At 54.1% G+C, this 230,686-nt stretch carries 163 protein-coding genes (2 of these 163 cut by a window edge); 71 read left to right on the top strand and 92 right to left on the bottom strand.

Annotated elements, in window-relative coordinates; translation table 11 throughout:
- From porU2 to J2I46_RS05630, 3 genes are all read left to right on the top strand, one after another.
- A protein-coding gene (gene porU2 / locus J2I46_RS05640) for a putative type IX secretion system sortase PorU2 (protein ID WP_207327964.1) crosses the window boundary here: on the top strand, positions 1-2,163 show its 3' portion. 1,185 nt of this gene lie to the left of the window's left edge; 2,163 of the gene's 3,348 nt are visible here — the last part of the coding sequence; its start codon lies off the left edge, out of view; the stop codon is at positions 2,161-2,163.
- Complete coding sequence (locus tag J2I46_RS05635; protein ID WP_207327962.1) at positions 2,160-3,377, top strand: hypothetical protein; 1,218 nt, start codon at positions 2,160-2,162, stop codon at positions 3,375-3,377. The genes porU2 and J2I46_RS05635 overlap by 4 nt, the downstream gene beginning before the upstream one ends.
- A 146-nt stretch (positions 3,378-3,523) precedes the next feature.
- Positions 3,524-3,889 (top strand): VOC family protein, encoded by a 366-nt coding sequence (locus J2I46_RS05630; RefSeq protein ID WP_207327960.1) that lies wholly within the window; start codon positions 3,524-3,526, stop codon positions 3,887-3,889.
- A gap of 27 nt (positions 3,890-3,916) precedes the next feature.
- Here the strand turns inward: J2I46_RS05630 and J2I46_RS05625 are convergent, their stop codons facing one another.
- Positions 3,917-4,396 carry an anthrone oxygenase family protein gene (locus tag J2I46_RS05625; protein ID WP_207327958.1) on the bottom strand — a complete coding sequence of 160 codons (480 nt, stop codon included), beginning with the start codon at positions 4,394-4,396 and terminating at the stop codon, positions 3,917-3,919.
- A 198-nt stretch (positions 4,397-4,594) separates the two neighbouring features.
- Here J2I46_RS05625 and J2I46_RS05620 point away from each other — a divergent pair, with 198 nt between their 5' ends.
- Positions 4,595-5,608, top strand: a complete 1,014-nt coding sequence (locus J2I46_RS05620; protein ID WP_207327956.1) for a zinc-dependent alcohol dehydrogenase — start codon at positions 4,595-4,597, stop codon at positions 5,606-5,608.
- Positions 5,609-5,650: 42 nt separating this feature from the next.
- Positions 5,651-6,988, top strand: coding sequence for an MFS transporter (locus tag J2I46_RS05615; protein WP_207327954.1), 1,338 nt, complete (start codon positions 5,651-5,653; stop codon positions 6,986-6,988).
- A 109-nt stretch (positions 6,989-7,097) separates the two neighbouring features.
- Here the strand turns inward: J2I46_RS05615 and J2I46_RS05610 are convergent, their stop codons facing one another.
- Together J2I46_RS05610 and J2I46_RS05605 are read right to left on the bottom strand one after the other, a co-directional pair.
- Complete coding sequence (locus tag J2I46_RS05610) at positions 7,098-8,414, bottom strand: DUF3472 domain-containing protein (RefSeq protein ID WP_207327952.1); 1,317 nt, start codon at positions 8,412-8,414, stop codon at positions 7,098-7,100.
- Between the two features lie 91 nt (positions 8,415-8,505).
- Positions 8,506-9,939: an APC family permease gene (locus tag J2I46_RS05605; RefSeq protein WP_207327950.1), complete on the bottom strand. Its 1,434-nt coding sequence runs from the start codon at positions 9,937-9,939 to the stop codon at positions 8,506-8,508.
- A gap of 219 nt (positions 9,940-10,158) precedes the next feature.
- On the opposite strand from J2I46_RS05605, the gene J2I46_RS05600 reads away from it, so the two are divergent.
- Positions 10,159-12,564, top strand: coding sequence for a glycoside hydrolase family 127 protein (locus J2I46_RS05600; protein ID WP_207327948.1), 2,406 nt, complete (start codon positions 10,159-10,161; stop codon positions 12,562-12,564).
- Between the two features lie 63 nt (positions 12,565-12,627).
- Here J2I46_RS05600 and J2I46_RS05595 read toward each other — a convergent pair whose 3' ends face one another.
- The 4 genes from J2I46_RS05595 to J2I46_RS05580 all read right to left on the bottom strand — a co-directional run bounded on the left by J2I46_RS05595 (position 12,628) and on the right by J2I46_RS05580 (position 16,306).
- On the bottom strand, positions 12,628-12,969 hold the full coding sequence (locus tag J2I46_RS05595; protein WP_207327946.1) for an avidin-fold protein: 342 nt from the start codon (positions 12,967-12,969) through the stop codon (positions 12,628-12,630).
- Between the two features lie 21 nt (positions 12,970-12,990).
- Positions 12,991-14,235 carry an NAD(P)/FAD-dependent oxidoreductase gene (locus J2I46_RS05590; RefSeq protein WP_207327945.1) on the bottom strand — a complete coding sequence of 415 codons (1,245 nt, stop codon included), beginning with the start codon at positions 14,233-14,235 and terminating at the stop codon, positions 12,991-12,993.
- Between the two features lie 74 nt (positions 14,236-14,309).
- Entirely contained in the window at positions 14,310-15,314 is a 1,005-nt protein-coding gene (locus J2I46_RS05585; protein ID WP_207327943.1) for a 4-hydroxyproline epimerase, read from the bottom strand.
- 2 nt (positions 15,315-15,316) lie between these two features.
- A complete protein-coding gene (locus J2I46_RS05580; RefSeq protein ID WP_207328131.1) occupies positions 15,317-16,306 on the bottom strand; it encodes a dihydrodipicolinate synthase family protein in 990 nt (329 codons plus the stop codon).
- A gap of 144 nt (positions 16,307-16,450) precedes the next feature.
- Between J2I46_RS05580 and J2I46_RS05575 the strand changes: the two genes are divergently transcribed.
- Together J2I46_RS05575 and J2I46_RS05570 are read left to right on the top strand one after the other, a co-directional pair.
- Positions 16,451-17,329 carry an AraC family transcriptional regulator gene (locus J2I46_RS05575; RefSeq protein ID WP_207327941.1) on the top strand — a complete coding sequence of 293 codons (879 nt, stop codon included), beginning with the start codon at positions 16,451-16,453 and terminating at the stop codon, positions 17,327-17,329.
- 132 nt (positions 17,330-17,461) lie between these two features.
- Positions 17,462-17,650, top strand: coding sequence for a hypothetical protein (locus J2I46_RS05570; protein WP_207327939.1), 189 nt, complete (start codon positions 17,462-17,464; stop codon positions 17,648-17,650).
- An 11-nt stretch (positions 17,651-17,661) separates the two neighbouring features.
- Here the strand turns inward: J2I46_RS05570 and J2I46_RS05565 are convergent, their stop codons facing one another.
- From J2I46_RS05565 to J2I46_RS05555, 3 genes are read right to left on the bottom strand one after another with little or no spacing between them, the layout of a single operon-like run.
- On the bottom strand, positions 17,662-18,360 hold the full coding sequence (locus J2I46_RS05565; RefSeq protein WP_207327937.1) for a carboxylesterase family protein: 699 nt from the start codon (positions 18,358-18,360) through the stop codon (positions 17,662-17,664).
- Between the two features lie 60 nt (positions 18,361-18,420).
- On the bottom strand, positions 18,421-19,674 hold the full coding sequence (locus J2I46_RS05560; RefSeq protein WP_207327935.1) for an RNA polymerase sigma factor: 1,254 nt from the start codon (positions 19,672-19,674) through the stop codon (positions 18,421-18,423).
- A gap of 17 nt (positions 19,675-19,691) precedes the next feature.
- Positions 19,692-20,045: a YciI family protein gene (locus tag J2I46_RS05555; RefSeq protein ID WP_207327933.1), complete on the bottom strand. Its 354-nt coding sequence runs from the start codon at positions 20,043-20,045 to the stop codon at positions 19,692-19,694.
- Between the two features lie 310 nt (positions 20,046-20,355).
- On the opposite strand from J2I46_RS05555, the gene J2I46_RS05550 reads away from it, so the two are divergent.
- Positions 20,356-21,519, top strand: a complete 1,164-nt coding sequence (locus J2I46_RS05550; protein WP_207327931.1) for a zinc-dependent alcohol dehydrogenase — start codon at positions 20,356-20,358, stop codon at positions 21,517-21,519.
- 119 nt (positions 21,520-21,638) lie between these two features.
- Here J2I46_RS05550 and J2I46_RS05545 read toward each other — a convergent pair whose 3' ends face one another.
- The 5 genes from J2I46_RS05545 to J2I46_RS05525 all read right to left on the bottom strand — a co-directional run bounded on the left by J2I46_RS05545 (position 21,639) and on the right by J2I46_RS05525 (position 27,388).
- Entirely contained in the window at positions 21,639-22,340 is a 702-nt protein-coding gene (locus J2I46_RS05545) for a hypothetical protein (RefSeq protein WP_207327930.1), read from the bottom strand.
- The gene (locus J2I46_RS05540; RefSeq protein WP_207327929.1) at positions 22,337-22,708 is read right to left on the bottom strand and encodes a GntR family transcriptional regulator; all 372 of its coding nucleotides are present in this window, start codon (positions 22,706-22,708) and stop codon (positions 22,337-22,339) included. The genes J2I46_RS05545 and J2I46_RS05540 overlap by 4 nt, the downstream gene beginning before the upstream one ends.
- Before the next feature lie 4 nt (positions 22,709-22,712).
- Positions 22,713-23,519 (bottom strand): hypothetical protein, encoded by an 807-nt coding sequence (locus tag J2I46_RS05535; RefSeq protein WP_207327928.1) that lies wholly within the window; start codon positions 23,517-23,519, stop codon positions 22,713-22,715.
- The gene (locus tag J2I46_RS05530) at positions 23,516-24,364 is read right to left on the bottom strand and encodes an ABC transporter ATP-binding protein (RefSeq protein ID WP_207327927.1); all 849 of its coding nucleotides are present in this window, start codon (positions 24,362-24,364) and stop codon (positions 23,516-23,518) included. The genes J2I46_RS05535 and J2I46_RS05530 overlap by 4 nt, the downstream gene beginning before the upstream one ends.
- A gap of 207 nt (positions 24,365-24,571) precedes the next feature.
- Positions 24,572-27,388: a vWA domain-containing protein gene (locus J2I46_RS05525; RefSeq protein ID WP_229379531.1), complete on the bottom strand. Its 2,817-nt coding sequence runs from the start codon at positions 27,386-27,388 to the stop codon at positions 24,572-24,574.
- Between the two features lie 147 nt (positions 27,389-27,535).
- On the opposite strand from J2I46_RS05525, the gene J2I46_RS05520 reads away from it, so the two are divergent.
- Positions 27,536-28,774, top strand: a complete 1,239-nt coding sequence (locus tag J2I46_RS05520) for an MFS transporter (RefSeq protein WP_207327926.1) — start codon at positions 27,536-27,538, stop codon at positions 28,772-28,774.
- A gap of 74 nt (positions 28,775-28,848) precedes the next feature.
- Here J2I46_RS05520 and J2I46_RS05515 read toward each other — a convergent pair whose 3' ends face one another.
- From J2I46_RS05515 to J2I46_RS05505, 3 genes are all read right to left on the bottom strand, one after another.
- Complete coding sequence (locus tag J2I46_RS05515; protein WP_207327924.1) at positions 28,849-30,354, bottom strand: TolC family protein; 1,506 nt, start codon at positions 30,352-30,354, stop codon at positions 28,849-28,851.
- Positions 30,351-31,712: an HlyD family secretion protein gene (locus J2I46_RS05510; protein ID WP_207327922.1), complete on the bottom strand. Its 1,362-nt coding sequence runs from the start codon at positions 31,710-31,712 to the stop codon at positions 30,351-30,353. Before J2I46_RS05510 ends, J2I46_RS05515 begins: the two co-directional genes overlap by 4 nt.
- A 99-nt stretch (positions 31,713-31,811) precedes the next feature.
- Positions 31,812-32,819 (bottom strand): ABC transporter transmembrane domain-containing protein, encoded by a 1,008-nt coding sequence (locus tag J2I46_RS05505; RefSeq protein ID WP_207327920.1) that lies wholly within the window; start codon positions 32,817-32,819, stop codon positions 31,812-31,814.
- Between the two features lie 127 nt (positions 32,820-32,946).
- Here J2I46_RS05505 and J2I46_RS05500 point away from each other — a divergent pair, with 127 nt between their 5' ends.
- The 3 genes from J2I46_RS05500 to J2I46_RS05490 all read left to right on the top strand — a co-directional run bounded on the left by J2I46_RS05500 (position 32,947) and on the right by J2I46_RS05490 (position 35,823).
- Positions 32,947-33,624 carry a TetR/AcrR family transcriptional regulator gene (locus J2I46_RS05500; protein ID WP_207327918.1) on the top strand — a complete coding sequence of 226 codons (678 nt, stop codon included), beginning with the start codon at positions 32,947-32,949 and terminating at the stop codon, positions 33,622-33,624.
- Positions 33,625-33,719: 95 nt separating this feature from the next.
- The gene (locus tag J2I46_RS05495) at positions 33,720-34,937 is read left to right on the top strand and encodes a Tm-1-like ATP-binding domain-containing protein (protein ID WP_207327915.1); all 1,218 of its coding nucleotides are present in this window, start codon (positions 33,720-33,722) and stop codon (positions 34,935-34,937) included.
- Between the two features lie 10 nt (positions 34,938-34,947).
- Positions 34,948-35,823: a phosphoenolpyruvate hydrolase family protein gene (locus J2I46_RS05490; RefSeq protein WP_207327912.1), complete on the top strand. Its 876-nt coding sequence runs from the start codon at positions 34,948-34,950 to the stop codon at positions 35,821-35,823.
- An 80-nt stretch (positions 35,824-35,903) separates the two neighbouring features.
- On the opposite strand, the gene J2I46_RS05485 is transcribed toward J2I46_RS05490, so the two are convergent.
- Positions 35,904-36,998 (bottom strand): hypothetical protein, encoded by a 1,095-nt coding sequence (locus J2I46_RS05485; protein WP_207327910.1) that lies wholly within the window; start codon positions 36,996-36,998, stop codon positions 35,904-35,906.
- Positions 36,999-37,662: 664 nt separating this feature from the next.
- Between J2I46_RS05485 and J2I46_RS05480 the strand changes: the two genes are divergently transcribed.
- A complete protein-coding gene (locus J2I46_RS05480; protein WP_207327908.1) occupies positions 37,663-38,265 on the top strand; it encodes a T9SS type A sorting domain-containing protein in 603 nt (200 codons plus the stop codon).
- A gap of 79 nt (positions 38,266-38,344) precedes the next feature.
- On the opposite strand, the gene J2I46_RS05475 is transcribed toward J2I46_RS05480, so the two are convergent.
- The 7 genes from J2I46_RS05475 to J2I46_RS05445 all read right to left on the bottom strand — a co-directional run bounded on the left by J2I46_RS05475 (position 38,345) and on the right by J2I46_RS05445 (position 49,414).
- The gene (locus J2I46_RS05475; protein WP_207327906.1) at positions 38,345-40,297 is read right to left on the bottom strand and encodes a heparinase II/III domain-containing protein; all 1,953 of its coding nucleotides are present in this window, start codon (positions 40,295-40,297) and stop codon (positions 38,345-38,347) included.
- Between the two features lie 214 nt (positions 40,298-40,511).
- Positions 40,512-41,720, bottom strand: a complete 1,209-nt coding sequence (locus J2I46_RS05470; RefSeq protein ID WP_207327904.1) for an alginate lyase family protein — start codon at positions 41,718-41,720, stop codon at positions 40,512-40,514.
- A 189-nt stretch (positions 41,721-41,909) separates the two neighbouring features.
- The gene (locus J2I46_RS05465) at positions 41,910-42,896 is read right to left on the bottom strand and encodes a DUF4466 family protein (protein WP_207327902.1); all 987 of its coding nucleotides are present in this window, start codon (positions 42,894-42,896) and stop codon (positions 41,910-41,912) included.
- A 5-nt stretch (positions 42,897-42,901) separates the two neighbouring features.
- Positions 42,902-43,297, bottom strand: coding sequence for an SGBP N-terminal domain-containing protein (locus J2I46_RS05460; protein ID WP_207327900.1), 396 nt, complete (start codon positions 43,295-43,297; stop codon positions 42,902-42,904).
- Between the two features lie 19 nt (positions 43,298-43,316).
- Positions 43,317-45,044, bottom strand: coding sequence for a RagB/SusD family nutrient uptake outer membrane protein (locus J2I46_RS05455; protein ID WP_207327898.1), 1,728 nt, complete (start codon positions 45,042-45,044; stop codon positions 43,317-43,319).
- Between the two features lie 18 nt (positions 45,045-45,062).
- Entirely contained in the window at positions 45,063-48,215 is a 3,153-nt protein-coding gene (locus tag J2I46_RS05450; RefSeq protein ID WP_207327897.1) for a SusC/RagA family TonB-linked outer membrane protein, read from the bottom strand.
- Between the two features lie 83 nt (positions 48,216-48,298).
- Positions 48,299-49,414 (bottom strand): endo-1,4-beta-xylanase, encoded by a 1,116-nt coding sequence (locus tag J2I46_RS05445; protein WP_207327896.1) that lies wholly within the window; start codon positions 49,412-49,414, stop codon positions 48,299-48,301.
- A 412-nt stretch (positions 49,415-49,826) separates the two neighbouring features.
- On the opposite strand from J2I46_RS05445, the gene J2I46_RS05440 reads away from it, so the two are divergent.
- Positions 49,827-51,026: a glycoside hydrolase family 88 protein gene (locus J2I46_RS05440; RefSeq protein WP_207327895.1), complete on the top strand. Its 1,200-nt coding sequence runs from the start codon at positions 49,827-49,829 to the stop codon at positions 51,024-51,026.
- 160 nt (positions 51,027-51,186) lie between these two features.
- Here J2I46_RS05440 and J2I46_RS05435 read toward each other — a convergent pair whose 3' ends face one another.
- From J2I46_RS05435 to J2I46_RS05415, 5 genes are all read right to left on the bottom strand, one after another.
- Positions 51,187-55,356, bottom strand: coding sequence for a hybrid sensor histidine kinase/response regulator transcription factor (locus J2I46_RS05435; protein ID WP_207327894.1), 4,170 nt, complete (start codon positions 55,354-55,356; stop codon positions 51,187-51,189).
- A gap of 186 nt (positions 55,357-55,542) precedes the next feature.
- A complete protein-coding gene (locus J2I46_RS05430) occupies positions 55,543-56,793 on the bottom strand; it encodes a DUF418 domain-containing protein (protein WP_207327893.1) in 1,251 nt (416 codons plus the stop codon).
- Between the two features lie 120 nt (positions 56,794-56,913).
- Positions 56,914-57,885, bottom strand: a complete 972-nt coding sequence (gene uvsE, locus J2I46_RS05425) for a UV DNA damage repair endonuclease UvsE (RefSeq protein WP_207327892.1) — start codon at positions 57,883-57,885, stop codon at positions 56,914-56,916.
- Positions 57,886-58,228: 343 nt separating this feature from the next.
- Entirely contained in the window at positions 58,229-58,660 is a 432-nt protein-coding gene (locus J2I46_RS05420) for an FKBP-type peptidyl-prolyl cis-trans isomerase (RefSeq protein WP_207327891.1), read from the bottom strand.
- Between the two features lie 191 nt (positions 58,661-58,851).
- The gene (locus J2I46_RS05415) at positions 58,852-59,943 is read right to left on the bottom strand and encodes a DNA/RNA non-specific endonuclease (RefSeq protein WP_207327890.1); all 1,092 of its coding nucleotides are present in this window, start codon (positions 59,941-59,943) and stop codon (positions 58,852-58,854) included.
- A gap of 147 nt (positions 59,944-60,090) precedes the next feature.
- Between J2I46_RS05415 and J2I46_RS05410 the strand changes: the two genes are divergently transcribed.
- Positions 60,091-61,320, top strand: coding sequence for a BaiN/RdsA family NAD(P)/FAD-dependent oxidoreductase (locus tag J2I46_RS05410; RefSeq protein WP_207327889.1), 1,230 nt, complete (start codon positions 60,091-60,093; stop codon positions 61,318-61,320).
- A 28-nt stretch (positions 61,321-61,348) separates the two neighbouring features.
- On the opposite strand, the gene J2I46_RS05405 is transcribed toward J2I46_RS05410, so the two are convergent.
- From J2I46_RS05405 to J2I46_RS05395, 3 genes are all read right to left on the bottom strand, one after another.
- Complete coding sequence (locus tag J2I46_RS05405; protein ID WP_229379528.1) at positions 61,349-62,275, bottom strand: sensor histidine kinase; 927 nt, start codon at positions 62,273-62,275, stop codon at positions 61,349-61,351.
- A 253-nt stretch (positions 62,276-62,528) separates the two neighbouring features.
- Entirely contained in the window at positions 62,529-62,789 is a 261-nt protein-coding gene (locus J2I46_RS05400) for a PAS domain-containing protein (protein WP_207327887.1), read from the bottom strand.
- Between the two features lie 179 nt (positions 62,790-62,968).
- Entirely contained in the window at positions 62,969-63,601 is a 633-nt protein-coding gene (locus J2I46_RS05395) for a 4'-phosphopantetheinyl transferase family protein (protein ID WP_207327886.1), read from the bottom strand.
- Between the two features lie 66 nt (positions 63,602-63,667).
- Between J2I46_RS05395 and J2I46_RS05390 the strand changes: the two genes are divergently transcribed.
- The 3 genes from J2I46_RS05390 (at position 63,668) to folB (ending at position 65,986) form a co-directional block, all read left to right on the top strand.
- Positions 63,668-64,585: a WD40 repeat domain-containing protein gene (locus J2I46_RS05390; protein WP_207327885.1), complete on the top strand. Its 918-nt coding sequence runs from the start codon at positions 63,668-63,670 to the stop codon at positions 64,583-64,585.
- 114 nt (positions 64,586-64,699) lie between these two features.
- Positions 64,700-65,623: a DivIVA domain-containing protein gene (locus J2I46_RS05385; protein ID WP_207327884.1), complete on the top strand. Its 924-nt coding sequence runs from the start codon at positions 64,700-64,702 to the stop codon at positions 65,621-65,623.
- Between the two features lie 12 nt (positions 65,624-65,635).
- Entirely contained in the window at positions 65,636-65,986 is a 351-nt protein-coding gene (gene folB, locus J2I46_RS05380) for a dihydroneopterin aldolase (RefSeq protein ID WP_207327883.1), read from the top strand.
- Between the two features lie 68 nt (positions 65,987-66,054).
- Here folB and J2I46_RS05375 read toward each other — a convergent pair whose 3' ends face one another.
- Positions 66,055-66,609, bottom strand: a complete 555-nt coding sequence (locus J2I46_RS05375; protein ID WP_207327882.1) for an RNA polymerase sigma factor — start codon at positions 66,607-66,609, stop codon at positions 66,055-66,057.
- A gap of 560 nt (positions 66,610-67,169) precedes the next feature.
- Here J2I46_RS05375 and J2I46_RS05370 point away from each other — a divergent pair.
- From J2I46_RS05370 to J2I46_RS05330, 8 genes are all read left to right on the top strand, one after another.
- Positions 67,170-68,576, top strand: coding sequence for an extracellular solute-binding protein (locus J2I46_RS05370; protein ID WP_310588990.1), 1,407 nt, complete (start codon positions 67,170-67,172; stop codon positions 68,574-68,576).
- 16 nt (positions 68,577-68,592) lie between these two features.
- Positions 68,593-69,450 (top strand): carbohydrate ABC transporter permease, encoded by an 858-nt coding sequence (locus J2I46_RS05365; RefSeq protein WP_229379525.1) that lies wholly within the window; start codon positions 68,593-68,595, stop codon positions 69,448-69,450.
- Between the two features lie 274 nt (positions 69,451-69,724).
- Positions 69,725-70,537 (top strand): carbohydrate ABC transporter permease, encoded by an 813-nt coding sequence (locus J2I46_RS05355; protein ID WP_229379523.1) that lies wholly within the window; start codon positions 69,725-69,727, stop codon positions 70,535-70,537.
- 8 nt (positions 70,538-70,545) lie between these two features.
- Positions 70,546-71,826 (top strand): hypothetical protein, encoded by a 1,281-nt coding sequence (locus J2I46_RS05350; RefSeq protein WP_207327880.1) that lies wholly within the window; start codon positions 70,546-70,548, stop codon positions 71,824-71,826.
- 3 nt (positions 71,827-71,829) lie between these two features.
- Positions 71,830-72,927 carry an ABC transporter ATP-binding protein gene (locus J2I46_RS05345; protein ID WP_207327879.1) on the top strand — a complete coding sequence of 366 codons (1,098 nt, stop codon included), beginning with the start codon at positions 71,830-71,832 and terminating at the stop codon, positions 72,925-72,927.
- Between the two features lie 35 nt (positions 72,928-72,962).
- The gene (locus J2I46_RS05340; protein WP_207327878.1) at positions 72,963-73,826 is read left to right on the top strand and encodes a maleylpyruvate isomerase N-terminal domain-containing protein; all 864 of its coding nucleotides are present in this window, start codon (positions 72,963-72,965) and stop codon (positions 73,824-73,826) included.
- An 85-nt stretch (positions 73,827-73,911) separates the two neighbouring features.
- Positions 73,912-74,751, top strand: coding sequence for a M90 family metallopeptidase (locus tag J2I46_RS05335; RefSeq protein ID WP_207327877.1), 840 nt, complete (start codon positions 73,912-73,914; stop codon positions 74,749-74,751).
- Between the two features lie 16 nt (positions 74,752-74,767).
- Positions 74,768-75,328 (top strand): TetR/AcrR family transcriptional regulator, encoded by a 561-nt coding sequence (locus tag J2I46_RS05330; RefSeq protein ID WP_207327876.1) that lies wholly within the window; start codon positions 74,768-74,770, stop codon positions 75,326-75,328.
- A 29-nt stretch (positions 75,329-75,357) separates the two neighbouring features.
- Here the strand turns inward: J2I46_RS05330 and J2I46_RS05325 are convergent, their stop codons facing one another.
- From J2I46_RS05325 to J2I46_RS05305, 5 genes are all read right to left on the bottom strand, one after another.
- Entirely contained in the window at positions 75,358-76,452 is a 1,095-nt protein-coding gene (locus J2I46_RS05325; protein ID WP_207327875.1) for an acyltransferase family protein, read from the bottom strand.
- A 250-nt stretch (positions 76,453-76,702) separates the two neighbouring features.
- Positions 76,703-79,834: an efflux RND transporter permease subunit gene (locus J2I46_RS05320; protein WP_207327874.1), complete on the bottom strand. Its 3,132-nt coding sequence runs from the start codon at positions 79,832-79,834 to the stop codon at positions 76,703-76,705.
- Positions 79,835-79,845: 11 nt separating this feature from the next.
- Positions 79,846-80,901 carry an efflux RND transporter periplasmic adaptor subunit gene (locus tag J2I46_RS05315; RefSeq protein WP_207327873.1) on the bottom strand — a complete coding sequence of 352 codons (1,056 nt, stop codon included), beginning with the start codon at positions 80,899-80,901 and terminating at the stop codon, positions 79,846-79,848.
- Between the two features lie 23 nt (positions 80,902-80,924).
- Positions 80,925-82,286, bottom strand: coding sequence for a TolC family protein (locus tag J2I46_RS05310; protein ID WP_207327872.1), 1,362 nt, complete (start codon positions 82,284-82,286; stop codon positions 80,925-80,927).
- A 57-nt stretch (positions 82,287-82,343) separates the two neighbouring features.
- A complete protein-coding gene (locus J2I46_RS05305; RefSeq protein WP_207327871.1) occupies positions 82,344-82,814 on the bottom strand; it encodes a MarR family winged helix-turn-helix transcriptional regulator in 471 nt (156 codons plus the stop codon).
- Positions 82,815-83,132: 318 nt separating this feature from the next.
- Here J2I46_RS05305 and J2I46_RS05300 point away from each other — a divergent pair, with 318 nt between their 5' ends.
- Complete coding sequence (locus J2I46_RS05300) at positions 83,133-84,770, top strand: arylsulfatase (RefSeq protein ID WP_207327870.1); 1,638 nt, start codon at positions 83,133-83,135, stop codon at positions 84,768-84,770.
- Positions 84,771-85,038: 268 nt separating this feature from the next.
- On the opposite strand, the gene J2I46_RS05295 is transcribed toward J2I46_RS05300, so the two are convergent.
- Complete coding sequence (locus J2I46_RS05295; RefSeq protein WP_207327869.1) at positions 85,039-85,455, bottom strand: LytR/AlgR family response regulator transcription factor; 417 nt, start codon at positions 85,453-85,455, stop codon at positions 85,039-85,041.
- A 492-nt stretch (positions 85,456-85,947) separates the two neighbouring features.
- Here J2I46_RS05295 and J2I46_RS05290 point away from each other — a divergent pair, with 492 nt between their 5' ends.
- Positions 85,948-90,069 carry a hybrid sensor histidine kinase/response regulator transcription factor gene (locus tag J2I46_RS05290; protein ID WP_207327868.1) on the top strand — a complete coding sequence of 1,374 codons (4,122 nt, stop codon included), beginning with the start codon at positions 85,948-85,950 and terminating at the stop codon, positions 90,067-90,069.
- A 152-nt stretch (positions 90,070-90,221) separates the two neighbouring features.
- Here the strand turns inward: J2I46_RS05290 and J2I46_RS05285 are convergent, their stop codons facing one another.
- The 3 genes from J2I46_RS05285 to J2I46_RS05275 all read right to left on the bottom strand — a co-directional run bounded on the left by J2I46_RS05285 (position 90,222) and on the right by J2I46_RS05275 (position 95,505).
- Positions 90,222-91,799 (bottom strand): glycoside hydrolase, encoded by a 1,578-nt coding sequence (locus J2I46_RS05285; protein WP_207327867.1) that lies wholly within the window; start codon positions 91,797-91,799, stop codon positions 90,222-90,224.
- A gap of 249 nt (positions 91,800-92,048) precedes the next feature.
- Positions 92,049-93,425 (bottom strand): sulfatase-like hydrolase/transferase, encoded by a 1,377-nt coding sequence (locus J2I46_RS05280; RefSeq protein WP_207327866.1) that lies wholly within the window; start codon positions 93,423-93,425, stop codon positions 92,049-92,051.
- Positions 93,426-93,504: 79 nt separating this feature from the next.
- The gene (locus J2I46_RS05275) at positions 93,505-95,505 is read right to left on the bottom strand and encodes a glycoside hydrolase family 3 protein (protein WP_207328126.1); all 2,001 of its coding nucleotides are present in this window, start codon (positions 95,503-95,505) and stop codon (positions 93,505-93,507) included.
- Positions 95,506-95,654: 149 nt separating this feature from the next.
- Between J2I46_RS05275 and J2I46_RS05270 the strand changes: the two genes are divergently transcribed.
- Positions 95,655-95,813 carry a hypothetical protein gene (locus tag J2I46_RS05270; protein WP_207327865.1) on the top strand — a complete coding sequence of 53 codons (159 nt, stop codon included), beginning with the start codon at positions 95,655-95,657 and terminating at the stop codon, positions 95,811-95,813.
- Here the strand turns inward: J2I46_RS05270 and J2I46_RS05265 are convergent.
- The 6 genes from J2I46_RS05265 to J2I46_RS05240 form a co-directional block, all read right to left on the bottom strand.
- Positions 95,810-96,316, bottom strand: coding sequence for a Dps family protein (locus J2I46_RS05265; protein ID WP_207327864.1), 507 nt, complete (start codon positions 96,314-96,316; stop codon positions 95,810-95,812). The genes J2I46_RS05270 and J2I46_RS05265 overlap by 4 nt on opposite strands.
- 41 nt (positions 96,317-96,357) lie before the next feature.
- The gene (locus tag J2I46_RS05260) at positions 96,358-96,957 is read right to left on the bottom strand and encodes a hypothetical protein (protein WP_207327863.1); all 600 of its coding nucleotides are present in this window, start codon (positions 96,955-96,957) and stop codon (positions 96,358-96,360) included.
- Between the two features lie 161 nt (positions 96,958-97,118).
- Complete coding sequence (locus tag J2I46_RS05255) at positions 97,119-98,057, bottom strand: NAD(P)-dependent alcohol dehydrogenase (protein ID WP_207327862.1); 939 nt, start codon at positions 98,055-98,057, stop codon at positions 97,119-97,121.
- Between the two features lie 311 nt (positions 98,058-98,368).
- The gene (locus J2I46_RS05250) at positions 98,369-98,605 is read right to left on the bottom strand and encodes a hypothetical protein (protein WP_207327861.1); all 237 of its coding nucleotides are present in this window, start codon (positions 98,603-98,605) and stop codon (positions 98,369-98,371) included.
- A gap of 175 nt (positions 98,606-98,780) precedes the next feature.
- Entirely contained in the window at positions 98,781-99,818 is a 1,038-nt protein-coding gene (locus tag J2I46_RS05245; protein WP_229379521.1) for an Ig-like domain-containing protein, read from the bottom strand.
- Positions 99,819-99,882: 64 nt separating this feature from the next.
- Positions 99,883-100,995: a hypothetical protein gene (locus J2I46_RS05240; RefSeq protein WP_207327859.1), complete on the bottom strand. Its 1,113-nt coding sequence runs from the start codon at positions 100,993-100,995 to the stop codon at positions 99,883-99,885.
- A gap of 251 nt (positions 100,996-101,246) precedes the next feature.
- On the opposite strand from J2I46_RS05240, the gene J2I46_RS05235 reads away from it, so the two are divergent.
- Positions 101,247-101,912, top strand: coding sequence for a hypothetical protein (locus J2I46_RS05235; protein ID WP_207327858.1), 666 nt, complete (start codon positions 101,247-101,249; stop codon positions 101,910-101,912).
- A 12-nt stretch (positions 101,913-101,924) separates the two neighbouring features.
- On the opposite strand, the gene J2I46_RS05230 is transcribed toward J2I46_RS05235, so the two are convergent.
- The 3 genes from J2I46_RS05230 to J2I46_RS05220 all read right to left on the bottom strand — a co-directional run bounded on the left by J2I46_RS05230 (position 101,925) and on the right by J2I46_RS05220 (position 107,577).
- Complete coding sequence (locus tag J2I46_RS05230) at positions 101,925-103,490, bottom strand: M81 family metallopeptidase (protein ID WP_207327857.1); 1,566 nt, start codon at positions 103,488-103,490, stop codon at positions 101,925-101,927.
- A 180-nt stretch (positions 103,491-103,670) separates the two neighbouring features.
- Complete coding sequence (locus tag J2I46_RS05225; protein WP_207327856.1) at positions 103,671-104,075, bottom strand: hypothetical protein; 405 nt, start codon at positions 104,073-104,075, stop codon at positions 103,671-103,673.
- Positions 104,076-104,127: 52 nt separating this feature from the next.
- Complete coding sequence (locus J2I46_RS05220; protein ID WP_207327855.1) at positions 104,128-107,577, bottom strand: ThuA domain-containing protein; 3,450 nt, start codon at positions 107,575-107,577, stop codon at positions 104,128-104,130.
- Between the two features lie 206 nt (positions 107,578-107,783).
- On the opposite strand from J2I46_RS05220, the gene J2I46_RS05215 reads away from it, so the two are divergent.
- Entirely contained in the window at positions 107,784-108,509 is a 726-nt protein-coding gene (locus tag J2I46_RS05215; protein ID WP_207328125.1) for an NUDIX hydrolase, read from the top strand.
- A gap of 34 nt (positions 108,510-108,543) precedes the next feature.
- On the opposite strand, the gene J2I46_RS05210 is transcribed toward J2I46_RS05215, so the two are convergent.
- From J2I46_RS05210 to J2I46_RS05190, 5 genes are all read right to left on the bottom strand, one after another.
- Complete coding sequence (locus J2I46_RS05210; RefSeq protein ID WP_207327854.1) at positions 108,544-109,347, bottom strand: helix-turn-helix domain-containing protein; 804 nt, start codon at positions 109,345-109,347, stop codon at positions 108,544-108,546.
- 68 nt (positions 109,348-109,415) lie between these two features.
- On the bottom strand, positions 109,416-110,450 hold the full coding sequence (locus tag J2I46_RS05205; protein WP_229379517.1) for an SDR family oxidoreductase: 1,035 nt from the start codon (positions 110,448-110,450) through the stop codon (positions 109,416-109,418).
- 109 nt (positions 110,451-110,559) lie between these two features.
- Positions 110,560-111,081 carry a dihydrofolate reductase family protein gene (locus J2I46_RS05200; RefSeq protein WP_310588989.1) on the bottom strand — a complete coding sequence of 174 codons (522 nt, stop codon included), beginning with the start codon at positions 111,079-111,081 and terminating at the stop codon, positions 110,560-110,562.
- Between the two features lie 171 nt (positions 111,082-111,252).
- Positions 111,253-112,260, bottom strand: coding sequence for an SDR family oxidoreductase (locus tag J2I46_RS05195; RefSeq protein ID WP_207327853.1), 1,008 nt, complete (start codon positions 112,258-112,260; stop codon positions 111,253-111,255).
- A 71-nt stretch (positions 112,261-112,331) separates the two neighbouring features.
- Positions 112,332-112,535: a hypothetical protein gene (locus J2I46_RS05190; protein ID WP_207327852.1), complete on the bottom strand. Its 204-nt coding sequence runs from the start codon at positions 112,533-112,535 to the stop codon at positions 112,332-112,334.
- A 27-nt stretch (positions 112,536-112,562) separates the two neighbouring features.
- On the opposite strand from J2I46_RS05190, the gene J2I46_RS05185 reads away from it, so the two are divergent.
- The 9 genes from J2I46_RS05185 (at position 112,563) to J2I46_RS05150 (ending at position 125,314) form a co-directional block, all read left to right on the top strand.
- Positions 112,563-115,244: a glycoside hydrolase family 78 protein gene (locus tag J2I46_RS05185; protein WP_229379513.1), complete on the top strand. Its 2,682-nt coding sequence runs from the start codon at positions 112,563-112,565 to the stop codon at positions 115,242-115,244.
- Positions 115,245-115,407: 163 nt separating this feature from the next.
- A complete protein-coding gene (locus tag J2I46_RS05180; RefSeq protein WP_207327851.1) occupies positions 115,408-116,205 on the top strand; it encodes a 2Fe-2S iron-sulfur cluster-binding protein in 798 nt (265 codons plus the stop codon).
- Between the two features lie 19 nt (positions 116,206-116,224).
- Complete coding sequence (locus J2I46_RS05175; protein WP_207327850.1) at positions 116,225-117,229, top strand: FAD binding domain-containing protein; 1,005 nt, start codon at positions 116,225-116,227, stop codon at positions 117,227-117,229.
- A 141-nt stretch (positions 117,230-117,370) separates the two neighbouring features.
- Positions 117,371-119,497 (top strand): xanthine dehydrogenase family protein molybdopterin-binding subunit, encoded by a 2,127-nt coding sequence (locus J2I46_RS05170; protein ID WP_207327849.1) that lies wholly within the window; start codon positions 117,371-117,373, stop codon positions 119,495-119,497.
- Between the two features lie 369 nt (positions 119,498-119,866).
- Positions 119,867-120,823, top strand: a complete 957-nt coding sequence (locus J2I46_RS05165; RefSeq protein ID WP_207327848.1) for a UTP--glucose-1-phosphate uridylyltransferase — start codon at positions 119,867-119,869, stop codon at positions 120,821-120,823.
- A gap of 143 nt (positions 120,824-120,966) precedes the next feature.
- The gene (locus J2I46_RS05160) at positions 120,967-124,302 is read left to right on the top strand and encodes a UTP--glucose-1-phosphate uridylyltransferase (protein ID WP_207327847.1); all 3,336 of its coding nucleotides are present in this window, start codon (positions 120,967-120,969) and stop codon (positions 124,300-124,302) included.
- Positions 124,303-124,428: 126 nt separating this feature from the next.
- A complete protein-coding gene (locus J2I46_RS05155) occupies positions 124,429-124,716 on the top strand; it encodes a hypothetical protein (protein ID WP_207327846.1) in 288 nt (95 codons plus the stop codon).
- 62 nt (positions 124,717-124,778) lie between these two features.
- Positions 124,779-124,943 (top strand): hypothetical protein, encoded by a 165-nt coding sequence (locus tag J2I46_RS32795; protein WP_229379512.1) that lies wholly within the window; start codon positions 124,779-124,781, stop codon positions 124,941-124,943.
- Positions 124,943-125,314, top strand: coding sequence for a phytanoyl-CoA dioxygenase family protein (locus tag J2I46_RS05150; RefSeq protein WP_229379510.1), 372 nt, complete (start codon positions 124,943-124,945; stop codon positions 125,312-125,314). The genes J2I46_RS32795 and J2I46_RS05150 overlap by 1 nt, the downstream gene beginning before the upstream one ends.
- A 97-nt stretch (positions 125,315-125,411) precedes the next feature.
- Here J2I46_RS05150 and J2I46_RS33315 read toward each other — a convergent pair whose 3' ends face one another.
- From J2I46_RS33315 to J2I46_RS05105, 9 genes are all read right to left on the bottom strand, one after another.
- Positions 125,412-126,860, bottom strand: a complete 1,449-nt coding sequence (locus tag J2I46_RS33315; RefSeq protein WP_207327845.1) for a sensor histidine kinase — start codon at positions 126,858-126,860, stop codon at positions 125,412-125,414.
- Between the two features lies 1 nt (position 126,861).
- Positions 126,862-129,516: a hydroxysqualene dehydroxylase gene (locus J2I46_RS05140; protein WP_207327844.1), complete on the bottom strand. Its 2,655-nt coding sequence runs from the start codon at positions 129,514-129,516 to the stop codon at positions 126,862-126,864.
- 427 nt (positions 129,517-129,943) lie between these two features.
- A complete protein-coding gene (locus J2I46_RS05135; RefSeq protein ID WP_207327843.1) occupies positions 129,944-132,391 on the bottom strand; it encodes a TonB-dependent receptor in 2,448 nt (815 codons plus the stop codon).
- Positions 132,392-132,793: 402 nt separating this feature from the next.
- Positions 132,794-133,495: a DUF4097 family beta strand repeat-containing protein gene (locus J2I46_RS05130; RefSeq protein ID WP_207327842.1), complete on the bottom strand. Its 702-nt coding sequence runs from the start codon at positions 133,493-133,495 to the stop codon at positions 132,794-132,796.
- Between the two features lie 140 nt (positions 133,496-133,635).
- Positions 133,636-134,484 carry a DUF4097 family beta strand repeat-containing protein gene (locus tag J2I46_RS05125; protein ID WP_207327841.1) on the bottom strand — a complete coding sequence of 283 codons (849 nt, stop codon included), beginning with the start codon at positions 134,482-134,484 and terminating at the stop codon, positions 133,636-133,638.
- 26 nt (positions 134,485-134,510) lie between these two features.
- Complete coding sequence (locus J2I46_RS05120; RefSeq protein WP_207327840.1) at positions 134,511-135,302, bottom strand: HEAT repeat domain-containing protein; 792 nt, start codon at positions 135,300-135,302, stop codon at positions 134,511-134,513.
- Entirely contained in the window at positions 135,286-135,804 is a 519-nt protein-coding gene (locus J2I46_RS05115) for a GFO_1088 family ECF-type sigma factor (protein ID WP_207327839.1), read from the bottom strand. The genes J2I46_RS05120 and J2I46_RS05115 overlap by 17 nt, the downstream gene beginning before the upstream one ends.
- 245 nt (positions 135,805-136,049) lie before the next feature.
- On the bottom strand, positions 136,050-137,639 hold the full coding sequence (locus J2I46_RS05110; RefSeq protein ID WP_207327838.1) for an FAD-dependent oxidoreductase: 1,590 nt from the start codon (positions 137,637-137,639) through the stop codon (positions 136,050-136,052).
- 28 nt (positions 137,640-137,667) lie between these two features.
- On the bottom strand, positions 137,668-138,693 hold the full coding sequence (locus J2I46_RS05105; protein ID WP_229379509.1) for an SMP-30/gluconolactonase/LRE family protein: 1,026 nt from the start codon (positions 138,691-138,693) through the stop codon (positions 137,668-137,670).
- Positions 138,694-138,827: 134 nt separating this feature from the next.
- Between J2I46_RS05105 and J2I46_RS05100 the strand changes: the two genes are divergently transcribed.
- Positions 138,828-139,928, top strand: coding sequence for an SMP-30/gluconolactonase/LRE family protein (locus J2I46_RS05100; protein ID WP_229379508.1), 1,101 nt, complete (start codon positions 138,828-138,830; stop codon positions 139,926-139,928).
- Between the two features lie 35 nt (positions 139,929-139,963).
- Here J2I46_RS05100 and J2I46_RS05095 read toward each other — a convergent pair whose 3' ends face one another.
- The 3 genes from J2I46_RS05095 to J2I46_RS05085 all read right to left on the bottom strand — a co-directional run bounded on the left by J2I46_RS05095 (position 139,964) and on the right by J2I46_RS05085 (position 143,927).
- Complete coding sequence (locus tag J2I46_RS05095; protein ID WP_207327837.1) at positions 139,964-142,189, bottom strand: xanthine dehydrogenase family protein molybdopterin-binding subunit; 2,226 nt, start codon at positions 142,187-142,189, stop codon at positions 139,964-139,966.
- A gap of 140 nt (positions 142,190-142,329) precedes the next feature.
- Complete coding sequence (locus J2I46_RS05090; protein WP_207327836.1) at positions 142,330-143,304, bottom strand: FAD binding domain-containing protein; 975 nt, start codon at positions 143,302-143,304, stop codon at positions 142,330-142,332.
- A complete protein-coding gene (locus J2I46_RS05085; protein WP_207327835.1) occupies positions 143,301-143,927 on the bottom strand; it encodes a (2Fe-2S)-binding protein in 627 nt (208 codons plus the stop codon). The genes J2I46_RS05090 and J2I46_RS05085 overlap by 4 nt, the downstream gene beginning before the upstream one ends.
- Before the next feature lie 124 nt (positions 143,928-144,051).
- On the opposite strand from J2I46_RS05085, the gene J2I46_RS05080 reads away from it, so the two are divergent.
- Positions 144,052-144,513: a GNAT family N-acetyltransferase gene (locus J2I46_RS05080; RefSeq protein WP_207327834.1), complete on the top strand. Its 462-nt coding sequence runs from the start codon at positions 144,052-144,054 to the stop codon at positions 144,511-144,513.
- A gap of 74 nt (positions 144,514-144,587) precedes the next feature.
- Here J2I46_RS05080 and J2I46_RS05075 read toward each other — a convergent pair whose 3' ends face one another.
- From J2I46_RS05075 to ytxJ, 7 genes are all read right to left on the bottom strand, one after another.
- The gene (locus J2I46_RS05075; RefSeq protein WP_207327833.1) at positions 144,588-146,120 is read right to left on the bottom strand and encodes a SusD/RagB family nutrient-binding outer membrane lipoprotein; all 1,533 of its coding nucleotides are present in this window, start codon (positions 146,118-146,120) and stop codon (positions 144,588-144,590) included.
- A gap of 14 nt (positions 146,121-146,134) precedes the next feature.
- Positions 146,135-149,323: a SusC/RagA family TonB-linked outer membrane protein gene (locus J2I46_RS05070; protein WP_229379625.1), complete on the bottom strand. Its 3,189-nt coding sequence runs from the start codon at positions 149,321-149,323 to the stop codon at positions 146,135-146,137.
- A 381-nt stretch (positions 149,324-149,704) separates the two neighbouring features.
- Positions 149,705-151,024 (bottom strand): sensor histidine kinase, encoded by a 1,320-nt coding sequence (locus tag J2I46_RS05065; protein WP_207327831.1) that lies wholly within the window; start codon positions 151,022-151,024, stop codon positions 149,705-149,707.
- Complete coding sequence (locus J2I46_RS05060) at positions 151,021-151,377, bottom strand: circadian clock KaiB family protein (protein WP_207327830.1); 357 nt, start codon at positions 151,375-151,377, stop codon at positions 151,021-151,023. The genes J2I46_RS05065 and J2I46_RS05060 overlap by 4 nt, the downstream gene beginning before the upstream one ends.
- 1 nt (position 151,378) lies before the next feature.
- The gene (locus J2I46_RS05055) at positions 151,379-151,678 is read right to left on the bottom strand and encodes a circadian clock KaiB family protein (protein ID WP_207327829.1); all 300 of its coding nucleotides are present in this window, start codon (positions 151,676-151,678) and stop codon (positions 151,379-151,381) included.
- 106 nt (positions 151,679-151,784) lie between these two features.
- Complete coding sequence (kaiC, locus tag J2I46_RS05050) at positions 151,785-153,497, bottom strand: circadian clock protein KaiC (RefSeq protein WP_207327828.1); 1,713 nt, start codon at positions 153,495-153,497, stop codon at positions 151,785-151,787.
- A 270-nt stretch (positions 153,498-153,767) separates the two neighbouring features.
- Positions 153,768-154,097, bottom strand: a complete 330-nt coding sequence (ytxJ, locus tag J2I46_RS05045; protein WP_207327827.1) for a bacillithiol system redox-active protein YtxJ — start codon at positions 154,095-154,097, stop codon at positions 153,768-153,770.
- A 122-nt stretch (positions 154,098-154,219) separates the two neighbouring features.
- On the opposite strand from ytxJ, the gene J2I46_RS05040 reads away from it, so the two are divergent.
- The 3 genes from J2I46_RS05040 (at position 154,220) to J2I46_RS05030 (ending at position 156,460) form a co-directional block, all read left to right on the top strand.
- A complete protein-coding gene (locus J2I46_RS05040) occupies positions 154,220-154,759 on the top strand; it encodes a YfiT family bacillithiol transferase (protein ID WP_207327826.1) in 540 nt (179 codons plus the stop codon).
- A gap of 97 nt (positions 154,760-154,856) precedes the next feature.
- Complete coding sequence (locus J2I46_RS05035; RefSeq protein WP_207327825.1) at positions 154,857-155,009, top strand: FeoB-associated Cys-rich membrane protein; 153 nt, start codon at positions 154,857-154,859, stop codon at positions 155,007-155,009.
- Between the two features lie 59 nt (positions 155,010-155,068).
- Positions 155,069-156,460 (top strand): DUF4403 family protein, encoded by a 1,392-nt coding sequence (locus tag J2I46_RS05030; RefSeq protein WP_207327824.1) that lies wholly within the window; start codon positions 155,069-155,071, stop codon positions 156,458-156,460.
- A gap of 93 nt (positions 156,461-156,553) precedes the next feature.
- On the opposite strand, the gene J2I46_RS05025 is transcribed toward J2I46_RS05030, so the two are convergent.
- Positions 156,554-157,195 (bottom strand): DNA-3-methyladenine glycosylase family protein, encoded by a 642-nt coding sequence (locus J2I46_RS05025; protein WP_207327823.1) that lies wholly within the window; start codon positions 157,193-157,195, stop codon positions 156,554-156,556.
- Positions 157,196-157,525: 330 nt separating this feature from the next.
- Here J2I46_RS05025 and J2I46_RS05020 point away from each other — a divergent pair, with 330 nt between their 5' ends.
- The 17 genes from J2I46_RS05020 to J2I46_RS04940 all read left to right on the top strand — a co-directional run bounded on the left by J2I46_RS05020 (position 157,526) and on the right by J2I46_RS04940 (position 188,970).
- Complete coding sequence (locus J2I46_RS05020; protein ID WP_207327822.1) at positions 157,526-159,169, top strand: pectate lyase family protein; 1,644 nt, start codon at positions 157,526-157,528, stop codon at positions 159,167-159,169.
- Between the two features lie 107 nt (positions 159,170-159,276).
- The gene (locus J2I46_RS05015) at positions 159,277-162,429 is read left to right on the top strand and encodes a DUF6298 domain-containing protein (RefSeq protein WP_310588988.1); all 3,153 of its coding nucleotides are present in this window, start codon (positions 159,277-159,279) and stop codon (positions 162,427-162,429) included.
- Positions 162,426-164,390, top strand: coding sequence for a sialidase family protein (locus J2I46_RS05010; RefSeq protein WP_229379506.1), 1,965 nt, complete (start codon positions 162,426-162,428; stop codon positions 164,388-164,390). The genes J2I46_RS05015 and J2I46_RS05010 overlap by 4 nt, the downstream gene beginning before the upstream one ends.
- 22 nt (positions 164,391-164,412) lie before the next feature.
- The gene (locus J2I46_RS05005; protein ID WP_207327821.1) at positions 164,413-165,906 is read left to right on the top strand and encodes a sialate O-acetylesterase; all 1,494 of its coding nucleotides are present in this window, start codon (positions 164,413-164,415) and stop codon (positions 165,904-165,906) included.
- On the top strand, positions 165,903-168,662 hold the full coding sequence (locus J2I46_RS05000; RefSeq protein ID WP_207327820.1) for a glycoside hydrolase family 78 protein: 2,760 nt from the start codon (positions 165,903-165,905) through the stop codon (positions 168,660-168,662). Before J2I46_RS05005 ends, J2I46_RS05000 begins: the two co-directional genes overlap by 4 nt.
- Positions 168,663-168,673: 11 nt before the next feature.
- Entirely contained in the window at positions 168,674-169,378 is a 705-nt protein-coding gene (locus J2I46_RS04995) for a DUF3826 domain-containing protein (protein WP_207327819.1), read from the top strand.
- A gap of 47 nt (positions 169,379-169,425) precedes the next feature.
- Positions 169,426-170,559 carry a sialidase family protein gene (locus J2I46_RS04990; protein WP_207327818.1) on the top strand — a complete coding sequence of 378 codons (1,134 nt, stop codon included), beginning with the start codon at positions 169,426-169,428 and terminating at the stop codon, positions 170,557-170,559.
- A gap of 3 nt (positions 170,560-170,562) precedes the next feature.
- Positions 170,563-171,711, top strand: a complete 1,149-nt coding sequence (locus tag J2I46_RS04985; RefSeq protein WP_207327817.1) for an iron-containing alcohol dehydrogenase — start codon at positions 170,563-170,565, stop codon at positions 171,709-171,711.
- 8 nt (positions 171,712-171,719) lie between these two features.
- Positions 171,720-172,634: a dihydrodipicolinate synthase family protein gene (locus J2I46_RS04980; protein ID WP_207327816.1), complete on the top strand. Its 915-nt coding sequence runs from the start codon at positions 171,720-171,722 to the stop codon at positions 172,632-172,634.
- Between the two features lie 11 nt (positions 172,635-172,645).
- Complete coding sequence (gene pdxA / locus J2I46_RS04975) at positions 172,646-173,725, top strand: 4-hydroxythreonine-4-phosphate dehydrogenase PdxA (protein WP_229379504.1); 1,080 nt, start codon at positions 172,646-172,648, stop codon at positions 173,723-173,725.
- A gap of 92 nt (positions 173,726-173,817) precedes the next feature.
- Positions 173,818-174,966, top strand: a complete 1,149-nt coding sequence (locus J2I46_RS04970) for a four-carbon acid sugar kinase family protein (protein ID WP_207327815.1) — start codon at positions 173,818-173,820, stop codon at positions 174,964-174,966.
- Between the two features lie 19 nt (positions 174,967-174,985).
- A complete protein-coding gene (locus tag J2I46_RS04965) occupies positions 174,986-177,964 on the top strand; it encodes a sodium:solute symporter family protein (RefSeq protein WP_207327814.1) in 2,979 nt (992 codons plus the stop codon).
- Positions 177,965-178,046: 82 nt separating this feature from the next.
- Positions 178,047-178,943, top strand: a complete 897-nt coding sequence (locus J2I46_RS04960) for a sugar phosphate isomerase/epimerase family protein (RefSeq protein WP_207327813.1) — start codon at positions 178,047-178,049, stop codon at positions 178,941-178,943.
- A gap of 8 nt (positions 178,944-178,951) precedes the next feature.
- On the top strand, positions 178,952-181,726 hold the full coding sequence (locus tag J2I46_RS04955) for a family 78 glycoside hydrolase catalytic domain (RefSeq protein WP_207327812.1): 2,775 nt from the start codon (positions 178,952-178,954) through the stop codon (positions 181,724-181,726).
- Positions 181,727-181,899: 173 nt separating this feature from the next.
- Positions 181,900-183,012 (top strand): glycoside hydrolase family protein, encoded by a 1,113-nt coding sequence (locus J2I46_RS04950; RefSeq protein WP_229379502.1) that lies wholly within the window; start codon positions 181,900-181,902, stop codon positions 183,010-183,012.
- A gap of 3 nt (positions 183,013-183,015) precedes the next feature.
- Positions 183,016-185,436 (top strand): beta-galactosidase GalB, encoded by a 2,421-nt coding sequence (gene galB / locus J2I46_RS04945; protein ID WP_207327810.1) that lies wholly within the window; start codon positions 183,016-183,018, stop codon positions 185,434-185,436.
- Positions 185,437-185,523: 87 nt separating this feature from the next.
- Complete coding sequence (locus J2I46_RS04940) at positions 185,524-188,970, top strand: glycosyl hydrolase (protein ID WP_207327809.1); 3,447 nt, start codon at positions 185,524-185,526, stop codon at positions 188,968-188,970.
- A gap of 8 nt (positions 188,971-188,978) precedes the next feature.
- Here the strand turns inward: J2I46_RS04940 and J2I46_RS04935 are convergent, their stop codons facing one another.
- Positions 188,979-191,222, bottom strand: a complete 2,244-nt coding sequence (locus J2I46_RS04935; RefSeq protein WP_310588987.1) for a DUF5703 domain-containing protein — start codon at positions 191,220-191,222, stop codon at positions 188,979-188,981.
- A 176-nt stretch (positions 191,223-191,398) separates the two neighbouring features.
- On the opposite strand from J2I46_RS04935, the gene J2I46_RS04930 reads away from it, so the two are divergent.
- Genes J2I46_RS04930 through J2I46_RS04920 form a run of 3 tightly spaced genes read left to right on the top strand, consistent with a single transcriptional unit; the run spans position 191,399 to position 195,579 of the window.
- A complete protein-coding gene (locus tag J2I46_RS04930; protein WP_310588986.1) occupies positions 191,399-193,024 on the top strand; it encodes an MGH1-like glycoside hydrolase domain-containing protein in 1,626 nt (541 codons plus the stop codon).
- A 25-nt stretch (positions 193,025-193,049) separates the two neighbouring features.
- Positions 193,050-194,642 carry a sodium:solute symporter family protein gene (locus J2I46_RS04925; RefSeq protein WP_207327808.1) on the top strand — a complete coding sequence of 531 codons (1,593 nt, stop codon included), beginning with the start codon at positions 193,050-193,052 and terminating at the stop codon, positions 194,640-194,642.
- Positions 194,635-195,579, top strand: coding sequence for a dihydrodipicolinate synthase family protein (locus tag J2I46_RS04920; RefSeq protein ID WP_207327807.1), 945 nt, complete (start codon positions 194,635-194,637; stop codon positions 195,577-195,579). The genes J2I46_RS04925 and J2I46_RS04920 overlap by 8 nt, the downstream gene beginning before the upstream one ends.
- A 165-nt stretch (positions 195,580-195,744) precedes the next feature.
- Here the strand turns inward: J2I46_RS04920 and J2I46_RS04915 are convergent, their stop codons facing one another.
- A complete protein-coding gene (locus J2I46_RS04915; RefSeq protein WP_207327806.1) occupies positions 195,745-196,623 on the bottom strand; it encodes an AraC family transcriptional regulator in 879 nt (292 codons plus the stop codon).
- A 353-nt stretch (positions 196,624-196,976) separates the two neighbouring features.
- Between J2I46_RS04915 and J2I46_RS04910 the strand changes: the two genes are divergently transcribed.
- The 4 genes from J2I46_RS04910 to J2I46_RS04895 all read left to right on the top strand — a co-directional run bounded on the left by J2I46_RS04910 (position 196,977) and on the right by J2I46_RS04895 (position 203,852).
- Positions 196,977-197,639: a DUF3826 domain-containing protein gene (locus J2I46_RS04910; RefSeq protein ID WP_207327805.1), complete on the top strand. Its 663-nt coding sequence runs from the start codon at positions 196,977-196,979 to the stop codon at positions 197,637-197,639.
- A 93-nt stretch (positions 197,640-197,732) separates the two neighbouring features.
- Positions 197,733-200,948: a SusC/RagA family TonB-linked outer membrane protein gene (locus tag J2I46_RS04905; protein WP_207327804.1), complete on the top strand. Its 3,216-nt coding sequence runs from the start codon at positions 197,733-197,735 to the stop codon at positions 200,946-200,948.
- A 16-nt stretch (positions 200,949-200,964) separates the two neighbouring features.
- Positions 200,965-202,740, top strand: a complete 1,776-nt coding sequence (locus tag J2I46_RS04900) for a RagB/SusD family nutrient uptake outer membrane protein (RefSeq protein ID WP_207327803.1) — start codon at positions 200,965-200,967, stop codon at positions 202,738-202,740.
- A gap of 95 nt (positions 202,741-202,835) precedes the next feature.
- Positions 202,836-203,852: a zinc-binding alcohol dehydrogenase family protein gene (locus J2I46_RS04895; protein ID WP_207327802.1), complete on the top strand. Its 1,017-nt coding sequence runs from the start codon at positions 202,836-202,838 to the stop codon at positions 203,850-203,852.
- 85 nt (positions 203,853-203,937) lie between these two features.
- On the opposite strand, the gene J2I46_RS04890 is transcribed toward J2I46_RS04895, so the two are convergent.
- From J2I46_RS04890 to J2I46_RS04840, 11 genes are all read right to left on the bottom strand, one after another.
- Complete coding sequence (locus tag J2I46_RS04890) at positions 203,938-204,399, bottom strand: hypothetical protein (protein ID WP_207327801.1); 462 nt, start codon at positions 204,397-204,399, stop codon at positions 203,938-203,940.
- 237 nt (positions 204,400-204,636) lie between these two features.
- On the bottom strand, positions 204,637-208,167 hold the full coding sequence (locus tag J2I46_RS04885) for a malectin domain-containing carbohydrate-binding protein (RefSeq protein WP_207327800.1): 3,531 nt from the start codon (positions 208,165-208,167) through the stop codon (positions 204,637-204,639).
- A gap of 83 nt (positions 208,168-208,250) precedes the next feature.
- On the bottom strand, positions 208,251-211,109 hold the full coding sequence (locus tag J2I46_RS04880; protein ID WP_207327799.1) for a glycoside hydrolase family 95 protein: 2,859 nt from the start codon (positions 211,107-211,109) through the stop codon (positions 208,251-208,253).
- Positions 211,110-211,312: 203 nt separating this feature from the next.
- Positions 211,313-212,893, bottom strand: a complete 1,581-nt coding sequence (locus tag J2I46_RS04875; RefSeq protein WP_207327798.1) for a sodium:solute symporter family transporter — start codon at positions 212,891-212,893, stop codon at positions 211,313-211,315.
- An 88-nt stretch (positions 212,894-212,981) separates the two neighbouring features.
- Positions 212,982-214,046, bottom strand: coding sequence for a Gfo/Idh/MocA family protein (locus J2I46_RS04870; protein WP_207327797.1), 1,065 nt, complete (start codon positions 214,044-214,046; stop codon positions 212,982-212,984).
- Positions 214,047-214,161: 115 nt separating this feature from the next.
- Positions 214,162-216,672, bottom strand: a complete 2,511-nt coding sequence (locus J2I46_RS04865) for an L-rhamnose mutarotase (RefSeq protein WP_207327796.1) — start codon at positions 216,670-216,672, stop codon at positions 214,162-214,164.
- Positions 216,673-216,781: 109 nt separating this feature from the next.
- Positions 216,782-219,583 carry a glycoside hydrolase family 2 TIM barrel-domain containing protein gene (locus tag J2I46_RS04860; RefSeq protein ID WP_207327795.1) on the bottom strand — a complete coding sequence of 934 codons (2,802 nt, stop codon included), beginning with the start codon at positions 219,581-219,583 and terminating at the stop codon, positions 216,782-216,784.
- Between the two features lie 211 nt (positions 219,584-219,794).
- Positions 219,795-220,700, bottom strand: coding sequence for a glycoside hydrolase family 43 protein (locus tag J2I46_RS04855; protein WP_207327794.1), 906 nt, complete (start codon positions 220,698-220,700; stop codon positions 219,795-219,797).
- Positions 220,697-222,109, bottom strand: a complete 1,413-nt coding sequence (locus J2I46_RS04850) for a glycoside hydrolase family 140 protein (RefSeq protein WP_207327793.1) — start codon at positions 222,107-222,109, stop codon at positions 220,697-220,699. Before J2I46_RS04850 ends, J2I46_RS04855 begins: the two co-directional genes overlap by 4 nt.
- Before the next feature lie 150 nt (positions 222,110-222,259).
- Positions 222,260-223,675 (bottom strand): RagB/SusD family nutrient uptake outer membrane protein, encoded by a 1,416-nt coding sequence (locus J2I46_RS04845; protein ID WP_207327792.1) that lies wholly within the window; start codon positions 223,673-223,675, stop codon positions 222,260-222,262.
- A gap of 25 nt (positions 223,676-223,700) precedes the next feature.
- Complete coding sequence (locus J2I46_RS04840; RefSeq protein WP_207327791.1) at positions 223,701-226,874, bottom strand: SusC/RagA family TonB-linked outer membrane protein; 3,174 nt, start codon at positions 226,872-226,874, stop codon at positions 223,701-223,703.
- A gap of 417 nt (positions 226,875-227,291) precedes the next feature.
- Here J2I46_RS04840 and J2I46_RS04835 point away from each other — a divergent pair, with 417 nt between their 5' ends.
- Entirely contained in the window at positions 227,292-228,056 is a 765-nt protein-coding gene (locus tag J2I46_RS04835) for a DeoR/GlpR family DNA-binding transcription regulator (RefSeq protein WP_207327790.1), read from the top strand.
- Positions 228,057-228,122: 66 nt separating this feature from the next.
- Here the strand turns inward: J2I46_RS04835 and J2I46_RS04830 are convergent, their stop codons facing one another.
- Positions 228,123-230,686, bottom strand: partial view of an alpha-d-galacturonidase gene (locus tag J2I46_RS04830; protein ID WP_207327789.1) — the 3' portion only. The gene runs 151 nt beyond the window's last position; the window shows 2,564 of its 2,715 coding nt (coding positions 152-2,715); its start codon lies off the right edge, out of view; the stop codon is at positions 228,123-228,125.

The following is a 230,686-nucleotide window of genomic DNA, read 5'->3' as shown; positions in this document are numbered from 1 at the left end:
GGCCTGCAGCGGGTTGCGTTTCGAACCATCAACCCGGCCAAAGCGGGCTTCCTGATCGTGGCCCATCCGTCATTGGCGGTATCAACAACGGCTTCGCCCAACGCGGTGGCCGCCTACGCTGCTTACCGCGCCTCGAAAGCTGGTGGTAGTTATGATACGCTGAGTGTGATGATCGACCAGGTGTTCAACCAGTTTAGCTATGGCGAACGTAACGCCATTGCCATCCGGCGGTTTGTTGATTACATCAGTCGTAACGGATCACCGAGCGCCTTGCTGCTGATCGGACAGTCGCGCGATCCACAGGGAGTGCGTAAAAACCCGCTGGCCGGGAGCCTCGATATGGTGCCCAGCGGCGGTTGGCCCGGCTCAGATCTGGCACTGGTAACCGGCCTGAATGGCCGCCCCGACTACGTACCTGCGGTTGCCGTTGGTCGGCTCAACGTTACACAGCCGCAGCAGGTGCTCGATTACCTGAACAAAGTGAAAGAGCACGAAGCTGCCGCCACTACGGCTCCCTGGCGTAAAAAAATGCTCCACCTGAGTGGTGGCCGGTCTGCCTACGAACTGGGGTTATTTCGGGCATTCGTTGATGAATTTACGGCGAACATTACCCGAAAATACGTCAGTGCCAGCGTCGAAACGGTGTCGAAACGAACAGACGACCCCGTGGAAAATATTCCGATTGTTGATCAGATCAACAAAGGCGTTGGGATGATCTCGATGTTTGGCCACTCCAGTCTCGACGTGGCCGATATCGATATCGGGTATGTTAGCAATGACCGGCTCGGTTACCGAAACAAAGGCCGGTATCCGCTGCTACTGGCGAACGGGTGTGCGTCGGGTAACTTCTATTTCGGTCCCAAAACCTTTATTTCAGATTGGGTGCTCACCCCGGATCGGGGGGCTATTCTGGCCCTTGCCCATACGTATAACGGCTTTGCCAGTTCGCTGAAAACCTACACCGATAACCTCTATAGCGTGATGACCGACAGCACCTGGTATGCCCGATCGTTTGGCGAGATTCAGGTAGAGGGTATCCGGCGATACATGCTGACTAATAACTCGATCTACGATAAAACCAACGCTGAACAGATTACGCTTCAGGGCGATCCGGCCGTACGACTCTTTCCGTTCAGCCGCCCTGATCTGACGTTTTCGGATGGCGGTGTTCAGATAAAAGCGCAGCCAAACTCGCTGACACTTACGGCGGTTGCGCTAAACCTGGGCCGGGGCATAAGCCAGCGGCCGGAGGTGCGGATCAGACAATACGCGGCGAATGGGCAGTTGTTGGTGGAAGTGAAAAAAACGGTCAACGCGTCGGCCTTTTCGGATACGCTCCGGGTAACCATGCCTGTTGCCACTCTGGCGGGTACATTCTTTGAGTTGTATGCCGACGCCGACGGTCGGTTTGAGGAAGAACGAAAAGACAACAACGTATTGCAGGTAAAGAGTGACGGACAACTTGCCAACCTGCCCTTCGATGTGGATAATACAGCCCCGGTAGTCGAGGTCGCTTTCGATGGCCGACGAATTGCCAATGATGCCTTTGTAGCCCCACAACCCATGATCACGGTGCTGGTTGCTGACGAAAACCCGCGCCTGCTCCGCACTGACCCCGCTGGCCTCGAACTGTATCTGCAACGCCCCTGTACGCAACCACCCTGCTCATTTGAAAAACTGGTGGTATCGGCCAGCAATGCAACCTGGAGTAATACCGGCGGCACGTTCCGGCTCAATTACCGCCCGGCCCAACCACTGCCCGACGGCGTTTATACGCTGGAAGTCTACGGGAGCGACCTGAGCGGAAACCGGGCCCAGCCATATGCCATCCGGTTTGTGGTGAAACAGGCGGCGGTTGTGCAGGCGATTACGGTAGCACCGAACCCATTTGCGTACCAAACCACGATCAGGTACGTGCTAACGGGTAGCCAAACGCCCCAGCCCGTAACGCTTCATCTGTTTGATCTGGCCGGGCGGGCAGTACGTACTATTCTGTTGCCAACGGCGCTGGGTACCAACGAGTTCGTATGGGATGGTACCAACGATACGGGTGTTCCGATGGCGGCGGGGTCATATCTCTATCACCTCGACATTCCGGGCTATAGTGCTTTCGACGGCACAGCAAAGAAGCAGCTTACCGGACGAATTATACTGGCCCGATGAAGCAGGACGATGGCTGGTTAGGGGCGCAATGGCTACTCATCAGTAGCCTGATAGTCTGGCTGACCTACATTAATCCCACGCACTACCTGAGTCCCGACTCAACGTATTACCTGTCGTTTGCGGGTTGGCTGGTTGGGCTGGATGGCAATCAGTATGGGCATGTGGCAACCGGCTGGGATGGGACCTTCCCGCTGGGCTATCCGTTGCTTATAGGTACGTTGGCCATTGCTACAGGTACGTCATTGCTGGTAGCGTCTAAATTGCTGAACATTGTGCTGACGGGCGTTTTCCTGGCCATCTGGCGGCAACGGATCGGGGCGCGACGTGCTCTCTGGATAGGCTCGCTTTTGGTCTTGGGCAGTTCTGTCAGGATGTTGACGTACACCTGGTCTGAATGGGCGTTTCTGATCCTGTTGCTCGAATGGAGCTGGTTTATGAGCCAGCCTGTTGAGCCGATACGGTCTGGACGGGCGCAATACAGGTACGTTGGTATCCTGCTTCTGCTGACGATCGGACTGTTTCTGCTCAGGTACGTTGGTGGGTACGTGGTTATCGTGTATGGCCTGATGGCCCTGGCTTCGTATCGGCGTACAGGCTGGGCGGTGGCCCGCCTGCGAATTGGAGCCGATCTGGCCTACGGCATCAGCATGGCCGCTTTCATGCTGGGTTATTTCTTCCTGAACAGCCAGCTCTCTACATCTCCATATGGTGGAGAACGGTTCTACGAAACAGATGAAACGATCTGGGAGAAGGTGTACCTTATGGTGCTGGCACCGATGAATGAATTACTCCTGCTTCGCGATTATATCCCCGGCGAGCCTGCCTTACTGGTGCTGGTCGGATTGCTGGCGCAGGTTGCCCTGATCGGGTGGATAGGGTCACGACTGAAGCCGCAGCGAGATACGCTTCCCGACTGGAAACAGACCGACAGGCAGTGGTTACGCGTGCTGCTTTTCTCTGCCGGTACGTACCTGACCCTCCTGTTTGCCCTGCGATTCATCAGTCCGTTCAACGGCCCGAACGCCCGACTGATGGCCCCTGCTACAGTACCGCTGCTCAGCGTTGCGATGGTCTGGATCAGCCGGTGGAATAACGTGTCGGCGCGTCGGCAACTTGGCTATTGGTGGGCTATGTTCCTGCTGTGTTCGTGGCTTCAGCTACTGCCTCAGGTCGATTTGTGGGAGAAACTCCAGCGACTCACTTCTACTATGTAGCCAGCCCTCCGCTTTTCCTGCTCTGCGTAGGTACGTTCTGGTGGGTATCCTGTACGGCGCAACCTGTGATGGTGCACCTTCATTGCGCTATGTGTAAGCAAAAGGCTATTTTTGTAGCCTGCTCTCATCAGTACATCGTCAACCCAATGGCATCATCTTTCCTCGGCCTTCGAACAGCCATCTACGCAGCACCCGATCTGGAACAGGCCAAAACCTGGTACACTGCATTTCTGGGAATCGCCCCTTATTTTGACGAACCGTTCTATGTTGGTTTCAACGTAGGTGGCTACGAACTGGGCCTGGACCCGGACCTTACCCCCGCCGAGGGAACGCCCGTTTCGTACTGGGGCGTAGCCGATGTAGAGGCCACCTGGCAGGCGTTACTGACGCTTGGTGCCACGGCTCAACAGGAACCGCAGCATGTGGGCAGTGATATCATAGTGGCAACGCTGAACGACCCATTCGGCAACACATTGGGCATTATTCAAAACCCTCATTTCAAGGTCGAGTAAGTGGTAAGCTGTCCGAAAACCAGTAGCTTAATTTTTAATCGAGACAGCTACCAGCGCCAGACAACAGGCAATGAGCGTTATGGCATTGCGGAGGTAATTCAAACGCAGCCATAACGCTACCAGTCGGGATGCACGGGTGGCAGAAAGCTGGTCTGCCTGTTGTAATCGAATGGCGGTTGGGATGAAAAAAGCGAAGGTGCCGATTCGTTCAACGAGCGTTAGCAGTGCTGCGCCAAGCCACCACGTACGAAACGGATCCGACGATTGCCAGGCAAGAATAAGGTTCGCCAGGGTCAATAGAGTCAGCGGGACCGTTGTAACAAACCCCCAGAACTTCCGGCCCGTATCTATATCCCGCATGACGCTTGTACGTACCTGATAGTTGCCCGCCGCCGATCGTTCGAACCACAGGGGAAGCACAATGCGGGTTTCGTACAGACCTGCGCCGAAAGCGGTGCCCAGGTTTAACATAAACAACGCCAGGGAAATGGTAGACAGGAGGTTCATTGGGGAGATCAGTTTACCAGCAATGGGCTGGAATCTTGGTTTTTGGTATCAAACCTAGCTGGTTGCCAGTATGCACGCACCTGAATGAGGGCCAACCAGGCCCTGTTCAGGATAAACCCGGTGAATCGGGCGACGAATTAGCGGGCGCGGGCAACGGTTAAGGTGTTTTCTTTGCGTGATCACACGTATCGACTCGTCATGAAAGCGGCTTTCCTCCAGTCTCCCAATCAAATTCAGTTGCTCGACAGGCCCCTTCCGGAACCCGGAGCAGGCGAAGTGCGGGTGAAACTCAGAAAGGTTGGTATTTGCGGGTCAGATGTGCACCTGTTTCTGGGCCACCGCCTTCTCGACAAACCAACGATCATCGGCCATGAAGGGCTTGGGCAACTTGATAAACTTGGTGCTGGCGTAACAGGGCGTTCCGTGGGTGAGCGGGTCGTAATCGAACCTAACATTCCCTGTCGGCAATGTCAGTACTGCTGGTCGGGCAGGAGTAATATCTGCGTAAACAAGCGCGTAATTGGCGTGAACGAAGCGGGTTGTTTTGCCGAATACATTGTGCTGCCCGCCGATTTCTGCTGGCATGTACCCGACTCCGTCTCCGATGCCGATGCGGTGACCGTTGAACCAATGGCCGTAGCCTTACATGCGCTACTGGGATCGAGCGCCAAACCGGGCGATACGATCGCTGTTATTGGGCTGGGGGCTATCGGCTTGCTGCTCACGCATCTGGCGTTGTCGCTGGGTTACCGGGTGTTCGTTACCGAATTGAATGCCGCTAAACGGCAACTGGCCGAGACGATGGGCGCTGTGGCCGTAAGCCCGTCTGGCCCCCCTGTTGATCAGCAAATCGCCGTGGCCGATGCCTGGTTAGCCAACAACGTCTGCGCCGTGTTCGAGTGTGCAGGGACGGCGGCTACGGCATCGCTCGCCACGGCGGCGGTACCCCGCGGGGCAGAGGTTGTACTGGTTGGCTTATCAACAAAAGAGGCTACGTTTACGCCTCTCAAAATTGCCCGCGAAGGCATTCACATCGTGCCGTCGATCGTTTATGATCACCCGGCCGATTTCCGTCGAACCATCCAATTAATTGCTTCACGAGTAATTCGACCGTCATTCGTCATTTCATCGCAGATGGAGCTCGATAACCTGCAACAGGCGCTGGAAATAGCGGCATTGGGCGATGAGACTAAAATTCTGATTACCATTTGATTACCAGTTTACCCTTATCGTAACCGCCGAATCTGTCAGTTCATGTCCGTGTTAACTCAATCACCCACTGCCGAAACCGTTCAGGCTGATCTGAAAAACCTGATCGACACCCATCCGATGAGTCCGTTTCAGGTGCTGATGGTGGCTATCTGTTTCATTCTGAACATGAATGATGGTATTGATGTGCTGGTGGTGTCGTTTACGGGGTCGGAGATTGTGCGCGAGTGGGGGCTGTCGAAAAGTGAACTGGGGTATATTTTCAGTGTGGGGCTGGCGGGCATGACGATCGGCTGTTTTTTTCTGGCTCCGTTTGGCGATAAGCTTGGTCGACGCACGTTGTTCATCATTTCTTTGAGTTTTATTACGGCGGGTATGTTGCTGGCCTCGGTGGTAGGTACGTATACGCAACTGCTCCTGATGCGATTCGTGACGGGGCTGGGCATTGGTGGTATACTGCCTAACCTGGCAGCAGTGGCGGCGGAGTTTTCCAACAACAAACGGCGCGATTTCAACGTCGGGCTGGTGCAGGCGGGTTGGCCAATCGGGGCCATTCTGGCGGGCTTTTTCACGGCCTGGGCAATTCCGGCGTACGGGTGGCGGTCGGCGTATCTGGCGGCGGGCGGCGTATCGGCGCTGATGTTGTTGAGCATCATGCTGTTCATGCCCGAATCGCTGGCGTTTCTGGCCGGTCGTCAGCCCCGTAATGCCCATCGGCAGATTAACGCGCTGCTGACGCGAATGGGGCATAGCGCCCTCGATTTTTTACCGGAGGCAACGGGTCTTCGCTCCACCGTACCCATTTCCGTTTTATTTACGCCTGAATACCGCGCGTCAACGCTTCGGCTCTGGGTGGGTATTTTCTTCGGATTCATTACGCTTTACACCCTGATGAGCTGGGTGCCGACACTGGCGAAAGAGGCCGGTATGCCGTTCAACATGGCCACGTATGTTGGCACGGCCCTGAATGTAGGCGCCTTCTCAGGTAGCCTGATTTTCGGGATGGCAGTGGCACGCGTTGGCCTTCGCCGGTTAATTCTGGCCTTTATGGTCATCGCTTTCAGCATCATGGTGCTGTACGCGAGCCTGCCGATGACGTACCTGCTGATGTTCGTGATGACGTTCTTCATCGGCATTTTCGTGCAGGGGGGCTTCAACGGTTATTACCCAACCGCCGCCCGGGTTTATCCGGCGGTTATACGCACCACCGGCGTTGGGCTGGCCATGGGCATCGGCCGATTTGGGGCTATTCTGGGGCCTGCGCTGTTCGGTATTCTGTCAGATGCCGGCCTAAGCTTTTCGCTACTATTCTGCCTGTTCTCTGTTCCACTGCTGATCGCTGGCCTGTCAGCCTACACCATCCCGTCGAAAAACCTGGATTGACAACGGGCCAGGTACGTTCCTGGAGACGTTCGGTTTATGGGGTTCTCTCCTTCGCATGTCAGGTACGCCTGTTCGAAGGGTATTCATGAGCGTTCTGGTTACTGGTCGTTCAGGGCAACCTGTCTAGATCAATCGTCGGAGCCTGGTTGGTGGCGGGTCGTGTAAACGGTGAGCCGAGCGGGGTATAGTCATCGAAGAATCCGCAGTTTCGGAGGACGAATCGGCCGTTTTGCAGTCCACCCGCATAATCTTTTCGAAATGATTTTCGGGCTGTATTGTCGCCCGTAAACTGGCAGGTTGTGAGTTCCTGCCATTGTCCTTCCTTACGTCTGATCCACTGATTACCAAAGTAGGCTTCGCGTTGCTGGTTGCCGGTTTCCGGAGTGAAATTTTCCAGGAAGGAGTAAAGCGATTTCAGGTACGTGGTGGTTTTGGGGCGTTTGAAGCTGGCAATCAATCGCCAGTTAGCCGAATCGGGCGCGCCAAAATAAGCGGTGTAGGTGGTGTAGCTGTCGGGCCCGGGCTGCGCGTGTAAGAGAAATTTGTAGGTCTGGCCTGCCTGCCAGTTGTATCGCAGAAAGCTCTGACCACCAGCACCTTCTTTGCCAAAATCGTTGGTGATAACCCCCGTTCCTTTCCGTGCAAGCCTGATTTTCTGATCGTCAGGAATCGATTTCGGATCATCCGTTTGGAAGGGGCTCCATACCGAGAAGAGAATGCGTCGTTCGGTAGGCGAATTGACCTGCATGCCGAAGTAACCTTCGCCAAATCCGTTAGCCATGTAGTAGGAGCCGATCACGTCATTACCCGTCGGTACCGTGACTTCATTGTAAAACCACTCGGCCTCGGTATCCGCCGGCAATGGATAACGCAGGTGAACAGACGGTCCCCGCCGCCCCCAGTGGAAAAAGTTACCGTCATTGGTGCGTACGAACGAGGTCTGCTCATCTACCGGCTCGCCGCTGATGCCAACATCGGTCACATCGGCAAAAGTCTTTCCGGTCTTGCTGATTCCCTGCAGGCTAATCGTCACGTACCCCGGTTTGGTAACCGGCCAGATTCCCAACTCGTGCTCGGCAAGATCAGCGCCTTGAACGTCAACCTCTTTTGATTGGCCCATAAGGCTCACCCGTAGTCTGCTTTTCCCCGTAGGCACCCGCAGGTACGTTGACAGCCGTACCATTCCTGCTTTCTCGAAGCGCACGTAGGTGTCGATTGAGTTGGCCGGGTTTGTCCAGTCAGACAATCCGTCTTTTGTGAGGGTGGCCGCCTTGCCCGTTGCTGTTCTTATCCAGCTATTGCCACCAAGTGGTACCCGAAACGAGGCTGGCGTCTGCGCCGTAGCGAGAGAAGCCATACCGGCAACCAGCACCAGTATCTGATATACTACGGGAAGATCGATGCGTTGGTGCAGGCGGAAAAGCATGATGGTCGGTAGGTTTTTGGGTTATCGTGCAGGCTGAAGAAGGTTGAATCGTATTGCTCACACCCCTGTTTTATCAATGGCTCACGCGTTGTTATTCCGCCCTGCCGGATTGTCGGATGAGCAGATAATATACCGGCACCCCGGATAAAATAATGCCCAGACCGGGTAGCGTGTAGGCTGTTTCGAAAATGAGCAGTAAGACCGCTAATGCCAGCGCAACGGCGATGTAAACGGCTGGCAGAAAGGGGTAGCCGGGCGCTTTGTAGGGGCGGGGCATGTCGGGGCGCGTATGTCGGAGGCGATAAATGCCCAGAATGGTCAGAATATAGAAAATCAAGACGCCGAAGATCACCAGTGCCAGCAGGTTGTTGTACTCACCGGTCAGGCACAGAACAGAGGCCCAGATGCACTGGATCCAGAGGCTGAAGCTAGGTACGTCGTTTTTGTTCAGTATGCCCGCTTTCCTGAAAAACAGCCCATCCTGCGCCATGATGTAATACACCCGCGCACCCGACAGAATCAGGCCGTTATTACAGCCAAAGGTAGAGATCATGACCATGATGGCGATAATGATGGTGCCACTGCTGCCGAAAATATAGTCGGCCGCCACCACGCCCACCCGGTCGCTGGGGGCAAAGGCAATGTCTTTCAGCGGTACCACTGCCAGATACATCAGGTTGGCCAGCATGTAGATCACCGTGACCACCAGCGTACCCAGCACCAGGCTAAGGCCGATGTTGCGTTGCGGGCGTTTTACTTCACTGGCAATGGAGGTGATGCTGTTCCACGAATCGCTGGAAAAGAGCGTGCCTTTCATTGAGATGGCAATGGCACCCAGCGCCGCCAGTCCCGAAATGGGCGTCGACGTAAGCTGGTTGCTACTTACGGTGAAGTTTGATAAGTGCCAGGCGTTCTGCCAGTTAGCGTTCCAGATTTCGCCATTCACGCCCCAGATGAATCCGCAGATGATCAGGCCGAACAGCGATACGATTTTTACCAGCGTCAAAAACGTTTGCAGGGCGGCTCCGTCTTTCACACCCCGGCTGTTGATGTATGTCAGAAGAACGATGACGAAAATCGCCACTAGCTGGGCCGCCGACAGGCGAAAGAAACCAAGGTCGAGCAGGTAATTGGCTTCGCTGAACGCCGGGATCAGGTAGGCCGTGAATTTGGCGAAGGCAACACCCACGGCAGCGATCGTTCCGGTTTGAATGACGGTGAAAAACGACCAGCCATAGAGAAAGCCAACCAGCGGATTATAGGCTTCGCGGAGGTATACGTACTGGCCCCCTGCCCTCGGAAACATGGCCGCCAGTTCGCCATAACTGACTGCCGCAATCACGGTGACGATACCGGCCAGCGCCCACATGGCGATCATCCAGCCGGCACCGCCCACATTCCGGGTAATCTCGGCGGAGACAATGAAAATACCTGACCCGATCATCGACCCGGCCACAATCATCGTGGCGTCGAGCAACCCTAGTCGGGGTACAAATTCAGTTACGGCCTCGTCTTTAGTCTGCATATGGGATAAGTGGCGAATGAAATGCTGCTTCGTGGCTATAATGCCATTGATTATATGGCAAGTAAGCGCCTGATTACCGTTTTTAAGCTGGATACGGCTTGTATTTGTTAAAATACTATCAGCAACTGTCCATCCTGGCGGCACGAAGGATTTCGGTACAGCGTATCTTCGTTAGGTAGTCTGATCGATACGGGCCAGTCAGCCCATTCACGAACTCCCATGCACATCCTTATCAAAAAAGGCCTCCTGATGATTGCCTGTCTGGGAACGACCCTGGCCGGCAGCGCGCAGTCGAAGGCCAGCGGCGATTATCCGATTCAGCCGGTGCCGTTTACGGCGGTGAAAGTGACCGACAAGTTCTGGGCGCCGCGTATCCGGCTCAACCACGACGTTACGATTCCCATTGCGCTAAAGCACTGCTACAGCACCGGCCGGGTCGATAATTTTCTGGTGGCCGGTCACCTGAAGGCGGGCACGAAGTTCTGTACCGAGTTTCCGTTCGACGATACCGACATCTATAAAATCATTGAAGGAGCCAGCTATTCGCTCCAGACATTTCCGGATAAAAAGCTGGAAGCCCGGGTCGACTCGCTGATTGAGTACGTGGCCAGGGCGCAGGAACCAGATGGTTATCTCTATACCGCCCGAACCATCGATCCGCTGCATCCGCACCCCTGGTCGGGCCTGAAACGGTGGGAGAAAGAATCGGATCTGAGCCACGAATTATACAACAGCGGCCACCTGTTCGAAGCGGCCGTGGCGCATTATCAGGCAACGGGCAAACGTACGTTTCTGAACGTAGCCCTGAAAAATGCCGATCTGCTGGTGCGCGAATTTGGGCCGGGTAAACTGAGTTACGCGCCGGGCCATCAGATTGTTGAAATGGGGCTGGTCAAGCTCTACCGCAGCACCGGTAAAAAACAGTACCTCGACCTGGCCAAGTTTATGCTCGATGTTCGCGGAAAAGGGCAGGAATACAGCCAGGATCATAAGCCGGTTGTTGAACAGACGGAGGCCGTTGGGCACGCCGTTCGGGCTACCTACATGTATTCGGGCATGGCCGACGTAGCCGCCATCACCGGCGACAAAGCGTACCTGGCGGCCATTGACCGGATCTGGAACGATGTGGTTGCCGATAAATATTACCTCACCGGCGGGATCGGGGCTGAGGGTGGCCACGAAGGATTCGGAAAAGCGTTTGAGTTGCCGAATATGGCGGCCTATAACGAAACCTGCGCGGCCATTGGCAACATCTACTGGAACCAGCGGCTGTTCCTGCTCCACGGCGATTCACGGTATTATGACGTGCTGGAACGGACCCTCTACAACGGCATGCTGTCGGGCGTATCGCTCAGCGGCGACCGTTTTTTCTATCCCAACCCATTGGAATCGAAGGGGCAACACGCCCGCAGTGCCTGGTTTGGCTGCGCGTGCTGCCCCAGTAACGTGTGCCGGTTCATTCCGTCGGTGCCCGGGTACGTGTATGCGCAGCGTGGTAATCGGCTGTACGTCAATCTATTCATCAATAGTACCGCCACGGTACAGCTGAATGGGATGCCAATCACCGTTACGCAGGAAACAACGTACCCCTGGAATGGCGACGTGGCCTTTACGGTCGATGCCGCCAAATTAAGACCCATTGATCTGGCCATTCGTATTCCGGGTTGGGCGCAGAATAAACCCGTGCCCGGAAGCCTCTACGCCTTCGCCAGCCAGAACGAGATGCCGGTTACGCTTACGTTAAATGGCAAACCGCTGGCCTACACGCTGGAAAACGGCTATGCGGTGGTAAGCCGTAACTGGAAAAAAGGCGACGTAGTGCGGCTGTCGTTGCCTATGCCCATCCGGCGGGTGCAGGCCAGTGCAAAGGTGAAAGCCGATCAGGATAAAGTGGCGCTGGAACGCGGACCCATGGTCTACTGCGCCGAGTGGCCGGATGCGACAGATGGCCACGTGCTCGATCTGATCATTCCCGATAACGCTCCACTACAGGCCTCGTTTGATCCGGCCCTGCTGGGTGGCATCGATGTCATTACCGGGCAGGTGCTGAAAGCCCGTCGAACTACCAGCGGTTTACTGGAAACCAGTGTGGCCTCGCTGAAAGCCATTCCGTATTATGCCTGGGCCAACCGGGGGGCGGGTGAAATGGCTGTGTGGCTGGCGGCAAAACCCACTGCGGCCCGACCCACCCCCGCCCCAACCATTGCGGCAACGAGCACCATCACGGCCTCGCATAAAACCAAAACGCTAATGGCGCTGAATGATCAGGATACGCCAAAAAACTCCAACGACCGCGATAATCTGTACTACCACTGGTGGCCCAAAAAAGATACGCTGCAATGGGTACAGTATACGTTTGCCCAACCTGCCACGGTGTCGTCGTCGAACGTATATTGGTTCGATGATAGTCCCTGGGGCGGTTGCCGCATTCCGGCATCGTGGAAACTGATGTACCAGACGCCAACGGGTGATTGGCAGGAAGTGAAGGCAAAGTCGCCCTACGTGGTGACCAAAGACCGCTATGACGAGGTCAGCTTTGAACCGGTGCAAACCACGGCACTACGCATGATGGTTCAGCTACCGAAAGATGCCGCCAGTGGCATTATCGAATGGTCGGTTCAGTAGGTAGGCTGCGTATTCGTCCGGAGGTTTCGCCGGGTAGGTAATTGATTTAGCGATGGTACATGCCTACACCTCGTCGATAATCGAGGTGCCCGCCGATTGGTCGCCGGAGGTCCACTGCCAGGTTTCGTGCAGGCGAATCTTACCCGTTGGCAGGAGTTCCGGCACCGACGTACATCGGCCGGTCATCAGCTTTCCCTCGACGTTGATCTGGTGGTACCGAAAATCGAGGTGGCCTGCTTCGTCAACGAAACCGAGCAAATGACCCGTTACGATCCGCCCGCCGCTGTAATTGGCAATCAGCATCGCGCCTACCTGCCGGTAGTGAAAAACCGTATTCGATGAGGTTTCACCGTTTGCTGTATTGGCTACGGCCCGAAAGATTTTATTGTCGTAGTTGATTCCCATGTGCTGGAAACGCCGTGTTTGTTAAGCAAAACGACCTGGCCTGAAGGCGTCTATCGCCAGGCTGGATACGGAGTCGCTAACAAGTTCACTGACCAGCTTGCCGGTGGCAGGTCCCAGACTCAGGCCCATCATGCCGTGGCCGGTGGCTACCACCAGATTATCGTAGGTCGTAGCACGGCCAATGTAAGGCAGGCCATCCGGCGAACAGGGGCGCAGACCGCGCCATACCTTGTCAACAACTGGCATGTCAACTGGTATTTCCGGGTAATAGTTATTGATCGATTGCACAATGCCGCGTACCCGGTTCATATTCACCGACATATCGGTGCCGGCAACTTCCAGCGTACCGGCAAAGCGGAGGTCACGGCCCATTGGCGTGGCGGTTGCCCGGGCTTCGAGCATAATGGCTGGTATACGTACGTTGCTGGTCAGGTTCCGGAGCATGAAACTGTAGCCTTTCCCGCCCTGCAACGATAGGGTCAGCCCTAATTGGCGGGAAATATCTGCCGACCAGGCCCCGCTCGCTACCACCAGCGTATCGATGGCGGTATTACCCTGTGCGCTTTGCACCGATGTAATACGCGCTCCCGTTTTCCCGAAACCAGTTACGGTGTGGTTGTCCAGGATGGTGACGCCTTCCTTGCGCAGGTACGTTACCAGCGAGAGAATCAGCTCATTTGGATTCAGGTGGGCATCGCCGGGATACAGTATGCCGCCCCGCACATCCACGCGCGTGGCAGGTTCCATATCCTGCACCTGTTGGCCGGAAAGTATACGTGCTTCAATGCCCGCCCGGTTGGCTACGTCGGCTTCTTCGGCCATTTCGTGTTCGGCCCCGGCGGTTTTATAGAGCATGAACAGGCCCCGTTCCTGCCACTCAAAGGTCAGATCGCCGTTGGCGGCCAGATCCTGATACAGCGTTTTGCTCAACAGACTCAGGTCGCGCAGTACCGGTATCGACCGGTTGACGTGTTCGGGCGTGGCATGGCGGTAGAACAGCCAGCCCCAGCGCATCAGATCGGCGTTCAGGCGCGGTTTTACGTAGAATGGGCTGGTCGACTTCAGCATCCAGCGCATTCCCTTGGCAATCATACCCGGTTGCGCCAGCGGAACAATATGGCTGGGCACAATCATACCCGCGTTACCGAAGGAACAGCCATCGGCAATGGGGGATTGATCGAACAATGTAACGCGGTGCCCCGCTTTGTGCAGGTAATAGGCAGAACAAAGCCCGATAATTCCGCCACCAACAATACCAACGTGCATCTTAACAGAATGAATGAAGAGTGAGCGAGTGGCGCTTTCGGAGAACGTACCCGGCAGCACCACTCTTTACCTTTTTAGATAACCTGAAAACCGTGTACGTACGGATCATCATCGTTCAGAATCAGGTGATTATAACCGTGGATTCGAGCCCAGCCTTCAATGCTCGGAACAATGGCCGGTTTGCCGGCCAGCTCTGTTTCAGCTTCAATGCGCCCGTTGAAGATGGAGCCGATGATGCTCTCGTGCACAAAGGTTTCGCCCGGTTTCAGCCACCCTTTGGCATACCACTGCGCCAGCCGCGCCGACGTACCTGTTCCGCACGGAGACCGGTCGATCGCCTTGTCGCCGTAGAACACGGCATTGCGGGCGGTCGATGTCTCCTTGATTGGTTTACCGGTCCAGAGAATGTGGCTCAGGCCGTTGATCGTCGGGTTTTCGGGGTGCGTAAACGTGTATTGCTCGTTCATGCGTTGCCGCATCACCCGCGCCCAGGCAATAAGCTGCTCGGCTTTATAATGTTCCAGTCCGGGGAAATTAGGCTGCACGTCGACAATGGCATAGAAGTTTCCGCCGTAGGCCACGTCGACGGTCAACGTACCCAGGTCGGGGCAGTCGACGGTGAGTTGCTCGGCAGCCAGGTACGATTTTATGTTGGTGATTTTCACCGACGTAACCTTGCTGCCTTCCTGTACGTACTCTGCCCTGACCAACCCGGCGGGAACCTCCAGATTCAGTACGCCCGCCGTTTTTGGCCGAATCAGATTTTGCTCAATGGCGACCGTCACCGTGCCGATCGTGCCGTGACCGCACATGGGCAAACAGCCCGACGTTTCGATGAACAGCACGCCCGCATCGTTGGCCGGATCAGTCGGTGGGTACAGAATACTCCCCGACATCATATCATGACCGCGTGGTTCAAACATCAATCCGGTGCGAATCCAGTCGTATTCGCGCAGGAAATGCTGCCGTTTTTCGCTCATGTTTTCGCCCTGCAAAAACGGAATGCTGCCGCCCGTAACCACCCGGACCGGATTCCCGCAGGTGTGGGCGTCGATGCAGAAAAAATGGTATTCAGCCATACCTAATTGATGAAAACGGCTGGATTCTGGGTTGTCAATGCCGGGTTCAGGGGCGTTGACAGCTTATCTGTTGCAACAGGTTTACCGGTCGACAATGTGGGACGTTTGGCCAGAGCCGTGTTGATGACCGCCAGCACCTGCTCGCGTTCGGCGCCGATCAGCGGTAGCCGGGGAGCGCGAACGTACTCAGAACCAATGCCTGTTGCCTGCGCCGCCAGCTTGATATATTGCACCAGTTTGGGATGAATGTCCAGTTCCAGCAGGGGCATGAACCAGCGGTATATCTCCAGTGCCTCTGCCACGTTGCCCGCTTTGGCCAGGTCATAAATCGCCATTGTTTCGGTAGGGAAGGCATCAACCAGGCCACCAACCCAGCCATCGCAACCCAGCAGCAGAGCTTCCAGCGCCAGCGTATCAACGCCGCCCATCAGCTTGAACCGATCGCCGAACGCATTGCGCATGCGGGTGATGTTGGTCAGGTCGCGGGTCGATTCCTTCACGGCCTGAATGTTGGGGAGCGTGGCCAGTTCCTCAAACATGGCAACGGTGGTCATGATCTTGTAATCGTACGGATTATTGTAGATCATGATGGGCAGCGACGTCTCTTCGGCTACAGCTTTAAAGAACGTGACCGTTTCGCGGGCATCGGCGGGGTAGCGCATCGGCGGCAACAGCATCAGGCCGTCGGCCCCGTTGGTTTCGGCCTCGTGAGCCCGGGCAATGGCCTGTTTGGTGCCCTGCTCGGCAATGTTGACCAGCACAGGTACGTTGCCCTGGCAAACGCCCAGGGCCGACTGAAGCAGTTCTATTTTCTCGTCGTTCAACAGCGTACTGGCTTCGCCCAGCGAGCCACCAATGATGAATCCATGCACACCCGCGTCGAGCTGGGCATGCAGATTTTTCTCGAAAAGCGGCAGATCGAGTTGATCGTTCGCCGTGAACGGAGTCAGTAGCGCGGGGTACACGCCTTCCCATTGAACAGAAACACCCATAGTTGTAACAGACACAGTTAAAGTTGAAAACTATGGTTCAAAAGTAAGCAGAACCTGATTTTGGGCATCATGCATGGTTCGTTGATATTGATACTATATTCACTATATTTGATCTTAAACCTTTTTTAACGGGTAAAGAATATATTGAAAAAGCCCCTTCTGTTCAAAATCCCTTCCGTCGATGCCCGGTCGTTCAGAGTTGAGCAGGACGACCTGCCCCACTTTTACGGGCATCTGCATTTCCACCCCGAAATTCAGCTCACCCTGATTCAGCGGGGCGAAGGGACCCTGATCGTAGGCGACCGGATTGATCGGTTCGCGCAGTTCGATGTGCTGATGCTCGGAACCAACCTGCCGCATGTGTTTCGGAGCGACCCGGCCTATTTTCAGGCGGGCTCAACACTGCGTGCTGCATCGACCACCCTTTTTTTTCGGGCCGATCAGCTGGAGGCAACACTTTTCAGTTTGCCCGAAACCCATCACATCGAGCAACTCCTGCGCGAATCGCAGCACGGTGTTCGTGTTTGCTGTGGGGAAGGGCACCCGCTGGCCCAACTGGTAGCCGAGCTGCCGACACTACGGCCGTTCGACCAGTTGCTGAACTTGCTCAGAATACTGGATTATCTGGCTATTAACCCCGACCGGGAGGTGCTTTCCATTTCGGCCTACGAACAGCCGCAGCGCCCGGAAGATCATTACCGGCTAGAAAAAGTCTTTTCCTATATTTTCGAGCATTATAGTTCGCCGATCACCCTCGACAATGTAGCTAACATCGCTAACCTGACACCCGGCGCATTCTGCCGGTTCTTCAGGCAGCACACGCGTAAAACCTTTTCTACCTTACTCAACGAGGTTCGCGTTGAACAGGCCTGTCGCCATTTGCGCGAATCGAAAGAGACCATTGGCCACATCGCGGTAAAATGTGGCTACACGAACCTGTCAAACTTCAACCGGCAGTTTAAAGACGTGATGGGCATGTCGCCAAGCGACTACATTCGGAGCTACCACACAAATTACAATTAACCAGATTCACAATTGGAAGTCAGCTATATTGGTGCATCAGACAGTCACGTTCGTTGATTGGCTAAGTGCGCAATTGTGTATTTAGAGTGCTACTCTGCGAAGCAAGTTTCATGTGTATTTAGCAGGAAGACTATGACTACAGGAAACAAGTTAATAATCGGATGTCTTGCCGCGCTGGGTGCGCTTCAGTTCGTGCATATTCTTCGCAGCGAGAACCCTGCTGCGCCTATGTACAAGTACAAGTTTGTGACAGGCGTCATCATGATCGTTGTGGCCATTGCCGGATACAACTGGGCGAAACGTAATCCGCCCCAGCGCTGATGCGTGGTAATTTACCGGTGCTGCTTAAGCAGCCAGTTATAAATTGATCTGTCCTCATAGAGGTACTGAATATTGTGCCCTTTATCAGCAAGTTTAGTGAAAGTAACCTTGCCTTTGCACGCAGTCAGGTGCCGTATGAGCCGGGCGGTTTCCTCGAACGGAACAAGGTCGTCGTCGGTGCCGTGGAAGGCCCAGACAGGTACGTTCCTAATTCGGCAAATCTGGGTCGAGTCGTCGCAGCCACCACAAAGGGGCGCAATGGCGGCGAAGGTGTTGGGATAGGCCACCGCCGTTTGCCAGGTGCCGTAACCGCCCATGCTGATGCCCGTCAGGTACACCCGTTTGGGGTCGATTCGGTAGGTTGCCTTCAGTTCGGTGTACAGCGAATCGAACCAGTTATCCGTTGACCAGAACTTGCCGTCGGGGCACTGGGGCGAAACAACGATCGCATCGATGGTCAGTCCCTGCTCAATGGCATGGGGTGGACCATACTGCTTCAGTTTGCCGAGGTCGTCTCCCCGTTGCGAACCACCATGCAGATAGATGATCAGCGGTAACGGCTTCCGGGTTGCCGTATAGACTTCAGGTACGTAGATCAGATACTTGTAGCGGGCGCGTTGCTTTGATTGCCGATCAGACTGCGCTAAGGCTGGTAGCCAGTTCAGGAAAAGTAGAAGGTAAAAAAGGAAGGTTGGCCAGAAGCGTTGCATCGATGTAGCGGTCTGCTGCAAAGTTGATAGCCAGTTGCTATATCGGCAATGGTGGCTGCGTTAAAGTCGGGCTAATTTCTGCTCCAGTAGCTGTCTTTCAGGTGCTGAGGTTGTCAGGCTGAGACTTTGCGAATAATGCTGTCGGGCCAGGTCATGCTGAAGAGTCCGTTCGTACAAATCGCCCAGCACAGCATGGTAATAGCGATTAGTTGCCAGTTCGGTTAGGCTTATAATGGCCTCTATAGCAGCTGCCGGGCCAGCAACCTCGGCGAGGGCAACAGACCGGTGAAGGGCCACAACAGGTGATGGTTTACGGCTCAAAAGCAAGTCGTAATAGTGCAACACCATTGGCCAGTTCGTAGCAGCAAACGTAGGGGCACTGCTGTGAAGCATGGCAATGCCTGCCTCGAGGTGATAATCGGTTAGTTCATTGCCTTCGGCCGATCGGTTCAGGTACGTATGTCCCCGCCGAATGAGCAACTGATTCCAGCGATGTCTGTCCTGATCGGCCAGCAGCACAATACCGCCCTGGTCATCGGTTCGGGCGTCGAAACGGGCGGTCTGAAAACACATCAACGCCAGCAATGCGTCAACGGCCGGTACGTGGGTGTGTGGGATCTCTGTCAGCAGAAGAGCCAGCCGCATTGCTTCGTCACATAAATCCCGCCGAATCAGCGTATCGGGATGCGACGAGTTATAGCCTTCGTTGAAGAGTAGATAAACCGTTTTAAGCACGGTAGCCAATCGCGGTGCCAGGTACGTTCCGGTGGGTACGTCGAGTTGAATACCATCCTGTTTAATCTTCTCTTTCGCCCGGTAAATGCGTTTGGCAATGGTATCGTCGCTGGTCAGAAAGGCGTTTGCTATCTCGTGATAGCTCAACCCACACAGGATTTTGAGGCACATCGCCGTTTGTGATTCCGGCGTAATAGCGGGGTGGCATATCGCAAACAGCATTCGTAACTGACTGTCGGTGATGGCCTCATCGAAAAATAGTGCATGTGCCATATCGTCGTTGGTGTCCTGCTGATCCAGGTAATCAACGGACGTTTTGATCTGCTGAAACCGGTTTTCGCGGCGAATTACATCCAGCGCCCGGTTGGTCGCCACGCGGTACAGCCAGGCGCGCGGGTTGTCAGGTATGCCATGAAACGGCCAGCTTTGCAGGGCCTGAACCATAGCATCGTGTACGATATCCTCGGCCAGTTCGAGCCGGTCGACACCCAGCTTGTGGGCCAGCACCGACGTCATCCGGCCTGCTTCGTGGCGAAACAGGTGGTCAACTAACCGGCCGGATTCATTCGGTGCTGGCATGTAGCAACTAGCGCTTATCAAAAATTTACCACTGGCCGTACTTCGACGGAGCCCCCTTCCGTGTCGAAAATCGGGCAACCCTGCGCGAGCTGGATGGCCTCGTCAATGTCGGCGACTGACACCAGCGTGTATCCGCCAATGATTTCTTTACCTTCCGTAAAGGGCCCGTCCGTCACTGCTTGACCGCCCCTTGTCATGACTTTGCCAAACGGCATCAATGCTTCTCCACCGATCATCTTGCCCTTCGCCGCAATGCTGCCGATCCACTGATTCCATTTCTGAATTTCGGCCTGCATCTCCTCGGGCGATTGCTGTTGGTAGGTAACTTCTTGAGCTTGCGGCGAGTGAAAAATGAGCATAAACTTATCCATAGTGTTTGGTTTGATTGGGTGAAAATTACCTGATTTCGAGACTAAGACGAACAGGTATTCCCTAATCGGACAGGCTACTGAAAAAAAAATTGTCCTCTTTTGAAAACAGCGTACAGGCCGTAACCCGAGACCCAGCCTGCCCGGTAAAGGCTACCCGACTCAACTGTGGCTGGCTCTTTATTGGGGCCGTTACCTCTTTGAATGGGCATCTGGCCTTAGTTAGTTGTCAACTATCGGGCTGCAGCCGAACAACCAGCCTGTAGACCTGTTCACCGAAGCATACGAGTACTAAAACCAACAGCTCTACTTTATGAAAGCCTTACAAATTCATGGCATGAAAGACGTACGTGTCGACACGGTGCCTGATCCGATTATCGAACACGAACGCGACGCCATCATCCGCGTTACCAGTACCGCCATTTGCGGCTCTGACCTTCACATATACAATGGAAGTATTCCGCAGCCACGGCCAATGGTGCTCGGCCACGAGTTTATGGGTATCGTGGAAGAAGTGGGCAAGGGCGTGGGTGGAAAGCTAAAAGTTGGCGACCGCGTAGTAGTGCCGTTTCCGATTGCCTGTGGTACCTGCTTTTTCTGTAATCACGAATTGCCTGGGCACTGCGAAAACTCCAATCCGGAGCATTATGGTCCCGAAGGGGGGCTGTTGACCCAGAAAGGTGGTGCCTTGTTTGGCTATACCGATTTATATGGTGGCTACAACGGCGGACAAGCCGAGTACGTGCGGGTTCCCTACGCCGATTTCGGCCCCCGTATCATTCCCGATTCATTGACCGACGAGCAGGCGCTATTCCTGACCGATATTTTCCCGACCGGCTATTCGGGTATCGACTGGGCCGACGTGAAAGGTGGCGAAACCATCGCCATTTTCGGCTCCGGCCCCGTGGGAATTATGGCCGCCAAATCGGCCTGGCTGCGGGGCGCGGCGCGGGTTGTCATTGTCGATACGCTGCAATACCGCCTCGATAAAGCGAAAGCCACCGCCAACGTTGAAACCATTCTGTGGGAAGACGCCGACAGCGTGGTCGAGCAGATTCGGGCAATGACCAACGGGCGGGGTGCCGATGTCTGCGTGGAGTGCGTGGGTTTCGAGCCCGACCGCAGCCTGCTCGATCGGGCCAAAGCGGTGATCAACCTCGAAAAGGGCTCAGACAAGGTGCTGCTCGCCTGCATGAGCGCCGTTCGTCGCGGTGGTGTGGTAACGATTCTGGGCGTGTACAGCTCACCCTTCGATAATTTCCCGCTGCACCAGCTGTTCGATAAAGGCATTACCATAAAAGGTGGTCAGGCCCCGGCTCAGAAGCACATCGACAAGCTGCTGGCCTACGTGGTGGAGGGTAAAGTGAAGCTCGACGACATCATTACGCACCGGTTACCGCTATCTGAAGCGCCCCACGGCTACGAGATCTTCCGCGAGAAAAAAGAAGATTGCGTGAAGGTCGTGCTGACGCCGTAATTGGCTGGCTTTCGACAAAAAAGGGCTTCTCACAGCGAGAAGCCCTTTTTTGTTGGGATACTTTCCATAACCACTATTACTCATTGTCACTCGCCACAGGCTAGCGACAACGATGCGCATTACTGCTGCACCTGCTGTAACGCTTTCCCTGTCAGGCGAAGTTTAGCCGTGGGTGACGCTGTGAGCGTCAGTCCTTGCTTGAAATCGCTGTACTGAAACAGCCGGGAACTGTCACCGAGGGTGATGGCTGCTTTGCTAATGCCATTGTTGAATTTGGGGAATGTCAACTGGTTATGTTCTGAAAGGGAGGCGTTTAATTGATCATACGTCAAATGATCTAAACTTGTGCTACCTCCTTTCCCGCCTTGCGTGAGTGTCAGTACGTCTCCCTTGAAATTGTGGATCTGGCAATTGGCATTGACAGTAGAAACGGCCCGCAGCGTGGGTACTTGTACCACGAGTTGCGGATTACGCCATTCATCATCTTCGTCGTCTACCCTGAAAAACCAACCTTCTGCTGGGTTGATTTGCAGGAACAGCGTGTCTCGTTCAACCTGATACGTGTACGTCGGTTTCTTATACTGCCCCAGCGAATCGATTAGCAGGCGGGTTGTGTTGCCGGGTTCGATCTGGACAATAGCCGCTGAGGGGCCGGTGATCTGTACGGCATGAAAAAGGGGCAACTGCTTTTTCTGCCAACGCGAATAGGTGTCTGACTGATCTATCGAATCAAATTGATGATGGATGGAGACAGCCGCGCCAAACATGGCGATGACCAGGCTCAGGGCCAGACCAATCAGGAGTTTAATGCTCGTTTTCATGAGGCAGAGGCGAGTTGAAAAGCGTTGAAGCGGGCTTCTAGTTCGGTCATGCTGATGCCCAGCAAAGTCATGGTGCGGAACAGATCGGGCAGCTCCACGTCGAGGAAACGGGCGCGGCGCATGGCTTTTACGCGCTCTGTGGCATCGTCGGCGGCATAATAGCCCATACCGCGTTTATTGAACAGAATGTTCTGCTGTTGCAGATAATCGAACGCGCGCATGGCTGTGTTGGGGTTTACTTCCAGCGATGAGCCAAGGTCACGCACCGACGGAATTCGTTCGCCGGGTGGCCAGGCCTGCTGGAGGATCTGCTCGCAGACATAGTCGGCGATTTGCAGGTAGATAGGTTGTTTGTCGTTGAATTCCATGTGGTTACCGTTCTATTTCATTGAACCTGACGCGGGCGATGACCCAAAATGCCAGCAACATACCTGCGTAGGCACTGTGCTTTAGCCAATCGGGTGGGCCCAACAATTCATAGTTGCTCTTCGAGGTATGAACAGCGATTTGATAAAAGGGCAGCGCCGTTCCAACCCCTTCACCCGATACCATACCAACTATCCAGCGGTACAGAAACAGGAGACCAATTGTGAGAATCAACACCGATCCGACGTTACGGATGAACACACCACGCCGGAAGAAGAAAGAGCCAATCAGCGAGATAGCAAGGCTGGTGAAGAGGAAGTAGGGGATAAGTAACAGAAAGTCTTTATCTCCATAAATCGAGGTGTAATTAAAAATTAGCGTTGACACGTACCTGTCGGTTTCGGTGGGCAGAAGTCGACTGTTAGCTATGTTGAAGACGATCGCTTCATACCCAAAATACGCGATGCTTAAAAGCAACAAGGCAACGATGCAATACAGAGCGCCTAACCAAAATTTCTCGGTACGTGATGCTGGAATCATCAGATAGGAAATGGCGGATTCTTGTCTGAACAAGGCACTGAATACGTCACTTCCTATACTAAACGTTACCAGTAGCGCCAAAAAATTATAATACAAAATGTTGTTTCGCTGTACCCCAAGTTGAAAGATATGATCGTTTGACAGAACTTGCGATGGTACCAGCATTATGATCGGTATCAGCGCCAGTGCGGCAATCAGGTACGTCCGGCGTTTGGTGGCCCAGAACCAGCGGTTCAGGCGGGCGAAACGGGTGAGGGAAAAGGTCTGGTTCATGGTTTTGGGGCAGAGAAAAGGGATTTCATGCGTTGCGGATTGCTGATGGCGGCGTTGAACAGCCGCTCCAGGTCAATGGGCGTATCGTCGGCTGGGTCAAGGTTTTCGAGCACCACCGCATTACCACGCAGGCTGGGTTCGGCGTAGAGTACATCGGCGGGTACGTCGCGGCCAAGCAGCTCAAAACGAAGCCGTTGGCTTACCCGCTCAAGGGGCGCGTTGAGCAACAACTCGTGGTCATTCAGCACCACGACCGAATCAATCAGCGAATCGAGGTCACGTACCTGATGGGTGGAGATCAGGATCAGTCGATCATCGGCCAATGCTGCTGAAACCACTTTGCGGAACTGGCTCTTTGAGGGAATGTCGAGGCCGTTGGTGGGTTCGTCCATCAGCAACACGCTGGTATTGGTAGCCAGCCCGAAGCTGATCAATACCTTCTTGCGCTGCCCCAGCGACAGGTCGGCCAGTTTATTGATGGTGGCTGGTAGCTGAAATGCCTTTAACTGCTGTCGAAACTGGTCGTCGCTGAATTTCGGGTAGAACACGCTCATCGTGGCAACGTACCTGTCGAGGGTCATTGCAGGCGTATCTACTTCCTCGGGCAGAAAGAAAATATCTTCCAGAAAAGCGGGCTCCCGGCGACGAGGCTCGTGATTGTTTACCCGAATTTGACCATCGGTAGGGTAGAGGAGCCCCGCCATTAGCCGCATCAGGCTCGATTTTCCCGCCCCGTTTGAGCCCAGTAGCCCGTAGATGCGTCCCGGCTCAAGGTAGAGGCTTAAGTCCTGCAACACGGGTGGCTTGCTCCCATAGCAGAAGGTAAGATTCGATAGGTTTATCATTGTTGCAGTGTATTAGTGATATAATACACTGCAATAGTAAATAGTGATTTCGGAATTGCAATGGGAAGGGTGAAGAAAAGTTAGTTTGGGTAGTTGACACGCACCACCAGGAGCTTGCCTGTGCCAGGGGCAGGAGATTTTGTCATCCCGAAGCATGAGAGATCGTGGCGTCATGCTTCGGGATGACAAGATCATGCTAAACTTTCTTTACTTTCCCCGCGCTGTTTTCGCCTGGGCTTCCTGAATGAGCTGCAGGTTCGCGTTTTCGGGCGTTACGTGGGTGAACGTGCCTTTGCCCAACTGGCTCAACCTCGTCAGGTTCTGGCCCGTCAGCTTATTACGGCCAAAGGTGAATACGGTCAGGTAGATATCCTGCCGGGCACCGTCGCTGATGAGTTGGAAGACGTCGTCGCTGACGGGAAATTCGCCATCGGTGGCCAGAATAATCCGGTTGTTACCGCCCCTGATGTAGTGTTTATCTGCCACTTTGTAGGCTAGCTGGATGCCCCCGTTCCCATCCGTATCGCCCGACGATTGGAGCGCATCGATGACGCGGGTGATCTCGGCGGTATTAGCACCCGATGTGGGTTTCAACGCTACTTTCGCCTTACCCGAATACACCACAATCGAGAGTTGATCTTCGGGACGGAGCAGGGTCAGTAATGATTTGATAGAGCGTTTCAACAGCGGCAACTTCACCGGCGAATCCATGGATGCCGATACGTCGAGCAGGAGAACCATGTTGTTGGCCGCAAAACCAGCCAGTGTATTCGGCACCTCCCGCTGAAGGCCGCGATCGATATAGACAGTATCCGTTCGGGTGCGTTCTATGAGTTTGGTCCGTTCTACAACTAGCGTATCGTGCCGGATCATCGTACGTTCAGGTACGTTTGCTTTGGGTTTGCCAATGGCATCTTGCGCAGGTACGTTGCCGGAGGGCTTACCTGCTGTAACTGGTTCATTCGTAGGGGCTGTAGGGGTACGGGGCGGTATCGGAAGTGTGCTTGTTGCCTCCGGTCGTCGGAGCAGAAAAACGTCGGGTTGATTCACGGCCGGCAGGAGATTATCCTTCGCCAGTTCGGTGAATTTATTGTACTCGTACACCAGTTCATTGTTGTAGAAATAGTAGAACGATTCGTACGGATGCCGATCCGGCAATGTCGCTAGCAATGGCTTCACTTTCCGGGTTATATCGGCGAAGCGTAGCGTGTTGTCGGCCAGATCTTCGTAGGGCGAATAGGGGCAAAGACCGTTGCTGCGCCCCAGCCGTTGCAGCCCCTTCAGGTTGGTATATTCATCGGCCATCAGCGTTCGGGCGTTAGCCGTTAACTTATCCGTAGTGGGGAGTTGGGCGGCTTCGAGTTTCAGAAATGATTTCACGCCGAACAGCACGTCTGTGTTATCATCCAGGGTTTTCAGCATGGCTTTACCGGCCAGGTTCCAGCTGCTGGCCGGGTTGGCGGTGGGATAGCTGTCGAAGATGCGCCGCACATCGCGATACAGCTGCTCCTTTTTCTGGTCGAAGGCATCGAACAAATACGCGTACCGGTCCAGAATAGCATCGGAATAGCTGAACCGGTCCTGAAGATACTGTTTCTGAGCCGTGTAGGTCGTTAGTTCGATGCTTAGCCCGTCCATTTCGTTCAGCATGTTCATCAGCACCTCCGCCTGTGCATGAATAGACGGACGGTAAGCGCCGGGTATGTTCTGGCTGTTGCTCATCAGCAATTGATAGGCAGAAACCGGCAGTTTCACTTCTTCGTGCGAATACGCTAGTCGCGCATGTTGCTGGCTTTGCGTGGGGTCGCGATGATAGGCCGCCGATGAGGCATAGTTGCGCAGCAACACCTGTAGCTGGTGCATCTGCCGCAGCGATTCGTTGATGAAGGCAACGTACCTGGTCAAGGCCTGAAACGTTGCTTTGCTGGCCGGTGCTGCCGCCCGTTTGGTCGTAAAGGCGATGAGCGGCTTATCAATAAATGGCCTGGTTTGCGCAACTGCCTGGGTCGTTGTAACGGGCGAAGCAACGGTAAAAACCGGGCTGACTTTAACGGGGCTGAGCAACGGTTTTGCCGACCGGCTGTAATCGACAAACGCCTGATAACTGGCCAGCAGGTCATTGTTCACGTAGTTGAGCAGCGATAGGTACACGTTGTTGCCATGCTGCGCCGACTGTTGGGCGGCAAACGTGTTATCATCAATGCCGCTGCGTTTCACCGCCTGCACTGAACGGAGGGCAGTTCGAAATGAGTTGACCATATCAAAAGCCGGGTACCCGATCGATGCCTGCATTTTCCCGAAACGGGCAATCAACTGTTCATCGGTCAGCATGCTTTGCTGAACCAGCGTTACGGGCCAGTTGGGGCGGCTGTTTTCATTGAGGTAGTAGGGAAGCGAATCGAGCAACTGGTACTGACTCAGCACGGCTATGTCCATTTCCCGTTCCGTATACAGATACGCATTTGATGCCTGATACGGTTGGTACCGGTGGTAGATGCGTTGAATCTGCTTATACAGGGCATCTTTATCCCGCCTGAACTGCCTGAACATCGCCTGCATGCTGCTGATCAACTCGTCTGACTGTTCAAGATTGTCGCGCTGATAGTCTTTCAGGCGAACGTAGGTTTCCAGCGATTTGCCTGCCTGGTCGATCCTGGTCAATAACTGCCAGAACACCTGTGTGCTGGCGGTGAGTTCTTTCTTTTCAGTTGCCGTTAACCCGTTGCCCGCGAGTGCTTTATGGTAATAAAATTCCTCCAGCGGCCCCGATGAAGGTAGTCGGATCAGATCTGGCTTTTCCCGATAGCGCGCCACATCAGCCTGATACGTTTGCAGCATCTGAAACCGCCTCGTCACTGCCTCGACCGACTGGTTCAGGAACGCCACGTACTGATTCAGGGACTGTTGTGGCGTTTCCTGCTGGGCAGAAGCTGTTCCGAAGGCCGATACAAGCAGGAAGAGTAAACGAAATCGGAGGTGCATAGCCGGCTGGAAAACAGCAAGGTGATCATTATACGGAGTCATACGTACAGGCTTTGAGTGAACGGTTTGCCCGACCGGCAGGGCGAAACGAGCAACGATCGCTTTGTCGGCCACCATCTGGGCGATATGTACTTGTGTCTCCCCGTTATTTCGCCATCTTAGCCGGGTATTTCTGATCCCTGTTCTGCCATGAATTATCGCTCCCGGGTGCTGTCATTTCTGTCCGTACTCTCCATCATTACCTACATCGACCGAACGGGCATCTCGCTGGTAGCAGCCGACATGAAACGGGATCTGCATATCGAAAACGACGCCTGGGGTTGGGTACTCAGCGCCTTTGCCCTGGCCTACGCCACGTTTGAAATGCCAACGGGGGCTATGGGTGACCAACTGGGGCCGCGCCGGGTGCTGACGCGCGTAGTTGGCTGGTGGTCGGCGTTCACCATCCTGACCGGAACTGCCACAAGCTGGCTTTATCTGGTCATTGTGCGGTTCCTGTTTGGCATGGGTGAAGCCGGTGCTTATCCGAACGCGTCGATTGTGGTGTCGCGCTGGTTTCCGCGTCAGGAAACGGGCCGGGCGCAGGCGTTTATCTGGGCGGCGGGCCGGGTTGGTGGCGTACTGGCACCCTGGATCGTCATTCCGATCTCAACCTATTACGGCTGGCGGGCGGCTTTCTTCGCTATGGGCTTATTGGGGCTGATCTGGGCCGTTTACTGGTTCGTCTGGTTCCGCGATTTTCCGCACGAGCAACCCAACGTACCTGCCGACGAACGTACCTACATTGAAAACAACCGTTGGTTTAAGCTCAACTCCCATCATATTCCCTGGCGGGCGCTATTCCGAAGCACCAACATGTGGGCCATCATGCTTATGTTCCATTTCTACATGTACGGTGCCTACTTCTTTACGGGCTGGCTACCAACGTACCTGAAAGAAGGACGCCATTTCGATAAAACGCAGATGCAGTTATTCGCCACGCTTCCGTTTATTCTGGGCGCAATTGGCTGTTTCACCGGTGGTTTTGCCAGCGATTGGCTCGCCAAACGGTATGGTCTGAAAGTTGGTCGGCGCACGGTCGGGATCGTGGGCATGGGTCTGTCGAGCATCAGCATTTTCCTGTCGGCCAGTACAACCGATAACCAGACGGCGGCTATTCTGCTGGCGATGGGCATGGGGTTTAAAGACCTGACGCTGCCGGTTTCATTCGCCGTTTGTAATGATGTGGGGCGCAGCCAGTCGGGCGTGGTGTCGGGGGCCATGAACACTTTCGGGCAAATGGGCGCGGTGTTTCTGGGCGTGCTGTTTGGCTATATCGTGAAGGCAACTGAGGATTTCAACGACCCCCTGTTCATGATTTCGGGCCTGCTCCTGTGCAGTTGCCTGCTCTGGATGCGCATCGACCCAACAGAAGAAGTGGTGCTATGAGGTAGGGGGAGAAGGCCTAGGGGGGGCTCTGATTAGGCATTCGCCTTTGGCAGAACACCCCAGGCTTCCGCGCCCTACGTTCCCTGCGCACTACCCGCTGCGTACCAGAGCGCGGCAATCGCTTTTTTGTATTTGGTACGAAGCTCCTCCAGCTTAACGCCCAGGTCGATGAGTTTACTCTCGCGGGAATTGACCAGGAACAGAGAGCTTTCGCCGAGTGCGAATCGCTGTTGTTCGGCCTGCACCAGCCGCCGCTGATTGGCCACCGTCTGTTGCTGCACCAGAATCTGCTGGTTCAGATTCACCATCTCGTTGCGGGCGGCCAGTATATCGTTTTGAATATCCCGCACTGTTTGCTGGCGTTCCAGCGTTAGTTGCTGACCTTTCACCTGTACCTGACGCAGTTTACCGCGTTCTTTTCGCAGGAACAGCGGCATCACTACATCCAGACCGATCTTGTGATTCGACAGGCCAAAGGCATAATAACTGTTCCAGTCGTAGCCCTGCATAAGGTTGGGCGTCTGGCTCAACAGGTTGGCACTCAGGTTCACCTGCGGTTGAATCAACGCCCGCCGCAGCCGTTCTTCGAGTTGGTTCTGCCCCGTTTTAGCGTCTAATTTCAATAGCTCAGGGTGCTGTTGAACGGCCTGACTGAGCAATGTTTGCACCAGTTCGTCACTTATCGGCTCGCTCACGGCCGACTGCGGAACCACGTTGGCAGGCAGATCGATCGGCTGATTGTTGGCCGCCCACAAAAATACCGACAGGTTGAGCCGGGCGTTTTGCAGGTCAACCTCGGCCTGTTGCCGCTGCACCAGCCGATCCTGTACCGTGATCAGAGCCTCGGTGGTGTCGATCGTGGCTACTTCACCAATCAGAGCGCGCTGCCTTGTGGCGGCAAACCGGACGTCGGCCAGTTGAAACCCTTCGTTCACCAACTGATACGACCGGTAAGCCAGATACCATTCCCAATAGGCCTTTGCCGCGTCGTAAAGCGTTTTATTGACCTGTTTTCGCCGGTCGGCCTCGGCCAGATTAATGCCCAACTGCGCCTGCCGAAGCGCGGTTCGCCGCCCGTCGATGAGTAACGACTGCCCCACCGGAACGCTCACGCCCACCAGCACCAGACCCGTCAGGGGTGTTCTGACCTCTGGGTTCACCCGCTCGCCAATAGCCCGGTCGTAGCCCAGTTTAAGGTCGATCCCGGCGGGCATGATCGGTACAGACAGGCCCGTTTGCCAGCGGTTGTAATACAGGTCGGCGCCAAATTCTTTCCGGTCGAAGTATGACGTAATTTTCGGGTCAAATGCGCCCCGGGCCTGCATGATTTCAGTACGGGCCTCTTCAGAGAATAAGGCCGCCTGTTTCACAATAGGGTGAAACTGAATGACAGCCCCAAAAAAATCGGCTGCCGAGAAAACGACCGTGTCGGCCGGTTGCGTAGCCCGCTGGCCGAACAGCAACGTCGGGAAAAGACAGGCCAGCAATAAACGGCTGTATCCCACACTCACGCGTCTGACCGCGCCAGTCAGACGGCGAAGCAACGTACCTGAGTTGTTGACAACAAATGACTGTCTCATTTCTTTGCTCCTCCTTTTTCCTCCTTTGGCTCTGCCTTGAGGCTTGGCGGGAACCCGTTCAATTGCCGCCAGATTTCGTACCAGATCGGTACGTCGTCGAGCATGACCCAGCCGTATACACCCGATCCTACCCGAAGCTGCTCGGGCCATTTGGGGTCCTGTCCGGTTTGGGTGGGTCGAACCAGCAATCGGTATTTGCCGGTTGTACTGGCCACCGCGTCGATCACCGCTACCTCGCCACCGAACGTACCTACGGCCACTGTGGGCCAACCCGAGAATTGAACGGCGGGCCAGCCATCGAACTCAAGCCGAACAGTCCGTCCGCGCTGAATAAGCGGAACGTCGTTGGGGCGTACAAATAGCTCCACGGCAATATCCGGGCTGTCGGGTTGGAGCGTCACGATCGACTCGCCTTCCTTGATCGTTTCGCCAATACCCGCCTTGAACGATTGAACCACGAACCCATCCTGCGGGGCACGGATCACATACAGGCCACGACGTACCTGGACGCTGCTGATCTTGTTGGTGATCTTCGATACTTCACCCGCCGCATCGGCCCGGTACGATACAGCCGAGCTTTTGTCTGATTGGGCTTTGGCTACTTTCTCCTGATAATCGGCCTGAATGGTGTTCAGATCAATCACTGCGTTGATCAACTCCTGCCTTGACACGTTCAGTTTCGCTTCCTGCGAAATCACCTTGGCGTAGTCTTCCTGCAATTTCAGGCGGCGGCTTTCCAGGTCGGTCAGCGAGATCAACCCATCTCTGTGCATTTGCTCGGAACGAGCCAGCCGGTCAGCCGCGATTCGGTAATTGGTGCGCTGCGCAATCAGGTCGGTGCTATCACTCGCCACCTTGAATCGGTTCTGTTTTACCTTGTTTCGGGCCGATTGCAGCTTGGCCGTAAGCCCGGCACCAAGGGCCGTGATCTGACCATCGAGCGCCTGGATTTTTGCGTCGGTGGCCTGAACGCTATTCTGCTTGGCACCTAATTGCTCGCGCAGGCGTTCGGGCAGGTTCGGGTCGAAATACTCGTCTTTAATCTCTGAAATAATCAATAGTGTATCGCCCTTCTTTACCTTTTGGCCATCGCGCACAAACCATTGCTCAATCCGGCCGGCAATGGCGTTCTGAACCGTTTGCGGGCGATCTTGCGGCGTTAGGGCCGTTACGTGGCCTTCGCCGTTGATATTCTGCTGCCAGGGCAGAAACAGCGTGCCAAACAGCACCAGCATAATAATCAGCATCCACCGCCCCAGCGACCGCCCGGCGTTCAGATCGGGTAGCTTGCGAAGCGTTTGCAGCGGAAAATGATCAATAATATCGTCGTTGACACGACTATTCGACAGGTTTAGCATTGTCAGTTATCAGTGTACAGGTATCGGGAAAAGTGAGCAGTTAGTAGCAAATAAGGTAGTCCGGCATCGTGCGGGTACGTTCTTCAACGCAGCCATGCCTCACTGCTCACTGTTTACTGACATCTTTTCATTGGTTAGTGGTAAATCGGTAACCTGACCAATTTTCTCGGCGGCTGTCATGAGATCATACACTACGTCGATATTCATAATGAGCTTGTCTACAGAGCTGGTAATGAGAACAATAACCAGTTCGGCTGCCACAAACTGGCCCAGGGTCATTTCGCGGCCAACCACCAGTGTTGTGCCCAGAATCAGCAGCCCGCCCGTAATTACCGTCTTAAACGCCACGGCACTGTAATAGAAGCGTTTTAAGACCTGAAAGTGCGCATTCCGGTAATTGATATACTGCGCCACATACTCATCGGTATGGGCCATCAGATCGCTGGTCTGTTTTTTCTCACGCAGTTCGGTCAGTCGGCTGGCCATGTTTTCGAGCCAGGCCACCAGTTTGTATTTGTATTTCGATTCGCTCAGGCTGGTTTTCAGGGCACTTCGGCCAAACAACCCGATCAACCCGCCCACTACGAGCAGCGTAATCAGGCCAAACGCGATAAATACCGGATGGTAGAAAGAGAGCAGGATGATGCCGAACAGAATCTGCACCACCGCCGCCGTAAGGTCGATCAATAATTTAGGAAGTCCTTTCTGAATGGTAAGCACGTCGAAAAAACGGTTCATCAGTTCCGGTGGGTACGTTCCTTCGAGGCTTTCGGGCTGAATCCGAGGCAGGCGATACGTAAACTCAAAGGCTGCTTTCACGAAGATCCGCTGTTGCAGCACCTCTACGATTATCTGCTGCCCAACAAGAATCAACCCGCTGATGATAACGCCGATCACGACCAGACCAATCAGTACGTACACCGAACTGAAAACCATACCGCCCGACACCAGATTGAACACGGCCTGGATACCCAGCGGCAACGAAAGACTGATGAGGCCCGCTACAATGGCATATAAATAAACGTACCAGATGTCTCGGCGCTCCGTACTCAGCAGACGAATCAGTCGCTGAAGGGGAGATGGTGGTGGAGTTAAGGCTGAATTCATACATCTAATTTTAAGACGGCTTTAATGAATTGATAGTAAAGCTATCTTATTTGATAACGTAACTTTGATTCAAAAAAGTTTGTTATACATTTATGATTGTATTCATAATTACACCCTAAGTCCGCGCATGGAGTATTCCGTTCAGGTACGTATGAATGAAAAGCTGTTCCTTCGCGACCCGGAACAGTCAGAGTTAGGGCGTCGTATAATCCGTCAGGGCATTTTGCTGATCGACGAGATTGGTTTTGAGGAAACAACCTTCCGAAAGCTTGCCGACCGGATGGGCACAAAGGAGGCCAGCATTTACCGGTATTTCGAAAACAAGCATCGCCTGCTACTATACCTGATCGACTGGTACTGGCAATGGCTTGATTTTCAGGTGATGTTCGAAACAAATAACCTGACCGATAACCATGAGAAGCTGGAGCGTGTGCTTCGGGTGCTTCTGCAAACGAATGTGTCAACACCGGCTACACCCGATGATATTGACCTGGTAGCCTTGCATAATATTGTCATCTGTGAAGCCAGTAAGGCCTATCTTACCCGCCATGTTACCGAAGATAATAGTCAGCAGTTGTTCAAACCCTATAAAGACCTGACAGCGCGTATTGCGGCTTTAATTCTTGAGTACCGCCCCAATTATCCGTATGCTCGTTCGCAGGCCAGTTCAATTATTGAAACGGCTCATTATCAGTCGTTTTTTATGCGATACCTGCCTTCTCTAACCGATTTTGGCGGGGGGGATGCCGATGCTTCGCTGCTCGAGTTTCTTCGGCATCTGCTATTTGCCACGCTGGAAATTTAGTATAAGGAAGACGCATCCAGCCACGTTTTCGCCATTTTGAGCAAGCATACCTGGCCAGGCAGAGCGGCCAGTATAGTCAACGAACGACCCCCTATATGTCTGAAGCGATTGTCATTATCGGGTGTTTTGATACGAAAGCTGCCGCCTTTTCCTTTTTGAGGAACTGCCTGCTGGCCAGGGGAGAGTTTGTCCTGACGATCAACACGGGCGTGATGGAAACGACCGTCGACTTTCCCATCGACTACCCGGCTGAAGAGGTGGCGCAGCGGGCGGGTTTTTCGCTGGCCGAGATACGGCGGAGCCGCGACCGGGGCCGGGCCATCGACAGTATGGGCGCGGGTGCGGCCGCTATTATGGCCGAACTGGTTGATTCTGGTCGGGTAAAGGGAGCAATCGGGATGGGTGGCGGCGGGGGTACGTTTATTGCTTTGGCGGCCATGCAGCCCATCCCGTTTGGCGTTCCCAAGCTCTGCCTGTCTACGATGGCGGCCAATGATCTGAGCCGACAGGTGGGCACGAAAGACATTGTGCTGATGCCGTCGGTTGTTGATGTGGCTGGCTTCAACGGCATGTTAGCGCAACTGGTTGAACAGGCTGCGGTGGCCGTTTGCGCAATGACGGCAATCGGTCAACCCGCCCGCGCTAACCAGATGGGACGAATCGCCGTTAGTATGTTTGGCAATACAACCCCTTGCGTTGAGCAGTGCATTGCGCTGCTGGAAGGGCACGGGTATGAGGTTATTGCGTTCCATGCCAACGGCGTAGGGGGCCGCACCATGGAGAGCCTGATTGCCGATGGCCAGTTTATGGCCGTGCTCGATATCACCACAACCGAACTGGCCGATCACCTTTGCGGCGGTATTTGCAGTGCCGGACCCGACCGCTTGCTGGCAGCGGGTAGGGCGGGCATTCCGCAGGTAGTGGTGCCGGGCTGCCTCGACATGGTCAACTTCGGCCACCCCGATTCGGTACCTGCTCCGTATCGCCATCGTCACCTGTATAGCTGGGCTCCGAATGTAACGCTGATGCGAACGGATGCTGCCGAGAATGTGGTGCTGGGCCAGCAGCTAGCCCAAAAGGTAAACCAGGCCAGCGCGGCGGTGACGGTAGTACTGCCGTTACGAGGCGTTTCCCAACTCGACGACGAGGGGCATGATTTTTATCGGCCGGATCTCGACACTAGTCTCTTCGATGCCATTCGGGCCAATTTATCGGATACCGTTCAATTGCTGGAGTTACCGGCACATATTAATGAAAAGCCGTTTTCGGCGTTCCTCGTCAATAGCTTACTTGCCCTCTTGAAAACACACTAACGTACATCATATGCCAAATCCATGGACCGGGAAAGGAAATCCCTACACCAGAGAAGAAGTCCGGAGCCGCCTGCAAGCTACCCTTGATCAAAACAAAGCCATTATTGCCGCCGGGGCGGGAACCGGCATCAGTGCCAAGTTCATCGAGAAGGGCGGGGCCGATCTGCTGATCATCTATAACTCGGGGCGGTTCCGGATGTCGGGGCATGGCTCAACGGCGGGGCTGATGGCCTTTGGTGATGCCAACGCCGTTGCGATGGAGATCGGTGAGTTTGAGGTGCTGCCTGTGGTAGAGGAAATTCCCGTTATCTGCGGCGTACACGGCTCAGACCCCCGGCGTCGGATGTGGCACCACCTGCTGAAAGTGAAGGACATGGGCTTTTCAGGTGTCAACAATTTTCCCACTCATTGCATTGTCGACGGACATTTCCGTCGCGTGTTGGAGGAAACGGGCATGGGTTTCGACAAGGAGGTTGAGATGGTGCGTCTGGCCAGTAAAATGGAGTTGTTCTCGATCGTCTACGTTGCTACTCCCGACGAAGCCCGGCAAATGGCTGAGGCGGGGGCCGACGCCATTATCGCCCATGTGGGAACGACCGTGGGTGGGTCCATTGGCGTTACGGAAGCAACCTGTTCAATGGACGAAGCCATTGAACGTACCCAGCAAATCATTGATGCGGGTAAGTCGGTTAATCCGTCCATATTCTTCCTGGCGCACGGAGGCCCTATCAATACACCGGATGATGTTCGGATTGTGCTGGAGCGCTCGAACGTGCAGGGATTTGTGGGGGCTTCGTCTCTGGAGCGAATGGGCGTTGAAGAGTCACTCACCGACCTTACCCGGCAATTCAAGGCGCTTGCCATAGACGGGCACTTGAGTCTGTAAAACAACGTACCTGAGGCAGGTCAGCTTAGTCTCTACACGAACTCAGCAGGGCCAGTTCGTGTAGAGACTAAGCTGACGGCTTAATTCACCTTCACCACGCTATAGGCCGCCTGGTTTGGCTGCCGCTCGCGTTGACCGATTCGGGTACGTACCCGGTCGTCGTCATGAATGATAAAGAGCGTATTTCGGTCGGTGAAGGTCATGTCTTCTGCTTTGTGGGTGAAGGTCAGCGGTTTGCCATCCTGGGTACGTACCAGTTGAAGATCACCGTTGGTTTGCATGGCTTTTTCTGAAATCACCCATATGTAGGCCCCGATGGTGGTCCCCTGCTCAAACGAAGTCAGTATCCAGAAACACTCCCGATAGGGGTCATACTCAATGCTGGAAATGGCGAGTGGTTTCGGCAGGGCGGCATCAACATCGCCCACCTCGAAATTGCGAACGAAGACCGGCTTATCAATCATTACCCCACGACCCCCGCCCGGGCCCTCTGCACTCCGGTATTTGGCTTTCAGGAGCGTAATACGGTAATCGAATTTTTCGTAGTGTTCGCCCTGTTCACGCACCCCAAACCAGAGATGCGTATTGGTAGCCGCCAGTCCTTCAATCTTAAAATAGGGCGAGCCGCCCAGGGTTTGCTGAATTTGCTTTCGCAGTTCCAGCGAGGCAACACCACCTTTGGCCGTTCCAACAATGCGCACGTCCCCTTCCTGACCGGGGTGCCAGGCCAGCAGCATATTGTAGCCGTCGAAATCGGTTGAACCTGGCTTCACCCGGTCGAAGGCCGTGGTCAGGAAGGTCCATTTCTGGTTGGGGCTCTGGGTAAACTCTTCAAATTTATGGGCCGTTCGCAACACCGGCTGATCCAGGTAAATGGGGCTCGATGGGTCCAGGCCGGTGCGTGTGGTATCGCCTTTGGGCCATCTCACATAAAAGACCGATGACCGGGGCGCGGGCATGTCTTTATCGTTGGCAAGGTAGAGCCGCTCGCCCTGCGCCAGCACGGCCGACGCCTCGCACCAGGTTTTCCCCTCGGCCAGACCAGCCTCAAAACAGGTAATAAATCCTTCGTTGATGATACGGCCCACGGGAGTAGACCGAAGCTGAGTGGTTCGACACTGCGTGGAAAGCAAGGCGGTCAACGCAAATAAGAGCCAGATACTGTATTTTTTCATAACGGCGTAAAGAAAGCGAATTGACAGGAAAGCGTCTAGTTAGTCAGTAGAAGGTTGGGGTAGTTTAAGCGTTCAGGGGCGCGTTACTTAGACTACGAAAAGCCTGTACGTCTGGATTGCCCGGCTATCGGTGCAGAGACAGATTAACGAGCGTTAGGATAGGTAGCGATCCGGTAGTCAACGCAGCTGATCTGCCAGTCGGCAGGATGTACCCAGCCAACAGGTAGCCTGCTTAATCGCGGGACGTACTCAGTTAAGGCGCCGCAGATGTGCGTTGATTGACACCCACTACTCAACTTAATCGCTCACTCGCTGGTGTTCACGATGGCAGATCGACTTGATTGAAGGTGGCAAATGGCTCAATTATGATCAGTCAATTCGAACGGCTCATTTTCTTAAAAAAGTACAAATAGGACGGAAGTAGTATTGTTTTTACATGATTCCGGCTAATGTCCTACTTTGTCTGAGTAAGGCCAAAAATGTAACCGTGTAGCGAAATAAGGAATCTATTGCACATTCTCTTTTTTCGTACAACGATTCAGTTAACGACTTGCACAGAATCAAGAACTTTGGTTAAGTTACTGTTAATCAAGGTTTTTATGCTTGCATTTAAATCAGTTCGACGCCCACCTTTGTCGCAGTCAAAAACAACTGTACATCAACAATGAAACAGATTCGCACAACAATCGCCATGCTCGCCGTAGCATTATCGTTCGCCGCCGCAGGAACTGCCGTGGCTGAGACACCAGCTAAAAATGCACCGGTTCAGATAGTAAAATCAGCAACTAAAAAAATACGTTTGCAGACGCCCGTTGGAGCAACGCTCGATGTAGCGGTAATTGATCAGGCCGGAACGGTTCTGTATACAGGAACACTCCGTGCTAAAGATAACCGGGGTACATCGCTGAACCTGGCTAACCTGCCAGACGGCCGTTATTACGTAACCGCCACCAACAACGACGTCTGGATGTCGCAGGGCATTCTGGTACGCAACGATCAGGTTTTGGTCGACGCGCAAAACGTAACTGAAGTGGTTCGCCCTACGCTGGTGACCTACGCCAAGAATAAGTTTGAAGTGGTGATGCCCGGTGTTAAAACCTTCAACGTGGCTATCTATGATCGTATGAATGATCTGGTGTTTACCAAGTCGTTCGGTAGCGATGGTGAAGTACACCGCTTCGATCTGAGCTCACTGCCAAGCGGCGACTACACCTTCGTGTATGGTCCTGACCAGAAGCAATTCACTGAGCGGCTGGAGATCAAATAAGGATGTTTACCATAAGCCATCGGGCGTTAGGTTTCAGACAGGTTTCTGAAGCCTAACGCCCTTTTGTTAACCGTTTATCTTACTTCCTGCCAACTGTAAACAACTGCTGGTCAGCGGTTTTAGGAGCCAGTGATTTCAGGTTGATCCGGTAGATGGTATCACCCCATTTGGTGATGATTCCCCGGTCTTCGGGTTGGTCGAGTGTTACTTTTTCCACAGACGCCTGAAATTGCTTTGGGTTGTAGGCCACCACGAAATCGCTGGCCTTACCGCCCTTAGGCGCATAATGAACGATCAACTCGCCGGGTTTCCCCAACTCAGTTGGGTAGCAGGTCATCAGGTGCTGGACAATCCCGGATGCGTTTGCCAGTTTGAACACGTCATTGATCTGTACGTTCTTGCCCCGATTAAGCCGAACTGTGCGTTGCCAGCTTGTAACGCCCGCTTCTTTAGGGTAGGCCTGTTCGATGTTCACGCCAAATTGGGTAAACGCATCACCGGTTTTATAAGTCACGTTGCTGGCTTTGAACTGAGGACCGGGCAGCTGGTTCTGGCCGTTGATGGTGGGCAGGCTATGGTAGTCTGAGCAGTTGTACCAGATGTCGTACCGCTTGTCGCTGAAGGTTTTACGGGTATACGTACCCCGGCCAACGTCGATCAGGAGCGGTTGGCCGTCGTAATACACCACGTAATTGCCAATGTCGTTATGGTTGTGACTCTCGTCGTTATTTCCCCCTTTGGCGGCTACGTAAAAACCATTGGTCGTGCCAACCTGATCGCGGGCGGCGAAGACCTGAAGGTCGGGTAACCAGACGTTTTGCGGAAGGGGTAGTCCCTTGACCGCGCTTCGAAACTCGTCCTGCATGAAGAGGGCGTAGAAATGACGGAAGTAATGAAACTTCCCCACGGACCCATCTTCTGGTTTAAAGTAATACGCCCCGAACCGCATCATATCCGGGTCGTTGATCGCTTTTCCGTAGCGATAGATCATCGTAGCAGCCATACCGGGTTGCGGGTCGGCGTCGGCGAAGTTTAAAAAGTAACGGTCGCTGATCTGGGCGCGGTAAATGAACCGACCCATATTTCGAAATTTCTCATCGGCATACACGTAGGCAAAAGCATCGTTGCTGGCGGTGTTCAGCAGGGCCAGGTTATCGAACAACGACGCAGCGGCAGCTCCCCAGTAGCTCGGACCTTCATCGCAACCGCCATCCTGCGGGTATGGATTGACAAACTGATCGAGCACGTTAAGCAACTTGGCAACCGAGGCCGCCCGTTTGTCGTCGTCTTTTTCCAGCAGGAGCACCGCATTCAGCCAGTTTGAGCAGATCCACGGATTCCAGTTATTGGGTGCGCGACCGTTGGCATTTTTTGCCATCCAACCGTGGGGCTGCGTCATCAGCGGCAGGAAAATCCGGGCGTTGGTTTCGGTATAGATCCGTTTCCGAATCTGCGGCGACACGGCGTCCAGTTTATCACCCAGATAATAATCGACCCAGGCCAGGTACGTTGCCGTTTCGGCCGAAAACAGCTCGACAAACGGTTTCGACACGTCCATCAGGCCCGAATAGGCTTTGGATTTGGGCAAGTGAGCGGGGGCTCCCCAGAATGATTCCTCGCAGATCGACCAGACACCGTCGATGATCTGATCAACGAACCGACCCTTGTTTTCGTAGATCTCGGCCAGCAGCAACGTACCCAGCACTTCCCGTTTCTCGAAGCTGATTGCCTGATATTCGTCCCGGTCGCCGGTTCGTTCGATGAGTAGTGATTTCGTAGCGGGAATGTACGGCCATTGATACGTCAGGTACGTTTCTGCCTTCTTCACATACCCCCTCATCATAGTCTGATCGGCTTTGGCCCAACCGGAGCGGTCGTCGCGTTTGGGAAAAGGCACCCACTTCGCCTGCGGGATCAAAACGGCCTTGAGCTGTTGCTGCGTGAATTTCCCGCTGAGCAGATTCGCCTCCTGCGCGGTGGCTGTGAACGTGGTGGATAGCGTGAAGAGGAGAGTAATGAAAAGAAGTTTCATGTTGAGTACGGAGTAGTTGATTGGTTGGCTGGTTAACTGGTTGGCTGCTTTGCGCTCTAGGCCATTCGACAGACTCAGGGAGACAGCGGAGTGGCGGACCACTCCCACCCAAGGTCGTCATGCACCTGCTGGACGTGTCTTGTCACCCTGAGCCTGTCGAAGGGCCTAGAGCGCAAAGCAATCAACCAATCAACCAGCCAACCAATCAACGCACCTAAAACAGCGAATTCGTGAGCGCAAACAAACTGGTATCCCCGGTATAGTTGGATGCGGCGGCCGCGTTGTTAGCTCGTTTGTATTTCGATTCGGCGACGGCTTTTACGGGGAGAAATTCTTCCCGATGCAGGTCCTTGATCTGCTGGAACGTCCAGGGTTTCTCGCCGTTGGCGTAGGGGAGCATCCAGAAATACGCTTTTTTGATGCTCTTGCCGTCGGGCGTTTCGTAGTTCCAGAGGTCAACGTCGGCCGCTTCGGCTAGTTGCGCCAGCCCGAAAAAGCCTTTCAGGTTCATCAGCGAATAGCCCCAGGTGAGCGTGCGCGCCAATTCGTGTGGCTGGCTGCCATCGTCTTTCAACTGACTCTGAATTCGCTTCATCGTCTTCTGTTCGATCATCTGCTTTGCCAGCGGTTTATCACCGAGGAAAAGGGCAAAGGCAACCGTCTGGAAATCGTAATACGTGCCGTGGTTGTTGTGCTCGTCTTCTTCGTCTTTTCCCACCGGACTGGTCAGCATCCAGTTCATGAATTGCCGGAACCAGCTTTGCAAGGCCACCTGATCAGGTTGTGGCCAGGCCTTTGAGACCTTCAGCAATTGAACCGCATCAACCAGTTTAGCCAGCATACGCGTATCGATCAGGCCGATGCCTCGCCCTTCGGTAATGCCCGGAATGGCCTGCCCGTAGTTCAGGTTTGGGTTCATGCGCGTGTCGCTGTTCAGGAACCAGACACGGAGCAACTCGGCCGCGCGACGGGCATATTTCTCGTCGTTCGAGAAGTAGTAGGCCAGCGCCAGTACCTGCACATCATCGCAAAGCGCGTTCAGGTACGTTCCGTCCTGAATGGCGTAGCGTTCGGGGTTGATCTGTCCATCTTTTCGAATGTAGGGCAAGCCGTTGGGCTTTGTCGAGTCGGGCCACCAGTAGGGGCCAACGCTCATGTAATCGTGCTTGTCGCCGCTGGGTGGCGTTTTCGTCTTCTCGACTACCGAATGAACGGGCTTCGTCATCGCCTTATCGGCCATTACCAGCAATGCCTGTTTCGCGGCCAGCAACGGCTTATCACCCTGCTGCATACGCGTTTTGTTAGCCTGCAATAGCGCCCCGTCCAGCAGGAACGTCGATGGTTTCTGAGCTGTAGCGCTCAACACGCAGGTAATCAGCAGAAAGCCTATTGATAGTGCCAGTCGTTGCCCTGGTTTAGTCATGATTTGGGGAATTGGGGTAATAGGTTGAGTGGTTGATTAGGTGACTGGTTAATCGGTTCGCTGGTTTGGTGGTTACTTGCTTCGCGTCGTGCCCTGAGCCTGTCGGGGACGCCTAGTCGAAGGGCCCGCACGAGAAGCAACTAGTCAACCAATCATCCAGTTAACCAATCAACCAGCCAGCCAAATCCCCTATTTCAACTTCAACCGTTTGATGCTCACCGTCATGGTCTTGGCCGTGTTGTTTACGGCGTTGACATACACATAAGCAGCGTAGGTACCATCGGCCGATTTAACGAACGCACCCTGATCGGCAGCCAGGCCGTAAGCGTAATCGGCGGCGTTGGTAAAGGTGGTTTGTTGCAAGTCGATGTCGTCGATAAACACGTCGAAACCGGCGGTTCCGCGTAATTGGGCGTCTTTCACATCTACCCGCTTGTCGATCGCCGTGCGGGGTTTGGCCAGGCCGGTTGGCAGCGTTACGTCGGCCAGGTACGTTGGGTTTGACGGGGCCACGATGGCATGACCGAACGCAAACGTGTTGATCGTTGGCCGGTACACATACACGAAGTCGATCTTGTTGGCGAGGTTATTCTGCTCCACTTCCGCCTTTGTATAGGCAGTCATGTCGGCCAGCGACACATACGCTTTGGCACCGTCGCCCAGCACGATAGACCGTTTCATGTCCATGCTGCTGATGCGGTAGTTCGGCGACTGAATGCTGACCTCTTTACCCGTGGAGTTGGTCCCGCTAAACCGGAACGACACGTCTTTTCCCTGCGAATCAGCAGTCGGGTAATAATAGTAACGCAGCGTAACGGCTTTGTTGGTCGCCACATCCAGGATGTTGGCCGTTGATACGTTTCCGTTTGTCAGCGTATCGGTGGCGGTTTGTTTGGGCTGGTCAACGCCGGTGCTGTAGTTCGTGTACCACGAGTTGCGGCTAAATCCGGTTCCCGGCCCACCCGCTACGGTGGCTTCGGCCCGTACGTTTTTCAGATCGCCTTCCAGCGTTCCGATGGCGTAGGCAAACTCGATCCGGTCACCCACAATAGCAGGACCGACCGTTTTCTTCAGCAGATCATTCTTAAGGGGCTGCTCAGGCTCTACACTTTTCTGGCAACCAACGGCCAGCAGGGCCACAACGGCCGGAATCAACAATAGTAGGGGTTGGCGCATGGTGGTTATTTTTGAAGAGTGACCGTGACAGTGTATGTTTTGCGCACTTGCCGGTTCCCCGAAATCACCGTATACAGTTGAGGCTGGGTGAAGTCGGTCCAGACGCCCATGGGAGCATCCACGATGGCATCGCTCACCAGGCTGCAAAACGGTTTTACCCGTTGCATGTTGGTGCCGAATTTAGCAATGGCCGTCACGGTCAGGGCCGTTGTATCTACTTTGGTTTGGCCACTGACCAGCACAGTGCGGTGGTCAGAACCGAGCAGATCGAACGAGGTCATGTAGCATTGGGAGCGCTGGGTGATCAGCAGACCAGCGTCATCAATGGGATCTTTGCCGCAGGCGCATAGTCCCAGCAAGGCAATGATTCCCAGGTACGTATAAAGAATGGAACGTTTCATGGTGATAGACAGGATCAGGTTATAGCCAGGGTATGTTCTGAATGATTTTTGAGTTTACTTCGATCTCGGCGGGCGGAATCTGGAAGATGTAATACCGCTGGTAGGTGCGCAGATCGGAGTTGACAAACTCGTCGCGGATGCGGGTGCCCTGGGTGTCGTACAACACCTGTCCGCTTGGGGCTGGCCAGATTTCTTCCGCTTTTTTCCAGCGGCGAATGTCGAAGAAGCGTTGGCCTTCGCCCACCAGTTCAATGATGCGCTCCTGCTCGATGGCCTTGAAAAATTCCGTTTTTGAGGCAAACTTGGCGGCATTCAGCGCGGGTAGATTCCCCCGGCGACGAATGCGGTTCAGCAGCGTAAACAGCTCAGGCGTTGGGCCGCTCAATTCGTTAACCGCTTCAGCATACATCAGCCACACGTCGGGCAGGCGCATTAGGTAGATGTCCTGTGGTCCATCGCTACGACCAATGCCACCGGTTTGACGTACCCACTTGCGGAACACGTACCCGGCCGGAGCGCCGTCGTAGTTGATGGCCGTTACCCCGTCGCGGTTGCCAAAACGGAATGGCAGGCTGTCGGGCAGAACGGTCAGGCCGTCGGTCGACAGTTGCACCATTTTCTGGCCGTCCCAGACCATCGTGGCCCGCATGCGGTAGTCGCGCCCTTCGTATGATTTCGGATTCGTGGCGCTGTTGAGCAGCGTAGTGGTGCGGCTCAGCACCAGGGGAGGGGCAAAATCGCCTGTGCTGGTGAGCTGGTACCGGTTTGCCAGCCGGAATGTCGGGGCTACCCAAACCTGGCCGAAGCCCGTATTACGATTCCCAAAGTCACGCGAGAGTTCTTCGCCCTGGCTCAGGAGTGGGCCGCCAAACTGCACCGAGAAGATGATTTCGGGGTCGTATTCATTGAAATACTGAAACAGATGCCAGTAGTTCGGATTGTCGGCCGGACCGGGGTCACCATTCCGGAAAAGCGGGATGTTCTTGTCGATGATCTTCTTGAAATCAGCCGCTGCCGCCGTGAAGTGTTTCTGTGCTTCCGATGCGTTGCCTTCGTTTTTCATCCAGCTGGCCCAGAACAGGTTCACTTTACCGCTGAATGCCCAGGCCGCCAATTTAGAGGCCCGTCCCAGGTTATCGCCCGAGTAAGTTTCCGGTAAAACAGACGCGGCATAATTCAGATCAGCCAGGATCGAGTCTTTCACAACGGCGCGGGGCATACGGCTCAATGTGTACGCCTCGGCATTACCGTTCAGCTTGTTCGTGAAATACGGTACGTCGCCCCACAAGTCGATAAGGCGGAAATAGTTGATGGCCCGCAGAAAACGTGTTTCGGCCACCAGCCGGTTCATCAGGGCCAAATCAGCGGGGGCGGTGGTGGTTGCCCGCAACGTACCTATGTTGCCCAGCACGTAGTTCGCCCGGTTAATGGCCCGGTAGCAATCGCCCCATAAAAAACCGAAGTTGCCATTGGACCCCAGACCACTGGGACTGAATGAACCCTGGTTATTGCTGGTACCACGCGTATGCATGAACTCACCGGCCCCGTCGAAGTAGTAATCGCGGTCAAATGTGGTCCGATTCGCTTCGTACACGCCATTCACCGCCGCTACAGCATCTGCGGTCGTTTTCCAGAACAGCTCAGCCGAAAGCTGGGTGGTCGGCACCTGATCGAGTAGATCCTTGGTGCAGGCTGCCGACACGATCAGCAGGCCCACCAGCACATATAGTTTATATAATCGATTCATGACGAAAAGAGAAATGAGTTAAAAGCTGAGGTTTAGGCCGACCGAGAACGATTTCAGCAGTGGGAACGGATCATCGTTGTTATCCGCACCGGATACGCTGGTGCTCTTCTCAGGATCGACACCCCGGTATTTGGTGTAGGTGAGCAGGTTCTCGGCGGTGCCGTAGATACGCAGTTTGCTGACACCAACGCGGCTGGTATACTTGAGCGGAATGTTGTAGCCAACCTGGATATTCTTCAGGCGCAGGTAGCTAAAATCATCCAGCCAGAAGCTCGACTCTGCCTGGTTGTTACCTCCCGAACCGGTGAGCAGGCGAGGGAGCGAAGCCGAACGGTTGTCCAACGTCCAGGTATCATTCCAGAGAAAATCCTGGAAGGCATTTCGTGCCGATGGGATGTTGACCTGGTTGAAAGGCTCCAGCCAGAAATCTTTTCGACCCGTTGCACCCTGCCAAAGCACGCTGACGTCGAACCCGCGCCAGTTGCCGAACAGGTTCAGGCCATACGTACCCAGCGGCTGATCCCGGTTGAATTTGGGCTGGGCAATCCGGTCTTCGTCGTTGATCTGTCCGTCGCCGTTCAGGTCTTTGTACAGCACATCTCCCGGCGATACATACTGGCCCTGATAGGGAGCGTTGGCAATATCTTCCCAGCTCTGGGCAATACCGGTTGCCACGCGGGTGTACACGAAGTGATACGGCAGGTTCAGGTACGTGAAGCCTTTGCTCAGGAACTCGTTCCATTCCAGCAGTTTGTTCTTGTTCCAGGCCATGTTCAGCGTAGCGCCTACGTTGGCATCGCGCACCTTGGCCCGGTAGGTCACGTTCACCTCCAGACCGGTGTTGCTCAGCTTGCCAATGTTCACGCGTGGTGCGTTGTAGCCCGACAGGAATGTCGACAGCGACGATGGCCGGATCATGCCCGACGTCAGCTTGTTATAAAAATCGATGTCGGTTGTCAGCTTGCCACCGAAGAACGCCAGGTCGAGCCCCACGTTGGTGACGTTGGTTTCTTCCCACGAGAAATCTTCGTTGATGATCTTCGACGAGCTGAAGCCTTTGGCGATTTTGCCGTTCAGGATGTAATTGGTCAGGTTGAAGATATCGCGCTGCTCGTAGCGACCAACGCCGGAATTATTACCCAGTTTTCCGATCGATGCCCGGATTTTGGCCGACGAGACCACCGCGCTGAACGGTTTGAAGAAAGGCTCTTCCGAGAAACGCCAGCCCACCGACGCTGAGGGAAAGAAACCGTACTGGAAACCCGGCAAAAACTTGCTGGAGCCATCGTAACGGGCATTTACTTCAAACAGATACTTGTCGTTGATGACATAATTGAGTCGACCAATGCCCGACCGGAGACCCTCGGCGTCGGAGTTACCACCGGCTGCCTGCGTCGTGGTCAGGGCTGCGTCGATCTCGCTCAACAGTGGGTTGATCCGTTCCAGGCGGCTGGCCGACAGGTTGCGGTTGAACCAATACTCTTCCGTGTACGCGCCCAGCAAGGTCAGCTGGTGGTTGCCGAAGAGCGTCCGGTTATACGTAAGCCGACCCTGGAGCAACGTTTTGTAGCCCGAGTTCACCGCATTGCTGATACCCGCGCTGCTCGATACCAGCGTACGCGAGATTTGGTTCGTCTGGAAATTGAAGACGTCGGTCGGGTCAGAATAACTCTTGGTAAACTGGTTGTAATACCGCAAGCCGTAATCGACCCGTGCGGTCAGGCCCGTAATCGGCGTCCATTCTCCATACAGGTTCGCGTTGATCTCCTGGCGGTCGCGCAGGTTATGGTTGATGTTCATCGCCGCCAGCATGTTGTAAGCCAGCGCATCTTCACCGTAGGCCATGGCGCCGCCGTACTGACCCGTTACCGGGTTTTGTGGCAAAATGCCGGGAATGGCGTAGCGAATATCGTAACCGGCGGTCCCCGTGTACGTAATCAGACCTTCCGAGTTGGCATAGGTCTGGTTCGACCACTGTCCGTCCATCCGGATACCTACTTTGATCTGGTTGCTCAGTTTATAATCCAGGTTAAACCGGGTGTTGAACCGCTTGAAATCATGGTTGATCAGGATGCCCTGCTCATCGTACATACCCGCCGACAGATAGAAGTTGGCCCGGTCATTACCTCCCGATGCCGACAGGTTATGCGTCTGAATCCGGCCGTGGTCGCGCAGGACCACGTCCCACCAGTTAGTGCTTGGGTAGTTGATCGGGTCGATCAAACTCTTTGACAGCCAGTCTTCTACCGTGCCATACCGGAAGGTGGTCGATGATGCGCCCGCGCCCGATGCCCGCAGGTGCATGGTCAGCGAACGGGCGTAATCGTCGAAGTAGTTGTAGAAATTGGTCGGCTGCGACAGCCCATACGTACCTGAGTAGCTGATCAGCGGTTTCTTATTTCCCGAGCCATTCTTGGTGGTAATCAGGACAACCCCGTTAGCTGCCCGAGAGCCGTAAACCGACGCCGACGCCGCATCTTTTAACACCGAGATGCTGGCCACGTCGTTCATGTCGATCCGGTTAATGTCTACGTCGGGCAGGCCATCGACCACGATCAGCGGACCCGCGTTGTTCACCGTGCCCAACCCCCGAATAACCAGCGCCGCGCCGCTACGCCCCGCCTGCCCTGTCGATTGTTGCACCGACAGGCCCGGAATCAGCCCCGACAGGCCCGACGATACGTTGGCCAACGACCGGCTCGCAATCTTATCATCGATGGTAATGGCGGCAACGGCACCGGTCAGGTTTTCCTTCTTCTGCGTACCGTAACCCACTACCACTACTTCGTTGAGCAGCTTAGTGTCGGGTGCCATCGTCACGTCGAGGGTAGTCTCGCTGGTAATTGCCAGTTCTTTAGCCAGATAGCCAATCGCCGATACGACCAAGGTTGCCCCGCCGGTCGGTACGCTGATCGTGAACTTGCCATCGGCATCGGTTGTGGTTCCGGTACGGGCGTCGTTTTTCAACACCACGGTAGCGCCGGGAAGGCCACTATTTTTTTCGTCAAGAACCCGGCCGCTAAACTTGTAGGTGGCCACTTGCTGGGTGGCGGCAGACTGTGCTCTACCGGGCGGAACAGTCTGGCCCACCGCAACACCACTAGCCAGGGCAAGCGCCAGCCAGCTGTATGTTGTCGGTAGCAAGAGAGTAGAAAATACAGTTTTTTGCATGAGTGTTCAGTAAGAAATTGGCATGTTGAGAGTTAGAAATCTGTGTTGTCGTAATGCTATATTGGGATGCAGAGGGTTGATTATCAGTTTAATCCATCCAGAATGCCATCGTAGGCGGGTTTTTTAGCGTATTGTTTGTCGAAGGGGAGTGGGAAGTCCTGGCAACTGCAGTTGGACGGAATCCAGCTGTCGCCGTCGCTCAGGTTCCAGGTGGTAATTCCGTGCTGCTGGGCTTTTGGCACCAGTGTCCGATAGGCGCGAACAATGGCCGCGAACTTTTGCCGTTGCGCCTGCGAATCGGCGGCGGTTAATACGTAATTCGCTGCCTTGGCCTGATTCACGCGCACATCCAGTTCTGAAATATGAATAAGCAACCCCGTGGCGGCTACCTGCTGAATGGCGTTCTGAATATTGGCGTCGGTCTGGCCAATGTTGGTGTGCATCTGGAGACCCAGCCCATCGATGGGGATGCCCCGCCGTTTGAAATCTGTGGCCAGCGCCACCGTAGCCGCCAGTCGTTTAGGGCTATACTCGTGCCCATATTCATTGTAGAACAGCTTGACGGTTGGGTTTGCTTGCCGGGCGTAGGTGAATGCCCGCGCTACATAATCGGGGCCGAGGTGAGTGAGCCAGATCGATGGCCTCAACGTGCCGTCGTCGACGAAGACCTCATTTACTACATCGAAGGAGGCTAGCCGATCTTTATAATGCGACACGACGGTCTGAATGTGCGATTTGAACATGGCTTCCCAGGCCAGCGAATCGCCCTGGAAATTGGTTACCCAGGTCGGAAGTGACTGGTGCCAGATAAGCGTATGACCGTGCATGCGCTGTTTGTTCTGCTCGGCGAAATTCAGCAGAACGTCGCTGCCCGTCCAGTCGTAGCGGTCTTGCGCCGGGTGGACATTTCCCATTTTCAGGTAATTCTCGGCGGTGATGCTATTAAACTCCTGACTGGCCAGTTGCCGGTACGTAGCATTTCCGGTGAGCAGATTCGGGTTCAGCGCCGCCCCAATCGGGAAAGGCATTTTATCGCGCAGCGTAACGGCAACTGGCTGCGGTGCTGCCGGATCGACCGCCGTTGAACCGCAGCCAACGGCGCATAACAGCAGTGAAACAAGGCCGCCCTTAGACAACCGGACGACTACCGAAATGGGATCACTATACAATCGGCTTTTCATCGTTTCTATTGAGCTCATTGCTGGTTACGTTGCTGACTGAGTAGCGTTCCTACGCAAAACAGACCAGATCGAACAGCTTCAGATCGGGCGGCCTTTTTAAGCCCAAGACCCGGTTTTCTGTCGGAATGAGGCAATAGTAATGGGTATGTGACAATAAAATAATGGAATAGTAGTATTTGGAGCGATCAATCCACCTTTTTGAACGGTCTGTCACCCTGCTGAACAGTTTGTCCACCTGCCTGAACAGTACACATACCCAGTAGAAAAATGGACGATGGTAAACTTGCAGTGTCAAAACCTAACCGCTCCACTCGTGAGAAAAGATAGAAGCACGCCGACCCTGGCCGAAGTTGGATCGCTGGTACTGATCGTCAGTTTACTCGTTTATATGCTCTCCATTTTGCTTTAATCCCTGCGCTCCCGAACCTCCATGAAAAACACCTTACTCACCTCCGCCTACGTGCTCTCTGCTCTGCTGCTCGTAGCCTTTGTGCCCGACCGGTTGGTGAAAACGTTGTTCGCCCAGGCTGAACAGCAAACACGCCTGATGCTTGGCGAAATGGGGGGCGTGTCGCAGCCGACCGGAAAGCCAGCGCTGGTGTCACCCCGAACGCTTACGGCCGAAGGAGCCCTGCAGGCTGTGCCCGCCCGCGACTGGACCAGTGGTTTCTTCCCAGGCGAATTATGGTACCTCTACGAATACACAGGCAAGCAGGAATGGGCAAATCAGGCGCGTCAATTCACGACGCGGTTGGAGAGTGAGAAGACGAACGCCGGTACGCACGACATGGGCTTCAAGCTCTACTGCAGCTACGGCAACGGCTATCGCCTGACGCGCGACCCGGCCTATCGGAACATCATCGTGGAAGCAGCTCGAACGTTATCGACCCGATTCAAACCCAAGGCCGGTATCATCCGCTCGTGGGATCATCATAAAGAGGTATGGGATTGCCCGGTCATCATCGACAACATGATGAACCTGGAGTTGCTCTTTGCCGCTACCCGACTCACGGGCGATTCGACGTTTTACAAGATCGCCGTTTCACACGCTAAAACGACGATGAAAAACCACTACCGACCTGATTTCAGCTCCTACCACGTGGTAGATTACGATACGCTGACGGGTAAGGTGCTGAAGAAAAACACGCACCAGGGCTTCAGCGATGAATCGGCCTGGGCGCGGGGGCAAGCATGGGGGCTCTACGGATATACGGTCTGTTACCGCGAAACGAAAGACCCGCAATTTCTGAAACAGGCCGAAGCCATTGCCCGCTTCATGCTCAATCACCCGCACATGCCCGCCGATCTGGTTCCCTATTACGATTTCGACGCGCCGGGTATTCCCAACGAACCGCGCGATGTGTCGGCAGCGGCGATTATGGCGTCGGCGCTGTTTGAGCTGAGCAGCTACGTACCTGGGGCACCCTACCGGACCAAAGCCGATCAGGTGATTGCCAGTTTAGCCAAAAGTTACGCGTCACCCTTAGGCAAAAATCACGGTTTCCTGCTGTTGCATAGCACCGGCGCGAAAACGTTCGAACGCGACGTGCCGCTGGTCTATGCCGACTATTACTACCTCGAAGCCCTGCTCCGAGCCAAGAAACTAGGGGAGAAGCGGCCGTTGTTTTAGGGGGGAGGGACAACCATCGCTCGCTGATGCTGACCGAGTTTTATAAAAGCCGCAACTTCACTCACCACAAGCAAGTGACAACGCGGCTTTTATAAAACTCGGTCAGCATCAGCCTAGCTCGCGAAGCCACCTTTTGCAACAGCAACGTACCCAGCACTCACTACAACGCCTCTGTAACCTGTTCCGTGGCCTGAACGCTGTATTCGGTTGGTGTCATGCCGAACTGCGCACGGAAGGCGCGGCTGAAATATTTGGGGTCGCTGAAGCCAACAGCGAACGCAACTTCCGATACGCTGGCTTTGCGTTGTTTCAGCAACAGTTCCGCCTTTTTCAACCGTGTCGTTCGTAACAAATCGATGACCGATAACCCCGTCAGCATCTTCACCTTACGGAACAACACCGGCCGGCTCATACCGATCTCACTGACCAGACTCGTCACGTTAAAATCGGGATCAGGCAGGTGTCGATCCAGCACCAGCATGAGTTGATTCAGGAATTTGGCGTCGGGGTGGTCTAATTCCTGAGCCTGAGGCTGTAGCGTGATGAGCCGGTGGTACTTCGATTTTAATTGTTCGCGCAGGCTGAGCAGATTGTTTACCCGTGCCTGCAGCAGAATCGGGTGGAAGGGCTTGGTCAGGTAATCGTCGGCACCGGTTTCCAGACCCGTCAGCTGGTTGTCGACCGTATCTTTCGCCGTAAGAATGATAACCGGGATGTGGCTCGTTCGCGGATCAGACTTTAAGCGGTGGGTCAAGGCAAATCCGTCCATGATCGGCATGGCCACATCGGCAATAACGAGGTCGGGCAACAGGTGAGCCGCCTTTTCCCAGCCAGTGGCGCCATCAGCCGCTTCAATCACCTGGTACTTATCGGCAAATAGATGACGGATGTAGAGCCGGATATCGTCCTGATCCTCAACGATAAGGATAATAGGCTGGTCGGAGTTCGCCGTTGTATGATCTGGAGATGATTGCTGGGAAACCAGTTTGAGCGGTAGCTGGATCGATGCTGGCTCGGGTGCAGGAACGGGTTCAACCTGGGTCATTACCAGGGGAGGTACGTTGAGCGGTAAGGTAATGGTAAACCGCGTGAAACCAGCTTGTTGCGCCGTCGCTTTCCGACTTTCAACGTGTATCGTCCCGCCGTGTTGCTCAACGATATGTTTGCTCAGCGCCAGGCCAAGCCCAAAGCCCGAATCGCGCGTCTTGGGCTGACTGACCTGATAAAACTGATTGAAGATGTGCTCGATGTCGCCTGCTGAAATTCCCTGACCTGTATCCTCGATCAAGATAATAGCGTTCTCTGTGCCGGTCGACGACGTGAATTCCTGCTGCAACCGAACCGAAACGATCCCATCCGTTGGCGTGAACTTAAAGGCATTCAGCAACAGGTTATAGATCACTTTTTCCAGTTCACCACCGTCTACCCACGCGGGAAGTGTCGCCACTTCCGATTCGTTGAGCAGCGTAATGCGGTGTGTACGGGCATGTTCAACAAATGAATCGGTGATGGTACGCAGGAAACTGACCAGATCGACCTGCTGCTGTTGCAGCGTGATATTGCCCGTCTCGTGCTTCCGGAAATCGAGCAGTTGGTTCAATAAACGTAACAGCCGATCGGTGCTGTTTCGCATGATTGACAATTGCTTTTGCGCGCCCGTATCACCGGCATACTGGTCAGCCAGTACCTCAATTGGGGCCATCACCAGCGTCAATGGCGTTCGGATCTCGTGGGCAATCTCGGTGAAGAAATTCAGCTTGATCTGATGAAGCTCCTGCTGACGGGTCTTCTCGTCGTGCTCGACCTGTAGGTCGTGGGCCAGCTGAATCCGATTCCGGTTGAAACCCGACCACAGGCGCAGCAGCCCCAGAAACGTAAGAATATACAGGACATACGCCCAGGCCGTTTTCCAGGGTGGCGGCAGTACGGTGATTTTCAGTTCCAGTGGCTTTCTGTTCCAAATGTCATCGTTGTTCGTTCCTTTAACCCGGAGTATATAATCGCCGACCGGCAAATTCATGTACGTAGCCTGCGGCTCGCTGACGTAGTTCCAGTCCTTGTCGAAGCCCACCAACTGGTACGCGTAGCGATTTTTAGGCGAATTGATATAGTTGAAAGCGGCGAAATTGAGCGAGAACACGTTCTGCTGGTACGTAAACATCAGCCCTTCTCCCGACTCAAAATCCAGGTCACCAGCCATATCTGGCGGCAAATTTGTTACCGGCTGATTGAACAGGCGTAGCTGTGTAAAGGCGAGATGAGGCGCTTTCGTATTCCGGCGAATGCTGTCTGGGTGGAAAACGACGATGCCATTATACCCGCCGAAATACAGGTTGCCCTGCTCGTCCTGATAGGTTGAATTAGGGGTAAATTCTTTACAGATCAGGCCGTCGTGGCGGTCATAAGAGATGAATCTGGACTGAACCGGGTCAAACTGGGCCAGGCCTTTATCGGTGCTGATCCATAACCGGCCCCGCTGGTCTTCCTGAATACCAAAAACCGTGTTGCTCGGTAATCCCTGCGCAGTAGTGAAGTGCCGAAACGATCGCTGATCGGGCAGTAACAGGTTCAGGCCACCGTCGCGGGTGCCAACCCATATCCGCTGCTGCCTGTCTTCAAAGACGCAAACCGCGTGGTTGCTGCTGATCGATGTGCTGTCGCCATTCGTCTGAAAATACCGAACAAAAGCATTCTGGCCGGGTAGTTTTCGGTTTAATCCGTGAATAGTACAAACCCATAGTTGTTGCTTGCTGTCGATCAGCAGGCTGGTTGTATTGTTGGAACTCAGCGAGTTCTGCTGGTTGGACTGGTGCGTTATCGAGGTGAATGATTTAGTCTGCTCATCAAACTGGCATAGACCCGCAAAGTAGGTGGCAATCCAGAGCTTCCCCTCGGCGTCGCGTTTCAGATCATAGATATGATCGTCGGGCAGCGAATGCGGGTTATTGGGCTCGTGCAAGTATTGCGTCACCGTTTGGCGGCGTAAATCGATGTAATTGAGCCCTTTGAGCGTACCTACCCAAAGCCCGTTCGGTCCGTCGGCGAGCAGGCATTTTACTTTATCGTTGGTGAGCGACTGGCTGACTTTAGGGTTGTGTATGTATCGGCGGGCAATCGTTTTGTCGGCATTCAGCAAAAAAAGGCCTTTGTCTTCCGTACCAAGCCAGCGTTGATTGCCCGTACTGGCTGGTAGCATCGGTCCCGAAATTTTGAACGGCATGCCCCCACGGCTATCGATGGGGCGATACGAGCCAAACTGCCTTGCCAGCGGACTATACATGCCGACGCCCCCGTAGTACGTACCCACCCAGAACGACCCGTCGCGATCCCGAAAAAGCGAACGCACCGAATTATCACTTAGCGAACTGGGGTCGATCGGCTGGTTCATGTGCGTGGTGGACCGGCTACCGTCCTGCGCAATAATGTGCAGCCCCGTCATGGTGCCTACCCAGAAACTGCCTTTTCCATCGGGAAGAATCGTCCGAACGGTCTGCGTACTCAGGTCCAGACCCGCAGCCGGATTCCAGGACAGAACCCGACCGTGTTGTTTGTCGAGCAGGGCAATGCCGTTTCGCTCTGTGCCCACCCATAGCCTGCCGAAGCGGTCTTCGGCAATGGCGTTCACCCCATTCGAGATGTTATGGTACACAGAGTCGGCGGGATGCAGAAAAAAATTGGTTAACTCGAACAGCCCCGATGGGGTTGGTTTGAGTCGACTGATTCCCGCCGACGTTCCTATCCACATCGTCCGGTCCCGATCTTCAAAAATCGCCCGTATATTCTGATGGCTCAGGTCGCGGTGCGTTCTGGTCAGATCAACCAGCCGATCGCATCGATTTGTAGTTGGCTGCAAGCGAAACAGCCCCCGCGGTGTACCCGCCCAAATTCGCTGTCGACTGTCTTCAAACAGGGTATTGATGGTTGAGTCAGCTAGCTTTCCGGTGGTAACAACCTGGGGAACAACGGCCTGAAAGTCGTCTTGTTGATGCCTGTACAAGGCTATCCCTTTCGATGTACCGACCCATAACCGCCCCCGTTTATCGAGCAGAAGGCTATTGATAATGTTGGAAGGAAGGCTGTTGGCGCTACCACTTCTGGATTGATAAACCGCTACATGCCTGGAATCATAGCGGTTCAGCCCGTTACGGGTGCCAAACCACATGAATCCTTTTTTGTCCTGTGTGATCGTGTAAACGCTGCTTTGCGAGAGGCCTTCCTCAATGCTGAGGTTGCTGAAATGTTTGATATCAGACTGACCGAGCGCCTCCTGCCACAGCGTGAACAGCAGAGTGCCTACTAATACGACAAAAGATAAGTAGCCCTTTTTCATTAACGTCTCCCTAAAAAAAAACCGTCCCACCAGGCACTTGCTACATCTTGGCAGCTTTAAAGCCAATAAAATAGTGGAACAGTTTTATTTTTTCACTGTATAAAGCTAGTTTATACAGTTGAGATAAGGGTAATACCAGCAGGACTTTACTCACTAAATGTCGAGCCATTAGGAAGAGCAACGTACCTAGGCGCGCATGGGTTGGAGGCGCAGGTACGTTAGCGAACGCCACAGCCATTCGAGGGGCCCATACCGGAACCGAGCAAGCCAGAATTGACTGAACAGCACCTGCCCAACAAAGATGGGTATGGTGATCAGCGTGGCCTGCCACACGGTGGTTTTGTCCAGAAGCCCGAAACCAAATCCGAAGAACAGGTACGTGCCAATGATCGTTTGGGCCACATAACTGGTCAGTCCCATTTTACCAACAGCAGCTAACGGACCAATTGTCCACTGCCACGATCGGCGTTGAAACAGGAGGGCAAATCCGGCAATGTAAAAAATGGTTAGCAGGGCGCTTTGCAGGTCGAACAGGATGGTAACGGTTTGCATGACCCAGGCGGGGGGCGCCTTATCACTACCAAAGACCGCGAACAGCCCCAGTCCGATGGCCGTGATTCCGAGTACACTGAAGCCAGCAAAGCGGGTCGTTCGACGGAACCAACGCTTGTTCTCGGTCAACTGTTGAAAAAGGCGTCGCCGACCGGCATACAGGCCAAGCAGAAAGAAGCCAAGTGTCACAAAGATGCGGCCGCTATCTAGCTGAAAGCGCATTTTGACGCCGAACGCATTGGCATTAAATCGCATCAGGTCTGCCTGACTGCCTTTCGTCAAGACGTCGTAATAGGCTTTTGCGTCCTGCTCGTAGGTCTTTTGCTCTTGCTTCGGGTCTTTTTGCGCGGGTGGGCTGACAACCGTTTCGTACACGGTTCGGAGTCGGCTGGGTACGTTGGTCACCAGCAGCAGCGCAACTACCAGCACCACGGTGTTGGGTACCTTCCCAAACGGCAGCATCAGAAAACCCAGCATGGCGTAGATAGACAGGATGTCGCCGCGCCACAGCAGATGATGCAGATAGCCGATAATGCCCAACACGATCAATCGCCAGGCAAATCGCCGATAAAAAACACCCGATGGCTCCTGCGAACGGGTCATCATCAGCGCGAAACTTAGGCCGAAAAGAAACGAGAAGAAAGTGTAGAATTTACCATCGAAGAAAATGCCCATGATGGCCTGCGACACGCTATTGGCCACACCACTCGCTTGCGCCTGGTACACGCTGCCGGGTATAGAACCGGCCGTATACCACTGCGCGCAATGGACCAGCAGAATGCCGAAAAGAGCAATGCCACGTAGCGCATCGACCACCTCTATTCGATTCAGTTTACTCGATACGGCCGTTGGTGAAGCCGGAGTTGACGGGAAAGCAGGGTTCATAAGCTGGAGTAGGAAAGGGTAGACCCTAATCTATCCAGCGACACGACGTTACATCTGGCAAATGGGACGAAGCGTAAAAAAAGTAGCATGAGCGGACAAATAGTACTGTCAAGCAATCCGCTAATCCGTTGTTCCTGCCAGATCGGCGGCTACGGCGGCCGATTCGATCATCTTTCTCATTTTGGGCGAGTAGTCCGGTTCCTCGCCTCGTAAACGTAGAATAGACAACTCTTTCATCTTCGACTCGAAGACAATGTCCACGTCGCGGCCGTAGGTATTGGCGGCGGTGTATAGCCAGTCGGCATGGGCTTCCTTGCGGGCTTTCGGGTCTTCATAATGTCGCCGCGAATCAGAATAATGACACACCGGGCGAACATCCCAGGTGTCGTAAGCCGTATGGAACGCTTCTTCCTGCGACTGACCATCGGGGTGCAGCGAGTGGTGAAAATAGTCGAATACGATTGGCGTACCGATCTGTTCATACAAAAACAGCAGGTCATTCACCGAATAAAGCGTCGGCCGGTCGTCGTTCTCGACAGTCAGACGAGCACGAAGGTTCTCAGAGAGTCGCGTTTTGAAATTATGCGCGAATCGGGTCAGTGTGGCCAGTTTGTCGCCATACGTACCCCCGGCGTGGATGTTGATCTTGTTCCAGCGCGACGGGGTCAGGCCCATGGTGTCGAACACCTCCGACTGGTATTCCAGATCCGTTACAGTATTGTCGAGGGTTTTGCCCTGACCGGCCAGGTGATTAAACGGACCGGGGTGGAAGGTAAGCCGAATTGGTCGTGCGCCAACCTCTTCCAGTATGGCCCGTATTTCATTGAAATCGGGTAGTTGGTGCAGGCGGTATTCCGATGCCCAGGGAAACAGGTCCGACGAAATACGGAAGATCCGAAAGCCGTGTTCAAGGTTCCAGTCAACGATGCGCAGCAGGTCCTGAACGTTTTGCAGCGCCAGCTGCGAGGCATACTGTACGCCTTTTTCGGTGAATGTCTTTTTGATCATTCCCCGGCTGGTCGTTACTTTTTCCTCCACCTGTAGCGTCAGGTTGATGCAGGCATAGCCGACGTTGGATTGTACACTATTCATGTCAATACAACTCAACAACGGATGTTGTGTTTATAGGCAAAGACAGGCATTGGTACTAATTTTTTATACTGTTATTAACTTTCAAGTCGACATACTGAATGCTTAAGCTATCGCCTGGGCTAGAACTGTGTTTTGCGGAAAGATGCTGCCCATTACTTTCTTCGGCCAGAAGCTGACTTGAAACCGAAGTAATCCTGAATGTGCCCGGAATCGACAGCATACAACCAGCAGCAAATACGTACAGAGTGTTCATGGCTTGTGGAGATGTATAGATTCTCTGTTTAAAAAAGAAGCCCCAAGTAACAATACTTGAGGCTTCTACGCTACAAATCGATTGCCAGCTTTAGTTAATGCCGACCAGTTCGATTTCGAACGTCAGGTCCTGACCAGCTAGCGGGTGGTTCGCATCGAGCGTCACTGAATCGTCGCTTAGGGCGCGAACAATAACAGGAACAGGCTGTGGATTGCCGTCTTCGTGCATGTTCAGCGTCATACCTACTTCCAGCGGAATTTCGTCGGGAATATCGCTGCGGTTCAGGGTAAAGATCATCGCTTCATTGGTTGAACCGTATGCTTCGTCGGCCGGAATGTTGATTGTCTTCTGTTCGCCAACAGACATACCCGTAATGCCATCGTCGAAGCCTTTAATAACCTGCCCGCTGCCGAGCGTAAATTCTAAAGGCGAGCGGCCCTGCGATGAGTCGAACAGGGTGCCATCGGTTAGCGTACCGGTATAATGTACCTGAACGGTATCCCCAGCTTGTGCCTGTGCCATAAGTTGTCTGCGTTTTTGTTGAGGCGTAAAGGTAAGCAACCACTAGTGAACGGCAGGGCAACAGGCTCACTTTATCGGGGATATCGGATTGGGGATTTGGGATATCGGATTGGGGATTGTTGCTGACGCAAGCGTATTACTCATGCGTCAGCAACAATCCCCAATCCGATATCCCAAATCCCACATTTTTACTAGTCAAACCACTGGCTAACCATCTGGCTACGCGACTGCATTTTCAATCGGCGTTCCAGATCATCGGGCATCTTATCGAAGAAATCGAGACCGGTAGCCTGCTCAATAGAAGAAACAGGTACCACGAACGCTTTTAGTGATTCGTCTGACGGCTCGTTCTTTAGCAGGAACCCGATCATCCGGATATCGGGTGAGGCGCCTTTGCGGCAGTAGAGAATTACTTTATAGAACGAGTCTGGCACGGCCACTTCATTGGCCCGGCCAATTGTTGGGAGCCCCTTGCGCAGTACCGGTCCGGTCACAACATACAGGCCACCGTCGCGAAAGGCCCAGGCACGTACCTGTTCCTCAAGCGATTTCCAGATTCCCCGGTTGAACTGAGGTGCCTGTGGCGAAATATTACTCATGAAAAAGGATTGCCTGGTCAGTTGTTGCGAAAACTTGAAATCGCCTGCCGGTGCCTGATGGCCCCGATCGTAACCCGATTTGGTATAGTCGGACGGAAGGGCAGTGCCCCCATCAACGGCTGGGTCGGGCACAAAGCGTTCGGTATCGCGGTCGGCGTCGCCCGTGATTTCGTAGGCAAGCAGGGGATAGGCCACCCATAGTGGATTTTTCAGGTCGGTGTCGTACCGTAACGTATAGCCATCGTGCCGAACCAGTTCATCGTCGTCATGGCCCGAGGGAAGGATAAAATCGACCTGCTTTTCAAAGTCGAACAGTTTGCCGGAGGTACGTTGCTCCGAACTTCTGGTGGCCGTGCCTGTCGATTCCGAACTGCCCGACTGGCTATCTGAGGCTTCGCTCTCAGCACTGTCGGTTCCGGATGATCGGTCGTCGCTGGCTTCATCGGTTGTTGGTTCGGGTGCTTTATACGGATTGGTGCCGGTACGTTCGTGGGTTGACCGGCCGATGCCCAGCAGGCTACGTACATCGTTCCAGAAAGCCACCACGGGCTCGGTGCGGCCTTTGTAGTGCAGAAACAGCCCGACCATGAAAAAGCCGAACAGAATAATCAGAGTGTTTCCCCGGAGGCGAAACCCCCGGCGAGTGTAACGTTGAGAAGTGCGAAATTTGGGTCGGAAAAACATATGACAAATCTACGGATACTAGTCTCAAGTTTCAGGTTTTAAGCTTCAGGTTTCAAGTGCTTCGATTAATCACCCTATTGTTGATAATCGAAGCACTTGAAACCTGAAACTTGAAACTTGAAGCCTGTATCTGACTGTTACTCTCGCATGTCTTCGCGTCAATTAGCTATTATCGGAGGGGGGGCAGCGGGCTTTTTTGGGGCTATTGCTGCCGCCGAAGCCGATCCCACCGCCACTGTCACCATCTACGAAAAAGGGCGTCAGGTTCTTCAGAAAGTTCGTGTGTCGGGTGGTGGGCGCTGCAATGTCACCCACGCCTGTTTCGACCATAAAAAACTGGTTACCCATTACCCACGCGGTGATCGCTGGCTCCGTCCGTTGCTAACCCAGTTCGACGCTGCAGGAACCGTTCGCTGGTTTGAGAATCGGGGGGTGGCGCTGAAAACAGAAGCCGACGGCCGTATGTTCCCGACCACCGATTCGTCGGAAACGATCATTGACTGTCTGCTCGGAACGGCCCGTAGACTGGGGGTTCGCATTCAAACCAGTTGCGGTGTAGAACGCCTCGAACCGCTGGAGTCGGGTGGGTATATGTTGCACCTTCTGACTGGAGAACGCACCCGGGCCGACCGTGTGCTGGTGGCAACGGGTGGCTATCCGCAGGCACCTTCATACGGCTGGATGCCCGAGCAGGCTGAGCCGTTGCAATCGCCTGTTCCATCGTTGTTCACGTTCAATACGCCCGGTAATCCATTGCTGGCGCTGGCGGGTGTATCGGTACCGATGGCGCGGGTGCAGGTGATAGGCACGAAGCAGCAGCAGAGTGGCCCGCTGCTCATTACGCACTGGGGTTTCAGCGGCCCTGCCGTTTTGAAATTGTCGGCCTGGGCGGCCCGCGACCTGGCCAACTGCGACTACCGGTTTTCGCTGCGAATAAACTGGACGCCGGATAAAAACGAAGATCAGTTACGCGAGGCAATGGGTACGTTCCGACAACTGCATCCGAAAAAGCAGGTAACGTCGCAAAACCCGGTTGGTTTGCCCGCTCGTTTGTGGGACGTATTTTGCCAGGAAGCTGGCGTGACAGAAGGCCTCCGCTGGGCTGATTTGCCCGGTAAAGTTCAAAACCGATTGATCGAGCGCATCGGCAATAGCCAGTTTGCCGTGGTCGGGAAAAGCACTTTCAAGGATGAATTTGTGACCTGTGGCGGCATTTCGCTCGGGGCCATCGACCCGCACACGCTCGAAAGCCGGGCTCATACAGGTCTGTTCTTCGCTGGCGAAGTGCTCGACGTTGATGGCGTTACGGGCGGTTTCAACTTCCAGAATGCCTGGACAACCGGGTACGTTGCCGGTAAACAGCTGGGCAATGGTTGATTCGAACTTCGTGTGGCTGTCCGTAACGCTACGTGCTATAAACGGGTAAATACACGCTGAACGTAGCCCCCCGGCCGGGCTCGCTTGTGGCCGTAATGGTGCCTCCGTGATTAGCCGCTACCTTCTCGCAGATAGACAGCCCAATTCCTGTGCCTGCGTAATGGCTTTTACTATGCAGTCGCTGAAAAACCTGGAAGATGCGCTTGGCATATTTTTGTTCAAAGCCGATGCCATTATCAACTACATCAATCCGATGATACGCCTGAGCTGGTTGAATCGGCTTGACGTTGGCTGGCAACTCATCATTGTCAACTGTGGTTGACGTAATGCTGATCTGGTCGGCACCCGTTGTGGGTCGGGATTTTAGGGCATTCGTAATGAGGTTCTGAAACAGCTGGCCTAGTTGTCCTGCATCGCCCCTGACAGTAAGCAAGCTGCCTACATCAATACTAGCCTGGGTTTCGGTGATGAGCATGTCCAGATCAGCCAGTATCAGGCTGATCACCTCGTTCAACGCAATAGATAGATTGATTTCCCGCTGCGTGGCAATTCGGGAAAAGGTCAGCAAGTCCTGGATTAGAATGTTCATGCGAAAGGCCGCCGATTGCATTCGCTGCACCAGATCGGTGCCCTGGCCAAGCTGAGGGGCGTACTGTTCCTGAAGCAATGTTCCGAAGGACTGGATCTTGCGCAGGGGTTCCTGCAAATCATGACTTGCCACGTAGGCAAACTGTTGTAAGTTCTCGTTGGAACGTTTCAGCTCATCTATTTTTCGTTCAAGTTGTGCTTGTAAGTGCCTGAGCCGGGTGAAATCGGTGAAATGAATAACGACCTCATCGTCTAGCCGGGCGGTACTCATCAAGTTAAAAAGATCCAGCCCATCTTTGTCGTAGTGAATTTCGAAGGTGAGCAGCTGGCCCGTTTTGTAAGACTCAACGGCTTGAGTAAAGCTCATCGTCTCAAAATAACCGGGGAAGATGTCTCCCACCAGTTTGCCCTGTAGGTCTTCGGGCGTCGCGCTAGCATAGGCTGCGTAAGCCTGATTGGTCGCGGAAGAACATATCGAACACGCCATTGCCCACCATAGCCTCACGTTGAAGGCTGGTAGCTGTCAGGTACTCGTCTGAAACTGCTGTGATCGTGAATGTGGGCGCGTTGGGTAACAGCACCACGTGATTGCCCTTGATGACTTCTGCGACGTACCCGGTCTAGCAGCGCTTCCAGACCCAAGCCCGCCATATTGGGAAATGCGTCAAAACCGGCTGTTCGACCACTGGTGGATGGTCAGGGGGAAGCTGCCAAATATCGTACATACTTTTATTGGCTAGCTTGATGCGATAGTCAGGCCCATGCAATAGCGCAATGGCAACAGGAGCTTGCGCCAGCAGCTCGGCTAACCAGGTCTGACTTTGTTGCAACACCTGATTAGCCGCTTTTAAATTCTGAAGTTGGTGTTGATTGCTGATCATGGGTTAGCTGGCCAAATCGCTTAAAGGAAACTAAAAAAATAGGGGCGACAGCAGGCTAACGCGGTTACCTGGTCTGGGCTAAAAAAGGCAATTTTAGAGAAATAAGCACATTTCCTACAGGAACCCGCTTAGCCGGTTAGCCAGGTGAACAGCCGATTACCTCATCAACTAGTTACTCACTAATAGGTCACTATGACCAGCCCGGGCTCTACGTGCAGGCAGTAAAGCGCTACGGTTTCCTGGTGATCGGGGAGACGAACATGGCCCGTCAGGTACGTTGCACCGGTCGGAAATGGGTCGACCAGTAAGTGTTCGCGGAAGGTGAGCTGGCGTTTGCCGTAGAGTTTATAGAGTGCTTCTTTCGCACACCAGTACACAGCCAGCCGGTCGGGTTGACCGTTGGCATCGGCAATCTCTGACGCCGACAACACGCGCGGTACAACCCGGGTGAACTGATCGCGGATCGGTTCAATGTCGAGCCCGACGGGCCGTGCCTGATGCCAGACGGCCGCGGCCCAACCCGGTGTATGCGACAGGGAAATGTGTCCTGCCAGGTTACGCAAATGAGGTTTGCCGAACTCGTCTTTCCATAAGCCCGTGTAGCAGCCTCCCATTGACTCAACCAGCGTTTTCAGCGCTATCCGGCAAGCCAGCCATTCGAGTCGCTGGCCGGGGTGTGCGATGCCGCCAAGGTCGAGCTGTTCGTCATCCGTCAGCCTTAGTTGCCCGCTCAGGGCCGTTTCCGTTTCTGAAATCCGCCAACGGATGAGCGTGCAGTCTGGAGTGATGGTATGGGTAGAAACCTGAGGCATGGGGTAGGAAAGGTAATACGTCAACGGAAATGCCACTACTTTTGTACCAATTAAAATCTAGTTACTATGCCGACACCGGCCCCGCTCAAAATACAACGCCTCGACACCTTCGGCGGGCACCGTGACAGCGTTTTTGCCTTGATGGCCTCCTTACAGCCAGGGCATTTTTATTCAGCTGGTGCCGACGGGCAGGTGGCCGACTGGGACGTTGACCACCCTGATCTTGGCTCGCTGGTGGCCCGCATCCCCGCATCGGTCTATGCCCTGGCCATCGACCCGGCAAGTGGCGTTTTATGGGTGGGGCAAAACTACGAAGGTATTCAGTTTATCGACCCTGCTCAGAAAATGGCCGTTGGGTCGCTGCAACTGACCACCGGCGCCATTTTTGATATTCAGATTTATCAGCAGACAGCCTTTGTGGCGCTGGGCGATGGTGTAGTTGTTGTTCTGGACGTACCTACCCGGGCCGTTCGTAAACACCTGAAAGCGTCTGCCCAATCGGCGCGCTGTGTGGCCATTAACCCGGTTGAACGGGAAGTTGCCGTTGGGTACAGCGATAATCAGATTCGTGTTTTCGACCTGCACACGTTCGTTTTGAAGCGGACCCTGAGCGGCCCGGCCAACTCTGTATTCACCGTTGCCTATTCGCCCGATTTTCGGCACCTGCTGGCGGGCGGACGAGACGCGCACCTGCGCTCGTGGGATGTTGAGGCCGACTACCAGCCACAGGCCGATATTGTTGCCCATATGTATGCGCTCAACCACATGGCCTTTAGCCCTGGCGGCCATTGGCTGGCAACAGTAAGCATGGATAAGACCATCAAACTTTGGGATGCCGACACGCTGCGCCTCCGAAAAGTGATTGACCGGGCCAGACACGGAGGGCACAGCACATCGATCAACAAGGTGTTGTGGTTGTCAGGTACGACCTTTGCAACAGCCAGCGATGACCGGACAGTAGCCGTTTGGGAGGTTATCGGCTAAGTAATTCGCTCCGGACGCCTGTTTTGTTAAAAATAATGTTGTTATTTCACAGAGGGAGCGGCTTTGTCGATCCTTCATTTTCTGGACTCTTCCTGTAGGATATATATCATACGCATGAAAATTACACCAATTGAAATCCGCCAGCATACATTTGAAAAAAGTCTGCGTGGCTATAAAGTCGATGACGTCGATGCGTTTCTATCGTCGTTGTCGCAGGAATGGGAGCGAGTTGTTGGCGAGAGCAAGATGTTGAAAATGCAGCTTGAATTAGCTGAAAAGGAGCTTAACAAACTTAAAGAAATTGAATTGACGTTGTTTCGCACGCTGAAAAATGCGGAAGACAATAGTTCACATATTGCCGAGCAGGCAAACCGGCAGGCCGAACAATACATTGCCGAAACCCGCCAGAAGGCCGATGAGCAACTGGTAATTGCCAAAAAGAAATCGGCGGTGATGATCCAGGATGCTGAAAATCAGGCCAGGTACGTTCGCGAAAATCTATCGGTTGAGTTGAAGTCGCTGGAACAGGACTTCAAAGCTATGGAACGCTACAAAGACAACCTGATGGTTCAGATACGGGCCCTGGCTACCAACGCGATGGAGAGTGTGGATCGCTTCGAAAAGAAATTTGCGCGCCAGTCGGCCAAACAGAAATTTGATGAAGTGGCGGGTGATCATGTGCAGGCTGAAACGCCCGCTGTTGAGGGGCCAACTCAGGACGTACCCGCCGTTGACCCGTCAGTTCCGGAAACGATGCCTGTCGTTGAATCGGCCGATGCGCCGGTAACAGAAGCGCCTGTTGAGGAGTCCGCCCCAGTGGCCGCCTATGAGCAGGTTCCCGCCCCGGTTGAGCTACCTGCGGATGCCGAAGTGCCCGAAGGCCTGCCTACTAACGTACAGCTAACCGACGAGCCAAACTCACTGGCTGGCGCAGATGCCTCTGCCAACTACATGACCGAGACAGACACGTCCGAACCACAGGTAACTCAGGCCCAATCGTCTGAGAAGAAAGGCGGTTCATTTTTTGACCAGATTTAACAAACGGATATTTTGGGGACAATTGCCTTAGAAGGGCTGGAATTTTTTGCGTACCACGGTTTTTATGACGAGGAGCAAAAAATTGGCAATAAATATGCCGTTGATATCACCGTCTTCGCTGATTTTTCGGAAGCTGCCCGCCGCGATCGGCTTAGTGCTACGGTCAACTACGAGGCCTTATACCAGATTACGGCAGCAGTGATGAAACGTCCTGCCCGCCTGCTCGAACACATTGCCCATAACCTCATTGCCGATATTAAGCAGCAGTTTCCGGCTGTAGACAGCGTAGAGGTAAGCGTGTCGAAGTTTAACCCGCCTATCGGGGGCGTTTGTCATCGGGCCAGAATTACACTCAGAGAGTAAGGAACTGATCGTGTAGGCGGCGTCGAAGGTGTATTTTACCAATATAACTTTTGATGTTGCCTACACGATCAGTTTGTTACGCTGGAATGCCGGATCGCTCTCGCCTGGTCACGAGCGCGTTTAAGCCGCATCTTCATGGCACTGACACTCACGTGGGCTTCGTTCGCCAGTGTGGCTACATCTTTATTGGCCAGATAGCGCCGGCGAAGTAGCTGCTGATCCTGCACAGAGAGCTGGTCAAGCGTTCGCTCGGCCTGAAACCATCGTTCGTCGAGGGTTAGCTCTTCCTGTTGTACATATCCGCTTGTCATTTCACCAATCGAATCGAGCGAAACGAAAGTGCGCCTCTTCAGTGTGTCGAGCACAGACAGACAATGGTAACGGGTTAGTACGAACAGCCAGGTCGAGAATTTTGCCTCTGCCCGGAATGTGTGTAAACGGGTATACACCTTACAGAAGATTTCCTGCGTTTGGTCGAGTGCTTCTTCGGGGTCGTGCAGAAATTGTAGGCATGACTGAAATACCTTCAGCTGATACCGATTATAAATTTCGGCGAAAAGCCGCTCATCTTTTTGGCTGACAAATGCAGCCACAATTGCCTCATCAGAGTGAACCTGTTTCATAACAGACGCGAGGTACCAATCCATTACGACAGGTACGTAGTCAAGTTGGAGTAGAAGTGCTTCCCCTGATGAGGCTGTAAAACGAAATGACCAACCTTTTATTGTTGACAGTTAATCTATCGGTTTATCAGGAATATTAATCATACGCTTTCTTCATATATTTAGATTCCATGTATATACATCAATTGTAATGTTTTTTTTAGTGCATAATGTAAATTGTCTGATAATCAATAATTTATGAAAATGATAATTCTATTTTTAGTTGATTTTTAGTATTTACTCGTTTTTGATGACCAACGAATGATTGAATAACTACTACATGAATATGTAAACTATGTATACATAATGAGCGGGCTATTGTCGGCGACAGTTGGTGAACGAGACTATAATTGGTTGATAGCCGTTTCCCTCTGGGTAAGTTTAACACACCGCTTCGATTAACTAATGAAAAGGAGACAACTACGTGGGTACCTTCAGTCTGGCAAAAGCGGAGCAGCGTCTTAACTGGTGGTTGAATGACCTGGAACTAATGCCAGCATACCAAAAATTCAGAGCTAACTGTGATACGGAAAACAGGCGGTGTGGTACCAGAAGGGGGTGAAGACGAACGGGAAATACCAGGCCGGGTCAGGTTTTTCTTTTTATCCGCGGGTCGTTTTCTGAGCTATCCGCTTGTCTCTCTTTGTTCGCTGCTCCTTTTAACTGCCTGTCAGCCTGAGACGTCTACCCCCAACAGACCGCTGCTATTCTGGTGTTCCAATAATGCGGCCGAAATTACGCTGGCCAGGGAGTTCACCGACCAGTGGCAGCGTAATGAGCCCCAAACGCCGTTGCGCTTTCAGCCAATTCCGGAGGGGCAATCGAGCGAGGAAATCATCCTGGCGTCGGTGGTGGGTAAAACAACCCCCGATATATATGCCAACATGTGGCAGGGAAGCGTGGAGATGTACGCCAAAGCTGGTGTACTGGTACCCCTTGATACGATTCCGGGCTTTCTTGATTTTATCAGCGAGCGTTGCGACAGCGCCGTTGTGACGGAAATTACGTCGACCGATGGGCATATTTATCAGGTGCCCTGGAAAGTGAATCCGATCATGACGCTGAGCAATACGCAGGCACTGGCAAAACTACTGCCTGCTACACACGCTGGCGGATCAGCCTATACGTACGACGCTTTTATAGCGGCTGGAGAAGCATTCAAAAAAGACCTGAATCGTGATGGTTATACCGATCAATGGCTGGGTTACACGGAAGTAAAAGCACTCTGGTATCAGCGGTTGTTCAATTTCTACCCGTTATATCTGGCGGCCTCGGGCGGGGCACCGCTGCTCACGATCGTACCGGGCCAGAAGGCGCGCGCCGCCTTCAACAATCAGTATGCTGTTGAGGTATTCCGATTCCTGCAGACGCTCTACAAAAACGATTATTTTTCGAAGGAGCGCCTTTCCGCCACTCGCGATCCGTTTCTGGATCAGCGTATTGCCATTGAATTTACAGGACCCTGGCAGGTTAGCTTTCTGAAACGATATGGTCCTGACCTGCACTATCAGTTCTACCCGATGCCGGTTCCGGCCAGTCAGCGCGGGCCGATCTATACCTATGCCGACCCTAAGAACATTGTCCTTTTCAATACCTGCCCCAATCCAACGGCGGCCTGGGCGTTTGTCCGCACCCTTGTTGACCGCCCCGGCGATCTGCGACTGCTGGAGCTGACCGGACAAATGCCCCGCCGCAAGAACCTGACAACCGACCCGTTCTTCGCCGGTTATCTGACCCAGAACCCCCGTCTGAAACCTTTTGCCGAACAGGCCCGCTTCCTGCGCGGTGTTGATAATCACGAGCAGATTGTGGAGGTATTCGATATCATTTCGCAGGAATACGAAGCCTGTGTGGTTTATAACCGAAAAACCCCCGAAGCCGCCATCGCCGACGCCGCCAAAGCAGTGGATGTGCTCTTGGGGAATTAATGAAAAAACGGTAAACATGAAATTGACATCGAAACGCCTTACACCCTATATTCTTATTACCCCGTATTTGCTGCATGTTGCCGTGTTTGTGTTGTTTCCGGTGGCTTTCTCAATCGTGTTGACATTTCATAGCTGGAACATCATTTCACCCATGAAATACGTGGGGCTCGATAACTACGCTCACCTGCTGAAAGACCGGCTTTTCTGGCAGTCGCTGTGGAATACGGTTCGGTTTCTGCTGGTGCATATTCCGCTTCAGATCGTCGTTGCGCTGGCACTGGCCGAGTTTCTGAACGGGCCAATTCGGGGGCGGGCGTTTTTTCGGGCGTCATTTTTTCTGCCGGTCATCGTGTCGGGCGTGGTGGTCACGATTCTCTGGCAGCAACTACTTGGCTTCAATGCAGGCATGATCAATAAAGTGCTGACGGGCATGAGCATTCCTAAAGTGCCGTGGCTCGAAAGTCCTGATGTAGCCATGTATGCTATTGCCCTGATGGCTACCTGGAAAAATGTGGGCTTGTATATAATCCTATTCCTGGTGGGCCTGCAAACCGTGCCGATGCAGTATTATGAAGCTGCTGATCTGGAAGGGGCCACCCGCTGGCAGAAATTCAGGTACGTTACCCTGCCCATGATCAATCCCACGATTTTTATGGTTGTGGTGCTGTCGACAATCGGCGGTTTTTCCTTATTCATTGAACCGTACATTATGACCGAAGGAGGGCCACTCAACAGTACGCTCTCGGCCGTGATGTACATCTATCGGCAGGCATTTCAATACTATCATATGGGGTATTCGGCTACTCTCGGCTTCTTTTTCGCCCTGTTGATCCTGGCCGTGGTTGCCGTGCAGAAGAAGTATGTGGAAGAATAATTGGTTGACTGGTTGATTGGTTGACTGGTTAATCGGTTGACTGGTTGATTGGTTGACTGGTTAATTGGTTGACTGGTTGATTGGTTAACTGGTTAATTGGTTGACTGGTTAATTGGTTGACTGGTTAATTGGTTGACTGGTTAATTGGTTGACTGGTTAGTTGGTTGACTGGTTAGTTGGTTGACTGGTTGGCTGATTTATCTACCCTCTAACCAACCAATTAACCAATTAACCAGTCAACCACTCAACCACTCAACCAGTTAACCAATCCCCAATGATCCGGAAAATTGCCGTATACCTATTGTTGACCCTGGCGGCGCTGTCATTTCTTTACCCGTTTGTCTGGATGGTGAGCGCGTCATTATCATCAGAGGCTGGTATTGGATCGTTGCGGTTGCTGCCGGTTGAGTTTACATGGCAGAATTACCTGACCGTTTTTGATCGAATTCCGCTTGGGCGAGCCTTTCTGAACAGCGTGATTGTGGTAACCATCACCACCTCACTGGTACTTGTATTAGGTGCATTGGTGGGGTATGCGCTGGCGCGGCTGGAGTTCAAAGGGAAGCAACTGGTTTTCTTCCTGATCATTTTTACGATGACATTACCGTTTCAGATTACATTGATTCCCAATTACATAACGATGGTTCGACTAGGTTGGGTAGATACGTACCTGGCGTTGATTGTGCCGTTTGTAATGAATTCATTTGCCATTCTGCTGTTTCGGCAGGCGTTTATGGGACTGCCTCAGGCACTGATCGACGCGGCCCGGATGGATGGGGCGGGCGAGTTGCGGATCATCTTTCAGATTCTGGTGCCCAACGTGCTGCCAACCGTTGTTACAATCACCATTCTGACGTTCATGGGGCTTTGGAACGATGCGCTCTGGCCGCTGATCGTGATTCGGAATGAGCAGACCATGACCATGCCGCAACTGGTCACGCTGTTTTCTGTTGGTGGCCGGGCCGACGCGCAACTGGGCGTGAAGATTGCGGCGGCGGTGATGCTGGCCGTGCCGGTTATTCTTCTTTATCTATTTTTCCAAAAGCACTTCATCCGCAGTATGGCCTCTTCCGGACTGAAAGACTAACTCGACCTATGAAGCAACTAGTGGTCCTCGTCATCGTCTATGCCTTTTCGGGGACATCGTGCAGACGATCGGCGTATGATTCGCGAGGAATGACCCGGCTGGTCAATACTGACCATCTGCTGGGTACGTTGTACCAACCAGCTACCATGGCCGCCAGCGGAGCCGCTGTTGGTACCGTCTGGATTTATTCAGAACCCGATGCCAGTGGTGGATACAAGCTGGTTGCTGATGCTGATGAAGGATACACCTGCGTTGACGACGTGTCGCGTGCCGGGCTTTTTCTGCTTCGCGAAGCTGATCTGTCAACAAACGCTGACAAACAGGATAAACTCCAAAAAATGACCCGGTTCGTGCTCGAGATGCAGTCATCAACGGGTTACTTCTATAACTTTCTGTGGCCCGACAAAACGATTAATACCACGTTTCGAACCAGCACGAACACGGCGAATTGGTGGTCGTGGCGGGCACTGTGGCTGCTGAGTGAGGCGTACCCGTATTTTCGGCGATCAGATGCGCCCTTTGCGGCAACAATTCAGGCGGCCACGAATCGACTGGTCAACGTGATGCTCCGTGATTTTGGCACGAAGCCTAAAGAGGTAATTTCCGTGCAGGGCGTCAGTGTTCCTGCCTGGTTACCCTATGGCTCGGGTGCCGATCAGGCGGCCATTATGCTGCTGGGCCTGAATAACGTGTATGCGCAAACGGCATCGGCACCTGTGCTGACCCTATTGGAGCAACTGGCCGAGGGGATGCTGCTGATGCAACAGGGTGGCAGGCAGACATATCCGTACGGTGCTTTTCTGAGCTTCGAAAACAACTGGCATGCCTACGGAAATGATCAGGCCTACGCGCTGCTTACGGTTGGTAAAGCCCTGAACAAGCCCGCCTGGATTGCCGCCGCCCGGTGTGAGGTCGAATCATTCTATCCTTATCTGCTGAAGCAGGGTTTTCTGGAATCGTTTAGTGTGCGTCAGTCGGGCGGGGCATTGACGGTCCTTCGGCAGTCGGGATACGCGCAAATTGCGTACGGTATTCGCCCGATGATCTGGGCCACGCTGGCATTATATGATCAGACAAACGACCCTAAGTTACTCGATCAGGCCAGGCAACTAACCCGCTGGTTTATAGGGCAAAATGTTGCTCATGCACTCATGTACGACAAGGCTTCCGGGCGCGGTTTCGATGGTATCTCGTCGCCGGCCCATGTCAGTCGCAACGCCGGCGCTGAGTCTACTATCGAAGCACTGTTAGCCATTCAGGCGGCAGAAAAACACGGATTTAACAAGTGACCTATGGCAACCATAACTCTTTCTCATATTGCCAAAGCCTACGGATCGGAGGCGCGTGTGATAAAAGACGTGAGCCTGACAGTGAATGACCGCGAATTTGTGGTGTTTGTGGGGCCGAGTGGCTGCGGCAAATCAACCCTCCTGCGGATGATTGCGGGGCTGGAAGCGATCACCGATGGTGACTTGCTGCTCAACGGCGACCGCATCAACGACCACCCGCCCAAGGATCGTGACATTGCCATGGTGTTTCAGAACTACGCCCTGTATCCACACATGACGGTGTATGAGAATATGTCGTTTGGCCTGAAACTGCGGCATGTCAGCAAGGCCGGGATTAAAGAGCGGGTAACCCAGGCGGCGCGTATTCTGGAGATCGAAAACCTGCTCGATCGGAAACCAAAAGATATGTCGGGCGGGCAACGGCAACGGGTGGCCATTGGTCGGGCCATTGTTCGGGAGCCCAAGGTGTTTCTGTTCGATGAGCCACTGAGTAACCTCGACGCCAAACTGCGCGGACAGACCCGGCTGGAACTGCAAAAACTGCACCGGTCACTTCAGGCAACCATCATCTATGTTACCCATGACCAGGTAGAAGCCATGACCCTCGGCGATCGAATCTGCGTGTTACGCGGCGGTGATGTCATGCAGTTCGATACGCCCGTAACGCTGTACAACGAGCCGGCCAACCTGTTCGTCGCCGGGTTTATTGGCTCGCCGCCCATGAATTTTCTGCCGGGGAAGCTCATGGGGACCGGAAACTCCGTGCAGTTTGAGAGTGAATCGGGAACGGTCTGCCTGGAGCTATCGGCTCATCCGCACCGCGATGTGTATGCGGGCAATAGGGGGAGAGCGGTGGTGCTGGGTATCCGGGCAGAGCACATCACCGACCGGCCAGGTACGTTCAGCCATAGTCAATCAACAACTGTTGATGCGCTGGAACATCTTGGCAATGAGATATTTGCCTATACCATGCTGGAGGGTGTTCGCTTTGTGGCGCGACTGCCCGCTGATTCCGTTATGACCATCAATAACACGGCCACGCTTTATTGGCAGGCTGACAAATGCCACATTTTTGATGCACAAACTGAAAGGCGGCTGTAGGGGGCTAGCGTAATAAACCTGATCTATATTAACCAATGAACGAGCTGCCATCTATTCAAACCAGCCACTTATTTCCGATACTACACCAGAAATTAATTGTCCTGCTGCGGGGCTTGTCAACGGGTGACTGGCAACTGGAAACGGTCTGTGCGGACTGGTCGGTGAAAGACATTGCAGCGCACCTGCTGGATACGTCGTTACGCACGATTGCGACCTACCGGGACGGTTATTCGTCGCCGGATACGCCCCGGATTCAGTCGTATCAGGACCTGGTCAATTATCTGAATCAGCTCAACAATGACTGGGTACGTGCCACACGTCGACTGAGTCCGGCGGTGTTGATCGACTGGTTGGCGCAGGCCGGACGGGAGGCCGATGCACTGATTATGGCCCTGCCCCCCAACGAGCCGGCCCTCTTTTCGGTAGCCTGGGCTGGGCAGGCTGTATCGCCCAACTGGTTTCATGTGGCCCGCGAATACACGGAGCGCTGGCACCACCAGCAACAGATTCGGCTGGCCGTTGGTCAAACCGCCGACCTCGAAACCGACGAGCTATACCAGCCCCTGCTCGATACGTTCATGCGGGCTTTACCACACGCCTATCGGGATACACCTGCTCCGGCAGGTACGTTGCTTCAGTTTACGGTAGCAAACCTGGCGGGAGGGAACTGGTTTCTGCTTCGTCGACACAACCACTGGACCTTGTTACCGTCTGGGCAACGTACCTGGAATGGAGGTTCCCCGCATGAGCCATCGGCTGTTGTTCACATCGACCGTTCGTACGCCTGGCAACTGATGACGCGGAATCTGGCACCGGAACTGGCCGCTCTGCATGTTCGCATTGAAGGCGATCAGGCATTGGGGCGGCAGTTCTTACAGATGCGTTCGGTGATGATGTAAGTGCCGCAAACTAGCATTCATACCAACAGGCAGGTGATTTGGGCCTGTATATGGGTTGTAGTAGTTGGTTATCTAACACAAACGTATGCCGTATTTCCTGATTCTGTTACTTGTGGCCGGGGCGATCTGGTGGTGGCTGGTCCGCAACAAAAAACCGACAGTTACCCCTTTAACTCCCACCTACCTGGAGCTACTGGAGAAGCACGTTCCGTATTACGCATCGCTGACCGCCGACAAAAAACAACGCTTTGCCGACCGGGTCAGCCGGTTTCTGGATTATGTGCATATCGATGGGGTAGATACGCCGGTTGATGACCTGGATAAAGTGCTTGTGGCCAGCAGCGCCATCATTCCCATCTTCGCGTTTGATGGCTGGGAATATCCAAACCTGACGACCGTATTATTGTATCCGAATCGGTTCAATGAAGCGTATGAAACGGAGGGAGGCGACCGGGCAATTCTGGGGCAGGTAGGCGAGGGGGGAGCACTTCAAAGCACGATGGCCCTCTCCAAACCCGCATTACACGCTGGCTTTGCCGTTGAAACGAGTAAAGAGAATACGGGTATTCATGAGTTCGTCCATCTGCTCGATAAGGTCGACGGCTCCATTGACGGCACACCGGACTATATGATTCCCAGGGAGTATCTGCAGCCCTGGCTCCGTCAGATTCACCAGAATATCCAGCAGATCAAGGCCAATAAGTCGGATATTAACCCGTATGGAATTACGAACGAAGCTGAGTTTTTCGCGGTCGTCTCGGAATACTTCTTCAAGCGGCCAGACTTATTGCAGGCAAAACACCCGGAACTGTTCGAGATGCTTGAGTTGATCTTCCGACAACATCCACTCGAACCGGATAAAGGAGTGGACGCGGATACTGTTGCCACGGAAGGAGAAGCAAAGCACGACGATGAAGCAGCGTGATTCTTGACGAGAATTGATGAAGGAGCGCATTATCACCGGGGCCCGACAATTGTTCAATCATTACGGCGTGAAGACTGTTCGGCTGGATGACATCGCCCATCAGCTTGGTATCTCGAAAAAGACGCTCTATCAGTATTTCGAGAACAAAGAAGATCTGGTGAGGCAGATGCTGGAAGATCAACTCAGTGAAAGCCTGCAGGAGGCTGGTGAAATACATGCCACAGCGACCAATGCGATTGTTGGTGCCCTGCTTATCTGGGACCGGCTGATTCATTACAAACAAACGGTGAACCCGAGCCTGCTGCTCGACATTGAACGGCATTACCCGTCTGCCTGGCGACTTTTCCAGCTCATGAAGGCTGAGTACATTAACACAATCCTGGACGCCAACCTGCAGGCCGGTATTGCACAGGGCTTATACCGCGCCGACCTGAATAGGCCGGTAGTTGCCTGGTTATGGATAGAACAAAGTCAGGCCGAGGTACCCGATAAAGGCGATGAACAGGTATTGAAGCAGTTGTTTGTCAGGGGCTTACTCACGCAGCAGGGAGTAGCCGTTTATGATACGATCAATTAACTCCTTCTTATGCTTTTCGCCGAAAGTCATCATGAATCAGCTGTCTTGGCCATGCTGTTTTTGAAGTAGGTACGTATGGGTACATCAACGTAGATCATCACAGCATAGGCCAGGCCAATTAACAGAAGAACGCCTACCGGAATAAAAAGCTCCATCTGTAGCAGCGTGGGTTTTTTGGCTTCTACATAACTCATAAATAGCCATATAAACGGGTAATGAACCATGTAGAGCGGATAAGAAATCTCACCAGCTGCTTTACAGAGTTTGTCAAATGCTGGAGTCAGACGAGCGCCTGCGCCCAGGGCAACGATGAATGGAAGGTAAAAAACGACCAGGATCGGGTCTGCCAGTGTTGCCGAGGCCGTTGTATATGGACAGAGAAATGCAGCCATCAGCAGCAAACTCATCGCAACGAAACCCAGGCGCGAACGAATGATCCAGCCTGAGCGATAGATCAATAGTCCGATCAGGAAAGAATATGAGACCCGTATGACGCCTCCTTCTATGTTATCGCCACTCCAGCCTATGGCCAGGTTCCCCGCCCTGTGCGCCCCATAAAAAATAGCCCCCGCCGATAGTACGGTTAATAGCCAGAGGAACTTGTCTCGGAAACGGATCAGAAAAAGCGCGTAGCAAATATTGGCGACGTATTCCCAAAATAAAGACCATGCGGGTGGATTCAGGTGGAAAATATTGAAGTAACGTTCCCGAACGAGGGCATACGGAATCATCAGGCAGGATGCTAAAAATAATTGCACCGTTTTGCTTGAATGGATTTCGTAAATTTTGCTGTATGGATCGAAAATAAAGGCAAGCAAACCAATGATCGACCCGATAATTACCAGTGGATGCAGGCGAATAAGTCTCAGCTTCAAGAAGGATATGATGCCGATTTTGGGCAGCTTTTCATCATAGGCATAGGCTATGACGAACCCGGATAAACAAAAGAAAAAATCGACGGACAGATAAGCGTGGGCGATGAAGCTATCGTTGTAGTTAGGCACCGCAATCTCCATGAAGTGAAAGATGACTACCGCGACTGCCGCTACGCCTCGGAGGCCATCTAAAATCGCGTAATGTTCTTTCGTTTGCAGAAGTGGCGCGTTGGGTTCGGTAAGGTGCATTTATTGTCGATGTATGACGTAGAGAGGAAGGCTGACCAGCGCGTCTGTACGCTATCTGTCTGCTGATAGAGAAAGATGTGCCGTCGGCTCTTTATCCTTGTAATGCTAACACCAGGTTAGTCGATTTGCAAGATAAAACCGACACGATGACTGACTAAAGTAGTAGGTACGTTGCCAAAGTACCGAACGCCATAAACGCCAATGGCCGATCTGGATCCAGATCGGCCATTGGTGATCAATGAGTTATCAGTTAGTTTATCGCCTTGGCTACTTCGAGTTCCTGGGGCTTCTGCGGAACTACCTTCTTTCTGGTGAAGCGGGCGATCAACCGGTCGACGACCAGGTACGTTGCAGGAACAACGAGCAGCGTCAGTAGCAGTGACGAGCTTAGCCCACCAATGATTACCCAGGCCATGCCGTTCTTCGTTTCGGCGCTGGCTCCGCTGGCTAAAGCGATGGGCAACATCCCGAAAATCATGGCCAGTGTGGTCATCAGAATGGGGCGGAGACGTTCTTTACCGGCTTCGATCAGCGCTTCGACCACCTCTTTGCCTTCGGCTTTGAGTTGGTTGGTGAAGTCAACGATCAGGATAGCGTTTTTGGCCACCAGCCCCAGCAGCATGATCATACCCACAATGGCGAACACGGTCAGGCTTTCCATCGTCAGGGCCAGCGCCAGCAGGGCACCGATCAGGGCGACGGGAATCGAGAACAGTACCACAAACGGATACACCACACTTTCGTAGAGCGCTACCATGATAAAATACACCAGCAGAATGGCGATGCCGAGCGCCAGACCCAGACTACCGAAAGCATCGGACTGTTGCTGTAACTGACCGAGGTACTGGATCGAAACGCCTTCCGGCAGTTTGTTCTGTGCCATTTTCGCCTGAATATCGGCACCTACTGTACCTACCGGGCGCCCAACCACCTGCGCGTTGATCGTGATCGATGACAGCCGGTCGATACGCTCCAGTACACTTTCGCCAACCTGTTCCTGCACGGTGGCGAACTGCGACAACTCGAAGGTTTTGCCCTGGTTGTTCACAAACGTCAGCCGAGATACGTCGGATGCCTGCGTGCGGTCGAATTGGTCGAGGCTAACCAGGATGTCGTACTCGTTGCCATTCTGTTTGAACTTCGACAGGTCGTTACCCCGGAAGGCATTTTGCAGGGCAATTCCTACGTCTGACGCACTGATGCCCAACTGCGCCATTTTATCGCGATCCAGATTCACCGTCACTTCGGGCTTCGGATCTTTCACCGAATATTTCACGTCCTGCGTGCCAGGCACCGAGGCGGTCACCTGTTTCACCAGTGCGGCGGCCTGCCGAATATCGGCGAGGTTGGTACCTTTCACGGCAATCATGATCGGGGCCTGCGACGCGCCAACGATACCGACCGGGGCAACCGTCACCCGAACGCCCGGTATCTGCCCCACTTCATTCTTCAGCATCTGGCCAAAGGCTTCCGTCGACAGTGTACGTTGCTTTTTGTCGATCAGCTTCACGTTCAGGTCGGCCAGGTTGCTGTTTGAGGACGTACCCAAGCCGGTGCTGCTGTAGCCAATGTTACTGAACACATTGGTCACTTCGGGGTGCTTCATGATGATCTGCTCGGCCCGTTGCGCCACGGCGTTGGTCTGGTAAATAGACGCCGTTGGCGATAGTTCGATCTGTACGCTCATCTCACCCATATCGCTCTGTGGCATAAACGCCGCGCCAATGAAACCAGCCGGAATGAGGTAGATCGAGCCAACCAGCATGGCAATGACACTCAGGAAGATGTACCGTTTGTGACCCAGTACCCAGACCAGAATGCTTCCGTATGCGTTGGTCAGGCGGTCGATCATGCGTTCAAAGCCGAGGTTTAGTTTACCCCACAGCGAATTAGGGTTCAGCACCTCGATCTTACCGAAGCGTGAAGCCAGTAACGGCGTCAGCGTGAACGACACGAGTAAGCTCATCAGCGTGGAGAAAACGACCACCAACGCAAACTCCCGCAGGATGTTCCCGATCAGGCCACCGGTCATGGCCAGCGGCACGAATACCACCACGTCGACGAGGGTAATGGCCAGGGCCGTGAAGCCAATTTCGCTCCGACCGTCCAGCGCGGCCTGCCGTTTGTCTTTGCCCATCTCCAGGTGTCGATTAATGTTTTCCAACACCACAATCGAGTCATCGACGAGGATTCCAACCACCAGCGAGAGGGCCATCAGCGTCATCAGGTTCAGTGAAAAGCCCATGATGTACATCAGCGCAAACGTCGGAATCATCGACGAAGGCAGGGCGACCAATACGAACATGGCCGACCGGAAGCTGTGCAAAAACAGTAGCATCACCACCGATACGATCAGAATGGCCAGGCCCATATCGAACACCACCGCATCAGCAGAAGCCAGCGTGTAAACAGACTGGTCAGAAGCGATGTTGAATTTCAGACCAATGTTGCTGTACTGTTTTTCAAGCTGTTTGATCTTTACCTGCGCCTGCTGACTTACCGACACGGCGTTGGCATCCGACTGCTTCTGAATCTGCAAGCCAATCGATGGCTGCGCATTGATGTGGTTAATGGCCGTTGGCTTCGTGCTGGCATCGACCACTTCGGCTACATCTTTCAGCAACACCTGCGATCCGTCGGCTCGATTAGCAATGATCAGGTCACGCAGGCGGTTCACCGTTTGCACGGAAGCATCGAATCGAATCGAATACTGCGACTGCCGCGTTTCCAGCTGACCAGCGGGGTAACTGGCGTTGGCCGCGTTGATGGCCTGCGATACCTGACCGATCGCCACGCCGTAGCCGCGTAATTTTTCGGTGTTAACGTTGACCTGAATCTGGCGCTCGTTGCCGCCAATGATATTCACCTGGCCCACCCCCGACACGTTGGAAAGCTGCGGTTTGATGTTGTTGTTGATCAGGTCATACAGCGCCGTGGGCGACATGCTGGCCGTAACGCCCATCCGCAACACCGGAATTTCATCGGTCGAGAATTTATTGAGGATAGGCCGGTCGGCGGCGTCGGGCAGGAGGTTCAGAATCTGCTCTATTTTACGTTGGGCATCCTGTTGCGCCAGCGTCGTGTTCACGCCGTTTTTCAACTGGATAATCACGCTCGAGACGCCTTCCTGTGAGGTCGATGTCATGCGGTCGAGGCCTTCCAGCGCCGACAGCGCATCTTCGATACGCTTGGTCACGTTGGTCTCCACTTCGTCTGCTGAGGCACCCCGGTACACGGTAGCTACGCTAATAACGTTAGCCTCGAATTTAGGCAACAGGTTGTACGACAATTGCTGATAACTCAGTACACCGAACAGAATAAGCACGGTGAAGATGGTCGTCACCAATAGCGGCCGTTTAACGGCAATTTCGGATATAGACATGGGTACTTATTTTATTTCGTGATCTGTACTGGCTTGCCGTCGCTTAGGTTCAGTTGGCCGGTCGTGACTACCTGATCGCCAACGGCTAAGCCGCTCAGCACTTCGATGGTGTCGCCAAAGTCGCGGCCAACCGTAATGGTGCGGCGAGCCACTGCATTGCCATTGATGACGTAGACGTACGGGTTCTTGATGCTTTCGACCAGCGCCGCGCGTGGGATCTGAAGGGCCTTCTGGTTCGATTTCTGCGAGAAATCGACGTTAACGAACGTACCTGCTTTCAGCCCGTTCGCATTGTCGATCGTGATTTCAACGGGGTAATTGTGTTCGTCGGAACCCTGCGGTGCGATGTATGAGATACGGCCATTGAACGTCCGGCCGGCAAACACGTCGGTCGTTACCCGCACTGTCTGACCTTCGCGCAGGCGGTACACGTCGCTTTCATTCACCGGCACCTGTACTTTCAGGCGGGCTACATCGAGCACATGTCCTACCACTTTTCCAACGGTGATGTATTCGCCGGGTTCGATGGCTTTCTGCACAATGCGGCCACTGATGGGCGATTTCACGTTGGCGTCGGCAATCTGCTTCCGTATCTGCTCGGCCTGATTGAGTGCGTTCTCGTAGTTGTATTTCGTGTCGTTCACCTGCAATTCCGTTGTGGCGTTACCGGCCAGCAGCGTATTGTAACGCGTCACATCTTTCTTCAACCGGTCGATGGAAAGCTGTGTGGCTTCCAGCGATAATTCTTTCAACCGGTTATCGAGTTGAACCAGCAGCGCCCCTTCGCGGACGGTTGACCCCAGCGCAAAGTTCACTTTAGTTACTTTGCCGGCGGTGGTAGCAATCAGATCGGCTTCCTTGAAGGGAATCAGGTTGCCGGTTTTAACGAGTTGCTGGCTGATGGTTCCTTCCACTACTGGTGCTACGGTTACCGGAATGGACACGTTGGCTTTAACGACGGGCTGCTTCTGGGCTTCAATCTTCTTTTTGTTGGAAGCCAATCGAAACCCGATCAGGGAAACGACCGCCAAGATGGCTACCACAACGAGTAATGTTGACTTTTTCATGATCTATAAATCGGTTGTCTTGATCAAAGTTGGTTGTAGAACGTAAGGAGCTTGCCCTGCGATTGTTCGAGGTCGAGGCGTGCCTGATACAGGTTAATGAGGGAGTTGATGTAGTTGGTCCGGGCCTCACGGTATGAGTTATCCGCGTTGATCAGGTCGGTCAGTAGCTTGGTGCCCTGTTTGTATTGCAGCGTAGTGATGTTGTAGACTTCCTGCGCCAGCTTCACGTTGCGATCGTCGTTCTGCAGACTCGTTTGCGCCCGCTGAATCTGCGATTGTGCGCTGTTGAACTGAAGCTGGTACGACGACGTATTCAGCTTCTGCCGTTCCTGCTGGGTCAGCACCGTTAACCGTTGCTGCTTGAGTTGTGAATCACGTCGGAATCCGTCGAAAATGGGAATGTTCAAACGCAGCCCCACGCTACCAAAACCAACGAAATTCGTGAACAGGTTATCAATCGTTTGAGCCCCCAGGTTCACCGTACCGTAGTTGCCCGTCAGGCTCAATGTGGGCAAGTATCCAGCTTTAATCCGCTGCAGTTGAAGCTGTTGCAGAATAATGTTCGTTTCTGCCTGCTGGAAAGAGACAAGCCGCTTCGGATCAAACGGCTCATTGTCGATTGTAGGCAACTGCGTCAACAGCGTTGAATCGGAGAGGACCAGGTTCTGGTCTTGCGGCATGCCCATCTGGTATTTCAGCCGATTGATCGCCAGGTTACGGTCATTCTCGGCCAGCGTCAATTGCGATTGGGTACTGTTGTAACTGACCTCCGTCCGGGTGTAGTCAACCGGCTGAATAACACCGTTGTCGCGCTGAAGTTTCAGGATGTTCAGCACCTGCTGGGTACGTTGCAGGTTGTCGCGGAGCAGGGCAATCTGCTGTTCAGCCACAAATACCTGATAGTAGTTGCTGGCAATGTTATAGATCACGTCTTCCTGCGTCTGCCGCGTATTCAGGGCTGCCAATTCCTGGTTTGGCTTGTTAGCCTTGATCCCGATCAACAATGACCGGTCGTAGATTGGCTGGGTGACCTGGGCCGTCAGGTTTGTCTGGTATTTCTGACCGATAATGAATACCCGTGGTTCAGGCCCGAACACCCCCGCCGGAATCACGCTCTGCTGCAGTTTGAGGTTGTCGGTCGTTGTACCAGTGGCCGATACCTGCGGCAAGTACTGGCTCAGGGCTTCCCGCGACTGCTCGTTAGCTGTCTGCACCTGATACTGCGCAATGCGAACCGTTCCGAAATTCTTCAGACCGTAGTCGATACAATCTTTCAACCGAAAACCGCCCGACACAGCTGTCTGCGATTGAGGTTGTGCCTGAGTCTGCGCCTGTATGGGAAACCACAGGGCCAAACCTAAGCTAAGTGCAATTAATCGTTTCATAAATACAATGGTTGATGTATCTACAGTAGACATGTCAACTAATGGTGTAAAAAAAAGTTAGTTGTCGATCAGCGCAATGATCTTGCGGGTTGTGGTCAGAAAAGCATCCCGTTCTTCCTGCGAAAGCTGGCTCATCACCTGCTGATCGAGCATTTCGGTGGTTTGAATAGCTTTCTCGATTATCATCTTGCCGGCGGGAGTGAGTTTGATCAAATTCTTGCGACGGTCAACGCTGTCAGACACAACGCGCAGGAAGCCATCCCGTTCCAGTGTGCGAATAGAGCGTTGAATGCCCGATTTATCTTTCTGAAGCATATTGGCAATGTCCTGCTGGGATAGCAATTCGTCGCCTGCAAAATAGGTAACGAACAGAACAGGGAACTGCTCTATCTGAATGGTAAAGCCCAGCCGGGTCAGTTCGCGATTCGCTTTCTTAGCCATCAGGTGACCAACATGGCTGATCATGAAAATAGCTTGAGATCCCATACGTTCTGCAAACTTCGCTCGTAGCGTTTCTTCGTCAATCATGGGGCAAATGTAAATATGGTTGCTATATCAACCAAACAGTCGTGGGAAAAGTTTTTCTGATTCAGGTCAAATTAGTTTTGTGCTATTCCAGGTACGTAGTTCATTTGATTTACGCCTGAAAGTGAAGTCTGTTAACCATTTATTCTTGAATGGGAGGGGCAAAAGATGGCAAGTTCCTATTTGTACTGATGCACCGACAAAGCGCCATTTTAAGAGCAGAACTCAGTAACAATAGGGGTGTGCTGGTCTTGTTGAAGCGTGTTGACCACCGATTGATACACCTAATTTTGGGGACGATTTCCGAACGCTACCCTGGTTATGAACGCAAAACTCGCTTTCCCCGCTCTGCTAGTCATTGCTGGTTTTCTGATCGCTGGCGCCTTTACTGTGCCGCTTCGGGAAAGCCAGCGTATCAAGGGTAATCCCGGCGCCAACCGGCCAAACGTGGTTATCATCATGGCCGATGACATGGGCTGGTCGGATACGGGACCGTTTGGCAGCGAGATTCCGACGCCTAATCTGGATGCGCTGGCGAAAAATGGCGTCCGGTTTTCGCAGTTCTATAATAACGCCCGATGTTGCCCTACCCGTGCCAGCCTGCTTACAGGGCTGAACGCGCACCGGGCGGGTATTGGCCAAATGGCCGAAGACCCGGGCCCGAACCCCAAACAGCACGACTGGGGCACTGATGGCTATCGTGGATTTCTGAATCGCCATTGCGTAACCATTGCCGAAGTGCTGAAGACCGCAGGCTATCATACGTACATGACCGGGAAGTGGCATGTAGGTATGCACGGACAGGAAAAATGGCCGTTACAGCGCGGTTTCGAGCGGTATTACGGGATTCTGGCCGGAGCAACCAGCTACTTTCGGCCACAGGGCGGGCGTGGGCTTACACTCGACAATCAGCCCGTACAGCCACCTGCTGATCCCAATTACTACACCACCGATGCCTTCACCGACTATGCTATCCGGTTTGTGACTGAGCAAGCCGATGAAAACCCCTTCTTTTTATACCTCGCCTACAACGCTCCCCACTGGCCGCTTCAGGCAAAACCAGCGGACATTGCCCGGTTCAAAGACCGGTACAAGGTGGGTTGGGATATCATTCGGCAGGAACGGCTAACCCGGCAGGAGAAGACGGGTTTGGTTGGTAAGGGGCAGAGTTTGTCAGCGCGTGATAAGCGGGTCCGGCCGTGGCAGTCCCTTTCGGCGGGGGAACAGGATTCTACGGCCTACCGTATGGCCGTGTATGCTGCCCAGATCTCGTCGCTCGATGAGAATGTGGGTAAACTGGTTGCCAGTCTGAAAGAACGCGGCCAGTTCGATAACACGCTGATCCTGTTTCTGTCTGACAACGGGGCCTGTGCCGAGACGTACAACGAGTTGGGCAGTAGCCCGATGTCGTTGATCAATAATCCGGATTTTTCGGGGGCGGCCTCCTACGGCATTGGCTGGGCCAATGCATCGAACACGCCGTTTTTTGAGTACAAAGTCAAGTCCTATGAAGGGGGAATACGGGCACCGCTGATCGCTCATTTCCCGACTCTAATTCGTACGACTCGGGGACGCATCCTGACAACCAGAGGCCATGTGACCGACCTGATGCCTACCATTCTGGAGCTTGCTGGCGCAACGTACCCAGGTACGTTTCACGAAGGGCAATCCATTTTCCCGCTGGAAGGGCGGAGCCTGGTGCCTGCGTTGCAAACGGGTAAGCAAGCCGACCCCGACTATATGTACTGGGAACACGAGTGGTACGGGGCCGTGCGTAAAGGCAACTGGAAAGCGGTTCACGACCTGAGAAAAGGCACCTGGGAACTCTACAATCTGGGTACCGATCGAATCGAATCCAGAAACGAGGCGCAGAACCAGTCGGTGTTGCTGGCTGATCTGCAGCAACACTGGCAGCAATGGGCAAATACCCACGCAGTGTTGCCAAAGCGCCTGAACTAGTGCGAACAGCGGCGAACCGTAGAATACGCCTCTTGAATTCGTCAATCAACCTGAAGCGAACGGTAGTCGATAAGATGGTCGCTTTGTTGTAGGTAGATGGGCTTCATCAAAAAGCCGCCTTCAATCAGATGAGGGCGGCTTTCTACGGATAGAGACTAGTGGTCGGGTAGCAACAGCATGATCAGGCTAAGACCCCCACCTCTTAAAGCGGGTAAAGAGTGCGTGATACCGATGATTGAATAAGCCGGATGGTGTTCCAGCCCCTGGCTTACCAGCTGTGGGTCGGGGTTTGTTTAGTTTCTCGAATAAGCTGTAGCTCCCGGCATACGCTCCTCCAGCGGCGACGGGAAATGGACACCGTTTCACCCGTTGACAGATAAGCTATAGGTCCTGTTTTTGAGTTTTCCAGGCGCTGGATGTAGTGCCTGTTGATAATGCAGTTGCGGTGAAAGCGGATAAAGTGGGCGGGGGGCAACTGGTCCATGTACCATTTGAGCGTACGCGGCATGAGCATGCGTTGACCATCGGCCCAGCATAACCAACTGTAATTGCCCTCAGACTGTAAGGAGACCAGACTGCTGACGGGGAAATGCTGCTTGCCGCTCTCCCGAATGTAAAGTCTGAGGGGCGGCCAGGTCAGGGGAAACGGGGGGATAGTGCTATTCAGCGGTTGGGTAAAGACCATACGCGAGTCGTATTTTAGTTGGACAGCTACTCCCATGTACCAGTTGTGGGGTGCTATGGCACTTATATAAGGATAAACAGGTAAAGCAGGCGTACCGAATAAGGGCACGGCAGTGGAAGATCTGAAGGCATTCACTCCCGTATTTCCGCAAAACAGGCGAATAAGAAATGAGGGTTTTTCGGTCCTGAATGATTTTGCAATGTTATCTGAAGGCCGTCTGATCGATGTGCAGATTCCACCCAAATAGGTGCAGATTTGGTGCAAGAGGCCCAAAATGGGTAAAAAAGCAGGTAAGCCAGCCCTAAAAGTGGCCTTGTCGATCAATTAACGCTAGCTGCCGGTGCGGTGTACACTACCTCTGATGGGCAGGCCGGTAGGCCAGTGTGGACCATGCAATCGGCCCGTTAATGGATATATACTCTACAGAATATAATATGATACTACTTACATTTGACACCTTGCTTCCAGAATCAGGCATTTAAACAGTAAACATTGAAAGCGGTTCTTCTAGTCTTTGCTCTTTTCTTCGGTTGCTGCTCGTGGGCCTGGGCGCAGCAGTTTGCAGCCTCCATCCAGCGCTATGACCCAGAGCAGGGACTGGCCCACCGCGAAGTGAATGCCATTTTTCAGGACCACCGTGACTTCATGTGGTTCGGCACGAAGCTGGGACTTAGTCGCTTCGACGGGGCAACGTTCACAACCTACACCCGGGAGAAAAACGGGCTCGACTTTGACGACATCCACTCTATCGCTCAGGATGCCGATGGACTGCTGTGGCTGATGGGACCCGTGGGGAAGTCAAACATCATCCTGTTTGATCCGATAACAGGCGTAGCTACCTCCTTCGAAAAACGGTTCCACCGATCCCGACCTACGCACTTTTCTGGGGTGAGGCATTCTCTGCTGGGTGGCAAAGATGGGTCCATTGTGTTTGTCGATTACCAGCCGGCCAGGTTGAATATTTACCACCCCAAAACGGGATTACGGACGGTGTCGTTACCCCAGTACAAGACGTTGACGTTAGCGGCTGTCTCGGCTCGAAATACGGTCTGGGCCTTTGCCAACGTCACCCAACTGGTCGAGTTAACGATGGATGGGCGCGTGTTGCACACGTATGATCACCCACAAGGCCTCTTCGCCTGCCTCGGTCAGTCAAATGCCGGTGCGGAACTCGTTTATCGACTAACAAAGACAAATGATCCATGGGCCCCCATCGACAAGCTTTATAAGATTGACGGGGTAGGTCATCGTCAGGCGCTGTCCCCGGCCCTGGTTGAATCAAAGAAACTACGGAATCCACTCGCCTACGCTTTTAATCAGCATGGTCTACTCTGGAATGGCTGCCAGTTGCGCGATTCCACCGGCCGGATTCTCCTCGATATCACCAGCCAGTTGCCCAGTGGTCTCATTGAAGACCGAAGTTTTTTTCGGGATCGAAATGGGAGTATGTGGCTGGGAACCAGCTTTGGGCTTTACCAGATCCGGGTGGGCCGAAACTACTTTCAGCGCTTGTTCTATGAACCTGGTGACGGAAAACGACCTGCCGTACGGGGTATTACCGCGCTTGGGAAGACACTCTACACGAATCTGGAAAATGTGGGTTTGTTCAGCAGCACGTTTTCGGGTGGTTCGGTCCGCCAGTTACTGACAGGCCAGGGGGTTTTTAACAGTATGAGCGATCCGCTGGGTGGAAAGCTGTATTTAGCCCAGGTCACTACGTTAGTGGCCTACGACTACCAGACCACAAAAACCACCGTGATGCCGACCCCTGGTTCGGGAACGATGATCTGGAGCATTCATCCGTATTCGACAAAACCCAGTCGGCTGCTGGCCGGTGGCGATCCTGGTCTGTGGCTGGTCGACCCGGTGGCCAACCAGGTGCTTCCCTTCCGGGGTTATAACCAGTTTTCCGAGTTAGCCAAGGCTCATATCCTGCACATTGGCACCGACCGGCAGGGCACGATCTGGCTCTGCGCCAACACGGGACTCTATACGGTCGACCCAAAGAAGGGCGTTACGGCCCGTTACTGGCGGGGTGGACGGGGGGCGTCTCAACTACCCGCCGACAGCTACCAGCATTTTTACCAGGACCCGCAGGGGGTATTCTGGCTGGCAACGGCTAATACAGGGCTGGTGCGCTGGGATCGCGCCCAAGGTCACTACCGCCAATTTCGGCGGGCCGACGGGCTGAATAATGATAACATCTACGCGGTGTATCCCGACCACCGGGGCCACCTCTGGCTCAGCAGCGACAACGGTATCATGCAGTTTGATCCGGTCCGGCTCACCACCCGGACCTATACGGTGCCCGACGGCATCACCAATAACGAGTTCAACCGCATCGCCCATTATCAGAATGCGCAGGGACGGCTCTATTTCGGGGGGCTGAACGGCGTAACGGCTTTCGATCCGCGTGATTTCGACGCCGAACCTCCGCTGCCCACCCTGCCCCTACGCGTAGTTTCCTTGCGTCAGTTTGAGGCTGATCGCAACACGCTGGTCGACAAAACAGCGGAACTACTCCGGACCAATCAAATCACCTTACAACCCGACGACAAAAGCAGCATTCTCGCTTTTGCGCTGATCAATTACACCGATGCCAAAAAAAATACTTACGCTTATCAATTTAAGGGGGTAGATAACACTTGGCACGACCAAACTGAGCCGTATCTGCGGCTGAGCAACCTACCCTACGGCGATCATCAGTTACTGATCAGGGGACAGTCGGCCGATGGCCGACTGTCGGCGGCTACGCTTTCCATTGGGGTGCGGGTGCTGCGGCCGTTTTATATGAGCCCCTGGTTTGCCCTTATCCTGTTCTCTTTGTTGCTGGGTGGGGCGTGGGGCTGGGGGCGATGGCGGGATTGGAACTACCAACAAGAACAAGCCCGGTTGCAAACTAAGATCGACGAGGCCACCCGGGTCATTGCCCGGCAGGCGCAGGATCTACAACAGCTCGACGAGACTAAATCCCGCTCTTTCGCCAACATCTCCCATGAATTTCGCACGCCCCTAACGGTGATTCTGGGCATGGCCGACAATCTCCATCGGCAGGCCGACCCCCAGTTGCAGCAATCGGCCATTTTGATTGAGCGCAACGGCCGCAACCTGCTGCGGCTGATCAATCAAATTCTGGATCTTTCCAGATTGGAAGCCGGCAAGATGCCGCTCAAACTCGTGCGAACCGATCTGATCCAGTTTATCCGCTTCGTTGGTGAGTCGTTTCAGTTGATCGCCGAGATAAAGCGTGTGGGGCTGGCCGTGCATGCAGAGAAGGTAAGCGTTGAGGCCGACTTCAACCCCGATAAACTACAGGACATCGTGGCCAATTTGCTGGGAAACGCGCTCCATTTTACCCCGTCAGGAGGGCAGGTACGTTGTGAAGTGGCTATTCAGCCCCGCTGGCAACCACTTGCTCCGCAGGGGTACCATGAGGCCCTTACGCCCATCCATCAATTGAACGACCCATGGATTCAAATCACCGTCAGCGATACTGGCCCCGGTATTGATCCGGCCAGCCTGGCGAGGATCTTCGATCGCTTTTATCAGCAGTCCGACGAGTCGGCTGGGCAACATTTGGTCGGGTCGGCCAGTGGTGGCACCGGCATTGGCCTTGCGCTGGTACGGGAGTTGGTTAGTTTGATGCAGGGTGGATTGGCCGTTCGCAACAGACCGGATCCATCCAGACCGGGGGCATTCAGACTGGGCGCTGAATTTTTGGTCTCTCTACCTCTGACCCGGCAAGCGCCCCTTGTCAGTCATATACAGCCTATGACCATGCTAACCACGTCTGACCCGGGTGAGATGGGTAACTGGGTAGAAGCCGATCCGGACGAGACGCCAGCTCGCCCCGTATTGCTACTGGTGGAAGACAATGACGATGCTGCTACCTATATCCAGAGTTGCCTGCGAGAGGAGTACCAGATCATACGGGCCGAAAACGGGCAGATCGGTGTTGCGCAGGCACTGGCCATTATACCAGATCTGATTGTCAGTGACGTGATGATGCCTATCAAAGACGGATTTGAACTTTGCGCCATCCTGAAGAATGACGAACGCACCAGCCACATACCGATTGTCCTGCTCACGGCCCGGGCCGCTATGGACGATCGGCTTACGGGCTTACGGCAGGGGGGGGATGCATACCTGGTGAAGCCTTTCGGGCGGGAAGAATTACTCCTCGTGCTGGGCAATCTGCTTCAGACCCGACAACTGCTGCAGCGCTATTACAGCCAGCGAGCGCTGGGCAACCCGCAGCCTGACCTAACTCCTGCCAACGGGGCTGATGCGCGGGAAGATCAGTTTGTGGCTAAACTACGTAGTACGCTGGAACGGCATCTGGATAATGGGGCCCTGGATACGACTATGATCTGTCAGTTGATGGGCATGAGCCGGAACTCATTGTACCGCAAGATGATGGCGCTGACAGGCATGTCGGTAATTCCTTACCTGAGGGTCCTTCGCCTGCAAAAAGCCGAGGAACTGCTCCTGCATTCATCGCTGAGTATTGCCGAGGTGGCTTATGCCGTAGGATTCGACAATCCCCGGTACTTCAGCCGGGTCTTTTCGGAAGAAAAGGGAGTTCCCCCCAGTAACTTTCGAGACAGGGAATAATCGACTTTTCCTTTTCAGCCGCTGGAACAGCTCTGTCTGTTTCAGCGGCTGAATTACCATTCCTTTCGGTTTTCAGCGCAATGGCTGATTTTTCAAAAGATAGCACGTTGATAAGCCACGTTGACAGGGTAGCTGACTGCCAACTGCCAATATCATAACCGGATGATAAGGGTTGTAACGGACTTGGCGGTAACCGTCAACTGGTCGCGGGCGACGGTTCGTTTGCGCAGGTCGGTCGTGTCAGTTGTCTCATACATCTCAACCTGTTTTGTCTTGCTGCCAGCGCCATCCAGTTGAATGGGGCGGGCCTCACCAGGATTGACTACGACGACGACAAGCTGCTTTTTATCAGCGCTCCGATAGGCCGAAATCAGTGGCGCATCTGTAGAGGAAGCGGCGGTCTGAACGCCTACGCGGACCATGCCGGGGCGCACAAAGCGGGCGTAATTTCCTAGTACCCATAAGGTTTTAGACGCCAGAATGTTGCCGTCCTGCTGATTTTGGGCGTTTTCGCCCATCTTCCCGTTCGATTCCACGTAGATCAATCCGTCTTTATAATTACTGGCGCTGAGGGCCAGCCACCACTGCCAGGACGTTGCGTTGGCGATAGTTAAGTCGGTATGAATAACCTTCGCCACATACAGGGCCGTTGTCATGCCCAGATCCCGACCGTTCCCGTCGATCTCGCCGTCATTATCGCCCAGCACGCAGTATTCCGATTGCCAGAAAGCTACGCCCGTTTGTTGTAGCTTGCCGGCCAGCGTTTCCCGAATGCTTCGTAGCTTTTCTGTGGGGGAAGTCGTGAAATAACTATGGCCGGAAACGAGCCGCTCCACGTTCGGTAGATTATCAATCCGGGTTGGGCTGCCGGGGTTGAAAAATGCGGCAATCACATCATCCTGGCCCTCTTTGCTCCGGTTTGTGTTTCCCTGCGACAGGTAATTCAACTGCCCGGCTTCGCCCAGGGTCAGGCGGGTGGCCAGTTTGCGCGTGGTCAGTTCGCGGCTGAGCGCCCGGGTTAGTTCGGCCATATCGGCGTTGGTGGCGGGGGTGCCTTCCTGTGTTGCCATCCGTTGCCCTTTCTTGATGCCCCAATCCCACTGCGGCTCGTTGAACGGACTGAGGTAGTGCATAGGCATACCCTTCTGCGCAAAATGCTGGGCAACGCTGGCCAGAAACCGGGCATAGTCGCCGAGCCGCTGCCGGTTGAAGTTATAGTCGCCCAACGTACCTGAGGCATAGGCTTTCCCGTTGGCCGTAAACTGTACCGGGGGCGAATTGGTAAAACCCAGCAGGTAAGGCACCTGACGCCGATGAGCGGCCTCGACAAACCACTGCTGCCCCGCCTGTTTGGTCCAGTCATACGAGCCATCGGGTTTCAGAAAACATTCCGACCGTCGCCACGGGCTGCGGATACCGCTCGAATCGCCCTGTTCGGTACTCCCTGCCCCGATGTTGAATCGCCAGAGCGACAGGCCAATCCCTGTCGGGTTACCTGCCTTATCGGTGTCTGTACTGAATAACCAGTCGGCAATCTGTTCACGTTTGGCAAGCGGATAATTTTGCCCAATGAACTGCGCCGACCAGCAGTCAGACGCGCCAAAGCTATGTATGGTCTGGAAAGTCTGGTCGGGTTTAACGGTAACCACGAGTGGCTGCGACAGACTGCCTGTGTAAAAAATAACCGGAAAAAGTAAGGCCGACAGGAGCCGGCAAGGGATGAAACGCATAACGATGAAAAACTCGTACAAACAGTTCGAATTAACTACTTCTAACGCAAGCTGTAAAAGCTACAAATTGTTGCCTGGTGTTCGCACTAACTGGTACATGTGTGAGGCCGCTACACGACATTCGATGATATGAAGCGGGTTGTTTTCTAAAGACCATAAGTCCGGTTTGCCGGTCGGCTGTGCAACGAAAACCAGCTCACAGATAGCCTCCTGGCGAAAGAACCCTCAAAGTGACTGTTTACGGCCGGATCAGTTCAATTTCGGCAGCGCAGACCGCCAGGCCAAAAGTTGCGCTTTCATCTGTTCGGCAACCTGGCGTTGCTGACTGGATAGGTCGTTTTTTTCGGATGGGTCAGTTGTCAGATCATACAATTCAACACCAGTGCCGTTATCGTTGACCAGCAGTTTCCAGTTTCCCTGCCGCATGGCGAGGTTGGGGCTTCTGTCGTGCGGAAGCGGGTATCTGAATGACTCTGTATTCCGACCGTATTCCCAGAAGATGGGCTTGGTACGAACTCGTGGTTTGCCGGTTAGTACCGTTGCCATATTTTCGCCATCACCGCTTGTTGTTCCCTTTTTCCCGGCCAGGCTCTCAAAGGTTGGTAATAGATCAGTGGCGCAGATAATCGATTGGTTATCCGTTTTTCCTTTGGGCGCGCTGGCTGGGTAACGAACAATAAAGGGCATTCGGATCCCACCTTCATACAGGGAAAGCTTGCTTCCCCGGAACGTACCTGACCGTTTCCCCCCGAAGGTAGGTAAGGCACCGTTATCGCTGGTGAAAATGATGAGTGTGTTGTTGTCGGCTCCGATTGCTTTCAGCCCCGCCATCAGGCGCCCGATCTGTATGTCAAGTTCGGCCAGCACCGCGCTGAATTCACGGGGTTTTTCGGTCCCCTTTGGAAAGGCGTCGAGCGTTGTTTCGTCGGGCACCCAGGGCGTGTGAACATCGTCGGGCCAGAGGTTGATGTAACAGGGCCTGCCCGGATTGCGCTTCAGAAAATCGAGCGTTTTGTCGACAAAATAGGCCGTTCGGCTCCAGCGTTTCACACTGTCTGACCTGGCCCAGATCCAGTTGGTCGAGGTCAGTAGCGGGTCGGGGCTGGGGCTTTCCCAGGTGCTGGCGTATTCATCGAAACCGTAGTTTGGTATGGCGGGCGCGTTGTCAACGTCGCGCCCGCCGCCCATATGCCATTTCCCGAAATGCGCCGTAGCATAACCCGCTTTTTTAAGCTGACGCGCCACGGAGGGTGCCGACGCATCGAGAAAATCAGCCTGTTCGCAGCTACGGTTGTGTTTGCGTTCGGCCAGAAACGAGGTGATGCGCCACTTGCCCGGAGCCATACCGGTGGTCAGACCCACGCGTGATGGCGAGCAGATAGGAGCCGCACTGTAGTAGTTCGTGAATTTAATACCCTCAGCCGCCAGCCGGTCGATGTTGGGGGTGGGGGCAAACGTACCCCCGAAGCAACCTACATCGGCTGTGCCCATATCGTCGATCAGGACCAGAATGATGTTGGGTGGCCGATTCACCTGAACGGGCTTCTTCACCTGAATGGACACGACGAATGCACTGAATGCGAGCAGGCTAGTCAGCGCGAAAAACACGAGCCGAACGTTCTTCATTGATGTTGGGTAACGTGAGTAACTGGTAAGGTATATCGTAAGTGGATGGTGAATCGATTACCTGGCAACGGCCTCATTGTCAGTAGCTGATACCTTCGTCATAGTTAAAGAGGGGATAGGCCTTGCCTTCTTTGTAGCCAGGTACGTCCTCTAGCTGGTTGCGAACGGCGGCTTCGGAAATGGGCGTGGTAAATGGCATTTTGCCCGTTGGGTTGAACTTGCCCGACACCACATCCAGCAGGGCATCAAGGGTGGTACCAAACGTAGCAATCACCCCCTTTATACGCGGCATCGTGGTTGAATTGTAGATCTCATCGATTACCCAGGGGTTGGTATAATTGATAGCCAGAATCGTCGGTTTTTTAGCCGTCAGCGCATTGATGTAGGCTACATCGACGGAGTTCTTCGATAGCGAGAGTTCAATGGGGTCACCATTCGATGCGAAGAGCGATTTGGCCGACGGAAGCAGCCAGAGCAGAATAACGTCGGCCTCTTCGGGTGTTTTTACGAACTGAAACGCCTGATTCCCATCCGTTGGTACGAACGCTTCACCCTGACCGAAGGCTGCCGTATTGTTGCGTTTCGCGTAGGTTTCAACATACACTTTAGTCGCTGATTTCACCGGAAGCAGTCTTGTCTCATTCCGAAGCAACACAATCGATTTGCGGAGGGCCAGATTGGCTCTTGCCTGAAAAGCGGCATTACCCACGAGTTTTTCGGCGGCATCTTCATCGACATACGGATTCTCGAACAGGCCCAGTTCAAACTTTTCGTTAAGAAGCCGAAGAACCGAATCGTCGATCAGCGCCATGCTAACCTGGCCGGTTTTCACAGTTTCGAGCAGGTTGGCGGGGTCCGCCGTTCCCGAATACAGGTTAACGCCTGCTTCGAGCGTACGTTTGTAGCGTTGGATGATGGTCAGGTTTTCAGCACCCCAGGGCATCATCTCAATCGGGCCGGTATCTGAGTTGATGATGCCCTTAAAGCCAAGTTTCACGCGCAACAGATCATGAATGATCGGGCGGTTGTAGGCGTAGGCGATGGGTTCATACTGGGTGCCAACGGGCATTGAGTAATACGGCATCATTGACGATGTGCCGGCGGCAATTGCGGCTTTGAAGGGGATCAGGTTATTTTCCAGCATACTACCGGGAAAGACCTCCTGTTTACCCCAGTCGAAATGAGGGTCTTGTCCTTCCTTACCTGCGCCGCCACCCGGAAAGTGTTTGGTGGTCATGGCTACCGATGTGTTGCTCAGCTTTTTGCCCTGGAAACCCAGCACTACTTCGGTCATCATCTTGGCGGCCCAGTCGGCATTTTCGCCAAACGTGCCATCAACGCGTTGCCAGCGAGGCTCGGTAGCCAGATCGGCCATGTACATATAGCCTTTCCGCAGGCCAACGGCGGCCCATTCCTGCCGGGCAATGTCGGCAAATTCGCGGGTCAGTTTCAGATCGCGCATGGCCGACAGGCCGAGTTCGCCGGGCCAGGACGAAAAGGCCGTTTTGCCAACACTGGTACCGATGGCGGCCGTGGCCGTAACGTGATTACGCGGGTTCGAGGCAACGATGGCCGGAATACCCAGGCCGTCGCTTTCGCAGAGTGCCTGCAGCTTATTAGCCCATTCAGCGGTCATACGGGCGCTGACGTTGGCCCTGAGAATGAAATGACGCAGGTGAAATTGTGTCACCGCTTTGGTCGTTCCGGCGGCGCTCATCAACGGCGTTGGCAATGGCTTTCGCGTGAACATATTTGTGCTCGTCGACAAATCTGACTCGTTGAAATCGCTGCTGATTGGCTCCTTGTTCTTAGGCGCTTCAAACGACCAGTCGTTCTTCAGTCGGGAGGTGCTGATCAGCATAAAACCAACCTTCTGTTCAACCGACATTCTTGCCAGCAGATCCTGGCTACGCTGTTCAGGTGGTAGCCGCCAGTCTTCGTACTTGTCTAGCTGGCCGTTCCGGTTCAGGTCTTTGAACGACAGACCATCGGCTTTGATGATTTTGGCCGAGCGAACGCCCAGCACAGGCTGCTGCGAAGCCAGTTTCGACTGCGCCAGCGAAACGATTGCCGGAGCCATGACAAGTGCCAGGCAGGCGGTGGCCGTAGAACAGGTCAGTCGCGGATAAGAAGGGGTGATCATGGAGTTACGGTGGTTAGGAAAGATCGATCTACCAGGTACGTTTCCCTGCGTATAACGTTTGCAGGTCAGGTAAATAAGAGCGGGAAATGCTGGTAGAAGTAGAACAGACAGGCCAGTTACTCACCCAGCTAAAACTAGTTAAACGCAAAACGCCCCGCCCGGCCATCTCACAGGTTTGCCAGGCAAGTGGCACCAGTAAGATGGCCGGGCGGGGCGCTGAATCAACGCGTAAACCAGACCTCTAGTCGATTTCGCGGGTGGCTTCGAACAGGAACCAGGCCCGGCGTTCGGTTTCGTCGATATATACCTCAAGCAGGCTGGCGGTGGCCACGTCGTCGGCATTGTCGCAGTCTTCGTGGGCTTCGCGCATGTTCTTGGCCATTGCCTTATTCTCTTCCAGCAGGTCGATGAGCATATCGATTGGCGCCACAAAGTCTTTGTCATTATCCTTCACTCGTTGAAGGCGGCCAATTTGTGAAATCGAGTGAATGGTGCGCTCTCCCAGTTTACGGACACGTTCGGCCAGCGGGTCAATCGTAGCGAAGATCTGTTCGGCCTGCTCATCGAGTAGCAGGTGATAATCGCGGAAATGCCGACCCGACATATGCCAGTGGTAATTCTTCGTCTTTACATACAGGGCAAATGAGTCGGCTACCAGCGCATTGATTACTTCGGCAAGGTGCGAACGATCCGATTCTTTCAGGTCTGAGGGCGTATGGAGCAACTGCTCCTTCTTTGTTGTAGGCATTGTTGTTGCGTTTTATGAGCGTGACTAACTGTGTAACCTCTTTAGCTATTCGACTGTTGAGATTCATCAAGAGCTACATCCATTTTTAACCGACGAACCAGAATGACCAGCAGCACGGCCATATCTACCGGAAACAGGCCGGCAACCTGCATAGACTGATCATCAAATGGCCGTTGAACCAGCATAAAGGCCGTGCCGCCACCAAGCAGCGCGTTGATGAAATGGAGGATGATCACGGTCATATCCTGTCCACTTTCGCTGTTATCTTTCACGCCCAGGAACGTGTATATGGTGGCCACTGCCTGCGTAATTGCCACGAGCACTCCCCAACTGCCCAGTAAATTATCGACGCCTTTGGTCGGGCTGCCGAGGTAAAACAGTAATCCGATGCCAAAAGCAATGTCGAGTATACCCGCAATCATAAACCAATAATCGGGCTTGCCGATTGATCGGCTACTGCGCCAGAACCGATGAGCGCTGAAGCCAGCCAGCAACAGTAATGCGCTCAGGCCACCTACTGAGAGCAGGGTCTGCCGACTGCCGGTTAGAAACAGAAGTATGCCTAATACGCCCAGAAAGCCTGCCCGCAGGTAAAGTGATGGCCAGGGCAGGATCGTTGATGAGGCGGTTGTCGTTGCCATGATGAAGACGAATCAATGCTGGATTAGCGCAGTAGAAGCCTGCTTGGGCTACTGCTTTTCAGACAACCGGTAGAGGCCTGTTTGGTTGGTAGTTTAAGGGGTATTTAATGACTTCCTGATGCTGTGGGGCGGTTGAGGGCCACGTCGCGCCTATGCTTAAACTACCTGATCACCAACACCAGTTTTCCTTTTACGTGGCCCGTCTCGCTGTATTCGTGGGCCTGAGCGACGCTATCGAGTGGGTACGTCTTCTCAATGACTGACACGAGTTTGCCGGCTGTAACCTGTTTTATCAGCCAGTTCATGTCTTCCTGCGTGAATGAGAAAATGAGCGAATCGGCTTTCTGCTTCGTAAAAATCGTGACTACTTCTTCCAGGATCTGCCTGGGCGAAGGCGTTGTGGTTACGTAGGTGCCTTCGGGCGTCAGTATGTCGCGGCAGGCATCGAACGAGCTTTTGCCAACGGCATCGAACACAACCTCAAACTTATCGGGAAGTTTGGTGAAATCAGTCGTTTTATAGTCGATAACCACATCGGCCCCGAGTTGCCTGACCAGAGCGGCGTTGTCGGTGCTGCAAACGGCGGTTATATGGGCGCCGATGATCCTGGCAATCTGTACCGCAAACGTACCTACGCCACCGGCGGCACCGTTGATCAGAACACGATCGTTTGGCCGCAGGTGTCCTTTATCGCGCATGGCCTGCAGGGCGGTGCCAGCGGCAATCGGCATGGCGGCAGCCTGGATGAAATCGATGGCGTCGGGTAGCTTTACTACGTTCTTCTCTTTGGCAACGGCATATTCTGCGTAGCCTGCTCCCAGCGTTCCCAGCGAGGCGACAACCCGATCACCTGGCTGGAAGTCGCTGACCATCAGGCCCACTTCTTCAACGACCCCCGCGCATTCGGCACCCAGGATTTTCGGGAACGAACCGGGTAACATCAGCTTCATGGCTCCCTGGCGCACTTTGGTATCGAGCGGATTAATGCCGGTAGCGTGTACCCGGATGAGCACCTCGTGTGAATCAACTTCAGGTCTGGGTACGTCCTGAATCTGTAATTCGTGGCTGGTGCCGTATTGGTTAATGATGGCTGCTTTCATGACGGTACTAAACGGTTGTTCCCCGGCATTGTTACGAAATGACCGGGAAAATGCGCGTAGATCATCGGTAAGCAACTCGGGGTTTCAAAGGCTGCAAAGTGCCCGGGTCGGTGGTATCGGGCTGGCCTGTCGGGTGTTTGCCAAACGCCCCCGCAATTCGTCTGGCGTCTGTTGAGGAATGTTAATCCTGAACGGTTGCCTAACGGATCTGTAGCGAAGGTGTGGGCAACAGCCGGAACCCTACATGGCCGGTAGCGCCAGCAATAAGGTGTATAATCTGTGCAGGCTGGTCTTGCTGAAAAGCTGGTGCATCAGTCTGCTTCCTGATTGGCCCAAATAGTTAACTTGTCTACTACGAGTTCGCCAATATGAAGCTTCCGGATAAAGCCACGCCCGATGCGTAGCTGGCCAATGGCTACGGCACCGACAACCAGTGTTCCAACGGCCAAAGCACCCACAGCAAATGCGCCAATGGCCAACCGTCCGGCGGCAGCCTGACCAATCGCCTTACTCCCAAAACGAAAGGGTAATCGGAATCGTTTTGTCATGGGTCAGGAATTGGTTGAGGTTGACCAGCCTGGCCCGTCGTACAACAGGCATCGAAATTGTCAAACTAAACGTCAATAGCTGAATAGGGTATTCGCATTTTTAGTGAAAGCCCTCCTGATCTCAGCCTGGATTGGCCAGTGGCCGAACGACGTCGGTACTCGTTCTACGTTGAGGTTAGTTGCCAATAGTAAACACAACATCACGATAAGATTTTCCGTCGGTAGGGCGTTGCGTTTTCGTTAGATCGCGGTCAAAAAGGCGGTTCAGGTTATTGCCGGAGCGGTCTTCCAGCCGATTTTCGATACGAAGCCGGTACTGCCCGGCTGTCCAGCGAGCGGTTGGCGTGAATGTACTAACCAGCTCGTTTCTTCCGATTTGCCACGTACCCGGAACGGCGGCGCCATCGCTAAAAACATGCAGCGTTTCGGTCAGTAAATAATAATCAAGTGGTTCACCAAATGCTAACGACAACGGCTGTGTAGTCTCCGGTTTGGGCAAATGGATTGTCCAGCGGTCCGGATCCGGCGATAGGCTATCCCGTTGACTTACCCGGAACAGTTTTGTGGTGGAACTGGCCAGGGTAGCACCCAGTGCATCGGGCCAATTTGCCGAAACGACCAGTTGGTAGTGATCTCCGAGTTGAAGTGGTGCCCCCAACCGTTTGTTGGGTTGCAGATCGCGTTTGATACGGCCGGGGTCTAGCCAGAGGGTAAGCATCGTTCGGTCGGCATTCCAGAGTTCCGGCTGCAAATCGAGAAAAACGTCTCGTAGTGTGTCGCCGTTGGCATTGAGCAAGGCAACGTACCTGGCCGACTGGCTTTCGCGCATGGGCCGAGAAAAGCGGAAATAGACTTTCAGCAGATTGGCCGGCAAGGTATCCGGCGATGGGTAAATGGCTAGTAGCCTGGGTTTGTCATCAGCCTCTAATGCGGGAATTGCCAGTTCGCAGAGTGGCCTGTTCCGGAGCCAGATTGTATACCGACGGCCACGGGTGAAGGGCACCAGTGGCTCAAAGCGAATGCCCCTATGCGTTTGCTGATAGTCACCGGCCATAGCGATCTCCTGCCCGGCCAGGCGTATGGTCAGCAATTGAGCAATCGAATCAGCATTAACTTCCCCAACAAGTCGATCAGGAACGGTAATCCCGATTGCCCGTTTTCCGTTCCAACTGATCGTAATACCGGTTTCCTCGCCAGAGCGGCAGGCAGACAAGCAGGTGCAAAAAAAAATCAGGCTATACATGGTGTATAGCCTGAGACGTACCAGCCAGTAATGCTTACAGATACCGATCACTGGATGTCCAAAGGTCTAGATTTCCGTTCGACCGGCGCTGCAACACCACCATCCGGCTGTCGTCGAGCTTATCGAGCTGCAATACGTTCGTGAGAGGCAACGACACAAAATCGACGCCTGCTGTAGCAAAATTTTCAGCAACGGGTGTAGTCAGCGAACCCTGGTAGTCTTCAAGAGTTTTGTATTTTACCTTAAAAACTGGGCGGCTTGTATTGGCCATGAGCAGAAACGACTCGTTTCCTTTTTTCAGCATAACCATATCGATCGGCGAGTTACCACTGCCCATTTCAGCCACTGTCCGGCCTTTCACGTGCTTACCTGCCTTCAATTCGTCCATCGGGAACAGGACCAGCGGTGTGCAGGTATAGCTGGCCAGCAGGTATTTTTTGCCTTTTATTTCGGTTGTCGTAAACGTCTTGATCGGGGCCATTGTCTCGTACTTGGCATGTGCGGCATGGTAAATTTCCAGCGAGCTCTGATCCTGTACGTTGGTGAAGGGGAATGGAATGCTACGGAAGGTGGATCCAAATTCCTGGTTCGAGAGGCCACTGACCAGCAATTTGCCATCGGCAAAGCCAATGTCTGAAATAGACGCGATCCGAAGCGATTCTCCCCTGCGGTCTTTGGCATCCTCGGTCGCCACATTTGTCAGGGCAACGGTTGAAAACGGAACCTCTTTCAACGAAACCGCCGTCATCTTGTCGCCCTCGATTTTGAGCAGAACCGGAGTGCCATCGCTATGCTGAACGGCGCAATACACGTTCTTCGAAACGGGGTTTACCGCAATATCCTGAATAGTGACGTTTGCCACATCGGTGCCGAGCAGGGCTGCAATCTTCTGATCAATGTTTTTGATCTCGACGGGATTGGCTTTTTCGTTTGCGGTTGCATCTTTCGTATCCACTGCAAAGACCGAAGCGCTTCGTCCATCGCCAATGAACAGGACCCCATCAGGGCCAAACGTCAACGCATTGATTGAGCGAATGACCGGGGTACCCGTTACAAACCCGTACTGATTTGGTACCGAACGGGTTGTTGCGGCTAGTAGCAGAAGACCGGCAGCACCGGCAGCTAATCGGGAAGAGATCTTTTTCATGTCTGAATAGAGCGGTAGTCTAAATGGCTTGATTACCAGCTCGAAAGTACGTGTAGTGGCGGGTATTTCAAAGCACTTGACGGACCGTTGGATAGGAGCTTAGCCAGCTGCATCAACGTACCCGACAGCAGTTGAAGAATGGCACGGGTTGCTCAACAGCGTCACAGGCATAGGTAACAATAATGTAACACAACGTGAGCGTTTTCAACTGAGGTGATCTTTTACATTTGACCTTATAAACTTAACGGATCATGAAAAACCAGTTGCTTGCCACACTGATGATTGTGGCTGGTAGTATGAGCTGCTCGCCTGGCCCGGCACCGTCAGCTTCTGTCGTAACGCCCACCACAGGTGGCCCAACAGCAGTGAGCTCAAGCGAGAACGTCACGGCCCTCCAGCAGCAGTTTCAGGGTAAGTATAAGGTGATCAGTTCCGTGAGTAGCGAGCCCGTAGACATTGATCTGGATGGCACTGCTTCGGCTGACCTGTTGCACGAAATGACTGAACTGGCCCAGCAATCCGGTACCCGGTACTTTGTTGAACTAACCCTTCATGCGCCGTCGCCTGCTACGCCCAAGCCCAACTTTCTGTTCGTGCAGTGGTGGCCTGAACAGTTTATTCGGATCGGAGCCGGAAAGGTTTGGGACGGTGGTGAACTGATCAACTACAATCCGGAGTTGGTGGTCAAGTACGATTTTCAGGGGACCTATCGGAATTTTACTCTCTCATCGGATCTGCGGCAACTGGCTGTACTGCCAGATGCAACTGACAATCCGTATCGGTGGGTACGTCCCGAGTTGGTTACCGTTGATGGCAATGAGCGCCTGCGCGTGATCACTAAACGGCGGCTTTACACACGATCGGGCGTAAAAGAGGTGTCTATTACTACTGTTTATGAGCGCTTTAGTAGACCTTGAAAGGGTGCGTCATTACTTAGTCGTACCTGAGAGCGGCACCAGCTTCGCCGACAGATCGGGCGTTTTCATGTTCTTATCAAAGGGGAACATCGGGTGCTGAATACGCTTATAAGGCAGCCGGAACAGGTCCTGATCAACACCACCGGGGGTGAGGGCCATGATCCAGTCTTTTTGCATGTCGTAGAGTTCGGGTTGCAGGTAGCCGATCTTCACCACCACAATGTCGGCTGTTCGTGGGTTGAGGCCCAGTCTGGTAAAATCCTTTTCTTCGTGGTAGGGTTTCCGTTTTCTGGTTATGATAACGGACACGCTGCCCACCTCGACCACCACTTCTACCTCGGCGTCTTTATCGCCGCGTTGAATGGCCGTTACTATGCCGCGCAACGGCACCGGCGGCGCAAACCGATGGTCGACGATAGCGCCAGCTGTACCTGAAACCTGACCGCCCACACCCGCCGCCACTGCTTTGTCGACGAAGGCGGGGTCGGGAATGGAGGCGTAGATCAACGAAGGGCCATCTATTTTTTGGAATTCGGGCCGTTTCAAAATCTCTGTAATCGTCCAGGTAACGTCGCCGGCGCCACCAGCCGTTGGGTTATCGCCAGTGTCGCTGATGTAAAACGGATGGTTGGGGCTGGCAATGGCTTTGGTCAGTACGTCGGCCAACGTACCTGTGGGAGCAACAAAGTCAAACTGATTCCGGACCGTCCAGAAATCGCGGGCCAGCTTCTCGGCGGTCTGGGTCACCTTCGTTTTGTCATCGCCAACCACCATCACGGCGGCGTGGTTTCTCGGCTCATCGGCCCAGGCGTACCCGATCCAGATGCTTGCGTCTACTACGCCGGGTTGATGATCAGCCAGGGGCGTTACCTGTTGGTAGAGGCTTTTGCCGGGTTCAATGCGCGTACTCGTTTTTTCGCCCGGCAGCAGAATCGGCACCGAAATAAGGGCTTTGTAGGCGGGTTTGCCTTTACCGCTTTTGAGCCGATCAAGCAGGTTGGTTACCGCCCGTTCTTTGGTTTGCATGGCGTCTTCGTGCGGGGCCATACGGTAGCAAGTCATGAGGTCGGTGTTCCGGGCCAGCCGTTCCGACACGTTGCCGTGCAGATCCATCGATGTGGAAATGAGCGTTTTATAGCCCACCACATTCCGGATCCGGGTGATCAGGTCGCCTTCTGGATCGTCGAGCCCCTGCACGCTCATCGCCCCGTGAATATCGAAGTACAGGCCATCATACGGCCCGTATTTTTTCAACGAATCCAGCATCTTACCCACCAGCGATTCGTACGCGTTGCGCGCCACAATGCCGCCCGGCAATGATTTGCCAACCACCGTAGGAAACCACTTCGCCTGTTTTCGCAGCGGTGCCGCGCCCATCATGAACGGGTAGGCGGCGAATACCTCGCCGCTATAGCGGGCGTGAAAGGCTTCTTCCTGGGTAACCGCCGGTGAAAACGTACTGGATTCAATGCCCAGTCCGGCAATGGCAATGCGCGGCAACGTACCTGAAGTTGATTGAGCGAAGCTCGACGTAGTCACCGAAAAACAGGCTATAAGCCCCAGCACGACATGTTTCATGCCCCCAAGTTACTGAGTCGGCCGTTCTTTCCAGTGCATCAATGCAACAACTCCGTTCCTATGTAAGCTGGCATTGTCACCGCCTTCCCTATACGACAAGAGCCTCCCGTTCAGTAGTTTGCTGACCACTGAACGGGAGGCTCCTTATTGCTGCCGGGCTGTCGGCTCCGGGTGTGCTGTTTATTTTACTCGCTTGGCAACGGCGTCGAAGTTCATCAATGCACCTTTCAGATTGTCGTCATCAACCTTTTTGAGTTCGATAGCCAATTCTCCGGCCTGGGTAGAGTCAAAATAGATGACCAGCTTGTTGGCGCTCTCGTCGATCTTCGTAATCGGCAGTTTCGGCGCGGCGGCATCGGCAGTATTGGTCAAATCACCGGTTAGTTTACCGTCTTTACGAACCAGCGTCGACAGGAGTTTTACGTCGCCCATTGGTGTACCCGCGATCCCGATTTCCCATTTTCCGGCGTAAAAGTCAGCGGGAGTAGCCGCCACAGTGGATGCGGCCGGGCTGGTTGATTGCGAAAAGCCGCTGTAGGCTACGCCCAAAAGCAGGAAAGCGAGGATAATGCTTGTTTTTTTCATTATGCGAACGAGTTGACTGGAAAATGAGAGATAGAAAAGGGAAATGTGTGTGTTACTGGGCTGTTGGTGATAAAATGGCTTCAACCCCCATCACAACCATCAGGCTGCCAAGCGGATCTTTCGGATTGACAAAAACCAGGTACACGTCGTGCGGTTTACTATCGAACGGAACGGGCAATTTGAGGGGTACGTTCAGGGCCGACGGGTTGAAGTCGAGCTTGTCGGATGGTTCCAGGAACGACGACTCACCCACAACTTTTCCGGTAGGGCTATCCAAACGCACCTCAACCTTACCACCTTTTGCGTTGAGCTGCGGTTTGGGGGCCATGGCCATCAATCGAAGTTCAGTTAGCCCGTTTAAGTCGGCCTGTTTCAGCACCATATACGCACCAGACTTGGCCGGAATGGCCAGGTTATTACCACCGAACGACATTTTGTTTACGTTGTCGTAGGTATCGAAACCGTGTACGTCAACCTTGGCGTTCCGCAATACAAACGTTTGCTCTGACCGGAGTGAAGGCAGACCTTTTGCCCCTTTGTCTTCATACGAGGCCCGTACTATGTAAACGCCTTTTCCCTTGTCATCTTTAGGCAGGTTGGCTGTGTAACTGCCAGTCAACGGCAATGCACTGCTGCTGGCAGCGTCGGCCGATACGTTCAGGATGTACTTGACCATCTCCGACGCATCGGCTGCCGACAGTTGCGGATGAGCAGCCATAGCCGTTTCACCCCAAACACCACTACCGCCCGAGATTACTTTTTTGGTCAGTCGCTCCAGGGCAGACTTGTCATCTCTGTACTTTTTCGCCACATCCATGTAGGCCGGCCCGATCGACTTCTTATTTACGCTATGGCAACCTTTACAATCGCTAGCTTCGATCAGTTTCTTACCACCGGCAAACAGCGCAGTGGCGTCGGCCGACCGGTGGCCCTGTGCAATGGCTATTTTGTCGAAGCCTTCGGGCATGTAATCGATATTGACAGCAACGCGCTCGGGATCAATGCCTTTCCCGAGCGTGCCGTCCTCCTTGTCACTCACTTTTACGGCGTACTTAAACGATTTGTTGGCCGCAAAGAACGATTTGTTGCTACCGGGCAGATCAACCGTTAGTACGGGTGCTTCGTTGCCTACGGTGATATCCATTGCTTGAGAAGCAATACCTCCTTTTCCGTCGCTGGCTGTCAGCACCGCTTTATACACACCCGCTTTCGCAAGCGTCAGGTTAGCCTCGGGCGTGTTGATGAGTTTCGTAAACCCATTCTTCGATGTGATTTTCCACGAATAGGTCAGGGCATCACCATCGGCATCGGTTGTTCCTTTTGAGCTAAGGCTAAGGTTCAGCGGTACCGACCCCCCCATCTTGTTGGCTGCCACCTGAAGCTGCGGTTTCCGGTTGCCGCCGTTATACTCAATCCGAATCAGTCGGGCATCATCGTTGGCCGTAAACCAGCCCGAGCCGTATTCGAGCATATACAGGTCGCCGTTGTCGGCAAACTCCATATCCATCGGGTTGCTGAATTTATAGCTTGGCATGAATCGCTCCATCGATTGGTAGTTACCGTCTTTGTCCATGGTTACGGCCATAATCCAGCCGCGCATCCAGTCGTAGGTCAGCAGTTTTCCGTCGTAATAGTTTGGGAAAGCGTTGGGGGCGTTCTTGAAATTGTCGGCGTAAAAGACCGGTCCTGCCATGGCATTACGGCCACCGGCACCCACCAGCGGAAACTCGGGCGAGGCGTCGTACGGATACCAGATAAAGGCTTTCTGGGCCGCTGGTAGTACGTTCAGGCCTGTGTTATTCGGCGACGTGTTTGAAGGCGCATTGGCATCCCATTGCACACCCGACTTCGACGCGGCAAAGTCATACTTGAAATACGCTTTATTATCACCCACGAAATGCGGCCAGCCAAAGTTGCCGGCCTTGCGTGCCTGCCCTACCTCATCATGACCAGCGGCACCCCGGTCGGCAGCTGGTTTGGCCGCGTCGGGACCAACTTCACCCCAGTAGACGTACCCGGTTTTCTGATCGACCGAGATACGGAACGGATTGCGGTGGCCCATGGTGTAAATTTCCGGGCGGGTTTTGTCCGTTCCTTTTGGAAACAGGTTGCCTTCCGGGATCGTGTAGGTTCCGTCGGTCTGTGGTTTGATGCGGATGATCTTGCCCCGCAGGTCATTGGTGTTGGCCGACGATTTCTGGGCATCCCACGCGCTGCGACCTTCCCGCTCATCGCTGGGGCTGTAGCCGTTCGAGCCGTGCGGGTTGGTGTTATCGCCCGTCGAGAGATACAGATTACCCGAGCGGTCCCAGGCAATTGAGCCGCCGGTATGGCAGCACTCTTCCCGTTGCGTAGGTACGTCGAGCATCTTCTTCTCCGATGCCATCACCAGCTCATCGCCTTTCAGTTCAAAGCGCGACAAGACGTTTTTAGACTCTTTCGGATCAGAGTAGTACAGGTACAGCCAGTGGTTCTGGGCAAAGTTCGGGTCTTTGCTCAGGCCCATCAGCCCATCTTCACCCATCGACTCTTTGCCTTCTTTGCTTACATATTTGGTGCTGACCGGAAGCGTAGCGATGGTTTTGAGCTCCTTCGTTTTTGTGTTGTAGAGCCGCACTTCGCCTTTACGCTGAATGAACAGAACCCGACCGTCGCCCAGCACGCTCAGTTCCATCGGCTCATCCAGTTTCTCGGCCAGAATGGCTTTGTTGAACCGGTTTTCTTCTGGCCGTGCTTTGGCGTAGTTCAACGGTTTTGGGGCATCGCCGCCCGAGGTGTAGTTGATGCCAGCCCAGAGGTGGTTCAGAAACAGCGGTTCTGCGAACGATTCGTCGGTGTGGCCCATGGCCGTGTAAAACGAACGGCCCCCGTCGAACTCCTGGTACCAGCTCATCGGGTGGAAATCAGGGTTCTTGCCTCCTGTGTAGCTTTTTTCGTCGATTTTCAGGACGACATTGATCTTCGGCGAAATGTCTTTAAAGCTGTAAAACTCATCGCTGCGTTCAAACTCGTCGGGCATCCCCTGCGTGGCCCAGTTGTTTTTCATGGTCACGATATACTTCCCTTTCTGCACGTTGTTGGGCATCGGGTGGTCCAGGAAGTAGGCGCCGGCCAGCTTGCCATACCACGGCCACTCGTACTCGGTATCGGTTGCCGCGTGAACACCAACGTACCCACCACCCGCCTGGATGTAGCGCTCAAAAGCCGTTTGCTGCTCGTTATTAAGCACATCGCCGGTCGTATTCAGGAAAATAACGGTGTTGAATTGCCTCAGGTTAGCGTCAGAGAACTGCGACGCATCTTCCGTAAAACGCACCTCGAATGCTTTATCCGCGGCCATTTTGGCCAGGGCTTTCTTCCCCGCTTCGATCGACTGATGCCGGAAGGCTGCCGTTTTGCTGAAGACCAGCACGCTGCGTTTAGGCGCCTGGGAAAAAGCTGCTTGAACCAGCAGGCACAAACCCAACGCCAGCAGGCTGATTTTGAAGGACTTTTCTCGCATGTAGATTGGAAAGTTTACTCGTTTAAGCAAAGTAAAGGCAAAAATTCTTTATTGTCTAAGAGTTAGACAATAAATTTGATACAACTTTATATAGCCGTTGTACCATGTACGAGACAGTTCATACCAGTAAATCAATCCGGGAGGCTGGCATGGTATCCTGGCTATCTTTGCCAACCGACCAATCAGTTACAGCAGAAAACCACTACATGTATTCCCGGAACGAACAGGACTATATTCAACAGTTATCAATCGACTGTGTCATTTTCGGCTATCGGGAAAAACAACTCAATGTGCTGGTGCCTAAAATGGATTTCAGGGGTGATTTCTGGGCGCTTCCCAGCGGTTATATCGGGCAGGATGAAGGCATCGGTCAGGCCGCCCGGCGTATTCTGGAAGAACGAACGGGCATTCAGACTATCTATCTCGACCAGTTCTGTGTTTTTGGCGATGCTGAACGCAGCAATGCGCAGGTGCTTGAACGTCTCATCAGCCTGAACGGGGATAAACTGGTTGAACGGGGGTTGAACAGCAAAGCACTGGAATGGATCACCCGCCGGTTTGTCTCGATCGGGTACTACGCACTGGTAGACATCAACAAGGTAATTCCCCGAAAGAATGAGATTGACGAGTCGATCGAGTGGTACCCGATTACGCAGCTACCTACCCTGATCATGGACCATAACGAAATGGTGGCAAAGGCGCTGGAAACACTCCGTCTGAACCTGGATCAGAAACTGATTGGTTTTAATCTGCTGCCCGAAACGTTTACCATGAAGGAATTGCAGGAACTGTACGAAGCCATTTTCGACAAGCCCTTCCCCCGCAACAACTTCCAGAAGAAGATACTCGACCTGAACGTGCTTGAACGGCTGGAAAAGAAGTTTACGGGTGCCGCCAACAAAGCACCTTACCTCTATCGGTTTCAGCAGTAGCGCATGCTGTTGAGCCCAGGATGGCATTCAGGGGCTAATCGGTGGTCGCCCCTCGTTTGGCTACGGTAGATGGCGAGTGGCCGAACTGTTTCCTAAAAGCATACGAAAAATGCGACAGGTCCTCAAAGCCAAGATCGAGGTAAATTTCCGACGGTTTTTTGCCGTTTCTTTCCAACTGAAAGTAAGCCTCCTGAAGACGTTTTTTTACCAGCCAGCGGCTCGGTGTTTCGTGGAAGAGCTGCTCAAAGTCACGTTTAAATGCAGATAGGCTTCGCCCGGTTAAATAAGCAAACCGCTCGATACTCACATTGAACGTGTAATGGAGGTTCATAAACTGTTCGAGATTGATTTTTTCCGGATGGCCGAAATTGAACAGGATAGAGGCGAGGGCTGGCTGCTCATTCAGCAGAATCACCAATAGTTCGCTTCGCTTTATATCACTGAACTCAGGCCTGATTATGCCATCGCCATTCAGATAAGGTGTCAACGATTGAACAAAGTGGTGTACCAATCGATTTTCGGTTAGTTTTACCAGCGATCCGGCAGGTCTGCGACCTTCTGATGCATAGGCATAACGTACCTGAAACGCTTTCAGAAACGCCTGATCAAAAAAGATGACTACTTTTTCAAACCGCCCCTGGTCTGGTTGCTTGCTGTATTTGGCCAGCCCGTTCCGCACGGCCAGTCCGTAGTCGCCTGCCTGAAGAGAATATTCGGTATTCCCGTCAAATGCTGACATACAACCTGTTGCCAGGTAAAGAAAGAAATGTTCCGGAATGAATTGATTATCGGAAATTGTCGGGCTTATGTAGCAGGAGGATATGGTCGAAAACGTCATTCGGCGATTTGCACAACTTAGAGGGTAAACAGGAATCAGCGGTAAATGAGATGCTTTAACCAGCGGCTTTATACCTTTCCATTGGCGATTAAACTGACTGCTGTGGCCAGTAAGGCCTCTTCGTTCGATCGGGGTGCCCAGCCAAGCAGGTGCCTGGCTTTCTCGTTACTGGAATCTCTGTAGCGGCTAAGTAATGGGAGGATACTCTTGGCGGTGGGGCTAACGAACGAAGCGACCCTGACTACCCAGTCGGGTAATTTTCTGGTCGAAACACGCGATGCGGCATCGCCCAGTTCGGCCTTAAATAGCCGGGCAATTTCCGGTAATGACACCGTTTTGCCAGCCACTGCCAGAAATCGCTGCCCGTTTGCGGCCGGGCTGGTCATTGCGCGGATATGCAGATCGGCTACGTCACGAACATCCACAATGCCCAGTGTAATATTGGGTATCGACTTCATGGACCCGTCGAGTACTTTCTGTAGGAGTTCGAATCCACTTGACAGCTCGGGACCGAGCGATGGCCCAAAGATGCCTACCGGATTGATAACCGACAGTTCCAGATTTCCGCCTTGCTGTTCAATGAAGTTCCAGGCGGCCTGTTCAGCCAGCACTTTAGATTTGTTATAGGCTGAAAGACCTTTTTCCGCTGGGTCGGTCCAGCTTTCTTCAGTAATGATTTTGGTCGTATCGGTATGGCTATACCCAACGGCTCCGAAATTTGAGGTCATAACCACCCGTTTTACGCCTGCGTCCCGAGCGGCTACCAGTACCCTGATGGTGCCATCGACCGCCGGACGAATCAGCTCGTTCTCGTCTTTAGGTACGTTCAGAAAAATAGGTGAGGCCACATGCAATACATAGGTGCAGCCGGCTGCCGCAGTGGCCCAGTTGGTATCACTCAGTAAATCGGCCTCAATGAACGTAAGCCTGCCCGATGACCGGATACCCGCCGTTTCGACCATATTCAGAACGTCGTTCCTGCGTTTAAGCGAGCGAACGGTCGTTCGTACAGTATACCCCTGCTGTAGTAACTGAACGATGCAGTGCACGCCAACAAAGCCCGTTCCGCCGGTAACGAGTACCATTTTGTCTGAATTGTCCATTGTTATTTAGTCTGTCGATTAATGACACAAAGGACAGGCGAAACGCGGCGACTAACTTTGTTGAAACGTCCAATCTTGCTTTGTTGACACGTTCAGAATGCGCACTATATTAGTCTCGCTTCGGCTTATACTGAAGAACAACGATACCGCAATCGAAGGCTTTTGCCTGAACCAGCGTTAACTGACGGGTAGTATCCAACCCACCGAAGATGGCCATACCATTGCCGAGTGCGGCCGGATTGATAAACAGATGAAACTCGTTGATCAGACCGGCGTCGATCAGCGATGAAACGAACGTACCCCCACCGTAAACGATCAGATCACCGCCCGGCTGGTTTTTCAGCGCGTTGACCTCCGTAGCCAGATCGCCAGTGGCCAAAACGGTATGGTCCAACACCGACTCGGTAAGCGTTTTGGTGAAAACGACTTTTTTTGACCCGTTCATTTTGTCGGCCCCCGGCGCTTCCGGGATAGACGCCCAGTGCGGAATAAAGCCCTGCGCCAGCTTCCGACCCAGCAGGATAGTATCCACCGGTTCAGTCAGGGCCGTTACGTACTGGCCGATGTCGGTTGTCCAGCCAAAGGTCAGCCAGTCCATTTCTCCGTTGGGGCCAGCCATAAAGCCATCCACGGTGGCTTATACCTGTAATTTTAACGTTCTCATCAGCATCGATTTGTTCTGTTCATAAACCCACATGTTCGCCACCGATGCAAAAAGGGGACTAGTCGGAAAAAGTAAAAGCCGCGTCAGCAGGAGCTAAACGCGGCTTCCCGGTACGTTAAAACGAACCGCGACTTAATCTTATGGCTGTCCTTTACCGCCTGCTGACCCGTAGACCTGACCGGTGGCAAAGCTGGCATCACTGGCGGCCAGCTGTACGTAGATTGAGGCTAGCTCGGCGGGTTGTCCGGGGCGGCCAAAGACGGTATCGCTACCAAAGGTTTTTACTTTTTCCTGCGTGGCACCGCCGCTAGGTTGCAAGGGCGTCCAGATGGGGCCGGGAGCTACGCCGTTGACCCGTATTCCTTTTGGACCAAGCTGCTTGGCTAATGATTTTACGTAGTTCATCGTGGCGGCCTTGGTCTGCGCATAATCATACAGGTTGGGCGAGGGGTCGTAGGCCTGCTCTGAGGTGGTGCCAATAATGGCCGACCCGGCGGGCATATGCGGCAGCGCGGCTTTGATAATCCAGAAAGGCGCGTAGATATTGGTTTTCATGGTCGCGTCGAAATCCTCCGTAGTCAGGTCAAGGATTGATTCGCGTTGTTGCTGCCGCCCGGCGTTACTAACCAGAATATCCAGGCCACCCAGCCCTTTTACAGCCTCATCGACCAGCCGTTTACAGAACGCTTCGTCGCGAATGTCGCCGGGAATGGCAATTCCCTTGCGGCCGGCTGCTTTGATGAGGGCAATCACTTCCTTAGCGTCGGGCTCTTCGGCGGGCAGGTAGTTGATGGCCACGTCGGCTCCTTCGCGGGCATAGGCAATGGCCGCCGCCCGACCCATACCCGAATCACCACCGGTAATCAGCGCTTTACGACCTGCCAGACGGCCTGATCCTTTGTAGCTGGTTTCGCCATGATCGGGGCGGGGTACCATTTTGCTGGCCAGACCCGGAAAGGGCTGCGGCTGCTCTTTAAATGGTGGTTTGGGGTATTTCGATGTTGGATCTTCGAGGGCAATTGGTGCAACGGTATTCATGGGCTCTGGTTGAGAAGTGGCTAACACGGGTGTGGCAATGACGGTGGCTAAACCGCCGCCAAGGCCACCAATGACCTGGCGTCTGCTAAGTTGATTCTCGTTGTTCATGGTTGTAAACTGTCGTTGAATAAAAGTGTATCGATATGTAGTAGTTATTGTCTATCGATATTGTTGACTAACTAATATGACGCGTCAAGGTTAGCTGACTCACGTTTTTTTACGTCAGTAAGTCGAATTAGTGTGCCTATGGCACAGACTACGCCCAGGTACGTACCTGAATGCGTTGCCACCAGCGAACTGACCGCCGGGTGGTGGAGCAGGGGCGCAGAGGGAAGGAAGTAAGCTCCTCGGGTGTTGTGCCGGGAAGTTTGGGCGGGAAGCATTAAAAATACGGTAACCGATCGCTTTGCATGACGGGACTCACTCCATCAACCCGTTATTCTATGACCAGGCGGCCGCTGCTCAACACCATCATACTTGTTCCAGTTGTTATACTCGCCTTGCTCGCCTCGGCAGCGAGCAAGGCCGCACCGCCCTGCCTGCCCGTTGGCCTCCAATGTGAACACCTGGTCAATCCAATTGGGCTCGATGCTCCTGCGCCTCGATTTACCTGGCGGCTGGTGGATGTTCGAAAAGGAGCGAAACAGACGGCCTACCACCTACTTGTTGGTACCGATTCACTGGCGGTAGCCCGTGGTACAGGCGCTGGCTGGCAGTCAGGAAAACTAGCCTCAGATGCACAACTGGTCACATACGCCGGGAAATCGCTTCAACCGTTTACGCGGTATTTCTGGCGGGTAGAGGTGTGGGATAAAGACGGGAAGCCGTCGACATCGGCTATCGCCTACTTTGAAACCGGCATGCTGAACAGCCGTAACTGGCAGGGTGCCTGGATTAGCGACCGTAACGATGTGGACCTAAAACCCGCGCCATATTTCCGCAGAACCTTCAAAACAACCAAAGCCATCAAATCGGCACGGGCTTATGTGGCTGCGGGTGGGCTGTATGAACTGTACCTGAACGGGCAGAAAGTAGGCAACCACCGGCTCGACCCCATGTACACCCGCTTCGATCGCCGCACCCTTTACGTAACCTACGACGTAACCAGCCAACTGCTCGCTGGTAGTAATGCCATTGGCGTGTTGCTGGGCAATGGCTGGTATAATCACCAGTCAACCGCCGTTTGGGATTTTCATAAAGCGCCGTGGCGGGCACGGCCCACCTTCTGCCTGGACCTGCGCATCACCTATGCCGACGGATCCGTCGAACTGGTTTCGTCGGGGAAAGGCTGGAAAACGAGCCTTAGCCCAATCGTTTTCAATAGCATATATACGGCTGAACACTACGACGCCCGCATGGAGCAGCCCGGCTGGAACACGGCCAGTTTTTCAGACTCCACCTGGAAAGACGTGATCTATCGGGCGTCGCCTTCACCAACTATTGTGGCGCAGGCTATGCACCCGATTCGGAACGTAGAGGCGATTCCGGCCAGAAGCATCACCAAAATCAACGACACGGTATTTGTGTACGATCTGGGGCGAACAATTGCCGGCGTCAGCCAGTTCAGCGTCAGCGGGCCGGCCGGTACGACCTTCCGGCTGAAACATGCCGAACGGCTGTATCCCAACGGCCGGGTCGATCAATCCAACATCGACGCCCATTTCCGGCCCGTAGGTACGTCTGATCCGTTTCAGACAGATCTGTTCATTCTGGGTGGCAAAGGCGTGGAAACCTTTATGCCGCATTTCAACTACAAGGGTTTTCAGTATGTTGAAGTGACCACCAGCCGCCCAATGGAACTGACCCGCGATGCACTGACGGGCTATTTCATGCACAGCGACGTACCTGTGGTTGGTCAGGTAACATCGGCGAATTTAACGCTGAACAAAATCTGGGCGGCCACCAACAGTTCCTACCTCTCCAATCTGTTCGGCTACCCAACCGACTGCCCGCAGCGTGAGAAGAACGGCTGGACGGGCGACGCCCACATTGCCAGTGAAACGGGCTTGTACAGCTTCGATGGTATCACCGTCTATGAAAAATGGCTGGCCGATCACCGCGACGAACAACAGCCCAACGGGGTGTTACCGTCCATTATTCCGACCGGAGGCTGGGGCTACGAATGGGGGAACGGCCCCGACTGGACCAGCACCATCACGATCATTCCGTGGAATGTGTACCTGTTCTATGGCGATACAAAGATCCTGGCTGATAATTATGACAACATGAAACGCTACGTCGATCACATCACGGAGCTGAGCCCGTCTGGCCTGACCACCTGGGGCCTGGGCGACTGGGTGCCGGTTAAATCGAAAACGCCGGTCGAGTTCACCTCGTCTGTTTATTATTTCACCGACGTATCGATTGTGGCGAAGGTGGCGGCGTTGTTGGGTAAACCAGCCGATGCTGCCAGGTACGTTGCGCTGGCTGCCAAAATCAGGAATGCCTTTAACGCCAGATACCTGAACCGGCAATCGGGTGGCTACGGCAGCGGCCTGCAAACCGAACTCAGCGCGGCGCTGCATTGGGGGCTGGTGCCGGATGACAGGAAGAGCCAAGTGGCTGCCACGCTGGCCAGGCGGGTGATAGCCGATAATAACCACATCGATGTTGGCCTGCTGGGTACAAAAACGATTCTGAACGCCCTGAGTGACAATGGTCAGTCTGATCTGGCCTACGCCGTGGCCTCGCAGGAGACCTTCCCCTCGTGGGGCTGGTGGATACGAAACGGCGCAACAACCTTGTACGAAAACTGGCCGATTGACGCAACGAGCGATATCTCGATGAACCACATCATGTTCGGCGAGATCGGTGCCTGGTATTATAAAGCCCTGGGAGGCCTTAAACCTGATCCCACCCAACCGGGCTTTAAGAACGTGTTGCTGGAACCGCATTTCGTAACGGGCCTCGACCACTTCGAGGCCTCTCATGACGGTCCGTACGGCACCATTTCTTCTGCCTGGAACCGCTCAGGAAAAGCCGTTCACTATCGTGTGACCATCCCGCCAAATTCAACGGCAACCCTAAAGCTGCCGGGTGAACCAGCCACTCATAAACTGGAAGCAGGTACGTATCAGTTCGATATTCGCTAGCTGCAGAGCTTTACTCCCAACACGTACGTGAAGCCACACCGCCCCCAAAACAGCTGATAACAATAGGGGCCGGAAAGCGGTTACTTTTAGTGAACATCTGTACGGAAAAACGCACTCAGGTACGTTGCTGGTTAGTTCCTGTTTTTCCTAAACCAACTGCCCCATGGACGAGAACGAGGTCCCCGAATTGTCGGACGATGAAAAGAAACTGTTTGAGGATCTGATGCCTGAAGACCTGAACGACATTCTCGATACGGGGGTAAATCGACGGCATTTTCTGAAGCTCATGTCACTGGCTGGTAGCGGCCTGCTGGCTGCTCAGTCGGCAGTGGCTGAGCAACTGTTCACTAAACCGATCGGCCTGCCAACATCAGCGGAATTAGCCCCTGCTTCGGTCGAAAATGGCGTAAACGTAGCCTTTAAGGTCAACGGTGCGGCCCGCAAACTGCTGGTCGATTCGCGCATGACCTTGCTGGATACGTTGCGGGAACGGCTGGAACTGACTGGCTCGAAAAAAGGCTGCGACCACGGCCAGTGCGGAGCCTGTACGGTGATCCTGAACGGACAGCGGGTGTTGTCGTGCCTGACTCTGGCCGCCAGTTGCGAGGGTAAAACCGTACAGACAATTGAAGGCCTCGCGCAGGGAAGTGGGTCAACGGTTCGGCTGCATCCGGTACAGGAAGCGTTTCTGAAACACGACGGCTTTCAGTGTGGATTCTGCACACCGGGGCAAATCTGCTCGGCGGTGGCACTGATAGACGAGGCAAAACGAGGTGACGCCAGTTACGTGACGGCGGACGTCCGCAAAAAAGCTGCCCCTTTGCAGTTATCAACAGAGGAAATTCGGGAGCGGATGTCGGGAAACCTGTGCCGGTGTGGTGCCTACGCCAACATCGTTGCGGCCGTGCAGGAAGTTCAACATGGAAAACCGGTCGAGCAAACGTTCCGGTTTTCGGCCTAACCTTTTTACTCACGTACCTATGCGACCCTTTGTATACAACCGGGCCAGCGACCCCACTACGGCGCTGAACATGCTGTCTGGCAAGCCAAACGCGAAATTCCTGGCTGGCGGCACCAACCTGCTCGACCTGATGAAGGAAGACGTTGAACGTCCGGCCGAACTGGTTGATATTTCGGGGCTGGCGTTAACGACCATCAAAACGATCACCAGCGGGCCTAATCAGGGGGGCGTTTCCATTGGCGGGCTCGGGAAGAATACTGATGCTGCCAACCATCCGCTTATTCGGCAGCAATATCCGCTGCTGACACAGGCTATTCTGGCGGGCGCATCCGGGCAGATTCGGAACATGGCCACCAACGGCGGTAACCTGCTGCAACGTACCCGGTGCCCGTATTTTTATGAGGTTTCGATGCCCTGCAACAAGCGTGAGCCGGGCACGGGCTGTGGCGCGCTGGAAGGCATTAACCGCCTGCACGCCATCTTCGGCTGGTCTGAAAAATGTGTAGCCGTGTACCCGTCTGATATGGCTGTAGCGCTGGCAGCGCTGGATGCCATTGTGAAGGTCAGGAATGTAGGCGGGCAGGAACGCGCCATTGCGTTTGCTGATTTTCACCGATTACCCGGCGATACTCCACACCAGGACACGAATCTGGCACCGGGCGAACTGATCACCGCTATTGAGTTGCCCCCAAGCAAGCTTGCCGACAAGGCCTATTACCTCAAAGTGCGCGACCGGGCGTCATACGCCTTTGCGTTGCTGTCGGTGGCAGTGGGGCTGGAAATGGCGGGAAACAGGATTACTCAGGTACGTATTGCGATGGGGGGCGTGGCCCATAAACCATGGCGCGCACTGACCGCCGAGAAAATGCTGGTGGGTAAAGAGGCGACTGAAGCGAATGTCAGGCTGGCCGCCGAAGCAGAAATGGCCGCCGCTAAACCGCTGGAACACAACAAGTTTAAGGTGGAGCTGGGAAAACGAAGCATTGTGCTGGCGTTACAAACGGCATTGAACGGAGTTGGTTGATTGGTTGAGTAGTGAATTGGTTGCTTGGTTTTTCGGCTTCACTTCGCGCTTTAAGCCCGGGTACGTTACCAGTCACAAAAACGAACCAGTCACCTAGTTAACCAATGAACCGAATTATCAGATAACCACTCAACCAACACCATGCAGGACAAAAACAAACTAACCGGCACGCCCATCAGCCGGATCGACGGCATCGCCAAGGTGACGGGCAAGGCGGCTTATTCAACCGATTACCCGGTTAAGGATCTTGCCTACGCCGTTCTGTTTAAAAGCACCATTGCCGCCGGAACGATTCTGAACATCGACACGTCGGTTGCCGAAAAAGCACCCGGTGTGTTGGCGGTGATCACCCATAAAAACGCTCCGAAGCTGAACGTCAACGGTGGTCTGCGCGGTGGTTCACTGCTGCAAAGCCCGGAAGTCGAGTTTTTCGGCCAGCACATCGGTATCGTTGTGGCCGAAACCTTCGAGCAGGCCCGGCACGCGTCCCATCTGATCAGCGTAGATTACGATAAAAAAGAGCCTAAAGTCGACTTCGAGACACTGGCGCCCAATGCTGTTCTGCCTAAAGAGAAAGACAAAGCCGATGCCAGCCGGGGCGATGCCAAAGCGGCGTTGAGTTCGGCAGCCTATAAGGTCGAGGAAACATACAGCACACCCATTGAGCACCACCACCCGCTGGAACCACATGCCACCATCGCCGAGTGGAATGGCGACCGTGTAACGCTCTATAACAGCTCGCAGATTGTCAACGGAGCACAGACGTCGGCGGCTAATACGCTTAATATCAAGCCAGAACAGGTGCGTATCGTTACGCCGTACATTGGCGGCGGTTTCGGTTCGAAAGGTGGGCAGTGGGCCAATCTGGTACTCACGGCCATAGCGGCCAAACAGGTGAATCGGCCGGTAAAACTGGCCCTGACCCGGCAACAGATGGTGAACTCGGTAGGGTTACGTCAGCAGAACTTGCAGAAGGTAAGTCTGGCTGCCACGCAGGACGGTAAACTGACGGCGCTGGCACACGAGATCACGACGCACGCCGCCATTAAAAGTGAGTTCGTTGAACCCTGCGGCGACTGCTCGAAGATCATGTACGACGTACCCAACTCGCTGATTACCTACCGGGTTGTGCCCATGAACGTGATCTTGCCCACCTACACACGCGGGCCCGGAAAATCGACCGGTAGTTTCGCGCTGGAGTCGGCGATGGACGAGCTGGCCCACAAACTGAAGATGGACCCAATTGAGCTGCGCATCAAAAACGAACCCGCCCGTGACCCGTCGAACGGTAAACCGTGGTCGTCGCGGAAAGCGGTTGAGTGTCTTCAGGTAGGGGCGAAAGCGTTTGGCTGGGAAAAGCGGAAGGCCGAACCGGGCCAGAACCTGCAGGGAAACTACCTGATCGGCTACGGCGTAGCTGCGGGAACGTACCCGGCCCATCAGCGCCCAACCTCGGCGGTGGTGAAGCTTAAACGGACCGGCAATGAGGTTACGGCCACCATTGAACTGGCTGCCGCTGATCTGGGCACAGGTACGTACACCATTCTGACCCAAACAGCCGCCGATGCACTCGATTTGCCTCTCACGAATGTGACGGTGGTTATTGGCGACTCTGATTTGCCCCCCGCCGCCGGTGCCGTTGGCTCGGTAGGTGCGGCCAGCTATGCCAACGCAGTGAACGATGCCTGTCAGAAAATTACGGATGAACTGATCACGCGCTCGGGTAAGCAGTTTTTTGCCCGTCCAACGGCCTCGCAGATGATGCTGTCGGAGAAGATCACCGAATACAAAACGCGGGTCGATGCCAAACCGCTGGAAAGTGCGGAGGCGTATTCGGCCCACAGTTTCAACGCCAATTTTGCCGAAGTGGCCGTGAACCGGTTTACGGGAATGGTCAGAGTAAATCGATTTCTGGCCGTGACCGGAGCCGGTACCATCCTGAACCCGAAAACAGCCCGTTCGCAGATCATCGGCGGCAACGTCTGGGGCATCGGCATGGCGCTGACCGAAGAGTCGATCCTCGATCCCCGGTTAGGCAATTTCGTTACCCGTTCCTTCGCCGATTATCACGTCCCGTCAAACCTCGATATTGGCGACATGGACGCCATTTTTATTCGCGAAGACGATCAGAAAGCCAATAAAATGGGCATTAAAGGCATTGGAGAAGTGGGCATTGTCGGCGTGGCCGCTGCCGTCGCCAATGCCATTTTCAACGCCACCGGCAAACGCGTCCGCGAGTTGCCGATCACCCCGGACAAGCTGATATAACTGTTGGTTTTCAGGCTTAAACTGCTTAAACGGTTCAGGTTCGGTGTTTTGCCGCCCCGCCAGAGACCTGATGTGGGTAAACAAGACGAGTCGGGTTCATGAAAACACGTCCTGTCATGTCCCTGACAGAAGTCTGGATGAACTACGCCGGTGTGTCTCTCTGGCCAGGCAGATACTGCTCATCATGTATGAATCCCAACGGGCCTGGACCCGGTTACTGCCGCTACTTTTGCAGTATTGCACCGGGTTGAATGAACGTATATAGGTATTTATGATAAGCCATAAGGTAGTTACTTCCGGTAGCAGGTCGTTTAATTGCGTTCTTTTGGCAAACTTTGGGCATCCAATTGTCTTTGCTGTCCGTTCCTAATGAAAATAAGAAAAGCTGTTATTACCGCTGCTGCCCGTGGCGAACGATTATATCCGGTAGCCGATACCATCCAGAAAGCCATGCTGCCGGTTATCGACACCGACGGTCTGCATAAACCCGTTATTCAGGCTATTGCCGAAGAGGCGTTTCTTAGCGGTATCGACGAAATCTGCGTAGTGTGTGCCCCCGGCGATGGTGAACGCTACATCAGCGCCTTCACGTCGCTGCGCGACAACCTGGTTAAATCGTTCAAAAATGTGGACTGGGCGCGGCAGGAGGCCGAAAAGATCGACCACCTCATCAGCCGCACCCAATTTGTTGAACAACCCGAACCACTCGGCTACGGACATGCCGTTCACTGCGCAAAGGACTTTGTCAACAATGAGCCTTTCCTGCTGTTACTGGGCGATTATCTCTACGTGTCGAATTTGATTGGCAAACGCTGTGCGGCTCAGCTGATCGAACTGGCGGTTGAAGAAAACTGCTCCGTATCAGCCGTTAACCCAACTATTGAACACCAGATTGGCCGCTACGGAACCGTTACAGGCAAGCACGTACCCAACAAGAGCGGGGTGTATCAGATTGAAAAACTGATTGAAAAACCATCGTTAAGCGTGGCCGAACTGGAACTGCAAACACCAGGGCTGCGGGTGGGTTATTACCTCTGTTTTTTCGGGATGCACGTGCTTACCCCAACCGTTTTTAGCCTCCTTGAGAAGCACATTGCGCAGGGTGGTAGTAACACACCCCTGACGCCGTCGCTACAGGAACTGGCCGAATCTGAGACGTACCTGGCGCTGGAAGTAAAAGGAAATCGCTACGACCTGAGTGGCCGGACGGGCCTGCTCCGGGCACAAATGGCCCTCGGCCTGGCGGGCGAAGCCCACGACGAGACACTCACCTCCATGGTGGAGTTGCTGGCAGAGGCAAACGCACGAAAAGCGCAACTGGTGTAAACGTTTCTATTTCCCGCTGGTATAGCCCCCCGTCCTAAAGGGGGCTTGCCGGCCCAACCTTATTGCTGACGCACAACTACTGACTTGCCAGCGGGGCCCCTTTAGGGCGGGACGGTCCGCCGCTGCGGGGCACTGTTCAAACCATGAATGTTTTTATAGAAACCATCACGTCGGCTGATCCGGCCGTGCGTAATCGCTCCTTTTTCGATCTTAGCCGTTCTTTTTCTACCAGTAGTCTGCTAAAAGCGCTGCGGGAACTCGATGATTTTCGCAAGTCTACGCCGAACCTGTACGATAAAGTAAGGGCTATTCTCTTTCTGTCGGCCGGGTTTCGCTTTTCGCTGACCGACGCGCCGGAAACGCCAGCTATTGGCAAGATTCCCTATGCCGGTTTTGAAGACCTGTTGGCGCGCCGGTTCGAACAGGCTATTGTGCGGTTCCTGCAGGATCTGGACATGCACGGGCCAAGCGCTACGCTGTTCAGTGCCCTGGCCGACAGCTACCATCAGTTGTCGTTTCAGATCCTGGCCGATCAGGTCAGGAAAAGCGTGCGGTCGAGCAAAGGAAACCAGTGGATGTTCCGTGTTGGGCATCAGACCGAACACCCGATCCGTATTCAGCCCAGGCTGCTGCAACGGCCTGATAATTCGCTTTTTTACCCTATTCTGCACGAACAGACGTCGGTACGGATGGACCTGACCCACAGTGGCTGGTCGGACATTTTCTTTCTGGGTATGGATTATCCCGAAGGCGCCCGCGTTATCAACATCTCCATCGATCTGGGCGTTTTCGGGCGCGATAAGGATATCAGGCCACCACTGGAATGCTACGTGCGGGTAATTTCGGAACCCGTTCTGCGCCTGACAAGCGTTGACCTGAATACTACCAAGGATATTCACGACCTGGGCGATCTGTTCAATTTTGGCAATGATTACCTGAGTCTGGTCAAAGCAGGAGTGATTGCTTCCGGCCTGATTCCGCCCTCGTTTGAAGGGACGAATCAGGCGTTGCCTGAGATTCTGGCCCGGATCGTTGCGCCGGGTATGGGAATTGAACTGGTCACGAAAGTGAATGACATTCCGAAAGGGTCCCGCTTTGCGGTGTCGACCAACCTGCTCGGCTCGATCATCAGTCTGCTGATGCGGGCCACGGGCCAAACCCGGAACCTGGAGGGCGGTCTGGAAGAGAGCGAACGGCGGCTTGTTGCTTCGCGCGCTATTCTGGGCGAGTGGATCGGCGGCTCCGGTGGCGGCTGGCAGGATTCGGGGGGCGTTTGGCCGGGCATCAAGGCCATTCAGGGTACGTTTGCGCAGGAAGGCGACCCCGAATATGGGATCAGCCGGGGTACGTTGCTGCCCCGCCACCGGGTGTTGCAGGGCGACGATGTACATCCCGACATTCAGGAAAAGATCATGAACTCGCTGGTGCTCATGCACGGCGGCATGGCGTCGAACGTTGGCCCTATTCTGGAAATGGTTACCGAAAAGTACCTGCTCCGGGGCGATAAGGAATGGGTTGCCCGCCAACAGACAAACCAGATTTTCGATAATATTCTGGGTGCCATCAAGGAAGGGGATATCCGGAAACTGGGGGCCAACACAGCCCGGAACTGGGAAGGGCCCATCAAAACGATTATTCCCTGGGCGTCGACCTACTTCACAGAACAGATTATTGCCAAAGCCAAAAAGCAGTTTGGCGACGACTATTACGGCTTCCTGATGCTCGGCGGCATGTCGGGTGGCGGCATGGGTATGTTCGTTAATCCGGCTAAGTATGAGGCGTATAAGCTGCAGGTGCTGGAGATTCTGCGGAAAACAAAGAGCGAACTGTCTGATTCGCTGCCGTTTGCCATGGAACCAGTGGTGTATAACTGGAGCATCAACCCCCGCGGTACGTGGGCAACGCTGCAAGAAGGCACCGACGCCCTGATGCCGGAGCCGTACTACGGGATTCACGTGTCGGAGCTGGTGCGGAAAGATCCTGCCTCCATTCCCTACGGACGCCGGGCGGAAATTGATTTCTTTACAACCCATTGCGAACGGAATAATCAGGCGTATCCGTTGCTGCGGACGATCATCAGCAACCTCTTCAACGTATCGGATCCCTCTTCACAGGGTAACCGGAGTGCAGAGAACGAAAAGGCCGACCGGATCAAGAAAGACAACGGCTTCGACTACATCCAGCACGAAGAGATCAGGGAAGAGATTCAGCGCGGGCGCATTGGTTTGTCGCGGAACCGACTGCCGGTCGACACGTCAATTGAAGATGTGCAGGCGGCTGATATTGTGCAACTCGACCCCACGGCGACCTCGGCCAGGGTGGGTGAAGAAGCCATTCGGAAAGGTAAGGTGGCCGTCTTGAGCCTTGGTGCCGGTGTGGGTAGCCGCTGGACGAAAGGTGCTGGCGTGATCAAAACCATCAACCCGTTCGTTGAACTCGACGGTGCACATCGGAGCTTCCTGGAAATTCACCTGGCGAAGACGCGGAAGCTGGCCGAGACCTACGGCGTTACTATTCCGCACATCGTTGCAACCAGCTACATGACCCACGAACCAATTCGGAAGAAACTGGAACAGACCGGCAACTTCGGGTATCCGGGGGCAACGTACCTGTCGCCGGGGCGGTCTATCGGGCAGCGGTTTGTGCCGATGGAACGCGACCTGCGTTTCCTGTGGGAAGAAACACCGCAGGAAACACTGGATGAGAACAAGCAGAAGGTGCGCGATGCCGTTCGGCAGTCGATGATCAACTGGGCCAAATTGAAAGGAGAGGGCACTGATTATGTAGACAATATTGCGGCGCAACGGTTTTCGCCCCTGGGCCATTGGTATGAGGTTTCGAACCTGTTGCGGAACGGCACGCTGGCGAAGCTGCTGGCCGAACACCCGGAGGTGGAAACGCTGATGCTGCACAACATCGATACCCTCGGTGCCGACGTTGATCCGGCGGCGCTGGGTCACCATCTTGAATCGGGAAATGCGCTCACGTTTGAAGTCGTGCCGCGCCGGATCGAGGATCGTGGGGGCGGACTGGCGCGTGTAAACGGGCATGTCCGGTTGCTGGAGGGGCTGGCTCAACCGCGCGAAGAAGACGAGCTGAACCTGAGCTATTACAACTCCAATACGACCTGGATCCAGATCGACCCGCTGCTTCAACTGTTTGGCCTGACCCGCGACGATCTGCAAACCGGCGACGAGGCACAGCTGGCCAAAGCGGTGCGGAGCGTGGCCCATCGGATTCCGACCTATGTGACGCTCAAAGACGTTAAATACCGGTGGGGTCATGGGCAGGAAGATATTTACCCGGTAGCCCAAATCGAAAAGCTGTGGAGCGATATGTCGGCCCTGACCGATGTTAAGTGCGGGTATATGGTGGTGCCCCGGTTCCGTGGGCAGCAGCTGAAAGACCCGGCCCAGTTGGATGCCTGGGTTACCGACGGCAGCAAAGACTACGTAGCTACGTTATGTACGTTTGCATAACCAACTCGGGCTGGTTGTAAACTGATCGACGCCCCCCTGATTGCTGATGCTCTGGCAAAAGCAAGGCAGGGGGGCGTTCGCGTTTCGGGGTAAACTAGGAAAGGCCAATGGCCGTTTATACATTATATGGAGGAGGAACAACGTGCCTACCGTCGGCAGCAGACCATCGATGTGCCGGCTCATCTGTTCAGTGACCGGCTCAGTCAGGTTAGTGCGGCCCGCTCGTCATCAGGGTCGGTTTATTCGCGGCTGGCGTTGATTCATCAGGTGGCTAAAACCGTTGCCACAGAGGCCGTGAGCGAATCGGGACGTACCCCCGTAGATCTGACCATCGACGAACTGACCGACCCGCCGCTCTACGAGGGAGCTACCGACACCGAGCCAGTAATTATCCGGTTTAGCTATACTGAATAAGTGCAATATGATTAGCTGCCCTGTCTATGCCCGGGTACGTTTGTCACTAAAGTGTTCATCGTATGCAGGCGGAGCTGAGTTTCCAACAAATTGAGCAGTTCATTCAGGATGGGTTTGTGCGCATCGACGATGCTTTTCCGGCAGAAGTGGCACAGGCCGCCCGAACCATCCCGCCAATTATCTCGACTGGCGAGTCAACGTTGTTTCGAGAGGACGAGCCTTGTTGATGTTGTTTCTCTTCTCCGATTGTAGCGAACAGGATGCTCCTACGCGTATCCGTACCGGCTCCCATCGCGACGTGGCCGCGTTACTACATCTGGCCGGTGACGCGGGCCTGTCATTCATGGAACTGGCCGGTAAGCTGGGTGAACTGCCCGATCGAGATGAAGCCCTGGCCACGGGCAACGCGGGGACGGTATATCTATGTCATCCGTTTCTGGTTCATGCTGCACAGCTGCATCGCGGCACAGAGCCCCGGTTTCTGGCGCAGCCACCGCTGCTACTTCAGGGTGAACTGACCATCTCGGGTTCAGCAACGGGGTATACGCCTGTTGAAGTTGCCATTCGAGCAGGAACAGGAGCCGGGAGTACCGGCTGAATAGCCAGCAATCCGGCCAACGGATGGGGTGGTCCTGCCAGTGTTTGCTACTGCTTACAGGCCATCAGCATATCCTGTTCAGCCGTCAACACCTGCGTTACTTACCAGCGGGCAGGCTGATCACAAACTCGGCACCTTCGCCCTCCTGACTCTTAATGACCAGTTCTCCGCCATGCCCTTTCGTTATGATATCGTAGCTAAGGCTAAGGCCCAGACCCGTACCCTCACCGGTTGGCTTGGTGGTAAAAAAAGGCTGGAAAATCTTGGCTCTGATGCCGTCGGGAACGCCGCTGCCATTATCCCGCACATGAATGTCGACCTTCCCGTTTTGCCGGCAGGTACGTACCCGAACGGTTGGTTCGTAGTTGGCAGCTGGTTCCATTTGCCGGGCTTTCTGCTGTACAGCGTAAAAGGCATTGGTAAACAGGTTCAGCAGCACCCGGCCTATATCCTGTCCCACGATGTTCAGATGGGGCAGATTGGGGTCGAACTCCGTAATGAGCTGGCAGTTGAATGAGTTGTCTTTTGCCCTCAACCCATGATAACTCAGTCGAAGGTATTCATCGGCCAGGGCGTTGAGGTCGGTTAGCTGCCGTTCGCCGGTACTGCTGCTGCTATGTTTCAGCATGCCGCGTACAATGGCTGAGGCTCGTTGGCCGTGCTGAGAAATCTTGACCAGATTAAGGGAGAGATCGCCCACGATCTCATCGGCATATTCTTTTTCGTCGACGGGCAACAGCATCAGTGAACCTTCTTTCAACTCCACAACCAGTTCGCTGCTTACCTCGGCAAAGTTGTTGACGAAGTTGAGGGGGTTCTGAATTTCATGGGCGATGCCCGCTGTCAGCTCGCCCAGGCTGGCCATTTTTTCTTTCTGGATGAGCTGAACCTGCGTGGTTCGCAGCTCGTTGAGCGATTGTTCGAGCTGTTCGGAGCGCAGTTGCAGCAACGCATTCTTCTCGCTGATCAGGCGCAGGGCGCGGTTATTCGAGTTGGTAAAGACAAACGCAATGATCACGATTATCAGCATCAGCCCCATAATGATGTTGAGCCGAAAGAATAATCTGTACTCATTCAGGGTGATATGATTGGGAACAACAACGCCCCGAAATTCCAGGTACCAGAGTACAAGCAGCAGGGTCAATGAGAGGCTCAGTGTGATGAGTCCCCCTTTCTTTCCGAGCAGGAACGTACCTACCAGCGGCATCACCACCAGCCAGATCGTGACGTCGCCGTAGAATCCGCCGAGGTAAAAGCACTCCAGAAAAACGAACAGTATACCAAACAGATTAAAGGCATAGCCCAGCGCCAGGTACGTGATCACCCCGGCCTTGAAAAGGAACAGGGCGGTCACGAAAACCAGCAGGTTCGCCAGCATGATGTAAATGCCGGGTTCATACCGCAACCACAGGCAAAGAATGAGGTAGTTCAGGGTGAACAGGGAGGTCAGCACAACGGAGTTGACGATGATCGTAGCCTGTCGCCGGTTTTCCTCCGTGCCCGAAAAGTCTGGCGGGAAGAAGTAGGTGCTTACGCGTTGCAGCATATTATCCGACCAGTTTAAACGCAACCAGACAAGCGACCAGCATAACAAGACCTTCCAGCAGGCCGCCAATCAGGGCCCAGCGCCCACCAGCGACCGTTGCTTTGCGAATAAAATACGGAACCGGGAATACAAGCAGGGCTTCGGCCAGGTAGATGTAGTACGGTACGCCATGCCATTCCGGTGCGTTCACGTAATTCCACCAGCCCCCCTGAATAGCCCAGTTTTCGTAGAGCGGAATCAGAATGCCACTGATCGGAACAAGCAGCAGACCCGTTTGCAGCGGGCTAAGGCGTTTCATGATCAGGTAACCAATAAATCCGATCTGCGTTAGTACAACCGTCCAGCTGAACGGCATGTAGGCCGGAGAATCCCAAAGCCGTGGTTCGGGGCGGGGGTATATGAGCGTGTCGGTAATGGAAACCAGGTAGTAATCACTGGCCAGTTCGGCAAAACCGGCTACAAGCGCAAACGCCAGAATAGCACCTACCACCGTGTCGCGACTGAGGAGTACGTAAGCGGCATACAAGGCCGTCAGGCCATACCCCCAAACAGCGGCCGTGTGCCAGCCAAGGTTGAGATGACTGTCAAGAATGAGCAAACCAACCCCCAGGGTCATCATACCCAGCATGAACGGCACCCGAAGGGCATGAGCCCTGCCCACTTCGCCGCCATGAACAGCGGGAGGGGCCGTAACCGACCGGTTGGCCACGATCGTCTCTGGCCGGCGGGATAGCTTATCCTGCACCCAGTAGAACGCGATCATCAGGGCGAAACCAACGCCGTATACTATGCCCCAGGCCAGGAAAAGAGCTTTCAGCCAACCCGGCGGATGGCCGTAGGGTAGCCCCCGCTGGTAGCGGTAAGCATCGTACCACTTGTGGGGGACGAAAAAAGCAGGCTCGTGCAGGTTCCAGATCTGGCAGGGCTCGGCGTTGACCTTCGCTGCGTCGATGATGCAGTTGACGGCGCGGCGGGCAGCTTCGTTGGCTCCTTCCATCGTGGCCAGATCCGTGTTGGTTCGCACGTAATCGGAGGCCAGAAACAGGTTCGAGATGCCGCCTACATACGCATCGGGGCGCAGCCCCCAGCTATCGACGGTATTAACCAGCAGTGGCTCGTGGTTGACGGCTTTCAGGTCAGCCATCGCTTCGCCCACGGCCGAAGCGGCGGGGTCAGCTGCGCCGGGCGGTGCCTGCATGTTAATGGAGTGATCCAGATAATAACCTTTATAAGCCTGGCCGTGATCGTTGTAAACGCCCTGCCGCATGTCATCGCTCAGGACCACGGTGCCGTTTACGTTGAGGCTGCGCTTAAGCTGCGCCCAAACCCGGTCGGCAATCTCATCGAACGTCTGGCAATCTTTCGCCTTCATCGGCTTTAGATCCGGGTCGTTTTTACTGCTGAGCGTGTTCCAGTCGGAAATGTCGACCGAGAAGATGGTTTTTACGGTGCCATCGCCCCGCTCGTCCATCCGGTAGCCCGACCAGAAGGGAAGCTGCGAGATCGATGTCAACGCCCACTCGCTGTCTACATAGATGCAATGCCCCTGAACAATGTCGATCTCCTGGTTGAGGTAAAACTGGATGCCGTTCATCCAGGCAACGTTGCTGGCCAGTTCATCGAGTGGTTTCAAACTGCCACTGTTCTTTTTTACGCTATGCTCAAAGAGGGTGGTGGTCACCTCAACCGGGGTTGCCAGCAGGTAAAAGTCGCCCAGGGCGGGCGGGTCGTAGTTGAATGCGTTGGCTGTCGTAGCTGCTGAACCAGGGGCCAACGAGCTGGCAGCCTGCGCTTTTTGCCAGTCCCGAATCGTCACCGCCTCAATACGCCCGTCGGCGACTACCAGCTTTTCAACCAGCGCACCCCGGAAAAAACGGACTCCCTTACCGCTCAGGTACTCTTCCCAGGGTTTCAGCCACACATCGGTGGTAGGGCCGTTCAGCACTCGGTCGGTATGCATGCCGGGGTTGGCGATGTTGAACAGCAACTGGATGAAAATATCGCCCCCGGTTTTAGTGCTGGCGTGTTTGGCGTTGGCGGCCACCAGCGTGCGGGTAAGACCTTCCACCAGCAAATGCTGATACGGCTTGCTGTGGCTGCTGGCTTCCATGAATTGCCACCAGCCAATTTTTTCGTAATCCAGCTCCCGCCGACGTTGGCAGGAGGTCATCAGCTGCCACACTTTACTGGCAAAAAAACGGGCCTCGCCGGGCAGTAATCCGGTATCGTGGGTATGTAGGACGGATAGTGCTGCTTCAAGGTCGGCCAGCGATTTGGGGAAGCTGACAACCGTGATGATTGGGGGCTTGCCGTTGCGCAGAATACCAACGCGCTGCACATCAACCAGGTTGTCGTATACGCCATTTGGGTTTTTCCGGCCTGTTGCGTCGGTGAAGGGGATGCGCTTCATCGTGTCGGTGATGTGCCGGTAAAAACCGGGGAAAAAGCGGAAGCCGTGTTCGCCCGGTAGCGGCGCATGCTGGCCACCGCCTGCCTTCGGAAGCTCAGAGCCAGGTACGTTGACAGACCGTGCTTTGCCGCCCAGGTACGTAGGCTTTTTTTCGTAAACATCAACGTCAAATCCCCGCTCAATCAGCTCGTGAGCGGCACTCAATCCGGCAACGCCTCCTCCGAGGATAACCACTTTTTTAGGCATAAGTCAGGAATAGGGGGATAGCACTGATAACCAGCTAGCTATATACAATTTTTTTGCCTGAAAACAGGTTCTGACAACAACAAAGTCATGAATGCAGAGAAGTATGTCGTACGACTAATGCCTAGTACTAACACGTAGAGAAACTATCTACGGTTTTTGGTTCTTAAAGAGCGTTTCTGACAACCAAAGCAACGTACCTGACACGCTGTTAGACCTATTGGCAGGCAGGGCAATTCGCGGCTGGCTGGGCTGCGTTTGATGAGAGCCCAATCAACACATGGGCCAGGGCATTTCAGCGTGGGTCAGACCAGGGGGTATACATGCCAACGTGCCGGTACGTTTGTGATTGAACACAAACGTACCGGCACGTTATTGCTATCAGTATTGGATGAAAAAATGGGTGTCTGCTGGTTAAAGCAGCGCCTGCCTATCGTCCGCCGGCATCGTCGTTCTGTACTTTCTTGCTCTGCTTGCCGCCTGCACTCATCTGCCCAAATCGCCATTCGAACGCCAGCCGGAACGAGCGCGTCAGGAAGAACGATCGCGTTTCCGATTCAAAGGTCGGTGCCGATAGGGTCAGCGTTTGCCTGATGCCCCGGTTGAATGGATTGTTGATGCCGAGGGTCAGACTCGCTTTTTTTGCCTTCATCTCCCGTTTCAACGCAAAGCCATACCAGTAAAATGGTGAACCGATTCCCTGCAAACTGATCCAGCCGGAGTTTACATTGGCATTGGCCTGAAAGGTGTAATCGTGGGGCAGTTTGTAGGTACTGCTGACGTTCAGATTGCCAACAAGGCCGCTGTTGCTCTGATTCAGGGCGGGGCTACTCAGGTCAACGTACCTGACATCTACGCCCCCGTTCATCGTCCAGTTTTTGTTGGCCTGCCCCGACAGGTTCGTGTTCAGCCCATAGGCCAGGCGTCGGGCCAGGTTCTGGGGCTTACTTAACCCAACGCCTGTTTCATCAACGGTGCGAATGAACTCGATGGCGTTATTTGTCATGCGGAAGTAGAGGGCCGAGTTGATCGACAGGCCCGCTTTCGTGGAAACGCTATGCCCCAACTCAACGGCGTGGTTCAGCTCGGGGTTGAGGTACGGATTGCCCGTTTGCAGATTGCGGGGGTCGCTGGCGTTCACCCAGGGGTTGAGAAACCAGAGCTGTGGCCGCTGAATCCGTTGAGTGTAACTGGCTTTCAGCGTGTGGGTTTTGATGCCTTTCGAGACAGTTACGCTCGGAATCAGGTTAGTGTACCGGGTCGAGAGAGCCGTTTGGGTTGTCAGGAAATTTCCGTCGATGGTTGTTCGCTCCAGTCGCGCACCCAGGTTCAGGTTCCACTTCCGTTTGGTTTCCAGGCGCAACGCCGTGTAGCCCGAAACAATCTGCTGATTGTACTCGAAATCATTCGACTGGCTTGGGTCAACCACAAAGGGCGCTGTACCGTCTGCCGACTGCTCAACGCGGTATTCACTGCCAATGTCGCGCCGGATGGCCTTCAAACCTACCTCCAGTTTGGCCTGCGTGGTATCGCGGCTCGACCGGATCAGGAACGGATGGGTATAATCGGCCTGAAGCGTGTATTCTTTATTACGGCTGTAGTTGGTACTGCGCTGCCGAAAACTAAGCTGTTCTACCTCGTTGAGCGTGTAGCGGTCGGTGTCGTAGAAATAGTTGTCGGGCATTCGGCTAAACTGAGTCAACAGCGTGAATTCGTGATCTGAGTTGACACCGGCAGGCTTGCGAAACGTTTTGGTATAGCCCAGATCGAACTGACTGTTACCATACGGATTACGGAAACGGATATCGTTGCGGAAATACTGAAGCGGCATGCCAGCCGGGTCGGTCAGTTGGTTGATCACCGAACTGTTGTTGGGATAGGAGCCGCCCCAGGCATTGGCTGAAAAGTTGATACGGCTCGTGGTGTCGGGGTCATAATCGAGGCTGAACTCACCGTAGCCGCCAGTGCCTATATTATCGGCGCGGCTCGACTGCGTCAGGATATTCAGCGGCTGGCCGTTCAGTAGCGTTGTGCGTCGGGTATCTGCCTCCCGTATGTTCTGAAACTGGTACCCGTTGGCAGCCAGCGAAACCCCTACCTTTTTGGTCTTCACGGATAGTTTCGTATTCAGGCTGCGGTTCAACGTACCTGCCGAGGCCATCACCGAACCGTTGAATCCCTGAAGGGCTTTTTTGGTAATGATGTTTATGACACCCGCTGCCCCTTCGGCATCATATTTTGCGCCTGGACTAGTTATGACCTCTATGGATTTGATGTTGTCGGCGGGCATTTGCCTGAGGGCATCGGCCAGGTTCCGGGCCATCATCGCCGATGGTTTACCGTTGATCAGCACGCGAATGTTGCTGTTGCCGCGCATCTGAATGTTACCGTCCAGATCTAAGCTGAGGGCGGGCACTTTGCGTAGTACATCGGCAGCCGAACCGCCCGCGTTGGAGATGTCTTTTTCGGCGTTGTAGATGAGTTTATCGCCTTTTTCTTCAATCAGTGATTTCTGGGCCGTAACGGTGAGTTCACCCAGCGTGCGGCTCTCAGACCGGAGCAGCAGCGAGCCGAGGTTCACAATGGCCTGGTCGTCTGCCAGCGTGATCAGCCGGCTACGCGTCTGAAAGCCTATCGATGAGAGCACCAGCGTATAACTCCCCGGCGAAAGGCTGGCCAGTTTGAACGTACCTGTGCTATCTGTGGTACTGCCGCCAATGAGCGCGTTGGCGGTTCGAACCGCAACGGTGGCAAACGGAACGGATTTCGTTGTGGTGGAGTCGACCAGTGTCCCGGTAACGACGATTGTCGGGTTGGATTGGGCAAAAGTAGTCCCAACCCATAGCGCCAGAGCGGCTACGGCTAGAAAAGGCTTCATAAGAGGTTGATTGGATGGAAAGTGGGGAGCAATCCGTTACACGAGCCCGGCTCGGGCAACGGTGAACGGCGGCCTAACGTACGGTATCTGTGTCGTTGCTGTTCAGCGAATGCACCACAGCGGGTTACTGGGTCGCTCTGGTGAGTTTACTGATTAAAGGCCCGAAATGCAGGATAAGGTGTTGAATGAGAAAATAGGCATAGTGTGTTATGGATTGTTGCCCAAAACTAAGCGCGACACCCAGGCCCGTGTTGACAATGGGATGAACCAGCCCAAAAATGGGGTGAACCTGAACGCGCCTGAATACCCTTCACCCTATCTGTGCACCGTAGCGGAATGGCCTTTCACGATAAAGGATGCAAGCTGCTCCTGAACGTTGCATTGCGACCCAAAAAGGCTCACTTATTTTTCTTTCCGCAGAAAAATATTGTTGCTGATCGACTCCAGCCGCACCTCCGGGCCGCCACTCAATACGGTTCCTTCCAGCAGATAACCCACAATCGGATGCTTTTCGCGCTTGTTCTTGAAGTCAATAGTCAGATCGGAATACACTTCGCCCGTGATGGTTTTCATGGCCACGTTGGCACCCCGGTTTCCCGCCCAGCTCATATCTACGTACCCACTGATCGACTTAGCCCAGACAGGACTTGTGGCGCCCTGAATGTCGATGTTGCCATTGATCGTCTCGATCCGTAGGGCGGCCTTCCGGGGCAGGAAAATAACGTAGTTGATCTGGCTGCATACCGAATAGGAAGTGCCATTCTTTTCGGTCTTCCAGGTCGATCTGTTGTTGCCGGGGCAATCCTCTGATCTTCCCTGCTTAATCAGTTCGCGGTCAAAATCCGTGTTCAAGCTGACAGCCTGCGAATTCGATGATGTTTCGACCGTCAGGGCATCGTTCAGTTTGCCGTTGTTGATCAGGGCCGAAATCCGCACCGACGCATCGGCCTTGTCCCAGTAACGTACCTGGATGCTGTCGCCGAATTTCAGGTTGAGATGAACGGCCTGATCTGCCGTCAGCGGTAACGTTTTCGTCATGATTTTCTGGGAGAAAGCAGGGGTCACCAGAAACAGAATCAGCAGTAGAAGCAGGGCGTTTTTCATGGCAGTAGGGGTAGAGAAAAAGACGGAATGATCTGATTTGACGTGATTTGTAGGAAGGGCACTGTGGGGGTTCTGCCGTGTCTTCTTGCTGACGCACGGCCCTTCGACCAGGCGTCAGCAAGGCACGAAAGGGTAATAGCTTACTTCTGCTTTCGGATGTAGATATCGCTGTTGATCGTTTTCAGCTGAAGGTCAACCCCGCCGCCATTGGTGGTACCGTTGGTCGTGTAGCCGCCGCCCATTCTGTTCAGGCCATCTTTTTTGTTCAGGCCCAGGTCGAAATCGGTGTACATGCCCCCATTGATATTACTTAGCTTGAAATTGGCTTTTGTGCTGGCAGGCAGGGTAACGTCGATAGACCCGTTTATGGTAGTGATTGCCGTTGGCTTGCGCTGATTAAGGGCCGAGAAAGCCACCTTTACTTCGCCGTTGGTAGAGTTCGCCACGACGGGCCCCGTCACGTCTGTCAGGTACATGCTGCCGTTGTTGGTCCGGAGTTCCAGGTCGCCATCCACGTTCTGAATGGTCACGTGACCAACGTTCCAGTTTATCTGTTCATAGAGAATCCCCGCTTTCTGTGGGATACGAATCGTGTACGGTATATTCCTGGGTGTAGCGCTCTCGATGCTAACGCCGCCGCCTTCCGTTGTTACGGCCAGGCCAATACCGGTGTTGTCTACGGTAGAATTGTATAATGGCCGCAACCCTTTCGCCTGCTCAGGTACAACCGGTAGTTTAGCCGTAGTCTGGATAATCAGTTCGTTTCCATTGTAGCCCTCAATCTTCAGATTAGCGGCATTCAGCATGATCGTTACTTTCTGATCGTCTGAATTGGCCATCTTCAGTTTATATTCCTTGGTCTGCAAAGGAGCAACCTCACCTTCCTGCACCCGGTATTGGCCAGCGCCCGTTTTTGACTTGGTTTCCTGCGCATAGAGCACAGTGATTCGACTTAGGCATAGAATGCCCAGTAACAGCATTTTTTTCATGATAGTACGTGGTTAATTGATACGCTTTACGAAGGAGATTGTGATGGATTGGTTAGTGCGCCGACGCCCGCTTCGGCTTTAAGCCGTACTACCTCCAGCACCTGCTGATTTCGCGCCAGCCACTGCATATCGGTTGCAGCCCGTTTTTCTTTGATAGCCACCAGCGCGTCGATCAGCGTTAGTTGCACGTTGGGGTCTTTCTGGATCCGCAGTGACTGGATCAGCGCTTCGCGAACGCCCTCTTCCTGCTCGAACCGCAACAGCGCCTGACAGGCCGCCAGCCTCACGTTGACATTCGCGTCGAAGTTGAGCGTATTGATGAGCAGTTGCGTAATCTCCCGGTCGGCGCCGTCTAACGCATAACTCTGATTGACCGCCTGAATCCGGTCGCTGGCCGAGGTCTGCGACTTGGCATCGAACGCCAGCACTTTCTTCATCGATGCCGCTTCCGGCTGATCACTGGAAGCGAGTTCCGCATTGACTGATAGGCTAGCTGCCCAGCGTGTGTACACGTACCCACTCGCAAAGCCGATCAGCAGCAGCGTTACACCAGCCGCCAGGCGCAGACTCCAGGAAGTCAGTTGCCGGACTTTCCCCAGTTGCCGGGGTTCCTGTTTCTGCTCCAGACGGGCCGTGATATCAATTGGCGACTGTTGCAGTTGAGCGGTAGTTACATACTGAAACAGCGGCGCGTGCTGCTGTAAATAAGTCGGTACCTGTTCGGGGTGACTGAAAAAAGCGCGTAGCTGTTTTTCTTCGTCGAGGGTTGTTTCGCCCGCATAATAGCGGGATAACAGCTTATCAATGTCCTGTTTCATAGTTGGTTACTTTAAGATAGCCGTCGCGCAAGCGCTGCCGTGCCCGCGACAGGTTTACCCGTATTGAGTTGAGAGACAGACCGGTTATCTGTTCAATTTCATCAAAGGAATACTCTTCCACATCACGCAGGTGGAGTACCAGTTTCTGAACGTCGGGCAGTTCGTCAATCAGCCGATGCATCTGGCTGGCGCTGTCGATCAGTTCCGTTTGCCGGTACGGCGAAAGCTGGCTGCTGGCCACACTGCTCAGATCGGCATTGTCGACAGGTTTCTGCCGGGCATGGGCCTTCAGGCGATCCAGGCACAGATTTTTGGTCATTTGTACGGCCAGCGCTTCCACACTCTGATAGGCATCCAGTTGCTGTCTGTTCGACCATAAGCGCAGCATCACATCCTGCAAGGCATCCTCGGCGTCTTCGCGGTTGCGCAAAAACATCGTGGCCAGCCTGAAGAGCCGATTTTGGACGGGCAGTATCCGTTGCTTAAACGCGTGTAGGTCCATGTCAATGGCAAAGACGACTACAGCGGGAAAACATTACAGCGTTGGCGAAATTATTTTTGGAGAGGGAGGTAAGGAGGGAGGAATTTGTACGATATTTTCTGGTATAGATCGATATTATATAGTTGATATTCAGGTGGTTATATGCAATGCGTATTGCTTCGCGTTCCGGGCCCTAAGCCTACCAGGGTCGCCTGGTCGAAGGGCACATAGCGCGAAGCAATACGCACGCAAAAGCAATACGCAGACTACTTCGCTTCGCTAACCAATTGAATAAAGTTGGGTAATTTCTCCTTGATTTCTTCAGCCCAGGGCATCAGGCGTAACCGCATCAGCTCTTCGATTGCCAGCGAATCCTGATCCCGATTCATGCTGGCTACGGCCAGTATGCGATTTCCGCTCACGTAGAAGGCGAGGAAATCCTGTTTGGCCACCTTCCCGTGGATGATGATCTCGTCCCACTGATCGGCATGACCGACGTAGGAGAGGCGTTTTTCGTACTGGTTTGTCCAGAAAAAAGGCACTGATTCGCCAACCTGTCTGGCTCTGCCCAGCACGTTCAGCGCCGCAATGATACCGTGTTGCTGCGCCGTTCGCCAATGCTCGATGCGGATGGGCGATTCGCCATTTCGATGATCGGGAAAATGGGCAATATCGCCCACGGCAAACACATCCGGGGCGGCCTGCAGGTACGTATCCACAATAATGCTCTTGTCTTTTTCGAACCGTGGCAGGCTGGCCAGACAGTCTGTATTGGGTTGTACTCCAATGCCCACAATCACGATGTCGGCGGGTAGCTGTTCGCCGTTGTCGAGTAACACCGTTGACACGTGTTCGTCGCCGGCAAACGATTCAACCGTTGCGCCGAGATGGAACGCTACACCGTTGGTTTCGTGCAACTGCTGTAACATGCCACCGATTTCCGGGCCCAGTATTTTTTCGAACAAGACGGTTTCCGGCGTAACAACGGTTACCTGCAACGCGCGTTTCCGAAGACTGGCTGCTACCTCCAACCCGATGAAACTGCCCCCAATAACCACCGCCTTCCCACCTTCGGGTAGTTGCTCGACAATCTGCCGGGCGTCGGCGAACGAACGTAATGTACAGATGCCTGCCTTGTCGGCGCCGGGAACCGATAGTGTGTTGGGCGTACTGCCTGTTGCGGCGATCAGCGCATGGAAGTGCATGGAGTCACCGTCGGCAAATGTGATGGTATGGGCTTCTGCGTCAACGCTCGACACCTCGTTGTTGACCTGGACTTCTATGTTATTTTGTTCATAAAACGATTCGCTGCGTAGGGGTACTTTCTCGGCGGAAGCGCGGCCATCGAGGAAATTCTTGCTCAGTTTTGGTCGGTCATACGGCAAGTCATTCTCACGGGTGACCATCACAACGCGACCCCCGAATTTTTCGTCACGGAGCGTTTGGGCGGCAGTCAGTCCGGCAGCGCCGCCGCCAAGAATAACCACCGTTCGATCATCCGCAGGAATCTGTTCCGGGTCTGGATTGCCCGCCAGCGGGGTTTTGGTATCTGGCAAACTCACCCAGATTTGGCCATCTTCCAGGCGTACCGGGTACGTCGGCAGTCCGTCGATGCTGGGTGGGTCGAGCAGATTGCCGTTGGTAATGTCGAAACTGCTGTGATGCCAGGGACAATAGAGGCGATGACCGCAGAGCAATCCTTTTGCCAGCGGTGCCTGATAATGCGGGCAAACGGCACCAACGGCATAGACTGTTTCGCCCACACGCGCTACGAGAATTTTAGTGTCGCCCGCGGTTATTTCCTTCATCTGCCCGTCCACTAATTCGTCGAGTTGGGCAACGGCAAGTTCGTTCATGTCGTTGTTCGTTTATATAGATATCGGTTTACCAGCCCTTCACGCTGGTTCGTATTCGGCATAGATATGGCCCCGAAGCCATGTATAGCGTAGATCCGTCATCGCCCCAGGCTACGTTGGCGATGGTTTCGCCCGTGCTGATCCGGCCAAGTAATACTCCGGTTGGGGTGAGTATCAGCACGCCGCCATGCCCGGTTGCCCATACGTTCCCGTCGCGATCTACTTTTAGCCCATCGGCCCGGTCGTTGGGAAGCTGTTTGGGTACGTTCGACATCTCGAAAAAGACCTTTCCCTTTCCCAGATCACCATCAGCCCGCACCGGATAGGCCATTATCCTGGAGTTGAGCGAGTCTGATTCTGTCAGGTAAAGCGTTTGCTCATCGGGTGAAAAAGCCAGTCCATTTGGCCAGTTCAAATCGCGGGTAAGGAGGGCTAACCTGCCGGTCGATGCCAGTCGATATACGCCGCTGAACGGGGTTTCGCGGGTAGAATCTTTCTCCCGTTTGGGCAGGCCGTAGGGTGGATCGGTGAAATAGACGCTGCCCGACGAATGCACCACCACATCGTTGGGGCTATTCAGTCGCTTTCCCTCAAAACTGTCTGTTAGCGTTCGCTTGCCATTTTTTGGGGTCATTGGCAGGATGGCCACGCGTCGGTCGCCGTGTTCGCAGATGAGCAGGTGGCCCTCACGCGTGATGGCCAGACCGTTGGTGCCTGGTTCCTTGCTATAGGGCAGGCGGCCCGTGTAGCCTGTTTCGGTCAGGAATTTCGACAGCCCTTTCGATGGCGACCAGCGATAAATGGTTTGGTGCTCAGAGTCGGAAAACAGCAGCATGACACTATCACGTACCCAGACGGGGCCTTCCAGGTGCCCGAAACCGGAGCCAATAACCTCGATTGTCGCGCCGACCGGAATGAGCTGGTTGAGCCGGGCATCAATCCGAATTACCTCGCCGATTGTGGTCATAGAACCCTGTTTTGCGTTGCCTTTCTGTGGTAGCTGTGCCAGAATAGGAGCCCCGCAGCCTAGTTGCATGCCAGCGAAGACAAACAAAAAAAGATAGAATCTGTAGATCATAAAGGATTTATTCTCCGTAAGTAGTCAACGGCTAGCCGCAAAGGGATGTTAGCTGCCCGTTTGTCTTTATGAGTGAGTGGCCCGATTACGAACAGCCTGGTTGATACACAATGAAAAACCGCTTTTTCTCTCTTCTGATCCTCAGTATGACTGGCCTTGCCGCCAACGCACAAATAGCTCCCGAACTGATAGAGGTGGCCGAATTCGGACCTTATCAACCGGTTGGACTAGCCGTTTCGCAGGACGGGCCGAAAGGGGCGTCTGCACGAATGCCCGGCCGAATCTTTGTGACATTCCCGAAGGGGAAAGTGTACCGGTATGGGCTGGCGGAAATCATCGATGGCCAGCGGAAACCGTACCCTAACGCGCAGATAAACCAGTGGGATTCACTGAAACCCAAAGACCGGTTCATCAATGTGCAGGCGTTGTTTGTAGACCAGACCAACATGCTTTGGGTGCTTGACCCAGCCAATCCGGCAGACAATCCGCCAATCAGTGCGGGTATCAAGCTGCTACGGATCAACCTGAAAACCGACCGGGTGGAACGTACCTACCGCTTCGAGGATCTGCCCCGCGAGCAAACCGGCCTCAACGATGTTCAGGTAGATACCCGGCGGCAGGTAGCGTATCTGTCTGACCCCAAACGGTCGGCCCTGGTGGTGCTGGACCTAACATCGGGTAAGAGCCGGACATTGCTGGAGAAAGACAAGTCGACCTCGGCCGAACCAGGCTTTAAACTCATTATAGAGGGTAAGGAAGTGAAAGACCAGACGGGTAAGTCGTTCAGCAGCAACGTGAATGGTATTGCCCTAACCCACGACTTTCGGTATCTCTACTACCGGGCGATAAACCAGACCAAACTCTACCGTATCGCGACTGACCTGCTGGTCAATCCTAACCTGACACCCGCGCAGGTAGCCGAAGGCGTGGAACTGGTGGGCGAAACAGGTATCTCGCACGGTATGATCGCAGATAAATCGGGTAACGTATACCTCACCGATTCGCCAAATAAAGCCATCCGCCGGGTAACGCCCGATGGTAAACTGGAAACGGTGGTACGTGACCAACGACTAATATGGCCCGATAGCTTCGGAATCGGGCCGGATGGGTATCTCTACGTCACCGCTGCCCAGATCAACCGTACAGCCAAAAATAACGACGGTCAGGATAAAGTCAGCTACCCGTTCAGGCTGTTCAAAGTGAAGCTTTAACATAGTTAACGGGTCTTATTCAAACCCGTTAACCGTTACCCAATTAGTTTCTCCACGGTAATCGGCAGATCGTAATGGCGTTTGCCGGTGGCGTGGTAAATGGCGTTGGCGATGGCGGAAACCGTGCCAACAATGCCAATTTCGCCAATTCCCTTTACTCCCGCCGGGTTAACCGTTTCGTCGGCCTCGTCAATGAAAATGGCGTCTATATCCCGGATATCGGCGTTGACGGGTACGTGGTATTCGGCCAGATTTGGGTTCATAATCCGGGCATTGCGCGTATCTAATGCGGCGTATTCGTGCAGGGCCATACTGACCCCCCACACCATGCCTCCCAGAATCTGACTTTTGGCCGTTTTGGCATTCACGATCTTACCGGCGGCGATATTGCCCAGCATTCGGGAGATACGTACCTCGCCCAGCGCCTCGTCGACGCGTACTTCCACGAAGATGGCGCCAAAGGCACTCATCGAATGGGTTTCTTTCTCGGCCCCCGACTTCGACAACGTAGTGGCTTCAATGGGCTTGTTGCCGTTTCGCTTCAGGAGACTGGTAAAAGATTCCCCTTTCTTGGGGTCAGACTTAGATTCAAGCCTGCCGTTCTTGGCTTCGATCTCGGCTTCAGCTACAGCATACAACGGTGATTTCTTATCGCTATAGGCCATTTTTTTTGCCTTTTTCAGTACCTCCTGCGCCGCCTGTGTCACTGCCGATCCGGTAGTAACGGTGGTTCGCGAGCCGCCCGAGCCTACAGCTTCCGGGTATTTCGAGTCACCGGCTCCGAGCGTTACCTGGTCGGGCGATAGGCCAAGCACCTCGGCGGCAAGCTGGTTCATGATCGTGAACGTACCTGTACCCAAATCCTGCGTTCCTGTTTCAAGCCTGACAGTACCATCGGTATTCAGGCGAACCATTGCCGTTGATTCGCCCCGGTTGACGGGGTAAACCGTGGTAGCCATACCCATGCCAACGAGGTAATTGCCATCGCGGGTAGCGCGGGGCTGCTTTGCCCGTTTCGACCAGCCAAACTGGTCGGCCCCCTGCTGATAGCATTCCCGAAGTGATTTGCTGGAGAAAGGCCGGTTCCTGTGCGGGTCTTCTTCGGCGTAGTTTTTTAACCGGAATTGAAGTGGGTCGATCTTAAGCTTGTCAGCCATTTCATCGATAGCGCACTCCAGCGCAAAGACGCCCGGCGCTTCGCCCGGTGCCCGCATGGGTGAGGTAGAACCCACATTCGCCTTGATGAACTTGTGTGTCGTGGCCAGATTCGGGCAGGCGTACAGCATCCGGGTGATGGTGCCGGCGGGTTCCATAAACTCGTCGAAGGCAGACGTTTGAGCAAGGGTATCGTGGGTCATCGCCGTCAGTTGCCCGTCGGCCGTAGCGCCCACGTTCATGGTCTGCACCGTTGCCGATCGAGAGCCAACCATGCCAAACATATGCTCTCGTTTCAGCACCAGTTTAACGGGTTTGCCCACCAGTTTTGCCGCCATCGGCCCAAGCATCGCCTGCGAGAACGTGGTGCCTTTACTACCAAATCCCCCGCCCAGATACTGCGTAATCACCCGGACATTTTCCTTGGGCATGCCAAAAAGTTCGGCCACTCGTTTCTGATAGCCCGAAATGCCCTGGGTGGTCGTATACATGGTCAGTTTGTCGCCCTCCCAAAACGACAGAACCGCGTGCGGCTCCAGCGCATTATGAAACTGCGTTGGGGTTTTGTACGTCGCCTCGAGGGTGGAGGCAGCTCCCGCCATCCCTTTTTTTACGTCGCCGCGTGTGGTATCTACCTGGTCGTCTACACGGGGCAACCGGGGGGGAGTAAGCGGTTTATCGGTGCTGGTCGGCAGGCCGGGTTTAACTGGTTCTGTAGCATAAGTAACCCGCACAAGCGACGCGCCCTCAACGGCCTGTTCGAACGTGTCGGCAATAACCATCGCAATTGGCTGGTTGTTGTAATGCACCAGGTTGTCCTGAAATACATGCAACACCCGGTCAGAAGCCGTTTCGCCTGACTTGTTTTTGTCCATACCGCCCAGTTTCGGCGCATTGGTGTGCGACATCACCGCCAGTATGCCGGGGAGTCTGAGTGTTTCGGTTGTATCGAGCGTCTGAATGGTACCATTGGCAACGGTACTCATCACCAGTACTCCGTGTACCAGCCCTGGCCGTTTCACATCAGCCGAATACCGGGCCGATCCGGTCACTTTCTGCGTTCCGTCGATCCGGTCGATTGGATCACCGATTAGTTTCTTTGCCATAAGTTGAAATGTCAATATGCCTGAGGCGCCAGTACCTTCGCTGTTATTGGGTGGAAACGGTTGTCATTGAGTGGTTCATTGTTACCCGAAACGATGAATGACAGCGAAGCATACCGACCATATTTGCCAGCGAGAGCGGTTTATGCTACCGTTTGCAGCGCCCGGACAATGGCCGATTGGGCCAGTTTGATTTTGAAGGCATTGTGTTCGTGAGGTTGGGCACCCGCCAGCAATTGCCGGGCCGCTGCCTGAAACGTGGCGTCGGTAGCAGGTTTGCCAATCAGTTGATTTTCAACGGCCACCAATCGCCAGGGTTTGTGTGCCACGCCGCCAAGGGCCAGTCTGGCCTCGCGGATTACTCCGCCGTCTACCGCCAGACGAGCCGCTACCGATATGATGGCAAAGGCGTATGAAGCCCGGTCGCGCACCTTCAGGTAGTGCGATTTGCCCGCATTTTTCGGGGTTGGCAGGTCTATGGCTACGATGAGTTCATCGGGTTCCAGCACTGAATCTTTCTGGGGCGTATCGCCCGGAAGCCGATGAAAATCAATCACTGGCACCGACCGATTCCCGTTAGGACCACTGATCTGCACCACGGCGTCGAGTGCACTCAGTGCCACGTTCATATCGCTCGGATTCGTGGCGATGCATTGTGGGCTTGCTCCCAGAATGGCGTGAATCCGGTTGTATCCGCCGATGGCTCCGCAGCCCGACCCCGGTGCGCGTTTGTTGCAGGGCTGGCTGGGGTCGTAGAAGTAATTGCAGCGGGTACGTTGCAGCAGGTTGCCACCCATCGTTGCCATATTGCGCAACTGCGGCGAAGCCCCCGCGAGCAGGGCTTCCGAAAGTAATGGAAACTGGCTGGCGATGAGCTTGTTGGCCGCCACGTCGCTGTTCCGCGCCAAAGCGCCGATGCGTATGCCGGTAGCCGTTTTTTCGATTTTCGTTAGTGGTAACTGGCTGATGTCGACCAACGTACCTGGATTTTCAACCTCGTATTTTATCAGGTCGACCAGGTTGGTGCCACCTGCGATAAAGCGAGACGAAGGAGCAGCTCCGATCAGACGAAGCGCATCGGCCGGTTGGCTGGCCTGCACATAATCGAATGATTTCATACGGTTTTTCCTTCTTTTTGTACTGACCCGATCGCCTCAACAATACCTCTGTAAGCCGCACACCGGCAAATGTTTCCGCTCATCCACTCCCTGATTTCGTCGGGGGAATTGGCGTGGCCCTGCCTGATAATGGCCACTCCCGACATGATCTGCCCCGGCGTGCAGAAACCGCACTGGTAACCATCGTGCTTAACGAAAGCGGCCTGTAACGGATGCAACTGGCTTTTAGATGGGGCAAGTCCTTCGATAGTGGTGATTTCCTGATGCTGGTGCATCACGGCGAGCATCAGGCAAGCGTTACTCTGCCGACCATCTACGTGTACCGTACAGGCACCGCACTGACCGTGGTCGCAGCCCTTTTTGGTGCCTGTCAGATCGAGCCGTTCGCGCAGCACGTCGAGCAGCGTTTCGCGCGGTTCAACGTCGATCTTATACGTTTTTTTGTTGATCCTAAGGGTAATTGCCCGTTTTCCGCTGGGGGGTACTGTTGGTTGGCGTTGGGTAGATTGAGCCGATGTGGCAACAAGCGGAGGAGCCAGTAAAAGCCCGGTCAATGCCGACGATTGTTTCAGAAACCATCGTCGGTTCGAGCCGTCGATCAGGTACGTGTCTTTTTCTGCCATAACAGTGAGCTGGAATTCATTCGTACTGCTCAAAGTTGATTGGCGGGCCGTTTGTTATCTTTCCTTCGGCAACGGCCTGCAGGTGAACTTCCAGGCTCAACAGACCCAAAATAATACCCTACTTATGGAATTGACCTACCGATTAGCGACCGAATCAGACCTGATTGAGATCGTCAGAATGCTGTCGGATGATGCGTTGGGTAGTAAACGGGAGCAACTAAGCCTACCTCTTCCGGCAACGTACCTGCGTGCCTTCGAGCAAATTGACGCCGACCCGAATCAGGAGTTGATGGTGGTTGAGCGGGCCGGGTACGTTGTGGCGACGTTTCAGCTCAGCTTTATTCAATACCTTACGTACCAGGGTGGTATCAGAGCCCAGATTGAAGCGGTCCGCGTGAAGGCCAACTACAGGGGGGAGGGGATTGGAAGGGCGATCGTCGACTACGCAATTGACCGTTCCCGATTAAAGGGTGCCCATCTCCTCCAACTGACAACTGATAAAGAACGCCCGGATGCAAAACGCTTTTACGAGTCGCTGGGCTTTGTTGCCTCTCACGAAGGAATGAAATTGCACCTCAACGCCTGACATGTTCCTGCCTGAAAGGATAGCAAAAAGCCCCGCTCAGTGAACGGGGCTTTTGAGGCAATGAACAGGTAAACCTATTGTTTATCCCACCAGACGCGCGTGTCGAGGTTGTCAGCGCCCTGGCGGCCAATGGCCTCGTCGACTTTGGCTTTGTTGACCGAAATCTCCAGGTCAGGATACGACAGGCGATTGATGAAGCTGCCTTTGATCTCTTTACCCGGATATGGATTTGGGGTTAGTTTGGGGAATCCGCTGCGGCGGAAATTGGCAAACACCTCAGGTCCGTTCAGGAAGGAAGCTATCCAGTATTGCGTGTTGATCAGTTCCAGCCCTCTGGCCGCCACATACGGATTTGCCGTCAGGTAGGCCGTAATGTTGGCCTGCGGCACGAGCGATGTTGCATCATAATCACCCAACTGCTGCATATGGGCTGTTACGCCTGCGTTATAATAGTCGGCTGCGTTGCCCGTTGTCCAGCCCCGAACGGCTGCTTCGGCCAGCAATAACTGTGTCTGGGCATACGTAACCAGGTACGTTGGTGCAGTTATCTTACCCATACGGGTACGATCCAGCTGGCTGTAATCGTAAAAGCTTGCCAGCTTATCGGCCGTTGCGCGGGCTGGAATGGTACCGTTGTCGTAGCCCAGCGGCATCCCGATCTGTACCGATGGATCGCGGTTTATACGAGCCGCTGTTTGCTCAGGGCCGCTTTTGGCACCAACATAACGGGCAGCAATCGAACCAAGCCGGGGGTCGGCCGTCGATTTCAGGTAATCAACGAAATAGCCTGTAAGATACAGGTTGGCCGCTTCGGTTGAGTTCAGCGTGACACCAACCGGATTCTGGTAGTTGGCGTCGTTCCTGATCACGGCGTTGTCGGCATTCGACTGGAATACACCGCCGGCAACCGCTTTCTGCACCGTCGACTGGGCCAGCGTAGGGTTTACTTTCGACAGCCGCATGCCGGCCCGCAACAGCAGTGAATATCCGAATCGTTTCCACCTGGGTATGTTGCCTCCATAGGCAATTTCGCCCGCTTCGGTGGGTTTTGCGGCATCCAGGGCGGCCGAGGCTTCGGTTAGCTCTTTGATGATGTCGGTATAAATGCTCTCCTGCGAGTCGTACTTGGGTGAGACATTGCTACCGATATACCCCAGTCCGGCTTCGGAGTAGGGCACATCACCGTAGGTGTCGGTCAACACCATAAATGAGTACGCTTTCCAGATACGAACCATATTGTAGAGGTTGACCCGGTTGGCATCCGTTTTTGTCTGGTTCAGTATATCGACCAGGTAGCGAATGTTATCGCGGTAATAGCGTTGCCAGATCGCGGCGTTGGGGCCAGCTGAGCCCCGGTTATCAACGTTGAAGTTACCGCCAGCCAATACGCCTGAATTTGGCGAGAATATCTGTTGAACGATAGGATGCTCAAAAATCAGCGTCGACGATGGGAATGATGTATTTACTACGGCGTTGTTGAACGTAAATACCGGGTTGAGCGAGGTGGCGGCCGTTGGGTTGACGTTTAGTTCGTTGAATCCCTTGTCGCAACCGCTGATGCTTATCGATAACGCTGTCAGCGTAAGGAGAATAAGTTTATTGTTCATGGGGAGGTCGGTCGTTAAAACTTGACATTCAGGTTAAAACCAACACTGCGGCTGATTGGAATACCCGTTGCTTCGAGGCCAACGAGGTTATCAGAGCTGAAGCCGAATTGTTCAGGGTCGATGTTTGGCACCCATTTCTTCAGTACGGCCACGTTGTTGGCCACTGCACTCAGCCGAACGCCTTTGATAAAGAGTGTCTTGGGTAACATTTTGGTGAAATCGTAGCCAATCGAGATCTGGCGAAGTTTCCAGAAACCGGCGTCATACACCACCTGTTCGCCCAGGCTTTTCGAGCGGCCTACCGAATAGTAATCCTGCACGAAGGCCCGAACGGTATTGGGTTCGCCTTTCTCATTCACTCCGGCACCCACCATTTTCTGGTCGGCGTCGCCCCGGCCAACCAGTGTTTCCATCTGAAGACCATGACGGAACAGGTTCAGGTTTGTACCCGATATCATTTTTCCGCCCAGTTTAAAGTCGATCAGGAAGGATAGGTTAATGCCTTTGTAATTGAATGTGTTTGTGATACCACCAACGTATTTGGGAAGGGCTGATCCAAAGGAAATTGGTGTTGCCGTACGAACTGGCAGGCCGTCGCCACCGTGGATGATCTGACCCGCCGCGTTGCGCTGGTACCCATACGTGTATAGCTGCCCTAGCGGCTGATCAACCACCTGCCGTAGTTCACCAACGAATACGCCCGTTCCTACCACGATCTGTTCGGGTAACCCGTTTTTGTCGTAATCTCTTCCAGGTGTACCATTATCATCGGTCACTAATTTCAGCAGCTTGGTTTCGTTATACGAACCGTTCAGGGTGATGTCCCAGTTAAAGTTTCGGGTGCGTACCGGTGCCAGATTTAGTAATACTTCGATACCCCGGTTACGGCTCTGTCCGTTGTTAATCAGTGTGTTTGTGTAGCCAGATGCGTCTGATGCCTGGGCCGAGACAATCTGGTCGCTGGTAACTTTATTGTAATACGTCAGGTCAAGACCAACCCGGTTATTGAACATTTTCAGCTCAACACCTACCTCAGCCTCAGCCGTTGTACTTGGTTTCAGCGTGGCGCTCGGTACCGTGTTTGAGGTGATGAAACCAACCGGCTGACCAGCCCCCGACGGGTTGGGGAAGAGGTTGGCACTTACCGCGTAGAACAGGTTATTTGAGTAGGGAGCTACGTCGCCATCGCTACCAACCTGCGCATAGGCAGCCCGGAGTTTACCAAAATTCAGCCAGCCGGGCATCTTGTCGAACGCCTGCGAGAACACGAAGCTACCCGTTACCGACGGATACAGGATGCTGCGGTTGGCCTGAGCCAGGGTCGAGAACCAGTCGTTACGCGCCGTTACGTTCAGGTACAGGAAATCGTTGTACGAGAGTTCGGCCGCACCGTAGAGCGAGTTAACCCGCCGCTCACTTAACCCGTAGAGTGGATCTTTCACCCGGCCATTCTGCGGAACATATAACCCACGAACAATGAAATCGGTGGCCAGTACGCTGTTCAGGTCGCTCCGGCGGTAAAGCTGGTTACCACCCGCCGTGATGTTTACGCCGATTTTGCCAAACCGGCGGTTGCCACCGATCAGGAAGTCGCTGTTAAGCTCACGGAAACGACGGGCTTCCTGCACATACGCTCCGTTGACAAAACCAGCCGGGGCTGCAGCCAGTGAGGCCTGGCCCGTTGGGAAGTTGTAATCCTGATCGCGTGACCAGAAATCCTGCCCGATCCGACCCTGTACATACAGCCAGTCGGTCAGGTTGTAGCGGGCCGATATATTGCCGAGAAGCCGGTCGCGACGAATATTCTCGAACTTGTAGTTCATGACGAAATACGGGTTCGTGCGGTTCATGAAGCGCGAGAACACGAACTCGTTGCCTGTGGCCGGGTTGATCTGGTTGGCCTCCAGCACATCGAGTGGCATTGAGTTCGCCAGGGTGTAGACGGTCGTTGGTGTGCTGTTATCCTGCTGGGCAATCTGCGGCGGGTTCTTGTTCAGCTCGTTCGAGTAGTTCAACGAACCGGATACGATCAGCTTAGGCGACAGGTTATAGCTGAAACCAAGGTTGATTGTGCGCCGGTTAAACGAGTTGTTGGGTGTGATGCCTTTGTTGTCTAGATTCGACACTGACAGGTTGAAGCCGCCTTTCTCATCGCCAGACGACAGCGAAATGGAGTTGGTCCAGGTGCTGCCATCGCGGTAAAACGTATTGATTCGGTTACGAACGGGCTGATACGGGACCGTAAGGCCACCAAACAGCACCTGTGTTGCCCCGGGTGTGAATTTCTCGCCGAAGCTCCAGACACCAGACGTTGGGTTGGCCGCTGTGGGCCGAACGCCATACTCACCCTGACCGTACTCGTACTGGTAATCAGTGAAATCGAGCGGGTGATCGGTGGTGAAGTTAGTATTGTAAACCACCCCGATGCCACCCGATGTGCCTCTGGTTTTGGTAGTGATCAGAATGGCACCGTCTTTGGCACGTGAGCCATACAGGGCCGCTGCTGTTCCGCCTTTCAGCACCGTCATTCCCTCAATATCGTCGGGGTTCAGGCTGGAAAGGCCATCACCACCGTCTGAATAGTTCCGGTCGCGGTTGCTGACCGAGTTGTCGCCGCCAGTGTTGCCGTTGTTTTGGCCAAAGTTGGTGTTATCGACCGGCACGCCGTTGATAACGATCAGCGGGTTGTTCTGCCCAGAGAATGAAGACTGACCCCGAATCCGGATCTTGGCCGTGCCAGCCGCGCCGGTTCCCAGGCTAGTGATGTTTACTCCGGCAATTTTCCCCTGAAGCGCATTCACGAAGTTCACCGTCCGGTTGGTCGTGATCTGTTCCGGATTGACAACGGCGGTGGCATAACCAAGGGTTTTCGCTTCTTTCTTAATGCCAAGCGCTGTAACCACCACCTCGCTCAGGTTCTGATCGGCCTCCTGCAGCGTTACGTTCAGCTGAGTCTGATTGCCAACCGCTACCGTATTCCCGGCAAAACCAATTGCGCTGAATACCAGTGTGGCATTGGGGGGAACGTTGAGCACGAAGCTGCCTTCCGCATCTGTGGTAGTACCTAGCTGAGAGTTCTTGACCAGGATAGTAACACCCGGAATACCTTGCTGATCTTTCCCGGAAATAACTTTCCCGGTCACACGCCGATCCTGGGCACTAACTGTGCCGGGCCATAGCGATAGGGTGAATAGCAACAACATAGCTGCTAACCCACCCGTTCTACGGAGTAAAGAGTTGTTCATAAGTAAAGAGGTAATGGTTGATTTAGGGTATTTCTTTAGTGAAATTTAAACTGGTTAAAATTACAACCAATACCCAATAAACAGCCTTAATTGCCTATTTACTCACGCTTATGAACGTATGGTAAGTAATGTGAGTAACTTGTATAATAAGTACACTTTTAGGGTTTACCCTAGGTGGATTGCCGTATAACTGAAGGGATAACTAACTAGAATCGGCCCCCTGTCAGTTGCAAACCACGCCGGGCCGGGTCGGCCGACATAAATACTCAGGAATAAGCCTGAAGATGCTGGACGGTATGTAGTCAGTGCTCTACAGACAGCGCCCGCCGGGCAACGTACCTAGACGGGCAGATACACTGTAAATGTGGCTCCTTCGCCCGGTTTGCTTTGGGCAACAAGGCCGCCACGATGGTTGAAAACGACTTTCCGGCAGATGGCCAGGCCTACACCACTACCAGGATAGTTGGTTTTGCCATGAAGCCGTTGAAAGACCTGAAAAATCCGGTCGGTGTACTTCTCGTCGAAGCCGATGCCGTTATCGGCCAAACTGATCTCATGGAAGAAACGGTCCTGGTTCATCTCGGAGGGAGAGGCCAGGGCTGCCGCCGGCAGAGCGGATGCTGTAACCTGCCGGGCCGAGATACGGATTCGGGGTGACACCTCAGGCCGCCGAAATTTGAGTGCATTCGATAACAGATTCAGAAACAGCTGCTGAAGCTGTGCGGCGTCTCCCTGCACAACGGGCAGATTATCCGACTCAATTACAGCGGCAGATTCTGAAACAGCAATCGACAGGTCATCCATCACATCGACCAGCAATTTGTCGAGCCTGACGCTCTCAAAAGGGGCCTGCTGCGTAGTAAGGCGAGAGTAGTTGAGTAAGTCTCTGATCAGCAACGACATACGCGTTGCGGCTGAGCCCATCCGGTTGATCATGTCAATGCCTTCTGTTCCCAGTTTCGGGCCGTACTCTGTCTTCAGCAGATCGCCGAATGACTGGATCTTCCGGAGTGGTTCCTGCAAATCGTGGCTGGCAACGTAGGCAAATTGCTGGAGGTTATCATTCGACATATTCAGCGCATTGTTACTGATTTCCAGTGCTGTATTCGATTTCTCCAACCGATCGTTATTCTGACTCAGGAGCTGCTGCGTTTCTTTCTGAACTGTTAGGTCCGTAATAATGACCGACAGCGACGTGCCTTCGTCAAGCTCCAGTGTAGTGACAGACAACAGGCAGGGTACCCGTTTGCCGGAGTTATCGAGAAGAGAGAGTTCAGCTTTTCGATTCTCAATGCGGCCATCGGCAAACAGGTGCTGGCAGATCGTCAGGCAATCGGCACTCACGAAGTTGTAGAACGGCACGCCGGTCACCTGAGAAAGCGGCATACCTACCATTGTGGCAAACATGGAGTTGCAATACACAATCAAACCGCCAACGCCAAGGGTTACGGCGCCCTCGTTCATGGTTTCAATAATGACCCGGTAGGTAGTATCGGCCGTTTTGAGCGTGTATAGTTCGTGGCCTTCTTTCCCCTCAACCACCAGCGCATCGATCTGGCCCGTTCTGATGGCATGAATCGTTTCAGTTGCTTCTTCCAGTAGGAGACGCAACCGCTCGTTTTCGGCCAGCAAATCATTGTAAGTCTGTATTTGAGTCATACAGATTCATCTAGGATGCCTAACCCTTTAAGCACTTTTTCGGTATCTGACATATCGCCAATCAACCGACGCTCGGGGAGAGGTAGTCGTTTAACTAGTAAGGGTAAGGCAATAATCTGTTGCTGCTCGGCCAGTTGCTTTTGCTGATGCACGTCAATAATCTCCAGCCAATACTGACCAGCCAGGTACGTCTCGCAAAGGTGTTTCACATTGGTAATGGCCCGGATTGAATTAACCGAAGCACCGGCAACAAACAGTCGCAATTGATACGGCAGACGTTCACCATCCAGACGGTCGTCGCCTGGATGGTCATCCCCTTCTGTACCGTCTTCAATATGGGATGGATCTATCATCTTATTTGACCGCCGGCCGGATGTTCAACCCCACAAGCACCTTTTCTTCATTGGAGAGGTCGCCAATGATTTTTCGGATGGGTTCAGGTACTTTTTTTACCAGGGTTGGTACGGCCAGAATCTGATCGCCCTCGGCCAGTTGGGGGTGAACCAGCAGATCAATTACTTCAATAACGTAGTTGTCTTTCAGGTTGGCCTCGCAGTATCTTTTCAGATTACTCAACGCCAAATTTGACTTGGGCGTGTTGCCGGCAATATACAGTCGTAATTCCCAAACAGTATCTTTCTCTTCTATAACCATAACGTTGGTAGTGGGGGATGGGGGGGCAATTATCTGTTGCCAATGACCAGTTAACAAGGGTGCTCAGGTACGTTCCTTACCGGAGCCATTGATGACAGACAACTCTTTACTCTTCTTTGTGGCGCTGACGGGTGAGCTGTTCCCGGTTTTTTTCGAGAATCTCTTTCCGTAGTTCGTCTTCTATATAGCTCTTGTTCAGCTCTTCCTGAACAGACTCGAACTCTTCTTTCAGGCTGGCAATCTTCGATTCCAGCACGAGGCGCTTTCGTTCAATTTCGCGGTCTTTGCGCCCAACGGCATGGTCGCGCAGGGCAACGCCGGTTTCTACCTGCAACTGCTGAGCTTCGCGAGCCGACCCGATCAGCACGCCTTCCGGCCCCAGGTACACATCGACAAGGTCAACGCCCTCATCCGTGATCGTAAATTCACGTACCTGATTAGAGTGTTTCATGCCCCGCGACTTCATAATATAAATGCCCCGGTTGCGCTCACCATTCGATTCGATGTCGCGAACCAGCAGCCAGGCGTCAACCAGCGACGCAACGCCTTCATCGGCCTGCTCCTGCACAATGGTGTTGCGGGTCAGGGCGGTGAATAAGACCGTTATCTGCTCGGTTTGCAGAAAATCGATCAGCCGGATCAGCATGGCTTTTACGTCGCTCATAGACCCCACCGTGACCAGATTCGTGATCGGATCGAGCACCACCAGGCGGGGTTTCAGTTCCCGCACCAGTTTATGAATGGCGATCAGATGCATTTCGAGGCCGTTGAGCGTTGGGCGTGAGGCGTGAAACGTAAGAAGGCCCTGGTCTATATGGCTCTGAAGATCAAGCCCGATAGAGCTCATGTTGCGTACAATCTGCTGGGGTGACTCCTCGAATGCCAGATACAGGCAACGTTCGTTCCGTAAACAGGCCGCATTGACAAAACAGGCCGCAATACTGGTTTTCCCGGTCCCGGCCGTACCCGACACGAGCACGCTACTGCCTCTGAAATACCCTTTTCCATCCAGCATTTTGTCGAGCGCCAAAATTCCCGACGACACCCGCTCGGCGGATACGTCATGGTCTAATGTGAGCGAGGTGACGGGCAGAACGGAAATGCCATCTTCATCGATCAGGAACGGGTACTCATTGGTGCCGTGTACCGATCCGCGGTATTTGACGATCCGGAGCAGGCGGGTCGAAATCTGGTTGTCGACGCGATGATCCAGCAAGATGACACAGTCTGATACGTATTCTTCCAGCCCGTGCCGCGTCAGGGTGCCATCGCCGCGTTCACCGGTGATGATGGCAGTTACGCCTTTCTCTTTTAGCCACTCAAACAGTCGGCGTAGTTCAGCACGAAGAATACCCTGGTTGCTAAGGCCCGAAAACAGGTTTTCGATGGTATCGAGCACCACCCGTTTAGCGCCAATACTGTCAATGGCGTACCCCAGCCGGATAAACAGACCGTCGAGGTCGTATTCGCCGGTTTCTTCGATCTCGCTCCGTTCAATCCGGACGTGATCGAGTTTAACGAGTTTATCTGCCTGAAGTTGTTTGAGGTCAAATCCCAGAGAAGCCACGTTCATGGCCAGTTCTTCGGATTTCTCTTCAAAGGCCACAAAAACGCCGGGTTCGCCAAACTGAAGAGCACCACGAACGATGAACTCCATTGAAAAAAGTGTTTTACCACAACCGGCACTGCCACAAATAAGCGTAGGCCGACCTTTAGGCAGGCCCCCACCGGTTATCTCGTCTAAACCAGCAATTCCGGTTCTCGTTTTAGGAAGGGCAACTAAGGGGTATTTTGAGTCCCTGGAAAGCGTTGGATTCATTTAACGTCTGGCTATAGCTACCTAACCAGTAAAAGGATCAGGTTGTTAAAAATACAGAATACTTCAAACTTATTAACATGCATGCATGCAATGACTTGTTCAGGTTAATCTTAATAGATTGATTTTCAAGGTATAGTGTATGATTTGCTACTCATGAACATGTCAGCACAATAAGTGGATTTTAGGGGAAACAGGGGAAGCAGACCAGGCACAAAAAAAAGCAGTTATACCTTCCTGGTATAACTGCCTGTTAAAATGGACCGACTTGGCTTATACGGCCTGTGTCAGTGCCTGAAAGGAAATGCTCATGTGTGAGGCATCGTACACGCATTTTCCATCCTGAATGAGCAGCACCTGCGGCGACTGGTGGGTAACCCGGAAGGTGTCGGCAATTTGGCCGGATAAGGGCCTGTTGGCCAGTAAATCCAGGTAATATGGCTTGATACCTGCGTTTTCAGACCAGTTGCGCTCCATGCGGCTCAGGGCCATGGCGCTGATCGAGCATGTAGTACTATGCTTGAAAATCAAGACCGGCTGATCGGCCGATTCCGCTTTGATCTGATCGAGTTGAGCGGTGTTAGTCAGTTTATTCCAGTTCATTGTAAGCGCTTATTGACGGATAAATCAAAACGTTTTTCGTTGTAGCTGAGCTTATGGTATACCGTCAGAAAAGGTTTTTGACCTCGAAAAGTTCAGGCTAGATTTGTCAAAACTGACTGACCATGCAGAATCTCGATCTCCTTCGTTACCCCATTGGCCCCATGCCCTCGTCGCAGAGCTATACCCCCGAACAACTGGCAGCAAACCTTTCCTCGATTACTGAGTGCCCTCGCAAACTGACAGAACTGGTTCAGACTTGGTCTGATTCACGCCTGGATACGCCCTATCGACCCGACGGCTGGACCGTTCGGCAGGTGGTGCATCACGTGGCCGACAGTCATATGAATGCGTATATACGTACCCGGCTAGCCCTCACGGAAGATAATCCGCGTATTAGCCCCTACGAAGAACAGGAATGGGCCAAACTCGACGACTCAACCCTGCCCGTTGCGCCGTCGCTGGCCATTCTGACCAACCTGCATCTGCGCTGGGTACGTTGCCTGCAACACCTGACGTCCGATCAGTTGGGCCGAACGTACCTGCACCCCGGCAATCAGCAGACCTACACGGTGGCCGATGTACTCGCGCTTTACGCCTGGCATGGCGAACACCACTATCAACATATTGCCCGCCTGGCCCAACGGAACGGATGGGAGGGGTAATCCTGTTTACTGTTTACTGTCTTCTGTTGCTCTGCTTAGGCACGTTCTGCTTGGTAGCGGAGCAACAGAAGACAGTAAACAGTAAACTTCGTTGTTTATGCAGACTATCCTGATTTTTGTGTTGTTTGCGGCGGCGCTGGTCTATTTGGGCTGGCGGGCGTACAAGCGATTTGTCGTGACAGATACTGGCTGTAGAAAAGGGTGCGGTTGCGCGGCTGACAGCCGTTCGTCGGTACGTCGGGCCTCTTAGGGCCAGGCCTACACTAAGATAAACAAACCTTCATGGGGCAGTTGGCGTTGGGTGCCCATATGATTCCACGACGCTCTACCTATCTTTTCTTCCTGCTGATTGGGCTGGGGTGGGCCACCGCCTGCCAGAAAGTAAAGCCCAAAGCCCCTACGGCCGAAGGGTTCGATGACCCCATTCCGCCCGCTCGATCATTTCTGGCTGGGCCGATCACGTTCCAGATCAAAAGCCTGGAAGACAAGATTAATGCATCGATAAAGACCGAAATTGTGAACCCCGAGATGATGGAAGGCCAGAAAGGGGCGAGTTTTAATATGCGGGTGATCCGCACCGGACGGATCAAGATCAAGTATGCCAATCATAAGGTCAACTTCTCGGCTCCGCTGGAAATCTGGCTTGATAATCCCATTCGGCTGAAGAAGAAGAACCACGCTAAGCACGCTGTTTGCGCATTATCGGTTGATTTTCAAAGCCCGCTGCAAGTAGCCAGCGACTGGCGATTGACAACACACGTCAGCCTGATCAAACACACCTGGATCAAGCAGCCGAAAATTCGAGTGCTTGGCATCACTATTCCCTTTACGAAACTGGCCGAAAACGTCATTCAGAAACGCCGGCCCGAAATTGAAGCAGCCATCGATAAGGCCGTTTATGACGGATTACGCCTCGATAAGCAGGTACGTCCCGTCTGGATGGACCTCCAGAAGCCGTTGATTCTGGCTAAACAGCCCGATTCGCTCTGGCTGGTGCCAACTCCCTTTAGCGTAGCCGTGGGTGACGTGCAGGGGAATGCCACCACCTTAACTGTGCCCATTCGGGTGGCGTTTTACACGAAAACTATGATTGGCCCGCGCCCGGTTATCGAACTGAACCGAAAACTCCCCCGAATCAGGCGGGATAAGCATGTAAAGCAAGTGTCTGATATTCAGGTGATGAGCTTCATCTCGTATGCCGATATAAACCGGATACTGGCCAAGCAATTGAAGGGCCATAAACTGGAACTGGCGGGTGGCCTGCTGACGATCAAGAAGACAGAAGTGTATGGGGGGCAGCGCGCCGTTATTATTAAGGCCGATGTGGGGGGCGCGGTGAAAGGAACGCTTTACTTCCGCGGGCAGCCGGCCTACGATACACTCACCCACACGCTACAGGTTAAAAACATCGATTTCGACGTAGAAACAGAAGAACGCCTGCTCGCTTCTGCCGACTGGCTACTGCACGACCGGCTGAACGATACCATCTCCAAAGCGCTGAAATTTCCGATTCGTGAACAGATAGAAAAACTACCGTCACTTATTGATACTGCCTTTGAAAAGGCAAAAGCGGGCAAGAAGAATGACCTGAATATTCTCACGTTCAAATTTGTCCCCCAGCGCATTGCCATTCGTCCCGATGGGATACAAGCTCTCCTGAAAGTCCAGTCGACGGTCGCCTTCAAAGTGAAGAAGTTGTAGGTTGGCTGGTTGGTTAGTTAGTTGATTGGTTAATTAGTTGATTGGTTGGCTGGTTGACTAGCCAACCAATCAACTAATTAACCAATCAACCAATCAACTAGCCAACGGTTTCCACCGCCAGAAATACCGGCAGGCCAGGGTACGGTAGGGTCGCCAGGGGGCGGCTATTTCCTGTAACCGTTTATAGAGCGGACGACCTGTTTCGGTAAGATCATACGCTCTGACTATTTTCTGGCGAACCACCAGATCGTCGACGGGAAACACGTCGGGCCGGTCGAGGACAAACATCAACAGCATTTCCACCGTCCAGCGGCCAACGCCTTTGATGGGCAAAAGGTATTGCACTACCTCTTCGTCGGTCATTTCCGAAACGTGCGCAATCGTGAGCGGATTGGCCAGCGCGAATTCGGCAACGCTCTGCAAATACTTTATTTTCTGGAAAGATAAGCCGGCCGACCGTAGCTCGTCGGTCGTTTTCAGCAGAAGCTGGGCGGGCGAGGGGTAACCTTCGGCCTCGGCCGTTTCACTGAAGAGCATTCGGAAGCGCCGGAATATGGCGTCGGCGGCTTTCACCGATATCTGCTGAGAGACGATACTTTCTAAAAGTGCCAGATAAAGCCGATCAGCCTCGGGTACGTCGATAAAGCTGGCAGCGGGTTTGATGAGGGGTGTTTCAGCAATAATTTGGGCCAGAACCGGGTCTGTTTGCAGGTGAGCTAGTGCATCGGAAGTCATGATGCGAAATTACCGCTTTTTAGCGTGTTTCGGTAACGTCGATGCGCGGGAATGACCCGTGTAGGGAGTGCATGAAAATGCCATTAAAAGCAACTGGAGGGCCTTTTTTGTGTTCAAATTGCCATCGGAAGCGCCGCCCGGGGGTAAATGCTAATATCCTATACATTGCCGAAAAAATGATATAGACATTGCCCTTTTTTTTAGTCTTATTTTGAGGTTAGTATACAATCTGTTCCTGAACCACTGCCCGATCTTCTGACTGCTCGTTGAGGCAACGCTGTTACGGCTAGCCCAACATACAGAAGCACCGGCGTGCCAGGCTCTCGTCCAATGAAAAAACAACTGACCCCGATACTTCTCGCCGCTGGACTCCTGCTCGTTCAGCATACTGTGTCAGCACAGTACCCGACTATTCCTGCCGACGTGCAGAAAGCGAGTGATGAGTTACTTGCCGAGTCGCGCCGACAGTCGGATATTGCCTGGGGCAAAGCGCTGCCGATTATCAGGAAAGAAGCCAAAGAAGGCAAGCCATATGTACCCTGGGCTGCCCGGCCGGTTGATTTGCCGCAAGCTTCCATTCTTGCTTTTCCCGGCGCTGAGGGCGGTGGTGCCTATACATTCGGTGGTCGGGGCGGTAAGGTATATGTGGTAACCAGCCTGGAAGACCGTGGGCCAGGTACGTTGCGGGAGGCCTGTGAACAGGGCGGGGCGCGGACTATCGTTTTCAACGTGGCGGGCATCATTCGCATAAAAACACCCATCATCATTCGGGCACCATATATAACAATAGCTGGTCAGACAGCACCGGGAGATGGCGTTTGCGTGGCGGGAGAATCGGTTTGGATCAACACGCATGATGTTGTCATTCGCTACATGCGTTTCCGCCGGGGCGAAACGGGCGTGGGGCGGCGCGATGACTCGATTGGTGGTAACCCGATCGGCAACATTATGATCGACCACGTGTCGGCAAGCTGGGGGCTGGATGAAAACATGTCGATGTACCGGCATATGTATAACGACAGCACCGGCAAGACAGTGGAGTCGAAGTTGCCGACGGTGAACATCACCATTCAAAATTCAATCTTCTCGGAGGCACTCGATACCTGGAACCACGCGTTCGGTAGTACGCTGGGTGGCGAAAACTGTACGTTCATGCGCAACCTCTGGGCCGATAATGCGGGCCGGAATCCGTCGATTGGCTGGAACGGGGTCTTCAATTTTGCCAACAACGTCATTTTCAACTGGGTGCACCGGTCAACGGATGGCGGCGACTATACGGCGATGTACAATATTATCAACAACTACTACAAGCCGGGTCCGCAAACCCCCAGAGATTCGCCCATAGGTTACCGGATTCTGAAGCCTGAATCTGGACGGAGCAAGCTGGGTCATCTGGAGTTTGGCCGTGCTTACGTAGATGGCAACATTGTGGAAGGTCATGACCGGGTTACAAAAAACAACTGGGATGGTGGCGTCCAGGTTGAAGACCGGGCCGACGCGGGTGAATACACCGCCAACATTAAATGGAAAGAGCCGCTGCCAATGCCCAAGATCACAATCTTGCCCGCGCAGCAGGCCTATGGCTACGTGTTGGAAAACGCCGGAGCCGCCCTGCCCAAACGCGACCCCGTCGACGTGCGCATTCTGACGCAGGTGAAAACCGGAAAGATTACGTATGATCCATCCGTGAAAGCACCCGATACGCAGTTCAAACATCGCCGCTTACCCCTCGATTCGTACAAGAACGGTATCATCACAGACATCAGTCAGGTGGGTGGTTACCCCGAGTACAAAGGCACGCCCTACGTTGATACCGATAAAGACGGTATGCCCGATGCCTGGGAAACAAAAAATGGGCTGAACCCGAAAGACGCCGCAGATGCCAGCCAGGATAAGAATAGAGACGGATACACGAATATTGAAGAGTACCTGAACAGCGTAGTGCCCATTCAGCAAGTGAAGCCGCGCACGTAGGTTCGTTCGTCAAGGAGTCACTTTCGCTAGATGCTTCGCGCGAAGCATCTAGCGAAAGAAACATACAACGCGAAGACAGCCTACCCACCACCCCAACTAAAAAAACCGTGTTTAAGCTAACCGTACTTATTGCCTTTTGCACGCTCCTGAGCGCCCTCGATCGCGAGGGAGTGGTTCTTGCGCAGGGTACTAAGCCGGTTAAGAAACAGCCACTTACCGTTTCGCAGGGTCGTATTACGTACACATCCGACGAGCAGGGCAACCGTATTCCTGACTTTTCGTACTGCGGCTACAAAGCAGGTGACCAGGCAATTCCAACGGCCGGTATAAGCGTGACTGTTCCCTCCAGAAAAGGCGATGCTACCCGCCGGATTCAGGCCGCGCTCGATTACGTAGCATCGCTGCCTGTCAACGCCGATGGCTTGCGGGGAGCGGTGCTGCTCGAAAAAGGTGTTCATGAAGTGGCTGGTAGTCTGGTTATTTCAGCGTCGGGCGTGGTGCTTCGTGGCAGCGGAATGGGCGCCGGAGGGACCACGATTCTGGGAACGGGAACCAACCGCGACAACCTGATCACACTGGCGGGGAAAAGTGATCGAAAGCTGGCGTTGCCCCTCCTCATCACCGATAGCTATGTACCTGTCAACGCCCGGAAAATTCGGGTGGCGAACGCTGGTGCGCTGAAAGTTGGTGATAATGTTCAGGTACGTCGCCCGTCAACGAAAGAATGGATTCAGGCCTTACGTACCGATCAGTTTGGCGGCGGTCTTTCGTCGCTGGGCTGGAAACCGGGTCAGCGCGACCTGTTCTGGGACCGGCAGATCGTAGCCGTGAACGGTGCCGAGATAACCCTCGACGCGCCGCTGACAACCGCGCTGGATTCAGCCTACGGTGGCGGCACCGTCGCCCGCTACACCTGGCCGGGACGAATTGCCCAGTCAGGCGTGGAGAACCTTCGTCTTGAATCGACTTACGACAGGGCCAACCCGAAAGATGAAGACCATCGCTGGATGGCCGTTGTGTTCAGCAACGTACAGGATGCCTGGGTACGTCAGGTCGTATTCAGCCATTTTGCGGGTTCGGCCGTGTTGGTGCAGGAAACGGCCAGGCGGGTAACACTAGAAGATTGTCAGTCGCTGGCTCCCGTTTCGGAGATGGGCGGCGAACGCCGGAATACGTTTTTTGTACGGGGCCAGCAGGTGCTCTGTCAGCGGCTGTATGCCGAATTGGGTTACCATGATTTTGCCGTTGGTTATTGCAGCCCCGGCCCCAATGCATTTGTGCAGTGTGAGTCGCATTTGCCGTTCAGCTTCAGCGGTGGGGTTGATAGCTGGGCATCGGGCGTGCTGTTCGATATCGTTTACGTAGATGGTCATGCCCTGCGTTTTGCCAACCTGGGTCAGGATGGGCAGGGCGCGGGCTGGAACGCTGCGAACAGTGTGTTCTGGCAGTGTACCGCCGCCCGGGTTGAGAACTTCCAGCCGCCAACGGCACAAAACTGGGCGTTCGGAACCTGGGCGCAGTTTGCCGGTGATGGCTACTGGGACATGTCGAACGAACAGATTCAGCCCCGCAGTCTGTATTACGCCCAACTGAAAGAACGCCTGGGCGAGGCCGTTGCCGATCGGGCTATTCTGTTGCCGGTCGGTACCGAAGCGTCGAGCAGTCCGAAAGTGGAAGTGGCAATGGCGCTGACGAAACTGGCCGTTGAGCCGGCACCAGCGTTAGTCGATTTCATTACGGCTTCTTCGACGCGGCAACCCATTCCGGCAGGTACGTCGTCGGCCCGCTCGATCGATGCGATTGGGTTACCGAAAGAGGCAACGTACCCCAAAGCCGAACCTATGCGGGTGGTACAGGGGAAGCTGTTTCGTGGCCGTGCCCTCGTTGCTGGTCGGCGGCAGGAAGTGCCCTGGTGGAACGGCAGCGCACGGCCCTACGGTCTGGCTACTGCAAAACCACACATTACCCGCTTTGTGCCCGGCCAAACCGGGCGTGGCCTGACAGACGATTTAGGCGAACTGACTGATTCGATGAAAGTGGATCACGTGGCGGCCATTGACCACAACTATGGCCTCTGGTACGAACGTCGCCGCGATGATCATGAGCGTATTCGCCGGATGGATGGTGAAGTCTGGGCCCCGTTCTATGAGTTGCCGTTCGCTCGCAGTGGCAAAGAAATCGCCTGGGATGGACTGAGCAAATACGACTTGACAACGTACAACAAATGGTATTGGAGTCGCCTGAAGCAGTTTGCCGATCTGGCCGACCAGAAAGGGCTGGCCCTGATTCATGAGAATTATTTCCAGCATAATATCATTGAAGCGGGAGCCCACTATGCCGATTTCCCCTGGCGGCCCGTCAACAACATCAACAAGACGGGTTTCCCCGAGCCGGTGCCGTATGCGGGCGACAAACGGGTGTTTATGGCCGAGCAGTTTTACGACGTCTCGCATCCGGTTCGGCGGGCCTTACACCGGGCATACATCCGCAAATGCCTCGATAATTTCGCGGCCAATTCGGGCGTCATTCAACTGATCGGGGCTGAGTTTACCGGCCCCCTGCAGTTCGTGCAGTTCTGGATAGATACCATTGCTGAATGGGAAAAGGAAACTGGTAAGAAAGCGCTGGTCGGCCTCAGTGCGACCAAAGACGTGCAGGATGCCATTCTGGCGGATCCCAAACGCGCATCTGTCATCAACCTGATCGATATTCGGTTCTGGCACTACCAGGCCAACGGAACGGTCTATGCGCCTGCCGGTGGCCAAAATCTGGCACCGCGTCAGCACGCCCGGTTGCTGAACCCCAAGAAAACGTCGTTTGAACAGGTGTACAGGGCCGTCCGCGAGTACCGTCAGAAATTCTCCGACAAAGCGGTTACCTACGCCGCCGATAGTTTCGATGCGATGGGCTGGGCCATTCTGATGGCGGGCGGTTCCATGCCGAACGTACCCACCGTGGCAGACGCTCAGTTTATGGTCGATGCAGGCCAGATGCAACCGATGGAACTGCCGCAGAAACCAGCGAATCAGTGGGCGCTGGGTAATGACAAAACGGGCTACGTCATTTACACCGAAGTAACGACACCCGTTCAGCTCGACTTGTCGAAGGCCGCAGGTACGTTTCAGGTTAGCTACGTGAATCCGAAAACGGGCCAGGTGACCAAATCGAACGATATTGTGAAAGGCGGTAGCGTTGTGAGTCTGAAAAATCAGTCGACCGGTGCCGAGGTGATCTGGGTCAAAAAAAGCAACGGATTATGAGAAAGGAATATGCCACAGACCGGTCTGGCGGCTCGGTACAGAAAGCCCAGCGGTTTAGGCTGTCGGGAAAAATGGGTTTGTTCAAAAAAAGAACGCTGTGTTCTCTGTGCCGAGCCGCCAGACCGGTCTGTGTTCTCGTAGTTTTCCTCGGACTCACTCACGCTCAGGCCCAGGATACCGTACGCTACGTCGGTACTACGTTATCGAATATTGATTACCACCACGGGCAGTTAAGTCTGGCGGTGGGGGTGCATAATGTGCAGGCGTTTCGGGCCAATCGCGAGCATCCAGAACGGGCGGGGGGCACCAACTGGACGTACAACCACGCGCCGATGCTGGCGCACTGGAACAATACCTTTTACCTGCAATACCTCAGCAACCCGGTGGGCGAACACGTACCGCCCGGCCAAACGCTGCTGTTGACGTCGAAAGACGGCTATGGCTGGACGCCGCCGACGGTCATCTTCCCGCCCTACAACGTACCGGATGGCTGGAAAAAAGAAGGTCGCCCGGAAGTGGCGAAAGGCCTGCACGCAGTGATGCACCAGCGAATGGGTTTCTTTGTCGCGAAAAACAAACGACTACTGACGCTCGGTTTCTACGGCATCGTGATGGGGCCGAAAGACGATCCGAATGATGGTAACGGCATCGGCCGGGTTGTTCGCGAAGTATATACTGACGGCAAATACGGCCCGATCTACTTCATTCGGCACAACGCCTCGTGGGACAGTAAGAAATCGGCGTACCCATTTTACACGACCTCGAAAGACAAAGGGTTTGTTGCGGCCTGCAATGAGTTGCTGGCCAATCCGCTGATGATGCAGCAATGGGTAGAAGAAGCCGACCGCAACGACCCCCTGATTTCGCTGAAGCGGGAGGTAAAAGCCTTCAGCTACTATCATCTGCCCGATAACCGGGTAGTGGGTCTGTGGAAACACGCCTTAACGAGCATTAGTCCGGACGGAGGGAGGTCGTGGTTATACAATCCGCTGAGGGCACCCGGTTTCGTAAACAGCAACGCTAAAATCTGGGGGCAGAAAACTTCGGACGGGCAATACGCAACGGTATATAACCCGTCGGAATTTCGCTGGCCCCTGGCCATTTCGACCAGTAAAGACGGGCTGAACTATACGAACCTGCTGCTGGTCAATGGCGAGATCACGTCGATGCGCTACGGTGGGGCCTACAAATCCTACGGCCCGCAATATGTCCGCGGCATTGAAGAAGGGAACGGCACGCCGCCCGATGGTAAGCTGTGGGTGACCTACAGCATGAACAAGGAAGACATCTGGGTGTCGAGCATTCCCGTGCCGGTTACCGACGAGGTGAAAACACACGCCAACGAGGTGTTCGCCCAACTGCCTGCCGGTGAGGAACTGGCCATGTGGAACACGTACAGCCCGCTCCAGGCAACGGCAAAAATTGAAACCATTGCCGGCTCGAAAGCCCTCGTTTTGCGCGATAAAGACCGGTTCGATTACGCCAAAGCCGAACGCGTTATTCCTGATTCGAAGCGGCTGACGGTCGAGTTTTCGATCGTGCCGCAACAGGCCAACGCAGGTACGCTGCAGATCGAGTTTCAGGATGCCAAAGGCAACGCCGCCGTGCGCCTGATGTTCGACGCCGACAGCCTGTTCAAAGCCAAAGTCGGCTACCGCGATTCGGGCATTCAGAAATACGAGGCGGGTAAACAGTACGACGTACGCATCGAATTAGACCGCGACAAACGCATGTTCACCACCTTCGTAAATGGGCAACCAAAGGGCACCAAATTATTCTTTGCCCCGGTGGCGTCGTTTCGCCGGGTGGTGTTCAGAACGGGTAGCATCCGCCGCTTCCCCGACGCCGATACGCCGACTGACCAGACCTACGATCTGCCTAATGCCGGCGAACAGGATACCGAATCCGTGTTCGCGATCAAGTCGTTCAAGACCAGTGCCTCAACCAAACAACCCGAATAACGTCGGAAGACAATTCGCGCCCATGACCAACCGATTGGCCATACTGCTGTTCACGCTCTGCCTGTCTGCACAACTGAAAGCCGAGATTGTGTTACCCCGTATTTTGGGGCATAACATGGTGTTGCAACGCGATAAGCCATTGATTATCTGGGGGAAGGCATCTGCCGGGGAGGCCGTGACCGTTCAGTTTGCCGGCCAAACCGGCACCGCAACGACCGATGCGGCGGGCCACTGGAGCATCCAACTGAAGCCGTTGAAAGCCTCGAACGTACCGGCCGAACTGGTCATTTCGGGTACAAACACCATCCGGCTACAGAACATTCTGGTGGGCGAAGTGTGGCTGTGCGCTGGCCAGTCGAACATGGAATATACCATGCGGAAGAACAGCAAAGTGAAACACGGTACAGCCACGCAACTCATGGATGGCCACGACCCGGTTGATGAACTGGACTATGCGAAAAACCCGCAGATCCGTATTTTTCTGGTCAACCGGAAAGAACTGACCAAACCCGATCCGGGGCATCGCGGCTGGAACATCGCCGCCGATTCGGCCTTGCGGTCGTTTTCGGCACCGGCCTATTTTTTTGCCAGAGAGTTACAGCAAAAACTGAACGTACCTGTCGGCGTTATTTCGTCGGCCATTCCAGGTAGCCGCATCGAACCGTGGATTTCAGAGGCGGCCTTTCAGGCCGATGTCTACTATGGCGGCAACAACGTAGAGGGCGAACCGGGAAAATTCTACGAGCCCATGATTCGTCCGCTGGTGCCGTTTGCGCTGAAAGGGTTTCTCTGGTATCAGGGCGAAACAAACTGCTTCCTCAACGAGACCATTACGTATGCCCACAAGATGCAGACGCTTGTAACAAGCTGGCGCAGCGCGTGGAACGACCCAACGATGCCGTTCGTCTACACGCAACTCGCGCCCTTCCGTTACTCGGAATCGAAAGGAAAACGGGTGTTAACGAAAGAGACTTTACCCGAATTCCGGGAGGCCCAGGAACTGGTGCTGACCCTACCCAACACCGGCATGATCACTACCACCGACCTGGCCGATAGTCTGTCTGATATTCATCCACCGTTCAAATGGGAGATCGGTCGACGGCTGGCGTTGCTGGCGCTGGCAAATGGTTATGGCTTTCGGAAACTGGTGGCCGAAGGGCCTGTATTCGAGAAAATGAGCGTAAAAGGTCAGACCGCTCTCCTGCAATTCACGCACACAGGCGGCGGGCTGATCAGTAAAGACGGGTTGCCCCTCACGGGCTTCACCATTGCCGGAACGGACGGGGTTTTCGTGCCGGCAATGGCCCGTATTGACCGGAAGGGCGTGGTTGTGTCGGCGGCAAACGTACCTGCGCCGGTAGCAGTGCGCTTCGGCTGGGACGAGGCCGCGCAACCCAATCTGTACAACAGGGCAGGCTTGCCCGCCCGCCCGTTCCGAACGGATAACCCGCTCACTGGCCAATTGACAAGCGTAAATCCGACCGGCTCAAACACGGCGAAAGCGGCGAAACTATGAAAGTAATCCATGTCATATTCGCCCTGCTGCTTATCTGCACGTTCCCCGTTCTCGGAATGCGCGGAGCAGGCGTGACCGTGCAACAGGTACGTTGCGAAACCCTCACGAATCCCGAAGGTATCGACGCGACCCGCCCCCGGTTGAGTTGGGAGATCTCCAGCACGAAACGAGCCATCGAACAAACGGGGTATCAGATTCTGGTGGCATCGAGCGAAGAAAAGCTGGCCGCCGATACCGGCGATCTGTGGGATTCGGGCAAGGTGACGTCTGCTCAGAGTATTCAGGTAGCCTATGGGGGCAAGTTGCTGAAAAGCGGCATGCGCTGCTTCTGGAAAGTCAACGTCTGGACGAATCAGGGCGAAACGGGCTGGAGCAAACCGGCCCACTGGAGCATGGGTCTGCTGAATTACCTCGATTGGAAAGGCCGCTGGATCGGCCTCGACCGTGCCTTTGCCTGGGATACCGAAACGACCTTTTCCCGGCTGTCGGCGCGTTATTTCCGCAAGGAGTTTGTGGCTACGAAGACAATTCAGCACGCTGCCGCCTACATCATTGGCCTGGGCCTCTATGAACTCTATCTCAACGGGCAGAAGGTGGGCGATCAAGTGCTGGCCCCGTGCCCAACCGACTATACGCAGGGGGTGAAATACAATACCTTCGACGTGACGAGCCTGCTCAAGACCGGCCAGAACGCCATCGGTACGGTGCTCGGTAACGGACGCTATTTCGCCATGCGGCAGGCCTACAAGCCATACAAAATCAAGACATTTGGCTACCCGAAACTGCTGCTGAACCTGATCATCACCTACGCCGACGGCACGAAAGACGTGATCACCACCGATGATTCGTGGAAAGCAACCGCCGACGGGCCGATTCGCACCAACAACGAATATGACGGAGAAGAATACGACGCCACGAAGGAGCTGACGAACTGGAGCCGCGTGGGTTTCAACGATAAAAACTGGCTCAAAGCAGAGTTTGTGCAGGAGCCCGGCGGGGCCTATGAAGCGCAGATGAACGAGAACATGAAGGTGATGGAAACCATCAGGCCGGTCTCGATCAAACGCCTGCCAACGGGAACGTACCTGCTCGATCTGGGGCAGAACATGGCGGGTTGGGTACGTATGCGGGTGAAAGGACCCCGAGCAACCACCGTTACGCTCCGTTTTGCCGAATCGCTGCAAGCCAACGGCGAACCCTTCACCCGGAATCTGCGCGATGCCAAAGTTACGGACGTCTATACGCTGAAAGGCGGTGGGCTGGAAACCTGGGAGCCAACGTTTGTGTACCACGGGTTCAGGTACGTCGAAATCACGGGCTTCCCCAGCGTGCCGACCATCAATGATTTCGACGGGCGGGTGGTCTACGACGCTATGCCAACTGTGGGTACGTTCGGCTCATCGAACAGCACATTGAACCAGATTCATAAAAACGCGTACTGGGGTATTCTGAGTAATTACAAAGGCATGCCCGTTGATTGTCCGCAGCGCAACGAACGGCAGCCCTGGCTGGGTGATCGCAGCACGGGGGCCTACGGCGAAAGCTTTCTGTTCGATAATAGTCGCCTGTATGCCAAGTGGTTAACGGATATTGAGCAGTCGCAAAAAGCCGATGGCAGTATTCCCGACGTGGCCCCGGCATTCTGGCGGTACTATGGTGATAACGTGACCTGGCCGGGAACGTACCTGACTGTTGCCGACATGCTGTACCGTCAATTCGGCGATCTGGAATCGATTCGGAAACATTATCCGTCCATGAAAAAGTGGATAGACTACATGGCCGATCGCTACACAACGGATGGACTGGTAACGAAAGACAAATACGGCGACTGGTGTGTGCCGCCCGAATCGAAAGAGCTGATTCACGCCAAAGACCCGGCCCGGCAAACGGCGGGTGAATTGCTGGCATCGGCCACGTATATCCGGCTGCTGGCGGTGATGCAGCAGTTTGCGCAGCTGCTGAACAAACCCGACGATGCGAAGGCATTTGGCGCGATGGCGGCGGAGATGAAAACGGCTTTCAATACCAAATTCCTGAACGGCGAAACGGCCCACTATGGCAACAATACCGTAACGGCCAACCTGCTGCCACTAGCCTACGACATCGTGCCCGAAGCCGCGAGGTCCACCGTTTTTGGGGGTATTGTCGATAAGATCGTGAACGAGCATCAGGGGCATATCAGTACGGGTGTAATCGGAACGCAGTGGCTCATGCGGGGGCTGTCGGCCAATGGTCGTCCTGATCTGGCCTACCGGATTGCGTCCAACCGCGATTACCCAAGTTGGGGCTACATGGCCGAAAACGGGGCAACCACGATCTGGGAACTGTGGAATGGCAACACCGCCAATCCGGAAATGAATTCGGGTAATCACGTGATGCTGCTCGGCGATCTGCTGATCTGGTATTACGAAAACCTGGCCGGTATCAAATCGGCCCCCGACGCGCCTGCGTTCAAAAAAGTGGTGATGAAACCGGATCTGGTCGACGGCCTCGATTTCGTAACGGCATCCTATCAGTCATCGTATGGACGAATCAGGTCAGACTGGGCGAAGAAAGCCGGTCAGTTTACCTGGACAATACACATTCCCGCCAACACCAAAGCGCTGGTGTACCTGCCCGCCACCTCGGCCGATCTGGTCAGCGAAAGCGGTAAACCGGTGGCGCAAGCCGAAGGCGTATCGTTCCTCCGAATGGAGCACGGAAAAGCCGTTTTTGACATCGGTTCAGGTACGTATCAATTCACCTGTAAGCTCTGATCCTCATAGTCATGAAAAACATCGTCAAAAATTTCCTGTTCATCACCGCTCTGCTCGCAACATCACCTGTCTTTTGTCAGCAACAACCGGCACAACCTACTGCTAACGTTGACCCCAAAGCGAAGGCTGATGACGAACTGGGCAAAAAAGCCGCTGAATGGATCAGCTCGCTGAATCTGAACGACGCCGACAAAGAAAAACGCCTGGCCGAGGTGGTTGCCACCCATTTAAAAGCCATTCGAGACTGGCATAATGAGCATCCGGCCAGCACCGTACCGGCAGGCATCAATCTGCTGACGGGTAAGCTGTTGTCTGACCTTGACCGGCAGGTTATTGCTGATTCGGCCATTCCGAAAAGCGTACACCAGGATCTGATGACGGGTTTAGGGAAAGACCTCGACAAAAAGCAGGTCGACGCCGTACTCGATAACTACACGATTGGTAAGGTGGCGTTCACGATGGCGGGCTACAAATCTATCGTACCCAACCTGACTGCGCAGGAAGAAGCAACGATTCTCGGCTATCTGGAACAGGCCCGCGAGCAGGCGGTCGATTACAAAAACATGAAAGAGATTTCGGTCATTTTCGAGATCTACAAAACGAAATCAGAGCAATATCTGAACGCCAACGGCCGCAACTGGCGCGAGATGTACAGCGCGTATACCGCCGCTGTGAAAGCGAAAAAAGCAGCTGAAAAGAAGCAGGCAACAAATTGATGTTTTTCGGGATTGGATAAAGCCGAGAACAAAAGCAACTAGTACTAATGGTCAAACATACACTCATAATCATCCTGTTAATCAGCTTTGCCCTGTGCGGCAGGGCGTCGGCGCAGTTAGCCAAATGGCAAACCGGGCTACTCGTCGACGAGTTTGTGGTGGATCAGCCGCCCTACCCGGAGAGTCACGCGGCCACGATCGCCGAAACGCCGACAGGGCTGGTATCGGCCTGGTTTGGCGGTACGAAAGAGCGTAATCCGGATGTGTGTATCTGGGTGAGTCGGCAGGAAAACGGTCGGTGGACGGCACCGCAGAATATTGCGAATGGTATTCTGAGCGACTCGGTTCGTTACGCCTGCTGGAATCCGGTGCTGTACCAGATTCCGACGGGCGACCTGATGCTGTTCTACAAGATTGGTCCTAGTCCTTCGAAGTGGAAAGGCTGGCTGAAAACATCGGCCGATGGGGGACGTACCTGGTCGGCGGCGAAAGCGCTGCCCGAAGGCTATATCGGACCTGTAAAAAACAAGCCGGTTCTCCTGGTAAATGGCAACCTGATCTGTCCCACGAGTACGGAAGGGGATGGCTGGAAAATTCATTTCGAACTAACCCCCGACTTCGGAAAAACGTGGCGGAAAGTAGGACCGATCAACGATGGTAAAACGCTGAACGCCATTCAGCCCAGCGTGCTGACGTACGGCAACGGCACCCTGCAGATTCTGGCCCGCAGCCGGGATCGGGCCGTTGAAGAAGCCTGGTCGACCGATAACGGGGAAACCTGGTCGCCCCTGGCGAAAACGACGTTGCCGAACAACAATTCGGGCACCGATGCCGTGACGCTCAGAGATGGTCGGCAGGTACTGGTCTACAACCATGTCTTGCCGCCGGGTACGTTGGTAAAAGGACCGCGAACGCCATTGAATCTGGCGATGTCAAGCGATGGTAAAACCTGGTCGGCGGCGATGATCATCGAAGACTCGCCCATCAGCCAGTACTCGTATCCGTCGATCATCCAAACGAAAGACGGCCTGATCCATGTGGTCTACACCTGGCGCCGGCAAAAGATTAAACACGCGGTTATTGACCCGAAAAAGTTAAAACTGATACCCATTAGCGGTAGCGTATGGCCAGCTTTAGCGGGCTATACCGCACCGGTGGCCACGGAGATGACGAAGGATTGAGCTATGACACACCCATTAACCATACACTTTCCCGGAAAACTGGTCTTTGGCGCAGGCTCGCTGGCAAACCTGGCCGACGAAATCGGACAGCTATTCCCTGAAAAGGTGTTGGTGATTACCATTGCCCCGCTGCTGGGTACGTTGCAGGGGCTGGTCGAGGCGCTGGAAGCCCGGCAAATGGCGGTTCAACTGGATACCAGCATCGTGCAGGAGCCGTCATTTGCCCATTTCGATGCGCTGATGCAGACCGTTCTGCCGTTCAACCCGGATGTGGTGGTCGGCATTGGCGGTGGGAGTGTACTGGATATAGCTAAACTGGTCGCCGCTCAACTGGAAAACGAGCAGACGCTTGCCGATATGGTCGGTATTGGTCGGCTGACCGGACGGAAGAAAAAACTGATTTGCGTACCGGCCACGTCTGGTACGGGCAGTGAGGTGTCGCCCAACGCAATTCTGGTGGATGATACTGATAATCAGAAGAAAGGGATCATTAGTCCTTTTCTGGTACCCGATGTCGTGTACGTTGACCCACTACTGACGATCAGCGTGCCCGCCGCCATCACCGCCGCTACCGGACTCGACGCCCTGACGCACTGTCTGGAAGCGTTTACGAACAAATTCGCCCAGCCTTTCATCGACATGTATGCGTACGAAGGCATGCGCCTGATTGCCGCGAATATTGTTCAGGCTGTTCAGCATGGCGACGATGAGGAGGCCCGTACTCAGGTGACAATGGGCAGCTTGCTGGGTGGTTTCTGCCTTGGGCCGGTCAATACGGCGGGTGTGCATGCGCTCTCGTATCCGCTCGGTAGTTTATTCCACCTGGCGCATGGCCTGTCTAACGCCCTGTTGTTGCCGTATGTCATGGAGTTCAATATACCCTCAGCGGTTAGTCGCTATGCGCAGGTGGCCCTGGCGCTGGGTTGCGAACGGGCCCGGGACGATGCCGGAACGGCTGCCAATGGTGTTCGGAAAATCAAGGAGTTGATCCGTGACTGTGGCATTCCGGCCCGGTTACGCGATGTGCATATACCCGAAGCGGTGATTCCTCAACTGGCCGACGACGCCATGAAGATCAGTCGCTTACTGAAAAATAACCCGCGTGAGATTACGCACGAAGACGCAATTGCCATCTATACAGCCGCTTATTAACAATGAGTATGAACAAGAGATTTAAGGGAGTCGTGGTGCCGATGGTTACGCCCCTGACCGAGCGATATGCGGTGGATAAAGCGGCTGTCGAGAAGATCATGGTGAATCTTCAGGCGAATGAGGCAATGCCGTTTATTCTGGGTACCACGGGTGAATCGACGTCGCTCTCGTTGGCGGTGAAAAAAGACTACGTGAACGAGGCTGTCCGGCTGAAATCGGCTGATACGGTGCTCTACGCGGGTATCTCGTCGAACTGCCTGGAGGAGTCGGTCGAGTTTGCCAACTTCTGTTTCGATGCCGGCGTAGATGCCGTGGCGGCCACGCTGCCGTCGTACTACACGCTGTCAGACGACCAGATGAAGCAGTATTTCGAGCAGTTGGCCGATCAGTTGAATGGGCCGCTGATTATCTATAACATACTGGCTACCACCCGAATGTCTATTCCGCTGGCGGTGGTGGAAGAACTTAGCTACCACCACCGGGTTGTGGGCATCAAAGACTCGGAACGCAACACCGACCGGCTCTATGATTCGCTGGCGCTATGGGCCGATCGTCCTGATTTCAGCCACTTCATGGGTTGGGCTGCCCGCTCGGCCGATGCGTTGCTGCGTGGAAGCGATGGGCTGGTGCCCAGTACCGGTAACCTTTGCCCCGGTATTTACCGCGACCTGCTGAAAGCGGTGCAGGACGGCGACGAAGAGCGAGCCTATGCCCATCAGCATCAGTCGGACGTGTTTGGACAGCTCTATCAGGCGGGCCGAACACTGGGCGATTCACTGGCAGCGCTGAAGGTTCTGATGCAGGAATATGACCTCTGCGGAACAACCATGATGCCCCCCCTGCAATCACTACCCATGAGCGAAGACATCTCCCTGCGAACGGCCCTGGCTGAACTGGTTGAAAAAGAAGCGATACAACTGTAAATGCGCACAACATGACTACTGAAGATAAACCAATCGTGGGTATTACCATGGGTGATCCGGCGAGTATCGGCCCGGAGATAGCCATCAAAGCCCTGCTGAATCCCGCCATCTACGCCATTTGTAACCCGGTGCTGGTTGGTGACGCGGGCGTGTTCCGTGACATCGTCTCGCGGCTGAACCTGAACATACACATTCATTCGATCAAGCACATTCACGAAGCGAAATTCCAGCCTGGCACCGTCGATGTGTATGACCTTGATAACGTGGATCTTACAACGCTGAAATTTGGTGAGATTTCGGCCATGGCAGGCGAGGCAGCGTTTGCGTCGGTGAAAACGGTGATCGATCTGGCCCTAGCCCATGAACTGGACGCCACCGTAACGGGACCGATCAACAAAAAGTCGATCAATGAAGCGGGGCATCATTTTGCGGGGCATACCGAAATCTACGCGCACTTTACGAAGACGAAGAAATACGGCATGTTGTTGGTGGAAGACAACCTGAAAGTCATTCACGTGTCTACGCACGTGTCGCTTCGTCAGGCCTGTGATCTGGTTAAACAAGACCGGATTCTGGAAGTGACCGACCTGCTCTACCACGGCCTGATCTCGCTGGGCGAAACTAACCTGAAAATTGGCATCGCGGGCCTGAACCCCCATGCCGGTGATTCAGGTCTGTTTGGTACCGAAGACGAGCTAGAAATTTTACCAGCCGTTGAAGAAGCCCGCCGCCGTGGCTATGACGTGGAAGGTCCCGTTCCCGCCGATACGTTGTTTTCTAAAGCGGCCACCGGCTATTATGGTGGTGTGGTGGCCATGTACCACGATCAGGGGCATATTCCGTTCAAGCTCACCGGGTTCAAATGGAATGCCGGGAAGCAGCAGATGGACAGCGTGAAAGGCGTGAATATTACGATGGGGCTGCCTATCATCCGCACCTCCGTTGATCATGGAACGGCCTTTGACATTGCCGGTAAAGGCGTAGCCAGCCCCGATGCCATGATCCTGGCCATCGAATCGGCGGTTCAGCTGGCGAAGTTTAGAGCGAGCGAAAGGGCAACAGAGCGAAAGAGTGACTATGAGCCGGCGTAACGCTCGTTATTACCTCTCCATTGTCACTCGCCACAGGCAAGCGACAACGGAGAGCTTCCACCCGTTGGTAGTCGCCCTTTCACTCTTTACATATGCTTGCCGTCATTGCAGATGATTTCACAGGAGCCGCCGAATTAGGCGGGATTGGTCTGGCGTATGGGTATACAGTCGAGATAGCCATGTCAGTCAACCCGGCGTCGACGGCCGATCTGCTGTTGATTTCGACCGATGTTCGTTCAGGTTCGGAGTCGGAAGCGGTGGAAGAAATGGTTACCGTGAGTCGTGCCTTACTGCCGCTGAAGCCGCAACTGATTTATAAAAAAGTCGATTCAGTGCTTCGGGGACATGTTATGGCAGAAGCGCTGGCTCAGCTTACGGTGTTGGGGCTGACAAAGGCACTGATCGTTCCGGCCAATCCGGCGCTGGGCCGAACGCTGGTCAATGGGCTTTACTACGTGCAGGGCGAACTGATTCACCAGACTCATTTCTCGGCCGATCCGGAGTTTCCTGTTACGGAAAGTGATGTACAAAAGCGATTCAGTGAGCGGGTAAACCGGCTAACCATACAACCCCATTACGGTTCGTTTTCAACCGCTGACATCATCATTGGTGAGGTAAGCGATGAGGCCGACCTGCCTGCCTGGGTCGAACGAATAGACGAACAGACATTGCCATGCGGCGGCTCTGGTTTTTTTACCGCGATTCTTGATGCGCATACCGGCGCAAAACCAAAAAAAACAGCACCGGTAAGCCTGGGCAACCGTCGATTATACGTATGCGGAAGTGCATTCGGCGCCAGTGTCGAACTGGTCAGACGGGCGGCGCTGGCAGGTTTAGCGGTCTGTTACATGCCCGGTGAACTGACACGCTCAGGTACGTTGGCGAGCAATGACGTGACGGGCTGGGCGGCTGAAATCGGGCGGCAATGGCAGGCACATCAGCAGGTGATTGTGGCAATTGACCCGGCAACTGTAGCGCGTGATACGGGCGTGGCGGTTCACCTGCGGAATACGATGGCCAGAGCCATTCGATTGGCGTTATCGAACGTGGCAATTGATGAACTGATCATTGAAGGAGGTTCCACAGCGGCGGCGGTGCTCCGGGAGATTGGCGTCATGCGGCTGGCACCTACCCATGAACTGGCACCTGGGGTGGTCAGAAGTAAGGCACTCGACAACGATACCCTGCACATTACCGTCAAACCGGGTAGCTACCGCTGGCCTCCTGATTTATGGACATGATGATTAATTTCTAAACCCAATGGCAAACCCAACCTTAAATGTTGTCGACTACCTGATTATTGCAGCCGTATTGCTCATAAACCTGTATTTCGGGTTGCGGTACGCCAGGAATCAACGCACGACCGAAACCTATTTCGCGGCGAAAGGCCGGGTGCCAGCCTGGGCTATCGGCATGTCGCTGCTGGCCACGCTGATCAGCAGCGTTACGTTTCTGGGTTATCCCAGCGAAGGCTATTCGTCGAACTGGATTCTGCTGGTGCAGGGCCTGATGGTGCCCATTGTACTACTTGGAACGATCTGGTTCATCGTGCCCCTATACCGAAAAGTGATCGGCCTGAGCACATATGAGTACTTCGAGAAACGGTTCGGTTCATTCGCCCGGTATTACAGCTCTACGGCCTTTGTGTTGCGGCAGTTTTCGTCGATGGGTACCGTCTTTTTCCTGCTGGCGGTGGCGCTCACCAACATGACCGGCCTCGACACGTTCTATATTATCGTTGTAGTTGGCCTGATCATCATTGCGGTCAACCTGATGGGAGGGATCGAAGCTGTGATCTGGCTCGATGTGTTTCAGGGCTTTATGCTGTTCGCCAGTGGTATTCTTTGCGTGGTGGTCATTCTGCTTTCGGTGAATGGAGGCTTTGCAGAAGTGATAAGCGTGGCTTCGGCCAACAACCGGACCGGATTCGGCCCTTACGACATGGACTTTACGAAGCTCACGTTTGTGGTCATGGTCATCAATGGGATGTTTTACGCCATTCAGAAATACGGCACCGATCAAACGGTGGTGCAACGGTATCTGACCGCCAAAACCGATAAGGCCGCCATCAAGGCGTCGATTCTGGGTATCTCGCTAACGGTACCCGTCTGGGCCTTGTTCATGTTTATCGGTACGGCCCTGTTCGTCTACTACAAACAGCAACCACTGCCGGTCGGTATGCGGCCCGACGCCGTTTTCCCGTATTTTATCATGACTAAATTTCCGGTCGGCGTGGTCGGTTTTGTGCTGGCGGCCATGATTTCGGCGGCCATTTGCAGCCTCAGCGCCGACCTGAACTCGCTGGCAGCCGTTGGCCTCGAAGATTTCTACAAAAAAGCCCGCCCCGCCCGCCCGGATAGGGAATATCTGACCGTCAGCAAAACGATCGTGGTGCTGTCGGGCGTCATTGCCATTCTGATCGGGGCCATTTATCTGCGGGCTGGAAATGAAGGGGTGCTGGGCATTGTCTTTACACTGTACGCCATTTTCTCGGGCGGTATCGTCGGCATTTTCCTGCTGGGTATTTTCAGCGCACGGGCGAATAAACAGGGCGTCAACATCGCCATTCTGGTCTGTATCGTCTTCACGGCCTATGCCTTTCTGACGTCGACGCAGATTGGCTACGGTACGGATAAAAAACTGCTGCTCGATCTGGGCGCGTACAATTTCACGCACCACAAACTGATGCTGGGCGTATATAGCCACCTTGTGGTGGTTGGGGTGGGGTACGTTGCCAGTCTGTTTTTTCCAAAACCCGCGTTGGATCAGAACCTGCTGTACAGTGGCTGGCGGACGGCCTCCAAAGCGGCCTCGGCGGAAGTGGCTTCACAGAAACGTAATGCACAGAGAGCGGATGCGCTGGGAAAGCTGGGCGTGGTTGTGTTGCTGCTGGGTTGTAGCCTGTCGGCCAGTGCGCAAACCTCGGACGACAAGTTTAAAAAGCCACTCAAAGACGTCATTACTAACATTGAAACGCGGTTCTCGGTCAAGATCCGCTACCCGGATGAACTGGTCCGCGACAAGTACGTGACCTATGCCGACTGGCGGTTTCGGCCAACCGATCTGGAGCAGACCATGACCAACGTGCTGGCCTCGCAGGATATCACGTTTGCCAGAGAAGGAGATAGAAAATACAAACTTCAGGCGTTTCAATACCACCTGAAAACGCCCGCCGAAGGCAAAGCCCAACTCGACTACCTCGCCTCGCTCTACAACGACGTACCCAGCTGGGAAAAGCGTAAAGCTGAACTCCGTACCTGTATGTGGAACGCGCTCAAGCTGTCGAGTCTCCCCGCCAAACCGAACAGCGCGCCAATCATCACCAATAAACGTACCTACGATGGCTACACCGTTGAAAACGTGGCCATAGAAACCCTTCCGGGGCTGTATGTAACGGGGTCTCTTTATAAGCCGCTGAATCAGAAAGAGTTAATGCCAGTGATTCTGAATCCCGACGGGCACTTTAGCGACGGCCGTTACCGGGCCGACTGCCAGATTCGGTGCGCCATGCAGGCCCGGATGGGGGCCATCGCGTTCAGTTATGACCTATTTGCCTGGGGTGAATCGCTGCTGCAAATGCAACCCGAAGATCATCGGCGGAGCCTGGCCCAGACGATCCAGATCATGAATGGCATGCGCAGCCTCGACTGGTTATTGACCCTGAAAAATGCCGATCCTAACCGTGTTGCTATCAGTGGCGGATCGGGTGGAGGAAGCCAGACCATGCTGCTCACGGCCCTCGACGATCGCATTACGCTGAGCGTTCCGGTGGTGATGCTATCTTCGTATCATAGCGGTGGTTGCCCCTGCGAAAGCGGCATGGGTGTGCACCTCTGCGGAAACGGCACCAGCAACGTAGAGATTGCGGCCATGGCGGCCCCACGCCCACAGCTTGCCATCACCGACGGAAAAGACTGGACACAGCACGTACCTGAAGCCGAGTTTCCGTTCCTGCAACGCATCTACGGTTTCTACGGAAAAACAGATGCGGTCAATAATGTGCACCTGCCACAGGAAGGCCACGATTACGGCCCCGGTAAGCGGCAGGCACTCTACGAATGTCTGGCCCGGCACTTCGCGCTCGATATCAAAAAAGTACAGGACAAGACCGGTAAGTTCGACGAGTCGACCTGCACCATCGAGAAATTTCCCGCGATGTACGTCTTCGGTGAAAAAGGCGAGAAACTCCCCGCCACGGCCATCCATCGATTCGAGGAGTTGGAGAAGCTGGTAAAATGATACGGGTTGTGAGTGCATGAAGCTTCACGCTATGTGACAACCGGTGAGAAATGACAAACAAGTACACAATCAAGTTTTCCCAATGCCCCATACCCGCCGACACTTCCTTAAAGCCAGCACGTTGCTCACCACCGGGCTCATTCTGCCGGAAGCAACATCGCTGGTAAACCCGTGCGCCGAGCAATCGTACAAGATCGCCGTGGTAGACCTGATGATCCTGAAGCGGCAAAAGCTGGGCGCGTTTCAACTGACGAAAGAAATCGGGGCTGACGGACTGGAAGTCGATATGGGCAGTTTGGGTCAGCGAGAGACGTTCGATAATCAACTGGCCGATCCGGCCATCCGACAGCAGTTTCTGGACAAGGCAAAGGAGTTGAATCTTACCATCTGCTCGCTGGCCATGACCGGTTTCTATGCCCAGTCATTCGCTACCCGACCAACGTACCTGCGTATGGTTCAGGACTGTTTCGATACGATGAACGCCATGAACGTGAAGGTGGCCTTTCTGCCGCTGGGCGTTCAGGGTGATCTGGTCAAGAATCCAGAATTGCGCCCGGCCATTGTAGAACGGCTGAAAGAGGTGGGCAAACTGGCCAGAAAAGCAGGCGTGATTGTCGGCATTGAAACGTCGCTGGACGCACGCGGCGAAGTTGCCTTGCTGGACGAAATCGGCTCGACGCACATTCAGAGTTACGTCAACTTCTCGAATCCGCTGAAGGCTGGCCGCGACCTGCACGAGGAACTGCGCATCCTGGGCCGGAAGCGCATCTGTCAGATCCACTGCACCGACGAAGATGGCGTCTGGCTCCAGCATAATACGCGTCTGGATATGAAGCAGGTAAAGCAAACGCTGGATGCCATGCGCTGGTCTGGCTGGCTGGTCATCGAACGCTCCCGCGATGCTGCCGACCCGCGAAATGTGAAAAAGAATTTTAGTGCCAATACAACGTACCTGAAATCCATCTTTCAGGCTGGTTAAACGCATTCATGAAGAAGCTTACTTTCATTTTTCTGTTACTCCTGCTCTCTGCTTCTGCTTTTTCCCAGTCGGTGAGCGTGACCAGGTTACGCTGCGAGTACCGTGCCAATCCGGTTGGGGTGCAGACAGCGAAGCCGGTCTTTAGCTGGCAGCTTGGCTCCACCACGCGCAATACGCTACAGAAAGCGTACCGCATCCTGATAGCCGATTCGCCGGCAGCATTGAGTCAGCAGGGGGGAAACGTTTGGGATTCGGGCAAGGTCATGGTTGAAACATCGATCCAGGTAAGCTACGGAGGGAAGGCACTGGAATCGGCAAAGGTGTATTACTGGAAAATCAAGGTCTGGGATAATCACGGTGCCGAGTCGCCCTGGAGCGAAGTAGCCTCCTGGCAGATGGGCCTGCTGACCAGAGCCGACTGGAAAGGCGCAGCCTGGATTGGTTTCGACAGATTGCCCGATTCGCTCGTCGACGGGCTGCCAACCGACGGGAAGAAGGACGTTGTGCAGGGTGGAAACGTGCTGCCGCTGCTTCGTAAAAGCTTCAGGGTAACTAAACCTGTTAGACAAGTCACCCTGTTTATTGCCGGGCTGGGTCAGTTCGATGCGCACCTGAATGGCCAGAAAATCGGTGACCATTTTCTGGACCCCGGCTGGACCAAATATGACAAACAGGCCCAATATGTCGCGTTCGATCTGACTGGCAGAGTGAAGTTGGGCGAAAATGCCCTGGGCGTGATGCTTGGAAACGGGTTTTACTACGTGCCGCCAGTTAAAGATCGTTTTCGGAAGTTGAAGGTCATGTTTGGCTATCCGAAGCTGATCTGCCAGCTCCTGATCAACTATGCAGACGGATCGGCGTATACCATTCTCAGTGACGATTCGTGGAAAACGGCCCCATCGCCGATTACGTTTTCCAGCATTTATGGCGGCGAAAACTACAATGCCACGCTCGAACAATCGGGTTGGGACAGTCCTGCTTTTGAGGATGCCACCTGGCGAACGGCGATGGTTGTTGATGGCCCGCCCCGATTGGGGGCCCAAACTCAGGAACCAATAAAGGTATTCGACACCTTTTCGGCAGTGAGCAAAAAACGGCTCGATTCGGGCGACTGGGTATATGATCTGGGGCAAAACGCGTCGGGCATTATCCGGTTGACGGTTCAGGGAAAACGGGGCGATACCATCCGGGTGTATCCGGCAGAGTTGTTGAAAGCAGACGGGGCAGTTAATCAGAAAGCGTCGGGTAGCCCGTACTATTTCGAATACATCCTGAAAGGCAACGTACCTGAAACCTGGCAACCCCGCTTTACCTATTACGGATTTCGGTACCTGCAACTGAAAGGCGGAGTGCCGAAGGGAGAGCAGAATCCACGAAACCGCCCTGAACTGAGTGAACTGGTTGGGTTGCACACGCGCAATGCCGCCGCCAGCGCAGGTACGTTCACCTGCTCGAATGAACTGTTCAACAGGGCCAATACGCTGATCGACTGGGGTGTAAAAAGCAATATGGCCAGCGTCTTCACCGATTGTCCGCACCGCGAAAAACTAGGCTGGCTGGAAGAGCTGCACCTGATGGGCAGTTCGGTACGCTACCAGTACGACATCGCCAGTTTGCTGAAAAAAGAGATTCAGGATATGAAAGACTCACAGCTCCCCGACGGATTGATTCCCGAAATCGCGCCCGAATACGTGAAATTCGATTATGGCAATGGTATTTTTCGCGACTCGCCGGAGTGGGGGAGTAGCGCCATCATTGTGCCCTGGTACCTCTACCAGTGGTACGGCGAAAAAGCAGAACTGGCCGACAGCTACCCTATGATGCAGCGCTACCTGACCTATCTGGGTACGAAGGCCAGTAACCATATCCTGGCGCAAGGCCTGGGCGACTGGTACGATCTCGGCCCGAAACCGCCGGGTGTATCGCAGCAAACACCGATGGGCGTGACCGGTACCGCCATCTACTATTACGATCTGACGATCATGGCGCAGATTGCCCGGATGCTGAATAAGCCCGCTGACGCCGACCGGTACAGTGAGCTGGCCAAACAGGTCAGAATCGCGTTTAACCAGTCGTTTTTCAACAGGGAAACAAAGCAATACGCCACAAATAGCCAGACGGCCAACGCCATGGCGCTCTACATGAACCTGGTTGACGAGCCATTTCGCGAGGCGGTTGTCGGGAACATCGTGCAGGATATTCGACGCCGGAACAACAGCCTGACGGCGGGTGATATTGGTTACCGGTACCTGCTGCGGGCGCTGGAAGCGGCCGGTCGGTCAGACGTTATTTTCGATATGAACAGCCGCGCCGACGTACCTGGTTATGGCTATCAACTGGCGCAAGGGGCAACCGCTCTGACCGAATCGTGGCAGGCACTACCCACCGTGTCGAACAATCATTTTATGCTGGGCCACCTGATGGAATGGCTGTACGCCGGACTAGCCGGTATTAAGCAGGAAGAGACGTCGGTGGCGTTCCGCAACAGCGTGATCTACCCGCAGCCGGTTGGCGATGTGACCCATACGAAAGCCACCTACAACTCGCCTTATGGTCTGATTACCAGCGAATGGACGAAGACAGGCACCAACTTTGACCTGACCGTTCAGATTCCGCCCAACACTACATCGACCATTTATCTGCCTGCCATAAGCGCCGGGCAGATCACCGAAAGCAATGCGCCGATCGCCAATAGCAAGGCAGTGCGGCTGGCTGGTTTCGATAAAGACAGAGCCCGAATCATCGTTGGCTCAGGTACGTATCGGTTTCGGGTGAAAGGGTAGAGGTGTGGCGTGGGTTGAGTTGCTGACGCGCCGTAGGATTGCCGCGCACGCCATCAGCCAATCACCACCACGCTAACATGCTATAGTCATTTGGGAAAATTGTGGACAGCGATAGCGTTTATCCGGGATAGATTTGGACGCTGAGCAGTCAGTTATTGAAATCGATCCTGCCAATGACCTGTCCGATTATCCGAGTTATACTCTTTTGCCTTGTATCGACGCCATTCTTTGCCCAATCGCTCCGTGTTTCCGAGGCACAGATGCAGCGTATCTACGAGGCCGTAAAAACACCCTACAAGTACGGACTGGTGCTCACGCCCGCCGACAATTCGCAGAAAATGGACTGCCCGACGGTGTTCAGGAAGGGCCGGAGCTGGTATATGACGTACCTGATCTACAACGGGCGCGGTTATGAGACCTGGCTGGCAACGAGTAAGGATCTGCTGCATTGGCAGAACCTGGGGCGGCAACTGTCGTTCGCTGATACCACAAGCAGGCAGTGGGATGCCCATCAGAAAGCGGGCTACAACGTGTTGCAGGATACCCGGTGGGGCGGCAGCTACCGCCTTAAGAAATACCGGGACAATTACTGGATGACCTACATTGGCGGGGCAGCCCGCGGCTACGAAGCGGGCGATCTGTCGATTGGGGTGGCGTATACCGCGAAGAACCCGGCAACTGCTCATGAATGGCAGTGTAAACCAACTCCGGTGCTTACGGCAAACGATGCTGACGTTCGCTGGTGGGAGAACCGGAAACTGTTCAAAAGTACTGTTATCCAGGACCAGCAACGGCTGACGGGCCATCCGTTTGTGATGTATTACAATGCCAATGGCGATACCACTGGCGTGAACAAAACGCGCTGGTTTGAGCGCATCGGTATGGCCGTGTCCGACGATATGCTGAACTGGCAGCGCTTCAATAAAGAACCCGTGCTGATGCACCCGGCTGGCATTACCGGCGATGCCGTGCTTCAGCAAATAGACGGCCTTTGGGTCATGTTCTACTTCGGGGCATTCTGGCAGGACCGGGAAGGGGCATTCAACCGGTTTGCTGCCTCAACTGATCTCGTAAACTGGACCGACTGGACCGGCGTGAATCTGGTGGAGCCATCGGAACCGTATGATGAGCTGTATGCACATAAGTCGTTCGTTGTGAAGCACAAAGGCCTTGTTTATCATTTCTATTGCGCCGTGAACAAGCAGGATCAGCGGGGCATTGCCGTGGCCACGTCTGCCGACCTGGGCAAGAGTGGGAAGCAGTTTATCATCATCAATAAAAAGTAGCCGATGAAAAAGTTGTTCCTCTGCTGGCTGTGGCTGGGTACGTTGTCAACGGCCGTGCTGGCTCAAAACGGACCCCGAACCGTACTCGATTTCAATGACGGTTGGCGTTTTCTGCCGGGCGACGATGCCAACGCCAAAAACCCTGCCTTCCCGGATGATACCTGGCGAACGCTGACCCTGCCCCACGACTGGAGCATCGAAGGGCAGTTCAGTGAGCATAACCTCAGTACTACCCAGGCAGGGGCACTGCCAACCGGAATCGGGTGGTACCGGAAAACGTTTGTCGTACCGGCCTCGTCGAAAGGCAAAAACGTGTACATCGAATTCGATGGGGTATACCGCAACAGCCAAGTATGGATCAACGGAACGTACCTGGGCAGCCGCCCATACGGCTACAGCTCGTTCCGGTACGACCTCAGTAAGCACCTGAAAGCTGGTGCCGGAAAAAACACCATCGCCGTGCGCGTTGACAATGCCGCGCAACCCAACTCCCGCTGGTACACCGGATCGGGCATTTATCGGAATGTTCGGCTGGTCATTACGTCGGCCATTGCCGTTGATGAATGGGGTACGTTCGTGACAACGCCAACGGTCAGCGAGAAGATGGCTGTGCTGAACCTGAAGATCACGGTTCGCAACGCAACAGGCAGGAAAGACCAGGTTGTGCAGATCGGTACGGATGTGCTGAACGCCCAGGGTACACCCGTTGCCAGTTACACGCTGACGGCCGTATCGTTGAGAGATACCCTGAAAACAGTATCGCCGCAGCTGGAAATCTACACCCCCATTCTCTGGTCGGTTGAGCAGCCGTACCTGTATAAAATCGTTACCAGAATTTATCGGCAGGATCGCCTGCTCGATAGTTACGAAACGCCGTTGGGCATCCGCTCGTTTTCGTTCGACCCGGCTGCTGGTTTTTCGATGAACGGCAAACCGATGAAGATCCTCGGCGTCTGTTTGCATCACGATCTGGGGGCGTTGGGTGCGGCCGTGAACCGGCGTGCCATGCAGCGGCAGCTTGAACTCCTGAAGTCGATGGGCTGTAACGGCATCAGAACGGCTCATAACCCGCCCGCCCCGGAATTGCTCACGCTCTGCGACGAAATGGGCTTTATCGTGATGGATGAGGCCTTCGACATGTGGAAGAAAAAGAAATCGAAACAGGATTATGGCCTGAACTGGGATGCCTGGCACAAAGCCGACCTCGAAGCCATGATTCGCCGCGACCGCAACCATCCCTCGATTTTTATGTGGAGTATCGGCAACGAAATCCGTGAACAGTTTGATTCTACGGGGCTTACGATCGCACGGGAGCTGGCCCAGATCGTCAGGGAACTGGACACAAGCCGCCCCGTAACGTCGGCACTGACGGAGAACGTACCGGAGAAAAACTTCATCTACCAGTCTGGTGCGCTCGATCTGCTGGGCTTCAATTACAAGCACGAAGCCTACGCCGATCTCCCGAAGGTGTTTCCAAATCAGGCCTTTATCGCGTCTGAAACGGGGTCGTCATTGCAAACGCGCGGCCATTACGATATGCCCTCCGATTCGGTTCGGCTCTGGGGAAAAGGCGGCCCGGCCAACTTCACCGACGGTAACCCCGACTGGACAGCCTCCGCCTACGACAACGAAGCCGCCTACTGGGGGTCAACCCACGAACAAACCTGGAAGGTGATCAAAAAACTGCCGCATATGGCCGGCATGTACGTCTGGACGGGCTTCGATTACCTGGGTGAGCCGCACCCGTATCCGTGGCCTGCCCGTAGTTCGTATTTCGGCATTCTCGATCTGGCCGGTTTCCCCAAAGACGTGTATTATATGTACCAGTCTGAATGGACGGACAAGCCGGTCTTGCACCTGTTTCCGCACTGGAACTGGCCACCGAAGAAAGTCGTGGATGTGTGGGCCTACTACAGTCAGGCCGATGAGGTCGAGCTGTTTCTGAACAATAAATCGTTGGGCGTGCGCAGGAAAACCGGCAACGATCTGCACGTGATGTGGCGGGTGCCCTACGAGCCAGGTACGTTAACTGCCATTTCTCGTCAGGCGGGTAAAACCAGCTTGACCCGAACCATCACCACAGCCGGAAAACCCGCCAAAATTCAGCTGATTGCCGACCGTGCTACGCTGGCGGCCGACGGAAAAGACCTGTCGTTCATTACCGTAAACGTGCTCGACGAGCAGGGTAATCTGGTGCCTGGCGCCAATCATCTGATCACCTTCACGGTCAGGGGCGAAGGCACGCTGGCGGGCGTCGATAATGGCTACCAGGCCAGCCTGGAGCCGTTTAAAGCAACGTACAGGAAAGCCTATAACGGCAAGTGTCTGGCAATCATCAAAACAACCGGCAAACCGGGTGTGATCACGATCAACGCAACATCAGAAGGGTTACAGGCCGCTACTGTTGAGGTGGTTAGCCGGTAGCGTTGCCCGGCTGTTGTTGTTTACTTCAGGCAGGCAGCAACGAGAAAAGAACAGTTATGAATCAAAACCATGCCTAACCGAACATCCGTGCGTCGTCATCGTTGCCTACTAATCCTCCTCCTGCTGGCGGGGGAAAAACTAATGGCCCAATCGGCCGGGGGATTAGCTCAGTTGCTTGCCCGGCCCGGTGTGTCGGCAGCACAGAAGAATGCCGCCCTCCAGAGCGCCAAACCGTGGGTGTTCTGGTACTGGATGCAGGGCGCAGTGTCGAAAGAAGGCATTACGGCTGATCTGGAAGCGATGAAGGCGGCGGGCATTGGCGGGGCCTACCTGATGCCGATCAAGGGCGTGACGAACCCACCGCTGATGACGCCCGCCACCGAACAACTGAGTCCGCGCTGGTGGGAAATGGTGCGCTTTTCGATGCAGGAAGCCAAACGGCTTAGTCTGGAAATGGGTATGCACGTCAGCGATGGCTTCGCGCTGGCAGGCGGACCGTGGATCACCCCCGAACGCTCGATGCAGAAGGTCGTGTATTCGTCGGTGCAGGTTCAAGGCGGGCAAAAAACCTCCGTTTTGATACCGCAACCCCAGACCAACGAGGGTTATTACAAAGACATCAGGGTGCTTGCCTTCCCGACAGTGACGCCGGCAAACCTGGCGGTACCGAAAATCACGTCGAGCAGGCCGGGCATACATCCGCAATTTCTGGTGAGCCGGGGCAGTAAGGAAAGTTTCAGGAGTGATACCACCTGCTGGATTCAATATGCCTACGAGCAGCCGTTCACCTGTCGGTCAATTCTGATTAGAACCGGCGGAAACAACTACCAGGCACACCGGCTAAAGATCGACGTCAGCGACGATGGACTTATCTTTCGCCCGGCTGGTCGGCTCGTACCGCCGCGCCACGGCTGGCAGGATACCGACGCCGACGTGACCCACGCCATTGCACCTATTACGGCCCGTTTTTTTCGGTTTACGTATGACAAAGCCGGCTCAGAACCCGGCGCTGAAGATCTGGACGCGGCCAAATGGAAACCGAGCCTGAGACTGGTGGGGCTGGAGTTGTCTGCCGAATCCCGGATCAACCAGTTTGAAGGAAAAACAGCCGCCGTGTGGCGGGTAAGCGAACGCTCAACAAGCGGGCAGCTGGCTGATAGTCAGTGTGTTACGTTGGCAAGTATCATCGACTTGACGGACAAGCTGGGTAATGACGGTCGGTTGAACTGGAACGTACCTGCCGGTAACTGGACCATCCTGCGCATTGGTCATACGTCTACCGGCCAGACGAATGCAACGGGCGGAGCGGGAAAAGGGCTAGAGTGTGATAAGTTTGACCCGGCGGCCATCACCCTGCAGTTCAACAGTTGGTTTGGTGAAACGCAACGGCAAATTGGCCCCGACCTGAGCAAAGACGTGCTGAAGCTGTTTCATGTCGATAGCTGGGAATGTGGCAGCCAGAACTGGTCAACCGGCTTTGCCGATTCCTTCAAAAAACGGCGTGGTTATGACCTGCTGCCGTATTTGCCTGTAATGGCCGGTATCCCGGTTGACAGCGCTGAGCGGTCAGAGCAGGTGTTGTACGATATTCGCCGAACGGTGGCTGAACTGGTCGTTGATACTTTTTATAAAACACTGGCTGATCTGGCCCGTCAGCATGGCGTTACGTTCACGGCCGAAAGCGTGGCTCCAACGATGGTCAGCGATGGGCTGGCGCATTACAAACTGGTCGATATTCCGATGGGTGAGTTCTGGCTCAATAGCCCCACGCACGATAAGCCAAACGATATGCTCGATGCGATATCGGCGGGACACATCTACGGCAAAAACATCATTCAGGCAGAGGGCTTCACCACCGTCAGAATGGCATGGAACGAACACCCCGGCATGCTGAAAACCCTTCAGGATCGCACCTATGCGCTGGGAATCAACAAACTGGTGTATCACGTGTTTACACACAACCCCTGGCTCAACCGTAAGCCCGGTATGACGCTGGATGGAGTAGGCCTGTATTTTCAGCGCGATCAGACCTGGTGGAAACCCGCCACCGCCTGGGTCGACTACGCCACCCGCTGCCAGGCACTGCTGCAACTGGGCCGACCTGTGGCCGACATCGCCGTGTATTCGGGCGACGACATTCCCCGCCGGTCTGTACTGCCCGATCGCCTCGTAACGACGCTGCCCGGTATGTTCGGGAAAGAGGTAGTGGAGCGCGAAGCCAGGCGGCTTGCTAACGTCGGCGAACCACTCCGGCAAATCCCGGCGGGGGTGAGCCATTCGGCCAACATGGCCGATCCGGAGCAGTGGATAAATCCGCTACGGGGTTATGCCTACGACTCGTTCAGCGCCGACGGGCTGGCAACAGCCACAACAAAAGGCGGAATGGTCTCTTTCGCGCCCGGAACGAGGTACGCGCTGTTGGTACTACCGCAAAAACACCCGCTGAATACGAATAATGCATGTATGTTGCCCGAAATGCTGGCGCAGTTTGTGAAGCTGGTAAAAGAAGGTGCCACGCTGCTCATTGGCGACAAACCGGTCTGCTCAATCGGGAAAGGAGATAGTCGGCCGGTGAAGGCGTTGGCCGGCGAACTCTGGGATGGACCGTTCGAGGCGGTGCCAGGCAGAGGGGCTGTTTTCCAGATGAAAAAACTCGGTAAAGGCCGGGTCGTCAAGACGCCGTTTCAAGCAGCTACGTTGGATGAGCTTGGGGTTCAGGTCGATGTGATTGTTACGGAGCCGACAGGGACGTACGCGAAGGATATTGCCTGGACGCACCGGGTTGATGGTCAGACGGATATCTACTTTGTGTCGAATCAGCAACGTACCCGGCGGGAGTTAACTTTTTCGTTCAGGGTGAATGGGAAGTTGCCCGAGCTGTATGATGCCGTTACCGATGACCTGCTAACTGCGCGGCAGTGGAGCAGCCGGGCCGGACGTACCCAGCTTTCACTCCGGCTTGAACCGAATGCATCGCTGTTCGTAATCTTTCGTAAAGGTGTTGGTCAATCCATCGTTTCCGGTAAGAACTGGCTTGAGCCAACGCCGGTCGCTACGCTGGAAGGCCCGTGGCAGGTGCAGTTCGATCCTCAATTCGGCGGACCGGAAGAGCCCCAGGCGTTTGCTCAACTCACCGACTGGAGCCAGCATCCCGACTCGTCGATTCGCTATTATTCAGGCACGGCAGCCTACACAAAAACAATCAGCCAGTTGCCTGGTGTGGATGGGGAAATGCAGCAACGTACCTGGCTGGAACTGGGCCAACTGGCCAACATCGCCGATGTGAAGGTGAATGGTATCTCCTGTGGGGTCGTCTGGACGGCACCTTACCGAGTGGAACTGACAAACCGATTGAAGCGCGGAGAAAATACCCTTACCATCGAGGTGAGCAACACCTGGGCTAACCGCCTGATTGGTGATCAGGCAGTACCCGAATCGAAGCGCATTACCAACACCACCGCCCCGTTTCGGCTGGCAGGAAAACCGCTCGAAAAAGCTGGTTTGCTGGGTCCTGTGCGGGTTTTGGTGCAGTGATGGGCGGATTATTTCAGCCAATTTACCACATCGGCCCGGCGCGATTCGGGGGTAACGATCAGCGATTCGAGCTGACCGTTTTTGAGGACTACTTCAACCGTTGTATTGTAAGGGGCATGTAGTTTGGCGTGAACATCCCACGTTTTTGGCCAGGCGGGAAACAATAGAATCCGTCGACCATCTGTCTGCAACAGCATTTCCTGGAGGCCGATCATACCCGCTCCGCCCCAATTATGGTCGGGTGTCCAGTCATAGCCGGGGCCCCAGAAAGCGGGGAACCGACGGGGCGAATTGGCGAGTTTCATCAGGGTCAGCCGAGCCGCTTCATCGGTTAGGCCGAGGCGGGCGGCGAAGATGTTATCCTGTTTCCAGCCAACGTGGCTTCTGAATGTCAGCGCGTCTTTGTCGTACAGGTACGTGTTTATAGCCGTGTCGAGGCCGGCTTTTCCGAGGCCGTAGATGCCCCAGGGATACACAGGATACAGTTGTGGCGACTCCACGTTGTTGATGCGTTCCCAGAGTTTGGCCGGGGAAATGGTTGGGTGCCCCTCGAACGAGCGAAAGCTGATGGCCGGAATCCGGTTCAGAAACGACCGCCAGGCATTTCGTTTTTCGGGCGTCAGGTACGTATCCGGCAGGTCAAGCAGGCGATTGGCGACGGTGCGAAGGGCCGAGATCGTAGACGTCGAGTTATACGCCATTTTATACGTTTCTGCCGCCGAGCCGGGGTATATGATCAGCTTTTTGTCGCCATCGAGGGCCTTACTACCGCGTTTTCTGGCCAGATACTGATAGTGTTCGTCGAAGAAGGTGAGGCAACTTTCGATGAGCGGAACGTACCTGGAAATGTCTTCGCCGGTGAAACGTTCAGTGTCGAGCATCATCTGGCAGAATTCCAGCACGGTGTCCCATTCATACTCCAGCCAGGCGTTGTATTCCATGCCCTTGTCGTAGTCGGCAGGCCGTTTCCAGGTGTATTCAGCCGGGTTGGGCAGCCCCGAATTTTCGATCTGCTCGGTAAAACTGGCCCCCTTATGATGCCAGTAAAATTCGGTGCGTAACTCGGCGTTTCTGAGTGTGTTCAGGTAGAAATCGAACTGTGGCTTCATCAGCGCGAAGTCGCCACTTTTGAGCATTGGCCAGTAAACGAGTCGTTGATTTTGAGCGGTATGCGTGCCTCCGCCCCAATTCCTGAAATCAGGAGTGAAGCGCATTGTTGAGTCAGTCAGTACGGGGTCGTAGGTAAACAGACCACCATTGAATTTGGTCGGGAATGTGCCAAATGCGTTGCAGCCCAGCATGTATCGAAACAACTGATAATTACGCGCAGCCTGCCACTGCGGGGAGTCTGTCGGAGCGTTGATACGGATAAAGCTTTTCGCCCAGAAGTCGTTCCACCAACGCTGCGTTGTGCGTTCAGCGGTTTTCGCATGTGCGGTTGCATCCTGCTTTACCCGGTCTAAACCCTGCTGCCAGTGGGCCGGCGACGCTGCCTGATCGGTATGGAGATAAATTGCCAGCGAGTGAGCGCGGGCGGGGGAGGAGCTAACTAGTTTCCAGCCCTGAAAGTCTGTGTTCAGGTACGTTCCCGTCGATGTACCGGCCGGTTTCATGCCCTTGCCCGCCATGGTTCCGCCAAAGGTCAGGTTCGTCAGCGGATTGAACAATTGGCTTTTGATACTATCGAGCCCCTGCTGCTGCACCGTCAGGTCAAAGGCCGAGCGTTCGGGGCCGTTTCGGTGGTAGAACGTTACGGCGTCGCCGTCGAAGCGAATCTCATCTTTAAGTGTTTTAACCTCGCCCTGCGGCGCGAACTTATACGAGTTGGCGTTGTTCTCCCGACCTTTCACCACATGGTCTGCAAAGCGCCAGCTCTCGTAACTCGCCTCGGCGTTGATGGCTCTATTGCTCGCTATATCAACGTGAATGACCGGCCGGAACACATCGACCCACACCTTCACCGTCGCCGAAATGCCCGCCGCGTTTCCGTTGAGCTGAACGTACCCGTCGTTCAATACCAGTTGCTGGCTGAACCGGTTGTTGGCGGCGAACGGATTGGGCGAAAGCCGCACCCGCACCCGGCCAAGTTTCAGAACGGCGTTGTTGTGATCGAACGTACCGCTTTTGCCCACATAGAATAGCAGGTCGCCTTTCTCGACCCATACGTTCAGGCCGATATCGCCACCGCCACAAGGCATTGATTCTGATGAATTATTGCTTTGAGCAGACCACGCTACATTGTACTGCGCCACAGAACTAGTCTGCGCTCTAACGGCAGTTAAATTGCTGATTATTAGCAAAATAGTTGATAATAGGGAGATCTGTCTGAAGCCGGAAGTGAGTTTTGATCGTGAGCGTTGCAAGGCTAATATGGTATAATTAAAGGAGAAAATAGTAGAGATTGATGGTAAATTTAGGGACTAACTTTGTGAAGCAACTTCCCGAAAAATGCCACGGTCTGCCAGGTATGTTCGGAAACGGGCAGGCAGAACTCTCCATGATGACGTTTAAAAAAATATACTGGCTTATCGGGTTATCTGGCCTGTTACAGACAACAGGTTGTGCTGCTCAGTCAGGGGCTGTGCTGACGGCAGATAAGCTTAGGACGTATGCAACCTACTTCAATTCGATTGATGACGAAGCCGTAAAAAACTACGTACCCAACGCTCAGTCGATCGAATGGCTGTCGGCCAACGTACCGCTGTTCGACTGCCCCGATTCGGTTTTGCGGGAGGTGTATTATTACCGCTGGTGGGCGTTTCGGAAACACCTGAAAGAAACACCGGAAGGGTTCGTCTTCACGGAGTTCATAACCAAAGTGAACCATGCCGGCAAGTATAACGCTATCAGCAGCGCGTTGGGGCATCACATTTACGAAGGCCGCTGGCTACGGAATCCGCAGTATATTAATGACTACATTTCGTTCTGGCTCTACGTTGATCCCAGGCACACCGCCCAGCGGTTCCACTCGTTCAGCAGTTGGGTCGATGATGCCGTGTATAACCGATACCTCGTCAATCTCGATAAGCCATTTATTCAGAAGGTACTCCCCGCGCTGGATGCCGATTACCGCAAATGGCAGCAGGAAAAGCAGTTGCCGAGCGGGCTTTTCTGGCAGTTCGATGTGAAAGACGCGATGGAAGAGTCGATCAGTGGCGGGCGAAAAGACCAAAATCGGCGCCCAACCATCAACAGCTACATGTACGGCAACGCCCGGGCGCTGGCCGCGATGGCGGGCCTGATGAAGAACGATACGTTGCAACGTACCTACGAGCAGCAGGCCATTGCGTTGAAAAAGCTGACACTGGATAGTTTGTGGAATGATCCGGCGCAGTTTTTCGAGGTTCGCACGCCAAAGGGAGCATTCGCTAACGCCCGTGAGGAAATTGGGTTCATTCCCTGGTATTTCAACCTGCCCGATGATAAAGCCACCTACGCCCGGCAGTGGGACCAACTCATTGACCCTGCCGGTTTCAGCGCGCCCTGGGGCATCACCACCGCCGAACGCAGGCATCCGCTCTTCCGTACGCATGGGTCGGGGCATGGCTGTGAGTGGGATGGCCCCGTCTGGCCGTTTGCCACCACGCAAACGCTGAAAGGGCTCTCGAACCTGCTGACCGACTACAAACAACAGGGACGGATGACGAAACAGGTCTTTTATGATGAACTGCTGAAATACGCCCGTTCGCATATCATGAACGGCAAGATCTATCTGGGTGAATACCAGGATGAAACGAACGGCGAGTGGCTGAAAGGTGATAACCCGCGCAGCAAATTCTATAACCACTCCGGTTTTGCCGATCTGATCATCAGCGACCTGGTTGGCCTGAAACCACGCGCCGATAACGTGCTGGAAATTTACCCGCTCATTCCCGACAATCAGTGGGACTGGTTTTGCCTCGACAATGTGTTCTACCACGGTAAAACACTGACGATTCTATACGATAAAACCGGTGAGCACTACAAGAAAGGCAAAGGCTTCCGGGTATTCGCCGACGGAAAAGAAGTAGTTCACTCGAAGAAGCTGGTTCGGGTTACGTGTAAAAACTGGTAACGCCGCATTCTCTTCTCCTGACCCTATGAAAACACTGCCTTTCTTCGATCTGGCCATTATTGCCGCCTACCTGCTGGCGATGGTGCTGGTGGGCGTATACTTCTCCCGAAAAAATAAAAATGCCGATCAGTTCACCAAAGCATCCGGGCTGATCCCGGGTTGGGCAACGGGGCTGTCGATCTACGCTACGTTCCTGAGCAGTAATACGTTCCTGGGCGTTCCGGGTAAGGCATTTGGCTCAAACTGGAACTCGTTTGTCTTCAGCTTATCGATGCCCCTGGCCGCGTTTATTGCGTCGAAATACTTCATCCCGTTTTACCGCCAAACAGGCGAGATATCGGCCTATACACATTTTGAACACCGGTTTGGCTCCTGGGCACGTACCTACGCCGTTATCTGTTTCCTGCTGACGCAACTGGCCCGGATGGGATCAATTTTTTTGGGCATCGCCCTTAGTTTACAGGCACTTACCGGTTATTCCATGCAGATGATCATGATCGTGATGGGCGTATGCATCATCATCTACACGGTGATGGGCGGTATGGAAGCCGTGATCTGGACAGAGGTGGTACAGGCGGTCGTAAAAACACTCGGCGCCCTGCTGATCGTTTACCTGATTGTGCAGGCCGTACCGGGAGGTACCTCGAAAATTGTGGCGATCGGGGCCGATAACGACAAGTTTAGTCTGGGTACGTTCCGGTTCACGTTCACTGAATCCTCCTTCTGGGTCGTGTTGCTGTATGGTCTGTTCATCAACCTGAACAACTTCGGGATGGACCAGAATTACATTCAGCGCTACCATACCACGGCGTCGGTTAAGGAAGCGTCCAGATCGCTCTGGCTTTGTGTCTGGCTCTACCTACCGGCGTCGTTGCTGTTCTTCATTATCGGTTCATGCCTGTTTGCCTATTACCAGGTGCATCCCGAACTAATCGATGCCATCAAGCAGAAAGTAGCGATGGACAGATTGCCCGCCGGTGCCTCGGCCGCCGAGGTGTCGCAACTTGTGGCTACCCTGCAACCCGCCGATTATGGCGACAAGGTGATGCCCCATTTTATGGTAACGAAAGTGCCGCCCGGTCTGATGGGCCTCATTATTTCGGCCATTCTCTCGGCCGCCATGAGCACCATCAGCTCAGGAATGAACGCGTCGGCAACCGTATTCACAGAAGATATTTATAAGCGTTACATCAACGCCAACGTGTCGAAACGTAAACTGTTGACCCTGTTGCACCTGGCTACGGTGGTAGTTGGCCTGGCTGGTCTGGCGGCCGGTCTGGCCATGATTGGCGTCAAAAGTATTCTGGATGCCTGGTGGACCCTGTCGGGCATTTTTGCGGCGGGTATGCTTGGTCTCTTCCTGCTGGGTCTCATCAGTCGGCAGACGAAGAGTACCGAAGCCCTCACGGCCACGATCATCGGCGTACTGGTCATCGTCTGGATGACCTTTTCCGGCAAACTACCCAACGACTACAGCTTCCTGCGTAATCCCCTGCACAGCAACATGATCATTGTGGTGGGCACGCTTACCATTTTTCTGGTGGGGCTGCTGCTAACCAGACTCAACAAGCGCCGCTCGCCCTCACGGATCGAGCCGGTTATCGTACCCAATGACTGAACCAACTACCTCCGAAAAAGGCTTCATCCCCGTAATGCTGACGCCGTTCAAGACCACTGGCGCCGTTGATTTCGACACACTTTCCCGCCTGACGGACCTCTACCTGCAGGCTGGCGCGGCGGGGCTTTTTGCCAATTGCCTGTCGAGCGAAATGTTTGAACTGAGCGAGCCGGAGCGGCTGCAGATCATCGAGCACGTAGTGAAACGGGTGAACGGAGCAGTGCCGGTGGTGGCTACAGGTACGTTCGGCGGGACAATCGGGCAGCAGGCGGCGTTCGTTAAGCGGGTTCATGAAAGGGGTACGAAAGCCGTTATTCTGATCACTGGTTTGCTGGCTGACGAATCGGAGTCAGACGAAGTGCTCAACGATCGGGTGTTTCAGTTACTGGACCAGACGCCGGCCATTCCGGTTGGATTTTATGAATGCCCGGTACCGTATAAACGGGTGCTTTCGCCCTGGCAACTGCACCAGTTTGTGGCCACCGGTCGGGTAATTTACCATAAGGATACCTCGCTCGATATTGAGCAGGTGACGACGAAAATTCAGTTGGCTACCAACCCTGATTTTGGCCTCTACGATGCCTACATGGCACACGCCGTTGATTCGCTCAAAACCGGATCGGCCGGGCTGTCGTGTATTCAGGGCAACTATTTTCCTGAGTTGATTGTCTGGCTATGTGAAAATTACAACAACGGTCAGCTCCAGGATGAAGTAGCTCGTGTGCAGCAGTTTCTGATCGATCACATGGAGGTGATGCACAACGTGTACCCCATCGTGTCGAAGTATTTCATGCAGTTGCGCGGGTTCAACATGGAGCTATTCACCCGCCGCTCGGTAGGTACGTTCACGCCCGCCATCGCCAAACAGGTAGAAGCGCTCTTCGCCAATTACACCCGGCTTCAGGATGAACTGGGGCTGAGTGTGGTGATTGGTTGATTGGTTGGCTGGTTGATTGGTTGGCTGGTTGATTGATTGGCTGGTTGGTTAACTGACTCAACTGATTAGGATCTAAAATAACACACCAATCAACCAGTTAACTAACCAACTAGTTAACCAGCCAACCAGTTAACCAGCCAACCAATTAACCAACCACCCAGCTTCCTATTTCCCTTTCTTCAGATACTGCCGTTTGTATTCCAGCGGGGTTAGGCCGGTTACTTTTTTGAAGTGGCGGTAGAAGTTTGAGACGTTGTTGAAGCCGCAGTCGAAGCAGATAACTTCAGTAGGCGTCTTATCTTCGATCAGAGCCCGGCAGGCATGACTGATGCGTATTTCGATCAGGAAATCGTAGTACGTCTTGTTGGTCATGAGTTTAAAATACCGGCAGAACGACGTAACGCTCAGGTTGCTGATCGACGAAATTTCGTCGAGGGTAATGTCTTTTTTATAATTCTCCAGTGTGTAGCTGCACACATTATTTAAACGGAGCGAATCCGTCTCGTTCGACTGATAAAAAATTGCCCGGCCGTTCACGATCATTTCGTATTCGTCTGTTTCGGCGAGTGTTTTTAAAATAGACAGCAGAATTATGATTTTGTCGAGGTTTGTGGCGTCAACAGCCCGGCGCATCAGGTCGGCTAACTGTTCATTGGCCCGTCCCGTCAGGACCATGCCACTTTTTGCCCGTTCAAACAACTTTGGAATGAGGTAGGCTTCGGGTAATTTCAACAAATAGTCGCCCAGGCAATCGGGTAAAAACTGAATAACGATCACCTCGATATTCAACTCCGGATTACTCGAAAAGTATTCTTCATTACTCCGCCAGGTGTGCGGTAGATTCTCGCCTACCAGGACAATTTCACCGGGCGAAAAGTTGCTGATCTTATCGCCAATGAACCGTACACCTTCCCCCTTCACCGTATAGTGCAGTTCGAGTTCGGGGTGGTAGTGCCAGATGTTCTTGAAGTGGGGCAGCACATCGTGCCTGACGGTGTACGAGCTCTCCAGATTTGCAGTTAATTTTCGAAATAGTGGTTTCATGGCAGCCGGCAATAGCAATATCTATAAGTAGCCTGTTTGTCGAGCCTACTGAGCGATCAGTCTCTGCCATTCGGCTGACGTTCCTCCAGGCTATAAGTAGAAGTAGCCCCTCTTATGCAAGAAACGAAGGATTATGGATAATTCATATTTCTTCTATGATAATTTCCTATAATAAGTTGGCAAAAAAATGCACTTATAGCTACAAAATGTACTATATTTTTGTAATAGCTTATAGAAAAATACTATTTCATTATGCTATTTGTCTGCGCGATATGAGGGTTTATCGCTAATGTTTTTAGCAGTAAACCAATCGGCAGGCCCTAGCCAACGTCAGCCATACCAGCCACTTACCTATGTTCCGTTTCCGTAAAACCATATTAACCGCCTGGTTACTGACTGGGCTGGTAGCCAACCTGGCCATGGCGCAGGAGTCGACTACCGAGAGGAAAGAAGCGGCGTACACACGGACTATCACTGATCGGGCTGCTAAGATTGTTGGTACGCTGGGGCTAACTGATCCGCAGGTGGCTGCCCGGGTTCGGGATAAGATTGCACAACAGTATCGGAACCTGAATACGATTCACGAAGGCCGCAAAACAGCCCTTGCCGGTCTGACCGATTCGGCCCGCAAAGAGGCTGTTGAAACCGAAGCGGCCCAAAAAATAGCTGCGCTACACAGCAACTACCTGGCCGGGCTTGCTCAGGATCTGTCTTCGCCGCAGATTGATCTGGTTAAAAACGGCATGACATACGGTGTTGTGCCGATTACGTATTCCGGCTATCTGGCCATGCTTCCCAACCTGACCGATGAGCAGAAAGCGCAGCTGCTAACGTACCTGACTGAAGCGCGCGAGCGGGCCATGGATGAAGGAACGTCAGAGAAAAAACATGCCATGTTCGGTAAGTACAAAGGCCGTATAAATAATTACCTGTCTGCCGCTGGAATCGATATGAAAAAAGCCAGCAAAGAGTGGGAAGAACGTATTGCCGAGGAGGCTAAAAAAGCCAAAAAATAGTTGATTTTCTGCCTCGTGATCATCTGGTATTCTACCAATCGAACCTTGAATTGACCTCACTATTAGCTCAAACTTTACCTTAATCAAACGCGCATGATATCGCCTTTACGAACACAAAAAGTGCTCGCCAGTTCGCTAAAACTGGTCTGTATACTGGTCCTGGGCGGACTTACCGAAGCGGCCTGTTTCGCTGAAACCGGGAATCGGTTCCTGACAGCACCCGCTCACGGAAAAGCACCATTGGAAAACATTACCGGCACGGTGGTAGACGCGAAAGGCGAGCCGATTCCGGGTGTAAACGTGCTGATAAAAGGCACAAAAACCGGAACGATCAGCGATGTGAAAGGTACGTTTCGGCTCAATCTGCCAACGGGTAACGAAACGCTGATTTTCAGCTACATTGGTTTTAAAACCCAGGAGTTGCCGGTAAACGGTCAGCGGGTTCTGACTATTACGCTCGAAGAAGACGCCGCTGCCCTGAACGAAGTGGTGGTAGTTGGCTACGGTACGCAGAAGAAAATTAGCCTGACGGGAGCCGTTGCCAGCCTGGATATGAAAGCGGTGCAGGATCTGCCCGTAAACAACCTGTCGGCCGTGCTGGTGGGTCAGTTACCAGGTGTGGGCGTATCTGGCGGTACCAGCCGCCCCGGTGAGAACGCCCAGATTACGGTTCGTAACCCGGTTATTCTGTCGAAAGATGGCGGTACCCTGCGTCCGCTCTACGTGATCGACAACGTCATCCGGTCGGAAGATGATTTCAATGCGCTCGACGTCTCGGAGGTAGAGGCCATTTCGGTGTTGAAAGATGCCGCCGCGGCTATCTACGGTGCTCGCTCGAACCAGGGTGTTGTCGTGCTGACCACGAAACGGGGTAAAGCCGGTGCGCCTAAGTTCAGCTATAGTGGCTCAACGGGTACGTCTACCGCCACCTTGCCTACCATGATGAATGGGTACGAACAGGCAACGTACCTGAACGACCTGAACTACGCTGCGGGTAAACTGGCTACTGATCCACTGATCTATACGCCAGACGAACTGGCTTATTTTAAAAACAACAATACCGACTGGCTGCGTACAGCCTGGCAACCATCAACCGTACAGCGCCATGCGCTGAATGTAAGCGGCGGTAATGAAAAGGCGACCTACTTCGCGGGGGCATCGTACAATGGTCAGGACGCCAACTTTGCCAACATCAATACGGGAAAATGGACGTTCCGGGCCAGCGCCGACATGCAGGTGACCCGGAACCTGAAGGCGGCGTTATCGGTGAGCAGCTTCATCGGCGACAAGCGGATGTATTACCTGAAACAGGGTGGCGAAAACGTGGAGAACGACATGAAAAGCCTGCTCTACACGCCTCAGTTCAACCCCCCGTATGTGAATGGGCTACCCGTTCTGCTCTCGAACGCCAGCAACGTTAACACGGTTGATGCTTTCCATTTTTTTGAAGTGCAGAATTCGGATAACTACACACAGACAAAAACGACCGGTCTTAACGTAACGGCTAGTCTTGAGTATACGATTCCGGGTATTAAAGGCCTGAAAGCCAGAGCACTGTATGGCCGTACATTCGATAATTCGTACGGCAAGCAATACGGCACCAAGTATAACGTGTACAGCTTCTCGATGCTGGGTGACCATAAACACATCTACGGCGGTGATGTGCTGAAAATGGTAACGCTGAATAACGGCGACCGGGTACGTGTCAACCCGGGCTATATTGATTCATACCAGTTGAACGGTTATCTGAACTACGACCGTCAGTTTGGTAAACACCAGATCTCAGCCATTGCTTTCTTCGAACAGTCAGAAACCCATACAGACAACGTAGCGGCTATGGCTGAAGGCGTTATCATCGGCGGCCTCGACAACATGCGGTACGCCATTGGTACGCAAACGGCTTCTGAGACTGAAACGGAGGCGGGCTTCCTGTCTTACGCGGGTCGTTTTAACTACAGCTATGCCAACAAGTATCTGTTCGAGGCGGCAGTTCGCTACGATGCATCGACCAAGTTTGCGCCTGAACTACGCTGGGGCCTGTTCCCGTCGTTCTCGGCTGGCTGGGTGATTTCGGAAGAGCCTTTCTTTAAAGACAATGTTCGGGGAGTCGACCTGCTGAAACTGCGCGGTTCGCTGGGCTTTCTGGGCGGCGATGCAACCAAAGCCTACAACTGGCTAACGAGCTACTCGATTCAGACTGGTAAAGGCGCTGTGTTTGGTGGCAATGCCGACCGTCCGCTGATTGTGTCGCCAAATAACGCAATGGCCAACCGGCAGGCCCGCTGGGATGATAACACGAAATACAACATCGGCCTCGACGCGCAATTCCTGCGGAATCGCCTCTCGTTTACGATGGATGCTTTCTACGATCACCGGTATAACATGCTGACGGCCCTAACCTCGTCGGTACCATTGCTGGTTGGTGCCACGCTGCCCTCTGAAAACTACGCAACGGTTGATGGTTTTGGTACGGAAATCTCGCTTGGCTGGAACTCGAAAATCGGAAGCGACTGGTCGTATAAAGTGAACACGTTCTTTACCTGGAGCGATAACAAGCAGATCAAGATCGATGTCGACAAGGGCAAGATTGGTACCTATGAAGACCCAACCGGCCGGTCGTCGGACATGGGCTACAAAGGCTATAATTACCTGGGTATGTTCAGAACGCAACAGGACGTAGAAGCCTACCTGACCACGCACCCCGGATACACGCTGTTTGGCGCCGTGCCGAAGCCAGGTATGTTGTATTACGAAGATATTCGGGGCCCAAAAGATGCCTCTGGCCAGTACACGGCTCCTGACGGAAAAATCACGACCGACGATTTGCAGTACCTAACGGCAAAGGCCAGCAACCATTACGGGTTTGGCTTCAATTTCAGTGCGTCGTACAGAAGCCTGTCAGTAGCCGCAGTCATCAGTGGTTCATTTGGTGGGCAGGATGCCGTTGAAGGTACCGCCCGGTCGCAGGCAACCATCACTGCCAACCGCCCCCAGTTCTGGGCCGATCACTGGACGCCGGAGAATCCCAATGCAACGTACCCGAGCCCTTACTACAAAGACACGTACACGGTTGATTCGCAATTCTGGTTCCGCAGTTCAACGCAGGCATCGGTTCGGAACGTGAACGTGTCGTATGGCCTGCCGGTGCGTCTGGCCAATAAGGTTGGGCTGAGCAACATCCGGGTATACATGGTGGCTACCAACCCGCTGAACCTGTACAATCCGTACAACTATAAATCGTATTCAGGCGCTTATGACGCATACCCTGTGCTGCGTTCATTCTCACTGGGCTTAAATCTTGGCATGTAATTTCCCGTCAGCTCAAATGAAATTCTCCTATAAATTCCTCGCCGTCTGTTGCGCCACTCTTGCTCTGACAAGCTGCAAGGACGTGCTCGACAAAACCGATCTGAGTTCAACCAGTGGTGATCTGATCTTTAAGGATTCGACGCTGTCGCAGATGAATCTGGATTACATCTATGATCAGAACCTGCCAACCGGTATTGCCACACTCGGACCCAGTACACCCAGCGTGACCAGCCTGACCGACGAATCGTTTGGCGAAAGCAAACTGCTGGAAGGAACGCTGCTGGTCAATGAGGTGTCTGATTTTGGAACGGCCCTCAGCGCCACCAATAACTACGGCAAAATCAGGGTCATCAATATGTTCCTGAGCGACGTGAAGAATGGTTCGCTACCGCAGGCGACCAAGAATAAGCTACGTGGACAGGCGCAGTTTTTCCGGGCCTGGCGCTACTTCGATCTGGTTCGGCTCTATGGCGGTGTGCCCCTCGTGCTGACACCGCTGGCTGCCGTTGGCGTTGAAGCACGTGACGCTGCCTTTCTGCCCAGAAATACAACCGCCGAATCGTTTGCCCAGATCGTAAAAGATCTTGACTCAACCATTGCGTCGGTGCCCGGTAAGTGGGCATCGTCGGCCGATTGGGGCCGGATCACGAAAGGCGCGGCGGCAGCATTGAAAGGCCGGGTGCTGATGACAGCCGCCAGCCCGCAATTCAACCCATCTGACGACCAGACGAAATGGCAGGCGGCATACGATGCCAACAAACAGGCCTACGACCTGCTGACGGCCAACGGTTACGGTCTCCACGCGTCGTTCGACCAGCTTTGGTTTCAGGAGGTGAACAACCCCGAAGCGGTTTTCCTGACGGGCTACAACACATCGACGGGTGACCAGACGAAGAAGAATAACGGCTACGATAACGCTACTCGTCCGTCGTATAACGGTACCGGTGGCGGCTCTAACCAGCCTTCGTGGGAAATGGTGAAAGCCTTTCCGATGCTGGACGGTAAGAAACCCACTGAATCAACGAAGTACGCGTATACCGACCAGCTTTTCTATAAGAATCGCGACCCCCGATTCGACAAAACGATCGCGTACAACGGCGTAACCTGGCCACTGAATGGCAATACCGCCAATAAAGTCTGGACGTATTTTGCCGGTGGTAAAACGGTGGAAGCTAAAGCCAGTAACACCGGGTTTTATGCCCGGAAAGCGATTAACCCAACGGCGGCTATCGGCGATGTACAGTATTCGGGCACCGACTGGATCGAGATTCGTTTTGCCGAGGTGCTGCTGAATCTGGCCGAAAGTGCAGTGGGCGTCAACAAGCTGGATGAGGCCTACACGCAGTTGAAGGCCGTTCGGAAACGGGCGGGCCTGGAAGCGGGTACCGACGGACTCTATGGCCTGAAAGCCAATATGAGCCGTACCGAACTGTTTGATGCCATTCTCTATGAACGGCAGATCGAGTTCGCCTTTGAAGGCAAGCGTTTCTGGGATCTTCGTCGTTGGAAACTGATCGAAAAAACGCTGAACGGCACCCGTCGTACTGGTGTAACGATCAACCTGAAAACAACGGGCGTTCCCGCTGATTTTGCCACCACCCGCGATAACGTGAGCCTTGACCTGGCTTATACGAACTACTTCACGCTGGTCTTCAAACAGCTGGATACGAAATATGCGATCAACTGGAAACCAGAGTATTACTTCTTCGCTATCCCGCAAACAGCTATCGATAACAACCCCAAGCTGATCCAGAACACAACCTGGGGCGGCGCGTTTGATCCATTAAAGTAGATTGCTTCTCGTAGTGCATACTGCCGGGGCGTTCATGCGGGTTTTATAACCCTTGTGAATGTTCCGGCAGTTTTTACAACTACCTTGCTCATCGTATGAAAACCTTAGTTTGCACAACCCCTGGCGCATTCGCCTATCAAGAGGGCACTAAGCCTGAACCTGCACCCGACCGGGCGATTATTCGAATCAAGCGTATTGGCATCTGCGGTACCGATCTGCACGCGTTTGAAGGTACGCAACCCTTTTTTTCGTATCCCCGAATTCTGGGTCACGAACTGGCCGGCGAGCTTGTCGAAGCTAACGGCGCTGCTGATTTCAAACCGGGTGAACTGGTCACGTTCATTCCATATTTCAATTGTGGAACGTGTATTGCCTGCCGGTCGGGAAAACCGAATTGCTGCACCCAACTTCAGGTGAGCGGTGTGCACACAGACGGCGGCATGGTCGAGTACCTGTCGGTGCCGTCCTACTCGCTTGTTCACGGCGACGGGCTGGGCGTTGACGAACTGGCCCTGGTTGAACCCCTGGCGATTGGTGCCCACGGCATTCGGCGGGCGGGCGTTCAGCCGGGTGAGTTTGTGCTCGTCATTGGGGCCGGCCCGATTGGCCTTGGCGTAATGGAGTTTGCCCGGATTGCGGGTGGTACTGTCATTGCGCTGGATATTAACGAAGGACGACTGGCGTTTTGCCGGGAGAAGCTCGGCGTTGCGCACACAATCAATGCGCTGTTGCCCGATGTGCTGGAACAGCTTCGGGCGATCACGAATGGCGATATGCCGACCGTAGTGATTGATGCAACGGGCAGTTTGAAAGCGATCAATAATAGCTTTCAATATTTGGCCCACGGAGCCAGGTACGTTCTTGTTGGGCTTCAGAAAGGCGACATCTCGTTTAGCCACCCGGAATTTCATAAGCGCGAAGCCACGCTGATGAGCAGCCGAAACGCCACTCGCCAGGATTTCGAGCACGTGATTGCCTGCCTTAAAAAAGGGTTGATCAACCCAACAACCTACATCACCCACCGCGTAGTGTTCGATCAGGTTGCCGATACATTCGCCAGCTGGCTCGACCCCGCCAATGGCGTCATCAAAGCAATGGTGGAATTAGCCTAATCAATTTCCGTTCGCTATGTACCAGAAACGGCAGGCCCGGAACTATTGATGTAGTTCCGGGCCTGCCGTTCGTATGTGTGGGGCTCTACCTGACTTTCGTTAAGCCATTCGCGTTCGTTAACAGGTATCTTGTAGGTGTATCGCTCAACTGATTAAGACCCACGTACAGCCAAAATGCACGTTCGGTCATTTCGTCAACGTCGATCTGGCTGGAACCCCTAAACGCCGGAACCGGACCCAGCTTGAAAAAGTACGATTTTCCTTTTTCAACGTTCACAAAGACCGGCTTCGGCTGGATGATCAATCCCTGACTGTCGGGATAAGTAGTATCGATGATGATGCCCAGACTATCCGCATCTGTTTCGATCAGCGTATAACCACTGTTCTTTACCTTGATTTCCTTATTAGGGTCGAGCGTGGTACGGAATTGCATTAAATTCAGGAAACGTGATCCATTCCTGACCAGATAAATGCGGGTCGGCGCAGGTTGTCCGTAGCTCACGGTAGCCAGGAGATAAAAGAGAAGAATACAGGCGTTCCTTTTCATGGTGATTAGCTATTTTTCGTGGCCGGAAAGGTATAACTTATTCTTATTGAAAACGATAGATTGACCCAGTGGTACGCCTGATTTAATTGACTTTTCATGCGATGTACGTATACTTATCATGCTTAATCATCTGGTAATCCGTTGGAGAAAATGCCTTTGGGGGGGGCGTATAAGCTGTAAAAAGTTGAGATTTTAAGTCAATGGTTGGTAGTCAACTCGCCCATTCAGCCGTACACGTCACTGGACAATCAACTGATATAAACTTAGCCCCTCCGCATCGATTGCCATTAGGCGAACCGTATACGTACCTGCGTTGATCATGGTGCCGGTTGAGGTGGTGAACAGGTTCCACTTGCCGGGACGCGAGGGCGCAAGCTCGACGGTTTCTTCCTTGATTCTGGTGCCATCGGCCAGTAATAATTCCAGTTTTACCGTCAGCGTTTTCGTGGTTGGGTTGGCGTACCGGAGCGTCATCGCGTAGGTATCTGCCACGCCGGTTGTCATGGTCCAGTCGAGGACGGGGCCCGCCGCTTTTCTTATGGTTGCCACCAGACGATCATTCAGGCTGTCTTTAACGACTTCCGAACCCGCAAATCGCACGGACGCCACGGTGTAGGTCGTGGTGGGTTTCAGATCGTAGGCCGGCTCGATGGTGCTGACCGGTGCTACCATCACCGTGAAGGGGCTGAACGTACCTGAACCCGCCCCGCCAGGTTCGCCGAGGTAGATCATCGTTCCTTTGTCATACCGTTTACGATAGACCTGGAAGTGTTCGCCAAGACCATTCTCAAAACTGGTCTTCGTATCCTCAAAATCTGTCAGCCACGCTGGTTTTATCGTCGTTCGGCTACGGAGCCCAACAAACACGTCTGCGTTGGCCGAAACGGTGAAGCCAGGTACGTTGCCGGCGTTTCCGGGGCCACGAATCCACTCGACTCCATACAGGTTGGCGGGTAGTGTGCGGAAGGCTGTCTGCTCATCAGCATACTGCTTATGGCCCGTATCAAGCCAGGTTTGTACCGACCATTTTGCCGGTTTTTCAGTTGTCTGGAGCTCTGTGATCAACGAGGCTGGCGCGGCTGCGGGTTTGGCCGTTAGGTTAGCCGTGGCAATGGCAATGGCTGATAGTATGGCCTGCCCGGCCGCAACGCGTGGAAACGAAATAACTAACTGACCGCCCGTAATCTGTAGTGTGATGACCTTTTTCAGCGCTGTATCATGCCCGGCCTCTTTCCAGATATCCAGATCGTGGATCACCGTTTTGCCGTTGATCGCCACGTCGAACAGCCGCCAGCCGGTGCAGTCGAGGCCACCGCCGGTGCCCAGCCAGGGTTCGGTGAAGTAGAGTTCAACCCGGTAGGTGCCGTCTGGGACGGGGAAGGCATAGTGCAGTTTCTCGCGCCCGTAACGGAAGGTCTGGAAAAGAGGCCAGTCGGTCGTGCCCTTGATCGGGTCGTGGGTACGTCGCTGGCTGGCAAAGAAGGCGGGCAACCCCGGAAAATCATTCGTCCAGGAGGTACTGCCCCAGGTGGCGGTATTGCTTCGGGGCCGATCGGCCAGCCAGGCGTTTCCCTGTTTGTCCGTGTAGTCTGGCCCGCCACAGTTGACGCGGTAGAGGTAATTGAGTGTGGCCTGCGGTTCGGTGACGGGCCTGTTGTTCGCCAGGAACTTGTTGAAGTTTGGCGCTTTCGGTAGGTGGTTCAGCACGATGTAGTCATGCGCCACTTCGCGACCAGCCACGTACCCAACAGCGTAAAGTACGTTGTAGCTGACAGGTACGTTATCCCACTGGAAATGCGTACCAATACCCGTCCGGGTACGTTTTCCGAGCGAAGCAGAACGTACATCGTTAAACAGTTCAACCTCGTCGCAGTTGGAATACACCGTAATGCTGTCTTTCAGGCCGGGCGTAATCCAGCGGTCGGGCCAGGTGTGTGAGGCGATATACACCATAGGCTCCTTCTGCTTGTCGGCGTAGTTGGCCCGAAACAGGTAAAAGGCGTCGAGCGGCTCTTCCCAGGGCGTCAGTAACCCTTTGTAGTTCACCGGCCCGATCCGATCCAGTTCACGGAGCCCTTCACCACCCTGCACCCGGCCGGGGTTATCGTGTGAGGTAAACAACCAGAAAAAGTGCCCGGCAGTCTGCTCGCGCACCGATTCGGCCAGCCTGATCTTCGTTTCCATCAACTGCGTCATGCGGTCTTCGCTCAGCGCGCCGTTTGCCCGGAAGGACCCTTCGGCGTGCAGATCGGCCGTTCGCCACGCGCCGTATTCACCGATCAGCACCTGCCGTTTCACATCGTCGGCGTAGGTGGCCGGGTCGCCGCCATACGTACCTGTCCAGTTCTGAGGTACGTCCCAGTCGGTGCCGGAGCCGCCGTTGCAGGTGGTTACCTTTCGCTGCGACGAAGCCGTAGGGTCGAGCTGCCGAATCAGTTGCGTGCATTCCCGGGCGAAGTCGGCGGGGAGTTTACTTTCATTTTGCAGGCCCCATAGCACGACCGATGGGTTATTGCGGCGTTCGCGTACCCACTCGGTCAGCAGCGTTTTAAAGTTCTGGCGAAAGGCGGGCGTATCGTACCAGACGTGGGCGGAGAGCTGCGTCCACCAGAGCATGCCGAGCGAATCCCAGGCAGTCTGATACCGCAGGTTATGCGGCTGGTGTGCATCCCGGAAGGCGTTGAACCCGGCGGCTTTGATCTGCTGCACACGCGATTTTATTTGTTCAGCGCTAAAGGCGTGGCTCTTGCCAAGCAGATGCTCATATTCGGCAATGCCATTGATGAAAACCGGCTTTCCGTTCAACAGAAACCGATTTTGGCCGGGTGCTTTCCCGATGATCCACTCAATCCAGCGAATACCGTAAGGCGTCGTCTGCCGGTCGATGGGCTTTCCTTTTTCGATCACTTCCGAAACAAGCGTGTACAGATAGGGGTGTTCAACCGACCATAGCTGCGGATTCGCCACAACCGGCGGCTCCTGCCGAATCACCGTCATTTGTCCCGGTTGAATGACGGCGTTTTTCGTTTGCTCAACCACCGTATTTCCCCGCTTGTCGATAAGTCGGCTGACAAGCGTAACGGAACGTACCTGGCTGCCATAGTTTTTGATCTCTGTCTCCAGATGCAGTTGCGCTCTGGCTGCTGTGGTGGTTGAGTCGTTCCAGACATGAACGCCGAACGGTTCGATACGGACGGGAGCGGTAATGAGCAGATGCACGGGTCGGAAGATGCCCAACGGCTGCGAACCTTCTGAAAAGCCCCGGTCATCGGAACAGCCGCCGCACACCCAGGGCAGGTCGCTGATCATGGCCGGATGGTCGGCCCGAACGGCGAGTAAATTTGCCTGATTATTGAGCCGGATCGCATTGGTTATATCAATGGTGAAGGTGGTTCGGCCACCGGCATGTGCGCCAACCTGTTGACCGTTCAGCCACACGGTAGCGTAGGAGCCAACACCTTCGAAATACAGGAAATACCGCTTTTCCGCTGGTTGTGACTTCACCGTAAATGATTTTCGATACCAGGCATAGCCATGTCTATTACCGTGGGTTAGCCGCCGGTAACCGGCGTAATCGTCCCAGTTGTGGGGTACGTCAACGGTTCTCCAGTCGGTCTCGCTGAATGATGGCTGTTCAAACGACGGGTATGCCTGGTGCCTATCTGAGGTGACCGTTCGCCAGTCTGCATCCAGCGAGATATCCTGCCGAAGCGCTGACTGCGCTGTGCAGGTGGTGATGAAGAGGACGAGGCAAAGAAGGAGTTTCATGGGTGAGTTAGTTTCCCGCAACGTACTAATCTTCTTTGGGTTGGTCTGTCGTTACGGGTGGAGTGGGGGACGCCAAACGTCAATTAAATAGCCTGTAACCCTTCGCCAAACCTGTATGTCTTCCCTGCTTCAGTAGCGATACGTACCTGCTTTTCGCCGTAGCGTAGCAGACAGGGCTGACCGGCTCTTGACGTCACATCGACGCCGCTGAGCTTACCATTTTGCCAGCGAAGGTTCAGCACGAAACCGCCCGCTGTACAGATACCGTTGATCTGGCCGGTCGGTAGAGCCGCAGGGAGGGCGGGCAGTAAATCAATGGTTTTTCCCTGGCTTTGCACCAGCATTTCGGCGATGCCGCTGGCACCACCAAAATTGCCGTCAATCTGGAAAGGCGGGTGCGCATCGAACAGGTTGGGGTAGGAGCCCCCGCCGGTCATACCGTCGGGGGCAATAGCAGGGCGGAACAGCAGTTTGAGCATCGTATAGGCATGATCGCCATCGCGGAAACGCGCCCAGAAATTGATTTTCCACGCCAGACTCCAGCCCGTTCCTTCGTCGCCACGTTCCAGCAGCGACTGTCGGGCGGCGTTCATCAGCTCGGGCGTATCGTTCCAGGTAATGTCGGTGCCGGGGTGAACGCCCCACAGATGCGACACGTGCCGGTGGGTATCTTTCGGATCATCGATATCCCGTAACCATTCCTGCAACTGGCCATGCTTGCCGATCTGATTCGGTGCTATCTGGCCATACATGGTTTGAAGGGTATCGCGGAAAGCAGCGTCGGTACCGAGTAATTCGCTGGCTGTTATGCAGTTTTTGAACAGATCGCGAATGATCTGATGATCCATCGTCGGTCCAGCCACCAGCCCACCGTGCTCGGGCGAGTTGGACGGTGTACTGATGAGCCAGCCCGTTTTTGGGTCTTTCACCAGGAAATCGACGAAGAACCGGGCGGCGTCTTTCATGAGCGGATAAGCTTTGCTTTTCAGGAACGGACGGTCCTGCGTGTAGCGGTAATGCTCCCAGAGGTGATGCGATACCCACGCGCCGCCACTCACCCAGATGCCGTGATTCGAGGCGTTGATGGGGGCCGTGCCGCGCCAGAGGTCGGTGTTGTGGTGCAGGACCCAACCCCGGGCATTGTAGTGTGCCTTCGCCGTTTTACGCCCCGACTCCGCGATCTCGGCAATTGCGGCCAGCATCGGCTCGTGGCAGACCGACAGGTTCAGCATCTCGGCGGGCCAGTAGTTCATTTCCAGGTTGATGTTCGTGGTGTACTTGCTGCCCCAAGGCGGCGTGAGCAGGTCGTTCCAGATGCCCTGGAGGTTGGCGGGCTGGGCCGGTACGCCGTTACGGCCGGGCCGTGAACTCGAGATCAACAGATACCGTCCATACTGAAGATACAGCGATAGCAGCGAAGGGTCCGCCGATTGATCAAATCGCTGGAGACGCTCATCCGTCGGAAGTTGTTCATTTGCTGAATGCCCCAGGTCGAGCGAGAGCGTGTTGAAATACGTTTGGTACTCCCTGACATGAGCGGCTTTCACGGCATTGAACCGCTGGGTACGTAGCGCCTGCATAGGCCGCTGACTCAACGTGGCGGGGTCGCCCGACACATCTTTGTAGGTTTTGAAATTGGTGCCCGCCGTCAGGTAAAGTGTCGCTTCATCGGCACCCGAGACGACCAGCTTGTTGCCCGATATGCTGACCCGGCCTTTCTGCGTCTGAATATGCAGCAGGCTTTCGCCCCGCAATGCTCCATTACGTACCTGAACGGATATTGCAAGAGTCTGATTGTCAACGGTTTTTGTGGTATGTCCTTTATGTGGACTGGCCAGTGAGGCTTCGAAACTGATCTGCCCCGGTTTGTCGGCGGTCAGGTGAACAGCGATGGCCTGGCCGGGTGCACTGGCGAGGTATTCGCGGGTGAACTGCACGCCATTGGCCCGGTACGTTACGCGGGACGTAGCGGTCGTTAAGTCGAGTTCTCGGCGATAATTTGTTGGCTGACCCTGTCCGCTGAAACGAAGGTGCAGGTCGCCGAAGGGTTGGTAATCGGCCTGGTAGCGCGGTGCAGCGGGTGGGTTTTCATCCTGGATCCAGTAGCTGAATGGCTGTTTCAAGGGTACGCCATCCGTTGGCTGCTGTCCGTCGGGATACACAACGAAAGTAGGTTGAGTGGTCTTCACGCCAATGAAACCGCCCTTATCGAACAGATTGATAACCTGAATGGCGATCTGGTTTTCGCCGACGTGAAGTTTGTTGGCCGGAATCGGATAGCGCCGATTTTTGGTGATGCCTTCGGAGGTGCCGATCAGCTCGCCGTTCAGGTACGTGAAATCCTGGTCGCGAATTCGGCCCAGGTCGAGAATAACATCCTTACCTGCCCAGGTTTGTGGAAGGTTGAACGACGTGCGAAACCAGACAGCCCCGTCCAGTCCTTCAAGCCCTGTGCGTTCCCAGCCATCGGCGGTTGGCACAGTCATGGTTTTCCAGGTACGTTCGTCAAACGTAACCGCAGTTGGCCCAGCCTTCGTGTCAGCGAGTTTTCGGATATTGGTAAACCAGACGTTTTTCTTCTGAGCGTAATCTGCTTCATGGCTCTGCCGACCCATGAAGTGCGTTTGCGCCAGCGCTTCGGCCTCTGCCTGTTTTCCGTCGGCAAGCAACTGACGAATTTTAGGCAGGTATTGCGCAGCTCCTTCTCGCTGGTACTCGCGCGGCTCGCCCGTCCAGAGCGTAGCCTCGTTGAACTGAATATGGTCTGTCTCGACACCGCCGAACACCATGCCGCCCAACCGTCCGTTTCCAATTGGCAGGGCCTCTACCCACTGCTTTGCCGGTTGCCGGTACCATAACGTTAGTGGCTGGCTGACAGGTGCCTGAGCCCGGATTGTTGATGCAGTTAAAAGACTGACAATTAATGTAATAAGTGGTTTCATGGGTGCACGCCTGATGAGGGCGGGAAAGTTGTCAGGAGTTTGCTTGAACGAAGCAGGGGGTTGCTTTAAGTTGGGATGGCTTTGCGTCTGTAGCCCCGATCGGAGCCGAAACGGTCGGGGACGCCTAGTCGGGGACGCCTAGTCGGGGATGCCTAGTCGGGGATGCCGGAGCCATTCCATGAAAATAAGTTAGTGCAAATCCATTAATGAAAAGCCAGATACAAACTAACCATAACGATGATGAGCGAAAGCCAGGCGGTCCAGACGCGGCGGGTGGGTTTTACGATAGCTACATTTGTTGCAGCAGGTACGTAGACAGATGGATTCCGATCCAGCAATGAGATCAGAACCGCCATAACGAGAAGGGCCGAAAAGATGAAAAACGACAGTAACAGATAGTGCGGCCAGAACGGGTACTTGTCGGGCGGAAACACCCACAGATACAGCACACCAACCCCCAGGCTGAAGGCCGAACCGGCAGATAGCACCGTGTTTACCGCACTGCGACTGGTGCGTTTCCAGAAAACCGTCAGCAGGAAAACAACCGACAGGGGCGGGGCAATGAACCCGAGCACCGACTGGAACACATCGAACAGGTTTAGCCCTTTGATGCTATCAATCGCCAGCGCCATCAGCACCGCAAACAGACAGCCAACCACCACCGTGATCCGCCCCATCCTGATCAGTTCCTGATTGGTGGCCGTGGGGTTGATCTGTCGGGCATATACGTCCATCGTAAATACTGTACTCAGCGAATTCAGCGACGAACCGATCGTGCCGACGAGTACCGCAATCAGGACTACGATGACCAGGCCGTTCATACCGGGTGGAAACAGGTTCGTCACCATGGTCATGTACGCTTCAGCCGGATCTTTCAGGTTGGGGTAGAGAATGAAACACAGTATGCCCGGCAGAATGAACAGGGGGAGCGACAGGATTTTAAGCCAGCCTATGAAGTTGACACCCAGTTGCCCCTGCTCCAGATTGCGCGCGCCCAACACCGACTGCACCATCGCCTGGTCGGTACAGAAAAAGGCAATGGCCGCCACCGGATAACCGAGCAGAATGGCGGGCCAGGGGTATTTGGTATCGCTGGCCGGATGAATCAGGCTCCAGTAATCAGCAGGGGCTTTCTGAATGACGGTGTCGAGGCCACCTGCTTTATTGATGCCTAGAACGGTCAGCGTCAGCGAAACGCCGATGAGCAGGATCATCTGGAACACGTTGACGCGGGCAATAGCTTTCAGACCACCCGTGTAGGCGAACAGGCCGGCAAACAGCACCAGCACAATGACCGACTCCCACATCGGAATGCCCAGAATTTGCCGAACCAGAAACCCACCGGCAAACAACCCGAGCGATAGCCACGAGATCAGGATCTTAATGAGTGCGTACCACGCCAGAATTGTCTGGGTCGATTCGCCGTAGCGTTGTCCCATAAACTCAGGCATGGTTGATACGTTGGCGGCCAGGTACTTAGGTGCGAACACAATGGCCAGCAGAAAGAGGAAAACGAAGGCGTACCAGTCGAAATTGATCGCCACGATGCCGGTGCTGTAGCCGATACTGGCAAACGCGAGCAGCATGGACGGCCCCACGTTGGTGCCCCACATATTGAACCCGATACTCGACCAGCCCAGCGATTTGTTCGCCAGAAACAGCGTTTCATCCGAAGCGCCTTTCTTCGGTATACTGGCCCGATAGCCAATCACGGCCAGCGCGACGAGGTAGGCCAGAACGATACCGTAATCAAGGGCGGTTAAGCGGTCGGTGATGTTGGTCATAGGGGGCAATGAACAATGGACGATGGGTCATTTTTTGTCATACCGACGGAAGGAGGGACGACAAAATCGTGCACTATGGCATTCATTCTCACACTAATCCATGCTCGCGGAGGACATCCTGAATTTTCACGGGCAGGCCGGTTTGCAGTGATTTGTCCATTGATTGAAGCAGGGCCACGGTGCCGATGCCCTCGCGGATATCGGGGTAGGCTATCTGGCCCGATTCGAGGCAGGTGGCGAAATAGTCGAGGTAATTCTGATACTCGCCGGCGTGGTGACTTTTGCCTTCAAACCGGAAATAGTGCTTCAGCTTATGCTCCCACGTCTGCACCAGTTCCTCGCCGGAATTGGTCGTAATGGCGTAGCGAAGATCCATGTAATCGGCCTGGCTACAGCCCTCGGTTCCGCGCAGAATACAGCTCATTTCCGAGTCGCGCACCACGGGTTGTACCGGGCCGGTATATGCGCCGCTCACCCGGGCAATCCGTCCGTCGGTGGCTTTAAAAATGAAGTGCATCGTGTCGGCGTTTTTCAACCCACCTTTCCGGCCGTTGGCGCTGAGCATACCGTAGCCCATCACCTCTTCAATGTTGGGCAGGTACCAGCGGATGAAATCGACCGGGTGACTCAGGCCACCATAAAGCCACTTAAATTCGTTTTCCAGCGACCAGCCCTTGTCGAGGAACCAGCGGTGGTCGGCGTGGTAATAGCCTTCGATCGTGATCAGTTCGCCTATGAGGCCCTTTTCGTAGTCGGCACGCTGCTTTTTCATTGGCTCGAAAAAGCGCGAACTTTGCCCCACAAACACCTTTTTGCCTGTCTGCTCGCTAAGGTCGATCAGCTCTCTGGCCGTCGACAGGTCATCGATAAACGGTTTTGTACAGACTACATGCTTACCATGCAGCAAGGCCTGTTTGGTATGCTCGGCGTGGAATTTGTCGGGCGTGTAAATCGCGATGACGTCGATCGTCGGGTCGTCTAGCAGGTCCTGATAATTGGTCGTGAATCGGTGAAAATCGAACTCCTTGGCGCGTTGCTGACACAACTCGAGTTTCTGGTCGCAAATGCAGACCAGTTCGTAATTCGGACTCGCTGACGCCGCCGACATGGTGCTGCGTCCTTCGCCCAATCCTAAAATGCCTAATCGTAACATAGAGATAAGTGGATGTTGGATTGGGGCTATCGGATTTGGGATTTATTGTTTACAATAAAGCAATTCTGGCGTAAGTAATAAATCCCAAATCCGATATCCCCAATCCGACATTCCATTAGTTAACTGGTTTCAAATTCACCCATGTTTCGCCGGGTTTTGTGCCGGGGATTCCTTCCTGATATTTCTTCATCAGTGCATTCCACTCGTCGACGCGGGGATTATTTTCGGTTGTTTTCGGATTAAGTTTATCAAGACTTTCGCCTTTGGGAATACTGATGACGAGCATCAGTTGACGCCCGTTTCGGTACAGCAGCAATTGCTGAAAATCGGCGTTGCAGAAACCGTTCGACAGTTCAGGCCATTTCTCGAACTGCGTGGCGTGGTGGGCCAGATACTCGTGCTGACGTGCAGGGTCAGCCACCAGGTTCGCGGTCAGGATCGTGTGGTTCCATTCGCCAGTAACCGGCCCGGTGCTGCACCGGGAGCGGTTAAACTCGAAGAACAGGTCATAGTAGGTCTTCACCTGCGCCGTTGGAAACGCAGTTTTCAGGCGCTCGCTCAGCACAAATACATCCTGCACTTTATCGAAAATGACGTAATGATTGTCCCACTGGTAGAGCGATGCCTCACTGACCTTGCTTTTTGCCAGTACGGCTTTCATCTGCTGCAGATCCAGCGGGTGACCTGGTTTCGCTACTAATTCCACAATCACCGGATTCTCCTTGTTGATGCGCCAGGCCGGGTCAGGAGCCGTTTTGTCACCTAGCAGATGACCATACGACGGCTCAAGTCCGGCTTTTGCTTTCAGGCTATCAGCAACCTGCGGGCCGTTGTTGGCCCAGACGTTGTTGGGACCGTTCGCATTTTGCAGGTATTTCTCTGAGGGCGTCCAGTTGTCGCGGACCGTGAAAAACGAGGAACCTTCGTCGGTGTAGAGGTAAAACCAGTGGGCTGGCAGGTGCGCGTATGGCGCGTTGTACACACTATCGATCACGTTCCCGGCGATGATTGAACCCGGTTGGGCAGAGAGTGTGTAGATCGCTGCTGCATCGTACAGATGCTTGGCGAAATGATGAATCCGGTTCGCCACCACCCGGTTATTACGCATCACATTGACCGTCGGCGTCCAGCCCCAGCCCATGCTGATGCCACTATACGACACGTTGCTGATATCGTTATGCTCGATGGCAATGCCCCGAACGTACCCAGCACCGATGCCTACGCAGCCCCAATCTTCGTTGGTGACGTTGGTAATCAGGTTATTACGAATGGTCAGATTACTGCACACATCACGCTCGTCGGTGGGGTTATAGGGCAGGTGAATCTCAGTGGCTTCGTCGGAGAAAACGCCCGCCTGAATACCCGTGCCGCCAATATCGCTGAATACGTTCCCTTGAATCTGGTTGTCCTGAACGCCCCGGTGATAATCGAGGCCGGTAGACGCCAGGTGGGTAAACCGGCAATTTGAAAAACCGGTATGGTTGGCAAACGACACCTCGACCGCCGCCGCCGGACGGCCCACCCACGCCTGATTCTCGAGCGTCTTTTTATCGGGCGTTCCCGGCGTTTTTAGTTTGTAGGCATCCAGCATGTACAGCCCTACCTGGTGCGGTACGTGCCCCTGTTGCGACGGACGTACCCAGCCCGTATGCTGAAACGCGATGCCCCTGAACTGCACGTTCGAGACCGGGTGGTCGGGCGTGCCGGTAATCTGCACCAGCGTTTCGAGCGATGGCGCGATGACTGTCGACGTTGCCAGGTTTTCGCCGGGGCGGGGAATGTAATAGAGTTTCTGCGCTTTCGTATCCAGAAACCATTCGCCGGGTTCGTTCAGAAACTGGATGGCATTGGCCAGGTAAAAGGCCGAGTTACCCGTTTCTTTCGAGAGCCAGGGCGCTGGCCACGGGTGCTCTGACTGAATACGGCTTTCGGGTTGATGAAACGATAGTTTTGCGCTATCTCCCCGAATGTCAATGTGCTTTACGCGTAGATTGGCAATGGCCCACCACTGGTGAATCAGCATTTCCAGGCCTGCCGCTTTCGATAAGTCACCGGCTTTTGGCGCGGGAATCCAGCACGTCTGTTCTGCCCTGTTCCACGACAGTATTCGGTTCATCAGCGGATAGGGCGTGTCTTTGGCGCGGGTTGCTTTCTGGCCATTGACCCACAGTTGCCGGAACGTCAGCAGCCGACCACCTGCCATCGGTGCGTCGGCCACCCATACGTTGCCGATTGCTTCGTTGGGTAAGCCCGGAACGGTACCTTTTAGCTTTTGCCAGCCAGCAACCGGAACGCCGCCGCTCAACACCGGCCGCTCATCGGGAGCTGATTCAATTATTGTCGGATTCGCCAACGTACCCGAGTCTTCAGGTCGAATGAATACCGGTTCGTTGAGCAGATATAAGCCGTTGCGCAGATAAATATGCGCTCCTCCAGCTATGCTTGGGTCGGCTAGTCGTCGAAGTTCGCGCACTTTCCGCAACGCCATCTGTAGGCTGGCCAGCGGTTTTTCTTTCGTTCCCGCATTGGCATCTGACCCATCAACCGCCACCCAGCATTGAGCCTGTTGCGCAACGGTGACCGTGCCGAGAAGGAGTAGTAGAAGTGTAGCTAAGGTTCGGTTCATGGTTGGGGTTGTTGGTGGTGGTTGTGTACGTCGTTGTCACTCGCCACAGGCGAGCGACAACGAGTATGCGAAGCAATCAAGCGTCAGTAACACGCTGCGTCAGCTCCATTCACTTACCGGAAAAATCAAAATAGAGCGTCAGCACTTTGGCGCGGGCGGGTTCTTTTTCGTAGTCGTAAAAGATATTTTTCATGCCCATCGGGCCGGTGGTTTCGTTGCGCTGCGTTTTTGAACCGATGCTGCTGATGCCCTGCATGAACGAGATATCGCCGCTCGGGAAAATGGGTTCGTAATTGTGCCATTGGTCTGTTTTCCAGGCGGGTGTAAACAGCCGGAAAAACACATCTTCATCCTCGGTAGCCACGGTAAACGGCTGCCCTTTCGTCTCGAACCGACACCAGTACATGTTGGCGTGGTAGCCCTTGAACTCAGGATAGATGAATGGAAATTCGCCGGTTTCGGTGGTGTTATACGCTTTCGCCCACAGACCAAACGCACCCCCTTTCAGGCGGTTTTTCCAGACCCGATAAGGGCCTTTACCAACCCACGTTACGCCGTTCATCTGCGACTCGGGGAACGAGAAATTAACCCCTACCAACGTCGTGAAATAGCCGTCGGGGAAGTAACGTACCTGCATCTTCACCCAGCCCGACGGATAAATCGTCCATTGGAGCGTGTTGTAGCCTGATTTGCGGTCGAAGGTCGATTCGATAATGATGGTCTGTCCATCGATCCGCTTGCTGAAACCGCCGAAATTGTTGACGCCTTCCTGCAAGACCGGGCCGTTGGTAAGCGGAATGATCCCGTTTCCGTTAGAGACCTGTTTCAGCATGCCCGTCTTCCGGCTGAACGAGAGTTGAACGCCGCTGGCCTTCACCGTATACAGCGAGTCAGTCTCAGACGCTGCCAACGTACCTGAACCAGTCGATTTGACAATCGTTGCCGCCAATTTCTTCGGCAGTGAGATTGGGAAACTCCAGGTGAACAACTCCCGCTTGAACGGATCGGTGGCAGTGATGTAGATGAAATCGTAGTCGCGCCAGTTGGCCGGGAGGGTTGCCTGTAACGTGCCTTTTTCCAGCGGTTTCAGGCTCGGTGCCGCCACCGGAAAAGTGACCGATGTTGACCTGACGGCTTCGTATGGCCCGCTCACTTTTACCAGCTTCCCGGAAAATGAACATTGATTCACGTTGGTGAAATGGTATCGATTTTCGACCGGGAAACTGCCGTCAAACGTCTGGGTAATCTCTCGCCTTTCGACGTGAATGGGCGACCACACTTCTTTCACCGTAAAATAACTGCCTTCCTTTTCGCGATACGGTCCCACAATGCCATCGGCCCCCCGGTTGCCGTCGGTGTCGATAAATTCCGACCCGTCTGGTCGGCGTTTGTCTGTTCGTACTACGCCCTCATCCGAAAAATCCCAGAGAAAACCGCCCGCCGCCAGTGGGTCATGCCACATCGATTCCCAGTAGTCTTCGAGGCCGGCACCGTGTCCACCATCGTATAGGCCGTGCAGGAATTCGGTCGGTAGCGTCATCGAATGGCCGTGGTTGTAGTTGCCGATACCGTAGTTGAACTCGCGGTAATGCTGCGTGTCGAACCCGCCGAAATCCTCCCAGGCGTGCAGCACGTGCCGTTTCTGAATGTCTTCCCTGGCAAACAGCGGGTCGAGCTCGGTGTTGTGCCCGCCTTCGTTCCCGTTGATCCAGACAATGACCGACGGATGGTTTACGTCGTGCGTAATGAGTTCTCGGAGCAGCTTTGTACCGGTCGGTGTGTCGTAATGGCCGTGCCAGCCCGCCAGTTCGTCGAACACAAACAGGCCGAGCGAGTCGCAGACGTCGAGAAAATGATCGTCGGGCGGGTAATGCGACATCCGGACGGCGTTCATGTTCATGTCTTTCATCAGGTTCACGTCCAGAATGCTCAGGCCCTTGCTCAACGCCCGCCCCGACGACGGCCAGAACGAATGCCGGTTCACGCCCTTAAGTTTGACTTTCGTGCCGTTTACATAGATGCCATCCCGCTGCTTTATCTCCACCGTTCGGAACCCAAATGCCTTTGTCAACGTGTGAACGGGTTTGCCAGCCTGAAGCAATCTGAATACAACCTTGTATCGGGTAGGCGTTTCGGGCGTCCAGCGTAACGGGTTGGTCAACTGACTGGTGAGCGTTACCGACTTACTACCGCCGCTCAGTTTCGCGCTGACCAACGTACCTACTTTCTGCCCGGCCATGGTGTAGAGCTGCGCCGTCACCTGATTGGCGCTGGCCGTGTTGAGTTGAAGTTGAGCCGTAAATGATCCGTCTGCTTTGGCATCAATGGCTACGTGTCCAATGTGCTCAGCGGGAAGAACCTCCAGATACACCGGCCGGAAAATGCCCCCGAAAATCCAGAAATCGCCTTTGCGCTCGGCTTCATTCACCGAACTGTTCAACGAGTGTTTCGATACCGTAGCTTCCAGCAAATTCCCCGCGCCGTAGTTGAGCAGTTCCGATACATCGTAGCTAAAGGCGTAATACGATCCCTGATGCGTTGCCCCCGCCGATTTACCGTTGATTTTCACGTCGGTATCGGTCATGGCGCCTTCAAAAACGAGGTTAATCCGTTTTCCTTTCCAGGCAGCCGGCACCTGAAAGTCATGCTTATACAAACCCTGCTCTTTCCCCCGCGAACTGTCTTTGGCAAAGCCATAATTGTACTTGCCAAACCCCTGCAACTCCCAGTTTGAGGGCACCGGAATGGTTGTCCACTTCCCTGAATTTTGCCCGGCCGTGCAATAGAATGACCAGTTTACGGTATGGTCATTGCCGGTGCCCGACAGATAACGCCGTTCTGTCTGCTGCGCCGTCGCCAGCTGGGCCAGGAAGAGGAGTGAGCAAAAAAGGGAGAGGGTTTTAGGGTTCATTCGTTGTGTTGGTGGGTTTGGGGAGGTGCTGTATGTTGAAATTGATTATGTGTATTGCTTCGCGCTTGCGGCCCTTCGACTAGCTCAGGGTGACAAGACACATCCGAATGTGCCTGACGACCTTGAGTGGGAGTGGTCCGCCACCCCGGTGTCACCCTGAGCTAGTCGAAGGGCCGCAAGCGCGGAGACATCACACGTCAGCATACACGCACTACTCCTTCAGCAAACCCGTTAAAACGCGCTTTTTAACCTTGAAAATGGTGCCATGTTTATGCCCTTCAGGCACCGACGTTTGGGCCGAGACATCGGTGAATGTTTTAAAATCCTGAGTCTTCACGGCGCCGTATTTTTTATCCTGATACGAGTCGAAATAGATCAGCCAGTCTTTGCCCACGTTGGCTACGGATGGCCCTTCGGTGAACTTCTTCGTGAAGGGTGCCGACACGTTCGTATAAGGCCCGATGGCGCTATGGCCAAACGCTACTTTGATGTTGCGTTCCGGGCGAGTGTTGTCTTTCAGAACCAGCACATAATCAGCCGGTTTGCGCTTTACAATAACGGCGTCGATCACACTGAATTTTGGGTCCAGGAACAGCTTCGTGGGGGCGAAGGTCTGGAAGTCTTTCGTAATCGTGTAGTACATCCGGTGGTTGTTGGTTTCCTCTTCAATACCCCGCTCGAACCGGTTCGGGATGGTTGATGCCCAGATGAGTACGAACTGATCGGCTTCATCGTCGTAAAAAAGTTCGGGAGCCCACACGTTCACGGTAGTTGGCTCATGCTCCATCACAGGGATAAACTGCTGTTGGGTCCAGTGAATCAGGTCGTTGGAACTGGCGTAGCCAAATCCTTTATCCCCTTTCCAACTGCTGGTCCAGACGAGGTGGAACGTACCGTCTTTCCCCTGGGCAACAGACGGATCGCGCATTACTTTCTGGGTGCCGATCTCGGGCTTCAGGTACGTTCGGTTCAGGTCTGTCCAGTGGTAACCATCGTGGCTGTACAGCAGCCGCAGCCCCTCGGTGGCGGGTTCATGGAAAGACGTAAACAGGTAAACCGGCTTCGAGCACGAACTGAGGCCGATCAGCAGGGCGAAGGCGAAGACGAACCGGCTCATTTCTGCTGGAGAACTAACACCCAGTCGTTGCCCGCTTCAGGCTCGGCGGGTGGGTTGAATTCTGTCACGCCCGTGTTGGCCACGTCGCCAATGACCGTTGATTTACCGTCGCGCGGGTTGAACCAGGAGGCAGCTACGCTGGAGCCCGGAATCTTACCCATGTGCAGCTTGAACGTCCGCCCCGTGTAGGTGTAGACCAGGGCATATCCGGCACCCCGGCTGGCCACCAGATACTCGTACCGGCTGCCCTGGTCGGCAATCATCGACTGGTCGGGAATGCGGTCGAAGAAGGAGTGGGCGAGCATCAGGTTTTTCAGGTGAATCATCTGGCCGGCACCAGGCGCATCGATGGCCCTATCCCAGGTTTCGATTGGGCCGAACGACGTTTTGGTGTCGCCTTTCTTGTACATCTGCATCACCGAATTGTGCCCGTAGGTATAGCCAAAGGCCCCGGCCAGTACCGACCAGTAGCCGTACCGGCGAACCTCATCGGCTGTCCAGCGGGGGAGGGTCGTATCGTGTAAGCCGTGCGGAATACCTTCGTAGGAAGGCTCGGCGTCGATGGTTGGTTTGGCGGGCGTACGGGCCAGGTCGGCCTGAATGTAGCGCCAGTTATCTTCGCCGTAATGCCATTTTTCGTTGGCCGAGGTATCCTGCGCGTAGGTACGATGACCCGACTGTGCCATGTTGAAATCGAGCCAGTCTTCCGTATGAAACCACTCTGACGACGACGTGCGTCCGCGTGGGTGAAAGGTGATCAGGTGTGTCGAATCGAGCTGGTTGATGGTGCGGCCAATCGTTTTCCAGACGGCCATTGAGTCGCTGCCTTTGATGTCGCCACCGTTGAGCCAGATTATGTTGGGGCGGTTTTTATAGCGCTCGGCCAGGAAGCTGGCGTAGGTGGCCGCCTGCTGCTGATCCACGCCGCCGTTCTTCACGTTTCCGCCCCAAACCGGCACCAGCGCCATGTAGATACCTTTCTCGGCTGCCTTGTCGACCACAAAATCGACATGATCCCAGAAGTCATACTCGGCGGCATTGCTGAACGACGAACCGGCAGTGACGGCGGGCGTTGCCACGTTTTTATGGATGAGCGCCGAGTCGCCATACATGTTGGTAACCGACAGGGTGTGCAGCACCATCACCTGAATCACATTGAAGCCTTTCTGTTTCCGGTTCTCCAGGTACGTCTCGACCTCTTCGCGGGTGAGGCGGCTGAAGAGTAGCCAGCCGGTATCGCCGAGCCAGAAAAACGGCTTATCCGCACCACTACCACTGGCCAGGTAGCGCCCATTTCCGGTAACCGTCAGTTGTTGTGAATCTACCACCTTCCCGGTGGTGCTGCAGGCGATCAGCGTGGCTAGGGAACAGACAAAAAAGAGGGTTCTTGACAGCGTATGATTTGGCATAGACAAAGAATGAAGTTTTTCGACGCGATACTGTGTATGATTTTTTCGGCGATATGTATGATTTTATCAATCACGCGCTGGCCCAAACTGAACATCCCGAAAGGGTGAACTTTCGGGATGCCGGAACTCAGTGAGGTGACGTCTGTTGGCTCAATAGCCCGGATTCTGGACGATTGCGTCGTTTTGTAGCCGAACGATCTGCGGAATGGGCAGCAACTGCTTGGCCTGGGTAATGGGTTTGCCTTTCGCGCTCAGTACGGCAACTGCCCGGTTGGTGCGTTTCAGATCGAAGAAGCGCTGGAACTCGATGGCCAGCTCAACGCGGCGCTCGTGTTCAATTGCCAGATCGAGCGTCGGGTACTTGGCCGCTGGGTACGTTGGTGTGCCAAACGCAGGTACGTTGGCGCGGGTACGTACCTGGTTCAGGTACGTTACATCGCCGGTGGCTTCGGCCAGCATCAGCAACACATCGGCGTAACGCATCACCATGAAATTGTTGTTCGACAGGGAGACACCGTTGACGATAGTAGCGCCGGTATGCGTCCATTTGATCGGGAATTTCTGGGGCGTAAACGTTGTGCCGCTGGTGTAGCCGGGCGAAATGGTCAGGTCGCGGCGGGGGTCGCCCGTTTCATACTCGTTGTAGAGATCGTCGGTAATCTGGTTCATGCCCGTACCGATAAAGCCCAGCCCGGCCGTAACGGGGTAGTAGGTCTGATAATAGCGACTGAACGGGGCGGCGGCACTACCGCCCAGATACTGAATCTCGAAGATGGATTCTTTGGTGTTCTTCACGGTTGGTCCCCAGAGACTGGCGTAGGTGGGTAGTAGCGAATACTGGTTGCTGGCAACAACCTCCTTCAATACGGTGGCCGCCGACGCTTTATCACCCATTGCCAGGTACACCTTTCCAAGCAGCGTCTGTGCGGCACCCTTGGAGGCCCGGCCGGTAATGGTCACCGCCGAGGCCAACGGTAGTTTCTGAATGGCAAACAGGAGGTCGGTTTTGATCTGGTCATAGACCGCCGATTGGGGAGCGCGCAATACGTTGTAGCTTTCCTCGCCGGTGAGCGGGGTGGTCACGATGGGTACGTCGCCCCAGGTCTGTACCATGTCGAAGTAGTAGAGTGCGCGCAGGAACATCATCTGAGCCTTCACGCCATCTTTATAGGTAGCGTCGAGGCTGGCCCCGTCAATCTTGTTCAGAACGATATTGGCGTTGAAAATAGCCTTGTAATAGTCTTGCCAGAACTGATAAACGACCGTATTGGTGGTCGATAGGGTCAGGTCTTTAAACTGCCATTTGTCGGCCTGTATACCTGCAATATTATACACGATGGCGTTGTCGCTCATTTGCTCGTTCACGTACGACATGGCCCCCTCGGGGTGATAGATCACGTACAGAGACGAGTAGGCGGCATTGACGGCCAGTTCAAAATCATCGGTCGATTTGAAGTTATCGGCCGTGGGGTTGGAAATCGGTTTGAGTTCCAGAAACGTTTCTTTGCATCCTGTGGCTGCCAGGCAGATACAGGCGATGGTTAGCAACTGTTTTATCGTTTTCATGGTCTTTTCAGGTGAAGGGGCTGCCTTAAAAGTCTGTTTTGATACCTACGGTGATCACGCGGGGCACCGGGTACGAGCCGTAATCGACCCCAACGAATGCACCGTTTGGTGCATTGCCCGACGCATTCAGCCCGTTGCTGCCACCCGAGAAACTCGTGGCGTTGTAGGTCGTGTTTTCCGGGTCGTAGTTGGTGTATTTGCTCCACAGATAGGCGTTGTCGGCATTGACATACACCCGCGTTGTTTTGAACGGCGTTTTGGCCAGCAGCGCCGAGGGCAGCGTGTAGGATAACCGGATGTTTTTGAGGCGCACAAACGAGGCGTCTTCCACAAACAGATTGCTGAACTGATCCTGCAAACCGGTCAGGTTCAGGGTGGCCCGTGGGTGGATGCCGTCGCCCGGATTGGCCTCAGACCGCCAGCGGTTGTCTACAAAGGCATACATGTTGCGGCCGTTGTTCCAGAAGCCCGAGTACCGGTAATTCTGGTTCACAATCTCGCCGCCAAACGACCCCTGGAAGAAAATCGACAGGTCGAAGCCTTTGTAGGAGAAGTTGTTGGTGATACCGGCAATGAAATCGGGCTGGTAATTGCCCAGCGTCACCCGGTCGTCGGCGTTGATCTTTCCATCGCCATTCACATCGCGTACAATTGGGTCGCCGGGTTTGGTACTGGCGGCGTGCGGTGCCGCATCAATGGCCGCCTGATTCTGGAAAATACCGTCGAACTTATAGCCGTAGAAGTTCGAAATGGGCTGGCCTACTTCTGTTTTCACCGTCACCACAAAATCGGTGTAAATGATCGGCGCATTACCTGGCCCAAGTTGAAGCACCTTGTTTTTGTTGGCGCTGATGTTGAAATCGGTGCTCCAGTTGAATTTGCCCACCACGTTTTTGGTGTTCAGGTTCAGTTCAACTCCCCGGTTCTGCATCTCGCCAATATTGGTCAGCTGATTGGAGAAGCCCGAAATATCAGGAATAGGTACGTTCAGCAGCATATCCCGTGTGATGGAGTTGTAGAACTCGGCCGAAATCCCGATCCGGTCGTTCAGCAGTCGCATGTCCAGACCGATGTTCAACTGGTTGGTGCGTTCCCACTTCAGGTTGGTATTGGCAATGTTGCTGATCGCAAGCCCGGAAGCCAGCGTACCGCCCGACACGTAGTTCGACGTACCCAGCAGGCTGATCGAGCCGTAGTTGGGAATCTGGTTGTTCCCCGCAATCCCGTAGCTGGCGCGTAGTTTCAGGCTGTTGATGAACTTCACGTTCTGCATGAATTTCTCGTCAGAGATCAGCCAGCCTGCCGAAACGGATGGGAAATAACCCCAGCGTGTGGCCGTTCCGAACCGTGAGCTACCATCGCGACGGATAGCGGCTGTGAAGAAATACTTGTTCTGAAAGTTGTACTGTGCCCGCGCCAGATACGAAATGATCGACCATTCGGTAGCCGTGGTTGAACCGCTGGTAACCACACCCGCGTTCAGCGTCTCAACCAGATCGTTGGGGAAGCTGCCCGCCGTAACGCTCGAGAACTCGTCGCGTTGTTTCTGCACGCTGTAACCGGCCAGCACATTCAGGCTGTGGTCGCCAAACTGCTTGTCATACGTTAGGGTGTTTTCCGAGAGCCAGTTGAGCGAATAGGCCGTTTGCGAGTTGCCTTCGGCGGCCAGCAGGCTCGAGTAGCCATAGCCCTGATTCTTAAAGCGATACGAGTTATACCGGTTGTTGTAGGCGTTGCCGCTGATGCTGGTCCGGAACTTCAGGTTATCGGTAATGTAGTAGTCGGCAAAGGCGGTTCCGAGCGTGTTGAACGACTTGTTCTGCTTGTCGATGTAGCGCGTCAGCGAATACGGGTGCCACAGGTTCAGGTCGTTGTAGGGCAGGTATTTGTTCCAGACCGAGTTTGGGTCGCGGTAGCCCAGGTTACCGTTTTCGTTGAAAATCGGGAAAATCGGGTCGCTTTGCAGGGCCAGGCTTACCACGTCGCTTTTCCCCTGCGTACCGTCTGTACGATCGAAAATCGTCGTAGCGCCCAGATTCAGGCCAATCGTTAGCCGATCGGTTACTTTGTGTTTGATGTTCGAACGAATAGACAGCCGTTTGTAGTAGTTCGCATCCAGTACCGCATCCTGATCAAGGTAAGCGCCCGAAAACAGGAACTGGGTTTTCTCGGTGCCGCCCGATACCGACAGCTGCGCATTGTGCGACGGCGCCACACGGAACATGGCGTCCTGCCAGTCGGTACCCGCGCCAAACTGCTGCGGGTTCGTGATAAAATCATCGGGAATGCGGTACGTAACCGGCCGTGCGCTGTTTGGGTCTGTCGCTTTATTTACGGCGGGGTTCAGATCAACCCAGGCGTTGTTGTGCGCGTCGTTGTAGTAGTTGATCCACTGCTGGGCGTTCATCATCTTCACTTTCCGAATCACTTGCTGCGTGCCGTATTCGTAGCCCGCACTAATGTTGGTTTTGCCCGGCTTACCCAGCTTGGTGGTAATCAGAATAACCCCGCTGGCTCCCCGCGAACCATAGATAGCGGCCGAAGACGCATCTTTCAGTACATCGACCGACTCGATATCCTGCGGGTTGATCAGGTTCAGGTTGAAGTTTTCGAGCGGCACCCCATCGACCACAAACAGCGGGTTCGTACCGGCCGTAATGGAGCTGACACCCCGGATACGAATGATGGGAGCGACCCCCGGCGCACCCTGCGACTGGGTGATGTTGACGCCCGCAATCTTACCGGCGAGCGACTGGGTAACGTTGCTGAACGAGCGGTCTTTAAATTCATTGAAACCAACAGACGCTACCGCTCCGGTAATGGCGCGTTTGCTTTGCGTACCGTAGCCTACCACTACCACTTCGTTGAGTGTCTTGTTAGACGACAGCATCGATACGTTGATGACCGACCGGGCCCCAACCGGTATCTCCTGCGGGTCATAGCTGATCGAACTGAAGACCAGCAGTGCGTTCTCATCAACCGTGATCGAATAGTTGCCATCCTGATTGGAGGTCGTACCGGTGTTGGTTGATTTCACGACTACGGAAGCTCCCGGAAGCGGGTTGCCGTTTTCGTCGCTAACCCGGCCAGTAACGGTGATAGCCTTCGTTTGACCAAAAACCTGAACGAAAGAAAAGCAAAATAAACTAAAGGTTACCCTGAAAAGCCATTTTCGCTGCGACGTGAGTTTAAAGTTCATTTGCATAGATTTATCGGTGAAATAGTCAATCAATTCGTCGTAAATTACTAAAAATGATTGTGAAGGTAAGACGATATGGAAAGTGCACTCTCCTGTAGTCTACTGTAGAATGCTTTGTTATTTTTTCTTTTACTTTGTTTTTTTATAACATAGTTAAGCATATGCAGGCTGCCGGGCGCGTGCAGCCATATCTGGCCAGCCAACTCATTCAGGTTATGGATGGCGGTGATGAGTGGCCCTTGTTTGGGATTGCTTTGTGCCAGTTTGGTGGGTAATTCCGGCCGGTAAAACCTGACGGGCGTTGATGGGGTGGCAGGGTGAGGCGTACCGGTGCCAGCCCGCACGGCTAAATAAGTTTGCAACTAAGCTTGTGCTTTTCCTTACTTTTGAACCAGTCCAGCACACAAAAAAGACATTATGTTACCGAACCAGCGTCGGGATAAGATCCTCGAATTGTTAAAGGAGGATGGGTCAGCCAAGGTCATCAACCTCGCCAAAATATTTAAAGTCACCGAAGTGACGATTCGTCAGGATCTGGAGAAACTGGAAAAAGACGGGTTGGTCACCAAAGAGCATGGCGGAGCGTATTTGAAAGACGTTGGCGATCAGGTTCGTACGTTCTCGCTGGGTAATCAGGAAAACATCGACAAAAAAGAACTGATTGCAGCCAAGTGTCTGGAGTTCATCGAAAGCGGCGATAGTATCATTCTCGATTCCGGCTCGACAACAACCGAAATTGCGAAGAAACTGCGTGGATATAAAGACCTGACCGTCATTACCAATGCATTGAACATTGCCATGATCCTGGGAGCCGAACCAGGCATAGAACTGATCATGACCGGGGGCGAATTCAAACCCCCAACCTTATCGCTGACGGGCCAGAAAGCCGCCGATTTTTTTAAGGGAATCAACGTGCAGAAGCTATTTCTGGCTACGGCGGGTATATCACTCAAATCAGGGTTGACCTATCCGAGTATCAGTGATTTAGTGGTAAAAAAAGCGATGATCGATGCCGCCGATACAACGTACCTGGTGGCCGATTCGACCAAGATGGGCAAAAGCGCGTTCGCCAGCCTGGGCGCGCTATCCCTCATCGATTACATCATTACGGATGCGGGTATCGAAGAAAAACACAAACAGGTTTTCCACGACAACGAAATAGAGCTGATCATCGCAAACTAGTTCTTGGGGAGCTTGGCAAAGGCGTGTAAAACTGCGCGGAGCGGCATGGAGCACCGGAGAGCACACCTACTCAAACAGCCAGTCGATGTTCTTTTTGTTTCCGGCCAGACCCGCGTCATAAATCGGGACTTCCTGATCATCAGTGATAAAGCCCAGCAACAGACAGGCCCCCTTACCCAGATTCAGCGTGTGCTGGCCGGCTTTGAATGAGTAGGCATGTACGTTTACCGGTGGGAGTCCGCTAACCAGCACCGCATTCGAGATTTTGATTTCCGACTGGCCATAATCGTTTGCGCTGGCGTCGGTTTCCAACTCGGGCACGGGTAGGTACGTCGGGTTCTTCTCGTTGAAAAAGCCTACCAGCAATTTTACCGGTTCAGTGGTTGTAAACGTCAGACTGGTGCGCTGAGCCTGCTGTGTCGCTTTGGCGAATTTCAGCCCTTTCAGGTTTGTCAACTCCTCGGCAACCCCCAGGATCGTAGCCGTCGTATCCGAAAAAACAGCCTGCCCTTTGTCAACCGTGTACGTCTGAACCGGTGGACTTTGGACGGTTATGGTGGCTGGTTTGAAGGGGAGGCGCTGTTTGGAAACTGACACAGGCGCGGCTTTCAGCGAGTCGATCGAGTGCTTGAATCGCGCCAGCTCTTTTTGGTATACCGGCAGCATTTCCGACCAGTGAATGAACGTTGCATCAACGCCACGCATGGGAATCTTACGCTGCTTCGTCTGCATGCTGTTGGCGTACAGGTACGTATCCTTTGTCAGGTTAACCAGCTCTGTGTAATGGGTCACGCTACTTTCCAGCATCGGTACCGCTCTTTCCAGATCCCGTATGTCGCTGGAGTATTTGTAGCGTAGCACTGCCAAGGCGGCGCGGGCTTTCTGCGCATAAAAATTGGCCATTGCGTTCTGGGCGTAGACATCGTTTTTCAGCCGGGCAAATTCGGTCTGGTCTTTGGTCACGGCCGGGGCTGCTTTGTTGATGGCTTCAACCGCTTTGCGTCCGTGTTCAATCACCTCGTCGGCCACCTGAGTGGGTGTTTCGCCAATGTGCTTCTGGTTGTTCCAATCTTTCTCAGCCTCTTCGATGATCATCTCGCCTTCCGGCGCTTCCGACTCATACATGAGCGTGAACAGCCCGTATCGGAAGGGGTTGATAAGCTGCGTCATCAGCATACCCAGTGTCAGGGTCTGGCGGTTGCCGTCGGTAATGCCGTATCGACGGAGCAGCTTGGGCGAAATCTCGCCGGTTTGTTCGTAGGCTTCCAGCACGTCTTTCCCTTTTTCGGGCGGAAGACCGTATTTCTGCGCCAGTTGATTGCCCCAGTATGCGATCTCCGTTGGTCGGTCTCGCTTCGATTGCCAGGCGTAGCGTGCCCAGGTTTTGTACCATATCCAGTCGCGATCGAGTTGAAACAGGCGGGGAGAGGCTTTGTCGGCGGTGTAGGGCCAATCCCAGTAGGAGGCTTGCGGGTACAGGTGCAGCCCGTTGGCGCCGTACACACTGTGCATCGCCTGCACCGACTTCTGAATAAAATCGGCCGATCCGTAGCGGAAGGGCTCCAGATTGGCCAGAATGTGCACGTTTTCAATCTGTACCGTACCGATGTTGCTTAAGGTCCGGTGCAGTTCGGCCCATTTGCCGCGTGGAGTGTAGGTGGTCAGGGCTTCGCCGTTGAACTTGGCTTCGGTATACAGGTTCTTGTACAGGGGAAGGGCCGCTTTCATCACGCGCGGGGCGTCTGTGTCATGCGCGCGGAGCACAAGGGGCGGCTCGGTGGTTTTGCCCAGGGCTTTCAGGCCATCTTTCACACCCGGAATAATAGTTTTTGTGAACCAGTCTACATCGTCCTGGCCAACACCTTCCATGGCTTCACCGAGGGCAATAAGTAGCCCTACGTTCGGGTATTTCTCCACAAACGCAGCGATTGATTTCCGGGTGTAATCGGCAATAAGCGGTACAATGGGCCGGTTCCGGTCCTGCGTTTTAATGTGGTGATGTTCGGCAAAGGGCTTCGAGACAATGATGTTGTAGAACATCTGGATGACCCAAATGCCCCGTTTATCGGCTTCGGTGGTCAGAAAACGAAACATCTCCTCATTCTTTTTGAACGTGGCATCGTCGACCTCAACGGCGTAGGGATATTCGTTCAGCCGTACCAGCGAGGCGAACGGGTGGCCGTTCCAGAGGTACAGCGAATTGTACCGGTTCTCGACCATCATATCCAGATACCGAATCCATTGGGCTTTGTCGTATAGCCAGGGAAACGTTTCGGGCGTGTAGGGGTACTCATACACATCGCGACCGGGTAGGTACGTTGGTTTCTGAATACCGATGCACGTACCCCGCAGCACCATTTCAGGCTTGTCGGTTATGCTGATTGCAGTGGGTAGTTTACCGGTTTCGGTGATGCGGTCGGCCAGTTCCAGGCAGCCATACAGCACGCCGGATGGATCAGCCCCGGTGAGCCGCAGAGGCCCGGCAACCCCCTTCTGAATGGAAAATCCTTCTTTACCGATCGTCGACGTACCTGCCAGATCAAGCACGATCTGAGTGGATACTGACGTCGCCGTACCCGTTTTGATCTGAACCGGATAGCCTGATTTGGTCAACGCCTGCTTTAGTTTCT

Source organism: Fibrella forsythiae, assembly GCF_017353175.1.
GTDB classification, from domain to species: domain Bacteria; phylum Bacteroidota; class Bacteroidia; order Cytophagales; family Spirosomataceae; genus Fibrella; species Fibrella forsythiae.
Note: the sequence above shows the minus strand (reverse complement) of the source record. Positions and strands in the feature narration are given on the sequence as shown.

Excerpts from the sequence above, each read along its gene's own strand:
- J2I46_RS05635 (WP_207327962.1), top strand. The coding sequence starts at position 2,160 with ATGAAGCAGGACGATGGCTGGTTAGGGGCGCAATGGCTACTCATCAGT.
- J2I46_RS05630 (WP_207327960.1), top strand. The coding sequence starts at position 3,524 with ATGGCATCATCTTTCCTCGGCCTTCGAACAGCCATCTACGCAGCACCC.
- J2I46_RS05625 (WP_207327958.1), bottom strand. The coding sequence starts at position 4,396 with ATGAACCTCCTGTCTACCATTTCCCTGGCGTTGTTTATGTTAAACCTG.
- J2I46_RS05620 (WP_207327956.1), top strand. The coding sequence starts at position 4,595 with ATGAAAGCGGCTTTCCTCCAGTCTCCCAATCAAATTCAGTTGCTCGAC.
- J2I46_RS05615 (WP_207327954.1), top strand. The coding sequence starts at position 5,651 with ATGTCCGTGTTAACTCAATCACCCACTGCCGAAACCGTTCAGGCTGAT.
- J2I46_RS05610 (WP_207327952.1), bottom strand. The coding sequence starts at position 8,414 with ATGCTTTTCCGCCTGCACCAACGCATCGATCTTCCCGTAGTATATCAG.
- J2I46_RS05605 (WP_207327950.1), bottom strand. The coding sequence starts at position 9,939 with ATGCAGACTAAAGACGAGGCCGTAACTGAATTTGTACCCCGACTAGGG.
- J2I46_RS05600 (WP_207327948.1), top strand. The coding sequence starts at position 10,159 with ATGCACATCCTTATCAAAAAAGGCCTCCTGATGATTGCCTGTCTGGGA.
- J2I46_RS05595 (WP_207327946.1), bottom strand. The coding sequence starts at position 12,969 with ATGGGAATCAACTACGACAATAAAATCTTTCGGGCCGTAGCCAATACA.
- J2I46_RS05590 (WP_207327945.1), bottom strand. The coding sequence starts at position 14,235 with ATGCACGTTGGTATTGTTGGTGGCGGAATTATCGGGCTTTGTTCTGCC.
- J2I46_RS05585 (WP_207327943.1), bottom strand. The coding sequence starts at position 15,314 with ATGGCTGAATACCATTTTTTCTGCATCGACGCCCACACCTGCGGGAAT.
- J2I46_RS05580 (WP_207328131.1), bottom strand. The coding sequence starts at position 16,306 with ATGGGTGTTTCTGTTCAATGGGAAGGCGTGTACCCCGCGCTACTGACT.
- J2I46_RS05570 (WP_207327939.1), top strand. The coding sequence starts at position 17,462 with ATGACTACAGGAAACAAGTTAATAATCGGATGTCTTGCCGCGCTGGGT.
- J2I46_RS05565 (WP_207327937.1), bottom strand. The coding sequence starts at position 18,360 with ATGCAACGCTTCTGGCCAACCTTCCTTTTTTACCTTCTACTTTTCCTG.
- J2I46_RS05560 (WP_207327935.1), bottom strand. The coding sequence starts at position 19,674 with ATGCCAGCACCGAATGAATCCGGCCGGTTAGTTGACCACCTGTTTCGC.
- J2I46_RS05555 (WP_207327933.1), bottom strand. The coding sequence starts at position 20,045 with ATGGATAAGTTTATGCTCATTTTTCACTCGCCGCAAGCTCAAGAAGTT.
- J2I46_RS05550 (WP_207327931.1), top strand. The coding sequence starts at position 20,356 with ATGAAAGCCTTACAAATTCATGGCATGAAAGACGTACGTGTCGACACG.
- J2I46_RS05545 (WP_207327930.1), bottom strand. The coding sequence starts at position 22,340 with ATGAAAACGAGCATTAAACTCCTGATTGGTCTGGCCCTGAGCCTGGTC.
- J2I46_RS05540 (WP_207327929.1), bottom strand. The coding sequence starts at position 22,708 with ATGGAATTCAACGACAAACAACCTATCTACCTGCAAATCGCCGACTAT.
- J2I46_RS05535 (WP_207327928.1), bottom strand. The coding sequence starts at position 23,519 with ATGAACCAGACCTTTTCCCTCACCCGTTTCGCCCGCCTGAACCGCTGG.
- J2I46_RS05530 (WP_207327927.1), bottom strand. The coding sequence starts at position 24,364 with ATGATAAACCTATCGAATCTTACCTTCTGCTATGGGAGCAAGCCACCC.
- J2I46_RS05525 (WP_229379531.1), bottom strand. The coding sequence starts at position 27,388 with ATGACTCCGTATAATGATCACCTTGCTGTTTTCCAGCCGGCTATGCAC.
- J2I46_RS05520 (WP_207327926.1), top strand. The coding sequence starts at position 27,536 with ATGAATTATCGCTCCCGGGTGCTGTCATTTCTGTCCGTACTCTCCATC.
- J2I46_RS05515 (WP_207327924.1), bottom strand. The coding sequence starts at position 30,354 with ATGAGACAGTCATTTGTTGTCAACAACTCAGGTACGTTGCTTCGCCGT.
- J2I46_RS05510 (WP_207327922.1), bottom strand. The coding sequence starts at position 31,712 with ATGCTAAACCTGTCGAATAGTCGTGTCAACGACGATATTATTGATCAT.
- J2I46_RS05505 (WP_207327920.1), bottom strand. The coding sequence starts at position 32,819 with ATGAATTCAGCCTTAACTCCACCACCATCTCCCCTTCAGCGACTGATT.
- J2I46_RS05500 (WP_207327918.1), top strand. The coding sequence starts at position 32,947 with ATGGAGTATTCCGTTCAGGTACGTATGAATGAAAAGCTGTTCCTTCGC.
- J2I46_RS05495 (WP_207327915.1), top strand. The coding sequence starts at position 33,720 with ATGTCTGAAGCGATTGTCATTATCGGGTGTTTTGATACGAAAGCTGCC.
- J2I46_RS05490 (WP_207327912.1), top strand. The coding sequence starts at position 34,948 with ATGCCAAATCCATGGACCGGGAAAGGAAATCCCTACACCAGAGAAGAA.
- J2I46_RS05485 (WP_207327910.1), bottom strand. The coding sequence starts at position 36,998 with ATGAAAAAATACAGTATCTGGCTCTTATTTGCGTTGACCGCCTTGCTT.
- J2I46_RS05480 (WP_207327908.1), top strand. The coding sequence starts at position 37,663 with ATGAAACAGATTCGCACAACAATCGCCATGCTCGCCGTAGCATTATCG.
- J2I46_RS05475 (WP_207327906.1), bottom strand. The coding sequence starts at position 40,297 with ATGAAACTTCTTTTCATTACTCTCCTCTTCACGCTATCCACCACGTTC.
- J2I46_RS05470 (WP_207327904.1), bottom strand. The coding sequence starts at position 41,720 with ATGACTAAACCAGGGCAACGACTGGCACTATCAATAGGCTTTCTGCTG.
- J2I46_RS05465 (WP_207327902.1), bottom strand. The coding sequence starts at position 42,896 with ATGCGCCAACCCCTACTATTGTTGATTCCGGCCGTTGTGGCCCTGCTG.
- J2I46_RS05460 (WP_207327900.1), bottom strand. The coding sequence starts at position 43,297 with ATGAAACGTTCCATTCTTTATACGTACCTGGGAATCATTGCCTTGCTG.
- J2I46_RS05455 (WP_207327898.1), bottom strand. The coding sequence starts at position 45,044 with ATGAATCGATTATATAAACTATATGTGCTGGTGGGCCTGCTGATCGTG.
- J2I46_RS05450 (WP_207327897.1), bottom strand. The coding sequence starts at position 48,215 with ATGCAAAAAACTGTATTTTCTACTCTCTTGCTACCGACAACATACAGC.
- J2I46_RS05445 (WP_207327896.1), bottom strand. The coding sequence starts at position 49,414 with ATGAGCTCAATAGAAACGATGAAAAGCCGATTGTATAGTGATCCCATT.
- J2I46_RS05440 (WP_207327895.1), top strand. The coding sequence starts at position 49,827 with ATGAAAAACACCTTACTCACCTCCGCCTACGTGCTCTCTGCTCTGCTG.
- J2I46_RS05435 (WP_207327894.1), bottom strand. The coding sequence starts at position 55,356 with ATGAAAAAGGGCTACTTATCTTTTGTCGTATTAGTAGGCACTCTGCTG.
- J2I46_RS05430 (WP_207327893.1), bottom strand. The coding sequence starts at position 56,793 with ATGAACCCTGCTTTCCCGTCAACTCCGGCTTCACCAACGGCCGTATCG.
- uvsE (WP_207327892.1), bottom strand. The coding sequence starts at position 57,885 with ATGAATAGTGTACAATCCAACGTCGGCTATGCCTGCATCAACCTGACG.
- J2I46_RS05420 (WP_207327891.1), bottom strand. The coding sequence starts at position 58,660 with ATGGCACAGGCACAAGCTGGGGATACCGTTCAGGTACATTATACCGGT.
- J2I46_RS05415 (WP_207327890.1), bottom strand. The coding sequence starts at position 59,943 with ATGTTTTTCCGACCCAAATTTCGCACTTCTCAACGTTACACTCGCCGG.
- J2I46_RS05410 (WP_207327889.1), top strand. The coding sequence starts at position 60,091 with ATGTCTTCGCGTCAATTAGCTATTATCGGAGGGGGGGCAGCGGGCTTT.
- J2I46_RS05405 (WP_229379528.1), bottom strand. The coding sequence starts at position 62,275 with ATGAGCTTTACTCAAGCCGTTGAGTCTTACAAAACGGGCCAGCTGCTC.
- J2I46_RS05400 (WP_207327887.1), bottom strand. The coding sequence starts at position 62,789 with ATGATCAGCAATCAACACCAACTTCAGAATTTAAAAGCGGCTAATCAG.
- J2I46_RS05395 (WP_207327886.1), bottom strand. The coding sequence starts at position 63,601 with ATGCCTCAGGTTTCTACCCATACCATCACTCCAGACTGCACGCTCATC.
- J2I46_RS05390 (WP_207327885.1), top strand. The coding sequence starts at position 63,668 with ATGCCGACACCGGCCCCGCTCAAAATACAACGCCTCGACACCTTCGGC.
- J2I46_RS05385 (WP_207327884.1), top strand. The coding sequence starts at position 64,700 with ATGAAAATTACACCAATTGAAATCCGCCAGCATACATTTGAAAAAAGT.
- J2I46_RS05375 (WP_207327882.1), bottom strand. The coding sequence starts at position 66,609 with ATGAAACAGGTTCACTCTGATGAGGCAATTGTGGCTGCATTTGTCAGC.
- J2I46_RS05365 (WP_229379525.1), top strand. The coding sequence starts at position 68,593 with ATGAAATTGACATCGAAACGCCTTACACCCTATATTCTTATTACCCCG.
- J2I46_RS05355 (WP_229379523.1), top strand. The coding sequence starts at position 69,725 with ATGATCCGGAAAATTGCCGTATACCTATTGTTGACCCTGGCGGCGCTG.
- J2I46_RS05350 (WP_207327880.1), top strand. The coding sequence starts at position 70,546 with ATGAAGCAACTAGTGGTCCTCGTCATCGTCTATGCCTTTTCGGGGACA.
- J2I46_RS05345 (WP_207327879.1), top strand. The coding sequence starts at position 71,830 with ATGGCAACCATAACTCTTTCTCATATTGCCAAAGCCTACGGATCGGAG.
- J2I46_RS05340 (WP_207327878.1), top strand. The coding sequence starts at position 72,963 with ATGAACGAGCTGCCATCTATTCAAACCAGCCACTTATTTCCGATACTA.
- J2I46_RS05335 (WP_207327877.1), top strand. The coding sequence starts at position 73,912 with ATGCCGTATTTCCTGATTCTGTTACTTGTGGCCGGGGCGATCTGGTGG.
- J2I46_RS05330 (WP_207327876.1), top strand. The coding sequence starts at position 74,768 with ATGAAGGAGCGCATTATCACCGGGGCCCGACAATTGTTCAATCATTAC.
- J2I46_RS05325 (WP_207327875.1), bottom strand. The coding sequence starts at position 76,452 with ATGCACCTTACCGAACCCAACGCGCCACTTCTGCAAACGAAAGAACAT.
- J2I46_RS05320 (WP_207327874.1), bottom strand. The coding sequence starts at position 79,834 with ATGTCTATATCCGAAATTGCCGTTAAACGGCCGCTATTGGTGACGACC.
- J2I46_RS05315 (WP_207327873.1), bottom strand. The coding sequence starts at position 80,901 with ATGAAAAAGTCAACATTACTCGTTGTGGTAGCCATCTTGGCGGTCGTT.
- J2I46_RS05310 (WP_207327872.1), bottom strand. The coding sequence starts at position 82,286 with ATGAAACGATTAATTGCACTTAGCTTAGGTTTGGCCCTGTGGTTTCCC.
- J2I46_RS05305 (WP_207327871.1), bottom strand. The coding sequence starts at position 82,814 with ATGATTGACGAAGAAACGCTACGAGCGAAGTTTGCAGAACGTATGGGA.
- J2I46_RS05300 (WP_207327870.1), top strand. The coding sequence starts at position 83,133 with ATGAACGCAAAACTCGCTTTCCCCGCTCTGCTAGTCATTGCTGGTTTT.
- J2I46_RS05295 (WP_207327869.1), bottom strand. The coding sequence starts at position 85,455 with ATGGTCTTTACCCAACCGCTGAATAGCACTATCCCCCCGTTTCCCCTG.
- J2I46_RS05285 (WP_207327867.1), bottom strand. The coding sequence starts at position 91,799 with ATGCGTTTCATCCCTTGCCGGCTCCTGTCGGCCTTACTTTTTCCGGTT.
- J2I46_RS05280 (WP_207327866.1), bottom strand. The coding sequence starts at position 93,425 with ATGAAGAACGTTCGGCTCGTGTTTTTCGCGCTGACTAGCCTGCTCGCA.
- J2I46_RS05275 (WP_207328126.1), bottom strand. The coding sequence starts at position 95,505 with ATGGCTCCGGCAATCGTTTCGCTGGCGCAGTCGAAACTGGCTTCGCAG.
- J2I46_RS05270 (WP_207327865.1), top strand. The coding sequence starts at position 95,655 with ATGCTGGTAGAAGTAGAACAGACAGGCCAGTTACTCACCCAGCTAAAA.
- J2I46_RS05265 (WP_207327864.1), bottom strand. The coding sequence starts at position 96,316 with ATGCCTACAACAAAGAAGGAGCAGTTGCTCCATACGCCCTCAGACCTG.
- J2I46_RS05260 (WP_207327863.1), bottom strand. The coding sequence starts at position 96,957 with ATGGCAACGACAACCGCCTCATCAACGATCCTGCCCTGGCCATCACTT.
- J2I46_RS05255 (WP_207327862.1), bottom strand. The coding sequence starts at position 98,057 with ATGAAAGCAGCCATCATTAACCAATACGGCACCAGCCACGAATTACAG.
- J2I46_RS05250 (WP_207327861.1), bottom strand. The coding sequence starts at position 98,605 with ATGACAAAACGATTCCGATTACCCTTTCGTTTTGGGAGTAAGGCGATT.
- J2I46_RS05240 (WP_207327859.1), bottom strand. The coding sequence starts at position 100,995 with ATGAAAAAGATCTCTTCCCGATTAGCTGCCGGTGCTGCCGGTCTTCTG.
- J2I46_RS05235 (WP_207327858.1), top strand. The coding sequence starts at position 101,247 with ATGAAAAACCAGTTGCTTGCCACACTGATGATTGTGGCTGGTAGTATG.
- J2I46_RS05230 (WP_207327857.1), bottom strand. The coding sequence starts at position 103,490 with ATGAAACATGTCGTGCTGGGGCTTATAGCCTGTTTTTCGGTGACTACG.
- J2I46_RS05225 (WP_207327856.1), bottom strand. The coding sequence starts at position 104,075 with ATGAAAAAAACAAGCATTATCCTCGCTTTCCTGCTTTTGGGCGTAGCC.
- J2I46_RS05220 (WP_207327855.1), bottom strand. The coding sequence starts at position 107,577 with ATGCGAGAAAAGTCCTTCAAAATCAGCCTGCTGGCGTTGGGTTTGTGC.
- J2I46_RS05215 (WP_207328125.1), top strand. The coding sequence starts at position 107,784 with ATGTATTCCCGGAACGAACAGGACTATATTCAACAGTTATCAATCGAC.
- J2I46_RS05210 (WP_207327854.1), bottom strand. The coding sequence starts at position 109,347 with ATGACGTTTTCGACCATATCCTCCTGCTACATAAGCCCGACAATTTCC.
- J2I46_RS05205 (WP_229379517.1), bottom strand. The coding sequence starts at position 110,450 with ATGGACAATTCAGACAAAATGGTACTCGTTACCGGCGGAACGGGCTTT.
- J2I46_RS05195 (WP_207327853.1), bottom strand. The coding sequence starts at position 112,260 with ATGAACAACGAGAATCAACTTAGCAGACGCCAGGTCATTGGTGGCCTT.
- J2I46_RS05190 (WP_207327852.1), bottom strand. The coding sequence starts at position 112,535 with ATGCTTCCCGCCCAAACTTCCCGGCACAACACCCGAGGAGCTTACTTC.
- J2I46_RS05185 (WP_229379513.1), top strand. The coding sequence starts at position 112,563 with ATGACGGGACTCACTCCATCAACCCGTTATTCTATGACCAGGCGGCCG.
- J2I46_RS05180 (WP_207327851.1), top strand. The coding sequence starts at position 115,408 with ATGGACGAGAACGAGGTCCCCGAATTGTCGGACGATGAAAAGAAACTG.
- J2I46_RS05175 (WP_207327850.1), top strand. The coding sequence starts at position 116,225 with ATGCGACCCTTTGTATACAACCGGGCCAGCGACCCCACTACGGCGCTG.
- J2I46_RS05170 (WP_207327849.1), top strand. The coding sequence starts at position 117,371 with ATGCAGGACAAAAACAAACTAACCGGCACGCCCATCAGCCGGATCGAC.
- J2I46_RS05165 (WP_207327848.1), top strand. The coding sequence starts at position 119,867 with ATGAAAATAAGAAAAGCTGTTATTACCGCTGCTGCCCGTGGCGAACGA.
- J2I46_RS05160 (WP_207327847.1), top strand. The coding sequence starts at position 120,967 with ATGAATGTTTTTATAGAAACCATCACGTCGGCTGATCCGGCCGTGCGT.
- J2I46_RS05155 (WP_207327846.1), top strand. The coding sequence starts at position 124,429 with ATGGAGGAGGAACAACGTGCCTACCGTCGGCAGCAGACCATCGATGTG.
- J2I46_RS32795 (WP_229379512.1), top strand. The coding sequence starts at position 124,779 with ATGCAGGCGGAGCTGAGTTTCCAACAAATTGAGCAGTTCATTCAGGAT.
- J2I46_RS05150 (WP_229379510.1), top strand. The coding sequence starts at position 124,943 with ATGTTGTTTCTCTTCTCCGATTGTAGCGAACAGGATGCTCCTACGCGT.
- J2I46_RS33315 (WP_207327845.1), bottom strand. The coding sequence starts at position 126,860 with ATGCTGCAACGCGTAAGCACCTACTTCTTCCCGCCAGACTTTTCGGGC.
- J2I46_RS05140 (WP_207327844.1), bottom strand. The coding sequence starts at position 129,516 with ATGCCTAAAAAAGTGGTTATCCTCGGAGGAGGCGTTGCCGGATTGAGT.
- J2I46_RS05135 (WP_207327843.1), bottom strand. The coding sequence starts at position 132,391 with ATGAAGCCTTTTCTAGCCGTAGCCGCTCTGGCGCTATGGGTTGGGACT.
- J2I46_RS05130 (WP_207327842.1), bottom strand. The coding sequence starts at position 133,495 with ATGAAAAACGCCCTGCTTCTACTGCTGATTCTGTTTCTGGTGACCCCT.
- J2I46_RS05125 (WP_207327841.1), bottom strand. The coding sequence starts at position 134,484 with ATGAAAAAAATGCTGTTACTGGGCATTCTATGCCTAAGTCGAATCACT.
- J2I46_RS05120 (WP_207327840.1), bottom strand. The coding sequence starts at position 135,302 with ATGAAACAGGACATTGATAAGCTGTTATCCCGCTATTATGCGGGCGAA.
- J2I46_RS05115 (WP_207327839.1), bottom strand. The coding sequence starts at position 135,804 with ATGGACCTACACGCGTTTAAGCAACGGATACTGCCCGTCCAAAATCGG.
- J2I46_RS05110 (WP_207327838.1), bottom strand. The coding sequence starts at position 137,639 with ATGAACGAACTTGCCGTTGCCCAACTCGACGAATTAGTGGACGGGCAG.
- J2I46_RS05100 (WP_229379508.1), top strand. The coding sequence starts at position 138,828 with ATGAAAAACCGCTTTTTCTCTCTTCTGATCCTCAGTATGACTGGCCTT.
- J2I46_RS05095 (WP_207327837.1), bottom strand. The coding sequence starts at position 142,189 with ATGGCAAAGAAACTAATCGGTGATCCAATCGACCGGATCGACGGAACG.
- J2I46_RS05090 (WP_207327836.1), bottom strand. The coding sequence starts at position 143,304 with ATGAAATCATTCGATTATGTGCAGGCCAGCCAACCGGCCGATGCGCTT.
- J2I46_RS05085 (WP_207327835.1), bottom strand. The coding sequence starts at position 143,927 with ATGGCAGAAAAAGACACGTACCTGATCGACGGCTCGAACCGACGATGG.
- J2I46_RS05080 (WP_207327834.1), top strand. The coding sequence starts at position 144,052 with ATGGAATTGACCTACCGATTAGCGACCGAATCAGACCTGATTGAGATC.
- J2I46_RS05075 (WP_207327833.1), bottom strand. The coding sequence starts at position 146,120 with ATGAACAATAAACTTATTCTCCTTACGCTGACAGCGTTATCGATAAGC.
- J2I46_RS05070 (WP_229379625.1), bottom strand. The coding sequence starts at position 149,323 with ATGTTGTTGCTATTCACCCTATCGCTATGGCCCGGCACAGTTAGTGCC.
- J2I46_RS05065 (WP_207327831.1), bottom strand. The coding sequence starts at position 151,024 with ATGACTCAAATACAGACTTACAATGATTTGCTGGCCGAAAACGAGCGG.
- J2I46_RS05060 (WP_207327830.1), bottom strand. The coding sequence starts at position 151,377 with ATGATAGATCCATCCCATATTGAAGACGGTACAGAAGGGGATGACCAT.
- J2I46_RS05055 (WP_207327829.1), bottom strand. The coding sequence starts at position 151,678 with ATGGTTATAGAAGAGAAAGATACTGTTTGGGAATTACGACTGTATATT.
- kaiC (WP_207327828.1), bottom strand. The coding sequence starts at position 153,497 with ATGAATCCAACGCTTTCCAGGGACTCAAAATACCCCTTAGTTGCCCTT.
- ytxJ (WP_207327827.1), bottom strand. The coding sequence starts at position 154,097 with ATGAACTGGAATAAACTGACTAACACCGCTCAACTCGATCAGATCAAA.
- J2I46_RS05040 (WP_207327826.1), top strand. The coding sequence starts at position 154,220 with ATGCAGAATCTCGATCTCCTTCGTTACCCCATTGGCCCCATGCCCTCG.
- J2I46_RS05035 (WP_207327825.1), top strand. The coding sequence starts at position 154,857 with ATGCAGACTATCCTGATTTTTGTGTTGTTTGCGGCGGCGCTGGTCTAT.
- J2I46_RS05030 (WP_207327824.1), top strand. The coding sequence starts at position 155,069 with ATGATTCCACGACGCTCTACCTATCTTTTCTTCCTGCTGATTGGGCTG.
- J2I46_RS05025 (WP_207327823.1), bottom strand. The coding sequence starts at position 157,195 with ATGACTTCCGATGCACTAGCTCACCTGCAAACAGACCCGGTTCTGGCC.
- J2I46_RS05020 (WP_207327822.1), top strand. The coding sequence starts at position 157,526 with ATGAAAAAACAACTGACCCCGATACTTCTCGCCGCTGGACTCCTGCTC.
- J2I46_RS05010 (WP_229379506.1), top strand. The coding sequence starts at position 162,426 with ATGAGAAAGGAATATGCCACAGACCGGTCTGGCGGCTCGGTACAGAAA.
- J2I46_RS05005 (WP_207327821.1), top strand. The coding sequence starts at position 164,413 with ATGACCAACCGATTGGCCATACTGCTGTTCACGCTCTGCCTGTCTGCA.
- J2I46_RS05000 (WP_207327820.1), top strand. The coding sequence starts at position 165,903 with ATGAAAGTAATCCATGTCATATTCGCCCTGCTGCTTATCTGCACGTTC.
- J2I46_RS04995 (WP_207327819.1), top strand. The coding sequence starts at position 168,674 with ATGAAAAACATCGTCAAAAATTTCCTGTTCATCACCGCTCTGCTCGCA.
- J2I46_RS04990 (WP_207327818.1), top strand. The coding sequence starts at position 169,426 with ATGGTCAAACATACACTCATAATCATCCTGTTAATCAGCTTTGCCCTG.
- J2I46_RS04985 (WP_207327817.1), top strand. The coding sequence starts at position 170,563 with ATGACACACCCATTAACCATACACTTTCCCGGAAAACTGGTCTTTGGC.
- J2I46_RS04980 (WP_207327816.1), top strand. The coding sequence starts at position 171,720 with ATGAACAAGAGATTTAAGGGAGTCGTGGTGCCGATGGTTACGCCCCTG.
- pdxA (WP_229379504.1), top strand. The coding sequence starts at position 172,646 with ATGACTACTGAAGATAAACCAATCGTGGGTATTACCATGGGTGATCCG.
- J2I46_RS04970 (WP_207327815.1), top strand. The coding sequence starts at position 173,818 with ATGCTTGCCGTCATTGCAGATGATTTCACAGGAGCCGCCGAATTAGGC.
- J2I46_RS04965 (WP_207327814.1), top strand. The coding sequence starts at position 174,986 with ATGGCAAACCCAACCTTAAATGTTGTCGACTACCTGATTATTGCAGCC.
- J2I46_RS04960 (WP_207327813.1), top strand. The coding sequence starts at position 178,047 with ATGCCCCATACCCGCCGACACTTCCTTAAAGCCAGCACGTTGCTCACC.
- J2I46_RS04955 (WP_207327812.1), top strand. The coding sequence starts at position 178,952 with ATGAAGAAGCTTACTTTCATTTTTCTGTTACTCCTGCTCTCTGCTTCT.
- J2I46_RS04950 (WP_229379502.1), top strand. The coding sequence starts at position 181,900 with ATGACCTGTCCGATTATCCGAGTTATACTCTTTTGCCTTGTATCGACG.
- galB (WP_207327810.1), top strand. The coding sequence starts at position 183,016 with ATGAAAAAGTTGTTCCTCTGCTGGCTGTGGCTGGGTACGTTGTCAACG.
- J2I46_RS04925 (WP_207327808.1), top strand. The coding sequence starts at position 193,050 with ATGAAAACACTGCCTTTCTTCGATCTGGCCATTATTGCCGCCTACCTG.
- J2I46_RS04920 (WP_207327807.1), top strand. The coding sequence starts at position 194,635 with ATGACTGAACCAACTACCTCCGAAAAAGGCTTCATCCCCGTAATGCTG.
- J2I46_RS04915 (WP_207327806.1), bottom strand. The coding sequence starts at position 196,623 with ATGAAACCACTATTTCGAAAATTAACTGCAAATCTGGAGAGCTCGTAC.
- J2I46_RS04910 (WP_207327805.1), top strand. The coding sequence starts at position 196,977 with ATGTTCCGTTTCCGTAAAACCATATTAACCGCCTGGTTACTGACTGGG.
- J2I46_RS04905 (WP_207327804.1), top strand. The coding sequence starts at position 197,733 with ATGATATCGCCTTTACGAACACAAAAAGTGCTCGCCAGTTCGCTAAAA.
- J2I46_RS04900 (WP_207327803.1), top strand. The coding sequence starts at position 200,965 with ATGAAATTCTCCTATAAATTCCTCGCCGTCTGTTGCGCCACTCTTGCT.
- J2I46_RS04895 (WP_207327802.1), top strand. The coding sequence starts at position 202,836 with ATGAAAACCTTAGTTTGCACAACCCCTGGCGCATTCGCCTATCAAGAG.
- J2I46_RS04890 (WP_207327801.1), bottom strand. The coding sequence starts at position 204,399 with ATGAAAAGGAACGCCTGTATTCTTCTCTTTTATCTCCTGGCTACCGTG.
- J2I46_RS04885 (WP_207327800.1), bottom strand. The coding sequence starts at position 208,167 with ATGAAACTCCTTCTTTGCCTCGTCCTCTTCATCACCACCTGCACAGCG.
- J2I46_RS04880 (WP_207327799.1), bottom strand. The coding sequence starts at position 211,109 with ATGAAACCACTTATTACATTAATTGTCAGTCTTTTAACTGCATCAACA.
- J2I46_RS04875 (WP_207327798.1), bottom strand. The coding sequence starts at position 212,893 with ATGACCAACATCACCGACCGCTTAACCGCCCTTGATTACGGTATCGTT.
- J2I46_RS04870 (WP_207327797.1), bottom strand. The coding sequence starts at position 214,046 with ATGTTACGATTAGGCATTTTAGGATTGGGCGAAGGACGCAGCACCATG.
- J2I46_RS04865 (WP_207327796.1), bottom strand. The coding sequence starts at position 216,672 with ATGAACCGAACCTTAGCTACACTTCTACTACTCCTTCTCGGCACGGTC.
- J2I46_RS04860 (WP_207327795.1), bottom strand. The coding sequence starts at position 219,583 with ATGAACCCTAAAACCCTCTCCCTTTTTTGCTCACTCCTCTTCCTGGCC.
- J2I46_RS04855 (WP_207327794.1), bottom strand. The coding sequence starts at position 220,700 with ATGAGCCGGTTCGTCTTCGCCTTCGCCCTGCTGATCGGCCTCAGTTCG.
- J2I46_RS04850 (WP_207327793.1), bottom strand. The coding sequence starts at position 222,109 with ATGCCAAATCATACGCTGTCAAGAACCCTCTTTTTTGTCTGTTCCCTA.
- J2I46_RS04845 (WP_207327792.1), bottom strand. The coding sequence starts at position 223,675 with ATGAAAACGATAAAACAGTTGCTAACCATCGCCTGTATCTGCCTGGCA.
- J2I46_RS04840 (WP_207327791.1), bottom strand. The coding sequence starts at position 226,874 with ATGAACTTTAAACTCACGTCGCAGCGAAAATGGCTTTTCAGGGTAACC.
- J2I46_RS04835 (WP_207327790.1), top strand. The coding sequence starts at position 227,292 with ATGTTACCGAACCAGCGTCGGGATAAGATCCTCGAATTGTTAAAGGAG.